At 72.4% G+C, this 228665-nt stretch carries 194 protein-coding genes, 11 tRNA genes, 1 other RNA gene, 3 pseudogenes and 1 riboswitch (2 of these 210 running past the window's edge); of the genes and pseudogenes, 88 read left to right on the forward strand and 121 right to left on the reverse strand.

The genetic code is table 11. The features are described from left to right. A protein-coding gene (locus tag ACFYNS_RS08075; RefSeq protein WP_224317165.1) for a helix-turn-helix domain-containing protein crosses the window boundary here: on the forward strand, window positions 1–964 show its 3' portion. Its footprint begins 284 nt before the window's first position; only the last 964 of its 1248 coding nucleotides appear in the window; its start codon lies beyond the left edge, outside the window; its stop codon occupies window positions 962–964. 51 nt (window positions 965–1015) lie between these two features. Here the strand turns inward: ACFYNS_RS08075 and cutA are convergent, their stop codons facing one another. After that, window positions 1016–1342 (reverse strand): divalent-cation tolerance protein CutA, encoded by a 327-nt coding sequence (cutA, locus tag ACFYNS_RS08080; RefSeq protein ID WP_004921029.1) that lies wholly within the window; start codon window positions 1340–1342, stop codon window positions 1016–1018. 152 nt (window positions 1343–1494) lie between these two features. Then, the gene (locus ACFYNS_RS08085; protein WP_388601551.1) at window positions 1495–1782 is read right to left on the reverse strand and encodes a hypothetical protein; all 288 of its coding nucleotides are present in this window, start codon (window positions 1780–1782) and stop codon (window positions 1495–1497) included. Window positions 1783–1873: 91 nt separating this feature from the next. Between ACFYNS_RS08085 and ACFYNS_RS08090 the strand changes: the two genes are divergently transcribed. Continuing rightward, on the forward strand, window positions 1874–2533 hold the full coding sequence (locus ACFYNS_RS08090; protein WP_214961136.1) for a helix-turn-helix domain-containing protein: 660 nt from the start codon (window positions 1874–1876) through the stop codon (window positions 2531–2533). Beyond that, window positions 2530–4146 (forward strand): tyrosine-type recombinase/integrase, encoded by a 1617-nt coding sequence (locus ACFYNS_RS08095; protein ID WP_388601553.1) that lies wholly within the window; start codon window positions 2530–2532, stop codon window positions 4144–4146. Before ACFYNS_RS08090 ends, ACFYNS_RS08095 begins: the two co-directional genes overlap by 4 nt. 64 nt (window positions 4147–4210) lie before the next feature. On the opposite strand, the gene ACFYNS_RS08100 is transcribed toward ACFYNS_RS08095, so the two are convergent. The 8 genes and pseudogenes from ACFYNS_RS08100 to topA form a co-directional block, all read right to left on the reverse strand. After that, complete coding sequence (locus ACFYNS_RS08100) at window positions 4211–5035, reverse strand: ImmA/IrrE family metallo-endopeptidase (RefSeq protein WP_388601843.1); 825 nt, start codon at window positions 5033–5035, stop codon at window positions 4211–4213. Between the two features lie 138 nt (window positions 5036–5173). Further along, window positions 5174–5437 (reverse strand): annotated as a pseudogene (locus ACFYNS_RS08105) (multiprotein-bridging factor 1 family protein); the annotation flags it as partial. Beyond that, a complete protein-coding gene (locus ACFYNS_RS08110; RefSeq protein WP_161270108.1) occupies window positions 5400–6077 on the reverse strand; it encodes a hypothetical protein in 678 nt (225 codons plus the stop codon). The pseudogene ACFYNS_RS08105 and the gene ACFYNS_RS08110, both read right to left, overlap by 38 nt. 500 nt (window positions 6078–6577) lie before the next feature. Beyond that, window positions 6578–6651, reverse strand: a tRNA-Thr gene (locus ACFYNS_RS08115). A gap of 83 nt (window positions 6652–6734) precedes the next feature. Next, window positions 6735–8300: an alpha/beta fold hydrolase gene (locus ACFYNS_RS08120; protein ID WP_388601845.1), complete on the reverse strand. Its 1566-nt coding sequence runs from the start codon at window positions 8298–8300 to the stop codon at window positions 6735–6737. Window positions 8301–8648: 348 nt separating this feature from the next. Then, complete coding sequence (locus tag ACFYNS_RS08125) at window positions 8649–9860, reverse strand: DNA polymerase III subunit delta' (protein ID WP_360293970.1); 1212 nt, start codon at window positions 9858–9860, stop codon at window positions 8649–8651. A gap of 328 nt (window positions 9861–10188) precedes the next feature. Next, window positions 10189–13608: a dTMP kinase gene (tmk, locus tag ACFYNS_RS08130; protein WP_388601557.1), complete on the reverse strand. Its 3420-nt coding sequence runs from the start codon at window positions 13606–13608 to the stop codon at window positions 10189–10191. 376 nt (window positions 13609–13984) lie between these two features. After that, the gene (topA, locus tag ACFYNS_RS08135) at window positions 13985–16930 is read right to left on the reverse strand and encodes a type I DNA topoisomerase (protein ID WP_360293964.1); all 2946 of its coding nucleotides are present in this window, start codon (window positions 16928–16930) and stop codon (window positions 13985–13987) included. Between the two features lie 209 nt (window positions 16931–17139). Between topA and ACFYNS_RS08140 the strand changes: the two genes are divergently transcribed. Together ACFYNS_RS08140 and ACFYNS_RS08145 are read left to right on the forward strand one after the other, a co-directional pair. Further along, window positions 17140–17529, forward strand: coding sequence for an NINE protein (locus ACFYNS_RS08140; RefSeq protein WP_360293961.1), 390 nt, complete (start codon window positions 17140–17142; stop codon window positions 17527–17529). Between the two features lie 55 nt (window positions 17530–17584). Further along, window positions 17585–18010, forward strand: a complete 426-nt coding sequence (locus ACFYNS_RS08145) for a DUF2752 domain-containing protein (protein ID WP_388601560.1) — start codon at window positions 17585–17587, stop codon at window positions 18008–18010. A 121-nt stretch (window positions 18011–18131) separates the two neighbouring features. Here the strand turns inward: ACFYNS_RS08145 and ACFYNS_RS08150 are convergent, their stop codons facing one another. From ACFYNS_RS08150 to bldG, 5 genes are all read right to left on the reverse strand, one after another. Then, window positions 18132–19760, reverse strand: a complete 1629-nt coding sequence (locus tag ACFYNS_RS08150; protein WP_360293957.1) for a methyltransferase — start codon at window positions 19758–19760, stop codon at window positions 18132–18134. A gap of 52 nt (window positions 19761–19812) precedes the next feature. Beyond that, on the reverse strand, window positions 19813–20385 hold the full coding sequence (locus ACFYNS_RS08155; RefSeq protein WP_360293954.1) for a small secreted protein: 573 nt from the start codon (window positions 20383–20385) through the stop codon (window positions 19813–19815). Between the two features lie 540 nt (window positions 20386–20925). After that, window positions 20926–23361: a sodium-translocating pyrophosphatase gene (locus tag ACFYNS_RS08160; protein ID WP_360291416.1), complete on the reverse strand. Its 2436-nt coding sequence runs from the start codon at window positions 23359–23361 to the stop codon at window positions 20926–20928. Window positions 23362–24206: 845 nt separating this feature from the next. Continuing rightward, on the reverse strand, window positions 24207–24782 hold the full coding sequence (locus tag ACFYNS_RS08165) for an ATP-binding protein (protein ID WP_360291419.1): 576 nt from the start codon (window positions 24780–24782) through the stop codon (window positions 24207–24209). Between the two features lie 137 nt (window positions 24783–24919). After that, on the reverse strand, window positions 24920–25261 hold the full coding sequence (gene bldG, locus ACFYNS_RS08170; RefSeq protein WP_016473000.1) for an anti-sigma factor antagonist BldG: 342 nt from the start codon (window positions 25259–25261) through the stop codon (window positions 24920–24922). Window positions 25262–25450: 189 nt separating this feature from the next. Here bldG and ACFYNS_RS08175 point away from each other — a divergent pair, with 189 nt between their 5' ends. Continuing rightward, entirely contained in the window at window positions 25451–27970 is a 2520-nt protein-coding gene (locus ACFYNS_RS08175; protein ID WP_360291422.1) for a DEAD/DEAH box helicase, read from the forward strand. Here the strand turns inward: ACFYNS_RS08175 and ACFYNS_RS08180 are convergent. The 7 genes from ACFYNS_RS08180 to ssd form a co-directional block, all read right to left on the reverse strand. Continuing rightward, window positions 27942–28694: an Rv3654c family TadE-like protein gene (locus tag ACFYNS_RS08180; protein ID WP_360291425.1), complete on the reverse strand. Its 753-nt coding sequence runs from the start codon at window positions 28692–28694 to the stop codon at window positions 27942–27944. The two genes, ACFYNS_RS08175 and ACFYNS_RS08180, sit on opposite strands and share 29 nt — an antisense overlap. Continuing rightward, entirely contained in the window at window positions 28660–28995 is a 336-nt protein-coding gene (locus tag ACFYNS_RS08185; RefSeq protein WP_360291427.1) for a TadE family type IV pilus minor pilin, read from the reverse strand. The genes ACFYNS_RS08180 and ACFYNS_RS08185 overlap by 35 nt, the downstream gene beginning before the upstream one ends. Window positions 28996–29116: 121 nt before the next feature. Continuing rightward, complete coding sequence (locus ACFYNS_RS08190) at window positions 29117–29326, reverse strand: DUF4244 domain-containing protein (RefSeq protein WP_360291429.1); 210 nt, start codon at window positions 29324–29326, stop codon at window positions 29117–29119. 93 nt (window positions 29327–29419) lie between these two features. Beyond that, the gene (locus ACFYNS_RS08195) at window positions 29420–29980 is read right to left on the reverse strand and encodes a type II secretion system F family protein (RefSeq protein ID WP_388601565.1); all 561 of its coding nucleotides are present in this window, start codon (window positions 29978–29980) and stop codon (window positions 29420–29422) included. Between the two features lie 278 nt (window positions 29981–30258). After that, window positions 30259–31257: a type II secretion system F family protein gene (locus ACFYNS_RS08200; protein WP_360291434.1), complete on the reverse strand. Its 999-nt coding sequence runs from the start codon at window positions 31255–31257 to the stop codon at window positions 30259–30261. Beyond that, on the reverse strand, window positions 31254–32585 hold the full coding sequence (locus tag ACFYNS_RS08205) for a TadA family conjugal transfer-associated ATPase (RefSeq protein WP_388601847.1): 1332 nt from the start codon (window positions 32583–32585) through the stop codon (window positions 31254–31256). The genes ACFYNS_RS08200 and ACFYNS_RS08205 overlap by 4 nt, the downstream gene beginning before the upstream one ends. Window positions 32586–32668: 83 nt before the next feature. Further along, the gene (gene ssd, locus ACFYNS_RS08210; RefSeq protein ID WP_388601568.1) at window positions 32669–33820 is read right to left on the reverse strand and encodes a septum site-determining protein Ssd; all 1152 of its coding nucleotides are present in this window, start codon (window positions 33818–33820) and stop codon (window positions 32669–32671) included. 454 nt (window positions 33821–34274) lie between these two features. Between ssd and ACFYNS_RS08215 the strand changes: the two genes are divergently transcribed. After that, on the forward strand, window positions 34275–35120 hold the full coding sequence (locus ACFYNS_RS08215) for an HAD family hydrolase (RefSeq protein ID WP_360291440.1): 846 nt from the start codon (window positions 34275–34277) through the stop codon (window positions 35118–35120). Window positions 35121–35652: 532 nt separating this feature from the next. Here ACFYNS_RS08215 and ACFYNS_RS08220 read toward each other — a convergent pair. Continuing rightward, entirely contained in the window at window positions 35653–36546 is an 894-nt protein-coding gene (locus ACFYNS_RS08220) for an oxidoreductase (RefSeq protein WP_388601571.1), read from the reverse strand. A gap of 106 nt (window positions 36547–36652) precedes the next feature. Here ACFYNS_RS08220 and ACFYNS_RS08225 point away from each other — a divergent pair, with 106 nt between their 5' ends. Then, on the forward strand, window positions 36653–37648 hold the full coding sequence (locus tag ACFYNS_RS08225; protein WP_388601574.1) for an ATP-binding protein: 996 nt from the start codon (window positions 36653–36655) through the stop codon (window positions 37646–37648). Window positions 37649–37729: 81 nt separating this feature from the next. On the opposite strand, the gene ACFYNS_RS08230 is transcribed toward ACFYNS_RS08225, so the two are convergent. Beyond that, window positions 37730–38971 (reverse strand): hypothetical protein, encoded by a 1242-nt coding sequence (locus ACFYNS_RS08230; protein ID WP_388601576.1) that lies wholly within the window; start codon window positions 38969–38971, stop codon window positions 37730–37732. A 261-nt stretch (window positions 38972–39232) separates the two neighbouring features. On the opposite strand from ACFYNS_RS08230, the gene ACFYNS_RS08235 reads away from it, so the two are divergent. The 6 genes from ACFYNS_RS08235 to ACFYNS_RS08260 all read left to right on the forward strand — a co-directional run bounded on the left by ACFYNS_RS08235 (window position 39233) and on the right by ACFYNS_RS08260 (window position 47806). Beyond that, window positions 39233–41803, forward strand: a complete 2571-nt coding sequence (locus tag ACFYNS_RS08235) for a SulP family inorganic anion transporter (RefSeq protein WP_388601579.1) — start codon at window positions 39233–39235, stop codon at window positions 41801–41803. Window positions 41804–42213: 410 nt separating this feature from the next. Then, on the forward strand, window positions 42214–44181 hold the full coding sequence (gene acs, locus ACFYNS_RS08240) for an acetate--CoA ligase (protein ID WP_388601581.1): 1968 nt from the start codon (window positions 42214–42216) through the stop codon (window positions 44179–44181). A 232-nt stretch (window positions 44182–44413) separates the two neighbouring features. Beyond that, on the forward strand, window positions 44414–45979 hold the full coding sequence (gene nhaA / locus ACFYNS_RS08245; RefSeq protein WP_360291455.1) for a Na+/H+ antiporter NhaA: 1566 nt from the start codon (window positions 44414–44416) through the stop codon (window positions 45977–45979). Window positions 45980–46078: 99 nt separating this feature from the next. Then, window positions 46079–46549 (forward strand): phage holin family protein, encoded by a 471-nt coding sequence (locus tag ACFYNS_RS08250; RefSeq protein WP_019355556.1) that lies wholly within the window; start codon window positions 46079–46081, stop codon window positions 46547–46549. Next, window positions 46546–47490: an alpha/beta hydrolase gene (locus ACFYNS_RS08255; protein WP_360291458.1), complete on the forward strand. Its 945-nt coding sequence runs from the start codon at window positions 46546–46548 to the stop codon at window positions 47488–47490. The genes ACFYNS_RS08250 and ACFYNS_RS08255 overlap by 4 nt, the downstream gene beginning before the upstream one ends. Before the next feature lie 130 nt (window positions 47491–47620). Then, entirely contained in the window at window positions 47621–47806 is a 186-nt protein-coding gene (locus ACFYNS_RS08260) for a hypothetical protein (RefSeq protein ID WP_360291461.1), read from the forward strand. Window positions 47807–48150: 344 nt separating this feature from the next. Here the strand turns inward: ACFYNS_RS08260 and ACFYNS_RS08265 are convergent, their stop codons facing one another. The 3 genes from ACFYNS_RS08265 to nth all read right to left on the reverse strand — a co-directional run bounded on the left by ACFYNS_RS08265 (window position 48151) and on the right by nth (window position 51488). Further along, window positions 48151–49350, reverse strand: a complete 1200-nt coding sequence (locus ACFYNS_RS08265; RefSeq protein ID WP_360291463.1) for a MarP family serine protease — start codon at window positions 49348–49350, stop codon at window positions 48151–48153. Between the two features lie 210 nt (window positions 49351–49560). Then, window positions 49561–50253: a CoA pyrophosphatase gene (locus tag ACFYNS_RS08270; protein ID WP_360291466.1), complete on the reverse strand. Its 693-nt coding sequence runs from the start codon at window positions 50251–50253 to the stop codon at window positions 49561–49563. Between the two features lie 41 nt (window positions 50254–50294). Then, a complete protein-coding gene (gene nth / locus ACFYNS_RS08275; protein ID WP_388601586.1) occupies window positions 50295–51488 on the reverse strand; it encodes an endonuclease III in 1194 nt (397 codons plus the stop codon). A gap of 265 nt (window positions 51489–51753) precedes the next feature. Here nth and ACFYNS_RS08280 point away from each other — a divergent pair, with 265 nt between their 5' ends. Then, window positions 51754–52428, forward strand: a complete 675-nt coding sequence (locus ACFYNS_RS08280; RefSeq protein WP_019355551.1) for a Crp/Fnr family transcriptional regulator — start codon at window positions 51754–51756, stop codon at window positions 52426–52428. A 406-nt stretch (window positions 52429–52834) separates the two neighbouring features. Here the strand turns inward: ACFYNS_RS08280 and ACFYNS_RS08285 are convergent, their stop codons facing one another. The 4 genes from ACFYNS_RS08285 to ACFYNS_RS08300 form a co-directional block, all read right to left on the reverse strand. Next, the gene (locus tag ACFYNS_RS08285; RefSeq protein ID WP_360291472.1) at window positions 52835–53665 is read right to left on the reverse strand and encodes an MBL fold metallo-hydrolase; all 831 of its coding nucleotides are present in this window, start codon (window positions 53663–53665) and stop codon (window positions 52835–52837) included. Continuing rightward, window positions 53662–54543, reverse strand: a complete 882-nt coding sequence (locus tag ACFYNS_RS08290; protein WP_360291474.1) for an NUDIX hydrolase — start codon at window positions 54541–54543, stop codon at window positions 53662–53664. The genes ACFYNS_RS08285 and ACFYNS_RS08290 overlap by 4 nt, the downstream gene beginning before the upstream one ends. Window positions 54544–55103: 560 nt before the next feature. Then, a complete protein-coding gene (locus tag ACFYNS_RS08295; protein WP_360291477.1) occupies window positions 55104–55568 on the reverse strand; it encodes a RidA family protein in 465 nt (154 codons plus the stop codon). After that, the gene (locus ACFYNS_RS08300; protein ID WP_019355547.1) at window positions 55565–55726 is read right to left on the reverse strand and encodes a DUF4177 domain-containing protein; all 162 of its coding nucleotides are present in this window, start codon (window positions 55724–55726) and stop codon (window positions 55565–55567) included. Before ACFYNS_RS08300 ends, ACFYNS_RS08295 begins: the two co-directional genes overlap by 4 nt. Window positions 55727–55899: 173 nt before the next feature. Here ACFYNS_RS08300 and ACFYNS_RS08305 point away from each other — a divergent pair, with 173 nt between their 5' ends. Beyond that, window positions 55900–56898 (forward strand): ArsA-related P-loop ATPase, encoded by a 999-nt coding sequence (locus ACFYNS_RS08305; protein ID WP_360291480.1) that lies wholly within the window; start codon window positions 55900–55902, stop codon window positions 56896–56898. Window positions 56899–56969: 71 nt separating this feature from the next. Next, window positions 56970–58544, forward strand: a complete 1575-nt coding sequence (locus tag ACFYNS_RS08310; RefSeq protein WP_388601590.1) for an ArsA family ATPase — start codon at window positions 56970–56972, stop codon at window positions 58542–58544. 219 nt (window positions 58545–58763) lie between these two features. Here ACFYNS_RS08310 and ACFYNS_RS08315 read toward each other — a convergent pair whose 3' ends face one another. Then, window positions 58764–59114 carry a WhiB family transcriptional regulator gene (locus tag ACFYNS_RS08315; RefSeq protein ID WP_360291485.1) on the reverse strand — a complete coding sequence of 117 codons (351 nt, stop codon included), beginning with the start codon at window positions 59112–59114 and terminating at the stop codon, window positions 58764–58766. A gap of 494 nt (window positions 59115–59608) precedes the next feature. On the opposite strand from ACFYNS_RS08315, the gene ACFYNS_RS08320 reads away from it, so the two are divergent. After that, the gene (locus ACFYNS_RS08320; RefSeq protein ID WP_388601593.1) at window positions 59609–61963 is read left to right on the forward strand and encodes a transglycosylase domain-containing protein; all 2355 of its coding nucleotides are present in this window, start codon (window positions 59609–59611) and stop codon (window positions 61961–61963) included. 573 nt (window positions 61964–62536) lie between these two features. Here the strand turns inward: ACFYNS_RS08320 and ACFYNS_RS08325 are convergent. Then, a complete protein-coding gene (locus tag ACFYNS_RS08325; RefSeq protein WP_360291490.1) occupies window positions 62537–63001 on the reverse strand; it encodes a GatB/YqeY domain-containing protein in 465 nt (154 codons plus the stop codon). A 228-nt stretch (window positions 63002–63229) separates the two neighbouring features. Between ACFYNS_RS08325 and ACFYNS_RS08330 the strand changes: the two genes are divergently transcribed. From ACFYNS_RS08330 to ACFYNS_RS08345, 4 genes are all read left to right on the forward strand, one after another. Continuing rightward, the gene (locus ACFYNS_RS08330) at window positions 63230–64174 is read left to right on the forward strand and encodes a metallophosphoesterase (RefSeq protein WP_360291493.1); all 945 of its coding nucleotides are present in this window, start codon (window positions 63230–63232) and stop codon (window positions 64172–64174) included. 105 nt (window positions 64175–64279) lie between these two features. After that, window positions 64280–64353, forward strand: a tRNA-Pro gene (locus tag ACFYNS_RS08335). Between the two features lie 458 nt (window positions 64354–64811). Beyond that, window positions 64812–66539 carry a methionine--tRNA ligase gene (gene metG, locus ACFYNS_RS08340; protein ID WP_388601596.1) on the forward strand — a complete coding sequence of 576 codons (1728 nt, stop codon included), beginning with the start codon at window positions 64812–64814 and terminating at the stop codon, window positions 66537–66539. Between the two features lie 64 nt (window positions 66540–66603). Continuing rightward, window positions 66604–67242, forward strand: a complete 639-nt coding sequence (locus tag ACFYNS_RS08345; protein ID WP_388601599.1) for a histone deacetylase — start codon at window positions 66604–66606, stop codon at window positions 67240–67242. 89 nt (window positions 67243–67331) lie between these two features. Here ACFYNS_RS08345 and cobN read toward each other — a convergent pair whose 3' ends face one another. Continuing rightward, window positions 67332–71213, reverse strand: a complete 3882-nt coding sequence (cobN, locus tag ACFYNS_RS08350) for a cobaltochelatase subunit CobN (protein WP_388601849.1) — start codon at window positions 71211–71213, stop codon at window positions 67332–67334. 124 nt (window positions 71214–71337) lie between these two features. After that, window positions 71338–71410, reverse strand: a riboswitch (cobalamin riboswitch). Window positions 71411–71674: 264 nt separating this feature from the next. Between cobN and cobG the strand changes: the two genes are divergently transcribed. Genes cobG through ACFYNS_RS08365 form a run of 3 tightly spaced genes read left to right on the forward strand, consistent with a single transcriptional unit; the run spans window position 71675 to window position 75590 of the window. Then, on the forward strand, window positions 71675–73240 hold the full coding sequence (cobG, locus tag ACFYNS_RS08355) for a precorrin-3B synthase (protein WP_388601601.1): 1566 nt from the start codon (window positions 71675–71677) through the stop codon (window positions 73238–73240). 17 nt (window positions 73241–73257) lie between these two features. Then, window positions 73258–73884, forward strand: coding sequence for a precorrin-8X methylmutase (locus ACFYNS_RS08360; protein ID WP_360292549.1), 627 nt, complete (start codon window positions 73258–73260; stop codon window positions 73882–73884). After that, window positions 73881–75590 carry a precorrin-2 C(20)-methyltransferase gene (locus ACFYNS_RS08365; RefSeq protein ID WP_388601603.1) on the forward strand — a complete coding sequence of 570 codons (1710 nt, stop codon included), beginning with the start codon at window positions 73881–73883 and terminating at the stop codon, window positions 75588–75590. The genes ACFYNS_RS08360 and ACFYNS_RS08365 overlap by 4 nt, the downstream gene beginning before the upstream one ends. A 59-nt stretch (window positions 75591–75649) precedes the next feature. Here the strand turns inward: ACFYNS_RS08365 and ACFYNS_RS08370 are convergent, their stop codons facing one another. From ACFYNS_RS08370 to ACFYNS_RS08380, 3 genes are all read right to left on the reverse strand, one after another. After that, window positions 75650–76141 carry a DMT family transporter gene (locus ACFYNS_RS08370; RefSeq protein WP_388601606.1) on the reverse strand — a complete coding sequence of 164 codons (492 nt, stop codon included), beginning with the start codon at window positions 76139–76141 and terminating at the stop codon, window positions 75650–75652. Window positions 76142–76259: 118 nt separating this feature from the next. Beyond that, window positions 76260–76580: a DMT family transporter gene (locus ACFYNS_RS08375; RefSeq protein ID WP_388601608.1), complete on the reverse strand. Its 321-nt coding sequence runs from the start codon at window positions 76578–76580 to the stop codon at window positions 76260–76262. Between the two features lie 164 nt (window positions 76581–76744). Next, the gene (locus ACFYNS_RS08380) at window positions 76745–77341 is read right to left on the reverse strand and encodes a DsbA family protein (RefSeq protein ID WP_360292503.1); all 597 of its coding nucleotides are present in this window, start codon (window positions 77339–77341) and stop codon (window positions 76745–76747) included. Window positions 77342–77454: 113 nt separating this feature from the next. Between ACFYNS_RS08380 and ACFYNS_RS08385 the strand changes: the two genes are divergently transcribed. Both ACFYNS_RS08385 and ACFYNS_RS08390 read left to right on the forward strand, forming a co-directional pair. Then, window positions 77455–77814: a MerR family transcriptional regulator gene (locus ACFYNS_RS08385; protein WP_360292501.1), complete on the forward strand. Its 360-nt coding sequence runs from the start codon at window positions 77455–77457 to the stop codon at window positions 77812–77814. Between the two features lie 100 nt (window positions 77815–77914). Further along, window positions 77915–78604 carry an aspartate/glutamate racemase family protein gene (locus tag ACFYNS_RS08390; RefSeq protein WP_360292499.1) on the forward strand — a complete coding sequence of 230 codons (690 nt, stop codon included), beginning with the start codon at window positions 77915–77917 and terminating at the stop codon, window positions 78602–78604. Between the two features lie 114 nt (window positions 78605–78718). Here ACFYNS_RS08390 and ACFYNS_RS08395 read toward each other — a convergent pair whose 3' ends face one another. After that, the gene (locus ACFYNS_RS08395; protein ID WP_360292497.1) at window positions 78719–79465 is read right to left on the reverse strand and encodes a cobalt-precorrin-6A reductase; all 747 of its coding nucleotides are present in this window, start codon (window positions 79463–79465) and stop codon (window positions 78719–78721) included. Window positions 79466–79482: 17 nt separating this feature from the next. On the opposite strand from ACFYNS_RS08395, the gene ACFYNS_RS08400 reads away from it, so the two are divergent. Further along, entirely contained in the window at window positions 79483–80700 is a 1218-nt protein-coding gene (locus ACFYNS_RS08400; protein ID WP_388601612.1) for a cobalt-precorrin-5B (C(1))-methyltransferase, read from the forward strand. Window positions 80701–80762: 62 nt separating this feature from the next. Here the strand turns inward: ACFYNS_RS08400 and cobM are convergent, their stop codons facing one another. Both cobM and cbiE read right to left on the reverse strand, forming a co-directional pair. Then, window positions 80763–81512, reverse strand: a complete 750-nt coding sequence (cobM, locus tag ACFYNS_RS08405) for a precorrin-4 C(11)-methyltransferase (protein WP_388601615.1) — start codon at window positions 81510–81512, stop codon at window positions 80763–80765. Next, window positions 81509–82897 (reverse strand): precorrin-6y C5,15-methyltransferase (decarboxylating) subunit CbiE, encoded by a 1389-nt coding sequence (gene cbiE, locus ACFYNS_RS08410; protein ID WP_388601617.1) that lies wholly within the window; start codon window positions 82895–82897, stop codon window positions 81509–81511. Before cbiE ends, cobM begins: the two co-directional genes overlap by 4 nt. A 264-nt stretch (window positions 82898–83161) precedes the next feature. Here cbiE and ACFYNS_RS08415 point away from each other — a divergent pair, with 264 nt between their 5' ends. Beyond that, the gene (locus tag ACFYNS_RS08415; protein WP_360292485.1) at window positions 83162–85003 is read left to right on the forward strand and encodes a prolyl oligopeptidase family serine peptidase; all 1842 of its coding nucleotides are present in this window, start codon (window positions 83162–83164) and stop codon (window positions 85001–85003) included. On the opposite strand, the gene ACFYNS_RS08420 is transcribed toward ACFYNS_RS08415, so the two are convergent. The 4 genes from ACFYNS_RS08420 to ACFYNS_RS08435 form a co-directional block, all read right to left on the reverse strand. Beyond that, the gene (locus tag ACFYNS_RS08420; RefSeq protein WP_360292482.1) at window positions 84909–85754 is read right to left on the reverse strand and encodes an SURF1 family protein; all 846 of its coding nucleotides are present in this window, start codon (window positions 85752–85754) and stop codon (window positions 84909–84911) included. The genes ACFYNS_RS08415 and ACFYNS_RS08420 overlap by 95 nt on opposite strands. Window positions 85755–85876: 122 nt before the next feature. Continuing rightward, window positions 85877–87250: a hypothetical protein gene (locus tag ACFYNS_RS08425; RefSeq protein ID WP_360292479.1), complete on the reverse strand. Its 1374-nt coding sequence runs from the start codon at window positions 87248–87250 to the stop codon at window positions 85877–85879. Next, a complete protein-coding gene (locus tag ACFYNS_RS08430; RefSeq protein ID WP_360292476.1) occupies window positions 87247–87822 on the reverse strand; it encodes a SigE family RNA polymerase sigma factor in 576 nt (191 codons plus the stop codon). Before ACFYNS_RS08430 ends, ACFYNS_RS08425 begins: the two co-directional genes overlap by 4 nt. A 347-nt stretch (window positions 87823–88169) precedes the next feature. Then, on the reverse strand, window positions 88170–89450 hold the full coding sequence (locus ACFYNS_RS08435; protein WP_019354760.1) for an aspartate kinase: 1281 nt from the start codon (window positions 89448–89450) through the stop codon (window positions 88170–88172). Between the two features lie 496 nt (window positions 89451–89946). On the opposite strand from ACFYNS_RS08435, the gene ACFYNS_RS08440 reads away from it, so the two are divergent. Beyond that, the gene (locus ACFYNS_RS08440; protein ID WP_388601621.1) at window positions 89947–90759 is read left to right on the forward strand and encodes a vWA domain-containing protein; all 813 of its coding nucleotides are present in this window, start codon (window positions 89947–89949) and stop codon (window positions 90757–90759) included. Between the two features lie 98 nt (window positions 90760–90857). Here ACFYNS_RS08440 and ACFYNS_RS08445 read toward each other — a convergent pair whose 3' ends face one another. From ACFYNS_RS08445 to ffs, 7 genes are all read right to left on the reverse strand, one after another. Next, the gene (locus tag ACFYNS_RS08445; RefSeq protein ID WP_360292470.1) at window positions 90858–91550 is read right to left on the reverse strand and encodes a hypothetical protein; all 693 of its coding nucleotides are present in this window, start codon (window positions 91548–91550) and stop codon (window positions 90858–90860) included. Then, entirely contained in the window at window positions 91547–91876 is a 330-nt protein-coding gene (locus tag ACFYNS_RS08450; RefSeq protein ID WP_360292468.1) for a hypothetical protein, read from the reverse strand. Before ACFYNS_RS08450 ends, ACFYNS_RS08445 begins: the two co-directional genes overlap by 4 nt. Window positions 91877–92250: 374 nt before the next feature. Further along, complete coding sequence (locus tag ACFYNS_RS08455; protein ID WP_360303712.1) at window positions 92251–92919, reverse strand: DUF5063 domain-containing protein; 669 nt, start codon at window positions 92917–92919, stop codon at window positions 92251–92253. Between the two features lie 59 nt (window positions 92920–92978). Next, on the reverse strand, window positions 92979–93578 hold the full coding sequence (recR, locus tag ACFYNS_RS08460; protein WP_074998857.1) for a recombination mediator RecR: 600 nt from the start codon (window positions 93576–93578) through the stop codon (window positions 92979–92981). 330 nt (window positions 93579–93908) lie between these two features. Then, window positions 93909–94244 carry a YbaB/EbfC family nucleoid-associated protein gene (locus ACFYNS_RS08465; RefSeq protein WP_074998858.1) on the reverse strand — a complete coding sequence of 112 codons (336 nt, stop codon included), beginning with the start codon at window positions 94242–94244 and terminating at the stop codon, window positions 93909–93911. Between the two features lie 155 nt (window positions 94245–94399). After that, window positions 94400–96949, reverse strand: a complete 2550-nt coding sequence (locus ACFYNS_RS08470; RefSeq protein WP_388601625.1) for a DNA polymerase III subunit gamma and tau — start codon at window positions 96947–96949, stop codon at window positions 94400–94402. Window positions 96950–97014: 65 nt separating this feature from the next. Beyond that, window positions 97015–97111, reverse strand: an RNA gene (gene ffs / locus ACFYNS_RS08475) — signal recognition particle sRNA small type. 118 nt (window positions 97112–97229) lie between these two features. Here ffs and ACFYNS_RS08480 point away from each other — a divergent pair. Next, window positions 97230–97314 (forward strand) — tRNA-Ser (locus ACFYNS_RS08480). Between the two features lie 64 nt (window positions 97315–97378). Here ACFYNS_RS08480 and ACFYNS_RS08485 read toward each other — a convergent pair. From ACFYNS_RS08485 to ACFYNS_RS08495, 3 genes and pseudogenes are all read right to left on the reverse strand, one after another. Continuing rightward, window positions 97379–97594, reverse strand: a pseudogene (locus ACFYNS_RS08485) (site-specific integrase); the annotation flags it as partial. 509 nt (window positions 97595–98103) lie between these two features. Then, the gene (locus ACFYNS_RS08490; protein WP_388601626.1) at window positions 98104–99363 is read right to left on the reverse strand and encodes a hypothetical protein; all 1260 of its coding nucleotides are present in this window, start codon (window positions 99361–99363) and stop codon (window positions 98104–98106) included. Between the two features lie 227 nt (window positions 99364–99590). Beyond that, window positions 99591–100637 carry a hypothetical protein gene (locus ACFYNS_RS08495; protein WP_388601628.1) on the reverse strand — a complete coding sequence of 349 codons (1047 nt, stop codon included), beginning with the start codon at window positions 100635–100637 and terminating at the stop codon, window positions 99591–99593. A 200-nt stretch (window positions 100638–100837) separates the two neighbouring features. Here ACFYNS_RS08495 and ACFYNS_RS08500 point away from each other — a divergent pair, with 200 nt between their 5' ends. Together ACFYNS_RS08500 and ACFYNS_RS08505 are read left to right on the forward strand one after the other, a co-directional pair. After that, window positions 100838–101296 (forward strand): DUF4913 domain-containing protein, encoded by a 459-nt coding sequence (locus ACFYNS_RS08500; RefSeq protein WP_388601631.1) that lies wholly within the window; start codon window positions 100838–100840, stop codon window positions 101294–101296. Window positions 101297–101379: 83 nt separating this feature from the next. After that, window positions 101380–101721 carry a hypothetical protein gene (locus ACFYNS_RS08505; protein ID WP_388601633.1) on the forward strand — a complete coding sequence of 114 codons (342 nt, stop codon included), beginning with the start codon at window positions 101380–101382 and terminating at the stop codon, window positions 101719–101721. A 1072-nt stretch (window positions 101722–102793) separates the two neighbouring features. On the opposite strand, the gene ACFYNS_RS08510 is transcribed toward ACFYNS_RS08505, so the two are convergent. From ACFYNS_RS08510 to ACFYNS_RS08540, 7 genes are all read right to left on the reverse strand, one after another. Next, on the reverse strand, window positions 102794–103504 hold the full coding sequence (locus ACFYNS_RS08510) for a contact-dependent growth inhibition system immunity protein (RefSeq protein WP_388601636.1): 711 nt from the start codon (window positions 103502–103504) through the stop codon (window positions 102794–102796). Window positions 103505–104158: 654 nt separating this feature from the next. Beyond that, window positions 104159–104458 carry an RNase A-like domain-containing protein gene (locus ACFYNS_RS08515; protein WP_360299330.1) on the reverse strand — a complete coding sequence of 100 codons (300 nt, stop codon included), beginning with the start codon at window positions 104456–104458 and terminating at the stop codon, window positions 104159–104161. A 52-nt stretch (window positions 104459–104510) separates the two neighbouring features. Then, window positions 104511–105080: a hypothetical protein gene (locus tag ACFYNS_RS08520; RefSeq protein WP_360299327.1), complete on the reverse strand. Its 570-nt coding sequence runs from the start codon at window positions 105078–105080 to the stop codon at window positions 104511–104513. A 14-nt stretch (window positions 105081–105094) separates the two neighbouring features. Then, on the reverse strand, window positions 105095–106732 hold the full coding sequence (locus ACFYNS_RS08525) for an RNase A-like domain-containing protein (protein ID WP_360299324.1): 1638 nt from the start codon (window positions 106730–106732) through the stop codon (window positions 105095–105097). Between the two features lie 101 nt (window positions 106733–106833). Further along, window positions 106834–107172 (reverse strand): WXG100 family type VII secretion target, encoded by a 339-nt coding sequence (locus ACFYNS_RS08530; RefSeq protein WP_388601639.1) that lies wholly within the window; start codon window positions 107170–107172, stop codon window positions 106834–106836. A 21-nt stretch (window positions 107173–107193) separates the two neighbouring features. Beyond that, on the reverse strand, window positions 107194–107577 hold the full coding sequence (locus ACFYNS_RS08535; protein ID WP_360299318.1) for a WXG100 family type VII secretion target: 384 nt from the start codon (window positions 107575–107577) through the stop codon (window positions 107194–107196). 709 nt (window positions 107578–108286) lie between these two features. Then, entirely contained in the window at window positions 108287–109075 is a 789-nt protein-coding gene (locus ACFYNS_RS08540) for a DUF6907 domain-containing protein (RefSeq protein ID WP_360299316.1), read from the reverse strand. A 581-nt stretch (window positions 109076–109656) separates the two neighbouring features. On the opposite strand from ACFYNS_RS08540, the gene ACFYNS_RS08545 reads away from it, so the two are divergent. From ACFYNS_RS08545 to ACFYNS_RS08560, 4 genes are all read left to right on the forward strand, one after another. Next, window positions 109657–110757, forward strand: a complete 1101-nt coding sequence (locus ACFYNS_RS08545; protein ID WP_388601642.1) for an acyltransferase family protein — start codon at window positions 109657–109659, stop codon at window positions 110755–110757. A 275-nt stretch (window positions 110758–111032) separates the two neighbouring features. Next, window positions 111033–112034: a sporulation protein gene (locus ACFYNS_RS08550; protein WP_360299311.1), complete on the forward strand. Its 1002-nt coding sequence runs from the start codon at window positions 111033–111035 to the stop codon at window positions 112032–112034. A gap of 196 nt (window positions 112035–112230) precedes the next feature. Then, the gene (locus ACFYNS_RS08555) at window positions 112231–112854 is read left to right on the forward strand and encodes a DUF2975 domain-containing protein (RefSeq protein WP_360299308.1); all 624 of its coding nucleotides are present in this window, start codon (window positions 112231–112233) and stop codon (window positions 112852–112854) included. Continuing rightward, entirely contained in the window at window positions 112854–113078 is a 225-nt protein-coding gene (locus ACFYNS_RS08560) for a helix-turn-helix domain-containing protein (RefSeq protein WP_388601646.1), read from the forward strand. The genes ACFYNS_RS08555 and ACFYNS_RS08560 overlap by 1 nt, the downstream gene beginning before the upstream one ends. Window positions 113079–113214: 136 nt before the next feature. Here the strand turns inward: ACFYNS_RS08560 and ACFYNS_RS08565 are convergent, their stop codons facing one another. Further along, on the reverse strand, window positions 113215–114525 hold the full coding sequence (locus ACFYNS_RS08565) for an NAD(P)-binding domain-containing protein (protein ID WP_388601649.1): 1311 nt from the start codon (window positions 114523–114525) through the stop codon (window positions 113215–113217). Window positions 114526–114763: 238 nt separating this feature from the next. Between ACFYNS_RS08565 and ACFYNS_RS08570 the strand changes: the two genes are divergently transcribed. Then, window positions 114764–115120, forward strand: coding sequence for a metalloregulator ArsR/SmtB family transcription factor (locus ACFYNS_RS08570; protein WP_360300457.1), 357 nt, complete (start codon window positions 114764–114766; stop codon window positions 115118–115120). A 59-nt stretch (window positions 115121–115179) separates the two neighbouring features. Next, window positions 115180–115434, forward strand: a pseudogene (locus ACFYNS_RS08575) (GNAT family N-acetyltransferase); the annotation flags it as partial. 91 nt (window positions 115435–115525) lie between these two features. On the opposite strand, the gene arsB reads toward ACFYNS_RS08575, so the two are convergent. Both arsB and ACFYNS_RS08585 read right to left on the reverse strand, forming a co-directional pair. Continuing rightward, entirely contained in the window at window positions 115526–116626 is a 1101-nt protein-coding gene (gene arsB / locus ACFYNS_RS08580; protein WP_360300454.1) for an ACR3 family arsenite efflux transporter, read from the reverse strand. Further along, a complete protein-coding gene (locus ACFYNS_RS08585; protein ID WP_360300451.1) occupies window positions 116623–116937 on the reverse strand; it encodes a metalloregulator ArsR/SmtB family transcription factor in 315 nt (104 codons plus the stop codon). The genes arsB and ACFYNS_RS08585 overlap by 4 nt, the downstream gene beginning before the upstream one ends. 302 nt (window positions 116938–117239) lie before the next feature. On the opposite strand from ACFYNS_RS08585, the gene ACFYNS_RS08590 reads away from it, so the two are divergent. Further along, window positions 117240–117671, forward strand: coding sequence for an arsenate reductase ArsC (locus tag ACFYNS_RS08590; RefSeq protein ID WP_360300448.1), 432 nt, complete (start codon window positions 117240–117242; stop codon window positions 117669–117671). Between the two features lie 420 nt (window positions 117672–118091). On the opposite strand, the gene ACFYNS_RS08595 is transcribed toward ACFYNS_RS08590, so the two are convergent. Continuing rightward, complete coding sequence (locus ACFYNS_RS08595) at window positions 118092–118661, reverse strand: DUF4232 domain-containing protein (RefSeq protein ID WP_360300445.1); 570 nt, start codon at window positions 118659–118661, stop codon at window positions 118092–118094. A 277-nt stretch (window positions 118662–118938) separates the two neighbouring features. On the opposite strand from ACFYNS_RS08595, the gene ACFYNS_RS08600 reads away from it, so the two are divergent. Further along, window positions 118939–120567, forward strand: coding sequence for a PH domain-containing protein (locus ACFYNS_RS08600; protein WP_388601655.1), 1629 nt, complete (start codon window positions 118939–118941; stop codon window positions 120565–120567). 61 nt (window positions 120568–120628) lie between these two features. On the opposite strand, the gene ACFYNS_RS08605 is transcribed toward ACFYNS_RS08600, so the two are convergent. Next, a complete protein-coding gene (locus ACFYNS_RS08605) occupies window positions 120629–122188 on the reverse strand; it encodes an NAD-binding protein (RefSeq protein ID WP_388601658.1) in 1560 nt (519 codons plus the stop codon). Between the two features lie 730 nt (window positions 122189–122918). Between ACFYNS_RS08605 and ACFYNS_RS08610 the strand changes: the two genes are divergently transcribed. The 6 genes from ACFYNS_RS08610 (at window position 122919) to ACFYNS_RS08635 (ending at window position 130597) form a co-directional block, all read left to right on the forward strand. Beyond that, window positions 122919–123848, forward strand: coding sequence for a D-alanyl-D-alanine carboxypeptidase family protein (locus ACFYNS_RS08610; protein WP_388601661.1), 930 nt, complete (start codon window positions 122919–122921; stop codon window positions 123846–123848). A 504-nt stretch (window positions 123849–124352) separates the two neighbouring features. Next, a complete protein-coding gene (locus tag ACFYNS_RS08615; RefSeq protein ID WP_360300433.1) occupies window positions 124353–125009 on the forward strand; it encodes a class I SAM-dependent methyltransferase in 657 nt (218 codons plus the stop codon). Window positions 125010–125264: 255 nt separating this feature from the next. Beyond that, window positions 125265–126314 carry a response regulator gene (locus ACFYNS_RS08620; protein WP_388601664.1) on the forward strand — a complete coding sequence of 350 codons (1050 nt, stop codon included), beginning with the start codon at window positions 125265–125267 and terminating at the stop codon, window positions 126312–126314. Continuing rightward, window positions 126311–127528, forward strand: a complete 1218-nt coding sequence (locus ACFYNS_RS08625) for a sensor histidine kinase (RefSeq protein WP_388601667.1) — start codon at window positions 126311–126313, stop codon at window positions 127526–127528. Before ACFYNS_RS08620 ends, ACFYNS_RS08625 begins: the two co-directional genes overlap by 4 nt. 271 nt (window positions 127529–127799) lie before the next feature. Then, the gene (locus ACFYNS_RS08630) at window positions 127800–128759 is read left to right on the forward strand and encodes a phosphatase PAP2 family protein (RefSeq protein WP_388601670.1); all 960 of its coding nucleotides are present in this window, start codon (window positions 127800–127802) and stop codon (window positions 128757–128759) included. Between the two features lie 83 nt (window positions 128760–128842). After that, entirely contained in the window at window positions 128843–130597 is a 1755-nt protein-coding gene (locus ACFYNS_RS08635) for a bifunctional phosphatase PAP2/diacylglycerol kinase family protein (RefSeq protein ID WP_388601673.1), read from the forward strand. Window positions 130598–131190: 593 nt separating this feature from the next. Here ACFYNS_RS08635 and ACFYNS_RS08640 read toward each other — a convergent pair. Beyond that, entirely contained in the window at window positions 131191–131964 is a 774-nt protein-coding gene (locus tag ACFYNS_RS08640) for a CAP domain-containing protein (protein ID WP_360290270.1), read from the reverse strand. 555 nt (window positions 131965–132519) lie between these two features. On the opposite strand from ACFYNS_RS08640, the gene ACFYNS_RS08645 reads away from it, so the two are divergent. From ACFYNS_RS08645 to ACFYNS_RS08660, 4 genes are all read left to right on the forward strand, one after another. Next, window positions 132520–132855, forward strand: coding sequence for a metalloregulator ArsR/SmtB family transcription factor (locus ACFYNS_RS08645; RefSeq protein WP_360290272.1), 336 nt, complete (start codon window positions 132520–132522; stop codon window positions 132853–132855). Beyond that, entirely contained in the window at window positions 132856–133599 is a 744-nt protein-coding gene (locus ACFYNS_RS08650) for a cation transporter (protein ID WP_360290274.1), read from the forward strand. Between the two features lie 129 nt (window positions 133600–133728). Then, window positions 133729–134064, forward strand: a complete 336-nt coding sequence (locus ACFYNS_RS08655; RefSeq protein WP_388601677.1) for a YnfA family protein — start codon at window positions 133729–133731, stop codon at window positions 134062–134064. 107 nt (window positions 134065–134171) lie between these two features. After that, window positions 134172–134447: a hypothetical protein gene (locus ACFYNS_RS08660; RefSeq protein WP_360290278.1), complete on the forward strand. Its 276-nt coding sequence runs from the start codon at window positions 134172–134174 to the stop codon at window positions 134445–134447. Window positions 134448–134503: 56 nt separating this feature from the next. On the opposite strand, the gene ACFYNS_RS08665 is transcribed toward ACFYNS_RS08660, so the two are convergent. Together ACFYNS_RS08665 and ACFYNS_RS08670 are read right to left on the reverse strand one after the other, a co-directional pair. Then, window positions 134504–135034 (reverse strand): flavoprotein, encoded by a 531-nt coding sequence (locus ACFYNS_RS08665; protein ID WP_366774137.1) that lies wholly within the window; start codon window positions 135032–135034, stop codon window positions 134504–134506. Beyond that, entirely contained in the window at window positions 135031–136218 is a 1188-nt protein-coding gene (locus tag ACFYNS_RS08670) for a helix-turn-helix domain-containing protein (protein WP_388601680.1), read from the reverse strand. The genes ACFYNS_RS08665 and ACFYNS_RS08670 overlap by 4 nt, the downstream gene beginning before the upstream one ends. Window positions 136219–136315: 97 nt before the next feature. On the opposite strand from ACFYNS_RS08670, the gene ACFYNS_RS08675 reads away from it, so the two are divergent. The 4 genes from ACFYNS_RS08675 to ACFYNS_RS08690 all read left to right on the forward strand — a co-directional run bounded on the left by ACFYNS_RS08675 (window position 136316) and on the right by ACFYNS_RS08690 (window position 138764). Beyond that, the gene (locus ACFYNS_RS08675; protein ID WP_360290284.1) at window positions 136316–136582 is read left to right on the forward strand and encodes a hypothetical protein; all 267 of its coding nucleotides are present in this window, start codon (window positions 136316–136318) and stop codon (window positions 136580–136582) included. Window positions 136583–137137: 555 nt separating this feature from the next. Further along, the gene (locus ACFYNS_RS08680; protein ID WP_360290286.1) at window positions 137138–137281 is read left to right on the forward strand and encodes a hypothetical protein; all 144 of its coding nucleotides are present in this window, start codon (window positions 137138–137140) and stop codon (window positions 137279–137281) included. A 213-nt stretch (window positions 137282–137494) separates the two neighbouring features. Continuing rightward, window positions 137495–138046, forward strand: coding sequence for a hypothetical protein (locus tag ACFYNS_RS08685; RefSeq protein WP_388601683.1), 552 nt, complete (start codon window positions 137495–137497; stop codon window positions 138044–138046). Window positions 138047–138113: 67 nt separating this feature from the next. Beyond that, window positions 138114–138764, forward strand: a complete 651-nt coding sequence (locus ACFYNS_RS08690) for a class I SAM-dependent methyltransferase (RefSeq protein WP_388601686.1) — start codon at window positions 138114–138116, stop codon at window positions 138762–138764. Window positions 138765–138974: 210 nt separating this feature from the next. Here ACFYNS_RS08690 and ACFYNS_RS08695 read toward each other — a convergent pair. The 4 genes from ACFYNS_RS08695 to ACFYNS_RS08710 all read right to left on the reverse strand — a co-directional run bounded on the left by ACFYNS_RS08695 (window position 138975) and on the right by ACFYNS_RS08710 (window position 142929). After that, window positions 138975–139047, reverse strand: a tRNA-Lys gene (locus tag ACFYNS_RS08695). Window positions 139048–139160: 113 nt separating this feature from the next. Next, window positions 139161–141203, reverse strand: a complete 2043-nt coding sequence (locus tag ACFYNS_RS08700) for a DEAD/DEAH box helicase (RefSeq protein WP_388601689.1) — start codon at window positions 141201–141203, stop codon at window positions 139161–139163. Between the two features lie 483 nt (window positions 141204–141686). Then, the gene (locus tag ACFYNS_RS08705) at window positions 141687–142325 is read right to left on the reverse strand and encodes a hypothetical protein (RefSeq protein WP_360290294.1); all 639 of its coding nucleotides are present in this window, start codon (window positions 142323–142325) and stop codon (window positions 141687–141689) included. 160 nt (window positions 142326–142485) lie between these two features. Beyond that, entirely contained in the window at window positions 142486–142929 is a 444-nt protein-coding gene (locus tag ACFYNS_RS08710) for a metallopeptidase family protein (protein ID WP_388601852.1), read from the reverse strand. A gap of 281 nt (window positions 142930–143210) precedes the next feature. On the opposite strand from ACFYNS_RS08710, the gene ACFYNS_RS08715 reads away from it, so the two are divergent. Together ACFYNS_RS08715 and ACFYNS_RS08720 are read left to right on the forward strand one after the other, a co-directional pair. Continuing rightward, window positions 143211–144794 carry a metallophosphoesterase gene (locus ACFYNS_RS08715; protein WP_388601691.1) on the forward strand — a complete coding sequence of 528 codons (1584 nt, stop codon included), beginning with the start codon at window positions 143211–143213 and terminating at the stop codon, window positions 144792–144794. A gap of 207 nt (window positions 144795–145001) precedes the next feature. After that, window positions 145002–145074, forward strand: a tRNA-Glu gene (locus tag ACFYNS_RS08720). Window positions 145075–145263: 189 nt separating this feature from the next. Here the strand turns inward: ACFYNS_RS08720 and ACFYNS_RS08725 are convergent. Beyond that, window positions 145264–145929, reverse strand: a complete 666-nt coding sequence (locus tag ACFYNS_RS08725) for a Uma2 family endonuclease (protein WP_360290298.1) — start codon at window positions 145927–145929, stop codon at window positions 145264–145266. Window positions 145930–146301: 372 nt separating this feature from the next. Between ACFYNS_RS08725 and ACFYNS_RS08730 the strand changes: the two genes are divergently transcribed. The 3 genes from ACFYNS_RS08730 to ACFYNS_RS08740 all read left to right on the forward strand — a co-directional run bounded on the left by ACFYNS_RS08730 (window position 146302) and on the right by ACFYNS_RS08740 (window position 147206). Further along, entirely contained in the window at window positions 146302–146916 is a 615-nt protein-coding gene (locus ACFYNS_RS08730) for a DUF2867 domain-containing protein (RefSeq protein ID WP_360290300.1), read from the forward strand. A gap of 134 nt (window positions 146917–147050) precedes the next feature. Next, window positions 147051–147125, forward strand: a tRNA-Asp gene (locus ACFYNS_RS08735). A gap of 4 nt (window positions 147126–147129) precedes the next feature. Further along, window positions 147130–147206: transfer RNA gene (locus ACFYNS_RS08740), tRNA-Phe, on the forward strand. 102 nt (window positions 147207–147308) lie between these two features. Here ACFYNS_RS08740 and ACFYNS_RS08745 read toward each other — a convergent pair. Beyond that, window positions 147309–147584 carry a tyrosine-type recombinase/integrase gene (locus ACFYNS_RS08745; RefSeq protein ID WP_360290302.1) on the reverse strand — a complete coding sequence of 92 codons (276 nt, stop codon included), beginning with the start codon at window positions 147582–147584 and terminating at the stop codon, window positions 147309–147311. Between the two features lie 255 nt (window positions 147585–147839). On the opposite strand from ACFYNS_RS08745, the gene ACFYNS_RS08750 reads away from it, so the two are divergent. The 3 genes from ACFYNS_RS08750 (at window position 147840) to ACFYNS_RS08760 (ending at window position 149517) form a co-directional block, all read left to right on the forward strand. Continuing rightward, window positions 147840–148433 carry a TetR/AcrR family transcriptional regulator gene (locus ACFYNS_RS08750; RefSeq protein ID WP_360290305.1) on the forward strand — a complete coding sequence of 198 codons (594 nt, stop codon included), beginning with the start codon at window positions 147840–147842 and terminating at the stop codon, window positions 148431–148433. A gap of 92 nt (window positions 148434–148525) precedes the next feature. Beyond that, complete coding sequence (locus tag ACFYNS_RS08755) at window positions 148526–149215, forward strand: type 1 glutamine amidotransferase domain-containing protein (protein WP_388601695.1); 690 nt, start codon at window positions 148526–148528, stop codon at window positions 149213–149215. Further along, a complete protein-coding gene (locus ACFYNS_RS08760) occupies window positions 149212–149517 on the forward strand; it encodes a DUF1330 domain-containing protein (RefSeq protein ID WP_388601697.1) in 306 nt (101 codons plus the stop codon). Before ACFYNS_RS08755 ends, ACFYNS_RS08760 begins: the two co-directional genes overlap by 4 nt. Before the next feature lie 501 nt (window positions 149518–150018). On the opposite strand, the gene ACFYNS_RS08765 is transcribed toward ACFYNS_RS08760, so the two are convergent. The 9 genes from ACFYNS_RS08765 to ACFYNS_RS08805 form a co-directional block, all read right to left on the reverse strand. Continuing rightward, complete coding sequence (locus tag ACFYNS_RS08765) at window positions 150019–151113, reverse strand: hypothetical protein (RefSeq protein WP_388601699.1); 1095 nt, start codon at window positions 151111–151113, stop codon at window positions 150019–150021. A 239-nt stretch (window positions 151114–151352) separates the two neighbouring features. After that, on the reverse strand, window positions 151353–152804 hold the full coding sequence (locus tag ACFYNS_RS08770; RefSeq protein ID WP_360290310.1) for an amidase: 1452 nt from the start codon (window positions 152802–152804) through the stop codon (window positions 151353–151355). Window positions 152805–153060: 256 nt separating this feature from the next. Next, the gene (locus ACFYNS_RS08775; protein ID WP_388601701.1) at window positions 153061–153831 is read right to left on the reverse strand and encodes an MBL fold metallo-hydrolase; all 771 of its coding nucleotides are present in this window, start codon (window positions 153829–153831) and stop codon (window positions 153061–153063) included. A 92-nt stretch (window positions 153832–153923) separates the two neighbouring features. Continuing rightward, a complete protein-coding gene (locus tag ACFYNS_RS08780) occupies window positions 153924–154940 on the reverse strand; it encodes an ABC transporter permease (RefSeq protein WP_360290349.1) in 1017 nt (338 codons plus the stop codon). Between the two features lie 260 nt (window positions 154941–155200). Further along, the gene (locus ACFYNS_RS08785) at window positions 155201–156196 is read right to left on the reverse strand and encodes a cytochrome c biogenesis CcdA family protein (protein ID WP_388601703.1); all 996 of its coding nucleotides are present in this window, start codon (window positions 156194–156196) and stop codon (window positions 155201–155203) included. Continuing rightward, window positions 156196–157233 carry a thioredoxin domain-containing protein gene (locus ACFYNS_RS08790; protein WP_388601705.1) on the reverse strand — a complete coding sequence of 346 codons (1038 nt, stop codon included), beginning with the start codon at window positions 157231–157233 and terminating at the stop codon, window positions 156196–156198. The genes ACFYNS_RS08785 and ACFYNS_RS08790 overlap by 1 nt, the downstream gene beginning before the upstream one ends. A gap of 108 nt (window positions 157234–157341) precedes the next feature. Beyond that, complete coding sequence (locus ACFYNS_RS08795) at window positions 157342–157866, reverse strand: hypothetical protein (protein ID WP_388601708.1); 525 nt, start codon at window positions 157864–157866, stop codon at window positions 157342–157344. A gap of 69 nt (window positions 157867–157935) precedes the next feature. After that, window positions 157936–160125, reverse strand: a complete 2190-nt coding sequence (locus tag ACFYNS_RS08800; protein ID WP_388601710.1) for a hypothetical protein — start codon at window positions 160123–160125, stop codon at window positions 157936–157938. Beyond that, window positions 160125–160829 carry a vancomycin high temperature exclusion protein gene (locus tag ACFYNS_RS08805; RefSeq protein ID WP_388601713.1) on the reverse strand — a complete coding sequence of 235 codons (705 nt, stop codon included), beginning with the start codon at window positions 160827–160829 and terminating at the stop codon, window positions 160125–160127. The genes ACFYNS_RS08800 and ACFYNS_RS08805 overlap by 1 nt, the downstream gene beginning before the upstream one ends. Before the next feature lie 204 nt (window positions 160830–161033). Here ACFYNS_RS08805 and hrpA point away from each other — a divergent pair, with 204 nt between their 5' ends. The 3 genes from hrpA to ACFYNS_RS08820 all read left to right on the forward strand — a co-directional run bounded on the left by hrpA (window position 161034) and on the right by ACFYNS_RS08820 (window position 165669). Beyond that, a complete protein-coding gene (gene hrpA / locus ACFYNS_RS08810; RefSeq protein ID WP_388601717.1) occupies window positions 161034–165137 on the forward strand; it encodes an ATP-dependent RNA helicase HrpA in 4104 nt (1367 codons plus the stop codon). A gap of 87 nt (window positions 165138–165224) precedes the next feature. Next, a tRNA-Asp gene (locus ACFYNS_RS08815) sits at window positions 165225–165299 on the forward strand. 199 nt (window positions 165300–165498) lie between these two features. Then, complete coding sequence (locus ACFYNS_RS08820; protein WP_388601719.1) at window positions 165499–165669, forward strand: DUF6274 family protein; 171 nt, start codon at window positions 165499–165501, stop codon at window positions 165667–165669. Window positions 165670–166134: 465 nt separating this feature from the next. On the opposite strand, the gene bldC is transcribed toward ACFYNS_RS08820, so the two are convergent. Both bldC and ACFYNS_RS08830 read right to left on the reverse strand, forming a co-directional pair. Then, the gene (gene bldC / locus ACFYNS_RS08825) at window positions 166135–166341 is read right to left on the reverse strand and encodes a developmental transcriptional regulator BldC (protein WP_019355084.1); all 207 of its coding nucleotides are present in this window, start codon (window positions 166339–166341) and stop codon (window positions 166135–166137) included. A 534-nt stretch (window positions 166342–166875) separates the two neighbouring features. Beyond that, window positions 166876–167751 (reverse strand): hypothetical protein, encoded by an 876-nt coding sequence (locus ACFYNS_RS08830; protein WP_360290325.1) that lies wholly within the window; start codon window positions 167749–167751, stop codon window positions 166876–166878. Between the two features lie 201 nt (window positions 167752–167952). Between ACFYNS_RS08830 and ACFYNS_RS08835 the strand changes: the two genes are divergently transcribed. Together ACFYNS_RS08835 and ACFYNS_RS08840 are read left to right on the forward strand one after the other, a co-directional pair. Continuing rightward, entirely contained in the window at window positions 167953–169077 is a 1125-nt protein-coding gene (locus ACFYNS_RS08835) for a Glu/Leu/Phe/Val dehydrogenase dimerization domain-containing protein (protein ID WP_360290327.1), read from the forward strand. A gap of 295 nt (window positions 169078–169372) precedes the next feature. Beyond that, window positions 169373–169633 (forward strand): DUF3073 domain-containing protein, encoded by a 261-nt coding sequence (locus ACFYNS_RS08840; protein WP_276478707.1) that lies wholly within the window; start codon window positions 169373–169375, stop codon window positions 169631–169633. Window positions 169634–169927: 294 nt separating this feature from the next. Here ACFYNS_RS08840 and purM read toward each other — a convergent pair whose 3' ends face one another. The 6 genes from purM to purS form a co-directional block, all read right to left on the reverse strand. After that, complete coding sequence (gene purM / locus ACFYNS_RS08845) at window positions 169928–170995, reverse strand: phosphoribosylformylglycinamidine cyclo-ligase (RefSeq protein WP_360290329.1); 1068 nt, start codon at window positions 170993–170995, stop codon at window positions 169928–169930. A 181-nt stretch (window positions 170996–171176) separates the two neighbouring features. Then, window positions 171177–172727, reverse strand: coding sequence for an amidophosphoribosyltransferase (gene purF, locus ACFYNS_RS08850; protein WP_360290331.1), 1551 nt, complete (start codon window positions 172725–172727; stop codon window positions 171177–171179). Between the two features lie 53 nt (window positions 172728–172780). Continuing rightward, entirely contained in the window at window positions 172781–173608 is an 828-nt protein-coding gene (locus tag ACFYNS_RS08855; protein WP_360290333.1) for a sterol carrier family protein, read from the reverse strand. A 237-nt stretch (window positions 173609–173845) separates the two neighbouring features. Further along, on the reverse strand, window positions 173846–176116 hold the full coding sequence (gene purL, locus ACFYNS_RS08860) for a phosphoribosylformylglycinamidine synthase subunit PurL (RefSeq protein ID WP_360290335.1): 2271 nt from the start codon (window positions 176114–176116) through the stop codon (window positions 173846–173848). After that, window positions 176113–176796 carry a phosphoribosylformylglycinamidine synthase subunit PurQ gene (gene purQ / locus ACFYNS_RS08865; RefSeq protein WP_388601724.1) on the reverse strand — a complete coding sequence of 228 codons (684 nt, stop codon included), beginning with the start codon at window positions 176794–176796 and terminating at the stop codon, window positions 176113–176115. Before purQ ends, purL begins: the two co-directional genes overlap by 4 nt. Next, complete coding sequence (purS, locus tag ACFYNS_RS08870) at window positions 176793–177122, reverse strand: phosphoribosylformylglycinamidine synthase subunit PurS (RefSeq protein ID WP_360290339.1); 330 nt, start codon at window positions 177120–177122, stop codon at window positions 176793–176795. The genes purQ and purS overlap by 4 nt, the downstream gene beginning before the upstream one ends. A gap of 348 nt (window positions 177123–177470) precedes the next feature. Between purS and ACFYNS_RS08875 the strand changes: the two genes are divergently transcribed. From ACFYNS_RS08875 to ACFYNS_RS08910, 8 genes are all read left to right on the forward strand, one after another. Beyond that, window positions 177471–177788, forward strand: coding sequence for an Lsr2 family protein (locus ACFYNS_RS08875; RefSeq protein ID WP_026004379.1), 318 nt, complete (start codon window positions 177471–177473; stop codon window positions 177786–177788). Between the two features lie 258 nt (window positions 177789–178046). Then, window positions 178047–178118 (forward strand) — tRNA-Gly (locus ACFYNS_RS08880). Between the two features lie 79 nt (window positions 178119–178197). Then, window positions 178198–178270: transfer RNA gene (locus ACFYNS_RS08885), tRNA-Gly, on the forward strand. Window positions 178271–178476: 206 nt separating this feature from the next. Continuing rightward, the gene (locus tag ACFYNS_RS08890; RefSeq protein ID WP_360290341.1) at window positions 178477–179559 is read left to right on the forward strand and encodes an ABC transporter ATP-binding protein; all 1083 of its coding nucleotides are present in this window, start codon (window positions 178477–178479) and stop codon (window positions 179557–179559) included. Further along, window positions 179556–180386 (forward strand): ABC transporter permease, encoded by an 831-nt coding sequence (locus ACFYNS_RS08895; protein ID WP_360290343.1) that lies wholly within the window; start codon window positions 179556–179558, stop codon window positions 180384–180386. Before ACFYNS_RS08890 ends, ACFYNS_RS08895 begins: the two co-directional genes overlap by 4 nt. A gap of 255 nt (window positions 180387–180641) precedes the next feature. Further along, window positions 180642–182084: a sensor histidine kinase gene (locus ACFYNS_RS08900; RefSeq protein WP_388601728.1), complete on the forward strand. Its 1443-nt coding sequence runs from the start codon at window positions 180642–180644 to the stop codon at window positions 182082–182084. After that, window positions 182077–182733 (forward strand): response regulator transcription factor, encoded by a 657-nt coding sequence (locus ACFYNS_RS08905; protein WP_360299541.1) that lies wholly within the window; start codon window positions 182077–182079, stop codon window positions 182731–182733. The genes ACFYNS_RS08900 and ACFYNS_RS08905 overlap by 8 nt, the downstream gene beginning before the upstream one ends. A gap of 87 nt (window positions 182734–182820) precedes the next feature. Continuing rightward, window positions 182821–182893: transfer RNA gene (locus ACFYNS_RS08910), tRNA-Gly, on the forward strand. Window positions 182894–183040: 147 nt separating this feature from the next. Here the strand turns inward: ACFYNS_RS08910 and ACFYNS_RS08915 are convergent. The 4 genes from ACFYNS_RS08915 to purD form a co-directional block, all read right to left on the reverse strand. Beyond that, window positions 183041–183961 carry a phosphoribosylaminoimidazolesuccinocarboxamide synthase gene (locus ACFYNS_RS08915; RefSeq protein WP_360299562.1) on the reverse strand — a complete coding sequence of 307 codons (921 nt, stop codon included), beginning with the start codon at window positions 183959–183961 and terminating at the stop codon, window positions 183041–183043. A gap of 210 nt (window positions 183962–184171) precedes the next feature. Next, window positions 184172–185827, reverse strand: coding sequence for a N,N-dimethylformamidase beta subunit family domain-containing protein (locus ACFYNS_RS08920; protein WP_388601731.1), 1656 nt, complete (start codon window positions 185825–185827; stop codon window positions 184172–184174). A gap of 107 nt (window positions 185828–185934) precedes the next feature. Next, the gene (locus ACFYNS_RS08925) at window positions 185935–187839 is read right to left on the reverse strand and encodes a hypothetical protein (RefSeq protein WP_388601734.1); all 1905 of its coding nucleotides are present in this window, start codon (window positions 187837–187839) and stop codon (window positions 185935–185937) included. Window positions 187840–188393: 554 nt separating this feature from the next. After that, the gene (gene purD, locus ACFYNS_RS08930) at window positions 188394–189671 is read right to left on the reverse strand and encodes a phosphoribosylamine--glycine ligase (protein ID WP_360299571.1); all 1278 of its coding nucleotides are present in this window, start codon (window positions 189669–189671) and stop codon (window positions 188394–188396) included. Between the two features lie 197 nt (window positions 189672–189868). Between purD and ACFYNS_RS08935 the strand changes: the two genes are divergently transcribed. Continuing rightward, window positions 189869–190561, forward strand: coding sequence for an SLATT domain-containing protein (locus tag ACFYNS_RS08935; protein WP_388601736.1), 693 nt, complete (start codon window positions 189869–189871; stop codon window positions 190559–190561). Window positions 190562–190657: 96 nt separating this feature from the next. Here the strand turns inward: ACFYNS_RS08935 and ACFYNS_RS08940 are convergent, their stop codons facing one another. From ACFYNS_RS08940 to ACFYNS_RS08955, 4 genes are all read right to left on the reverse strand, one after another. Continuing rightward, the gene (locus ACFYNS_RS08940; protein ID WP_360303884.1) at window positions 190658–191317 is read right to left on the reverse strand and encodes a hypothetical protein; all 660 of its coding nucleotides are present in this window, start codon (window positions 191315–191317) and stop codon (window positions 190658–190660) included. A 168-nt stretch (window positions 191318–191485) separates the two neighbouring features. Beyond that, entirely contained in the window at window positions 191486–192286 is an 801-nt protein-coding gene (locus tag ACFYNS_RS08945) for a GntR family transcriptional regulator (protein WP_388601739.1), read from the reverse strand. Beyond that, window positions 192283–193740, reverse strand: coding sequence for an aspartate aminotransferase family protein (locus ACFYNS_RS08950; protein ID WP_388601741.1), 1458 nt, complete (start codon window positions 193738–193740; stop codon window positions 192283–192285). The genes ACFYNS_RS08945 and ACFYNS_RS08950 overlap by 4 nt, the downstream gene beginning before the upstream one ends. Before the next feature lie 238 nt (window positions 193741–193978). Beyond that, a complete protein-coding gene (locus ACFYNS_RS08955) occupies window positions 193979–194620 on the reverse strand; it encodes a LysE family translocator (RefSeq protein ID WP_388601743.1) in 642 nt (213 codons plus the stop codon). Window positions 194621–194732: 112 nt separating this feature from the next. On the opposite strand from ACFYNS_RS08955, the gene ACFYNS_RS08960 reads away from it, so the two are divergent. From ACFYNS_RS08960 to ACFYNS_RS08970, 3 genes are all read left to right on the forward strand, one after another. Continuing rightward, a complete protein-coding gene (locus ACFYNS_RS08960; protein ID WP_019355060.1) occupies window positions 194733–195185 on the forward strand; it encodes an Lrp/AsnC family transcriptional regulator in 453 nt (150 codons plus the stop codon). 203 nt (window positions 195186–195388) lie between these two features. Then, window positions 195389–195973 carry a DJ-1/PfpI family protein gene (locus ACFYNS_RS08965; protein ID WP_360302376.1) on the forward strand — a complete coding sequence of 195 codons (585 nt, stop codon included), beginning with the start codon at window positions 195389–195391 and terminating at the stop codon, window positions 195971–195973. After that, complete coding sequence (locus ACFYNS_RS08970) at window positions 195970–196446, forward strand: MarR family transcriptional regulator (protein WP_360302373.1); 477 nt, start codon at window positions 195970–195972, stop codon at window positions 196444–196446. Before ACFYNS_RS08965 ends, ACFYNS_RS08970 begins: the two co-directional genes overlap by 4 nt. An 82-nt stretch (window positions 196447–196528) precedes the next feature. On the opposite strand, the gene ACFYNS_RS08975 is transcribed toward ACFYNS_RS08970, so the two are convergent. After that, the gene (locus tag ACFYNS_RS08975; RefSeq protein WP_360302370.1) at window positions 196529–198196 is read right to left on the reverse strand and encodes an ABC transporter permease; all 1668 of its coding nucleotides are present in this window, start codon (window positions 198194–198196) and stop codon (window positions 196529–196531) included. Continuing rightward, window positions 198193–199260 (reverse strand): ABC transporter ATP-binding protein, encoded by a 1068-nt coding sequence (locus ACFYNS_RS08980; RefSeq protein WP_388601747.1) that lies wholly within the window; start codon window positions 199258–199260, stop codon window positions 198193–198195. Before ACFYNS_RS08980 ends, ACFYNS_RS08975 begins: the two co-directional genes overlap by 4 nt. Window positions 199261–199362: 102 nt before the next feature. Between ACFYNS_RS08980 and ACFYNS_RS08985 the strand changes: the two genes are divergently transcribed. Continuing rightward, window positions 199363–199917 (forward strand): GbsR/MarR family transcriptional regulator, encoded by a 555-nt coding sequence (locus tag ACFYNS_RS08985; protein ID WP_388601750.1) that lies wholly within the window; start codon window positions 199363–199365, stop codon window positions 199915–199917. 152 nt (window positions 199918–200069) lie between these two features. Here ACFYNS_RS08985 and ACFYNS_RS08990 read toward each other — a convergent pair whose 3' ends face one another. Further along, a complete protein-coding gene (locus tag ACFYNS_RS08990; RefSeq protein WP_388601752.1) occupies window positions 200070–201098 on the reverse strand; it encodes a hypothetical protein in 1029 nt (342 codons plus the stop codon). A 323-nt stretch (window positions 201099–201421) separates the two neighbouring features. On the opposite strand from ACFYNS_RS08990, the gene ACFYNS_RS08995 reads away from it, so the two are divergent. The 3 genes from ACFYNS_RS08995 to ACFYNS_RS09005 all read left to right on the forward strand — a co-directional run bounded on the left by ACFYNS_RS08995 (window position 201422) and on the right by ACFYNS_RS09005 (window position 204916). Then, complete coding sequence (locus ACFYNS_RS08995) at window positions 201422–202705, forward strand: adenylosuccinate synthase (protein WP_360302410.1); 1284 nt, start codon at window positions 201422–201424, stop codon at window positions 202703–202705. 111 nt (window positions 202706–202816) lie between these two features. Further along, window positions 202817–204268: a hypothetical protein gene (locus tag ACFYNS_RS09000; RefSeq protein ID WP_388601755.1), complete on the forward strand. Its 1452-nt coding sequence runs from the start codon at window positions 202817–202819 to the stop codon at window positions 204266–204268. Window positions 204269–204331: 63 nt separating this feature from the next. After that, window positions 204332–204916 carry a Uma2 family endonuclease gene (locus ACFYNS_RS09005; RefSeq protein ID WP_360302404.1) on the forward strand — a complete coding sequence of 195 codons (585 nt, stop codon included), beginning with the start codon at window positions 204332–204334 and terminating at the stop codon, window positions 204914–204916. Here the strand turns inward: ACFYNS_RS09005 and ACFYNS_RS09010 are convergent. Continuing rightward, a complete protein-coding gene (locus ACFYNS_RS09010; RefSeq protein WP_360302400.1) occupies window positions 204904–205536 on the reverse strand; it encodes an HXXEE domain-containing protein in 633 nt (210 codons plus the stop codon). The genes ACFYNS_RS09005 and ACFYNS_RS09010 overlap by 13 nt on opposite strands. A 205-nt stretch (window positions 205537–205741) precedes the next feature. Here ACFYNS_RS09010 and ACFYNS_RS09015 point away from each other — a divergent pair, with 205 nt between their 5' ends. Continuing rightward, window positions 205742–205996 (forward strand): hypothetical protein, encoded by a 255-nt coding sequence (locus ACFYNS_RS09015; protein ID WP_360302398.1) that lies wholly within the window; start codon window positions 205742–205744, stop codon window positions 205994–205996. A gap of 108 nt (window positions 205997–206104) precedes the next feature. Here the strand turns inward: ACFYNS_RS09015 and ACFYNS_RS09020 are convergent, their stop codons facing one another. The 11 genes from ACFYNS_RS09020 to ACFYNS_RS09070 form a co-directional block, all read right to left on the reverse strand. After that, the gene (locus ACFYNS_RS09020; RefSeq protein WP_388601758.1) at window positions 206105–206818 is read right to left on the reverse strand and encodes an alpha/beta hydrolase family protein; all 714 of its coding nucleotides are present in this window, start codon (window positions 206816–206818) and stop codon (window positions 206105–206107) included. After that, window positions 206815–208137: a kynureninase gene (kynU, locus tag ACFYNS_RS09025; protein WP_388601759.1), complete on the reverse strand. Its 1323-nt coding sequence runs from the start codon at window positions 208135–208137 to the stop codon at window positions 206815–206817. Before kynU ends, ACFYNS_RS09020 begins: the two co-directional genes overlap by 4 nt. Next, window positions 208130–208951, reverse strand: coding sequence for a tryptophan 2,3-dioxygenase family protein (locus ACFYNS_RS09030; RefSeq protein WP_360302390.1), 822 nt, complete (start codon window positions 208949–208951; stop codon window positions 208130–208132). The genes kynU and ACFYNS_RS09030 overlap by 8 nt, the downstream gene beginning before the upstream one ends. A gap of 208 nt (window positions 208952–209159) precedes the next feature. After that, on the reverse strand, window positions 209160–209573 hold the full coding sequence (locus ACFYNS_RS09035) for a DUF3151 domain-containing protein (protein ID WP_276478740.1): 414 nt from the start codon (window positions 209571–209573) through the stop codon (window positions 209160–209162). Between the two features lie 319 nt (window positions 209574–209892). Then, on the reverse strand, window positions 209893–210924 hold the full coding sequence (gene fbaA / locus ACFYNS_RS09040) for a class II fructose-bisphosphate aldolase (protein ID WP_360290021.1): 1032 nt from the start codon (window positions 210922–210924) through the stop codon (window positions 209893–209895). 215 nt (window positions 210925–211139) lie between these two features. Continuing rightward, the gene (gene pyrE / locus ACFYNS_RS09045; RefSeq protein WP_276478742.1) at window positions 211140–211682 is read right to left on the reverse strand and encodes an orotate phosphoribosyltransferase; all 543 of its coding nucleotides are present in this window, start codon (window positions 211680–211682) and stop codon (window positions 211140–211142) included. Between the two features lie 47 nt (window positions 211683–211729). Further along, window positions 211730–212581, reverse strand: a complete 852-nt coding sequence (locus tag ACFYNS_RS09050; protein ID WP_360290019.1) for an aldose 1-epimerase — start codon at window positions 212579–212581, stop codon at window positions 211730–211732. A 49-nt stretch (window positions 212582–212630) separates the two neighbouring features. Then, window positions 212631–213650 carry a hypothetical protein gene (locus ACFYNS_RS09055; RefSeq protein ID WP_388601764.1) on the reverse strand — a complete coding sequence of 340 codons (1020 nt, stop codon included), beginning with the start codon at window positions 213648–213650 and terminating at the stop codon, window positions 212631–212633. A 143-nt stretch (window positions 213651–213793) separates the two neighbouring features. Beyond that, a complete protein-coding gene (locus ACFYNS_RS09060) occupies window positions 213794–215320 on the reverse strand; it encodes a spermidine synthase (RefSeq protein WP_360290015.1) in 1527 nt (508 codons plus the stop codon). A 217-nt stretch (window positions 215321–215537) separates the two neighbouring features. Further along, window positions 215538–216119: a DUF2617 family protein gene (locus ACFYNS_RS09065; RefSeq protein ID WP_360290013.1), complete on the reverse strand. Its 582-nt coding sequence runs from the start codon at window positions 216117–216119 to the stop codon at window positions 215538–215540. A gap of 350 nt (window positions 216120–216469) precedes the next feature. Beyond that, the gene (locus tag ACFYNS_RS09070) at window positions 216470–216775 is read right to left on the reverse strand and encodes a hypothetical protein (RefSeq protein WP_388601767.1); all 306 of its coding nucleotides are present in this window, start codon (window positions 216773–216775) and stop codon (window positions 216470–216472) included. Window positions 216776–216922: 147 nt separating this feature from the next. On the opposite strand from ACFYNS_RS09070, the gene ACFYNS_RS09075 reads away from it, so the two are divergent. Continuing rightward, complete coding sequence (locus tag ACFYNS_RS09075) at window positions 216923–218167, forward strand: pyridoxal phosphate-dependent aminotransferase (RefSeq protein WP_360290009.1); 1245 nt, start codon at window positions 216923–216925, stop codon at window positions 218165–218167. 287 nt (window positions 218168–218454) lie between these two features. Here ACFYNS_RS09075 and ACFYNS_RS09080 read toward each other — a convergent pair whose 3' ends face one another. Then, the gene (locus tag ACFYNS_RS09080; RefSeq protein ID WP_276478748.1) at window positions 218455–218985 is read right to left on the reverse strand and encodes a YbjN domain-containing protein; all 531 of its coding nucleotides are present in this window, start codon (window positions 218983–218985) and stop codon (window positions 218455–218457) included. Between the two features lie 288 nt (window positions 218986–219273). Next, window positions 219274–221913, reverse strand: coding sequence for an ATP-dependent chaperone ClpB (gene clpB / locus ACFYNS_RS09085; RefSeq protein ID WP_388601769.1), 2640 nt, complete (start codon window positions 221911–221913; stop codon window positions 219274–219276). Between the two features lie 211 nt (window positions 221914–222124). On the opposite strand from clpB, the gene ACFYNS_RS09090 reads away from it, so the two are divergent. Continuing rightward, the gene (locus tag ACFYNS_RS09090) at window positions 222125–223072 is read left to right on the forward strand and encodes a serine hydrolase (protein ID WP_360290004.1); all 948 of its coding nucleotides are present in this window, start codon (window positions 222125–222127) and stop codon (window positions 223070–223072) included. Window positions 223073–223174: 102 nt separating this feature from the next. On the opposite strand, the gene ACFYNS_RS09095 is transcribed toward ACFYNS_RS09090, so the two are convergent. Genes ACFYNS_RS09095 through dnaK form a run of 4 tightly spaced genes read right to left on the reverse strand, consistent with a single transcriptional unit; the run spans window position 223175 to window position 227485 of the window. Continuing rightward, window positions 223175–223645 (reverse strand): heat shock protein transcriptional repressor HspR, encoded by a 471-nt coding sequence (locus ACFYNS_RS09095; protein WP_360290002.1) that lies wholly within the window; start codon window positions 223643–223645, stop codon window positions 223175–223177. A 1-nt stretch (window position 223646) separates the two neighbouring features. After that, window positions 223647–224858, reverse strand: a complete 1212-nt coding sequence (dnaJ, locus tag ACFYNS_RS09100; protein WP_360290000.1) for a molecular chaperone DnaJ — start codon at window positions 224856–224858, stop codon at window positions 223647–223649. A 27-nt stretch (window positions 224859–224885) separates the two neighbouring features. Then, window positions 224886–225623 carry a nucleotide exchange factor GrpE gene (gene grpE, locus ACFYNS_RS09105; RefSeq protein WP_360289998.1) on the reverse strand — a complete coding sequence of 246 codons (738 nt, stop codon included), beginning with the start codon at window positions 225621–225623 and terminating at the stop codon, window positions 224886–224888. Continuing rightward, window positions 225620–227485 (reverse strand): molecular chaperone DnaK, encoded by a 1866-nt coding sequence (dnaK, locus tag ACFYNS_RS09110; protein ID WP_276478753.1) that lies wholly within the window; start codon window positions 227483–227485, stop codon window positions 225620–225622. The genes grpE and dnaK overlap by 4 nt, the downstream gene beginning before the upstream one ends. Window positions 227486–227884: 399 nt before the next feature. Here dnaK and ACFYNS_RS09115 point away from each other — a divergent pair, with 399 nt between their 5' ends. Further along, window positions 227885–228665, forward strand: the 5' end (the start) of a protein-coding gene (locus tag ACFYNS_RS09115) for a (Fe-S)-binding protein (RefSeq protein ID WP_360289995.1). It continues 1544 nt past the right edge of the window; the window shows 781 of its 2325 coding nt (coding positions 1–781); its start codon is at window positions 227885–227887; the stop codon falls past the right edge of the window.

The following is a 228665-nucleotide window of genomic DNA, read 5'->3' on the forward strand; positions in this document are numbered from 1 at the left end:
CGTGAAACGCCGAACGCTGCTGGGAGGCGCAGTCGTCGGTGCGGCTGCGGCTGCCGAGCCCTGGGGCCGGCTGGCCTACGCACTCAGCAAGGGTTCCAAGATCGACCCTGAGTCCGCGGCGGTGCTTATTGATCATGCCGCCACGTTGCACGTGGACGAGCTGAACGAGAGTGCGCTCAGCCTGCAGTCCCGCGTCGAGGCGCACTTGGACGCGATCACCGCAGCCCTTCCCCGCGCCGGAGCCCACGAGCGAGCCCTGACCATCGCGGCCGGGGAGACTGCCGCTCTTGCTGGGTGGGTCGCCTGGGACCTCGGCCAGCAGGACAAGGCCACTTCCTATTACGGAGTGACCTCGGAGTGCGCGAAAAGGGCCGGACACCCTCCGCTGCGCGCTCTCGCTCTGGGCTACGCGAGCTACGGTGCCCCCAGCCCGGCGAAGGCGCTGGAGATGCTTTCGCAGGCAGCTCAGGACGTACGCGGACGTGGCAACGCAACCGCCGCAGCGTGGGCTCTGGGCCGGTACGCGGAGGAAGCCGCCCAGTCAGGCGATGACGCTGGCGCCCTTCGTGCTCTCGATCAGGCCAAGTTCGCTTATGACTTCGCCGACCATACGAGCGAGCAGGCGTGGGTCCGCTTCGTGACGCCATACCGCATGGACTCGTTAACCCTCTCGGTCTATGGCGAACTCGCGCGTCAGGAGCTGACCGCCACGGCCGACTCCGCAGTCGAGCGCCTCGGCGGCGAACTACCCGAGTCCGGCGTGGTCGTCCTGGGTGACCTGGCGTCCGCCCTTCTGCGCGGCGGCGACATAGATCGCGGAGCCTACGTAGCGCACCAGTTCGCCGCAGCGGCGGAGTCGAAGCCCAACACCATGGGCCGGCAGCGGGCTCAGGCCATCGCTGCCGGGCTCCCCGACACTGAGCATGACCTGGCCAGCCACCTGCTGACGTTCGCGACGCTGTGAAGCGTCGAAGCGCACAGGCTCAGCGAGAGCAAGGCGCTGTAGTGGAAACCTCTACCCCGGGCGCGTCTCGTCGACGACCCAGGACAGGTACGCCTCCGACCCTCCGGTCACAGGCAGCGTGACCCACTGGGGGACGTCGTACGGGTGCCTCTCGTGCAGCCATGCCTCTAGCGCGGGGAGGCGATCCGACGACGTCATGTAGGAGATCCGCCACTCCTGAGCCGCCTCGACCTTCCCCTGCCACCAGTAGAAGGCGGTGATGGGCGCATCGATGTGGACGCCCGCCGCCAGTTTGCTCTCAACAGCGCCTCTGGCGAGGGTCTTCGCCTGCTCCTCGTCGTCACTCGTCGTCTGCGCGATCACGATCTCGGGGTCCATGCGGCTACCTCTCCAGCTCGGGTACCGCGACCCTACCCAGAGGGCTGACGCAGTCGACAAGCGCTGGTCGCCCGGATCCGGGCCGAACGTACCCGTCGGACTTCGGCCCACTGGACCGCGCAGCTCGCCTCCGAGGGGCGCGCGGAACTCCCCTACGCGGCGAGGTCGTGCCGCTCGCTGCCATCGGGCTCTCGACTGCCGCCGGGCTGCTGGCGCTCAAGGCCCAGCAACTTCAGCAGGTCGGCCGTGACCACTCGGTAGGCGTTCCCTAGGCGCAGCACCCTGACCGGGTACTCCCCCTGCTTGGCGAGCCCATACCCGGTGGACCGTCCGATCATCAGCGCCTTGTTCGAGGTGTCGAGATCGATCACCGCCGGAAGAGCGAGCAGCTCGTCGCTCGTCAGTCCCCGCCCCGATCCTGCCGTCTTAGGTGCTGCCATGACGCTCTCCTGACGTTTACACGTGCCGTAGTGACGCGAAAGATGTATCACGGAGTTGCGGCAGCGCCTTTTCGCTTCCTATGGTGTCACCATGACACCTGATCAATGGTCGACAGCGTTCACCGGTCGGATCGCTCAGCGCCTACGAGACTCGCGCCGGGCCGCCGGCCTCACGATGGCCGAGGTCGCGCAGGAGTGCGCGGCCCGCGGCATGCCGGAAATCACCGAGCACTCGATCAAGAACCTGGAGTCCGGACGCAAGACGAGCGTCAGCGTGGCGGACGTCGTCATGCTTGCCGACGTGCTGGACGTCCCGCCGGTCACCCTGCTGTTCCCGCTCGGTTCTTCGGCGGCGGTCGAGGTTCTGCCGGGCCGCGAGCTGTCCACCTGGGACGCGGTCGCGTGGTTCACCGGTGAGACACCTCTGGATGATGCGGCCCCCGAGGGCTCGCCCCGGGACGTGCTCGACAGCTTCCGACACCATGGCGACCTCGTTGCCGCGTCGATGTCCTCGTACGACTTGGCGCAGGAGCGGCGACGAGTAGCCAGCACCACTCTGGACCGCAGTCGCCGAACCACGCTTCTTGAGCGGGCCGAGGGATACGAGGCGCACGCCTTCGAGGACGCCCAAGAGCTGCGCGCGTACCGAGAGCGGATGCGTCAGCGCGGCCTCACCCCTCCGGCCCTTCCTGACCGACTCGCCTTTGTCGACGAGCCCGACATACACCCCGAGGCCGAGGAGCGTGAATGAAGAAGGGCACCATCACGCGACGGTGCCGGTGCACTGACCCCGAGACCGGCAAGGACCTCGGGGCGTCGTGCCCGAAGCTCCAGTCGCGACGGCACGGGACCTTCGGGGTGTTCCAGGAGCTGGACCCCGCCCAGGACGGCCGACGACGGCGGTTCCGTCGTGGTGGCTTCGAGACCTCCACCAAAGCCCAGGAGGAGCTGGGCAAGGTCCGCGCCCTCATGGCGATTCCCGAAGAGGACGACGCGTGGGGCAGGACGCAGATCAGCGACCTGCTGGAGGACTGCGTCAAGGAGAAGACCCCTCTGCCGGACTACGACGAGACCCGTCGCCGGTTCCAGACGGGTCAGTCGCTCAACTCGAAGACCACCGTCGGGGAGTGGCTCGACACCTGGCTAGCCGGGCGGAAACGTCTGCGCCGTGGCGGTGCGTCGCGCTACGAATGCGACATCCGCGTCCACCTCAAGCCGCACCTCGGGCACCTTCGCCTCGACAAGCTCCGAGTCCACCACATCGACAAGATGTTCGACGCCATCAACGAGCGGAACATCGAGATCCAGGAGCAGAACGCCCAGCGACGCGCGGTCGCCGACGAGCTGAAGGCCACCCCGAACAAGGGAGCCGAGAACCGGGCGCGCCGGAAGTGGTTCCGCGCACAGCTCGACGCGATGCCGCCGTTCCGTCGAGTCACCGGGCTGAACACCCAGCCCCACATCCGCGACACGCTCCGGGCCGCGCTCAACGTCGCCATCGCCCAGCAGGTCATGCCCGCCTTCAACCCGGCCGCTCACGTCGAGCTGCTGCCCGGTACCAAGCCGAAGGCCCTCGTCTGGACCGAGGAGCGCATCGCTCGCTGGCAGGAGACCGGCAAGCGGCCGTCGCCGGTCATGGTCTGGACCCCGGAGCAGACCGCCGTCTTCCTCGACTTCGTCGCGGGAGACCGGCTGTACTTGCTCTGGCGACTCATTGCGTTTCGAGGTACTCGGCGAGGAGAAGCGTGCGGTGTCCGCTGGGAGGACTACTCCGCGAAGCACTGCTCGCTGGCCATCGCCACGCAGCTCGTCCAAGACGGCTGGGAGGTCCACGAGGGTGCGCCCAAGACCGACAGCGGCCTCCGACTGATCGCCCTGGACGGCGAGACCAACGAGGGGCTCCTCACGCACAAGGCCCGCCAGCAGACCGAGCGCGAGGCATGGGGTGAGGGCTGGCAGAACACCGGGCGTATCTTCACCCAGGAGGATGGCTCCCTCCTCCACCCGGGCAAGGTCAGCGATCTGTTCGAGCGCCTCGTGGAGGCGGCCGGCCTTCCACCGATCCGCCTTCATGACCTCCGGCACGTCGCCGCGACGCTGATGCTCGCGGCGGGCGTCGACATCAAGGTCGTCTCGGAGACCCTCGGCCATTCGGACACGCGGATCACGCGGGACATCTACCAGTCGGTCCTCGACGACCTGGCGCGCGATGCCGCAGAGAAGGTCGTGCAGCTCGTACCGCATGCGCGCAAGGCGCTGGCGGCTGTTCCCGACGCCGTGCCGCAGGCGGACCTCGCGTCTCGCCTGCCGAGGATGGTGCCGCCGCGCAAGGACGACGCCTCACAGCAGAATCGTTCCGCCTAACTGGCACGTATAGCCGAGGACAGCTACTACCGGCATCGGGGCCCCTGAGCCCCGATGCCGGTGCTTATTCATCGGTTGAAGGCCGGCTGGCCTCAAACGGAGCTGCCCCGAGGTACAGACCCGGGCGAGGATCTTCTGCGAGCAGTTTGAGCACCAGGTCCGCAGGCCAGCGCAGCTCATCAGCGAGCCGCTGGACAGTGATGCCCTTGCGTTCAGCCATCTCGAAGGCTCGCTGCAAGAGAACTGGAACCTCTCCCGGAAAGCCCTGCACCGGCGTATGCGGCAGCAGGCCCTGCCCCCGCAGGGTTCTGAGGCGCTTCCATCCTCGACTGCTTACCGCTTCGGTATGGAGGCCGAGCTCTCGGCAGCGGACCAGGAGGGAATCCAACGACACACCCCAGGTCTGCTGCAGCCGCCCTAGGACCGTGAAGTCGACCCGCATCGGAAGCGAGCCCGTGAGCCGTGCCGCTGGCGTGAGGAACTCAGCCGCGAAGGCGTCCGCCTGACGCTCGTGCTGGACATCTCCGGGGTGCGCCTCACCGTGCAGCAAGAGGTGACCCAACTCGTGCGCGCAACTGAACCGATGGCGGTACACGTCGTCGCGCTCGTCGTTGAGTACTACGACAGGACGGGTAGGCAACCGAGACGTGGAGAAGCCATCCAGCTTCCTGCTGTCCGCATTGGGAAACGGAAGAACTGTCACCACGATGCCGCGCGACTCAAGCAGTCGAACCAGGTGAGAGATCGGGCCATCACCGAGTCCCCAGCGTGCACGCAGAGCGCGCGCAGCCTGTTGGGGATCGCTGGGTAGGTCAGGGATGGTTTCTCCGCCGTCCCAGCCCGGCAGGTCAACCGTCGGCAGCCGGATATAACTCTCCAGCTCGTACACCAGCTCCCACAACAGCTCCGTAAAGGACACGCTCCGCTCACGCTCGCGGGCAGGAGCCGAGCGCAGAGAGCGGAAGTGTACGGCTGCCGTATCCAGGCCGGCTCGGGGTCGGCCAGCGGTGAAGAAGGCGCTAGGCATGCCGAGGGCTTCTGCCAGTCGACGGACTTGCTCCGGCCGGGGCCGGATAGCTCCTGCTTCATATTGGCCGACCGCGGCGGGCGTTACGTTGATCTTTGTCGCCAACTCCTTCTTGGTCCAACCAGCCAGGCGCCTGGCCTGCGTGAGTCGAGCGCCATCGAACGCCGCTGCGACTGACGCAGAGAGGTCGAGTGGCAGAACGGGTGCCACTGAGAGTGAAGATCGCTTAGTGCTCATTGCTTTCGTTCGCGGTGTCGTCCGCATCTTCCAGGTTGATGGAGGGCTCCGCGCCGGTACCGAATCCGGGAGCAGAGGGGTCGATGGGCGACACGACGGAGATCCCGCCGGTACCGCCTTCAGCATCTGTGATGGCCAGAGGTTCGATCCACTCCCAGGACACCGAGCCCGACAAGTCCAATTTGGCTTCCCCGACGAAGCAGTTGAGCAGCCCACCCTCCCGGTTACTCGCGTAGGCGAGCAACAACATCTTGGGCTGCTCGGGCAGTTCCGCGAGTGTCTCCTCTAGGTCGTCGAAGGCCCACTCCTGACCGTCAATACCGTCGCTGATGCGCAGCGCGGTCTGCACCTGCGGCGCGAGCTGACCGTAAGCGGCGAACATCTCGGTGCGGATCTGCGAGGTCCGGATCTTCATCCCCCGCACATCCGTCGTCGAGTCACTGGCGTAGCAAACGGGGTAGAGGATGGCGTTTCCGACGCCGAGCATGAAGGTGCTTCGCACCCGCAGCGGCTTGGCCTCGGGAAGGGCCTCTAGCTGGTCCTGGTCCTTGAGCGCCCCGACGGTGAACCGCCAACGATTCGTCCCGAAGGTGTGGCCGTCGCTGTACTTGCTGAACTCGTACGCGTCGACCGCTTCTTGCGTCCCCGTCTTCAAGGACCAGATCACGTGCTTGCGAACTCGTGGGGCCGAGACCCCGACCAACTGATCAAACCGAGAGCCGTGCAACGTCAAGGAACCCACCCCTAGTAGGACAGTTCAACGCCCCAGCGGACTTTACCGCTCGACGGGATCATGCTGCATCACTTTAGTTTCTGCGTCAATCTCGACACGCTCGGGATTCACATGACAACCGAGACCGACAACTCGGGTCGAGGCGGCGATCCCCCACTTGCAGGGACGCCGCGCCAGGCGCTGTGGGAACCGGCCAACTTCCTCCACGTCGATCGCGACCATAGGACTGCGAATCCACCCCTCAGCGCCTACCCCTCAGAGAGGCCACCGGATCGACCGTCCGTCCACCGCTCTGCACGCCCGCTGCGCGTCTGTCCACCGGTTGTCCACCGGGGGCGATCATGAGGCCCCGCGCGGGCAGCATTGCCCGCAGAAATGGATCATGAAAACCACAAAGGCCCAGGTCAGAGGCTATCTGTCCTGGGCCTTTTCGGAGCCGCCTTCGGGATTCGAACCCGAGACCTACGCATTACGAGTGCGTCGCTCTGGCCGACTGAGCTAAGGCGGCAGTGTGCGTGCGGCCAGTTTGGGGGCCGCTGCGGCGATAAGTCTACAGGGTTTGCGGGGGTGGTCGGGACGGGGGTGGCGGGGTCAGCCGCAGGTGGTGCCGTCCTCGGGGGGCTTGCCCTGCAGCAGGTAGGCGTCGACGGCCTTGTCGATGCATGCGCTGCCGCGGAGGTAGGCGGTGTGGCCGTCGCCCTTGTAGGTGAGGAGGCGGGCCGAGGAGAGCTGGCCGGCCAGGCCCTGGGCCCAGCGGTAGGGGGTGGCCGGGTCGCGGGTGGTGCCGACGACCACGATCGGGTCGGCGCCCTTCGCGGCGATGCGGTGCGGGGCGCCCGTCGGCTCGACCGGCCATTCGGCGCAGTTCAGCGCCGCCCAGGCGAATCCGCGGCCGAAGACCGGGCTGGCCTTCTCGAAGGAGGGGACGGCCTTGCGGGCCGCGGCGGCACCGGAGAAGGCCGGGGGCAGGTCGAGGCAGTTCACGGCCGGGTTGGCGTACATGATGTTGCTGTACTCACCGCCCGGGCCGCGCTCGAAGTAGTCGTCGGAGAGCGCCAGCAGCGGTGCGCCGTCGCCCCTGCCCGCCGCCGTCAGGGCCTCGCGCAGCATCGGCCAGGAGCCCTCGTCGTACATGGCGCGGATCACGCCCGTGGTGGCCAGGGACTCGGTGAGGGTGCGCGCCGGGTCGTCGGTCTTGAGGGGTTCGCGGTCCACGCGGGCGAAGAGCGCGCTGAGCTTCTTGCCCGCCTGCGGGACGCCGTCGGTGCCCAGCGGGCAGTCGGACATCTTCACGCAGTCGCGCGCGAACGCCTTGAACGCCGTGTCGAAGCCCGCCGTCTGCTCGCGGTTGACGCGGCGTGCCGAGAGGGAGGGGTCCATCGCGCCGTCCAGCACGAGCCGCCTGGAGCGCTCCGGGAACAGGCCCGCGTAGGTGGCGCCGAGGTAGGTGCCGTAGGAGGCGCCGACGTAGTTGAGCTCCCGGTCGCCGAGCACGCCGCGCAGTACGTCCATGTCCCGGGCCGCCTCGACCGTCGAGACATGGCCGAGGAGCTTGCCGGTGCGCTTCTCGCACCCCTTGGCGAACTTCTCGTACGCGGCGGTGAGCGCGTCGGTCTCCGAGGCGTCGTCCGGCGTCTGGTCGACCCGGGTGTAGGCGTCCATCTGCTTGTCGGTGAGGCATTCGACGGGCTCGCTGCGGCCGACGCCCCGCGGGTCCATCCCGACCAGCGTGTAGTGCTCCCGCACCTGCTGCGGGTAGCCGAGGGCCACCGACTGCTGCACATACTCGATCGCCGAACCGCCCGGGCCGCCCGGGTTGACCTGCAGCGAACCGCCCTCCGGCGGCTTCTTGCCGCGCTGCGGCTCGGTGCGGGTCACCGCCAGGCCCGCGGTCGCCGCGTCGTCGCCGGGGTCGTCGCTCGGCTTGTCGTAGTCCAGCGGCACCCGCAGCGTGGCGCATTCGAACTGGGCCGGTCCGCAGTCGTGCCAGGACAGCTTCTGCTCGTAGTACGGGCGCAGCTCGTCGGGGATCTTCGCGGGCAGCGGTTCGAGCGGGGAGGCGTCGGCGCCCGCCTGGGTGCCCTTCGCCGAGGGGTCGGTGCCCGGCTCGGACGCGTCGTCGTCCGAGCAGCCGGAGAGCAGCAGCGCCGTGGCCATGAGGACCGCGGCGCTCCCGAGACGGCCGCGGGACCAGACCCCGGAACTGCCGCGGGACTCGCCCCCGTAGCGGATACGGGAGGCGGGTGGCTGACTCATGGGGCATCCCTCCGGCGGCGGCACGTGCTGGGAGCGTACCCAGCCGGGCACAGGACCGTCGCCCGCGGGGGCGCTGTGGCGCGTCAATCCGCCGGTCGGCGCCGCCCCCGGCCGCCCTCCTGTGCCGCCGTGCCGGTCGTGCCGATCGGCTCACGCCGCTCTCCCGGCAGCCCGTGGGCCGCGGTCGTCCGGTGACCGGGAAGCCCTGACAGGCCGCCAGCCGTCGCCAGGGGGCGCGCCGGCCCGGTGTCAGCCGGCCCGCAGCGCCATCGTCATCGCTTCCACCGCCAGCAGCGGGGCGACATTGCGGTCCAGCGTCCGGCGGCACTCCAGGATCGCCTCGATCCGGCGCAGTGTCTGCTCCGGGCGTGAGGTGGCGGCCAGTTGACCGATCGTCCCGGCCGCGTCGTCGTGCGACAGGGCGACGGACGAGCCCAACTGGCGGGCCAGCACGTCGCGGTAGAAGGCCGTCAGGTCGGAGAGCGCGAGGTCGAGCGAGTCGCGCTGGGTGCGGGTCGCGCGGCGCTTCTGCTTGTCCTCCAGCTCCTTCATCGCCCCCGCCGTGCCGCGCGGCAGCCGCTTGCCCTCCGCCGCGCCCAGGGCCGCCCGCAGTTCTTCGGTCTCCTTGGCGTCCAGCTCCTCGGCGACCTGCTTGGCGTCCTCCGTCGCGGCGTCGATCAGCTCCTGCGCAGCCCGCAGCGCGCTGCCCACGTCGTCGACCCGGGACGGCAGCTTGAGCACCGCCTGCCGTCTGGCGCGGGCCCGCTCGTCGGTGGCCAGCCGCAGCGCATGGCCGATGTGCCCCTGGGTGGCCCGTGCCGCGGACGCGGCCGTCTCCGGCGCGATCCCGTCCCGCCGCACCAGCAGGTCCGCCACCGCGTCGACCGGGGGCGTGCGCAGCGCCAGATGCCGGCAGCGGGACCGGATGGTGGGGAGGACGTCCTCGGTGGACGGCGCGCACAGCAGCCACACCGTGCGCGGCGCCGGTTCCTCGACGGCCTTCAGCAGCACGTTGCCGGCGCCCTCCGTCAGGCGGTCGGCGTCCTCCAGGACGATCACCTGCCAGCGGCCGCCGGACGGGGACATCTGCGCCCCGCGCACCAGCGCGCGCGTCTCCTTCACGCCGATGGTCAGCAGATCGGTGCGGACGATCTCGACATCCGCGTGGGTGCCGACCATCGTCGTATGGCAGCCCTCGCAGAAGCCGCATCCCGGGCTGCTGCCCAGCGCCCGGTCCGGGCTGACGCACTGGAGCGCCGCCGCGAACGCGCGGGCCGCCTGCTCGCGGCCCGCACCGGGCGGTCCCGTGAAGAGCCAGGCGTGGGTCATCGCGGAGCCGGACAGGTCCGCGGAGCCGTGCGCCGCGGCCTCCGCCGTCACATACGCGTCCGCGTCCCCCGCGGCAGCGGCGAGCTGCTTCGCTGCCCTGTCCTGGCCCACCAGGTCGTCCCACACCGCCATGGGGACCATTGTCGCGGATGCCGGTGACAGTCGGGTCCACCGGCTGCCGGAGCGGGGCCGGACGATCCGCCGAGGGCCGGGCCGGGGCGACGTCCGGGGTTCCGGCCGGGGTTCCGGCCGGGGTTCCGGCCGGGGTTCCGGCCGGGGTTCCGGCCGGGGTTCCGGCCGGGGTGCTGCGCGCACCCGGCCGAAGCCGTCGACGGCGCGGTCGGCCGAGCGACGGCCCCCGACACCCTCAGCGGCCGGCGGACGGGCCGGCGGGCCAGGGGCCCGCCGGCCGGTCGTCCGCCCTCAGCTGTCATGCCCTCAGCCGTCATGCCGTCCGCCGTCAGCGACGGCGGCGGTCCTCGTCGTCCTGCGGGTCGTGCGGGCCCAGCAGTTCGTCCGCCAGCGTGGGGACGTCGTCCATGGGGGTGTCCTCCGCCCAGGAGGGGCGGGGGCGCTCCCCCTCGTCGACCTGGGGCAGCTCCCGGGTACGGTCCTCGGCGTCGTCCGAACCGGAGGCGGAACCGGAACCGGAGGCGGAATCCGCGTCCGCGTACCGCTCCCGGGGGTCCACCTGCGGGAGGACGGCCGTCTCGCCCGCGTCCTGGGACTCGGGGACCCGGGGGAGCGCCGTCGTCGCGTCGCTGTCCGCCCCGCCGTTCTGCCCGCTGGACCCGTCGGAGACCTGGGGCAGCACGGTCGTCTCGTCGTCGGACGGGCCGCTGCCGGGGCGCGGCAACTGCGTGGTGTCCTCCGCGTCCGGACCGGCGGCCTCGTCCCGCGAGCCCACGTGCGGGATCTGCGCGGTGTCCGCCTCGGCGCCGTCCGGCGAGCGGTCCTCGGAATCCGGCGTACCGGAAGCGGAACCCCCGGATGCCGCACCGGCGCCGGAAGCGGAGTCGGCACCCGGCGCCTCGGCGGACTGCGCGGCGTGCGCATCGGCCTTCTCGCGCCGCGCCCGCTCCGCGGCCTCCGCCTCCGCGTCCGCCTCGGCCTTGGCCTTGGCCTCGGCGGCCGCGGCGGCCCGCGCCTGCTCGGCCTTCAGCAGCGCTTCCTCAGCCTTGCGCTGCCGCTCCAGGCGACGCTCCTCGGCCTCGGCCCGGAGCCGCTTCTCCTCCTCGGCACGCTTGCGCAGCCGCTCCTGCTCCTCCTCGTGGGCCCGCTGCTCGGCCTCGCGCCGCTCGCGTTCCTCCTCGGCGATCCGGCGGGCCTCCTCGGCCTGTTTCCTGGCCTCCTCCGCCCGGCGGGCCTCCTCGCGCTGGCGCGCCAGTTCCGCTTCGCGGCGCTTGCGCTCCTCCTCCTCGCGGCGGAGCTTCTCCAGCTGTTCCTGGCGCTCGCGCTCCTTGCGCTCCTCCTCCGCCTTGCGGCGGGCCTCCTCCTCGGCGCGCCGCCGCGCCTCCTCCTCGGCCCGCTTGCGTGCCTCCTCCTGGGCCTTCTTCTCGGCCTCGGAGAGCGGCAGCACCTGGTCGAGCCGGTGCCGGACAGCGGTGGTGACGTTCTCGGGCTCCTGCCCGGCGTCGACGACCAGGTAGCGGGCCGGGTCGGCGGCCGCGAGGGTGAGGAAACCGGACCGGACCCGCTGGTGGAACTCGACCGGCTCGGACTCCAGCCGGTCCGGCGCCTCCGTGAAGCGCTCCCGGGCGGTCTCGGGTGCGACGTCGAGCAGCACGGTCAGGTGCGGCACCAGTCCGTCGGTCGCCCAGCGGTTGATCCGGGCGATCTCCGCGGGGGACAGGTCGCGGCCCGCGCCCTGGTAGGCGACGGACGAGTCGACGTAGCGGTCCGAGATGACCACGGCGCCGCGCTCCAGCGCGGGACGGACGACCGTGTCCACGTGCTCGGCACGGTCGGCGGCGTACAGCAAGGCCTCGGCGCGGTGCGAGAGCCCGGCCGAGGAGACGTCCAGCAGGATCGAGCGCAGTCGCTTGCCGACCGGGGTGGAGCCGGGCTCCTTGGTGACGACGACCTCGTGGCCCTTGGCCCGGATCCAGTCGGCGAGCGCGTCCACCTGCGTGGTCTTGCCGGCGCCGTCGCCGCCCTCCAGGACCAGGAAGAATCCGCTTCCGGCCGGGGTCTGCCGGGGGCGGCCGCCGCCGAACGCCGCCACCAGATCGCGCCGCAGCGGCACGCCCTGCCGGTCGTCGGTGCGGCCCAGCAGGATCGCCCCGACGGGCAGCAGCAGCGCGCCGACCAGCATCAGCGTGAACGAGGCACCACCGTGGTCGAAGACGAACGACCCGTTCTCCACCCGGTGCGGACCGATGAGCGCGGCCAGGACGGGCGCCAGGATCGCGCCCACGGCCAGCGACAGCCGGACCACCGCCTGCAGGTGCTCGGTCGTCCGGGCGCGGCGGGCTTCCTCGGTCTCCTGGTCGAGCAGGGTGTGCAGGGTGTTGGCTGCGATGCCGCCGCCGAGTCCGGCCAGCAGCGCCAGCGCGATGACGGTCGCGGTGTCGGGCACCAGTCCGGCCGCCAGCAGCAGGATGCCGGTCAGCCCGGTGACGAGCGCGAGCAGCCGGCGCCGGGAGAGGGACGGCACCGTGTGCGGCGCCAGTCGGATCCCGGCGACGGTGCCGCCGGTCAGCATCAGCGCGAGCAGTCCGAAGGCGACGGGCCCGCCGCCCAGGTCGGCGGCTTGCAGCGGGGCGAGGGCGACTGCCGACGCGATGGCTCCGCCCACGGCGCCACCGGCGACGACGAGGAGCGGCACGGCTCCCGTGCGCCCCTTGTCGGAGCCGCCGTCCGCCGTCCGGGGCCGGCGCAGGCCCTCCAGCGGGGAACGGGGGCGCGGGGTCTGTCCGTCGGGCAGTTCGAGGAAGTACCCGACGGCGGCCGCCGCGGCGAACAGGCCGGCCGCCACGTACGAGGCCAACGCGGCCTGGTGCGAGCCGAACCAGTCGACCCCCGTGGCGAGCAGATTGCTGAACAGGGTGACGACGACGAGCCCCGCCGCCGCGACGGGCAGCGCCACGAAGGCGGAGCGCAGCCACAGGCGGCGCAGCGCCTCGCCGTGGTCCGGCAGCGGCCGCAGCGCTGTGCCCTCGGGCGGCGCGGCCGGCAGCAGCGCGGGGGCCGCGCTGTCCCTGGTCACGGTGGAGACCCGCTCGGCGACGCCCGTCACGAAGACGGTGATGAGCACGACGGCGAACGCGCTGCCGGGCGTCCAGTCGACCCACAGCGGGGCGATGATCAGCGCGGCGGCGCGCAGCGCGTCGGCGCCGAACAGTGTCCACCGCCGGTCCAGGATCTTCTTTCCGGCGCCGGACCCGCTGCCGCTTCCGCCGCCGGACTCGCCGTCGCGGGCCGGTCCGCCACTCTTCCCGGCGTCCGGCCCGGGGCTCGTTCCGCCGTCCGCCTCGGCGTGCGTTCCGGGGTGCGTCCCGGAGTCCGTTCCGGTCTGCGTTCCGGTTCCCGTCCCGCGGTTCTCCTTGACTCCGCTGACCAGCGCGGAGACCGGGCCCAGCAGGACGGCGCCGAACAGCAGCGTGGACAGCAGGCGCAGCCCGAAGACCGTGGCCACGACCAGTGCCATTCCGCGGTATCCGCCGCCGAAGACCGGGTCTCCCGCCACACCGCGCACGGCCGCCGCCTGCATCGCGAGCAGCAGCAGCACCAGGAGGCCCAGCATGTCGCCGATCCCACTGGTGAACTGCGCTGTCCACAGCCGCCGCAGCGGGGGGAAACGCAGCAGCGCGGTCACGGCACCCTCGCGGGATTCCGCTGCGAGGGCGTCGTCCGGGGCAGTTGGGGGCGAAGACTTCATCCCGCCAGCGTATAGGGAGGAGGCCGGCACCCGGATCCGTACCCGAACATCTGTGTGCTACAGCTCCGCAACCGCTGCGTCGTCACACCGCGTACGGCACTCTTCGGCCTCTCCGGCGTCCCGACGCTCCGACGGCCTGGCGCGCCCCGACGCCCCGGCAGCCTGACGCCCCGACGCCCCGACAGCCTGACGTCCCGACGCCCCGACGCCCGGCTTCGTGCGCCCCGCGGGCCCGGGACCCCGGGGTTCCGGAGTCCCGGGTCCGAGCGTTCCGGGGTCCGCGACGTGCCACAGCGCGGCGGCGTCGCGCGGGCCGCCTCCCAGGACGGCACCGGGAACAGTCGCCGGGAGAAGCGGAGAGCGGCGCCGGGCCGGTTCACTCCTCCGCGGACTTCTCCGAGGCCGTCTTCTTCACGGTGCTCTTGGCGGCCGTCTTCTTCGCGGACTTCGCAGGCGCCTTGGTGGCCGTCTTCGTGGCCGCCTTTGTGGCCTTCTTGGCGGTGGTCTTCTTCGCCGCCGTCTTCTTGGCCGCAGTCTTCTTGGCAGGTGCCTTCTTCGCCGCCGTCTTCTTCGCGGCTGCCTTCTTCGCGGGCGCCTTCTTCTTGGCGGGGGCCTTGGCCCGCTTCTCGGACAGCAGCTCGAAGCCCCGCTCAGCGGTGATCGTCTCGACGTCGTCGTCCCGCCGCAGGGTCGCGTTGGTCTCGCCGTCCGTCACGTACGGCCCGAACCGGCCGTCCTTGACCACCACGGGACGCTCCGTCTCCGGATCGGTCCCCAGCTCCTTGAGCGGCGGCTTCGCCGCGGCCCTGCCGCGCTGCTTGGGCTTGGAGTAGATCTCCAGCGCCTGCTCCAGCGTGATGCCGAAGATCTGCTCCTCGCTCTCCAGCGAGCGGGAGTCGGTGCCCTTCTTCAGATAGGGGCCGTAGCGCCCGTTCTGCGCGGTGATCTCGTTGCCGGACTCGGGGTCGACCCCGACGACCCGCGGCAGCGACAGCAGCTTGAGCGCGTCCTGCAGCGTGATGGTGTCCAGCGACATCGACCGGAACAGCGAAGCCGTCCGCGGCTTGACCGCGTTCTTGCCCGTCTTCGGCGTGCCCTCGGGCAGCACCTCGGTCACATACGGCCCGTACCGCCCGTCCCGTGCCACGATCGGGCGGTCGGTCTCCGGGTCGGTTCCGAGTTCGAAGTCGCCGCTGGGCTTGGCCAGCAGCTCCTTGGCGTAGTCGACGGTCAGCTCGTCCGGCGGAAGGTCGTCCGGGACGTCGGCACGCTGGCCCGGCTCGCCCTCCTGCTGGCTGGGCCCTTCCACATAAGGGCCGTACCGTCCGACGCGAAGCATGATGCCCTCACCGACGGGGAACGAGGACACGCCCTTGGCGTCGATCGCGCCGAGGTCGGAGACGAGCTCCTTGAGGCCGCCGAGATGGTCGCCGTCGCCGTTGCCCGCCGTGGCGGCCGCGCCGGTCTCCTCCTCGCCCTCGCCGAAGTAGAAGCGCCGCAGCCACGGCACGGCCTCCGCACTGCCCGCGGCGATGCGGTCGAGGTCGTCCTCCATCCTGGCGGTGAAGTCGTAGTCCACGAGCCGGCCGAAGTGCTTCTCCAGCAGCCCGACCACGGCGAAGCTCAGGAAGGACGGCACCAGCGCGGTGCCCTTCTTGAAGACGTAACGCCGGTCCAGGATGGTGCTGATGATCGAGGCATAGGTGGAGGGGCGCCCGATCTCGCGCTCCTCCAGCTCCTTGACCAGCGTCGCCTCGGTGTAGCGGGCCGGCGGCTTGGTCGCGTGGCCGTCGACGGACATCTCCTCGGCGCGCAGCGGGTCGCCCTCGGCGACCTGCGGCAGCCGCCGCTCCCGGTCGTCCAGCTCCGCGTTGGGGTCGTCGGCGCCTTCCACATACGCCTTGAGGAAGCCGTGGAAGGTGATGACCTTGCCGGTGGCGCTGAACTCTGCGTCCCGGCCGTCCGCCGACCGGCCGCCGACCTTCACCGTCACCGACTGCCCGACCGCGTCCTTCATCTGGGAGGCGACGGTCCGCTTCCAGATCAGCTCGTAGAGCTTGAACTGATCGCCGGTCAGGCCCGTTTCCGCAGGCGTGCGGAAACGGTCGCCCGAGGGGCGGATCGCCTCGTGGGCCTCCTGCGCGTTCTTGACCTTGCCCGCGTAGGTGCGCGGCTTGTCCGGCAGGTAGTCGGCCCCGTAGAGCTGGGTGACCTGGGAGCGGGCGGCCGAGACGGCCGTGTCGGAGAGCGTGGTGGAGTCCGTACGCATGTAGGTGATGAAGCCGTTCTCGTACAGCTTCTGCGCCACCTGCATGGTCGACTTGGCGCCGAACCCGAGCTTCCGGCTCGCCTCCTGCTGGAGGGTCGTCGTACGGAAGGGAGCGTAGGGCGAGCGGCGGTAGGGCTTGGACTCGACGGACCGGACGGCGAACTCGGTGTTCTCCAGGGCCGCCGCCAGCGAGCGGGCGCCCTCCTCGTCCAGATGGAGGACGGCGGACTGGTCCTTGAGCCGGCCGTCCGAACCGAAATCGCGGCCCTGAGCGACACGGCGCCCGTCGACCGTGGTCAGCCGCGCCCCGAAGGTCGCCGGGTCACCGGAGGCCCCCTTGCCGGAACCCGCACCCGAGCCCGCCGGCGCCGAGGCATCCCCCGCCTGCCCCGTCGCGAACGTGCCGGTCAGGTCCCAGTACTCGGCGGACCGGAACGCCATGCGCTCCCGCTCCCGCTCCACGACCAGCCGGGTGGCCACGGACTGCACCCGGCCCGCAGACAGCCGCGGCATGACCTTCTTCCACAACACGGGCGAGACCTCGTACCCGTACAGCCGGTCCAGGATGCGGCGGGTCTCCTGCGCGTCGACCAGCCGCTGGTTGAGGTCTCGGGGATTGCGGACGGCATTCTGGATGGCGTCCTTGGTGATCTCGTGGAAGACCATCCGCTTGACCGGGACCTTGGGCTTGAGCACCTGCTGCAGATGCCAGGCGATGGCCTCGCCCTCGCGGTCCTCGTCAGTGGCGAGCAGCAGTTCGTCGGACTCGGCCAGCAGCTCCTTGAGCTTTTTGACCTGGTCCTTCTTGTCGCTGTTGACGACGTACAGCGGCTCGAAATCATGATCGACGTTGACGCCGAGGCGGGCCCAGGGCTCGCCCTTGTACTTCGCGGGAACCTCGGCCGCGCCGCCCGGAAGGTCGCGGATGTGCCCGACGCTGGCCTCGACAACGTAGCCAGGGCCGAGATAGCCCTTGATCGTCTTGGCCTTGGCAGGCGACTCGACGATCACAAGTCGGCGCCCACCATTTGCTGTCTCGTGGGTCGGGGACAACTTCTGCTCTTCTCTCCGGTCGGTTTCGAGGAATCACTCTGCAGCGCTATCGCTGCGGAGTGTGACGGTACCTCCCGCCCCCATGTCAAACGGGAAAAGTCGGCAACGCCACTCGAACGGTAACCCGACAACCAGCCGTCCCGCCGCCCGACGGCTCTGGCAACATGTCCGGGGCACATCACCAGGTACCGCTCGACCTCGGAGGTCTTGTGTCCGACCCGAATCAGCCCGGCTACGGCTATCCCCAGCAGCCGGGACAGAACCCTTACAACCAGCCGCCCGGTCAGCCGGCGTACGGCTACCCGCAGCAGCAGCCGATGGGCGCCATGCCCGGCCAGTACACCGGGGACCCGAACGCTCCGTACGGTTACGACCCGTACGGACGTCCGCTCTCCGACAAGTCCAAGATCGTCGCCGGGGTGCTCCAGCTCTTCATCGGCGGCCTGGGCATCGGCCGGTTCTACACCGGCCACGTCGGCATGGGCATAGCCCAGCTCTTCACCTGCGGGGGCCTGGGCGTCTGGTCGCTGGTCGACGGCATCATCTTCCTGACCAGCGACAGCCGCACCGACAGCGACGGCCGCATCCTGCGTGGCTGAGGCTGCCGAGCGCCCCGGGGGAGGGCGACGCGACACGAGGGGAGGCACTGGCCACATGGCGATCACCAACGTCCCTGCTGCCGTGGGCCGACTCCGCGCCGCCCTCTCCCACCCGGCCGCCCCGCCGCTCGCCACGGCGGCGGCCGGCCTCGCAGGCGCCTGCTATCTGTGGGGCACCGACCCGCATACCTCGGGCAACCTGCTGCCCCGCTGCCCCTTCAACTGGGCCACCGGACTGCTCTGCCCCGGCTGCGGCGGCACGCGGATGGCCTACGACCTGATGCACGGCGACATCGCCGCAGCGCTGCACGACAACGCCGCACTGCTCACCGTCGGCCTGCCCGTAGCCCTCTACCTCTCCGGCCGCTGGCTGTCCGAGGGGCTGCGCGGCCGGCGCTGGGCCCCGCGCATGAGCACCCGCGGCAAAGTGGCCGTACTGAGCACCGCCGTCGCCTGGACCGTGGCCCGGAACCTGCTCTGACCCCGGCGGGCCGCTTCGGTGGACTTCGGTGGACCGGGATCGGCTCCGGCGAGCCTGGCTCCTGATTCCTGACTCCCGGCCATCCGGCTCCCGGCGGTCCGACCGCCGTCCCTCGGGAGTGTCAGTCCGCCACCGGGGTCAGGAACCCCTGTTCGACCAGGAGTCTGATCGACTCCGGTGTGCGCGCCCGCAACTCGGCCGGATCCTCGCCCAGGAGCTGGCCGATGGCGTCCAGGATGCGGCCCGCGGTCAGCGTCCCGTCGCACACCCCGGCGAACCCGGCGCCGACCGTGTCCACCGTCGTCGCCCGTCGCATTCCCCGGTTCTGCCGCAGCACCACGTACTCCGGATCCTCCGCGCCCGGCGCCCCGACCTGCTCCTGGACCACCTCGTCCGCGAGGAGGAAGCGGTGCTCCAGCAGCGCCGCATCACCGGTCCGGCGCAGGAAGTCCTGACGCTCGAAGTGCGTCCGGATCACCTCGCCCAGCGGCTGCTCGACCGGGTGCGGCCACTCCTCGGCACACACCGAGGGAGACTCGGCGTCCGTGCGCCGCAGCGTGACCCAGCCGAACCCGACCGCCTTGGTGCCACGTGCCGCGAACTCGTCCAGCCAGGCGTCGTAGCGCGCCGCGTACGCGGCCGCGCCGTCCAGGTGGTCCCCCGCGTCACGCAGCCACAGTTCCGCGTACTGGGTGACGTCCTGCACCTCCCGCTGCACGATCCAGGCGTCGCACCCCGGCGGCACCCAGGAACGGACCCGGTCCCGCCAGTCCGCACCCTCCTGGTGCTCCCAGTTGGCCAGCAACTGGCAGTAGCCGCCCGGGGCCAGATGGCGGGCGGCCTGCTGGACGAGGTGGCGGCACATGTCGTCGCCCGCCATGCCGCCGTCGCGGTAGGTCAGCCGTGCACCCGGGGAGATCACGAACGGCGGGTTGGAGACGATCAGATCGTACGACTCCTCGTCGGCCACCGGCTCGAACAGCGAGCCCTCGCGCAGCTCCGGCTCGGCGGCACCGGACAGGGCGAGAGTCAGCCGGGTGAAGCGCAGCGCCCGCGGATTGAGATCGGTGGCGGTGACCTGCGCGGCGAACCGGTCGGCGTGCAGCGCCTGGATCCCGGACCCGGTGCCGAGATCGAGCGCGCGGTCGACCGGGGAGGGCACCATGATCCCGGCCAGCGTGGTGGAGGCGCCGCCGACGCCGAGCACCACGTCCTCCCCGGGGCGCCCCGGGGAGGACCCGCTCTCGCCACCGGGCTCACGTGCGTCCTCCGGGTCACGCGAGTCGGACGACTCGCGTGGGCCGCCCCCGCCGCCCACGCCGCCCGCGCCCCCGACGGCACACCCGCTGTCGCTGACGACCCACCAGTCCTGGCCCTCCGGACCGCTGTAGGGGCGAACGTCGACGGTGGCGCGTACGGACTCCTCGGCCCCCTCCGCCTCCGGCACCCGCTCCAGCCAGCGGTCGGCCAGTACCTCGTCGACGTCGACGGGCAGCACGGCACGCGCACTCCGGTACGGCACGGCCTGCTGCAGCAGGAAGAGACGGGTCAGTGTCGCGAGCGGGCCCCCGTCCCGGGTGGCGCGCAGCGCCGGAACGGTCTCACCGCGGGCGAGGGCCGCGTAGGCGGGGGCGCCGAGGAGGTCCAGGAGGCCGTCGGCGGTGAATCCGGCGCCGATCAGTGCCTCCCGCACCCTGTGGGTGCTCTCGGTCGTGGGCTCGGGAAGTGCGTCAGTGCTCACCCGCGCCATTCTCCTTCGCTCGCGGGCCGCTCCGCCGCCGGGGGCGCGGGTCGCCGTGTCCTCAGGAACCGCCCTTGGTCACACCCGTCTTCTTGCAGCTCTCCTGCTTGCCCGTCGCCTTGCCGACATCGCCCTTCTGGAGTTCCTGGAGCGCCTTGTCGCCGCTCTGCCCCAGGGACTTGAGTTTGGCGGCCACGGAGTCGAGCCCCTCGTCGAACTTGTCGTCGGTGGGGAGCTTGTCGGTGGCGACCTTGAGGTCGTGGTACTGGTCCGCGATGTGGTCCAGTTCCTTGACCGCGTCCTTCTGCAGGGTCTCGCCGTCGTCCACGGGGGGCGGCCCCGCCTTCTTCACCGCCGAGGCCATGGCCTTGTACGCATCGGAGACCTTCTGGAACCCGGCGGAGTCGGCCTTCTTGACCTCTTCGGGGGACTTGGCCGCCTGGGACGCGTCGGCGATCGAGGCATTGGCCTGATCGATCTTGTTGAGCTGGGGCTGGAGGTCGTCGCAGACCTGCTTGGCCCAGTCGTCGGTCTTGCCACTGTCGTCACTGCAACCAGTCAGCGCGAGCACGAGCACCGCACCGCCGGACAGCGCCGCCGCGAGCTTCTTGTTCACCGGATCGGTCCCTTCCATGGCTGTTCGGCCCGGAACATACACGCCAGAGCGGGAGTGGCGGCGAGCCGGAAGAACCTTATGCCTACTATTGCAGCCATTTGCACCAACAGTTGGGCGCGACATCCCACACGCGCCCGCCCACCTGCCCCACCGAGCCCCCACCGAGCCCCCGGCGTGCCCTCGCCGTGCCCCGGGCGTGCCCCCGGCGTGCCCCCCGACGGACAAGACACGGGCGGGCATACGGCCGGGCATACGGGTCGGGAGACGCCCGGAGGCGGCGGACGGCGCGGGGGCGGACAGCCGCAGAGAGGCGCGGACAGCTGCGGACAGCCGCGGGGGCTGCGGCTCCGCGGAGGCTCCCGCGGAGCCGGTACGCGACGGCGGCGGAGCCGGAAGTGGCCGCGGGAGACGCGGCGAGCGGGCGGGACGCCAACGCGTCCCGCCCGCTCGCCGGTTGACGGTCACCGCTCGCGCGGCCGTCGTACGGCCCTGTGGCCCTACGGCGGTACCCCTGCGAAGCGGCCGCCGACCCGCCTGCTCCGGCCCGGTGCCCAGGGGCTACGAGGCAGCCACCGGGTCCACCGGATCCGCGGGATCGACCGGCGGGTCGGAGGGCTCGGCACGCCGCTCGGCGGTGTTCTCGTCCGTCACGGCGACACCGCGCCGCTTGGAGAGGTAGACGGCGCCGACGACGACCGCCACGGCGACCAACGAGACCACCACTCGCACGCCGACGCTCTTGTCCTCGCCGTAGCTGAACTGCACCACGGCCGGTGCGATCAGCAGCGCCACCAGGTTCATCACCTTCAGCAGCGGGTTGATCGCCGGGCCGGCGGTGTCCTTGAACGGGTCGCCGACCGTGTCACCGATGATGGTGGCCTCGTGGGCCTCGCTGCCCTTTCCGCCGTGGTGGCCGTCCTCCACCAGCTTCTTCGCGTTGTCCCAGGCACCGCCCGAGTTGGCGAGGAAGACCGCCATCAGGGTGCCGGCGCCGATCGCCCCGGCGAGGAACGCCGCCAGCGCCCCGACCCCGAAGGTGAAGCCGACCAGGATCGGCGCCATCACGGCCAGCAGCCCCGGAGTCGTGAGCTCCCGCAGCGCGTCCTTGGTGCAGATGTCCACCACCCGGCCGTACTCGGGCTGCTCGGTGTAGTCCATGATCCCCGGACGCTCCCGGAACTGCCGCCGTACCTCGAAGACGACCGAACCCGCCGAGCGGGACACGGCGTTGATGGCGAGCCCCGAGAACAGGAACACCACCGCGGCCCCGAACATCAGCCCGACCAGCGTGCTGGGCTGGGCGATGTCCACGAGTTCCAGCATCTTGCCCGCGCTCTGGTCCGCGTCGGTGAGCGCCTGGGCCAGTTCGGTGCGGTACGAACCGAAGAGCGCGGCGGCGGCGAGCACCGCCGTGGCGATGGCGATGCCCTTGGTGATCGCCTTGGTGGTGTTGCCCACCGCGTCCAGATCGGTGAGGACCTGGGCGCCCGCGCCCTCGACGTCGCCGGACATCTCCGCGATGCCCTGCGCGTTGTCCGAGACGGGCCCGAAGGTGTCCATGGCGACGATCACGCCGACGGTGGTCAGCAGCCCGGTCCCGGCCAGCGCGACGGCGAACAGCGCCAGCATCACCGTGCCGCCGCCCAGCAGGAACGCGCCGTAGACGCTCAGCCCGATCAGCAGCGCCGTGTAGACGGCCGACTCCAGGCCGATGGAGACGCCCGAGAGCACGACCGTCGCCGGCCCCGTGAGGGAGGTCCTGCCGATGTCCCGCACCGGCTTGCGAGTGGTCTCCGTGAAGTAGCCGGTCAGCTGCTGGATGACGGCGGCGAGCACGATGCCGATCGCGACCGCCACGACCGCCAGCATGCGCGGATCACCGCTGTGCCCCAGGATCTCCTGCGCGTCGTCTCCCGAGACGCCCTTGAGGTCCGCGTAGCTGGAGGGCAGGTAGATGAAGGCGGCGATCGCCACCAGCGCGAGCGAGATCACGGCCGAGATGAAGAAGCCCCGGTTGATCGCGGTCATCCCGCTGCGATCGGCGCGGCGCGGGGCCACGGCGAACACCCCGATCATGGCGGTGATCACCCCGATGGCGGGCACGAGCAGCGGGAAGACCAGCCCGTCGTTGCCGAAGACGGCCGTGCCGAGAATGAGCGCGGCCACCAGCGTCACGGCGTACGACTCGAACAGGTCGGCCGCCATACCGGCGCAGTCGCCGACGTTGTCGCCGACGTTGTCCGCGATGGTGGCCGCGTTGCGCGGGTCGTCCTCCGGAATGCCCTGCTCGACCTTGCCGACCAGGTCGGCGCCCACGTCGGCGGCCTTGGTGAAGATCCCGCCGCCGACTCGCATGAACATCGCGATCAGCGCGGCGCCGAGGCCGAAGCCCTCCAGCACCTTGGGCGCGTCGGCCGCGTAGACGAGCACCACGCAGGACGCACCGAAGAGGCCGAGCCCGACGGTGAACATTCCGACGACGCCGCCGGTGCGAAAAGCGATCTTCATCGCCCGGTGGGAAACGGCGGTGAGATCGCCGGACCCTTCCTCAGCGCCCGGCGCCGGGGTCGCCTCACGGGCCGCGGCGGCCACGCGCACATTGCTGCGCACCGCGAGCCACATGCCGATATAGCCGGTCGCCGCCGAGAATCCGGCACCGACCAGGAAGAACAACGACCGGCCGATCCGCTGCTGCATATCGTCGGCCGGCAACAACATGAGCAGGAAGAAGACCACCACCGCGAATACCCCGAGGGTACGCAGCTGCCGCGCCAGGTAGGCGTTCGCGCCCTCCTGCACGGCAGCGGCGATCTTCTTCATGCTGTCGGTGCCCTCGCCCGCGGCGAGCACTTGTCGTACCAGCACCATGGCGACGCCGAGCGCTGCGAGCGCGACAACCGCGATCACGATCGCGAGTCCCCGATTGCCACTGGTCAGCTCTGCGGCGTCCGCGAGGTACTGGGGTTGGTGGAGTGGGCTGAGATGCCCCGCCATTCGTCCTCCTTGACGTTTGGCACATGGGCGCGCGCAAGCACGCTCAGGCGTCCTGCTGCAAAGATGTGGACGGATTGTAGGGAGCGCCACTAGATCAAAACAGAGCGCAGCAGCGAGAATTCGCCGGGATCGGCGAAGATCAGCCGCGCAGGAAGCAGATAGTTCGCTCGCACGAGGGAATCCGCAAATTCAACTGACCCAAGGAAAACGATCTATCGGGTGAACGAAGAGGGTCGGTGCAGCCGGTTTAATGGCTGGTCAGAAATATCGAACCAGATCTTCTGAAGATCAGAAATGAAGATCACGAAAACTGGCACGGACGAGTGACCCGAAGATCGAAAATCTCCTCGGGACGTGACGGGCTATGACGGGTGAGGATGTGGAGGTCCGGAAATATTTCGGGGAAGGACGGGTCCAGGGGGTCGGAGACAGCTCCAATGCGGCGGTCGCCGTGCCGACGGCAGCCCGCGGACTCGGCCCCCGGCACGGCTTGCCGGGACCCGGACAGGCATGCGCGGGCGACGATCTGGGACGTCACGAGAGCCCGGCTCCGGGCATAACGGTCCAGACGTACGGCTCCTCCCCGGGAACAGTCCGCCGACCGCGGGACCAGGCCGTGCCGGACCGGAGGAGCCGGTCCGGGTTTCGCCTCAGGAAGGCAGAGCCGCTCCGGGCGGAGACACCGGTTCCGGGGCCAGGGAGGAGACCGCCCTCCGACCCCCGGCAAGCACAAGGCAACCCGGGGTGGGTCGCGAACCGGCCCGGGGTGGGGCGAGCCGACCCGGGGTGGGCGCGAGCCCGGTTCCCGGTCCGGGAACAGGTCCGGGACCGAAGACAGCCCCGGCTCAGGGGAGGACGGGCTCCGTCGTGGGCCAGCTCATACGGATCACGCCGCCGTTCTCGTCGGTCGTCACCTCGACGTCGTCCACCAGCCCGCTGATCACCGCGAGCCCCATCTCTCCGTCGCCCTCGTCCTCCTCGGGGACCGGTTCGGGGATCTCGTCACGGGCGCCGGGCATCAGTGCTCCCTCGGCCTCCACGAGACCACCCGCCGCGCCGCCCGTGGGGCCGCTGCCGTTTCCGGCGGCCTTGGCATCGGCCGCGGCACCGTTCTGCGGTGCTGCCGAGGCTCCGGCGCCGAGCGTGCCGCCGGGCAGCGAGAAGCGCCGGTGCGGCGCCTCGTCCCCGACTTCGATCGAGAACTTCTTCTCGTCCTCGATGAGCGACACCCGCACCGGGCTGCTGAGGCCGTGACTCATGTGCAGTCCGACGGCGCGGGTGCACGCCTCGCCGACGGCCAGCCGCACCTCGTCGAGCACGGCTTCGTCGACGCCGGCCCGGCGCGCCACGGCGGCAGCCACCAGCCGCGCCGTACGGACGTGCTCCGGCAGCGCACTGAAGAGCAGCTCAACGGTGGCCATGCCATCCCCCTCGGTCTTCCCTGAAAGTCTGCGATGTCCGTCCGAGGACTCGGAGAGCCGGGCCCCGGCGCCCATGCGCCAGTCAGCCGATGAGCCGCCGGTCCGCCCCACTGGGGACGGACCGGCGGTCCGGCGTGTCAGTCAGTGGCCGCTACGGCCTCGTCGACCGAGGAGTGGATCGGGAACACCTTCGTCAGACCGGTGATCCGGAAGATCTTGAGAATGCGCTCCTGGTTGCAGACCAGGCGCAGCGAGCCCTCGTGGGCACGCACCCGCTTGAGCCCACCCACGAGCACGCCGAGCCCGGTGGAGTCGAGGAAGTCGACGCCCTCCATGTCCACGACGAGGTGGTAACTGCCGTCGTTTACGAGCTCGACCAACTGCTCACGCAGCTTGGGCGCGGTGTATACATCAATCTCGCCACCGACCTCGACGATCGTGCGATCGCCGACGGTTCGGGTCGACAGGGACAGGTCCACGGATCCTCCAGCACCTTGCTATCGAGCGGTCAGCCCCCTCGGTTCTCCCTCCCCCTGCCCTGACGGAGGGAGGTACCCCCAAAGGCAGGGGACGGATCGGCAGCCGCAGAGGCATTCAATCACTTACCAGCAGGAGGGGACGACGCCTTGCGGTCATTGTCCGCCTCGCCAGTGACACACTCGGTACCGATGGCCAACGAACAGCACACCCGGTCCGCGAGCGTACGCCCGCGAGTCGAGCCGCAGCGCTCGGCCTCCCGCGGCGACCCTCGCGACGTGCTCGCTCGTCTCACCAAGGGGCCGGACCGCGCCGGACGTGTCACCCATACGGAGCACTTGCCCCCGCGAAACGGTCGCCATGCAGAATGGCCCGACCGGATCCGGCCGGAAGTGATCGATGCCGTGCAGCAGACAGGCATCGACCGTCCCTGGGAGCACCAGGCCCGCGCCGCCGCCCACGCCCTCGACGGCGACTCCGTGATCATCGCCACAGGCACCGCCTCCGGAAAATCCCTCTCCTACCTCGTCCCCGTGCTCAGCACGCTGCTGGACGGTTCCGAGGCCCCGAACGGCCGCGGCGCCACCGCGCTGTACCTCTCGCCCACCAAGGCACTCGCGGCGGACCAGCGGCGCGCCGTCACCGATCTGGCCTCCCCGCTGGGCACCGGAGTGCGGGCGGCCGTCTTCGACGGGGACACTCCGGTGGAGGAGCGCGAATGGGTGCGGCTGTACGCCAATTACGTGCTGACCAACCCGGACATGCTCCACCGCGGCCTACTGCCCGGGCACAGCCGGTGGTCCTCGTTCCTGCGGGCCCTGCGCTACGTGGTCGTCGACGAGTGCCACACCTACCGCGGCGTCTTCGGCTCCCACGTCGCCCAGGTGCTGCGGCGCCTGCGCCGGGTGTGCGCACGCTACGGCTCCGAACCGGTCTTCCTGCTGGCCTCCGCCACCGCGGCGGCGCCCGGCGAGGGAGCAGCCCGCCTCACCGGTATACGCCCGGTCGAGATCACCGAGGACACCTCCCCGCGGGGAGAGACCGTCTTCGCCCTGTGGGAGCCGCCGTTGACCGAACTGGAGGGCGAACGCGGCGCCCCGGTCCGCCGCACCGCCACCGCCGAGGCCGCCGAGCTGCTCACCGATCTGGCGGCCCAGGAGGTACGTACCGTCGCCTTCGTACGCTCCCGCCGCGGCGCCGAGCTGATCTCCCTCATCGCCCAGGACCGCCTCGCCGCTCTCCCCGCGCCCCGCCGCCCCGGCCCGGACGGACGCCCGCCGCCGGAAGCGGCCCGCGACACCGCAGCGGCGCCCGGCAGCCCGCGGATCGGAGAACCCCGCAGCGCCGAGGACCCGGTACCGGGCGCGGCACGGCCTGCCGGGCTGTCCGCGCGGATCGCGGCCTACCGGGGCGGCTATCTTCCCGAGGAGCGGCGCGCCCTGGAACGGGCGCTGCACACCGGCGAGCTGCTGGGGCTCGCCGCCACGAACGCGCTGGAACTCGGTATCGACATCTCCGGGCTGGATGCCGTCCTCATCACCGGCTATCCCGGCACCCGCGCATCACTCTGGCAGCAGGCCGGGCGGGCGGGCCGGGCCGGTCAGGGTGCGCTGGCCATCATGATCGCCCGGGACGAGCCGCTGGACACCTATCTCGTCCACCACCCCGAATCCGTCTTCCACACCCCGGTCGAGTCCACCGTCCTGGATCCGCACAACCCCTACGTCCTGGCGCCCCACCTGTGCGCAGCCGCAGCCGAGCTCCCGCTCACCGAATCCGACTTCGCCCTCTTCGGACCGGAGACGCCTGAACTGCTGGGCAAGCTCGAAGAGCGCAAGCTGCTCCGGCGACGCAGCTCCGGCTGGCACTGGACCCGCAAGGAGCGGGCCGCCGACCTGACCGACATCCGCGGCAGCGGTGGTAAGCCGGTGCAGGTGGTGGAGGACGGCACGGGGCGGCTGCTGGGCACCGTCGACGCCGGTGCCGCACACACCACCGTCCACGAGGGCGCGGTCCATCTGCACCAGGGCCGCACCTACGTGGTGCGCCGGCTCGACCTGGAGGACTCCGCCGCGCTCGTCGAGGAGTCGTCGCCGCCGTGGACCACGATGGCGCGTGACACCACCTCTCTCGCCGTGCTGAAGACCGAGGCCGAGCGTCCCTGGGGCGATGCCCGGCTGTGCTTCGGTTCCGTCGAGGTCACCAACCAGGTCGTCTCCTATCTGCGCCGCCGTCTGCTGACCGGCGAGGTCCTCGGCGAGACCAAGCTCGACCTGCCGCCCCGCACCCTGCGCACCCGAGCGGTCTGGTGGACCGTCACCGAGGACCAGCTCGACGCCGCCCGGATCGACCCGGAGATCCTGGCCGGATCGCTGCACGCCGCCGAGCACGCAGCCATCGGCATGCTGCCGCTGTTCGCCACCTGCGACCGCTGGGACATCGGCGGTGTCTCCATCGCCCTGCACCCGGACACTCTCCTTCCCACCGTCTTCGTCTACGACGGCCAGCCCGGCGGGGCCGGCTTCGCCGAGCGGGCGTTCCACACCGCGCGCGGCTGGCTGACCGCCACCCGCGACGCCATCGCCGCCTGCGAGTGCGAGGCGGGCTGCCCGTCGTGCATCCAGTCGCCCAAATGCGGAAACGCCAACGACCCGCTCCACAAGCGCGGCGCCGTCCGGCTCCTCACCGAACTCCTCCGCTCCGCCACCTGAACCGCCGCCGGGCCCGCTCCCCCGGCGCCTCCTTCCTCCGGTCCCCCGGCCTCCTCCTTCCTCCGGCACCGTGCCTCCGCCCGGGCTCGGTCCCTGACTCCCGTCCGGCGGACGCGCGCCCAGCCCGCGGACCTCCCCGGCCGCCCTCAGCGGGACCGGCACGGGAGGGAGCGGAGAACCCGGTGGCCGGAAGCGCTCTCGGACGGCGCGACCCACGCATGGAGGAAGGCCGCGTGACGGCAGCGCCGGTGAGCCGGCCGAGGGCATCTGGGGGCAGGCCGACGTCCGACGGCCGCCGGAGGCCGCTGGACGGGCCGGTGGCACCGCTGGACTCGTCCGCCCCGTCGGTGGGCACGTCCGCGGTCGGCAGGTCGGCCGGGCCCGCACGGGCTCGCGCACGCGCCGTGTAGGGCCCCCACCGCAGTCGTGTCTCCAGATCCGCGACCTCGCCCCGGACCGTGCAGCGGGCCACCCGCGTGTGCTGCGCCCGGGCCACCCGGCGCGCCGTCGCACAGGCGCGGGCCGGGCCGGCCAGCGCACGGTCGGCCGCCGCGAGCGCCGCCAGATCGGCGGCGGCGCCCGCCCGGTGCCGTACCCAGACCGCCTGACCGAACCCCAGCACTCCCGCGAACACCCCGCACAGCGCCACGACGCTCAGCGCCGCCCACACCGAGGCCGACCCCCCGTCCTCACGGAATCCCGCTGCCACCCGCCCTCCTCTCATCCAGCGCAACCGCCTCCGCGTGCAGCTCCACGGTGAGCGGCACCGGGCCGACCGTTCGCGCCCGCACCGCGACCCGCACCAGTTCGCCCTCCCGTACCGTCTTCACCCGAGCGCCGGGCGGGGCGGCCGCTCGCGCAGCCTGCCGAACGCCGTCCTCGGGTTCGCCGCGGGCAGCCGCCCGTGCTCCGGCGCGCGCCGCGTCCACGCACTGGATCCGGGCCACCGCGGCCATCAGCCCCCACAGCAGCCCGGCCACCAGGAGCACCAGCGCCGGGATCACCACAGCGGCCTCCGCCGTCACATATCCGGCGCACCGATCGGTCCTCCGCGGCCGCCCTCCGCTGCCTGCGCCGAGATCCCGGACCCACTGTCCACGGCCGGGCCGTCCACGGCCGAGCCGCCGGCCCCGGCCCGGCGCCCGGTCAGAACGGCGCACGGAGCGCCCGTTCGACGAGACCTTGCAACTGGGCGCTCACCGCACCGCTGGTGACGACCTTGTAGAGCACTGCGGCCAGTGCGACCGCTGCGAGCGTGCCCATGGCGTACTCGGCCGTACTCATCCCCCTGTCCCCGCCGGGGCGCCGCAGCTTCGCGCGCTCCCACAGCCGGCGCAGCCTCACGACTCCTGTCATCCGCTCGTCCTCCCGCACCCGATGTCCTCTCTCGTTCTGCACTGAGCGAGCCGCACGCAGCCCGCGACCGGCCCGTGTGCCGCCTGCCGCCGCTCACCACAGCGACCGGGCGAGCCCCAGCAACACGGGTACGACTCCGACCACCAGGAACGCGGGCAGGAAGCACAGCCCCAGGGGCCCGGTGACCAGTACCGCCGCCCGTCTCGCCCTGCTGCCCGCGACCCGGGCCCGGCTGCCTCGCAGCTCGGCAGCCAACCGGGCGACGGACTCGACCGCGGGCACTCCGGCCGACCCGGCACGCTCCATGCACCGGGCGAACTCCACGCCCCAGGGCCGCTCGGCGAACCGTCCCCACACCAGCGCGGGTTCGGCGCCCAGGCGCAGCTCCACAGCGGCTCGCACCAGCCGTGTCCCCAACGGGCCGCCGACCGAGCCGCCGACGGCCTCGGCGGCGCGGCCGGGACCGGCCCCGGCCGCCAGGCAGGCCGCGATCAGCTCGGCGACCAGGGGGAGCTGTTCCTCTTCGATCAGCTCCGTACTGCTCCGGGCATCCTGTGCGGCGGCACGCCGCCGCAGCAGGCGCCACGTTCCCCAGGCGGCCGCGCCACCCACCAGCCATCCCGCCGCTCCGCCGACCAGCAGAGCTCCCAGCACACCGGCGCCTGCCGAAGCGACGCCCTCGCGTACCTGCCTCGTGCGCAGTCTGTCGGTGAACCGCTTCCCGCTGCCCGTCCGCCCCGTCGGCCAGTGGCCGACCCTGTCCGGTCTCCCTTGCGCCGGGACTCCGCACATGAGGTGTGCGCGGCGCCGGACGGATCCCTCCGTCCTGAGTGCCCCCAGTGCCTGCGCCAGGCACCACGCTGCCGCCAGCGTCCCCGCGGCAGCCGGGGCCCATGTCCACACCCTGGGGACGACGTCGCCCCATCCGGCGTTCACGTCGACCAGCTCCTGCCGGGCTGTTCGTCCCGCTCCACCTCGAGTGCGGGAGCCGTGGCACCGGCGGGCCCCGCTGCACGCTCGGCGGCGCGCACGATGCGGGTGACCCACAGCAGCCCGGCCCACTCCAGCAGCGCTCCGACGACCAGGCAGCCGAAACCGGTCGGCGTGTGCAGGAGGATCCAGAGCGGATCGGCGTCCATGGCGGTGCCCAGGGCCAGCCCGAAGACCGGCAGCAGCGCCAGCACCAGGGCGGTGGAGCGGGGCCCGGCCAGTTGCGCCCGCAGTTCCGCACGTTGCTCGCCGCGGGCGCGCACCGCTCCGGCCACCCGCTCCAGCCCCTCGGCCAGCCCTGCTCCGCCCTCGACGGCCACCTGCCAGCAGGCAGCCGCCCCGGCCAGCCCCTCCGCTCCGGGCAGCAGCGCGGCCTCGCGCAACTCCGCCGGTACATCGCCACCGAACCGGGCCGCGGCGAGCACTGCTGCTCCCGCGTCCCCCAGGCTCCGCAGCGCCGCACGGTCGACGGCCAGCAGCGCGCCGTCCGGCTGCTTCCCGGCCCGCAGTTCGCCCGCCACCGCCGCACACAGCCGGGCCACAGCAGTCTCGCGCTCCTGGGCCAGCAGCCCCGCCGCACGCCGCCGCAGCCACCTCCGGGCCAGGGGAACGGCGGCGAGCCCCGCCACCACCGGGATCCAGGACCGGCCCAGCAGCGCCACCAGCACTCCTGCCAGCAGGCACCACCATTCGTGCCCGGCCCGCACCGCGAAGCGCGCCCGGGCCGCGGCGGCGGCTTCCCGCCAGCGGTCCGGCAGGGCGACGGCTGAGCGCCGCGCCGACGTCTCCGCTCCGCCTGCGAGCAGCAATCCGGCCCGCCGGGCGCCTTCGTGGCGCCCGGTCAGCAACCAGGCCGCCGCGCCCGCGCACATCGCCGCGGCGTACGCCGCGTGGGTCACCGGGGATTCGCTTCCCGCCGCCACGGCTGCGGTACAGCTCATCGGGGGCTCCTCTGCTCGGGCCATGGCCCGGTCGGTGGTACCGGAGCCGCAACGGCACCGGCTGAGGCCGGGAGCGGCGCTCGGGCACGTCCCGCTACGGGAGCGGCGCTTCCGGGGAGGGCCACGCTCTCGGCGGGCAGGCCGTCGCCGTCCGTTCCGTCGGCGTGCCGCCGCAGGAACAGCTCCTGCAGCCGTTGCCAGCCGCGCGCCCGGACGAACCCGGTTGCGGGGTCGCGGGGGCCGCCCGCTCCCGGACCGCTCCACACGGCGGCAGGCACCGTCGCCACCAGACCGGCCGCGTCCCGCTTCAGCACGTGGATCTGGGCGATCCGCCGCCTGCCGTCGCGCCCCCGGGCCACGTGGACGATCAGGTCCAGCGCCGCCGCCAACTGGCTGTGCAGCGCGGCCCTGTCCAGGCCCGCGGTGCCGGCCAGGGCTTCCAGCCGTGCCGGAACGTCGGCGGCGGCGTTGGCGTGCACGGTCCCGCACCCGCCCTCGTGACCGGTGTTCAGGGCGGCCAGCAGGTCGGTGACCTCGGGACCCCGGACCTCGCCCACGACCAGGCGGTCGGGCCGCATGCGCAGCGCCTGCCGCACCAGATCGCGCAGATCCACCCGGCCCACGCCTTCCTGGTTGGCCGGGCGTGCCTCCAGTCGCACGACGTGGGGATGGTCGGGGCGCAGTTCGGCCGAGTCCTCAGCGAGGACGATGCGTTCGTCGGGGCCGACCAGCCCCAGCAGTGTGGACAGCAGTGTCGTCTTGCCGCATCCGGTGCCGCCGCTGACCACGAAGGAGAGGCGGGCGTCCAGTACGGCGCGCAGCAGCCGTTCCCCGCCCGGCGGCACCGTCCCGGCGGTGACCAGCTCCGCCAGGCCGAAGGCGCGGGGGCGCATCACCCGCAGGGACAGGCAGGTGCAGCCCACGGCGACCGGGGGCAGTACCGCGTGCAGTCTGGTGCCGTCCGGGAGCCGGGCGTCGACCCAGGGCCGGGCGTCGTCGAGCCGGCGCCCCGCGGAGGTCGCCAGCCGCTGCGCGAGCCTGCGCACGGCGGCGGCGTCGGGGAAGCGCACCCGGGTCGGCTCCAGACCCCGGCCGCGATCCACCCAGACCTGGTCGGGCGCGGTGACCAGCACGTCGGTGGCCTCGGGGTCGGCCAGCAGCGGTTCGAGCGGGCCGACTCCGACGAGTTCGGAGCGGAGGGCCTCCACGACCCCCAGTACCGCGCTGTCGCCCATCAGCCGTCCCTGGGCCCGCAGTGCGGCGGCCACCGCGGCGGGTGTCGGCTCGGCGCCCGCTTCGGCGAGGCTGCGCCGCACCGAGTCCAGCAGCCGGGTGCCTGCGCTGGTCGCGCCCGTGCGGGGTGCGGCGCCCGGCGTCGGCGCGGCCTCTCGCGCGCCGTTGTCCCGCGCGGTCACGCGGCCACTCCTGCTCCGCTGAGCGCCTGCTCCCAGAACCGGCCGCAGAAGCGGGCCAGGGCACCGTCCTTCGCGGAGCCGGGCGGCCTGCCACGGTCGACGTCCGCGAGCAGTCCGCGCTCCCAGGGGAGTTCACCGGCCAGCGGCAGTCCGAGCAGCCGGGCGACTTCCGTGTCGTCGAGTCCGGCGTCGTGCCGGTTGCGGCGCTGTGGGCCGCCCGGGGGACGCACGACCGCCCGCAGGTCACGGACCACCAGTCGGGTGCGGGCGGCCACCCGGTGGGCCGCGGCGACCGCGCGCAGTTCCGCGGGGACGACCGCAAGTCCGAGGTCGAGCTGCACCAGCGCTTCCGCGACCGTCGCGTCCACCTGCCGGGGCAGGTCGACGACGACCACTCCGCCGCGCCGCCGCGCGGCGGAGAGCACCGCCTTCATGGCATCGGCGGGCACCAGCGCCCGCTCGCCCCGGTCCCAGCTGAGCACGCTCAGGTCGTGCGCCCGGGGCAGGGAGTCGGCGAGGGCGGCGCCACCGACCCGGCCGCGGGATTCCGCGAAATCGGGCCATCGCAGCCCTTGCGTCCGCTCCGCGCCGAGCAGGATGTCCAGGCCGCCGCCGAGCGGGTCGGCATCGACGAGCGTCGTCCGCTCTCCGGCGGCGGCCGCGGTGACCGCCAGGGCGCACGCCAGGGTGGAGGCCCCGGCTCCGCCCCTGCCGCCGATGACTCCCACGGTCAGCGCCGTACTGCCGACCCCTTCCAGGGCGTCGGCGATGCGGCCGGTCAGCCAGCTCTCCGCGTCGGGCAGCAGGGCCACGCTCTCCGCGCCGACACGTACTCCGCGCTCCCAGACGCCCGGATCGTCCCAGTCCCGCCCGATCAGCAGTACTCCGGGCCGCCGCGGGACCGGTCCGTCCGCGCCGGGCGTGTCGTCGTCGGCACGGCCGAAGCCGGAGGCGCCGACGCAGTCGTCGCCGACCAGCACCAGGGGCGCCCGCTCCCAGGAGGCGGCACCGCTCCAGGAGGCCCACCCCGCGCCGCTCGTCGGGCCGCCATGAGCGACCTGGGGCTCCGTCCCGGCGGCTGCGCACAGTCGCAGTAGGTCATCGAGGAGTTCCTCGTCCTCGGTGACAATCAGAATGTTTTCGGCCACGCTCCGGGCCCTCCCCGTCAGTTGGGCACTCGCGTCCGCAAACGCCTGCGGACACCGACGGGATTCACGGTGCAGCGAACCGGAAAAACTTGTGGATCATGGTCGAAAACTGTGGACAACCCAGAGACTGTGAATAACTCACTCACCCAAACCAGTGACCATCACAGAGCAGTCTTTCGATTACACTGCGTCACCCCGAGGGGGAATCTGGAAGTCCGTTACCGGGAGATCGAAAAAGCCCCGACCCCTGTGGGCCGAGGCCGAGAAATGCCCCCGGACATGCGACGACCCCCGCCGGGGGGGGAGAGCGGGGGTCGTCCCCACGGCCGACTCGGGGGGGGAGGAGTCGGGCCGGGTTAGCACGGTCGCGAACGATCCGTGACTTCCATGGTGTACCCGAGAGCCTTCTCAGGCAAACCCACGCGCCCCAGCTTACGCCGAATGGTGGGCGCCTATGCTCGGTGCCGTGAAAAATCTCGCGATGCCCCGGACAGCCGCCTTCTTCGATCTGGACAAGACGGTCATTGCGAAGTCGAGCACGCTCACCTTCGGCAAGTCCTTCTACCAGGGTGGCCTGATCAATCGCCGCGCAGTGCTCCGGACTGCCTACGCGCAGTTCGTATATCTCCTCGGAGGCGCCGATCACGACCAGATGGAACGGATGCGGGAGTACCTCTCCGGACTCGCCCGCGGTTGGGACGTCGAGCAGGTCAGAGAGATCGTCGCGGAGACGATCCACGGCCTGATCGACCCGATCATCTACGACGAGGCCGCCTCCCTCATCGAGAAGCACCATCTGGCGGGCCGCGACGTGGTCATCGTCTCGTCCTCCGGCGCCGAGGTGGTCGAGCCGATCGGCCGGATGATCGGCGCCGACCGGGTGGTCGCCACGCGCATGGTCGTCGCGGAGGGCCGCTTCACCGGAGAGATCGAGTACTACGCCTACGGCCCGACCAAGGCGGAAGCGATCCGGGAACTGGCGGAGTCCGAGGGGTACGACCTGGCGCGGTGCTACGCCTACAGCGACTCGGTCACGGACCTGCCGATGCTGGAGGCGGTCGGCAGTCCGCACGCCGTCAATCCGGACCGGGCTCTGCGCAAGGAGGCACTCGCGCGCGACTGGCCCGTGCTGGCGTTCTCCCGGCCCGTACGGCTCAGGCAGCGCATCCCCGCACTGTCCATGCCTTCGCGGCCCGCGCTCGCGCTGACAGCTGTGGCGGTGGGCGCCGCCGCGGCGACAGCGGGCTTCGTGTGGCTCAACAACCGGAACCGGCCGACTCCGCTGTTCCGCCGCTCCTGACCCCCTGACCCACCACGACACCCACCGCCACACACAGGCACGCCCCCTCTTCCTGTCAGAACGCCACAGAACGGGCAGAGTAAAGATCTGACGGCGGGGCTTCCACTCACTCCCGGCGGGGAGTACAAAGGAATCGACGGCCCGCGAGACCGACGGCATCCGAGAGGATCCCGTTTCACGCACACGGCCCCACGGACCGGAAGCATGAATACCGGGCACCCACGCGACGCAGAGCCCGCGATCGGGCAGGTCCCCTCAGGGACGGGCAAAGACTCCGCCCTGACGTTCGGACATCATCACGCACGCACTGGTAACCCGGTGGACATGCCAGCGACGGCCCTGCCTCCGACGGCGGGGCCGCTCGCATTCCCGGCCCAATCGGCCGCGACGTCCGACCGGTCCTCGCCCGGCGTCCGACCTGTCCACCGCTTCACGCCCCGGCGCCGACTCATCCCCGCGGCGATGTTCGACCGTCCGCCACCTCACGGCTTCCGGGGCCGTCCCGAGGGCCGGACCCCTGCCCGGCAGTCGCTCAGGCCGCTCCCCGCTGCATTGCCTCGCACACCGCGGTGCTCTCCCGGACACCGAGTTCGACCGCGCGTCCGCAGTGCGCGATCCACTGGGTCACCCCTTCGGGTGTTCCTGAGGCGTAGCCGCGCAGGGCCGTCAGATACGCCTCCCCGCCCAGCTCCGCATGGCCCACCTCGGCCGGGCAGACGGCCTTGGGGTCGAGGCCGCTGCCCACCAGCACGACGCGCTCCGCGGCACGTGCGACCTGCCCGTTGTACGAACCGAACGGGCGCAGCACCTGGAGTTCGCCGTGCACGACAGAGGAGGTCACCAGCGCGGGGGCCGCGGTGCCGCCGGTGATGAGCTGCGCCAGCCCGTCCAGCCGAGCCGCGACCTCGTCGGCCCCGGGCAGCTCCAGGCCGAGCTCCGGGCCGTCGACCGGCTCTCCGGGACGGCGCGGCCGGCCCACTGTGCCCTCGGGCGCCACACCGCCGGCGGCGACCAGGTGCAGCCGGGCGAGGACGCGCAGCGGGGACTGCGGCCAGATGTCGAGCAGCTGCCCGGCCTCGGCCGTCACCCGCAGGCCCGCACCGACCGTGCGGGCGTCGGGTTCCACGCCGAAGTCGCTGCGTCGGCGCACCTCTTCGAGCGCCCAGTCGACGCCTTCCGAAGCGGCGGTGGCACGGGCTCCGCGCAGGGCGGCCTCAGCGCTGACCTCGCTGCTGCGGCGGCGCATGACACGGTGCCCGTAGACCCGGTCGACGGATCCGCGCACGGACTCGACGGCCTCCGGTACGCCCGGCAGCGCAGCGAGGGAGGCCAGCGGATCGGCCGCGGCGGACCCATGGGCCGAGGAGTTCGAGGAGTCCGAGGAGTTCGAGGTGCCGCCGTCGTCGGGGCGAGCGGTGCTACTCATGCGTACGACCCTACGCACCCGACCGGGCGGCCCAACCCCACGATCGAGTGGTCTTCTTCACTCGCGTCCGCCGGTGCGGTGCTCCGGACCGCTTACGCTGTTGAACATGAAGATCGCTTTCGTAGGGAAGGGCGGCAGCGGGAAGACCACGCTGTCCTCGCTGTTCGTGCGCCATCTCGCCGCCCGGGGCACTCCCGTCGTCGCCGTCGACGCCGACATCAACCAGCACCTGGGCGCCGCACTGGGACTGGACGACTCCGAGGCCGCGGCGCTGCCCGCGCTGGGCGCCCACCTGCCGCTCATCAAGGAGTACCTGCGGGGCAGCAACCCGCGGATCGCCTCCGCCGAGAAGATGATCAAGACGACGCCGCCCGGCGAGGGCTCCCGGCTGCTCCGGCTGCAGGAGGACAACCCGGTCTACGACGCCTGCGCACGCGCTGTCGCACTGGACGGCGGGGATGTCCGGCTGCTGGCCACCGGCCCGTTCACCGAGTCCGACCTGGGCGTGGCCTGCTACCACTCCAAGACGGGAGCGGTGGAGCTGCTGCTGAACCATCTGGCGGACGACCGCGGGGAGTACCTCGTCGTGGACATGACGGCGGGCAGCGACTCCTTCGCCTCCGGCATGTTCACCCGCTTCGACATGACGTTCCTGGTGGCCGAGCCCACCCGCAAGGGCGTCTCGGTCTACCGGCAGTACAAGGAGTACGCACGGGACTTCGGGGTCGCCCTGCGCGTGGTGGGCAACAAGGTGCAGAGCGCGGACGATGTCGACTTCCTGCGCCAGGAGGTGGGCGAGGACCTGCTGGTGACCTTCGGCCACTCGGACTGGGTGCGGGCCATGGAGAAGGGCCGCCCGCGCCCCTTCGCCGAGCTGGAGGACGACAACGCCCGCTCCCTCGCCGCGCTGTACGAGACGGCCGACGCCGCGTACGAACTGCGGGATTGGAAGCGGTACATGCGGCAGATGGTGCACTTCCATCTGCGCAACGCGGAGAGCTGGGGCAACGAGAAGACCGGCGCGGATCTCGCGGCCCAGGTGGACCCGTCGTTCACACTGGCTGAGGGCCCACGGAAGGCGGCGACGCCGCAGCCGGCCTGACCGCTCCGCACGCGTCCGGCCGCACGCGGTTGCGCCGTGAGCTCCCGTTCCGGGCGACCGGGCCCGGAACGGGAGCCGCGCTCAGCTCGCCTCGGCCGCGGTGGTGTCCTCGGCGAGGAACCTGCGCCAGCCACCCGCGGGCTTCTCGCCGACCTGCAAGGTGCGCAGCTTGGCGAGTGTGTCCGGGTCCTGCGCGTCGAGCCAGTCGGCGAGTTGACGGAACGAGACGCAGCGGACGCCGTCCTTGCGGCAGACCGTCTTCATGACGTCCTCGACGGCGTCCATGTAGATGCCGCCGTTCCAGTCCTCGAAATGGTTGCCGATGATCATCGGTGCGCGGTTGCCCGCATAGGCGCGTCGGAATCCCTGCAGCAGGCCGTCGCGCATCTGGCGCTTCCAGTGCGGCCGCTTCTCCACTGCGCCGTCGACGCTGCCGGACTGGTTGGCGAGGAAGTTGTAGTCCATCGAGAGCGTCTCGAACGCCCGGCCGGGTACGGGGACCTGTTGCAGCGGCAGGTCCCAGAGCCCGTGCCGCTTGTCCGGCCACACCTGGGTGCCGTTGCCGCTGGAGTCGTAGCGGAAGCCCATCTGCGCGGCCGCCCTCAGCAGATTGTCCTGCCCCTCCAGACAGGGCGTGCGTCCGCCGACGAGTTCCCGCTTGTAGTCGAACGGGAGTGCCCGGGCCTTCTTCCACCCGGTGGTCGTCTTCCAGTTCTGGACGAACCAGCGGGCCTGCTCGATCTCGCTCTTCCACTGCTCGACCGACCACGCGCCCACGCCCTGGGGGCCGCAGAAGTGGCCGTTGAAGTGGGTGCCGATCTCGCTGCCGTCCAGCCAGGCCTTGCGGACCTGCCGGAGCGTGGCGCGCACGTGCTTGTCGTTGAGGTAGCCGATGTCGGAGGCACCGGGTGCGTGACCCGGCGGGGAGTAACGTTTCGCCTCTTCTTCCGGCAGCGTGTAGATGCCGCTGAGGAAGTAGGTCTGCGCCGCCCCGTACTTCCTGCCGAGCTTGCGGAAGTGGGAGAAGAGCCCCTTGTCGTCCTCTCCGGCTCCGTCCCAGGAGAAGACGACGAACTGCGGCGGCTTCTTCCCGGGCTTCAGCTTGTGCGGCGTGGGCTGGAACGGCTGGCGGCCCGTCAGCGAGGTCGAACCGTCCCCCAGGAGCTGGGGCTTGATCTGGGGTCGGGCCCCGGGCGCCCCGCCGGGCGACTCCTCGACCCGCTGCGCGCTCCCGCCCCCGGAGCAGCCCGCCGCAGTCAGGGACAGTGCCAGCACTGCCGGGACCACGGTGGTGAGAGCGGGTCTTCTTCGCGTGGCTGCCATCGGCTCACCTCGTCCTGTCGCCTTGTCTCGTCGGTCACCGGGCGGGACCGGCGTTGCCACGCTCATAAAAGTGACATGAGACGTTAATCAGACAAATAGGACAAGCGGCTTTTTCAGCACTGTTCACTCGATGGGTGGAACCCCGACCACCAGGCCCCACTCCGTACTTCGCCAAGCCTTTACTTGGCATTACTGTTCTTTTACTCCCGACGGGGAGTGACGAGAGCGTCGCGCACAGTGCCGACCTCGGGAGGAGTCGCGATGTCCCACCGCCCCCCGGTGCTCAGCGGTCCCAGGGCCGCCCCGGACCACCCGGACCCGCGTCAGCGCTGGTCGGCTGACCTCTCCGCGTCCGTCACGGTCTTCCTGATCGCGCTCCCGCTCTCTCTCGGTATCGCCCTGGCCGCCGGAGCACCGCTCCAGTCCGGGCTGGTGGCCGCGGCGGTGGGCGGAGTGGTCTGCGGACGGCTCGGAGGCGCCCCGCTGCAGATCACAGGACCCGCAGCCGGACTGACGGTGATCACCGCAGAGCTGATCCAGCGGTACGGCTGGCAGACCACCTGCGCGATCACCGTCCTGGCGGGGGCCGCCCAGGTCGGCCTCGGCTTCCTGCGTGTGGCCCGCTCCGCGCTGGCGGTGAGCCCCGCGGTCGTGCACGGCATGCTGGCCGGAATCGGGTGCACCATCGCGCTGGCCCAGCTCCACGTGATGCTCGGTGGCGATCCCGACAGCTCTCCGCTCACCAACGCGCTGGAACTGCCCGGCCGGATCACCGCGGTGCAGCCCGCCGCACTCTCCGTCAGCAGCCTGACCGTGGTCGTGCTGCTCGCCTGGCCCCGGCTGAAGCAGTACGGGGGCTCGTTCGGCGCGGCCGCGGCGCGCGTACCCGCCGCGCTGGTCGCAGTCTGCCTGGCCACCCTTGCCGCAGTGCTGGCGGGTGCCGGGCTGCCCCGCGTCGACCTGCCCTCCTGGCGTTCGCACGCGCTTCCCGAACTGCCGGAGGGCCCCGTGCTCGGACTGGGCACGGCGGTCCTCACGCTCACTCTGGTGGCCAGCGTGCAGGCGCTGCTGGCGGCGGTCGCGGCCGACAAGCTCACGGCCGCGCGCGGGGCCGGGAGCCGGGTGCCGCGCAGCGACCTGGACCGGGAGCTACGCGCGCACGGGGTGGCGAACGCGGTGTCGGGCGCGCTGGGCGGACTGCCGGTCACCGGAGTCGCGGTGCGCAGCACGGCGAACATCGCCGCCGGCGCCGTCAGCCGGAACTCGGCCCTGCTGCAGGGCGTGTGGGTGCTGCTGGCGGCCGGGCTGCTGGTCGGTGTGCTGGAGCTGATTCCGCTGGCGGCGCTGGGGGCGCTGGTGATGGTCGTGGGCGTACGGATGATCAACATCGGCCACATCAGAAAGGTGGCACGGCATCGCGAGGCGGTGGTCTTCGGTGCCACCTCGGTCTCGGTGGTGTTGCTGGGCGTGCTGGAGGGGGTCGGTGTGGGCATCGCGGTAGCGGTGGTTCTGGCACTGCACCGGCTGGCCTGGGCCCGGATCGACGTGGCGCACGACGCGTTCCGCGGACCCGGACCCGGACCCGCGGGACGGTCCCGGGACGACTACCGGGTCGTGGTGCGGGGGCAGTTGACGTTTCTCGCGGTGCCACGGCTGAGCCGGGCGCTGGCCCAGGTGCCCGAGGGGGCGAAGGCATTCGTGGAACTGGAGGGATCGTTCATGGACCATGCGGCGTACGAGGCGCTGGAGGACTGGCGGGCCACGCATACGGCGGCAGGGGGCGAGGTCGAGGTCAGCGGGCGCGGCGGGCAGGGCATCGGGGAACCCGCGAGCGCGCATGTGTGCACGCCGTGGACGCCGTGGCGCAACCACCAGTGCACCCGTCCGGCCCCCGCCGGGCCGGAAGACTCCTCCGGCGACCCCGGCCGCGGCGCCCCCTCTCCCGCCCCGGCTCCCCGCGGCCGCGCGGGGTCCGACGGCCGCGGCGGCACGGCACGCGACGCACAGGGCGCTCCGGAGACGGCGGCGGGCGGGGCGGGCGGAGCCGCGGGCTCGTCCGACCCGAGCGGCGCCCGGAGCGTGCCGGGGGCGGCGGACCCCGCCCGGGTGGGGCAGCGGGAGGGCGACGCGCCCCTCTCCCACCGCGGACAGCTGCTGGGCGGGGTGCGGAACTTCCAGCGCAGCACGGCGCCACGGGTGCGGGACGAGTTGGCGAGACTGGCACGCGAGGGACAGCGGCCCTCGCAGCTCTTCCTCACCTGTGCCGACTCGCGCGTCGTCACCAGCATGATCACCTCAAGCGGTCCGGGTGATCTGTTCACCGTCCGGAATGTGGGGAACCTGGTTCCGCCGCCCGGCGAGGAGCGCGGCGACCAGTCGGTGGCGGCGGCGATCGAGTACGCCGTGGACGTGCTGCAGGTCGCCTCGGTGACGGTGTGCGGGCACTCCGGCTGCGGTGCCATGCAGGCGCTGCACACGACCCCGGCGGACGCCCCGGAGGCCGCCGGGACGCCGCTCGGCCGCTGGCTGCAGCACGGGCGCCCGTCCCTGGAGCGGTTCCACACGGCGGCCAGGGTCGCCCCGCGCCTCGCGGACCGGGCGACGGCCGACCCTCTCGAGGCGCTCTGCCTGACCAACGTCGTCCAGCAGCTGGAGCATCTGGCGGCGCACGCGTGCGTGGCCCGGCGGCTCGGCGAGGGCACCCTCGAACTGCACGGCATGTACTTCCACGTCGGCGAAGCACAGACGTATGTGCTGGACGCGCCGGTAGGGGGCACCCTCGCGCCCGAGCCGGTGTTCGCCGCCGTCCGGCCCGACCCCGTCGCCCTGTGAGCCCTCGATGACATCCGTCGCCGCACCCGGGGGCGCCCGCCGTGCCGCGGGCTTCCGGGGAAGGGGTCGCGGGCTTCCGGCCAGGGGCTGCGGCGTCCGGCGCCGGGCGGCTCCGCGGGCCGCCGGAGCCGCCTGAGGACTGCCGGTTCCCTGCGGGTGAGCAGCTGACGGGACAGCACGCAACAGGGGGCGTCGCCGGGCGATTTGGATGCGCGGAGGCGCCCCGCGGCGTGCGGGAACGCGGCACACTCCGGTGTGGTGCGGGACGACACGCAACGACTCCCGGAATGCCGCTGTACCCAGCAGGGTCCGAGGTGCCAGGATCACCCGGGGGTTGACCGGGCTCCCGCGATCACTAAGCATGCCAGTTATCAGGTATTGGTCTACACCACTTGCCGACGGGAGCCGACATGAACGAGAGTCCTTCCCTCTCCAACCTGCTCAAGGAGGAGCGCCGGTTCGCCCCGCCCGCCGAGCTGGCCGCGAACGCCAACGTGACCGCTGCGGCGTACGAGCAGGCCGAGGCCGACCGGCTGGGCTTCTGGGCCGCACAGGCACGGCGACTGACCTGGGGTACCGAGCCGACCGAGACGCTGGACTGGTCGAATCCGCCCTTCGCCAAGTGGTTCAAGGACGGCAAGCTCAACGTCGCCTACAACTGCGTGGACCGCCACGTGGAGGCCGGCCACGGCGACCGGGTCGCCATCAACTTCGAGGGCGAGCCGGGCGACACCCGCACCCTCACCTACGCCGACCTCCAGCGGGAGGTCTCGCAGGCCGCCAACGCGCTGACCGAACTCGGTGTGCAGGCGGGCGACCGGGTCGCCGTGTACATGCCGATGATCCCGGAGGCGGTCGTCGCGATGCTGGCGTGCGCCCGCATCGGAGCACCGCACTCGGTCGTCTTCGGCGGCTTCTCCGCGGACGCGCTGGCCACCCGGATCGAGGACGCGGACGCCCGTGTCGTCATCACCGCCGACGGCGGCTACCGCAAGGGCGCGGCGTCCGCGCTCAAGCCCGCGGTCGACGAGGCGCTCACCCGGCCGGGCACGGAGAAGGTCCGCAACGTCCTGGTGGTCAAGCGGACCGGCCAGGAGGACATCGCGTGGCACGAGGAGCGCGACCTGTGGTGGCACGAGGTGGTCGGCCGTCAGTCCGAGCAGCACACGCCGCAGGACTTCGACGCCGAGCACCCGCTGTTCATCCTGTACACCTCGGGCACCACGGGTAAGCCGAAGGGCATCCTGCACACCACCGGCGGCTACCTCACCCAGGTCGCCTACACCCACCACGCGGTCTTCGACCTCAAGCCGGAGACCGACGTGTTCTGGTGCACGGCCGACGTCGGCTGGGTGACAGGCCACTCGTACATCGTCTACGGCCCGCTCGCCAACGGCGCGACGGAGGTGCTGTACGAGGGCACTCCCGACTCGCCGCACAAGGGCCGCTGGTGGGAGATTGTGCAGAAGTACGGGGTCACCGTGCTCTACACCGCTCCGACGGCGATCCGCGCGAGCATGAAGTGGGGCGACGACATCCCCGCGAAGTTCGACCTCTCGTCGCTGCGCATCCTGGGTTCGGTGGGCGAGCCCATCAATCCCGAGGCGTGGGTGTGGTATCGGCACCACATCGGCGGAGACCGCACACCGGTGGTGGACACCTGGTGGCAGACGGAGACCGGCGGCATGATGATCAGCCCGCTGCCGGGCGTCACCGAGGCCAAGCCGGGTTCGGCGCAGGTACCGCTGCCCGGCATCTCGGCGACCGTCGTGGACGACGAGGCCAACGAGGTGGCCGACGGCGCCGGCGGCTACCTCGTGCTGACCGAGCCCTGGCCGTCGATGCTGCGCACCATCTGGGGCGACGACCAGCGCTTCCTCGACACCTACTGGTCGCGCTTCGAGAACAAGTACTTCGCGGGCGACGGCGCCAAGAAGGACGACGACGGCGATGTGTGGCTGCTGGGCCGGGTGGACGATGTGATGCTCGTCTCCGGGCACAACATCTCCACCACGGAGGTCGAGTCCGCCCTGGTCTCCCACCCCAAGGTGGCCGAAGCCGCGGTCGTGGGCGCGACCGACCCGCAGACGACGCAGGCCATCTGCGCGTTCGTCATCCTGCGCGGCGGCGCGGCCGAGGACGGGGAACTGGTCGAGGAGCTGCGCGCGCACGTCGCCAAGCAGCTCGGCCCGATCGCCAAGCCGAAGCGCATCCTGCCGGTCGCGGAGCTGCCCAAGACCCGCTCCGGAAAGATCATGCGCCGACTGCTGCGCGACGTGGCGGAGAACCGGACGCTGGGTGACACCCAGACCCTCACCGACTCGTCTGTGATGGAGCTCATCCAGTCCAAGCTGCCGAGCGCCGCCAGCGAGGACTGACGCCGCGGCACGGGCCGCGCAGCACCCGCACGGGGGCCGTGCGGGCCCCGGCACGGGGCCGTGCGGGCCCCGGCACGGTGAGGGGCATCCGGACAACCGACCGGGTGCCCCTCACCCGTTTGGTTAGGCTGGCTGTGTCGCCTCCGCGAGGCGACAGGTCCGTGGGCGAGCCGGGAAGTCTGGTCGGCACACACCACAGGTGTGTCCCCGCCACCTTCCGGAGGCCCGCGCCATGACTCCGCCGCACCGCCCCGACCAGGGCACCGACCCCCAGCAGCCGGGACAGTCCCCCCGACAGGACGCGCAGGTCACCGCGCGGTCCGAGCGCTCGGCCGGGCCCGCCGACCCGTCCCGAGCGTCCACCGACCCGTCCCGAGCGTCCACCGACCGACCCGAAGCGTCCGGAGGGCGGGACGCCGGCCACCGTTCGGTCTTCCTCGGCAGGCTCCCGCTTCGCGAACGTACGTTCCTGGCGGACGCGCTCCGCACCGAGACGGTCGGCGGCACCCTGCTGCTGGCCGCCGCGGTCGTCGCCCTGCTGCTGGCCAACACCGGAGCCGTCGGCTTCTACCAGGACGTCAAGGACTTCCATTTCGGCCCCGAAGCGCTCCATCTGAACCTCTCGGTCGCCGACTGGGCGAAGGACGGCCTGCTCACCCTGTTCTTCTTCGTCGCCGGGATCGAGCTCAAGCGGGAGCTGGTCGCGGGCGAACTGCGCGATCCCCGGGCCGCCGCCCTGCCGATCGTCTCGGCCGTGTGCGGGATGGCCGTCCCCGCGCTGGTCTATCTGGCCTTCGCCGCCGGGGGTGGGGACCTGCGCGGCTGGGCGATCCCGATGGCGACCGACATCGCCTTCGCGCTGGGGGTGCTGGCCGTGCTCGGCACCGGGCTGCCCTCCGCGCTGCGTGCCTTCCTGCTGACCCTGGCCGTCGTCGACGACCTGGGCGCCATCGTCATCATCGCGATCTTCTACTCGGCGGGCATCAGCTTCGGGGCACTGGCGGGCGCAGTCGCCGGACTGGCCGTCTTCTGGTTCCTGCACCACCGGGGGGTGCGCGGCTGGTACGTGTACGTCCCGCTCGCCCTCGTCGTCTGGGGGCTGATGCACGCCAGCGGGGTGCACGCCACGGTCGCCGGCGTCGCGATGGGCCTGATGCTGCGCTGCACCCTGCGCCCCGGCGAGGAGACCTCACCGGCCGCCCACATCGAACACCAGGTCAGGCCGCTGTCGTCCGGACTGGCCGTGCCCGTCTTCGCCCTCTTCGCGGCCGGTGTGACGGTCTCGGGCGGCGCGCTGGGCGACGTGTTCAGCAAGCCGGAGACGCTGGGCGTGGTGTTCGGTCTGCTGGCGGGCAAGACGCTGGGCGTGTTCGGCGGCGCGTGGGCCGCGGTGCGCTTCACCAAGGCCGAACTCAACCGCGAGCTGGGCTGGGCCGACGTACTGGCCATCGCCGCGCTGTCCGGTATCGGCTTCACCGTCTCGCTGCTGATCAGCGAACTGGCCTTCACCGACGATCCCGTGCTCGCCGACGAGGCCAAGGCCGCCGTGCTGATCGGTTCCCTGCTGGCCGCGGTGTTCGCCGGAGTCATGCTCAAAATCCGGGCCCGCAGGCACCGTTCGCTGGTGGAGGCCGAGAACCGCGACGAGGACGGCGACGGTGTCCCCGACGTGTACGAGGAGCACAACCCCGCGTTCCATCTGCGGATGGCGGCGCTCTACGAGGCGAAGGCGGCGGAGCACCGCAGGCTCGCCGAGGTGGCCACACGCCACGACGTGACGGACGATGGTCCGGCATGATCGGAGCCTGACCGGCTACCGCGAGGGAACCCCGCACGCAAGCCAGGGAACTCCGGGCCCGCACCGCGGCGGGCCCTCACTACCGCAAGGGAGACAGCGATGAGCGCAGCCGACGACGGCCGCAGCCTCGGCCAGTTGGTCGCAGCGGCGACCGCGGAGATGTCCGCACTGGTGCACGACGAGATCGCGCTGGCCAAGGCCGAGCTGCGACAGGACGTCAAGCGCGGCGTGCTGGGCAGCGGCGCCGCTCTGATCGCAGGGGTCTTCCTGCTCTTCGCGCTCCCCGTGCTGAGCTTCGCCGCCGCCTACGGCATCCACAACCTGGGGCTCGGCCTCGCCTGGTCGTTCCTGATCGTGGGCGGCGCCTTCATCGCCCTCGCGCTGCTCCTGCTGCTGCTGGCGCTGGCCAAGTTCAAGAAGGTCTCCAAGAGCAAGAGCCCGCAGAAGTCGGTGGCCTCGGCGAAGCAGACCGCCGCGGTCCTCTCGCACGCCAAGCCGCACCCGCGCGCGGCCGGGGACGGCGGCGAGGAGCACCCGCAGCTCCAGGGTGTGACACGCTCGTCCGTATGACGCTCGCAGACAGCCCGGCGGCGGTGATCCGTCCCGAGGGCCCCTGGACTCACCGGGACGTGGCAGCCAACGGAGCGCTGTTCCACATCGCCGAGATGGGTGAGGGCCCGCTGGTACTGCTGGTGCACGGTTTCCCGCAGTACTGGTGGGCGTGGCGGCACCAGCTCCCCGCGCTGGCCGACGCGGGCTATCGGGCCGTGGCGATGGACCTGCGCGGAGTGGGTGGCAGCGACCGTACGCCGCGCGGCTACGACCCGGCCAACCTCGCGCTCGATGTGACCGGTGTGATCCGCTCACTGGGCGAGCCCGACGCGGCGCTGGTCGGACACGACCTGGGCGGCTACCTGGCGTGGACGGCGGCGGTGATGCGGCCCAAGCTGATCCGTCGCCTCGTCGTCGCCTCGATGCCGCACCCGCGCCGCTGGCGGGCCGCCATGCTGCGGGACGTCCGGCAGACGGCGGCCAGCTCCTACATCTGGGGGTTCCAGCGCCCGTGGCTGCCCGAACGCCAGCTCGTGGCGGACGACGGCGCCCTGGTGGAGCGGCTGGTCCGGGACTGGGCCGGCCCGCAACCGCCCGGCCCGACCGGGGACGCGGGCGTCCTGGCGGTGGAGAACTACCGGCGGGCGATGTGCGTACCCTCCACGGCGCACTGCTCGGTGGAGCCGTACCGGTGGCTGGTGCGGTCGCTGGGGCGCCCGGACGGGATGCAGTTCTACCGCCGGATGAAGCGTCCGGTGCGGGTGCCGACACTGCATCTGCACGGTTCACTCGATCCGGTGATGCGGACCCGGAGCGCGGCGGGGTCGGGCGAGTACGTCGAGGCCCCGTACCGCTGGCGCCTGTTCGACGGGCTGGGGCACTATCCGCACGAGGAGGACCCGGCGAGCTTCACCGGTGAACTGGTGCACTGGCTGAGCGATCCGGAACCGGATCGCTGAGCCGGCGGTCCGGAACCGGGCGGTGCCGCCGTCCCCGGTGCCGAGCGGCCGCACACATGTGCCCGGCGCATAGGCCGATTGCCGGATCCCGGGGCGATTACTGACCTTGGGGCGGGGGCAGGGACCCGGTATGGGGTTGACGCACGACTTCCGTGACGTGGCACGTAACCGCAGCCATCTGAGGTACCCGCGCGGCCGGGCTTTCCCACGCGCCGCGACCCGGCTGCATCCCACCGACGCAGAGCTGGGCATTCCCCGCATTCTGCGTCGCCGCGCACGCTGGGTCAGCGCGAGACTGCGGCATCACCGCTCCTGATCGACCCGTCGCCGTTGCCGCCGCCGCGCGAGCGGCAGAGCCGTCCGCCGCCCTCCCGGCGCCCCGGCGTGGTGCGGCAGGACGGTCCGGACGTCCGGACGGTCTGTGGACGAGGGACGCCACCGGTGGACGGTGCCGGGGCGGCGGAGGGCCGGCCCGCCGGCAGGCGGGCCGATGCCTCCCGCGCACCGGGTTTCCGAGCCGACCGCGCCGGGGGTACGCGCCGTTCCGAGCCGACCGCACCGGAGCCCGCCGAGAGCCCGGACCTGGCAGGGCCGGACGGGCGGGCCAGGACGGGCCTGGCCAGGACGGGCGGCCAGGACGGGACGGGACGGGACGGGCCGTCAGATCGCGCAGCCCTGGGTGTCGGCCTGCCGCTGGTCCGTGCGCCCGCGGGTGATGTCCTCGCGGATCTCGTCGACACTGAGGGCATAGCCGGTGCGGTCGTCCTTCAGGGACTTGGCGAAGATCACGCCGTAGACACGGCCGTCCGGGGTGAGCAGCGGGCCGCCGGAGTTGCCCGGACGGATGGCGGTGTAGAGCGAGTAGATGTCCCGGCTGACGGTGCCCCGGTGGTAGATGTCGGGGCCTTCCGCCTGCAGCCGACCGCGCACCCGGGCGGAGCGGACGTCGTAGCCGCCGTTCTCCGGGAAGCCGGCCACGATCGCGTCGTCGCCGCTGCGCGGATCCCGCTTCGCGAAGCGCAGTGCGGGCGCGGTCAGCTCGGGGACGTCCAGCACCGCGATGTCGCGCTTCCAGTCGTAGCGCACGACACGGGCGCTGTAGCGCCGCCCCTCGCCGCCGATCTGCACGGTCGGCTGCTGTACGCCGCCCACGACGTGCGCGTTCGTCATCACCCTGCCCTTCGAGAAGACGAACCCGGTGCCCTCCACCTCCTTCCGGCAGCTCTGCGCCGTGCCGACGACCTTGACGATGCTGCGCTTGGCCCGTTCCGCGACGGGGCTGCCCGCCAGTTCGGGACTCGGCGGTGGGACGTCCTGGATCGGCTCCCTGGCGAAGGGCGAGAAGACCTGCGGGTAGCCGTTCTTGGCCAGAACGGAGGAGAAATCGTCGAACCAGGCGTTGGCCTGCTGCGGCATCACATGCGAGACGCCGAGCAGCACCCTGGAGTTGCGCACCTCCTTGCCGAGCGTCGGCAGGGACGTACCGGCCAGCGCGGAGCCGATCAGCCAGGCGACGATCAGCATCGCGACGACGTTCACGAACGCGCCGCCCGTCGCGTCCAGGGCCCGGGCCGGGGTCCAGGTGATGTACTGCCGCAGCCTGTTGCCCAGGTGGGTGGTGAGGGCCTGGCCGACGGAGGCACAGATGATCACGATGATCACCGCGGCTATCGCCCACCCCGTCCCCGGCCGGTCGCCCGAGGTGAACCGGTCCCAGAGCGGGGGCAGGACGAGCAGCGCGATCAGGCCGCCCCCGAGGAACCCCAGGACGGACAGGATGCCGACGACGAAGCCCTGGCGGTAGCCGACGAGCGCGAACCACACCGCAGCCACGATCAGCAGTACGTCCAGCACGTTCACCGAATCAGCCTCGCCTCGGGTCCATCCCGGCAGTCCATTCCCCCCGCTCCGGCAGCACTCGACACGCGGGCCGGACCGGTCCGAGCGCCGCCCCTGCGCCAGGGCCGGGGCCGGGCGGTCGCCGTGCGGAGGCGGTACCCGGAGAGCGGAAGAGACACCGTCTCATGCGGACGCGGGCGCGAGGGGCACGCGGGTCGCCGATCGCGGGCGTCACGCCTTCCAGTCGAGCGGGACCCGGCGGTCGCGGTCCCAGGGACGCTCCCACCCGGCGTAGTGCAGGATGCGGTCGATGAGACCGGCCGTGAACCCCCACACCAGCGCGGAGCCCACCAGGAAGGCGGGTCCTACGTGTCCGGCCGGGTGTACGGCCATGGCGCGGTTGCCGGGGTCGGTGAGGTCCGAGACCGGGACGGTGAAGACCCGGGCCGTCTCCCCCGGGTCCACCGGCGCCACCGGCGTGCGGCGGCGCCACCAGCCGAGCACCGGTGTGACGACGAACCCGCTCACGGGGATGTAGAGGCTGGGCAGCATCCCGAACACCTGCACGCCCGAGGGATCGAGCCCCGTCTCCTCCTCGGCCTCGCGGAGCGCCGCGCGCAGCCTGCCGTCCCCTTCCGGGTCGCCGTCCTCCGGGTCCAGCGCCCCGCCCGGGAAGGAGGGCTGCCCGGCGTGCGAACGCAGGCTGGAGGCGCGCTCGATCAGCAGCAGTTCGGGGCCGCGCGGACCGTCACCGAACAGCACGAGCACGGCGGACGGCCGGCCACCGCCGTCGCGCGGCGGCAGGAAGCGGCTGAGCTGGCTCGCCTCGACCCCCGCCGCCGCGTCGCTCACCGGAACGAGCCACTCCGGCAGACCCTCGCCGCTGACCTCGACCGGCGCCGCGGGTGCGGAACCGCCCGCCACCGGGCACTCCGCCGCATGGTCCGAGTGCTGACAGGAACCCGTCACCGGGCCGCCCCGGTGGCGGAATCCGCGTCGGGTGCGGAAGCCGGGGCAGTGGCCGAACCGGTGGCCGGCGCACGGGAGGGCAGCGGTGGCGCGGGACGCCCCGGGTAGTCCGCCGGCGGCTTGAGCCGCTGCCCCGGCTGACCGCCCATCTCGTACTTGAGCAGCTTCTTCGCCTTCTCCGGATCCGTCTCGCCCTCCCCGTAGGAAGGGCACAGCTCGGCAATGGGACAGGCGCCGCAGGCGGGCTTGCGGGAGTGGCACACGCGGCGGCCGTGGAAGATCGTGCGGTGCGAGAACATCGTCCACTCGCTCTCCGGCAGCAGGTCGTCGATCTCCTGCTCGACCTTGACCGCGTCCGTCTGCTCGGTGAGCTTCCAGCGGCGCACCAGCCGGCCGAAGTGGGTGTCGACTGTCAGCCCTGGGACGCCGAAGGCGTTGCCGAGCACGACGAACGCCGTCTTGCGGCCGACGCCGGGCAGCTTCACCAGCTCCTCCACCGAGCCGGGGACCTCGCCGCCGTGATCGTCCCGCAGCGCCGCGGAGAGACCGAGCAGGGACTTGGCCTTGGAGCGGAAGAAGCCGGTGGGTCGGATCAGCTCCTCCAGCGCCTCCGGATCGGCCGCCGCCATGTCCTCCGGAGTGGGGTACGCGGCGAAGAGGGCGGGAGTCGTCTGGTTGACGCGCAGATCCGTGGTCTGCGCCGAGAGGACCGTGGCCACCAGAAGCTCGAACGGGTTCTCGAAATCCAGCTCGGGGTGCGCGTAGTAGTAGACCTCGGCCAGTGCGCTGTTGATCCGCGCGGCCCGCTTCGCCCGGGCCGCCTGCGACTCCGGCTTGCTCCCGGCCGCCTTCGCGGCGGCGGCCTTCGCGGGAGGCGCCTTCTTGGCTGCGGTCGCCTTCTTGGCAGCGGTCGCCTTCTTGGCAGCGGCCGTCTTCTTGGCGGAAGTGGTCTTCTTGGCGGAAGTGGCCTGCCCGCTGCCTGCGGCGGTCTTCTTCGCGGGGGAGGTCTTCTTCGCCGGGGCCTCGCCGGCCGGGGCCTTCTTCGCGGCGGTCGTCCTCTTCGCGGCGGTCGTCCTCTTCGCCGGGGCCTTCCGGGCGGCCTCGGCAGCCTCTGCGGTCCCGGCTCCCCCGGCGGCCTTCCCGGCAGCAGCCTTCCGTGCCGGTGCCGCGGCCGCCTCCTGTTCGCTCACAGCGGAATCCTCCGTCGCCGTCACCCGCCCAGCCCCCTCTCTGTCCGTGCGCTTCCCGGGGTATTGGACACTCGGCCAGCGTAAAGGGGCTCACCGACATTCGTGGCACAGGCGGCGGATCCGGGACCCTAGCGCGCCCCGCCTTGGGGGCGACAGCATGCGTGCGTCAAACTTATGGCTGATTGCTGTGACTGATCGCATGGTTTCACCGTCCGGCATCATGGGTTCCACGGATCCCATGGGCAGGTCGACAAGGAGAGAACTCGTGGACGACGTTCTGCGGCGCGCCCCGCTCTTCGCGGCGCTCGATGAGGAGCAGGCCGCCGAGCTGCGCGCCTCCATGACGGAGACGACGCTCGCTCGCGGCGAGGCCCTCTTCCACGAGGGTGACCCGGGTGACCGCCTCTACGTGGTGACCGAAGGCAAGGTGAAGCTGCACCGCACCTCCCCTGACGGCCGGGAGAACATGCTGGCGGTGCTGGGCCCCGGGGAGCTGATCGGGGAGCTCTCCCTGTTCGACCCGGGCCCGCGGACGGCGACCGCCTCGGCGCTGACCGAGGTCAGGTTGCTGGGCCTGGGCCACGGCGACCTCCAGCCCTGGCTGAACGCCCGGCCCGAGGTGGCCTCGGCGCTGCTGCGCGCCATCGCCCGGCGGCTGCGGCGCACCAACGACTCCATGTCCGACCTGGTCTTCTCCGACGTGCCGGGCCGCGTGGCCAAGCAGCTCCTGGACCTGTCCCGCCGCTTCGGCGTGCAGTCCGAGGAGGGCATCCATGTCGTCCACGACCTGACCCAGGAGGAGCTGGCCCAGTTGGTGGGCGCCTCCCGGGAGACCGTCAACAAGGCGCTGGCCGACTTCGCCGGGCGCGGCTGGCTGCGCCTGGAGGCCCGTGCGGTGATTCTGCTGGACATCGAGCGGCTGGCGAAGCGCTCGCGCTGACCACCGGAACGCTGGACCACCGGAACGCTGGACCACCGGAACGCTGGACCACCGGAACGCTGGACCAGTGGACGGGCGGACCGGCGGCTCCGCCCGTCCGGGGCCGGCTGCCGAACCGCTCGCGGATCCGTACGGCGTACGCCGCCGGCACACCACGTCGCACCGGCACCCCTGCGCCAGCAGGTCGCACCGGCACCCCTGCGCCGGGCCGCGACGCCGCCCAGGTGGCACGTAAGGGGCGCTCTCCTATGGAGGGTGCCCCTTACGTCGTGCGGACGTCTCCCACAACGTGCGGACGCGGCTCACGCCGCACGAAGCGCCTCGCATGCCGCACGAGGCACCTCGCATGCGGCACGCAGCGCCTCACGGTCCCGTATCCGAATCCGGTCAGCGGCGTCCCGGGACTTCACGCCAGCCCGTGCTCGAACAGGTAGTCGAGCTGGGCTCGCACCGACAGCTCCGCAGCAGGCCACAGCGATCTGTCCACGTCCGCGTAGACGTGGGCCACCACCTCGGCAGCCGTCCGGTGTCCCTGCTCGACGGCTGTCTCCACCTGTGCGAGCCGTTTGGCCCGGTGCGCCAGATAGAAGTCGATCGCGCCCTGCGCGTCGTCGAGCACCGGCCCGTGCCCCGGCAGGACGCGGCTGACGCCGTCGTCCACCGTCAGGGAGCGCAGCGCGCGCAGCGAGTCGAGGTAGTCGCCGAGCCTGCCGTCCGGATGTGCGACGACCGTGGTGCCCCGCCCGAGCACCGTGTCGCCGGTGAGCACCGCCGCGTCGGCCGGGAGGTGGAAGGAGAGCGAGTCCGCGGTATGCCCCGGTGTGGGCACCACACGCAGTTCCAGTCCGCCCGTGGCCACGACGTCCCCCGCGCCGAGCCCCTCGTCGCCCAGACGCAGCGCGGGGTCGAGCGCACGGACCGGTGAGCCGGTCAGCTCGGCGAACCGTGCCGCTCCCTCGGCGTGGTCCGGGTGACCGTGGGTGAGCAGGGTCAGCGCGACCCGTTTGCCCAGCCGCTCGGCCGCCTCCACGACCCGGCGCAGATGCGCGTCCTCCAGCGGGCCTGGGTCGATGACGACGGCGAGCGGGGAGTCGGGCTCGGCGACGATCCAGGTGTTGGTGCCGTCCAGCGTCATGGGCGACGGGTTGGGGGCCAGGACGCAGTGGGCACGGCTGCTGACCTGACCGCCCGGGGCACCGCCGCGCGGCTGGCCGGGGAGTGCTGCTGCGTCGGTCATGAGGGATCGATCCTCTTGGTGAACTCGTCGTATCCGGGCCAGCTCAGCACGATCTGGCCGCCCTCCAGGCCGGCGCGGGCGAGCACGGGCGCCAGGTCGCGCCCTCCGGCCGCGGCCAGGGCCTCGGCCGCCGTCGGGTGCGGGGCCAGTTGGCGCAGGGTGGCGATGGTGGGCGGCATCATCAGCAGTTCCCCCCGGTCGTAGCCCGCGGCGGCGTCCTGGGGACGGACCCAGACCGTCCGGTCGGCCTCGGTCGAGGCGTTGCGGGTGCGCTGGCCCTCGGGGAGCGCGGCGACGAAGAAGTAGGTGTCGTAGCGCCGGGCCTCGAACTCCGGTGTGATCCAGCGGGCCCAGGCACCCAGCAGGTCGTCCCGCAGAACGAGCCCTCTGCGGTCCAGGAAGTCGGCGAAGGACAGCTCGTGGGCGACGAGCGCCGCACGGTCCGCCTCCCAGTCCTCCCCGGTGGTGTCGGCGACGACGCTGTGCGGGTCGGGCCCGGCCAGCAGGACACCCGCCTCCTCGAAGGTCTCCCGGACAGCCGCACACACGATCGCCCGCGCCGTGGCCTCGTCCGTCCCCAGCCGCTCGGCCCACGGGGCCGACGGCCCCGCCGCATCCGCGCCGCGCGCGTCCCGCGGGTCGACGGAACCCCCCGGATACGCGTACGCGCCGCCCGCGAACGCCATCGAGGCGCGGCGTCGCAGCATGTGGACGGCGGGCCCGTCCGGAGTGTCCCGCAGCAGCATCACGGTCGCGGCTCTGCGCGGGGTCACCGGGGTCAGCTCGCCCGCGGCCAGGGCGCGGATGCGCTCCGGCCACTCGGGCGGATACCACTGGCCGTTCCGGGCGGGCGGAGTGGACGACGACGAGGAGGACATGGCCGGATGCTACGGCCCGCCGCCCCGATGTTCGAGAGGCAGCGGGTTCACCTGCGACTGCGCACCCGGGCACGACTGCGCACCCAGGCACGGACGATGTCGACGAGTGCCGACCGGTGCCGGCGAGTGCCGGCCTGCCGACCGGTGCCCACTGCTCGCGGCCGCCGACGGGCCGCTCGCGGCTGCGGTCCGGCCTGCCGACCGCAATTCGGACGGCCTCGACGGCCGGACGGCCGATGCCCTCGTCCGCCGGACACGAGCACCGGCCACAGCACGTCGGCCGCCCGCACACCGGCACACCGGCCCACCGGCCCACCGGCCCACCGGCCCACCGGCCCACCGGCCCACCGGCCGAGCATCAGCGGCCCGCTCCCAGGGCGAGCCCGAACAGCCCGCCTCGGAGGCCCGAGTCGGCCGACCGGCTCCGAAGCCCGATTCGTTCAACGGCCCGGCTCGTCGGCCCCGCCCGTCGGCTCCCTTGCGGCAGCCCGGCACACCGGCTCGGCCCGGCGCGCTGACGCGGTCCGGCGCGCCGACGCGGTCCGGGCCGTGAGGTCGGTTCAGTCCGCCAGCTCGACCTGCATCTCGACCTCGACCGGCGCGTCCAGCGGCAGGACGGCCACTCCGACGGCGCTGCGCGCGTGGACGCCCTTGTCGCCCAGCACCTCGCCCAGCAGCTCGCTGGCGCCGTTGATGACGCCGGGCTGCCCGGTGAAGTCCGGTGCCGAGGCGACGAACCCGGTGACCTTGACGACGCGGGCGATCCGGTCGAGGTCCCCGGCCACGGACTTGACGGCGGCCAGCGCGTTCAGCGCCGCCGTGCGCGCCAGGTCCTTCGCCTCCTCGGCGGTGACCTCGGCGCCGACCTTCCCGGTCATCGGCAGGGTGCCCGACACCAGCGGGACCTGTCCGGCGGTGTGGATGTACCGGCCGCTCTGCACCGCCGGGACGTAGGCACCGGCGGGGGTGGCGGTCTCGGGCAGCGTCAGCCCGAGCTGCGCGAGCCTGTCCTCGGCCGCGCTCACGCCTGCTTCTCCCGCTTCAGGTAGGCCACGAGCTGCTCGGGGTTGTTCGGCCCGGGCACGACCTGGACCAGTTCCCAGCCGTCTTCGCCCCAGGTGTCGAGGATCTGCTTGGTCGCGTGCACGAGGAGCGGCACGGTCGAGTATTCCCACTTCGTCATGGGGAGACCCTAACGAACGCCGCCGCCGGGGAAACCGCCGCGAGGACTCAGCTCCGGGACGCGCTGCCGCGCGGTCCCCGGGCCGGGCCCTGACCGTGCACCGGCGCCCGGTTCCCGGGGTCGCCGGCGACCGGTCTCGCCGGAGCCGCAGGCAACGAATTAGGCTCCCAGCCGTGAGCAGGCTCCACGTAGTGACCGGCAAGGGCGGGACCGGCAAGACGACGGTCGCCGCCGCGCTCGCGCTGGCGCTGGCGCAGGACGGGCGGCGCACGCTGCTCGTCGAGGTGGAAGGACGCCAGGGCATCGCGCAGCTCTTCGAGACGGAACCGTTGCCGTACGAGGAGCGCAAGATCGCCGTCTCGCACGGCAGCGGCGAGGTGTACGCGCTGGCGATCGACGCCGAGCGGGCGCTGCTCGACTACCTCCAGATGTTCTACAAGCTCGGCAGCGCCGGCCGCGCACTCAAGCGGCTGGGCGCCATCGACTTCGCGACCACCATCGCCCCCGGGCTGCGCGATGTGCTGCTGACCGGGAAGGCGTGCGAGGCGGTACGCCGCACGGACAAGCAGCAGCGGCCCGTCTACGACGCCGTGGTGATGGACGCGCCGCCCACCGGCCGCATCGCGCGCTTCCTCGGCGTCAACGAGGAGGTGGCCGGACTCGCCAAGGTCGGTCCCGTGCACAACCAGGCGCAGGGCGTCATGCGGCTGCTGAAGTCGCCGGACACGGCTGTACACCTGGTCACGCTGCTGGAGGAGATGCCCGTCCAGGAAACGGTCGACGGCATCGCCGAACTCCGGGCCGCGGGGCTGCCTGCCGCCTCCGTGCTGGTCAACATGGTGCGTCCCCGGCTGCCGGGCGAGGAGCAGGTGGGGACGGCGCAGGGGCGCACGGACGAGCTGGCGCGCGCCTTCGCCCGCGCGGGGCTCGGGGAGGAGCACCGCACAGCGGCCGCCGAGCAGCTCGTGGCGCCCCTGCTGGAGCAGGGCAGGGAGCACGCCGAACGCGTCGAGCTGGAACGCGGGCTGCGCGCCGAGCTGTCCGCACAGGGGCTGCCGGTGCGGGAGCTCGGCCTGCTCAGCCAGGGCGTCGAACTGGCGGGCCTGTACGGCCTCGCCCGCTCCCTGCACAGCCAGTGGCGGACCACCGGGACGGACGGCACGCACCCGTGAGCCCCGGGCACCCCGAGCCGCCACAGCCCCCCGTGCCACCACCCGCGACCTCCGGGGAAGGAGAGGCATCCATGGCCATGCCGCTGGACGCCGACGCGCTGGACCTCGATCCGCTGCTGGACGACCCGACGACCAGGATCGTCGTCTGTTGCGGCTCCGGAGGAGTCGGCAAGACCACCACGGCCGCCGCCCTGGGCGTGCGCGCCGCCGAACGGGGCCGCCGGACCGTCGTCCTGACCATCGACCCCGCCCGGCGGCTCGCCCAGTCCATGGGCCTGTCCGAGCTGGACAACACCCCGCGCGAGGTGCCCGGCATCGACCGGACGGCGGGCGGCGAACTGCACGCCATGATGCTCGACATGAAGCGCACGTTCGACGAGATCGTCGAGACGCACGCCGACCCCGACCGCGCCAAGGCCATCCTGGAGAATCCCTTCTACCAGTCGCTCTCCACCGGCTTCGCCGGGACGCAGGAGTACATGGCGATGGAGAAGCTCGGCCAGCTCCGCTCGGGCGACGAGTGGGACCTGATCATCGTGGACACCCCGCCGTCCCGGTCGGCTCTGGACTTCCTGGACGCGCCCAAGCGCCTCGGATCCTTCCTGGACGGGAAGTTCATCAAGCTGATGATGGCGCCCGCTCGGGTAGGCGGCCGGGCCGGGATGAAGGTCGTGAACCTCGGCATGGCCGGGCTCTCGCTCTTCACCGGAGCCCTGAACAAGCTCCTGGGTGCCGGCCTGCTGCGGGACGTGCAGACCTTCGTGGCCGCCATGGACACCATGTTCGGCGGCTTCCGTACCCGCGCCGACGCCACCTACCGGCTGCTCCAGGCCCCCGGAACCGCCTTTCTCGTCGTGGCGGCACCGGAGCGGGATGCACTGCGCGAGGCGTCGTACTTCGTGGAGCGGCTGTCCGCGGACCGGATGCCGCTGGCCGGGCTGGTGCTCAACCGGGTGCACGACAGCCGCGCGTCCTGGCTGAGCGCCGAGCGGGCCCTCGCGGCTGCCGAAAATCTCGAGGACGGCGGCATTGTGGATCGCGAGCGGGGGAAGGGTCTGCATCGCGGCGCTCGATCGGCCGATCCGGCGGATCCCGAGGACGGCTCCCCCGCCTCCCCGAACCCAGGAACAGCCGGATCCGTCACCGCGCTCGAGACGAAGGACCAGAACAGGGCGGCGCGGACCGGAGCACAGCAGACCAGGACGCGGCCCGGATGCGCGGAGCGAGCGGTCCCCGACGCGCGGTCGGCCGCCGATCAGCCGTCGGGCGACGACGCACACCTGCACGAGGACGCAGGCCACGAGGAAACGAGGTACGAGGAAACGGGCTACGAGGACAGGGGTCACGAGGTCATGCGTCGTGACGGCGACCCGGGCGAGGACAGCGCCATGGACGACGAACTCGCCGTGCTGGCTGCGGGGCTGCTGCGGCTGCACGCCGACCGTATGCGGCTGCTGGAGCGCGAGCAGCGCACCCGCGACCGCTTCACCGCGGTGCATCCGGACGTGCCAGTGGCCGAGGTGACCGCCCTGCCCGGAGACGTGCACGACCTGGACGGCCTGCGCACCATCGGCCTCCGTCTCGCCCACCAGCGCGAACGCACGGACGCGGCCGGGGCCGAAGCGGACAGGGCCGGAGCGGACTGACGCGACCGGACCGGCGGAAGGTACCGGCCGACGGACACGAGCCGACCGAGACGGGCGGACCCGCGGCAGCAGGACCCGGACCCGCGGCAGCCGGACCCGCGGCAGCCGGACTCGGGTCAGACGAGCCGACCGAGGCCGACGGACCGGAGCCGGACCGTCCGGAGCCGAGCCGGGCGGAGCCGAGCCGGGCGCTCGGCGCAGGACCGTTCCTCCTGGTGGTCAGCCCACCGCTGCGTACCGTTCGTGCTCCTCCGCCCCGAGCTCCACGTCGACCGGCAGCATCACGCCGGTGCTGCGCTCGTACTCGGAGCGCGCCGTCTCCAGCAGGCGCCGCCAGGAGGTGACCGTGGGGCGTCGGCGCAGCAGAGCCCTGCGCTCGCGCTCGGTCATCCCTCCCCAGACGCCGAACTCCACGCGGTTGTCCAAAGCGTCGGCAAGACATTCCGTTCGAACCGGACATCCCGTGCACACGGCCTTCGCGCGGTTCTGCGCGGCGCCCTGCACGAACAGTTCATCCGGATCCGTAGAGCGACAGGCAGCCTGCGCGCTCCAGTCTGTTACCCAGCTCATTGCCGGTGCCGTCCTCTCCCGAATCGAGGCTCCCCCACGGCGGCGAACGGCATATTCACCGTTGCCAGTTGAGGACGTTACGGAAGAGCACACAGCACGCAACACCCCCTTCGGGCCCAATCTTGGATGGCCCGAACGGACTATGCGTGCGCAGGACATCACCCAACGGAGTGACCTGGGAGCACTCCGGCGGACACACGAGCGAAGAGCAGGTCCGGGCGCCGCCGACGCGCCGCGTTGCGCGACACGGAAGGCAAGGGCTGCGGGGGCACAGAAGGCAGGAAAAGGGAGGCGGGGCGAGGGAGGAGCGGAACGAGAGACGGGATGGGATGGGACGGGACGGGAGAGGAGCGAGGGAAAGCAGAGGGACGTGAGGTGACGCGAGGTGTCAGAGTGACAACCACCTCAGCGTAGGTGCCCCGCACGGCCCTGTCCGGCGTTTGCCACGCTTCCCCACCGGTGCCGCGCCGCCGACGCGTCGTACGCTTCTACCCATGGCTAAGAAGCGCGCGGGCAGCGGAGTCAGCAAGCCCCAGCAGATCGCCAGGTTCGTCGGGGTGAGTGTGCTGGCGGGGATGGTGATGGCCGGGCTCGCGCTGCCCGCCGTCGGAACACTCGGACTGGCCACGAAGGGCACCGTGGAGGGCTTCGACGAGCTTCCGGTGAACCTCAAGCGCCCGCCGCTCAGCCAGCGCACCACGATCCTCGACAACGAGGGCGGCGAGATCGCCAAGGTCTACTCCCGCGACCGCACGGTCGTCGACCTGAAGGACATCTCGCCGTACATGCGCAAAGCGATCGTCGACATCGAGGACGCGCGCTTCTATCAGCACGGCGCGGTCGACCTCAAGGGCGTCCTGCGGGCGCTGAACCGCAACGCGCAGTCCGGACAGGTCTCCCAGGGCGCCTCCACGCTCACCCAGCAGTACGTCAAGAACGTCTTCGTCGAGGAGGCCGGGAACGACGCGCAGAAGGTCGCCCAGGCCACCAAGCAGACGATCGGCCGCAAGATCAAGGAGCTGAAGTACGCGATCCAGGTCGAGGAGGAGCTGGGCAAGAAGAAGATCCTGGAGAACTACCTCAACATCACCTTCTTCGGCCAGCAGGCGTACGGCGTCGAGGCGGCGGCGCAACGATACTTCTCGCTGTCCGCCAAGGAGCTGAACCTCGAGCAGTCGGCGCTGCTGGCGGGCATCGTCCAGTCCCCGTCCCGGTACGACCCGATCGTCAACGAGGACGAGGCGCTCAAGCGGCGCAACTCCGTGCTCAACCGGATGGCCGTGCACCACGACATCACCCGTGAGCAGGCCGAGGCCGCCAAGGAGAAGCCCCTCGGGCTGGACGTCAGCAGCCCCAAGAACGGGTGCATCACCGCCACCATGGGCGCGGGCTTCTTCTGTGACTACGTACGCCAGGTCTTCCTGACCGACGAATCGTTCGGCAAGACCCGCAAGGAGCGCGCCAAGCGCTGGAACCGCGGCGGCCTCACGATCAGGACCACGCTCGACCCGAAGGCCCAGAAGTCGGTCCAGAAGTCGATCAAGTCCCATGTGAACCAGTCGGACAAGGTCGCGACCGCGGCGACGATAGTGCAGCCCGGCACCGGCAAGATCCTCGGCATGGGCCAGTCCCGCCCCTACGGCTTCAAGCCCAAGGAGAACGAGACCCAGATAAACCTCTCGGTCGACAGCTCCATGGGCGGCGGCGCCGGATACCAACCGGGATCCACCTTCAAGCCCGTGATCGCCGCCGCCGCGCTGGACGGGGGCATCAGCCCCTACAAGTCCTACCCGTCGCCCTACCGCATGCAGTACCCCTCGCCGGTCGACACCTGCAGCGGCAAGTGGCGCGGCAAGGCACCGGTCGAGAACGAGAACAGCACCGAGGTCGGCCCTTACCGGATGAAGGAGGCGACCGCGAAGTCGGTCAACACCTACTTCGTCTCCCTGATAGAGGAGACCGGGATCTGCCCGGTGACGAAGATGGCGAAGAAGATGGGCATCGAACGGGCCGACGGCAAGAAGATCGACCAGGTGCCGTCGATCTCGCTCGGCACCCAGGAGATGTCGCCGCTGACCATGGCCGAGGGCTACGCCACCTTCGCCAACCGCGGCGTGCACTGCACCCCGGTCGCCATCGAGTCGATCACCGACGCGCAGGGCGAGAAGCTGGACGTGCCCAAGACCTCGTGCAAGCGTGCGATGAAGACGAAGACCGCCGACACCGTCAACTCGCTGCTGCGCGGCGTGGTCGAGGACGGCACCGGCAAGAAGGCCGGACTGAGCGGCCGCGACAGCGCCGGCAAGACCGGTACCACCGACCAGCGGTACGCCGCCTGGTTCGTCGGCTACACCCCGAACATGTCCGGCGCCGTCTGGGTCGGCGACCCGGCCCACCGCACGCGGATGGTCGACATCACCATCGGCGGTGTCCCGCACGCCAAGGTCTTCGGCGGCGAGGTCCCCGGACCCATCTGGCGGGACGCGATGGCCGGCGCACTGGCCGGCGAGTCCGCACCCGACTTCCACCACGTACCGATCCGGGACGGCGGCAAGAAGCACCGCTCCCCCAAGCCGCCCTCCCCGCCGCAGCGGGACGACAACGGCCATGACAACAAGCCCCGGAACCCGTGGCCGGACATCACCGTCCCGCCCAACCTGATCGGTGGCGGTGACGGCGGCGGCAACGGAGGCAACGGCGGCGGCATCGGCGGGCCCGGCGGCGACACGGGCGACGCCGGAGGCGGCGGACTCCCGGGCGGCAACGGCAACGGAGGCGGCGGCGCCGACGGCGGTGGGGCCGCCGACGGAGGCGGCGGCTGGGACGCGGGAGCAGGCGGCTTCCCGTAGCCGCGGGGTTCGGGTACGGGACGCGAGTCCGCGGTGCGCCGGTAATGGGTGGCCGGTCCGCGGGGCACGGGTGGCGAGTCCGCGGGGCACGGGTGGCGAGTCCGCGGGGCACGGGCCGCTAGTCCGCGAGGTGCGGGTGGCGGGTCCGATGCGGTCGGCACCCACTCCGGGCCCGGTCGGCGGCTTCCGCGGACACTCCGCACCCGGGGCCGCGCCACAGCAAGGACGCACCGGACCCGCCGACAGGCCACGAGTAAGGGGCACCCCTCCATGGAGGGTGCCCCTTACGTCGTCGGCATGGTGATGGCCGTGCCGGCTACCCCGAGCTGCCCGTCGTCCGGCCAGTCACACATCCCCGTCGCCCGGAGAGCGCCCGTACCCCGCAGACCGCGGGACCGGAAAGCCCGTACCCCGGGCCTCGCAAGAGGCTGCCGCGGGCCCGCGGCGCAGGGGCCCGCTGCCCGGCGCTCAGGCGCCGCCGACGGGCAGACGCCGCGACGGGCCGGCACCGCGAAGGGCGCGGCCCGGGCACGCCGACAGGCGACCCGGCCCGCGGCCACACCCCGGACCGAGCTAGCCCGCGAGCCGCTTCTTGACCGCGGCCGCGACCCGGCCACCCTCGGCACGGCCCGCGACCTTCGGGTTCACGACCTTCATGACGGCGCCCATCGCCCTGGGCCCCTCGGCACCGGCGGCCCGGGCCTCCTCGACGGCCTCGGCGACCAGCCCGTCCAGCTCCTCGTCCGAGAGCTGCTCGGGAAGGTAGTCCGCGAGCACCTCGCCCTCGGCCCGCTCCCGCTCCGCCTGCTCGGTACGGCCCCCGTCCGCGAACGCCTCGGCCGCCTCCCGCCGCTTCTTCGCCTCGCGGGTGATCACCTTCTGCACCTCGTCGTCGGAGAGCTCGCGCGCACTCGTACCGGCGACCTCCTCCTTCGTGATCGCGGCAAGGGTCATCCGGAGAGTGGCGGAACGGAGCTCGTCGCGCTCCTTGATCGCTGCGGTCAGGTCGTCCTGCAGCCGGGACTTGAGCGTGGTCATGGGGCCAGTGTGCCAGCACACGGCCACCGAGCGCCGGGGATATCCGGGCGGCCGCACCCCTCACGGGCCCCAGCCGGACCCGCGGCGGGGCCGACGGCGAGGAACCCGGCGAAGACCCCGCAAGACCCGAGGGCAAAGCCGCGGCCGTTCCGCCAGGGAGGGGCACCCCGCCGGGAGCGGCACCTCGCAGCACCGCGACCCCGCCTTCCGGTCTGCGACCATGGGGCCATGCGCGCGCGATACCGGATCCCCCTCAAGACAGCCCTCGGCATCACGGCACTCGGCGCGGCGTGCGTCGGGTACGCGGCCGGTGTGGAAGTCCGCTCGTTCCGCCTGCGACGGGTCTCGGTGCCCGTCCTGCCCCCCGGTATGCATCCGCTGCGCGTCCTGCAGGTCTCCGACATCCACATGGTCGGCGGCCAGCGGAAGAAGCAGCGGTGGCTGCAGGAGCTGGCCGGTCTGCGGCCCGACTTCGTGATCAACACCGGGGACAACCTCTCCGACCCCGAAGCCGTACCCGAAGTCCTCGACGCCCTCGGCCCGTTGATGGAGTACCCGGGCGCCTACGTCTTCGGCTCGAACGACTACTACGGCCCCAGGCTGCGCAACCCCGCCAAGTACCTCATGGAGAAGGCCTCCGGCAAGCACGGGCTGAACGGGAATCCGCCCGCCGTCGGCGTCGTCCACAACCCGTGGGAGGAGCTGCGCGACGCCTTCGACTCGGTCGGCTGGGTCGGCCTCTCCAACACCAGGGGCCGCATCAAGCTGGACGGCGGCCAGGAGATCGCCCTGACCGGACTGGACGACCCGCACATCAAGCGGGACCGCTACGGCGAGGTCGCCGGAGGCCCCGACCCGGACGCGGACCTCTCCCTCGCCGTCGTCCACGCTCCGTACCTGCGCGTCCTCGACGCCTTCACCGCCGAGCGCTACCCGCTGATCCTGGCCGGCCACACCCACGGCGGCCAGCTCTGCGTGCCCTTCTACGGGGCGCTCGTCACCAACTGCGACATCGACACCGACCGGGTCAAGGGCCTCTCCACCCACCGCGCGGCCGGACACGAGTCGTACCTGCACGTCAGCGCAGGCTGCGGAGCGAGCCGCTACACCCCGGTCCGCTTCGCCTGCCCCCCGGAAGCGACCCTCCTCACCCTCACCCCCCGCGAGAACTGACCCCCCGCGCCCCTCCGCGGGCCGCCTCCCGGCACGACACCGACCTCCCCGCGAAACCCGATTTCGCCTCAGCGCTCCCCTGGGCTAAAGTAGTCGTCGTTGCTTCGGGGTGTAGCGCAGCTTGGCAGCGCGCTTCGTTCGGGACGAAGAGGTCGTGGGTTCAAATCCCGCCACCCCGACACAGGTCAGAGGCCCATTCGCTTGATCGCGAATGGGCCTTCTGCGTGCCCGGGTGCCAAGTGGGGGCCAGCCACCTTCAGCCGGCCGGGCCCGGCTGCGCCCGGCGCCTCCGGCAACACCGGCCTTCGGGTCGGAGAACGCCTCCTCAACTCCCTCTCCGCGGTCACCCCGCAGCGTCCGCACACGCGGAGAGAGCCGTGGGGGCACGCGGCCGCCACTCTCGGCCAACGGTCTCCCGGGCCCGGGCCGGGAGAATCCTGATTCCGAGGGCCCGGGAGCTGTCGTTAGGATGGTTGCGGCCCGTAGTGGGGTGCCGTCACCGAGAGTGGACGGCTCATGGACGTGGCGTACATGGTGTACGTGCCGGTGCCGTGGGTGGTGGTGGCCCGCGCGGCCCGTCTGTCTGCACCCGTAGTGGCACCCGTGGGGGCCGCAAGATCAATTGGAGCATCCCGGGATGGCTCGACACCTCATCACCAGCGCGCTGCCGTACATCAACGGGATCAAGCACCTGGGGAACATGGTCGGGTCGATGCTCCCGGCCGATGTGTACGCGCGCTATCTGCGGCAGCGCGGTCACGAGGTGCTGTACATCTGCGCGACGGACGAGCACGGCACGCCGGCCGAGCTCGCGGCGGCGGAGGCGGGGCTGCCGGTGGCCGACTTCTGCGCCCAGCAGCACGAGGTCCAGCGGGGCATCTACGAGGGCTTCGACCTGGCCTTCGACTACTTCGGCCGCAGCTCCTCGCCGCAGAACGTCGAGATCACCCAGCGCTTCGCGCGGCAGCTGCACCAAAACGGGTTCATCGAGGAGCGCGCCATCCGGCAGATGTACTCGGCGGCGGACAGCCGCTTCCTGCCGGACCGGTACATCATCGGCACCTGTCCGCACTGCGGCTACGACAAGGCCCGCGGCGACCAGTGCGAGAACTGCACCCGCGTGCTCGACCCGACCGACCTGATCGAACCGCGTTCGGCGATCAGCGGCAGCACCGAGCTGGAGGTGCGGGAGACCAAGCACCTCTTCCTGCTCCAGTCGAAGCTGGAGGGCAAGGTCAAGAAGTTCGTCGATGCTCACACCGACGAGTGGCCGGTGCTCTCCTCCTCGATCGCCCACAAGTGGCTCACCGAGGGGCTCCAGGACCGTTCCATCACCCGCGATCTGGACTGGGGCGTGCCGGTGCCCGCGGACACCTGGCCGGAGCTGGCGGCCGAGGGCAAGGTCTTCTACGTCTGGTTCGACGCGCCCATCGAGTACATCGGTGCCACCAAGGAGTGGGCGGACGCGCAGCCGGACAGCCGGGACTGGAAGTCCTGGTGGTACGAGGCGGACGAGTCCGTGCGCTACACCGAGTTCATGGCCAAGGACAACGTCCCCTTCCACACGGTGATGTTCCCGGCGACGCAGTTGGGCACCCGCGAGCCGTGGAAGAAGGTCGACTTCGTCAAGTCCTTCAACTGGCTCAACTACTACGGGGGCAAGTTCTCCACCTCGCAGAACCGCGGCATCTTCACCGACGCGGCGCTGGAGCTGCTGCCCGCCGACTACTGGCGGTATTTCCTGCTGGCGGCCGCCCCGGAGTCGGACGACGCCTCCTTCTCGTGGGAGTTCTTCTCCTCCGTGGTCAACAAGGATCTCGCGGACACGCTCGGGAACTTCGTCAACCGCGTGCTGTCCTTCTCCCGCAAGCGCTTCGGCGACGCCGTCCCGGCGGGCGCGGAAGCGGGCGAGGCGGAGGAGAAGCTCGGCCGGGAGATCGCGGGGCTCCTGGCGGAGTACGAGGAGCACATGGACGCGCTCCGGTTCCGCAAGGCGGCGGCCGCGCTGCGGGCGCTGTGGAGCGCCGGGAACGCCTACCTGGAGGAGAAGGCCCCCTGGCTGGAGATCAAGACCGACCAGGACGCGGCTGCGCTGACCCTGCGGACGGCCATGAACCTGATCCACCTCTACTCCGTCGTCTCCGAGCCGTTCATCCCCAGCTCCGCCAAGGCCATGCGGAGCGCCTTCGCGCTGCCGGACGACACTGCGGCGTGGGTGGGCGCGGACGAGGCCAGGTCCCTGTCCTCGGTGCCCGCCGGTACGGGCTTCACGGTGCCGCCGGTGCTCTTCCAGAAGATCACCGAGGACGACCTGGAGGGCTACCGCGAGCGCTTCGGCGGTGAGCCGGAAGCGGACGCCCAGTAGCGGCGCTGCCGGGACGTCCGGTGTCGGCTGGGACGGCGTGAGTCCCGTGCGGCAGGTGGAACGGATGGCCGCGGATCGTACGGGGACGCCGCGGGAACTCTGGTACGCCGCCTACGGTTCCAATGTCCATCCGGAGCGGTTGCGCGCCTACCTCGCCGGAGGACGGCCGCCGGGTGCGAGCCGGTGGTATCCGGGGTGCCGGGACCGGACGATGCCCGCGGAGTCGGTGCCGGTGGAGTTGCCCGGGGTGCTGTACTTCGCGACCGCGTCGCCGGTGTGGGGCGGCGGGCGGGCCTTCTACGATCCGGACGCCGAAGGGCGCACGCTCGCGGTGGCGCACCTGGTGACGGCGGGGCAGTTCTCGGACATCGCGGCGCAGGAGATGTACCGGGAGCCGGGGACGGATCTCGATCTGTCCCCGGTCCTGGCGCGGGGACGCGACCGGATCGGCGCCGGGCGGTACGAGACTCTGGTGTACGTCGGGGAGTTGGCGGGCCGCCCGGTGCTGACCTGCACCGCGCCGTGGCACGTGGGAGAGGTGCGGCACCTGCCTCCGGCGGCCGCGTATCTGCGCTTCCTGGCCACCGGACTGCTCTCGGCGGGCGGCGGGTGGAGCGCGGCGGTGGTCGCGGAGTACCTCGCCGGGGCACCGGGGGCCGAGCGGCAGTGGTCGGCCGCGGATGTCCTGCGGCTCATGGAGTAGTTCGCCGCTGATGCCGCGACGGCCTCTGCCGGCAGGGCCCGATGGGTCCGGCAGACCTGCTGGGATCTGCCGGACCGGCCGCAGGGCCGCTATTCGTCCTGTTCCAGTTCGCCTTCCGTCTCCAGGTAGATCTGGCGGAGGGCGTCGAGCGCTGTGGGGTCGGGCTTGGACCACATGCCGCGGGACTCGGCCTCCAGGAGGCGTTCGGCGATGCCGTGCAGGGCCCAGGGGTTGGACTCCTGGAGGAAGGCGCGGTTGGTCTCGTCCAGGACGTAGGTCTCGGTGAGTTTGTCGTACATCCAGTCGGCCACCACACCGGTGGTGGCGTCGTAGCCGAAGAGGTAGTCGACGGTGGCGGCCAGTTCGAAGGCGCCCTTGTAGCCGTGGCGGCGCATCGCCTCGATCCACTTGGGGTTGACCACCCGGGCGCGGAAGACGCGGGAGGTCTCCTCGACGAGGGTGCGGGTGCGCACCGTCTCGGGGCGGGTGGAGTCGCCGATGTATGCCTCGGGGGCCGAGCCGCGCAGCGCACGCACGGTGGCGACCATGCCGCCGTGGTACTGGAAGTAGTCGTCGGAGTCCGCGATGTCGTGTTCGCGGGTGTCAGTGTTCTTGGCGGCGACGGCGATCCGCTTGTAGGCGGTCTCCATCTCGTCGCGGGCCGGGCGGCCGGCCAGGTCCCGGCCGTAGGCGTAGCCGCCCCAGACGGTGTAGACCTCGGCGAGGTCGGCGTCGGTGCGCCAGTCGCGGGAGTCGATCAGCTGGAGGAGGCCCGCGCCGTAGGTGCCGGGGCGGGAGCCGAAGATGCGGGTGGTGGCGCGCCGTTCGTCGCCGTGTTCGCGCAGGTCCTGCTGGGTGTGGGCGCGTACGTGGTTGACGTCGTCCGGCTCCTCCAGGGAGGCGGCCAGCCGGACCGCGTCGTCCAGCAGGGCGACGGCGTGCGGGAACGCGTCGCGGAAGAAGCCGGATATCCGCAGGGTGACGTCGATCCGGGGGCGGCCCAGCTCGTCGGCGGGGATCGGCTCCAGGCCGGTGACGCGGCGGGAGGCGTCGTCCCACACCGGGCGGACGCCCAGCAGGGCGAGGGCCTCGGCGATGTCGTCGCCCGCCGTGCGCATGGCGCTGGTGCCCCACAGGGAGAGGCCGACGGAGGTGGGCCAACTGCCGTTGTCGGCGCGGTAGCGCTCCAGGAGGGAGTCGGCGAGGGACTGGCCCGTCTCCCACGCGAGGCGGGAGGGGACGGCCTTGGGGTCGACGGAGTAGAAGTTGCGGCCCGTCGGGAGGACGTTGACCAGCCCGCGGAGCGGCGAGCCGGACGGTCCGGCCGGGACGAAGCCGCCGGTGAGCGCGTGGACGGCGTGGTCGAGTTCGGCGGTGGTGGCCGCCAGCCGGGGGACGACCTCGCGGGCCGCGAAGTCGAGGATGTCGGCGACCTGCTGCGGATGCCCGGCGGCCGCGCGGGGCACGGCCGCGGGGTCCCAGTCCGCCGCCTCCATCGCCTCGACCAGGGCGCGGGCCTGCTCCTCGGCCTCGTCGGAGGTGGTGCGGGTGGCCGCGGACTCGTCCAGGCCGAGGGCTTCGCGGAGGCCGGGCAGGCTGGTGGTGCCGCCCCAGATCTGCCGGGCGCGGAGGATGGCGAGGACCAGGTTGACGCGGTCGGGGCCGCTCGGCGCGGCACCCAGAACGTGCAGGCCGTCGCGGATCTGCGCGTCCTTGACCTCGCACAGCCAGCCGTCGACGTGCAGGAGGAAGTCGTCGAAGCCGTCGTCGTCGGGCCGCTCCTCCAGGCCGAGGTCGTGGTCGAGCCGGGCCGCCTGGATGAGGGTCCAGATCTGGGCCCGGATCGCCGGAAGCTTGGCCGGGTCCATGGAGCTGATCTGCGCGTACTCGTCCAGGAGCTGTTCGAGCCGGGCGATGTCGCCGTAGGAGTCGGCGCGGGCCATCGGCGGCACCAGGTGGTCGACGAGCGTGGCGTGCACCCGCCGTTTGGCCTGGGTGCCCTCGCCCGGGTCGTTGACCAGGAACGGGTAGACGAGGGGCAGGTCGCCGAGCGCGGCGTCGGGTGCGCACGCAGCGGACAGGCCCGCGTTCTTGCCGGGCAGCCACTCCAGGTTGCCGTGCTTGCCCAGGTGGATCATCGCGTCGGCGCCGAATCCGCCGTCGGCCTGCGGCGCGGCGATCCAGCGGTAGGCCGCCAGGTAGTGGTGCGAGGGCGGCAGGTCCGGGTCGTGGTAGATGGCGATGGGGTTCTCGCCGAAGCCGCGGGGCGGCTGGATGAGGATCAGCAGGTTGCCGTGGCGCAGGGCGGCCAGGACGATGTCGCCGTCCGGGTTGTGGGTGCGGTCGACGAACATCTCGCCCGGCGGCGGGCCCCAGTGTTCCTCTACGGCCTCGCGCAGCTCCTGCGGGAGCGTGGCGTACCAGCGGCGGTAGTCGGCTGCCGGGATGCGGACCGGGTTGCGGGCCAGCTGCTCCTCGGTGAGCCAGTCCTGGTCGTGGCCGCCGGCTTCGATGAGCGCGCGGATGAGCGCGTCGCCGACGTGTTCCTCCGGTTCGGTGGCACCGTCCGCGTCGACTGCGTCGGCTTCGGCTGCCGGGGCGGCGTGGGCCGGGTCGGCCGCGGGTGCGTGCGCCGGTGCGGTGCCGGTCGCCGGGGTTCCGGTTCGGGGCAGGCCGGGGATGTCCTCGTCGCCGAAGTCGTAGCCCTCCGCGCGGAGCCGCTGGAGCAGTGCGACGGCGCTGGCCGGGGTGTCGAGGCCGACCGCGTTGCCGATCCGGGAGTGCTTGGTCGGATAGGCGGACAGGACGAGCGCCAGCCGCTTCTCTGCTGCCGGGATGTGCCGCAGCCGGGCGTGGCGTACGGCGATGCCCGCGACCCGCGCGGCGCGCTCCGGGTCGGCCACGTAGGACGGCAGACCGTCGGCGTCGATCTCCTTGAAGGAGAACGGCACCGTGATGAGCCGGCCGTCGAACTCGGGCACGGCTATCTGGCTCGCGGCGTCGAGCGGGGAGACGCCCTCGTCGTTCTGCTCCCAGTCGGTGCGGGGCGCGGTCAGGCACAGCGCCTGGATGATCGGTACGTCCAGGCTGGTGAGGGCGCCCGCGTCCCATGCCTCGTCGTCGCCGCCCGCACCGGCCTCGGCGGGTTTGGTGCCGCCCGCCGCGAGCACCGTCGTCACGATGGCGTCGGCGGCGCGGAGTTCCTCGACGAGCTCGGGTTCGGGGGCGCGGAGCGAGGCCACGTAGAGGGGGAGCGCCCTGCCGCCCGCCGCTTCGACGGCGTCGCAGAGCGCCGCGGCGAAGGCCGTGTTGCCGCTCATGTGGTGGGCGCGGTAGTAGAGGACGGCGATGGTGGGGGCCGTCCTCGACGATGCCGGGGCGCCGGGCGAGGCGTCGCGGCCTGGGCCCGGCTCACCGGCGGGGCGTTCGCGGGTGGACGGTTCGCGGTCCAGGTGGCCCCATGCGGGGGCGGGTGCCGGGGGCTCGAAGCCGTGGCCGGTGAGCAGCACGGTGTCGGAGAGGAAGCGGGCCAGCTGCACGAGGTTGGCGGGACCGCCGTGCGCGAGGTAGGCGTGTGCTTCGGCCGCCACTCCGATGGGGACCGTGGAGGCCGCCATGAGCTGGGCGTCCGGGGCCTGTTCGCCGGTCAGGACGACGAGCGGGACGCCGGAGTCGCGCAGCAGGTCGATGCCCTGCTGCCAGGCCCTCACGCCGCCGAGCAGCCGGACGACGACGAGGTCGACACCGTCCAGCAGCGCTTCGAGTTCGGTACCGAGGGTGTCCTCGGGTATGCGGCTCGGGTTGGCGTAGCGGTAGGTGAGCGGGGCGGCGGCAGGGCCGTCGACTCCGTCGCCCGGGGCCGGCGCGGAGGCCTCGGCGGAGGCGGTGACCTCGGCGGGGGCGGAGGCCTCGGCGGAGGCGGCACGGGCGCTGAGGAGGTCCGTGTCGGAGGTCGACAGGAGCAGGATCATCCGGGGGGCGTCGTCGGGCGTGGCGACGGTCGCGTCGGCATCGGCGTTGTCGCGTGACGAAAGCGGCATGCTGCTGTCGGCCCTTCCTCGGGGTGTCCGCGCCCCGGGCGGTCTCGGACGGCGGGAGTTCCTGGCTCACCCGGTCGTGGCCGGGTTCACAGTGGCGGGACCGCGCCGGATTCGCACCGGGCTTCCTCCCCTGTCGCCGTCGCTGGCGATGTGGGCGGACCGGATGGTCCGCCCACAGCATCGTACGGGGACCCGGCGCGCGGCGGGAGGGCACCCGTCGGGGGCGGCTCGCGCGGTGGCCACCGGGCGGTGGCCACCCGCCCGTCCGCCGGCCGTCCGCCTCCCGCCCGCCTCCCGCCCACGGCTCGTCGGCCGCGCGTCGGCCGATGCCTGTGACGGCGGGAGCCGGCGGGGCGGTCCGGTGCTCCGGGGAGGGGTCGACGGGGGTCGGTATGCTCGCCGACATGGTCATGCCCTCCAGTCGTCCGTCCGCGCACGGCACCACGCCAGTTGCTGATGCAACTAGTTGCGCGGCCCCGCGCGAGCGAGCCGACGCCTGCCCGGGAGCGCTGCGGCTGCACCGGGCGGACGACGGCGGGCTGGCACGCGTACGGGTACCCGGCGGCGTGCTCGACGTCGCACAAGCGGCGGCCCTGCACACGGCGGCGACCCGGCTCGGCTCCGGCGAACTGCATCTGACCTCCCGCGGAAACGTCCAACTCCGGGGCCTCCGGGCGGATGCGGGCCCCGAGCTGGCCGAGTTGCTGAGCGGAGCGGGGCTGCTGCCCTCGCTCGCGCACGAGCGCGTCCGCAACATCGTGGCCTCGCCGCTGTCCGGCCTGGACGGTTCCGGGCACCGGGACGTCACCGGACAGCTCGCCGAGCTGGACCGACTACTGTGCGAAAGCGAAGCGCTGCGCGAACTGTCGGGGCGCTTCCTGTTCGCCGTGGACGACGGTCGCGGCGACGTCGCCGCGCTCGGAGCGGATGTGACCCTGCTCGCCGAGCCGGACGGCACGACACTTCTGTACCTCGGCGCCGACCGGGACGCCGGGGTGCTCCGCGTCGCGGACGAACACGCCGCAGCCGCGGCCGTGGTGGCCGCGGAGACCTTCCTGGAAGCCGTACGCGAGTCGGGGCTCCGCGCCTGGCGGGTCGCCGACCTCGCGGTGACCGGCGCCGAGTTGGCCCGCAGGACCGCACTCCGGCTGAGAGCTGGAGCGCGGGAGGCGCCGCTCGCGCCTCTCCCGGCGGCCCCGGCGCTCGGCCCCCGCTCTGAACAGACCCGCGCGGAGAAGACCGCGGAGGCTCCCGTACCCGGCCCGGTCCCCGGCCCTTCCGGGGCGGTGGCGCTCTCCGTGCTCGCCCCGCTCGGCCGGTTGACCGGCCGGCAGTGGGAGCTGCTGACCCGTACCGCCGAACGCGAGGGCGACGGCGCGCTGCGGATGACCCCGTGGCGGGGCGTCGTCGTCCCCGGCCTCACGCCCTCGCATGCGCCCGGCGCCCTCGCGGCGCTCGACGGCGCAGGGCTGGTGACCGATCCCGCCTCGCCCTGGCGGGGAGCGGGCGCCTGCGCGGGGCGCCCGGGCTGCGCCAAGTCCCTGACGGACGTACACGCCGACGCCGCCGCTGCCCTGGCCCGCCCTGGTCCTGTTTCCGGTCCCGGCGCCGGCAGCGACTCGTTCGCACTGCCCGTGTACTGGTCCGGGTGCGAGCGCCGGTGCGGGCATCCGCGCGGCGACCGGGTGGAGGTCGTCGCCGGGGCCGACGGCTACCGGGTGGCGGTGGTGCGCGGCACCGGCGAAGCACTCGCCGTCCCGGTCCCCACCGGCTCCGACCCGGGCGCGGCCGCCGCGTCGGCCCGCGTACCGGAGGACAGCGGACCGCACCGGGACGACGGAACCGGGCACGGTGGCGGCGCGCTTGCGGGCGCCGCGGTACGGGAGAGCAACCGACCGTCCGAGCGCAGCGGGGCCCGTGCGCCCGCGCGCGAGGACTCAGCGACGGCAGGCCCATGACGACGAGCGGGAACACAGTGTTCGAGTACGAGAAGGACGGCGCTGCCATCTACCGGCAGTCCTTTGCCACCATCCGCGCCGAGGCGGACCTGGCGGGGCTGCCCGCCGATGTCAGCCAGGTCGCGGTACGGATGATCCACGCGTGCGGCATGGTCGACCTCGTCCGGGACCTCGCCCACACCCCGCGGGTCGTCGCGGAGGCCCGCGCGGCCCTCCGCGCGGGCGCGCCCGTGCTCTGCGACGTCGCCATGATCGCCAGCGGTGTCACCCGCAGGCGGCTCCCGGCCGACAACGAGGTGGTGTGCACTCTCGCCGACCCGGAGGTGCCCCGGCTCGCGGCCGAACTGGGGACGACGCGCACCGCTGCCGCCCTCGAACTGTGGCGCGACCGGCTGGAGGGCTCGGTGGTGGCTATCGGCAACGCGCCCACGGCGCTGTTCCGGCTGCTGGAGATGATCGAGGAGGGGGCGCCGCGGCCGGCTGCCGTGATCGGGGTGCCGGTCGGGTTCGTCGGGGCCGTGGAGTCCAAGCAGGCGCTGGCCGAGCACTCCGCCGGGCTGGAGCACTTGATCGTCCACGGCCGCAGGGGTGGCAGCGCCATGGCCGTCTCCGCGCTCAACGCCATTGCGAGCGAGGAGGAATGAGGCACGTGACCGGCAGCGCGGAGGAGGAGCAGGTGAACACCGTGTCCGACGATGCGGCAGCGCACGACGCGGCGGCGAACGGCGGGAGCGGCACACCCGCGAGCGGCGCGGCGGCGCACGGCAACCCGGCAACCGGCAACCCGGCGACCGGCGGCCCCGCGGCGGCCGAAGCCCGGGCCCCCGGAGCGACCGGAGCCGAGGACACCGGCGGCGCCGGGCGGCTGATCGGCGTGGGGCTGGGGCCCGGTGACCCGTCGCTGATGACGGTGCGGGCGGTGGAGGCCATCGCGGAGGCGGACGTCGTCGCGTACCACAGTGCCCGGCACGGCCGGTCGATCGCACGCTCCATCGCGGAGCGCCATCTGCGGGCCGACCACATGGAGGAGGCGCTGGTCTACCCCGTCACCACGGAGTCCACCGACCACCCCGGTGGCTACCGGGGCGCGCTGGAGGACTTCTACGCCGAGGCGTCGGCGCGGCTGGCCGCGCATCTGGACGCGGGGCGGACGGTGGCCGTGCTCGCCGAGGGCGACCCGTTCTTCTACGGCTCGTACATGCACATGCACAAGCGGCTGGCGCACCGGTATCCGACCGAGGTCGTCCCCGGTGTCACCTCCGTGAGCGCGGCGGCCGCCCGGCTCGGCACTCCGCTGTCGGAGGCCGAGGAGGCGCTGACGGTGCTGCCCGGCACACTCCCCGAGGAGGAGTTGACCGCCCGGCTCGCCTCCAGCGACGCGGTGGCCGTGATGAAGCTGGGGCGTACGTTCCCCAAGGTGCGCCGGGCGCTGGAGCGGTCGGGGCGGCTGGCCGAGGCCCGCTACGTGGAACGCGCCACGATGCAGGGTGAGCGCACCGGGCGGGTCGCGGACGTGGACCCGGAGTCCGTGCCGTACTTCTCCGTCGCCGTGCTGCCGAGCAAGGTCGGCGCGGCGGCCCGCGAGTGCCGCGAGGACTCCCCCGGCGAGGTCGTCGTCGTGGGCACCGGCCCCGCCGGGCCGCTGTGGCTCACCCCCGAGACGCGCGGCGCGCTGGCCGCCGCCGACGACGTGGTCGGCTACACGACCTATCTGGACCGGGTGCCGCGACGGGACGGCCAGCGGCGGCACGGCTCGGACAACCGGGTGGAGGCCGAGCGCGCGGAGTTCGCCCTGGAACTGGCCCGGCGCGGGCGGCGGGTGGCCGTCGTCTCCGGCGGGGACCCCGGCGTGTTCGCCATGGCGACGGCCGTACTGGAGGCGGCCGAGCAGGACGCGTACGCGGACGTCCCGGTTCGGGTGCTGCCCGGGGTGACGGCCGCCAATGCGGCAGCCGCCCGCGTGGGGGCGCCGCTGGGCCACGACTACGCCGTGCTCTCCCTCTCCGACCGCCTCAAGCCCTGGGAGGTCATCGCCGGCCGGCTGCGCGCCGCGGCGGCGGCCGACCTGGTGCTCGCCCTCTACAACCCCGGTTCCCGCAGCCGCACCTGGCAGGTCGGCAAGGCCCGCGAGGTCCTGCTGGAGCACCGCGCCCCCGACACCCCGGTCGTGCTGGCCCGCGACATCGGCGGGGACGGCGAGCGCATCCGCACCGTCCCACTGGCCGAACTGGACCCGGACCAAGTGGACATGCGCACCCTGCTGATCGTCGGCTCCTCGCAGACCCGGACCTTCGGCGGAGCGGACAGCCCGACGCGAGTGTGGACCCCGCGCCGGTATCCGGAGGACTGAACAGGCCGCAGCCCGCTGCGGAGACAGCGGGCTGCGGCTCCCGGCCGGTGGGCCGCTGCTCACCGGTCCGGCCGGGCGGGCAGCTCGTCGGCCGGGGGGCGCTGGGGCCGGTCGGAGAGCTTGAGCCAGACCACCCCGGCGATGATGACGGTCAGCCACAGGGCCTTGACCGGGGTGAGGGTCTCGTCGAAGAAGACGGGGCCGAGCAGCGCGGCTCCGACGGCGCCGATACCGGCCCAGACCGCGTAGCCGAGGCCGACGTCGAGGGTGCGCAGGGCGAGGCTCAGAGAGAAGAGCGTCAGCAGGAAGAAGACGACCGCGACGAGCGACCACGACAGCACGGTGAAGCCGTGGCTCCCTCCCACGGAGAGCGCGTAGCCGACCTCGAACGCTCCGGCCAGGAGGAGCACGAGCCAGGCTCGCGCCCGGCCGCTGCGGGCGGCGGTGTCGCCGCCGCTGGTGTCGCCATGGCGGAGGGTGCCGTTGTTGTCGAGGGTCTCGTCGTTGCCGAAGGTGTCGTTGTTGCCGACGGCGGCGGTGCGGTGGGACATGTGCGGGCCCTTCTCATGAATGCGGGAACGGGTGAACGAAGCAGCGGGGGAAGCGGCGGAACAGGGACGGCGGACCGCCGGCGGGCTGGCCGGCCGGCTAGGCGGCCGGGGCGGACGGTCAGGCCGCTCCGCTGAGCTGGAGGCCGACGACGCCGACGATGACCGCGGCGATGCCCAGGAGCTTGCGCCAGTCGAGGCGTTGGCCGAAGAGGAGGGCGCCGAGGACGACGATCCCGACCCCCGCGGCGGAGGTCCAGATCGCGTAGCCGACGCCGACGTCGAAGGTCAGCAGGGCCAGGCTGAGGAGATAGGTGGCGATGCCGCCGCTGGCGAGGGTGACCGCGGTCCAGGCGGGCCGGGTGAAGCCCTGGGCCTTGCCGGCGGAGAGGGCGACGGCGATCTCGAAGACGACTGCGGCGCCGAGGTAGAGCCAGTGCATGAGATGTCCTTGGGTCGAAAGGGCGCGGAAGAGCGCGAACGTGAAAGGGCCTGAACGGATTCGAGAGGCGCGGGAGGCCGCGCGGGGTCAGAAGCGGGCGGTGGAGCCGGAGTGCGGTTCGCGGTGGCGGGCCGGCAGACCCCGGAGCCGGGCCGGGGCCGCGGTCATACGGCGACCGCTTCCCGCAGCGCGCGGCGGACCACTCCCTCGGCGGCGACGCCTTCGATGCGCCGGTCGCCGATGACGAGCGTGGGGACGACGGTGATCTCCATCCGGGCCGACTCCGACAGTGCCCGCCGGTGCCGCTCGGCGTACTCCGGGTCGTCGAGGGCCGCGTCGTAGCCGGCCGGGTCGAGTCCCGCCTCCGCGGCGAGCCGGACCAGGACCGCGCGGTCCCCGATGTCCAGGTCCTCGCGGAAGAAGGCCGCCAGCACGCGCCGGTGGTAGACCCCGGCCCGGCCGTGCTCCGCGGCGTACTGGGCGCCGCGGAAGGCCGACTCGGTGTAGGGCTGCGGCGAGACGGTCGGCAGCCGCATCGGCACCTGGTGGCGGCGTGCCATCGGATACACGGCACGCTGCCAGATGTCGGGCAGATACGGGTCCTCCGGGCGGAGGGTGGCGGCCGGACGGGGGCGCAGTTCGTGGGGATGGTGGACGACCTCGACGTCGGGCCGGTCGCGGACCGCCCGCTCGATCACCTCGTCGGCGATCAGGCAGAACGGGCAGACGTAGTCCGACCACAGATGGATCCGCGCGGTCATGACGACCTCCGATTCCCCTGGGCACCCCCGGTGGGTGCGGCTCCCAGAGCGTGGAACCTCACACTGGTGTCAACTGCAACACTGGAGTCCCACGGACGGCCTCGGGAGGTCTCATGCGTATCGGTGAGCTGGCGGACGCCAGCGGCGTCAGCGCCCGGTCGCTGCGGTACTACGAGGAGCACGGACTCATCCGCTCCCAGCGCACGCCCGGCGGCTGGCGGGACTTCGACGCGTCCATGGTCGAGCGGGTGGTGATGATCCAGCATCTGTTCGCCGCCGGACTGAGCAGCGCCACCGTCAACGAACTGCTGCCCTGTCTGGAGGCCCCGCTCGAGGAGCGCAACGGCGTCATGGAGCAGTTGCTCGCGCAGGAGGTCGAGCGGCTCCAGGCCAAACGGCGCGACCTCGACCGCGAACTCGACACGCTCCAGGCGCTTCGCAGCGAGACGACCGTGCCCGACGACGCCCAGTGACCCTGGGGACCCCAGTGCCCCGGGGGACCCTGGGGACCCCAGTGACCCCTGTGACCCTGGGGAACGGTGCGGAACGGGACGAGGAAGGGCAGAGGCAGCGGTGCGAACCATCGGGCTGATCGGCGGAATGAGCTGGGAGTCCTCGGCGGAGTACTACCGGATGCTCAACGAACTGGCCAGGGACCGGAACGGCGGGCTGCACTCGGCGCGGCTGGTGCTGTACTCCGTCGACTTCGCCGAGATCGAGGTGTTGCAGGCGCAGGGGCGCTGGGACGAGGCGGGCGGCATCCTCGCGGCCGCCGCCCGGGCCCTGGAGGCGGCGGGCGCCGATCTGCTGGTGCTGTGCACGAACACCATGCACCGGGTCGCCGAGCACATCGAGGAGGCCGTGGAGGTGCCGCTGCTGCACCTGGCCGATGCGACGGCGGGTGCGGTGCGAGCGGCGGGGCTGCGGCGCGTCGGCCTGCTGGGGACCGCGTTCACCATGGAGCAGGACTTCTACCGGGGACGGCTGGCGGCCGGTGGCCTGTCGGTGCTGGTCCCCGGCCCCGCCGACCGGGAGCTGGTGCACCGCGTGATCTACGAGGAACTGTGCCGGGGAACCGTGCTGGACGCGTCCCGTGCCGCGTACCGGCGCGTCATCGGCGAGCTGGTGGCGGACGGGGCGGAGGGCATCGTACTGGGGTGCACGGAGATCGAGTTGCTCATCGGGCCGCAGGACAGCCCGGTGCCCGTCTTCCCCACCGCCCGGCTGCACGCGGAGGCCGCCTTCGAAGCGGCGAACCAGTGATCCAGGCGGCTCGGCGCCGGCCGGCTCGGCGACCGCCCTTCGAGCAGTCGGCCCGAAGGACGGCGCAGGCGGCCGGGGAAGGGGAAGGGGAAGGGGAAGGGGAAGGGGTGCCGGTCACAGTCCGCGGAGTGCCCCGGCCGCCTCCTCGGGACTCGTCACCACCCGGACCCCCGCCGGGACCGGGGGGCGGCGGACGACCACGACGGGCAGCCCCGCCTCCCGCGCCGCCACGAGCTTGGGCGCGGTGGCCGCACCGCCGCTGTCCTTGGTCACCAGCACCTCGATGCGGTGGCTGCGCAGCAGCTCGCGCTCGTCGTCCAGCGCGAACGGGCCCCGGCTGAGCAGCAGCTCCATCCGGGCGGGAAGGGGCGTGCCCGGTTCCGGAGGGTCGACCGAGCGCGAGAGGAACCACAGCCCGGTGCTCGCGGGCCCGGCGAACGCGCCCAGCCCCAGGCGTCCGGTGGTCAGGAAGATCCGCTGTCCCAGCCGCGGCAGCAGCCGGGCTGCCTCCGGCAGGGAGTCCGCCAGGTGCCAGCTGTCCCCCGCACCGGGCACCCAGCCGGGGCGGCGGAGGGCGAGCAGGGGAACATGGGCTCCGGCGGCGGCTTCGGCGGCATGGAAACTGATCTTCTCGGCGAAGGGATGGGTGGCATCGATGAGAACGTCCACATGGTGTGTACGCAGCCATCCTGTGAGCCCCGGCACGCCTCCGAAGCCGCCGACCCGCACCTCCCCCGGCGGCAGCCGGGGGCCCGCGACGCGTCCGGCCAGCGAACTGGTGACCCGGAGGCCGGGGGTGCCCGCCAGCAGTTCCGCCAGGCGGCGGCCTTCCGTCGTCCCGCCGAGAATCAGTGCGTGCACGGGATCCGGTTCCTCTCATGTCTGAGGCGAGCGAGGCCACGGGGAGCGAGGCCGCGGCGAGCGGGGCCGCGGTGGACGAGGCCAAGGGCGGGCGCGATGCCCAACTCAAGCACACCGGGCTGCGGCCGGGCTGGACGACGGGTGCCTGTGCGACGGCGGCCACGACCGCCGCGTACACCGCGCTGCTGACCGGCGACTTCCCCGACCCGGTGACGATCACCCTGCCCAAGGGCCAGACCCCCGCCTTCGCCCTCGCGTACGAGGACCTGCAGCCGGGCACCGCGGCAACGGCCGCGGTGGTGAAGGACGCGGGAGACGACCCCGACGTCACCCATGGCGCCCTGGTGCGGGCCACCGTGCGCCCGCTGGCGCCGGGTGCGGGCGTCGTGTTCCGGGCCGGGCCCGGTGTGGGCACCGTCACCCGCCCCGGCCTGCCGCTCGACGTGGGCGAACCGGCCATCAATCCGGTGCCGCGGCAGATGATGCGCGAGCACGTCGCCCGTGTGGCGGACGAGCACGCCGACGCAGGTGTCGGCGCCGGCGTCGGCGCAGGCGCAGGCGCAGGCGCCGGTGCCGACGTGGAGATCACCCTGTCCGTCGACGACGGCGCGGAGATCGCCCGCTCCACCTGGAACCCGCGGCTGGGGATCGTCGGCGGGCTGTCGATCCTGGGGACGACCGGCGTCGTCGTCCCCTACTCGTGCTCCGCGTGGATCGACTCGATCCGGCGCGGGGTGGACGTGGCCCGTGCCGCGGGGCGGACGCATGTGGCCGGTTGCACGGGGTCGACCTCGGAGCGGACCGTCGTCGCCGAGTACGGGCTCCCGGAGGACGCGCTGCTGGACATGGGGGATTTCGCGGGCGCCGTACTCAAGTACGTACGCCGCCACCCCGTGGACCGGCTCACCGTCTGCGGCGGCTTCGCCAAGCTGTCCAAGCTGGCGGCCGGGCACCTGGACCTGCACTCCAAGCGCTCCCAGGTCGACAAGGGCTTCCTGGCCGGCCTGGCCGGGACCGGCGGCGCCGACGAGGAGCTGGCGGACCGGATCCGGGCGGCCAACACCGGTCTCGCCGCGCTCCAGATGTGCGCCGCGGCGCATGTCCCGCTCGGCGATCTCGTCGCCGAGGCAGCGCGCGACGAGGCGCTCGCCGTCCTGCGCGGGGCACCCGTGCGGGTGGACGTCATCTGCATCGACCGCGCGGGGACGGTCGTCGGGCGCAGCGCCGTGCGCTAGCCGCCCCGGCACGCACTCCCGCAGCAGGTGTGGCGGTCGCCTCAGCAGATGTGGCGGTCGCCTCAGCAGATGTGGCGGTCGCGTTCCGCGGAGTAGAGGTGGCTGTCGCGGAAGTGCTCGGCGGCGAGGGTGCGGCCGACCAGGATGACGGCCGTCCGGCTGAGCCCGGCCGCCTTCACCTGCTCCGCGATCTCCTCCAGGGTGCCCCGCAGCACGACCTCGTCCGGGCGGCTGGCGAACGCGACGACCGCTGCGGGGCAGTCGCCTCCGTAGTGCGGGAGGAGTTCGGCGACCACCTCGTCCACGTACCGCACCGCGAGGTGCAGTACGAGCAGTGCGCCGCTGCGGCCCAGCGTGGCCAGGTCCTCGCCGTCCGGCATGGGGGTGGCCTGCCGGGCGACCCGGGTCAGCACGACGGTCTGGCCGACGGTCGGCACCGTCAGCTCCCGCTTCAGCGCGGCGGCCGCCGCCGCGAACGCGGGGACGCCGGGCACGACCTCGTAGGGCACCTCCGCGGCCGTCAGCCGCCGCATCTGTTCGGCGACGGCGCTGAAGACGGACGGGTCGCCCGAGTGCAGCCGCGCCACATCGTGCCCCTCCCGGTGTGCGCGGACCAGCTCTTCGGTGATGGCGTCCAGGTCGAGTTGCGCGGTGTCGACCAGCCGCGCGTCGGGCGGGCACTCGGCGAGCAGTTCCCGGGGCACCAGGCTGCCCGCGTACAGGCAGACCCGGCAGGCGGCCAGCGTCCGGGCGCCGCGCACCGTGATCAGGTCGGCGGCGCCTGGTCCGGCGCCGATGAAGTACACCGTCATCTCTCGTCTCCCCATGCGTCTTCGGGCCCCCGTGCGTCCTCGGGTCCCCGTGCGTCCTCAGGTCCCCGTGCGTCCTCGGGCCCCCACGCGTCTTCGGGCGGCTCGCCCGTCCCGTCCGCAGCGCCCTTGCACACCGCCCACTGGGTCACCGGCATCGCCTGCCGCCAGCCGGTGAAACCACCCACCGGCACCCCGTGCGCGACCGAGAGCCGCACCAGTTCACCCCCGTACCTGCGGTACCAGCGCACCAGCAGCGCCTCCGACTCCAGCGTGACGGTGTTGGCGACCAGCCGCCCGCCCACCGGCAGCGCCGCCCAGCAGGCGGCCAGCAGGCCGGGCGCCGTCAGCCCGCCGCCGACGAACACCGCGTCCGGTGTGGGCAGTCCCGACAGCGCCTCCGGCGCCGTGCCGGTGACCACCCGCAGCCCCGGCACCCCGAGCCGGTCGGCGTTGCGCGTGATCCGCGCGGCACGCTCGCCGCTGCGCTCCACGGTCACCGCCCGGCAGGCCGGATGGGCCCGCAGCCACTCCACCGCGATCGACCCGGCACCGCCGCCCACGTCCCACAGCAGTTCACCGGGTGCGGGCGCCAGCGCGGCCAGCGTCGCGGCCCGCACATGGCGCTTGGTGAGCTGCCCGTCGTGCTCGTACGCGGCGTCCGGCAGCCCGGGTACGGCACCCGGCCGCACCAGGCCGGAGTCCGGGTCGGCCGCACAGACCACGGCGACGATGTTCAGCGGGTCGCCCGGCGGATGCCCCCAGTCCTGTGCCGTCCCCTCGCAGGAGCGCTCGCGCGGGCCGCCGAGCTGCTCCAGCACCCGCATCCGGCTCGGCCCGAAGCCGTGCTCGCGCAGCAGTTCCGCGACCCGGGCCGGGGTGTCGGCCCCGGCGCTGAGCACCAGCAGCCGCCGCCCGTCGTGCAGCGCGGCGGCGATCCGGGCGAGCGGCCGGCCGACCACGCTGACGACCTCGCACTCCTCCTGCGCCCAGCCGAGCCGCGCACACGCGTGGCTCACGGACGAGGGATGCGGCAGCACCCGGAGGGACAGCTCCGGCAGCAGCTCGGCCAGGGTGCGGCCGATGCCGTAGAAGTACGGGTCGCCACTGGCCAGCACCGCGATCCGGCGCCCCGCGTGCGCTGCGAACAGCCCCGGCACGGCGGGCCGCAGCGGGGACGGCCACGCCACCCGCTCCGCGGCGCACGCCCCGGCGGGCAGCAGATCGAGTTGCCGCGCGCCCCCGAAGATCACCTCGGCGGCGCGCAGGGCCTCCCGGGCGGGCTCGGCCAGCCCCGGCCAGCCGTCGGCTCCGACACCGACGACCGTCACCTCGGGCGGTACAGCGGCGGACGGGGACTTCGCGGACACGTCGGAGATCGCAGCCACCTTCACCTCGGAGATCGCATCTCACCTTTGGAGATCGCACAGCTCTCGAACAGGGACGGCTCGAACTGTACTGTTCGGGACCCCGCACTCCCACTGCCGGTCCCCGCACCGCCGGTCCGCCCGTCCGCGGGTCCGCCCGTCCGCCCGCCCGTGGGTCCGCCGGTCCGCCCGTCCGCGGGTCCGCCCGTCCGTCCGTCCGCCCGACCGCGGGCCCCGGTACACCGGCCCGCCCCGGTTCCACCGCCCCGGGCCACAATGGGGCGCATGGATCAGAACGCACTGCCCGACCACGCCATGCCCGACTGGGAGAAGCGGTTCAGGGCGCCGCGCGTCTCACTGCCCGAGTGGGCCGAGGACGCACCCGCCCGGTCGCTGTTCGTATCGAACGCGACGGGCACGTTCGAGCTGTACGCCTGGGACCGGACGACCGGCGAACAGCGGCAGGTGACCGACCGGCCCAACGGGACCACGGACGGCACCCTTTCGCCCGACGGCGAGTGGATCTGGTGGTTCTCGGACACCGACGGCGACGAGTTCGGTGTCTGGATGCGGCAGCCCTTCGGCGGCGGCCCCGACGCCCGCGCCGTCGAGGGGCTGGACCCCTCCTACCCGGCAGGCCTGGCGCTCGGCCGGGACGGCACCGTGGTGCTCGGCCGCTCCACGGACGAGGACGGCTCCACCGTCCATGTGCTGCGCCCCGGCTCGCCCGCGCCGGTCGAGATCTACCGGCACAGCGAGTCGGCGGGCGTGGGGGATCTCTCGCACGACAGCAGCCTGCTGGTGATCGAGCACACCGAGCACGGTGACGCCATGCACGCGGCACTCCGTGTCGTACGCCCCGACGGCTCGACCGTCGCGGAACTGGACGACAGCGAGGGCGGTACCGAGGAACTGGGCCTGACCGTGCTCGGCTTCGCGCCGGTCGACGGCGACCCCCGGCTCCTGGTCGGCCACCAGCGGCACGGCCGGTGGGAGCCGATGCTCTGGGACCCGGTGGCGGGCACGACCACGGAGCTGGAGCTGGACCTGCCCGGCGATGTCGCCGCCGAGTGGTATCCGGACGCCTCGGCGCTGCTGATCGCCCACAGCCATCGGGCCCGCGACGAGCTCTTCCGCTACGACCTGGCGAGCGGTACGCGCACCCGGATCGAGACGCCCGCCGGATCCGTCATGGGTGTGACGGCGCGGCCGGACGGCGCCGTGGAGTACCTGTGGTCGTCCGCCGCCGAGCCGCCCCAGGTGCGCTCCGCGAGCGGCGCCACCGTGCTCGACCCGCCCGGGATGACGGCTCCGGGCTCGGTGCCCGTCGAGGACGCCTGGGTCGAGGGGCCCGGCGGAACCGTGCACGCACTGGTGCAGAAGCCGGCCGGGAAGGGCCCCTTCCCCACCGTCTTCGAGGTGCACGGCGGCCCCACCCACCACGACAGCGACGCCTTCGCCGGGCAGCCCGCCGCCTGGGTCGACCACGGCTTCGCCGTCGTGCGGGTCAACTACCGCGGCTCCACCGGATACGGCCGCGCCTGGACGGACGCCCTCAAGCACCGGGTCGGCCTGATCGAGCTGGAGGACATCGACGCCGTCCGCGCCTGGGCCGTCGGCTCCGGGCTCGCCGATCCGGACCGGCTGGTGCTGGCGGGCGGCTCCTGGGGCGGCTACCTCACCCTTCTCGGGCTCGGCGTCCAGCCGGAGGTGTGGGCGCTGGGACTGGCCGCGGTGCCGGTCGCGGACTATGTCACCGCCTACCACGACGAGATGGAGGCGCTGAAGTCCCTGGACCGCACCCTGCTCGGCGGCACGCCGGAGGAGGTGCCCGAGCGGTTCGAGGCGTCCTCGCCGCTGACGTACGTCGACAAGGTGCGCGCGCCCGTCTACGTCTCGGCCGGGGTCAACGACCCCCGCTGCCCGATCCGGCAGGTCGAGAACTACGTCACCAGGCTGGAGGAGCGCGGCCACCCGCACGAGGTGTACCGCTACGACGCGGGACACGGTTCCCTCGTGGTGGAGGAGCGGATCAAGCAGATCCGGCTGGAGATCGACTTCGCGTTGCGGCATCTTCCGCGGACGGACGCGGAAGGTCGGCATCCGCTTCCGGACCGTCCGGCGTGAGCCCCAGCGCGGCGTCCGCTGCCGTCTCCGCCTCCCGGCGGAAGAAGCGGAACCACATGAACACCACGAACCCGGCGAAGACGAACCACTGCGCCGTGTAGCCCAGGTTCTGGAACGCCTTCATGTCGAGGCCGGTGTTGTCGGGCGCGACCGGCGGCACCGGCCTCAGCGGCCGCTGGGTGTGCTGCTCGGTGATCCAGGCATCCCGCACCCCGTACGGGACGACGTTGACGAGCGGCGCGGCGCTCACGAACCCCAGCTGCCCCTCCGGCAGCGCGCCCGGAGCACCGGCGTCGTGCTGCGACTCCGGCGCCTGCAGCACTCCCGTGACGGTGACCTCCCCCTCGGGCGCCGCGGGCACCCGGGCCGGATCGGCCTTGCCCGGCAGCCAGCCACGCACCACCGGCAAAGCCTTGCCGCCGCCGTCGGGGCGCAGCAGGGACAACACGTAGAAACCCCGCTTCTCCTCGACCGTCCGGTCGGGGACCAGCAGCGGGTGCGCCGCGTCGAACCGGCCCGTCACCGTAGCCGTGCGGCCCACCGTCTCCTGGGTCACCGGAAGCAGCTCCCGCAACGGCCGCGCCTCGGCACGCGCCTCCGCGCTCGACTGTTCCCGCTGCTCCTGATGCCGGTCGACGCGGTCGTCGAAGCGGCTGAGCTGCCAACTGCCCATCAGGACGCAGACCGGAATCGCCACCAGGGCGAAGAGGTTGATCGCCCACCATCGCGGCGTCAGCAGGAACCGGTACACACTCCCACAGTACGGCCACACGCCGGCGCCGCTGCCAGGAGGGCCCGCTCGCACCACCCCCGGCGCATGCCCGCTCGCACCACTGCCTCGCGGGCCCGGCCCGCGAGGGCTTCGCAGCCGGGTCAGGTCTGCGGGATCACGCCCGTGCGGTAAACCGTTCCGCTGCCGCACGCTCCGGACACCTTCGTCCCCGCGGCGGGGGCGCCGCCCTCCGGGGTGTGGGAGACCACCACCGCGGCGTCGCCGCCGCCCGAGTCACCGCCACCGGCGTCGCCCTCGCCGGGCGTTCCGGTGCTGCCGCCGGAGCTGTCCCCGCCGCCGTCCGCGGAGCCGTCGCCGCTCCCGGTACCGGGGCCGGCCGTCTCGCCGTCGTTGCGGCCGCCCTGCGGGGTGGGCGAACTGCACCCGCCGCTGGGCACCCAGGCGAACTTCACCACGTACGCCTGGCCGGGGCGCAGCACGACCTCGTCCCGCGCGGCGGCCGGATCGCCGAGGCCGGGCGCCGGGTCACCCGCGGTGTGGTCGACGACCAGGACCTGCCCGCCGCCGGCCCTGCCCTGCACGGAGGCGCCGACCAGCCCTTCGCCCTGGACCGTGCAGGGGTCGCCGGAGACGTTGGCGACCCGGAAGCTGCCGTAGACAGTGCCCTTGCTGTCGGGCGCCCCGGACTCCGCGGAGCCCCCGCCGAGCTGGTTGCTGCCGCAGGTGGGTGCGCTGGCGCTGAGGCTCTCGTTGGGGTCGGCGCTGTCGCCGGGGCCGCCGGTGGGTGCCGGGTGGGCACCTCCGTCGCCCTTGTGCTTCTTGTCCTTGTCGTTGTCCTTGCCGCCGTCCCGGCCCTCCTCGCCCTTGCCGCCGTTCCCGCCGGCGCCGGCGTCGGGGCCGCGGGTCTGGCCGTGGACGCTGCCCGCGGTCACCGGGTGGTCGTCCCCGCCGACGCCGGGTACGCCGCCGTAGACGAGCGCGGGCACGCCGACGAGGGCCACGAGGGCCGCCGCCACGCCGCCGACCATCGCCTGGCGGCGGTGCGCACGCCGTGCGGGCACCGCCCGCTGGAGGTGGTCGAGGGTGCGGTCGAAGCTCTCGGCGGGCGGTTCGATGCCGCGGACGCTGTGCTGCAGGAGGTCCCGGAGGGTCTCCTCCTCGGAGCTGAGTGCGGACTCGTCGAACAGGTCGAGCGACATCTCCTCGGGAGCACCGGACCCCTGCGCACCGGCTTCACCCGACGGGCCCGCGTCCCCGGCGCCCTGAGCCGCCGCGGGACGCTGATCCGCGGGCCCTTCCGGGCCGTCCGGACGGGTGCCCGGTTCGGCGGCGCCGGACGGCATCGCACGCTCGCGCGGCCCGCCGGATTCGCGGGCGCCCCGCGCCTCGGGGGAGCCCGGCGTTTCAGGGGAGCCCTGTGCCTCGGGGGAGCCCGGTGCCTCGGGGGAGCCCCCCGGCACCTCGTGCGACCCGCGCGGCTCCTCGCCGTCGGGGAGACCCAGTCCGTCACTCATGACGCCGCCTCCATGGCGGTACGCAGCGCGGCGATCCCGCGCGACCCGTAAGCCTTCACGGAGCCCAGGGAGAGACCGAGCGCCTCGGCCACCTGAGCCTCGGTCATATCGGCGAAATACCGCAGCACCAGCACTTCCCGCTGGCGCCGCTGCAGACCGCGCATCGCCTTGATCAACTGATCCCGTTCGAGCTGCTCGTACGCCCCCTCCTCGGCGCTCGCCATGTCGGGCATCGGCTTGGAGAGCAGCTTGAGCCCGAGGATGCGGCGGCGCAGCGCGGAGCGGGAGAGGTTCACGACCGTCTGCCTGAGGTAGGCGAGGGTCTTCTCGGGGTCGCGCACGCGCTTGCGCGCCGAGTGGACGCGGATGAACGCCTCCTGGACGACGTCCTCGCACGAGGCGGTGTCGTCGAGCAGGAGCGCCGCGAGCCCGAGCAGGGACTTGTAGTGGGCGCGGTAGGTCTCGGTCAGGTGATCGACTGTGGTGCCATGTGCCATCGCCTCGTCAGCGTCCCCATGCTGTGTGAGCGGACGCGAGGGGCGCGCGGCGGGCCACGGCGCGATCACAGACATGCCTCCCGCCACTGGTAGCCCTCCAGCACCAGCGCTGGGGCGACCAGGGGCCGTTGCGATTCCGAGTACCTCTGCCACGCCTGTTTGACACGTTTCCCCCCGTCAGGGTTGTACGCGACAGGCACTGTGCGCGAAAACACACCACATGCCGTCATACACACATCTCTCAGTCTCCGTGAACGCCCCGTGTCTCCCAGGCCCTCGACCGCGCTCCCCGTGCGCGTCAGGCTCCAGGGACACAAAGACGCTCCCCGCCTGCCTGCCGGTTGCAGGGGCGGGGAGCGCCATTGTCCGTCAGCGCGCACCACCGTGGCCAGTGGGCCCGACCGACCGACGGAAAGCGCCGGTCAGCGGCCGGTGCCGCCGTAGACCACGGCCTCGTCGGTGTCGCTGTCCAGCCCGAAGGCGGAGTGGACGGCGCGGACCGCGTCCTGCACGGCCTCCTCGCGGGTGACGACCGAGATACGGATCTCCGAGGTGGAGATCAGCTCGATGTTGACCTCGGCGTCGGACAGCGCCTCGAAGAAGGTCGCCGTCACGCCCGGGTTGGTCTTCATGCCCGCACCGACGAGGGAGATCTTCGCGATCTGGTCGTCGTAGCGCAGCGAGTCGAAGCCGACCGTGCCCTGCACCTTCTCCAGCGCGGCGATGGCCTTCTTGCCCTCGGACTTGGGCAGCGTGAAGGAGATGTCGGTGAGCCCGGTGGAGGCGGCGGAGACGTTCTGGACCACCATGTCCAGGTTGATCTCGGCGGCCGCGACCGCGCGGAAGAGCGCGGCGGCCTCGCCCGGCTTGTCCGGCACCCCGACGACCGTGACCTTGGCCTCGGACGTGTCGTGCGCCACTCCCGAGATGATCGCCTGCTCCATCGACTCTTCCCCTTGCCCGTCCGGCTGCTCGTTCGTGACCCACGTACCCCTCAGGCCGGAGAAGGACGACCGCACGTGGATCGGGATGTTGTAGCGGCGCGCGTACTCGACGCAGCGGTGCAGCAGCACCTTGGAGCCGGACGAGGCCAGCTCCAGCATGTCCTCGAAGGAGATCCGGTCGATCTTCCGCGCCTTCTTCACCACGCGCGGGTCGGCGGTGAAGACACCGTCGACGTCGGTGTAGATCTCGCAGACCTCGGCGTTGAGCGCCGCGGCCAGCGCGACCGCGGTGGTGTCCGAACCACCCCGGCCCAGGGTGGTGATGTCCTTGCTGTCCTGCGAGACGCCCTGGAATCCGGCGACGATCGCGATGTTGCCCTCGTCGACCGAATCCTTGATCCGGCCGGGGGTGACGTCGATGATCCGCGCCTTGTTGTGCGCGGAGTCGGTGATCAGACCCGCCTGGCTGCCGGTGAACGACTGCGCCTCATGACCGAGGGATTTGATCGCCATCGCCAGCAGGGCCATGGAGATCCGCTCTCCTGCGGTCAGCAGCATGTCGAACTCGCGGCCGGAGGCGACCGGAGACACCTCTGAGGCAAGATCGATCAGCTCGTCCGTCGTGTCACCCATCGCCGAGACCACGACGACAACCTGGTTGCCGTTCTTCTTGGCTTCGACGATCCGCTTGGCAACGCGCTTGATGCCTTCGGCATCGGCAACGGAGGAGCCGCCGTACTTCTGCACGACAAGGCCCACGTGTGCTCGCTCCTCGAATCATTTCCCGGGACCCCGGCGCTCCGTGCGACGCTGCCCGGAAGGATGGGATCCACTGGTCGGCTCAGTGTATCGACCGGACGGAACCCGGTCCCGTCCGCGGAGGCCCCTGCCCACCAGGGCCGAAATGACACGGAAACGTGAGTCTGTTCACGATCCCCCGCGGCACACCCCGGACGAAGGACCCCACTCCGGCATATCGTGCCGTATCAGCTTCTTTCCGGCTTTCCCTTTATTCGGTTCTCCCGCTTTTCCGCTTTGCCGCGCTCGGCCGCCGCGTACTCCGTACTGTGCCGGACAGCGGCCTGGCGGAGTGCCGACGGAGGGCCGAGGGACGGTGGGGCACGACCGTGAGCTGGCGGAACGGGACCGGTCCGGCTCCCGACCACCCGGGGCTCGGGGCACGGCCCCCGCCGCCCGGCCGGACCCGCTGCGGTACGAGGAGCGGGGACGAGGGACGAGAAGCGAGGAGGCCCACATGGCCATCGACTACGTGAAGCGGACACCGGGGCAGTCGGGACAGTCGAGCCGGCCGGGACAGCACGCGGCGGGCGCGAGCCCCGCCGGGAGAGGGCCGGCGGTCGACCTGCGGAAGGTCACTGCGCGGGCTCCCGGACTGGTGAACCTGTACAAAACCGCCCGCCGCTCCCTGGAGAGCGCCGGACTGGAGGGCCAGCGGGCCGCGGTCTACCTGGTGCTCGACCGTTCGGGCAGCATGCGGCCCTACTACAAGGACGGCACGGTCCAGCACCTCGCCGAGCAGACGCTGGGGCTGTCCGCGAACCTCGACGACGACGGCGTCGTGCCGGTCGTCTTCTTCTCCACCGAGGTGGACGGCACGGCCGAGGTCGGTCTGGACGCCTACGAGGACCGCATCGGCGCCCTGCACGACGGCCTCGGCCACATGGGCCGGACCAACTACCACGTGGCCATGCAGGCGGTCATCGACCACTACACCGCCTCGGGCGCCACCGACCCCGGCCTGGTGATCTTCCAGACGGACGGCGGTCCGACCTCCCGCGCCGCCGCCGAGCACGTGTTGTGCACGGCGGCACGGCTGCCGCTGTTCTGGCAGTTCGTCGGCTTCGGCGATCCGGACAGCACGCAGTTCGACTTCCTGCGCAAGCTCGACGAGCTCCCGGTCCCGGCCAAGCGCATGGTGGACAACGCCGGGTTCTTCCCGGCAGGCCGCACGCCCCTCACCCTCTCGGACGACGCCCTCTACCAGAGCCTGCTGAGCGAGTTCCCGTCCTGGCTCACCGCGGCGCGGCAGGCCGGAATCCTGGGGTGAGGGAAGGGGACGGCGCCGGGAACCGGTTCAGGGCGGGTGAGGGCGGCGGCTGCGGGACCGTCCGAACCATCGCCTCCCGAACCGTTGTCTCCCGCGGCTCAGTGGACGTAGTCCTGCAGCTTCTCCATGGCGAGGCCGGGCCGGGCCGGCCGTGGCCGGATGGGTGGTCGGCCCGCGGCCAGGCCGCCGCGTACCAGGGCCGCCCAGCGGCGGACGTCCTCGCCGGGCAGGCCGTCGCGCGGTGGGGCGGGTTCGGCTCGGCAGGTGCGGCAGAGACCGCCGCGCAGGGATTCGGGGCTTCCGGGCCGGCCGCAGTCGGTGCACTCCGGGCGGAGCCGTACGGGCGCCCGGCGTTCAGGCGCCGCCGGTACGGGCGGGAGTTTGGCCGTGAGACGGCTCCGCACCAGCCCCGCAGGGCTGTGGACGACGGGCGGCAGCCCCGCTGTCATCGCGGACGCGAACCGTTCCGCGTCGGTGTCGCGGGCCAGCCACTCGGCTGCCGATGCCGCCAGTTCCGCGCACTCCGCCGACGACAGGACGAGCCGGGGATCGCGCCGGCCGAGCGCCGCGAGCGCCCGGTACGCCTCCGTGCGGCGGGGCGGTTCCGGGGCCGGGCTCACGTCCGGAACGGGAACGGGGACGGGGTCCGGGACGGGACCGGGGATGCGGACGGGGTCCGTGGCGGGGCCGGGAACGGGGCGCTGGTCCGCAGCCGGGGAGACCCGGCCGTCGAGGAACGCCGTCCACCAGTCCTCGTCCCGCGCCGCACGCGAGAAGTACGTCCGCGTCACATGCTGCGGGCACCCCCCTCCCCCACCAGTCCGCCGACCCGGCGCAGATGCCCCGCGCGGGACAGCTCGCGGAGCGCGGAACGGCACGCCTGCTGGCCGTAGCGGGGCTGGGACTTGGCGAGGGTCTTCACGTCGATGGCGGCACCCTCGGGCAGCCGGTCGATGAAGGACGCGAGGCAGGCGGCACGCTCCGGCAGATGTGCGAAGTCCGCCCGGGACGACGGGCCTTCCGGCCGTGCGGAATCGGGGGTCCGCTTCCCGAATCCCGGCTTGGCCATGGGATGTGCGGACGCGGAGAGGGGGGCGTTAAGGTCGGCGTAAGCCATCAGATCAATGTCCTGGTCTGGTGGTGAGACCCCGGCCGGTGTTGGTCGCACCGCGCCGGGGTTGTTGTTGTCGGTGTGAACGCTAACCACACTCTGTCACCCTCTGCAACGGCGCACGGCACGCTCCGTCGCGCCCCCTGCCGTGCCCGGCTTCAGGGGCGGGTGGGCGGGGAGAGACCCACCGCCCATTCCTCAGAAAGAGGGCTCGGAGCCCGGCGTCCGCCACCCGGCGCTCGGGACCCGGGGCCCGACGCCCGGGCGGGGTCGCGGCGCGCGGCAGCCGACAGCCGACAGCCGCCATGACGTACCCCGCCCCGGGACTGCCGGACGGCGTACCGCCCGAGGACCGGCGACCGGCCGCGGCCCGCGGGCGGCTACGCCTCGCTCTGCCGCATCCCCAGCGGGCCGCCGATCTCGGCGGCCATCACGGCACCGGCCTCGGCCTCCAGCGAGCCGTCCTCGTCCACGGCGTTGCTGTCGGTGTCCAGCCCGTCGAGCTCGTCGAGCGGCTTGTCCAGCCGGACGTGCACCACCAGCGACTGCAGGGCACGCAGCGACGCCGAAGCGGTCGGCCCCCAGTTCGAAAGATAGGAGAACTGCCACCACCACAACGCTTCGCTCACCCGGCCCGCACGGTAGTGGGCCATGCCGTGCCGCAGATCGGTGAGGACGTCCGAGAGATCGTCGGAGATCCGGCACGCGACCGGCGCGGAACGCGGCACATACGGGTCGAAGACCTCGGAGTAGACGTCGACCGGATCCAGCAGCGCGGCGAGGCGCTCGCGCAACTCGTCCACGTCCGGCTCCGGGCCCACGTCCGGCTCGTACCGCTCGTCCGGGAGGAAGTCCTCGTGCGCGCCCAGCCGCCCGCCCGCGAGGAGCAGCTGCGAGACCTCCAGCAGGAGATAGGGGACCGCGCTGTCCGGGTCGTCACCCTTGGCGACCTCGGTGACGGCGACCACGAAGCTCTCGATCTGGTCGCTGATCTGCACGGCGAAGTCGTCGGGACTGTTCTTGATGGAGTTCAGCGTCGCATCAGACATCGGGCAACCTCTCCCCTGTGGGCTCGTCGTGGCCCTGGCTCGCACAACCTCGCACGGGCTCACACATCCAGGAGCCGCCTTCCTTCGAAGGCCCGCCCCAGCGTGACCTCGTCCGCGTACTCCAGGTCTCCCCCGACGGGGAGCCCGCTCGCCAGCCGCGTCACCTTCAACCCCATGGCGGAGACCATCCGCGCGAGATACGTGGCCGTCGCCTCGCCCTCCAGATTGGGATCCGTGGCGAGGATCAGCTCGGTGACCGTCCCGTCGGCGAGGCGGGAGAGCAGTTCCCTGATCCGCAGATCGTCGGGGCCGACCCCCTCGATGGGGCTGATCGCGCCGCCCAGCACGTGGTAGCGCCCCCGGAACTCGCGGGTGCGCTCGATCGCCACGACGTCCTTGGGCTCCTCGACCACGCAGATGACCGACGCGTCACGGCGCGGATCGGCACAGACCCGGCACTGCTCCTCCTGCGCGACATTGCCGCACACCGCGCAGAACCTGACCTTCTCCTTGACCTCGGTCAGCGCACCGGCGAGCCGGCGTACGTCGGCGGGCTCGGCCTGCAGGATGTGGAAAGCGATCCGCTGCGCGCTCTTGGGACCGACGCCGGGCAGTCTGCCCAGCTCGTCGATCAGGTCCTGGACCACGCCTTCGTACACGGATGGCTCCCGCCTGCTCTCTGTTCGTCCTCTGAGTACGTTAGTGGTCCGTACGGGCCACCACTAGCCGCTGTCCGGGAGCAGACCCCCGGCTGAACGGCCGTTCGACCTCCGGCTCCGCCCTGGTGTCCGGGCCCGGTACCGCGTGCCCGCCTGCCGGGCTCGACACCGCGAGCCACAGGGCCGAGGACTCACCCGGATCCGGCAGCGTGCGGCCGGGCCGACCGAACCGGCCGGCCGACTCCCGCCGGCCCGCCGTCCGTCCGGCCGGTGGGAATCCGCCGTACCGGGGGAACCGGCCGAACCGGCGTACCGGCCGGACCGGTCGCTTCAGAACGGCAGGCCGGGCATTCCGCCCATGCCCTGCGCGAGCGGGCCGAGCTTCTGCTGCTGGAGTTCGGCAGCGGCACCGTTAGCGTCACGGACCGCGGCGAGCACCATGTCCGCGAGGGTCTCGGTGTCCTCCGGGTCCACCGCCTTCGGATCGATGACCAGCCCCTGGAGCTCGCCGGAACCGTTGACGGTCGCCTTCACCAGGCCGCCGCCCGCCGAGCCCTCGACGGAGGTTTCGGCCAGCTCCTGCTGCGCCGCGGCCAGATCCTGCTGCATCTTCTGCGCCTGCTGCAGCAACTGCTGCATGTCAGGCTGCCCACCACCGGGAATCACGATTGCTCCTGGCTCACTAGACGCCTCTTCAACGCCCCGAGCCTACGTGCTCAGCCTTGGACCGGCGACGGCGACGGCAGGGACGAAGGCACCCGTCCCCGGACGACGACGGCCGCACGGCCCGGACACCGCACCGCCCGGGCGCCACCCGGTCGTCAGTCGTGCCGGAGCTCCTCCAGCACCGTCGCTCCGAGCTCCCGGACGATGAGGTCGTGCCCGGAGAGCGCGGATTCGTCCAGGTCGGGATCGTCCTCGGCGGGCATGTCCTCCTCCGGCACATAGCCGGACAGCGCGGAGGCCGCACGCGGTGCCTCCGGAGCCGGTGCGGACGCCTGGGAGGGCACCGCTCCGGATTCGGCCGCCGAGACCGCCGAGGAGTGCCCCGGCCCGCCGGGCGCGCTCGGCGCGGACGCGGCAGGCCCCGAAGCGGCGGCGCCGGCCGCGGAGGGCACAGAGGGCGCCGCCGACCACTGCTGGGGCGGCGCCGGGGCGGGAGCGGGTGCCGCCATCGCGCTCCGCGTACCGGCGGTGCCGCCTCCCGTCGTCCCGGACCCCGCGCCGTGCCCGGAGCCCGGCCCGCTAGGGCCCCCGGCACCACCGCCGCCGCCCGACGGATCGACGATGGCCTCGACCTGCCACTGCACGCCCAGCGCGTCGCCGAGCGCCTGCCGCAGCACCTCGTCACTGCCGCCGTTGGCGAAGCTGTCGCGGGCGCCCGCGTTCGGGAAGCCGACCTGGAGGGTCTTGCCGTCGAAGCCGACGACCTGCGCGTTCTGACTGAGCAGGATCCAGGTGAAGCGCCGCCGGTTCTTGACGGCCTCCAGGATCTGCGGCCACATCTGCCGGATCTGTGCGGGGTCGCCGCCGCCCTGCACGGGTCCGCCCCCGGGCGCGGACCCCGCGGGTCCGGTCGGCGCGGACGCGGGCGGACCGGTCCGGTCGGTGGCTGCGGGCGCGGGCACCGGAGCTGCCGGAGCGGAGTCGGTCGGCGCGGACGCCGCCGAGCCGCCGCTCGGGGGGCCCGCCGTACCGGGCCAGGCCCCGGGGCGCCGCGCGGGCTCCCCCGTACCGCCACCGCCGGGCGCTCCGCCACCGCCGCCGGGGCCGGTTCCGCCGGGCCAGGCACCGGGCCGCCGCGCGGGCTCCGCGGGCGGCTGCTCCGCGGGGGCGGCTCCGTCCGCAGCGCCGGAGGGACCGGCGGCAGCCGCGGCGGGCGGCCCCGCGGGAACGGCGCCGGGAGGACCCTCGACCGCTCCGGCGCCGGCCGCGGGAGCGGGATCGCCAGGGCCACCGGCCCCGGAAGCTCCGTACCCCGGCGCTCCACCGGAAGCAGCCCCGGGGCCCCCGGCACCAGCGCCCGGACCACCGCCGGTGCCGGCACCGGGAGCACCCACACCGGGGGCACCGGGAGCACCGGGACCACCGGCCCCGGCACCGGCACCGGGGGCACCGGCACCAGGACCACCACCAGCACCAGGCGCACCCGCACCGGCACCGGGGGAACCGGCACCCGCACCGGCACCAGGAGCGCTCAGCGCAGCCGCCGCGGCGCCGCGCTCCAGCCGGTCCAGCCGGGCCTGCACCGAACGCTCGTCCCCGTACGTGGCGGGCAGCAGCACACGCGCGCAGATCAGTTCGAGCTGCAGCCGGGGGGAGGTCGCCCCCCGCATCTCCGTCAGTCCCGTGTTGACGATGTCCGCTGCGCGACTCAGTTCGGCCGCGCCGAAGACGGACGCCTGGGCCTGCATCCGCTCGACCACGTCCCCGGGCGCGTCGATCAGCGTCTTCTCGACGGCGTCCGGCACCGCGGCCAGGATCACCAGATCCCGCAGCCGCTCCAGCAGGTCGGTGACGAACCGGCGCGGGTCGTGCCCGCCCTCGATGACGCGGTCGACGATCTCGAACGCCCGCGCCCCGTCACCGGCGGCGAACGCGTCCACGACATCGTCCAGCAGCGCGCTGTCGGTGTAGCCGAGCAGCGAGGTCGCCATGGCATATGTCACACCGTCCTCACCCGCACCGGCGAGGAGTTGGTCCATCACCGACATCGAGTCCCGCACCGAGCCGGCGCCCGCCCGTACGGCCAGCGGCAGCACCGCGTCCTCGACGGAGATCTGCTCGCGACCGCACACCTCGTCCAGGTAGTCACGGAGCGTGCCCGGCGGGACGAGGCGGAACGGATAGTGGTGCGTACGCGAGCGGATCGTCCCGATGACCTTCTCGGGCTCCGTCGTCGCGAAGATGAACTTCAGATGCTCGGGCGGCTCCTCGACGACCTTCAGCAGCGCGTTGAACCCCGCGGGGGTCACCATGTGCGCCTCGTCGACGATGTAGATCTTGTACCGGCTGGAGGCGGGCCCGAAGAACGCCTTCTCCCGCAGCTCGCGAGCATCGTCCACGCCGCCGTGCGAAGCGGCGTCGATCTCGATGACGTCGATCGACCCGGGCCCGTTCCGCGCCAGGTCACGGCACGACTGGCACTCCCCGCAGGGGGAGGGCGTGGGGCCCTGCTCGCAGTTCAGGCACCGGGCCAGAATGCGCGCACTGGTCGTCTTGCCGCAGCCGCGCGGGCCGCTGAAGAGGTACGCGTGGTTGACCCGGTTGTTGCGCAGCGCCTGCTGCAGCGGGTCGGTCACATGCTGTTGCCCGATGACCTCGGCGAAGGTCTCGGGGCGATAGCGGCGGTACAGGGCGAGGGACGACACACCCCCGACGATATAGGCCGACACCGACAAGTGGCCCACGCCGCGGCAACCCCGCAGCCCGCACACGCAAACGCCCCCCACGCACCCGCCAGAGCCAACCTACCCTTGCTGCCTTCCGGCCCTGGGGGAGTTCAGTCAGATAGCGCCACGTGAGGGGCTGCCGCCACACTACCCGATCCCCCACCTCCCGTTCGACCTCGCGCCCCGCCACCCCACCCCCGGATCCGTGATCGGAATCCGGGTTCGCGAGCACCCCCCATGGTCTTGTACAGTCTGCGGCGGAGGATTCGCCTAGTGGCCTAGGGCGCACGCTTGGAAAGCGTGTTGGGGGCAACCCCTCACGAGTTCGAATCTCGTATCCTCCGCCCAGCCTCACCGGGCTGAACGTAGGGCCCCACCGCCTCGGCGGTGGGGCCCTACGTAGTTCTCTCAGCCCTCGTTGTCCAGGTTCTTGTCCACACAGGGTGTCTCCGGGGGACCCCGGATGGCATCGGCGCTCTTCCGGGCCACATCCTTGAGCATGGCGTCCGGCACGTGCAGGTACCGCGCTCGCATACGCGCGGAGGTTCCCGACTCCCAGCCCATGATCTGATCGATGACGCGATCCGGGACCCCAAGCAGCATGAGCACGGTCGCGGCGGTGTTCCCCCGACGTGGCCCCCAGCCCGCTCGTACGGGGGCGGTGGGGGGCTGGACGGCCGGGTCCGTCACTCCCGGTCCTGGTCCGCCTCCTCGTCCCCGGGAGCGTGCCGGCCGCCGCGTTCCTCCACTGGTCCGACACGAAGTCGGCCGGCGGCGGTGAGGGCGAGCGAGAGGCCCCAAGCTCCACGTCGATGTCGGTCCGCCCGCGCGGCTCCGGTGGAGTTGTCATGGTGACCTGCCCCGTCTTGCTGCGACCTCCCGGTTGAGAGTCTCACCAGCACCACGGGGCAGGTCACCGACCGCTTCACAACGGGAACGGTTGTCTCCGCCGGACGGACGCGTCCGACTCGGGCCGACGGACCGGACACGGAACGCCGTCCGGGCCGCCGGCCGCCTCCTTCGAAGGAGGCGGCCGGCGGCCCGGGGCAGCTGATCTCAGCGGCACTCATCCGGCGAGCGCCGCGTACCGGCAGGCGGCGCGGAGGCAACGGGCCACCTCCGCGGGGCGCTCGCTACCTGCCGCCACCGCCCTGGCCGCCGCCACGCCTGCGCGTGGTGTTCTCCTGGTTGAGCTGCGTCATACCGCTCGTGTTGGAGCGGCGCAGGGCCGGGGCCCGGTTGTCGCTGGTCCGCGGCGGCCCCTCGCCGACGGGTTGCCGCGAGCGGACGGGCATGCTCACGGTCGGGTTCGCGACCGGCTCGGGGCGGGCCAGCCGCGCCTCGGGAGCCCGGCTGGAACGCCGCTCACGCCGCTCGCCCTCCGGCGCACGACTGGACTCGCGCCGGGAACGCCGCTCCTCCGGCGCACGACTGGACTCGCGCCGGGAACGCCGCTCCTCCGGCGCACGACTGGACTCGCGCCGGGAGCGACGTTCCTCGGACGAACTGCTGGAACCACTCATCGACCGGGGAGCCGCAGACTGCGGAAGAGTACCGTTCCAACTCGGCGGCGGACGGCGGTCGCGCTCCGCACGGGGAGGCCGCACCGCGCGGGGCCGCTCCTGCGGAGCCGCACTCGAATCCCGCCTGCGCCGCTCACTCTCGGGAGCCCGGCTTGACTCCCGCCGGGAACGCCGCTCGCTCTCGGGAGCCCGGCTTCCCTCCCGCCGGGAACGCCGCTCGCCCTCCTCCGGCGCACGGCTGGAAGTCCGCCTGCGCAACTCGCTGCCCTCAGAGCCCCGGCCCCGCTCGGATCCGCTGGCGCGTTCCCGCACAGGCAGCTCGTAAGAAGCATTGAACGGATCACCGAAGCTCGGGCGTTCGATCTGCGGCGCCGGCTCCGCCGCGCGCTCCGCCGCACGCTGCGCGCGCTCGACCTCCGCCGCACGGGCCTGATTGGCGGTGTAACGATTCCTCAGGTAGTCGCCGGCCATTCCCGCGCCTTGCAGCGCGGCACCGGCCGTCCTGGTCGCGGGGTCGGCGCCGAAGCCGTACATTCCAGCACCGGCGGCCCTAGCGGCACCGAGTGCGGCGGCGAAGATGTCCGGCGGATCGTTGGGGTGAGGCCGCAGCGCCCTGCGACCCTCCAGGAAGACCGTCCGCGCTCCGGAAGCGCCGGTGAAAGCGACGCCCCAGTTGTAGGTGGAAGTCCAGCCCTGGTCCGCATCGTTTCGGGCGGTGCCGGTGGCCTGCAGGGCCAGCCCGGCGGATTCCAGGGAGTCGACGGCCGTGTCCACGACGGCGGGCGTCCTGTCGACCATCCACTGCCCTGTCCGTCCCGCACGGTCGAGTGCGGAGGTCACAAGCTCGGATCCGCGGATCTGGTGCGCCACGTTGTACACGGTGTTGTACCAGGTTTGCGACTGGTATTCCTCAGGTGGGGGTGAGGGCGATCGGGATTCACCACGTTCGGGGTCGGGCTCCCGACGGCGTCGGCCGCGTCGGTCCGGAGGGGTTGTCATGGTGTGCTCTCCGTCCTCTGTATGAGGTTCACCTCCTTACTACGGGGGTTGGACCCCGGTGGTTCACGGTGCTGCCCGGTGCCGGAGCCGGCGCGCTGTCACTTCATCCCTCTGGACCGGGTCTGCTTCTGCGAGGCCGCCGCCTCCCCGTGCTGCTTCGGGGGCCGGCCGCGTGGGGGGTTGCCGTTGGGCGTCGGTCCTGCCGCGCGGGACTCCCGTGCGGCGGCCGAGACGGCGTTCTGGTCGAAACCCGGCGTGCCGGATCGGCCGGCCACGAGCGCGTCCGTGCTCGCCGACGAGGTGCGGCGCGCGTTCGGCTCGCTCTCCAAGCCGTGCTTCGACGTCGCCTCGTCGGTACGGACGGCCAGGGCGGGTCGCCGGAAGCGCTCCGACGACGTTTCGGCGCCCCGGGCCTCCTGGCCCTGGACGGGCGCGGGGCCAGGGGCCCGAGCAGGTGCGGCGTCACGGGCCTGTACGGGTGCGGCATCCCGGAACAGGGTGGGGTCGGTCTCCCGTCCCAGGCCCGACTGCGCGCCCTGCGCCGGGGCGGCCCGCCGCGCCGCCTCCTCGACCGCCTTCAGGTGCCGGGCCTGAGCCTCGCCCGCGATCGCCCCCATCACGGGCAGCTCCCCGCGATCGTAAGCCGCGGCGTACTGCGGGTTCTGGGTGATCATCTGAAGGGCGGCCACCTCGACCAGCTGCTTCTCGAACGCGCCGAGTTGCTGGTACCGCTCGAATGCGGACCGCTGGTCGGGCTGGTGCGCAGCCTGTTGCGCGTACCGCTGCTGGGCCGCCTGCTGTTCGTAGCGCGGGTCGTACTGCTGCCCGAGGTGCCGGCCCGGCTGCTGCTCACGCCCCTGCTCGGGCGGCCCGGGATGGTGCTCCTCGCCGTCGGCGCCGCGCAGCATGACCCGCAGCTCGCGCACGGCGCGGACCATCCGGCTCGCGGCGCCGCTGCGCCGGCGTTCGGCACTGGCCCGCGGCGGGGCGGGGCGGCCCTGCCGCCTGGCCGCCGCCCCGTCCCGTGCGGCCCTAGCGCGCGCCCCGTCGCGGTCGGCGCTGATCTGCTGAGCCGCGAGCTGGTCGGCCACGGCGAGCTCATGGGCCAGCTCGTAGGGGTCGAGCTGGTCGGTGGGTTCGGACATGGTCGCGTCCTTCGGTCGGGTGCGGCGTGGACAGCGGACGGCGGAAGCCGCGGCGGCTGGGCGGTGACCGGCGGAGGGCCCGAACAGGGCTGCGTGGCGGCCCTGTGTCCCGGTGTCCCTGCCCGGGGCGGGGCGGGGCGGAGCGGGGCGATAGTGAACCGAGCCCACCGCGCGCACGTGGTGGTGGCGTGGAGACTTCCATGACGACAGCGGCAGGAGAACGGACGATGATCGAGCCCGAGCCCGAAGAGAACTCCGGTACGGAAGAGGGCGCACCGTCCGCCCCCCAGCCCGAGTTCATCCTCTATCTGGGCGGGCACGACTACGAGGACGCGCTTCTCCAGCTGGTGGAGTGGACGCACAACGTGCTGCTTCCCGTCTACGGCAGGGAGACCACCTCCACAGCACTGTGGTGCTCCCGCTGGTGGGAGCACCCGGAGGCGGTCGCACAGCTCCACGGCCTGTGGCTGGCCTGGGCGGAACTTTCCAACCCGGCACGGGACATGACGGGCCCGGCCGCGTGGCACCGCGACTTCCTGGGCCCCGTGATGGCCACCCTGCGCGACCCCATGGGGCCCTTCGCCGGATGCAAGCCGGGCAACCACCGGCCGAAGGAAGCCCCGAAGGTGGAGTCGCCCTTCGTGGCCGCCGGCGCCTGAGTGGCCGTCCGGTTCGCCAGGGCGGGCGCAGGCCGCTCCGCGCGGCCGGCGCCGGTGGTGACGCGGGTGCGTGCCTTCCGGAAATGCCACTGGTGGTCGTTCTCGTCGTCACGGCCGATGATCGTCAGCACGGCGTGCGGGTCCTTGCCGTCGGCCTGCGCGTCGAGGCGGAGGTTTCCGCCCAGGAGCCGGCTGGAGCCGTCGGGGCCGACCTCGATGCGTGCGGTACTGCCCGAGGCGGGGTTGCTGATGTTGGCCGCTACCGCGCTGCCGCTGAGGTGCGCGTATCCCTGGAGCGTGTCGAGGATCGCGGTGTCGAGCGGCTGATCCCCCGGTGGCGGAACGGGCTCGCCGTCGAGGGTGGCGGAGCCTCCGCCGGTGATGACCACCTCGTAGGGGGGAGGACCGTCGGGCGATTCACCTGACGACCGTGCTTCTCCGACCTCGCTCATGTGCACCACTTCCTGACGTTCCACTGGTCACAAGAGGCCGGGCCCGGCCTCCCGCGATGCGGACGGGTCCGACGACCTGGGGCCGACGGGGGGGTATAGCGGTCCATCCCTGCTACGGAGCGGGCCGCGGGGCGGTTCATCCCACCTGGCGCCGCTCACCCGGATCCGTAGGGCGGAGCGGGCGTCAGGGTCCTCGTTCCAGCCCTTGTTGGTGTTGTGGACGGCCAACTCGCCGGCGACCGGCTCCGCATGGACGGGGTTGCCGGGCCTGCTGCCGACCTTGATGAGGAAGTTGCCCATGCCGGGCGGGTCGGCCCGACGGCTGCGGGTGCTGTCCCACGCCTCACCGTGGTTGCATTTCCGGTTGCATTCACGGACGTCCGGCACCGTTCGCGGCCCTCACCCGCCACGGCTGCACCGCAGGTCAGAACGCCCCCGCACACCCCCCCCCAGACGAACAGTTGGAAGGCGTGTTGGGGGCAACCCCTCACGAGTTCGAATCCCGTATCCTCCGCCCAGCCTGACCGGGAACTACGTAGGGCCCCACCGCTGGGTGGGGCCCTACGTAGTTCCCGGCCTCAGTCGCAGACTTTGCCCCGAACGCCATTCCCAGCCTCGGACAGCCGTGATGCCGCAGAACGTGGAGACACCCAGCGGGACAGCCGCCGTGGCGCACCAGGCCGGGGAGTGGTACCGCATGACTCGACAGGTGGCCGGTGGGAGATGCGTTTCGGCCAGATCTGTGGTCCTTGCCGTGAAGTCGCTGGCTGTGCAGACGGGCTCTCGTCCGAAGTCGGCAGTTGAGCCAGAGCGAATCGGGCACTGGTGCCGTGGTCGGCGGCCGGGTTTGAGCCCACGTTCCCCGGCCCGAGAAGAGCGGCGACCGGATCTCCGATTCCGCCCCGGCGCCACACCTCTTGCTGGGGCCAGGAGCCTGTTCAGGCAGCGATACTCGTCTCGAGAAGGGCCTCTTGGCGTGCAGCCGGGGGCCGTCCGTGTGCGGGTCCGGACCGTGACATCCCTACGCGGGCACCTGCTGTAGGTGCTACGGCTGTTCGCGTCCGCCCTGGCTGGCTGACGAACGTCCCTCTGGGGAGGAAGAGTCGGCTACGCGTTCAGCGACCAGTGCGAGCCAGGCCGCTGCCGTGTAGGGAGCGGGTGGATCGACCTCCATTCCCAGCTCGGTGATCGCATGCGCGTAGTCCTCTTCCGCCAGGCTGAGCGCGAGGACTTCGTACAGCTCACCACAGAGCCGGGCAACGAGGTCCGGGCTCGTCGAGCCCAGATAGTCATCCAGGGCCGCCATGTGGTCGACGAATTCGTCAGGCATGTCCTGCGAGAACCAACCGCCGAGCAACTGCCCCAACTCGGGGAAACGAGCGTGCCACTCCCAGTGCGTCTGCGGAGAGCAGGGACGCGGAGCAGTGTCGGACCCCGCGCCGCGCCGAATCGCGTCCGCGAGACCGACAAGCCAGTCCTGGATTTCGGCTTCCGGCAATCCGACGTCAGGAATCCGGTAATACTCTCCGAGTCTCAGCCGAAGTCGGCCAGGTGGATGACGGGCATATTCGCGAAGTTGTTGCTCGGCCACGGCCAGCAGCCACGGCTGCCTGTACCAGGTATGCCTGATGTAGGCCTGGACGGCGTCCGGCGTCTCCTCTCCATTACTGGCGTCGACGGCCCGCCCCAGGTGGGCGTTCACGACGCGCTGCATCTCCCCGTAGCGACGGTCGAACTCGCAGGGGTCCATTGCCATATCGGGTCCCTAAGAGGTCATTGCGTAAGGATATTCCGGGATCGTCGCAGCCCCTACCTTGATCGGCAGATGGCCACCCTTTCATCTGATCCTCGGGCTCCTCGCGAAGGCGAACGAACTGAGTTTGCTCACGCTCGACTGTGGTGTCCAGCTCGGTCGGGGCCGCCAAGGCGTCGGGGATGTCGAAAGCTACGATCCCGAGCGCGCATTCCAGATGTCCGTGGTCCTCAGCATCCCAAAGGATTCCCCGCATCATGAAGCGGCCCGACGCGCGCCATCGTGCCCGCGTCAAGCTTGAGGCCCGTGGGACTCGAAGAGCTCTCAGACGACCACCATAGCGGTCTCGTGGCGTGCGATGGCCGCGCATCCTTATATTGCGCAGGGGGCTGTGTGCCCCCCAACGCACCGATGCGCGAGTCCGCCGATGAGGGGGAGTGGTGGTGCCCGTACCCCCCGATCGTCCGGGCTGACGGGCTCGCATACCAAGAGGGCGCCCTCGCACCGCGCGCATTTCAGGATGAGTTGGGGAGCTTCGCGCCGTTTCACGCCGGCAACCGGCGACACTTTCGCCGATTGCTGGCCCCCTTCGTCCAGGCGCCGTCAACAGGCCGGACACGAAGCACAACCGAACTCCCGAGTAAGCATTCCCGGATTCTAGAGGTGGATCGGAAAGGAGGAGTGCACGACGAAACCGTGCCGACTTTCTCGCTCCCGGCGCAACACGATCCGTGCGGATCGGACTTCGATAGAGTTCCTCCCGGCCAACATCATCCCCTGCAAAAGAACTCTACCGACGGGCTCCGTGCGGGATGGCCACGCGGCCTCAATGGTGAGCCGTGGACGAATGTCCTGGCTGAGCCACCGGCGGATGGCCTGTTCATTGAGCGTCACGGCCTCCTGCGTCGCCCACTGTGCTGTCTCACGGTCAGGGTAAGTGGACGCGCGCGTGCGCATACCTCTCCTTTCAAAGAATCTGGAACGCACTGGAACGCGAAGACGCGGTCACTCAATCATCCGCACCGAACCAGAATACGCCGACCTCACTCTCCGAGACCGCCACAACGCCGAAATCTCGAGTGAGATCCGTAAGACCGTACCACTCGTTGACGTAGAAGTCGTCTGGTGTGCATTCTCCTTCATAATCCTCCACGCACGTCCAATAGGTGGCGTCGTCACCGAACCGTGCCAGCAGAGTTCCGGTCATTCCGAAGAGTGCATATCTATGGGCACTGCCTCCGGGAAGATCACCGACATTTCTGAACTGCGCTGCCATCGACAGGAGGAGCAGGCGTCCCGTCGCCCGGTCGGTGGGCTCCAGACAGCCGCGCAGCACGTGGTCCTCGTAGGAGTGGAAGGGGGAACGGTCGCCCGGCCCCCGAGGGGTGCTCTCCCCGCCGATCCGGTCCACCGTGGGCCAGCCCCGCGGATCGCCCACCGAGCGGTTGAGAAGCGCATTGACATCGTGCGCCCAGTCCTCATTCGTGCGCGGTCCGGCCGCCACAAGGACACGACTGCGGTCGTACAGGGAAGCAAGGGCGTCGGCCCAGTCGTCCCGGCTCGGCGTCAACGCGGTCACCGCCTTCATTCTCCTCACTTGGTCGGATACGAGGTCAGCACGACGAAAGGCGGATCTATACCCTTCTTGTACTTCAACACCACTTTCACTTCTTTGCAATCACTCGCCCGGGCCCTGTCCCCGTGTCTGTTGTACTCGTCACGTGAGATGGTCCTTCCCGTGGGTTCGTTGAAGCCGAGTGAGATGTCTCTCGTCGAAGCTTCCGGATTCTTGGGTGATCCGGCGCGCTCACGCGCTTCGACCTTTTCCACCCATTTCTCGACCTTCTCCGCGTTGTCGACGTCGTCGAGTACCGCCTGCGTGTAGCGTTGCGCCGCTGTCGGCGTGCGGAAAGTGGAAGCGGAGTCCGCTCCCGAGTCGTCCCGAAGTCGCTGGACCAGTTGATCTTCTGTCTTCCCGACATGCTTGTCCAGAGCGTGTGCACCGTGGATGCCTTCCTGAGCGGCGAGATCTATCGGGAAGAAGTGGTTGTCATAGTCTTCGCCAGAGACAGCGTACGTGTGCTTCGTCTTGAACTCGTTGAGTGAACGTGCCGCGAACGCTTGGGCGCGCGCCTCCTCGGCGTGGAAGTCCGGGGCGCTGCGATGTGCCTCGTCGAGGGCGTCCATGAGGCCCTCGAGTTTGCTCACCTCCGCGTTGACGCTGCGCTCATAACGGCGCTTGGCTTCTTCGAGTGCACCCGTGTCGATGTTCAGCACGATTCCGGAAGAGAGATCCGCCGCCCCTTTGAAAAGGGTCTTCCCGATCTTTTTGAAATCGTCGAACCCAATACCGTCGGTAACATCGGGGAGGGCGTCCAGCACTGCCTGGTAGTAGATGCGACGCATGTCGTCACGGACCGTCTTGGCAGCCTCCGCGTAATCCCCTAATGCCGCACTGATATCGGACGCCGTGTCGTTGAGGACCGCGAAGACCGGCTGATGGGCGCCGCCCTTGGGCGAGGGGGTGTCGTGGCCCCAATCGTAAGCGTGCCGGCTCTGACCCCACGCCGAACTTCCCCACAGGCTGCTGCAGAACGTGCGCATGGCCGCGTACCACTCGCTGTTGGACTGGTCGGTTATGGAGCCCACCGAGCCCATGACCGTGCTCCCCACCGTTCCGACCGTCGCCTGTGGCATGAGCCATGCCGTGGAGATGTCATTGAGCGCCTGATAGTCAGGCAACGGCATGACATCGGCAGCATCGCCGAAATTCACCGCACGCTCGAGCACTTTCCGGAAGACTGCCCACAACCCGGTGTCGATGCCGTCAAGGATGCTGTCGATGAGGCTGTCTCCCCCGCTGGTGTTCCAGCCGAGCGGTTTGACGCTGCGGTACTTCGGCACATTTCTCTTGACCCGGGGCTCGGGCTGGGTGGCCGAGCCGCGTTTGCCTCGCGGATTCGAAGCCGCGTTGGCCTGGCCGTAGTTGTTCGCTGTGACGGTGAATCCAATGGCAGCCCCGCCGACGCTCACGACGCTTTTTCCGCACACGTCGAGGAATCGTGTGGCGACACGGGTGTAGGTGGTCGCGAAGGACGAGGGAGCGCTTCCCGCACCGCCTGCCTCGCCGTGCTCGTCCAGCTCGTCAAGGAACGCGTTGATCCCGCTGTGGAGGGTGTCCTGCTGCGCCGCAACCGAGTGAGAGACCCGATAGAGGTCCGAGCGCTTCACATCGAAGCCTCCGCTCTGCGGGGAGCTCTTCGGACCACTCCCGGACGAAGATCGGGTCCCGCCTCCGCCCGTCGAGCCCTGGGAAGCGAGGACCAGCCCTGTCACCTCCCGCTCCAGCCACGCACCACGGCGCGGTGGGCTGCACCGTAGTTGATCTGCCCGTCGACGACGACACTGTGCAGCCAGCGCTCGGCGCCCTCCAAGTCCTGCATGGAGCGGTCCCACTCGTCCAGAGTGTCGATGCACATCTCACGCGCCTCCCCGTGCCAGGAGAGGAGGACACGCTCAGAGCGGCGGTAGAGAGTCTCCAGCTTCTCCGTCAGGTCCTTGAGTATGTCCTCCATCTCGCCTGACAGACGCTGGAGAGTGGCAAAGTCAACCGTGATGTGGTCGTCGTCATCCGTCATGAAGCCCCCTCGTGTCACCGCAGCTCGCAGCATCGATTGCCGTGGGAGTACGAATTACAGCTCCGACAGCCTGCTCTTCGGCGCGCCCCCCTCCGGGTTGGCGTCCGCCATGTCCAGGAGCCGCTCGCTGCCCTCGATGCTCGCTTGAAGACTGCGGAATTTCTGCAGCGTCTCGAGCTCCTGGGCGGTGAAGCCGTCACGGCTCATCTTCACCGCCTCTTCGATGAGGATGAGCGATTCACGAACGGTCCGCGCATCGTCGGTGACACCGCGCTGCAGGTCCTTGAACGCCAAGGCCGTGGTGCCGCGCCAGTTGTTGCCCACGAGATCGAGGAGGCCGTCCATCCTCTCGATCTTCCGCTTGAGGTACCGCTCCATCGCATCCAGGTCGGAGATGAGCTGAGCCAACTCGTCGTCCGTGACGGCAAGGTCGGTCACCCGTGTCGCCCCCCTTACGGTTTTCCACTTCGCCCCTTAAGAGCGTAAGGGAAGGGGCGCAGAGCGAGGTTCAGCGTCAGCCATGACCACCGCCGGGCCGCCCGGTGAGAGCGTGAGGTCCCAGTACCGGGCGTACGCCCGCCCCACCGAAGCAGTTCGTCGTGGTTGCACGTTCGACGATGCGGTCACCCTCCCAGGCAGACGACCCGGCGCGGACGGCGCGTACGCAATGCGCGATCACCCCACTGCCCGGCCCGCTATCAGCCGCTCGATCCCGGCGCGCGCCGCGCCTCACCGACCCGGTCCAGAGCCGAGATCACCCCGTCGAGCAGCACGAGCGGCGCGTCCTGCAGCGAGCGTCCCACTACGTACCCCGATGTTGGAAGGCCCACATAGCCGGCACCCGTCCCGAGTGGGACACCGTCGACATCCATACTCCCGAAAACTGGCGTGTCGATGTGAAATCGGCGGCCTGTCTGCGGTCGTGGGCACAGTCCCAACTGTCCACGATCTCGTTCTCTGTAGCGCCGGCCTCCGGCTGGGACTCGCAGACGGGCACCGCGTCAACCGAATGTTGCGCCGCTCGCACCTACTTTTGCTACATGCGTCGAAGGGATACATGGCGACGCTCCAACGGCTGGGCGGACGAAGTAGACGCAACTATGGGGAGGCGCAGGACGCGACGCTCGCTGGAGATCTCCGGGCCGACTCACGCATTGGCCTCCCAGTCGGCCCGGGCTTGAACGAGTTGCGCCCGCACCTGGTCGAGTCTTTCTGCCTGCAGTCGGAGCTTATCGGAGATTTCGGTCAGATCGGCCGGGGTCAAGTTCTCCATCCAACGCCCGTCTACGACCTGGAGATCAACGTGCGGTACGCGTGCTCTCGGTTCCTTGTCGAAGGGACGAACCTGGAGGTGTCCGCGAAACAGTTCCTCGGGCTCTGCCGGATCGTCGAACCCGGGCCCAGCCACATTCATCTCCACGCCTTCGACGCTGAGCCAGTGGTCGATGTCAACCAGGAGGCCAAGGCGGTCAGGGCGCAGCTTCTTCTCCGCATATGCGTCTGTGCTGCTCCTCTCGGCCCACGGGGGGAGGTAGCCGGAGATGCTGCCGCCCTCGTCGAAGGCGATGGTCCAGGTACGACGCTTCTGTTCGGATTCGGGGTTGGCTACCAGCCGACCGCCTCCCGCATCGAGTTCATCGGCTGTCAGCAGGACCTGGCGGGCAAAGGCAGCGATACGAGCTGCGTGGATTCGCAGCCCGGCAGCGTCGAGGTCGTCGCTGTCACCGAAGTGCGTAACGCTGGCGACCAGCTCCCCATCGCCCTCAATATCGTGGACCCAGGCAGCCAGATGTTGAGGCCAGACCGTGTCGCCCGACGGGACCTCGGCGACGAGACCCAAATGTGAGTGGTGATCGCCCGTGTCCTGGCACCATCGGTAGACGGGGCAGGAAGCCTGCGAAGACATGGTCACAGGATCAGCAGCAGTGATCGTCATGCCAGAGGTGTTTGCCATCCCGGCCGGTCGGCATGCCTCATGAGCTGCAATCCACGCTCTCGAGGGAATCAGCGGAAGAAGGTGGCCTCAGTTTCGGTCTCATTCGAACCCGTCCGCCCCAGTTCAAGCGGCGTCTGCCTTACCGATCGGCCACAGGTCACAACACGTCCGGCAACACGCGGACCAGCGCGGCGGAGACGATCCAGGACAAGGGCCCCGACCACCGAGCGGTCGGGGCCCTTGTCCTGGATCGGGGCTCTCGTCGTTCGGCGGTCTCGGTGTTCGTCTCCGTTGCGCCCACAAGATCCATCTCGGCGGAGCACGCGGACGGCACCCGATGCGCCGCGACGAGGAAGAGGGGGCAGAGGGGGAAGCACGGCGGGTGGACCGACCCCCGGGGGAGTCCCACGGCTCCAGCCGGGTGGCGGCACGGGGACACGGACATATCCGCCGAACGAACCCATGTGCCCTACCGGCCATGTGCTTACACAGACTTGACCGCTATCGTGCTCATAATGTTGCAGGCTGGTTATACGCGAGCACCGCTGCCCTCCGCCCGCCCGGCACCCCCCGCATCGCCGGTGGAGAGACCGTCAGCGCTACCTGCATCCACGACAGCCGGACGCCCGTCCGGCCGCCGCGATCCGTTTCTCGACAACGCGAAGTACCTCACCATCGTGTTGGTCGGGGCCGGGCATCTGTGGGCGCCCATGCAGGGCGACAGCCGCGCCGCCGGCGCCCTGTACGTCACGCTCTACGCCTTCCACATGCCGGCCTTCATCATCATCTCCGGCTATCTCTCCCGGAGTTACGAGGGCACCCCACGCCAGATCGCGCGACTGGTGACGGGCGTCCTGGTGCCGTATCTGGCGTTCCAGACGGTCTACACGTTGTTCATGCGGTGGCTCGACGACCCGGAGCGGGAGTTCCACTACGAGGAGCCGGGGTTCGCGCTCTGGTTCCTGGTCGCCCTGTTCGTGTGGCGACTGACCACGCCGGTGTGGAGAAACTTGCGCTGGCCGGTGCCCGTGGCGCTGGCGATCGCCGTCGGTGCGAGTGTCACGCCGAGCGTCGGCAACGACCTGGACCTGATGCGCGTCGCGCAGTTCCTGCCCTTCTTCGTACTGGGGCTGCAACTGCGGCCGGAGCACTTCGCACTCGTGCAGCAGCGTGCGGCCCGGTGGCTCGCGGTGCCGGTGGTGGCCTGTGCATTGCTGCTGGCTTACTGGGCGGTGCCGCGGATGTCCTCGGGCTGGTTCCTGCGGGAGAAGTCGGCGGAGGAGATGGGGGTCCCCGCCTGGGTCGGCGCGACCATGGTCCTGGCCGTCTTCGGCTGCGGCCTGGCGCTGACGGCGTGCTTCCTGGCCTGGGTTCCCCGTCGGCACCTGTGGTTCACCACTCTGGGCGCAGGCACGCTGTACGCCTACCTGCTTCACGTGTATCCGATCCAGCTCTCCCGCGAACTGGACTGGTACAGCCTGGACTGGGTGGATCACCCGGCGAGCCGTGCCGCCCTGACGGTGCTCGTCGCAGCGATGATGACGCTGCTGTGCACGTCTCCGGTGCGCAAGCTGTTCCGTCCGCTGATGGAACCGGACATGCCCTGGTTCTTCCGGGGTGGTCGGCGGACGGGGGGCGGGACGCACGGCGAGCGGCAGCGGCGGGGCCGCCCGGCAGGCTGATCGGTTCGACCTGCCGTCAACGGCAGGTCGACGACAGGCGCGGCCGGTGACGCAGTCGTCCCGCGGCCCACGCCCGTTCCTCTCCTCAGGTCGAGGCCGCCGGGTCTCTGCAACGGCGCGACGGGCGGCGGGAACACCGGCATCGGTGGCGACTTGAAAACTACAGTGGTGTAGAAGCCTGACGTAGCGTGGGACCTGCGGCGGACACGCCCCGTGGCCGGGGCGGGACTGCCCGCACTCAAGCGTCGGCAGACAAGTGAAGGAGAACGCCCGCGATGGTGTTCAAACGGCTTCTCGGGGCTCTCGGGGTGGGCGGCCCCTCGGTGGACACGGTTTTGGACGACGGACCGGCGCGGCCGGGTGGTCCGCTCACCGGCCAGGTGCATCTCGAAGGTGGCTCCGCCGATTGCGAGATCGAGCAGATCACTCTCGAACTCGTCGCCCGCGTCGAGGCGGAACACGGTGACGAGGAGCACGAGGGCGTGATCGCTTTCGACCGTCTCACGGTGGGCGGCGGGTTCCGGCTCGCCGAGGGCGAGCGCCGCAGCGTACCGTTCACCGTCACCCTTCCGTGGGAGACGCCGATCACCGAGCTGCACGGCCAGCCCCTCGGCCTGGCCCTCGGAATCCGAACGGAGCTCGCCGTCGCGGGAGCCAGGGACAAGGGCGACCTCGACCCCCTGCGGGTGGCGCCGCTGCCCGCGCAGGAAGGGGTGCTGGAGGCCCTGGGACAGCTCGGTTTCGGCTTCAAGTCCGCGGACCTGGAACTGGGCCACATCCACGGCACGGGACAGACGCTGCCGTTCTACCAGGAGATCGAACTCTCCCCCGCCCCGCAGTACGCCCACGCCGTCAACGAGGTGGAGGTGACCTTCCTCGCCGCCCCGGGCGGTATGGAGGTCGTCCTGGAGGCCGACAAGCGCGGCGGGCTCTTCTCCGAGGGACACGACGCCGTCAACCGTTTCGCGGTCAGCCACGAAGGCGTCGAGCACGTCGACTGGAACGCCGAAGTCGACTCCTGGGTGCAGCAGATGGTCGAGCACCATGGCGGCGGCCACGCAGCAGGCCACTTTGGGCATGTGCCGCACCAAGGCCATGGACTCCACCACCACGACGCCTCGCACGACGGTCATCACCGCTCCGGGCCCGGCACCGGTGCCGTCGTCGCCGGTGCGGCGGCGGGCGTCGCCGTCGGCGTGGCCGGGGGTTTCGTGGCCGCCGAGGTCATCGACGAGGTCTTCGACGACGACGAGGACGAGGGGGACGAGGAGGACTGAGCGCCGGGCGGTCGAACACTGCGGCCGGAGGACGAAGGGCGGGAACTCGACGGGCCGCCGCGAGTACGCCTTCCCTCCAGCCGGCGGCAGGTTGTTGACGGTGAGCAGGCTCCCCCGGGTACCTCCACCTGACGACTGGTATATCGTTTGTCGATACCATCGACAAACGATATGTCACTGCGGGCAGGGGGAGATCATGGGCACCAAGTCCTGGTGGAGCCGGACCGACAGCCGGTTTCTGGAAGCAGCTCTGGGCCTGGCTGTTGTCCTGGTCGGCGTCTTCGGGGTGCTGCTTCCGGCGCTCGGGATCGTCGGGCTGAGGGATGGTCCGATGGACACCGTCGAGGTCGAGCCCGAGACGGCGGCCCGCATACCGGAGAAGGTGTCCGCCGCGGTGACGGGCCACGGCATGACCCTCACCGGCACCCGGCAGGCGGAGCTCGTCTTCGCCGACCCCGACCTGGGTCAGCGGCTGCTGCTCGCCCTTCCGGGGGTCGTGGGCAGCCTGTTCCTGCTCCTCGTCCTGGTGCTCCTCTTCAAGGTGGCCCGAACCCTCAGCGGCGGCGACATCTTCGTACCGGCGAACGCCCGGCGGCTGAGCGCCCTCGGGCTGACGGTGCTGGTGCAGGCCGTTCTCACCCCGGTGCTGCCGGCGCTCACCACGGAAATGCTGGTGCGTGGCTCCCCCATGGCCGAGCAGATACCGTTCTCGGTCACCTTCACCGGGGAACAGGTGCTGCTGGCCTTCCTCATCCTGGCGCTGGGAGAAGTCTTCCGGCGCGGTACGAAGCTGCGCGCCGACACCGAGGGACTGATCTGATGCCACCGGAAGAGGAGCACCGCGTCCGGATCCATCTGGACCGGCTGCTGGCCGAGCGGGGCATGACCCTGTCCGAACTGGCGGCCAGGGTCGGGGTGACCGTGGTCAATCTCTCCGTTCTCAAGAACGACCGGGCGAAGGCGATCCGTTTCTCCACCCTCACCGCGATCTGCCGCGAACTGGACTGCCAGCCCGGCGATCTGCTCAGCGTCCGCCAGGACTGACACCCTCGTGTCGCCCCCTCTCTTGCGCCGGCCGGGCACCGGCAGTACGCCCCCGGTGCCCGCGGAAGCGTGCCGGTACCCGCGGAAGCGTGCCGGTGCCCGCGGAAGCGTGCCGGTACCCGCGGAAGCGTGCCGGTCACGAACCGCAGCAGCCACCCTCGGGCGGCTGTTCGGCTGCCGGAGTGGCGGGGAGACCGGTGCCGCTGCACACGCCGGTCTCGGGCAGGGTGAGTTCGACGCGGTCCGCGGATGCGAGGTCTCCGGCGAGGGCTGCGGCCACGGAGCGGACCTGCTCGTAGCCGGTCAGCGCGAGGAACGTGGGGGCGCGGCCGTAGGACTTCATGCCGACGAGGTAGACGCCCCGGTCGGGGTGGGACAGTTCGCGGTGGCCGTGCGGGTAGACGGTGCCGCAGGAGTGGACGTTCGGGTCGATCAGCGGGGCGAGTTCGGCCGGTGCCTGGAGGCGCTCGTCCAGGTGGAGGCGGATCTCGGAAAGGAAGGAGAGGTCCGGGCGGAGGCCGGTGAGGACGATCACCTCGTCCACGGGCTCGAGACGCCGCCCGTCCTCGGAGACCAGCACCAGACGGCCGTCGGCTGCCCGCTCGATCGTGTCGGTGCGGAAGCCGGTGACCGCTTCTGCGTGTCCGCCGTCGACGGCGGCCTTGGCCGCGAGGCCGAGGGCGCCGCGGGCGGGGAGTTGGTCGGCCTCGCCACCGCCGAAGGTGGAGCCGGAGATGCCCCGGCGCAGGAGCCACACCGCCTTCGTGCCGGCGCCGTCGTCCGTCCCGGCGAGGTCGGCCAGGTGGGCGAGGGCGGTGAAGGCGGAGGCGCCCGAGCCGAGGACGGCGGTGCGCTTGCCCGCGTATCGGGCCCGTACCGCCGGATCTCCGAGGTCGGGGACGCGGTAGGTGATGCGGTCGGCCGCGGCCTGCTCGCCGAGGGCGGGCAGTCCGCTGCCGCCCGCGGGGCCGGGGATGGCCCAGGTGCCGGAGGCGTCGACGACCGCGCGGGCGGTGACGCGTTCCTCGCGTCCGTCCGCGTAGCGGACGTGGACGACGTAGGGCTGGGCCTCGCGGTCGGTGTCCACGACGCGGTCGCGCCCGGCCCGGGCGACGCCGGTGACGGTGGCGCCGAAGCGGACCCGGTCCCCGAGCGCCTCGGCGAGCGGCTGGAGGTACTGCTCCGCCCAGTCACCGCCCGAGGGGTAGGCGGCCGCGTCGGGCTCGGCCCAGCCGGTGGGGGCGAGCAGTTTCTCCGCCGCGGGGTCGGTCACCTCGCCCCAGGGGGAGAACAGCCTCACGTGGGACCACTCGCGAACGGCCGTCCCGGCGGACGGACCGGCCTCCAGGACGAGGGGCTCGAGGTCCTGCTCGACGAGGTGCGCGGCGGCGGCCAGGCCGACCGGGCCGGCTCCGATCACCACGACGGGAATCTGCTGGGTGCTCATGACGCGGGACTCCTCCGAGGCGGGGGCGAGGGCGGGGGACGCGGCGCAGGCAGGGGCTCCGCTGCCGGTCATGACGGTGTGGGGGCAGCGGCCCCACCGGCCCCGCTGATTCGATGTCTGTCTATGTTCTGCCCTCGCCAGCGTGACACCTGCTTCGACCCTCGTCAACATAGATATCCGTCGAACCAGTATTCGCGCTTCCTCGGGCCACTGCTTCGATCCGTGTCAAAATAGGGTTATGTCGAAGTCCAGTACCCCACCGGCCGAGGTGGTGCCGTGCTGCCCGCCGCTGACCGAGCGCCCCATGACGGCCGAGGAGGCCGAGACCGCCGCGCGGATGTTCAAGGCGCTCGGCGACCCGGTGCGGCTGCGGCTGTTCTCGACGGTCGCCTCCCATCCGGGCGGCGAAGCGTGCGTGTGCGACATCTCCGACGTCGGAGTCTCCCAGCCGACCGTCTCCCACCATCTGAAGAAGCTGAAGGAGGCCGGACTGCTGCTCTCCGAGCGGCGCGGCACCTGGGTCTACTACCGGGTGACCCCGTCCGTGCTCGCCGCGATGGGACAGATCCTGACGACCGGGCCGGCGGCCGGCTGATGCCGGACCGCCCGGCCGGCCCCATCCGGCGCACGCGTCCTCCCGCTCGCCCGCCGGCACACTCCGTCTACGTCCACCCCGCCGCCCGGGGCCGGGGCGTCGCCGCAGCGCTGCTCGAAGCGCTGATCGACTCCACCGAAGCCGCCGGGACCTGGACCGTCCAGTCGGGGATCCTCCCGGAGAACACCGCCGGCCCCGCCGTCCAGGCCCGCGCCGGGTTCCGAGGCATCGGCACCCGCGAGCGGATCGGCCGCCACCACGGCCGCCGGCGCGACGTCGTCCTGGTCGAGCGCCGCAGCCCCGCGATCATCTGAGCCCGCCGCGGCCGAGCCGGAACCGCACGGAGCCCGGAACCGTGCCTGCGGTACGCGGAACCCCGCGGAACCGGGCCGGCGGCTCGCCGCGTCACCGCGTGGCGAACTTCCCGCGCCAGGCCAGGGACACGTAGACCAGCGCCACCAGCACCGGGACCTCGATGAGCGGGCCGACGACACCGGAGAGGGCCTGGCCCGAGGTGACGCCGAAGGTGGCGATGGCGACCGCGATGGCCAGCTCGAAGTTGTTGCCCGCGGCGGTGAAGGCCAGGGTGGCCGTGCGGTCGTAGGGCAGGCCGATCGCCCTGCCGAGCGCGAAGGCGCCGAACCACACCAGCGCGAAGTACACGAGCAGCGGCAGCGCGATCCGGGCCACGTCCAGGGGCTGGGAAGTGATCGTCCTCCCCTGCAGCGCGAAGAGCAGCACGATCGTGAAGAGCAGCCCGTAGAGCGCCCACGGCCCGATTCGCGGCAGGACGTTCTGCTCGTACGGTCCGCGGCCCAGCCTCTTCTCGCCGAGGTGGCGGGTGAGGAATCCGGCCAGCAGCGGGATGCCGAGGAAGACGACGGCGTTCAGCGCGACGTGCCAGACGGGGACGTCCAGCCCCTGCCCGTCGCCGAGGTCCAGCCACCGGGGCAGCAGGTCGAGGTAGAACCAGCCGAGCAGGCCGAACGCGAGGACCTGGAAGACGGAGTTGAGGGCGACGAGCACGGCGGCGGCCTCGCGGTCGCCGCAGGCCAGGTCGTTCCAGATGATCACCATGGCGATGCAGCGGGCCAGGCCGACGACGATCAACCCGGTGCGGTACTCGGGCAGATCGGGCAGGAAGAGCCACGCGAGGGCGAACATCACGGCCGGACCGAGGAGCCAGTTGAGTGCCAGCGACGAGACCATCAGCTTCCGGTCGCCGGTGACCGCGTCGAGCCTGTCGTAGCGGACCTTGGCCAGCACCGGATACATCATGATCAGCAGACCGACGGCGATCGGCAGCGAGATGCCGCCGACCTCGGCCCTGGACAGCGCGTCGTCGAGCCCGGGGACCGCCCGACCCAGGCCCAGGCCGACGGCCATGGCGGTCAGGATCCATACGGCCAGGAAGCGGTCGAGGGTGGAGAGTCCGCGGACCACGCCTCCGCCTGCGGTGCGGGTGTCATCCACAGCCGGCCCGGTGGTCTCTTCAGTGGCGCTCATGGGCAGGCCCTCTTGATGTCGGCCGCGGCGGTGGCGCGGGCGGTCTCGGCCAGCTCGGCGAACTGCCCGGCGAGAGCGGTGAGGACATCGGGCCGCAGCCGGTAGTAGGTGAACCGGCCGCACGGCTCGGTGTCCACCACTCCGGCGTCGCGCAGCACCCGCAGGTGGTTGGAGAGATTCGTCTGGCGCGCGCCGGTCTCCTCGACCAGGTGCGTGGTGCACAGGGTCTCCCGGGCGAGCAGTTGCACGAGCGTCATCCGGAGCGGGTCGGCCAGGACGCGGATCAGATCAGTCTCGACTGACGTCAGCATGCGCTGATACTGTCACATCACTCGAAGCTGATGCCAGACCGATCCGTGGCCGCCGCCGCTCTCCGGGGGCGGTCCGGTCCCCGCCCGAGGCCCGCCACCCGTGCGGGCGCCTTCCGCAGACCGTTCCGGGCCGCTCGCCCGCACCTCCCGACACCCACCGGTCCCAGCGCCCGGACCGCACCGCGAAGCGGGCGCGCACCGCGAAGCCGCCGCACCGCGAAGCGGGCGCGCACCGCGAAGCCGCCGCACCGCGAAGCCGCCGCGCCACGAAGCCGGCGGCCCGATCCGCGAAGGATGAACCGATGCCCTCCACCCCCGCCGCGTCCGTGCTGTTCGTCTGCGTCCACAACGCCGGGCGCTCGCAGATGGCCGCCGGGTTCCTCAGCCACCTCGCGGGCGACCGCGTCGAGGTCCGCTCCGCGGGCTCGCTCCCCGGCGACCGGGTCAACCCGGCGGCGGTCGAAGCCATGCGCGAGGCCGGCATCGACATCTCCGGCCGGCAGCCGAAGGCGCTCACGCCCGAGGCAGTCCAGGCGTCCGACTACGTCATCACCATGGGCTGCGGCGACGCCTGCCCGGTCTTCCCCGGCCGGACCTACCTCGACTGGGCGCTGGAGGACCCCGCGGGGAAGGGTGTGGAGTCCGTACGCCCCATCCGCGAGGCGATCAGGGCCCGCGTCGAGGCACTCGTCGCCGAGATCGACGCGGCAGGCCCGCCTTCGGCCACGGACTGAGCCGGACCCGCGCCTTCGGCCGTCTCCGGCCGCGGGCGGCTGCTGCCGGGTGCGGAACCCGTGCCGTCGGACGCTGCCGGCGACCCGCCAGACGAGGGGCTGGAGCCGGACACCACGCCCCTGGCCGTGCTCGACGCGCTGACCGCGGTCGGCACGGAGGCAGCGGCACGGAGACAGCTGCCGCGGTCGCCCCCCGACCGTGACCACCCGTCTGCGTCTCGGCCACCGCACCCGTCGGAGGCCGCATGTCCGCCGACTCCGCGCCGCCTCCCGGGACGCCGCGGTCCCGGGTCCGGGCGCGGACCCCTCCCCTCCTCGGGTCCGCCCCCCCCCGACGGCCCACCCCGGAGCCGGAGCGCCCCCCGGGTCCCGGGGGCCGGAACCGCGGATGCTGCCCTCCGACCGGTGTCCGGTGCGCGGTCAGGCTGCGAAGGGGACGGCGTCGGCGGGGTCGGCGTGCCAGTTGGTGGTGATGGGCCGGTCGACCCGGACGGTCTCGGGGAGCTGGAAGCTGACGGGGTGGGACTCGTCACCGGCGACGGCGAGGATGAGCCGGCCGAGCTCCTTGCCGTCGTCGTTGCTGGTCGTCTTGGGGCTGATACCGGCGTAGGCGACGGTGGAGCCGGAGAGCTCGACGGTGTCGGTGACCGCCTGCTCGGCGGGTGCCGCCTGGGTGTCGGCGGCGGAGCCGAAGGAGGCGGAGGGGATGGTGCCCTCCAGGTAGCAGGTGATGCCGGGCTTGGCCTTGGCGGTGACGAGGTAGTAGCCCCCGGCCTGGGTCTCCGTGCTGACCGTGAAGTTCAGGTCGTCGGTACCGCACGCCTGCCCCCCTCGGCCCTGCTGACCGTCCTGCTGGGCGGCCTCGGCGCGTGCGCCGCTGTCCGGGGCGGCGGCAGCGGAAGCCGTCGCCGCGCCGGTGGCTGCGAGGACCGCCGCACCGGCGGCAGCCAGGGCGAGACGGGAGGAACGGAAGGAAAGGCGTGAACGCATCGGAAACTCCCTCTGCTGCTGATCACGTTGGCGGATACGCCGAGTTGGATGCCGCCTCTGCGAGGAAAGTTCACGCCTCCCGGAGTTTTCCGACGGGCCGGCCCCCTCGACGAGCCGACGGACGGCAGGGGAGGCACGCAGGCCGCCGGCTTCCGGCCGCTCGCCACACCCGGCCCCCTCGCCCGCGCTCCCTTCCAGGCACCGGCAGCTTGGCCCGGCGGGAGGCTGCCGCAGGGGGCAGCTGCGCGCCCGGCCGGGCCGCGGAAGAATCGCAGTCATGACCGAAACGTGGGAAGTGCCGTGCTCCGCGCCGTGGCGGCGCGCCCTGTGGCTCTCCGCCGGGCTCGGCACCGCCGTGACCGGTCTGGAGGCGGCCCGCGCGATCCACCTGGGGACGCCTCCGAACCCCTGGGCGGGGATCGGTCCGCTGGTCGCGCTACTCGGCTTCGCGATGCTCCACGCGGTCAGCCACCGGGTGACCGCGGACGCGGACGGTGTGCACCTCCGCTCGCTGCTGCGCCGTCGGCACATACCGTGGAGCGACATCTCCGGCCTGCGAGTTCGTCGGATGCACACGAACAATTGGCGCGTCCCGGAGACCCACCGCATCGTGGTGGTGCTGCGCGGCCGGCGCAAGCGCCTCCTGCCGCTGCCCAAATGTCGCTCAGCGGCCGAGCTCCCCGACTTCGAGGCCAAACTGGCGGCGCTGCGCGCACTGCACCGCCGCTACGCGCCCGCCTCGGCCCCGCGCACCGACCGCGTTCCCGTCGTCTCGGCCCGGACCGCCGGACGCAGCTGGGCCGGGTCGCTGGCCCTGTGCGCACTGCTGCTGGCGGGCACAGGCACCGCGCTCGCCTTCGTACCGACGGCCGAGGCACAGAAGAGCGCCTGGGAGGCTGCCGTCCCCTGTACCGCGGCCACGCCCACCGCGGAGCGCGGCGAGTGCCTGACCACGCTGCGGGCCGAGATCGAGCGGACGGACGCCAACCGTCCCAAGCAGCGGAGCTGGCTGTACTTCACCGAGGGCCGTCCGCTGGAGCGGCTCGGCGTCTCACGCGAGGCCGCGCTCGACTTCGAGGCCGGTGACCGGGTCGAACTGACCGTCTGGCGGCGCGGGGTGCGGGAGGTCTCGGGGGCGGGCCACGTGTGGCGCGAGCACTTCCCCGGCGCGGGGGACGTGGTCATGGTGGCGGCCGGGTGCCTGCTCCTGGCGGGCCTGCCCGGGGCGCGGATCCTGATGGGGCTGCGCGGGCGCCGACTGCCGGAGGACGAGGTCATCCCCTCGGCGCTGCCGTTCGCGGGCGCGCTGGCCGGCACCGCCGGGTGGCTGCTGCCGCTCTGCTACCTCCACCCGCTGGACTTCCTGGCCTCGCCCGGGGTGACGGCCTGGACGGGGGGCGGCTCTGCGCTCAGCGCGGGCCTGTTCGCCTGGGCCTGGCACGCCACCCGCATCCGCAGGTCCGAGGCGGCAGCGGGTACGGGCACCGGAACGGGCGCGGAGTCCGGGGCGGCTGCCGCGGCGACCGGAACCTCCAAGACCTCCGCGGCCCGCGGGACAGCGGCGCGCGGTGACGTCTTTCTGACCGCACGCTTCCTGGAGCACACCGACTACAACCCGAACGGCTTCGGCAGCCACATCGTTCTCGGCGACGGCCCGCCCGCGGTGGCTCCCCACGGGGGCCCGGGCCGGTTCGCGGTGAAGCCGCTGCCGGTGGAGCGGCTGACGGTGCGGACCGTGCGCCCTCTGCGGGGCGGCGACGGCGAAGCCGTCCCCAGGAAGTGGCACATCGCCGAACTCGACGACGCGGGCACGCCGGTGCGCCTCGCGGCCGCCCCTGCCGACCTGGCCCGCATCGTCGCGGAGCTGCGCCGCCACGCGGGCACTCCGGCGGAGCCCGGGGTGTGACCACCTGCGGGGCGACGCTCTGCGCCCCGGTGGAGTCCGCAGGTGACAGGCTGCGACCGCGTCACCCGCCGAGGTCCGCGGTCGGCGACCCGCCCCGGTCGCTGCGCCCCTTCCCGCTCCGGGCACCGCTCCGGGCGCCGTCCCGCTGGTCGACGTCCCTACGGCTGGTCCGGTCGCTCCCGCCCGGGCCGCCGTTCCGATGACCGCTCCCGTCGCCGTCCTGGTGGTGCGCGCACCGGCCCGTGTGCGGCCACGGGCTGAACGATCCGCTCGGTCCCTCCACGAGCAGTCGGCAGTCCTGTGCGAGCACTCCGTGCGGCCGCAGTCCGGTCAGGCTCGCGGTGGTGTAGGCGGCGCTCAGGCTGGCGAGGTCGCGCACGATACCGATGCTGAACAGGGAGCGGGTCTCCGCGATGGCCTCGTGGTCACCTGCCCGGACGACGACCCGCAGCTCGGGGTCGACCGCCCGCGCGGCCACCGCCACGGCGATGTTGTCCAGGTCGTCGGAGGCGACGGCGGCCATCGCCTGGGCCGTGTGCAGGCGCAGCTTGCGCAGCACGAACCGGTCCCGCGCGTCGGCGACGACGACGGGGATCCCGAGTGCCTTCGCCAACCGGAGGTTCGGGGCGGCCGGGTCGCGCTCCACCGCGATCACGCCGAAGCCGAGCGCCTGCACCCGGGTGCACAGCCGGAGTCCGACCTGCCCCAGCCCGACGACCACGACGTGGCCGGCTCGCGGCAGTGCCCGGGAGCCGACCATGCCGATCGCGCGCGGGGCCAGCAGCCGGTCCACCATCCCGGCGGTGAAGACGGCGGTGAGAACGATGGTGACCAGCATGGCGACGCTGGTGAACACCAGGTAGGCGGTCGAACCGTGCGCGGTCGCGGGGCCGACCGTGGCCAGTGTGCGCGCGGCTTCGAGAAGGGCTTCCACGGGCGGCCGGTGGTGCAGGGTCACGGCCCAGGCCCAGTCCGCCAGCAGCACCCCGAAGAGTCCGGCCAGTCCGGCCAGCATGATCCGCGAACTGCCGTCGTGCGGACGCAACTGGCCGCGGATCTTGCCCAGTCGGGCCCGGTACCGCAGGGAGCGCGGCGGCCGGTACGCCTCCAGCCGGACGGCGCCCTGTTCCCAACGCGCGCCGACGGGGCCGTCCGGGGTCTGCCGGAGCGCCAGCAGGTCGGGCTGGACGCAGGCGGCGAGCAGGACCGGCGCGGCGACGTCGGCGGACGAGGTGACCCGGCAGTTGGGGACCATGCGCGCCAGTTGCTCGGCGACGGTCCGGTCGAAGACCGTCACCACGAGCGGGACGCGGGGGCGGACGTGCTCCACCGCGAGCGCGTAGCGCAGGGACTCGACATCGTCGTCGAACAGCACCGCGACACCTGCCACCTCGCCGTCCAGCGCCGGGCGCAGCTCTTCGTCCGAGGGCTGCCGCAGGTGGCGTACGAGGTGCCCGGCGGACCGCAGGGAACCGCAGACTCTGCGTGCGGCATCGCTGCCGATCACGACGTAGTACGCCCGCGGTACGTCTCCGTCCGGGCCTTCCGTTCCGGTCGTCGCCTCCGGTGCTGCCGAGGCGGCAGTGTCGCGGGGCTGTTCAGAGGGGGAAGGCGCAGTCATCGGAACGGTACGGGTCGCAGTCGAGGCAGCGAGGGGAACGGCAGCCGGCGCATCGGGTGAACTGGCTGCCGCAGTGGCATCGGGGCTCAAGGGGATCACCACCGGATTCGGGTTCGGAGTCCGGTCGGCGGCGGACCGGGACGGCGCCCGGCCGGGGGCGTCCGCTTGCCACACACATGGCTCTGCTCCAGGGGATCGGGGGCGTGGCCGCACGGCGGCGCAGCGCTTCGGCATGGTCCGGGCGTCCGGTCGCAGGGGGCACGGCGGCGCCATCGGGGGTGGGGGCGGCGTCGGGCTTCACCGCGCCTCGATCGAGGGCGGGCGGGGCCGGCGGGATGGGCCGAGCCGGCCGGGTGGGCCGGGTGGGCCGGTTCCTTCCGCTACGCGGGAGAAGCGCGGAAGGGGCGCGTCGGACGACGAGGAGCGCGCGACGCCGGGGTCGGCCGACATGGGCGCTCGCATTCCGAAGGTAGGGCGGGCCCCGTCGGCGCACCATGGACAGATGTCACACCCCTGACGCTCCTGGTACGACAGATGCTCAAGAGGTGCGGCGCCTCCGGACCGGACCGGCTCGCCCTCCCGACCTCCGGCCGTGAACTTTCGTGCCGGTCCCGCCATCGAACACCGGTGTCCGACTCGATCGCCGGGGCGCACAGCACCGCACCGCAGCAGCACACGGCACGCGGCAGCACCGCAGCCCCCACCGACCCGCAGATGCCGGAGCGCTTCCATGACCGCCAGAACCACGAACGTACGCAAGATCATTGCCGCCGTCGCCGCGGGCGGTTCGCTGCTCGCCCTCTCCCCGCTGGTCGCCCGGGCCGTCACCTCCGACGATCCCGCACCGGCCGTCACCGCGAAGGGCGCCGCGCTGGTGGACGGCAGGAGCGGGACCGCGCTCTTCGACAAGGCCGCGGACACCGCGCGTCCGATGGCCAGCACCGCGAAGATCATGGTCGCCTCCGTGGTCCTGGACACCGACGGCGTCGACCTCGACCGCAGGGTGACCGTGCGGAAGCAGTACCGCGACTACGTCGCACAGCACCACGCCAGCACAGCGGATCTCCAGACCGGCGACAAAGTCACCGTCCGCCAACTCCTCTACGCCTCCCTGCTGCCTTCCGGCGCCGACGCCGCCTACGCCCTCGCCGACACCTACGGGACAGGCGACACCCGCGCGGAGCGGGTCGGCTCGTTCCTGCGGAAGATGAACGCGAAGGCCCGCGAACTGCACCTCCGCAAAACGGCGTTCGACACCTTCGACGGCACGCGCGGCGACACCAGCACACCGACCGAGCTGGCAAGACTGACCCGGCACGCCATGCGCCACAGCACGTTCCGCAAGGTGGTCAGGACCAAGCGGTACAAGGGCGAGGCACCCGCCGCCAACGGCCGCACCCGCACCTACACCTGGACGAACACCAATCAGCTCCTCGGCGCGTACGACGGTGCCATCGGCATCAAGACCGGCACCACCGAACGGGCCGGCAAGTGCCTGGTCTTCGCAGCCGACCGCGACGGCAAGACCCTCGTCGGCACCGTGCTGGACAGCGACGACCGCTACACCGACGCGGCGAAACTGCTGGACCACGGGTTCGGATCCGACAGCGCGAAGGACATGAAGATCCGCGAGCTCCCGTCCGGCGCCCAGCACGACTGACCGCGGCGCAGGCCCGGCAGCCGCGCCGCACGGCGGGGCGCCGAGGGGACCCGGCGCGCCGACGGTCCTGGCGCGTCGGGTCCTGGCGCGTCGAGTCCTGGCGCGCCGACGGTCCTGGCGCGCCCACGGTCCTGGCGCGCCGAAGAGCGCCGACGGGGGGGGCGGACGGGGTCGGGCGGGGGGCGGACGTACGGTGCCGACGGGACCCGGCGTCACTCTTTCGGTGCCCGGCTGCGCCGCGGGCCCTTGCCCGTGTACCGCCGCGGTGCTCCACTACGTAGCCACGTGCCATGCAGCGCGCAGGCTGTCGCAGCCCCGGAGTATCTCCTCCGCCGCGTCCGCAGCCCGAGACGGAGCCGACCGCCCGGCCAGGGCCCGGCCCTCGCGGGGGCCCACCGCGGCGGGCGGCCCTCCACGGCGGGCGGCCCTCCACGGAGAGGTAGACACTCCGCGGACAGCCGTCGGTGCGGCGGCGGCAGCGCACCCGAGCCACAGGAGCCCCCCGTGCATCCGGACACCACACCGCCCAGCAGGCAGGACCTCCAGCATCCGCGCTTCGCGCGCCAGTACCTCAGGATCGCCGTCGCGGCGGACCGCCGGGGCGGCGCCGCACACCGGCGGCTCCTGCTGGAGGGGCTCAGCGGCCGGGTCCTGGAGGTCGGTGCGGGTCAGGGGCGGAACTTCCCGCACTATCCGGAAGCCGTCACCGAACTCGTCGCCCTCGAACCCGAGGACTCCCTGCGGGCCGCCGCCGGGCGGTCGGCGGATTCCGCCCTTGTGCCCGTGACGGTCGTCGCGGGGCAGGCCGGCGGGCTCCCGCTCGGCACCGGGACGGTCGACGCCGTCGTCTTCTCTCTCGTGCTGTGCAGCATCGCCGATCCGGGTGCCGCGCTGGCGGAGGCCGCCCGTGTGCTGCGTCCCGGCGGGCAACTGCGCTTCTACGAGCACGTACGGTCGCGAAACCGGCTCGGCGCGCTGCTCCAGCACAGCGTCGCGCCGCTGTGGCGCCGGGTCGGGGGCGGCTGCCACCCCGCCCGGGACACCGAGGCGCTCGTCCGGTCCGCCGGGTTCACCGTGCAGCGGCTCGACCGGTTCGGCTTCTCCCCCACCCCGGTCACCCCGCCCCTCCCCCACGTCATCGGTACCGCGACCGCGTCATGAGCACCGGCGCCCGGCACCGAACCGGAGCACAGACACCGGGCGGGAGCACAGGCACCGGACCGGAGCGGCGGGCCGAGCAGCGGAGCACGGTCCCCGGCGGGGCGCGGTGCGGGCACCCCGCCGGTCGGCGGGGTGGCTGACGCGCGATCTCCTCTCCAGGTCGCACCGGCTGACCGTGCCCCTGCCGTAGCCTCTCCGGAGGGCGGGGAGGAGCGGACCGGGAGGGAGCAGGCACAGGACGCAAGGAGCGCGACGGTGATCCGGGTCATGGTCGTGGACGACGAGGAACTGGTGCGTTCCGGGCTGCGACTGGTCCTGGGGACGGCCCCCGACATCGAGGTTGTCGCCGTCTGCGGCGGTGGCGCAGCGGTGGCCACCGTGCTGGCGCACCGTCCGGACGTCCTGCTGCTGGACATCCGGATGCCGGACGTGGACGGGCTGACCGTGTTGCGCCGGCTCCACGCCGACCCGGACGCGGAGGCGCCGCGGACGGCGATGCTGACGACGTTCGACGCGGAGGAGTATCTGGGCGCCGCACTGCACGCGGGTGCCGCGGGCTTCCTCCTCAAGGACACCGCGCCCGAGCAGTTGGTGCACGCCGTACGGGTGCTGGCGGACGGCGGCCGGGTGCTCGCACCGGGCGTGACGTCGACCGTGATCGGCGGCTACCTGGGCGGTAGACACGGCACGGACGCCGAGCACCGTGCGGCCCGCCTCACCTGCCGCGAGCGGCAGGTGCTGGCACTGGTCGGCGAGGGGCTGTCCAACAGCGGCGTCGCACAGCGGCTGAACCTGGCACACGGCACGGTCAAGGACCACGTCAGCGCACTGCTGGCGAAACTGGGCGGCCTCAACCGCGTCCAGGCCGCGGTATTGGCCGACCGGGCCGGACTCGTGGGATGCCTGTCAGCCGAACGGCCGGAGCGGACGGAGCGGCCGGAGCGACCAGGGCAGCCAGAAGCGGCGGACCGGTCCGAGGAGCACGAACGGCACGGGCAACCGGGACAACCGGGACAGCACGAGGCGTCGGTACAGCACCGGGCCCCGGAACGGCACGGGACACCGGAACGGCGTGATCAGGCGGCCCGCCTCGCCGCCGACTCCCCTCTCGACGTTCCCTGCACTCCCGGTACTCCCAGCGCTCCCGACACCCTCGGCACCACGAACCGGCTCGGCGCCCCCGAAGCCCCCGAAGCCCCCGAAGCCCCCGAAGCCCCCGAAGCAAGCGGCACCTCCGGCCCCCTCGCAACCGGCGAAACCCGCGACACTTCCGGCACCTCCGGCACCTCCGGCACCGTGCCGTGAGTCCCCCCACCAGGCTCGCCCCCGGGTTCACCGCCACCCATCGACAGGTGGCCGGGGGTGCCGTCGCACACCGCCACATGCTGGGCCTTCTCCTTCCGGTGGCACTCGGCCTGCTCGACGCGTTCCTGGTCAACGGCGTGCACCCCGGCTCGGAGCTGGGCGTGTCGGTGGCGGCCGCGCTCGCGCTGCTCCTGCGGCGCCGACTGCCGGTGACCGTCCTGGCGGTGACGCTGCTGGGGATGTACATCGGCTACATCTGGTTCGCTCCGATGATCGCCCTCTATACGGTCGCCTCCCGGCGCTCCAGCAAGGCACTCGCGGTGGCGGGAGCCGCGGCGCTGGCGCTGGCGCACTACATCCCCTACCCGCTCGGCGGCTTCGTCCCCGCGGCGGACCGCCAGGGCCTGCTCGACATGCTGGACTCGTGCGTCCAGGGCGCGGCGCCGGCCGTGTTCGGGCGCTGGACGCGTACGCGCCGGCAACTGGACGAGCGCGTCCAGGAGCTCACCGCGAGCCGGCACCGGGAGGCGGAGCTGCTGGCCGAACGGGCGGTGGCCACCGAACGGGAGCAACTCGCCCGCGAGATGCACGACGTGGTCGCCCACCAGGTGAGCCTGATCAGCGTGCAGGCCGGGGCCCTCCAGATGACGTGTTGTCAGGACAGTTCCCGGGCCCTGGCGCGGACCGTACGCGAACTCGCCGTTCGCACCCTGACGGAGTTGCGGCACATGGTCGGCACCCTGCGCGCGGGCCGCAGCGCCGGAAGCGGGCACGCCGCGCCGCCGCGGCTGGCCGACCTGCCCGCACTGACGGAGGAGAGCGGACTGGGGGTGACGCTGGACCTGCCCCACGGCCAGTACGACGGCAGCCGGGACGGCGGCTCCGCACCGCGAGCGGTCTTCCCGGAGGCGGTGGAACGCGCCGCCTACCGCACGGTCCAGGAGGCGCTGACCAACGTCCGCAAGCACGCGCCCGGCGCCCACGTACGGGTCACGGTGCGGGTGCGCGACTCCGGGACGGCGGACGCACGGCTGACCGTGGCGGTACGCAACAGCCCGCCGACCGCCCTGCCCCACCCCCAGTCGTACCCCGAGGGCGGCCACGGGCTGCTGGGCCTGCGCGAACGCGCCCTGCTGCTGGGCGGCGCCTGCCACGCGGGACCGACGGCGGACGGCGGCTTCCTGCTGACGGCGGCGTTCGCCCTCGACGTCTGAGCCGACCAGGCGACCAGGCCAGGCCACCAGGCCAGGCCAGGCCACCAGCCGAACGAGCCGACTGCCGTCTGGGCCGTCTGGGTCGTCTGGGTCGTCTGGGTCGTCTGGGTCGTCTGGGTCGTCTGGGTCGTCTGGGTCGTCTGGGGCCCATCGGGGGCCGGTACCCGGCCGGTACGCCACCCGGCCAGCGGCTCCCCGCTCGCACCCGCGATCGGCGGCGGCTCTACTGAGGGTGACGAGATCGCGCGCCAGCCGCAGGAGGAGCCCACCGATGAGCGGGCAGTTTTCCCTGGAGTCGACGGGAGCACCGGAGCCGTCCCGGCACGTGGACCCGACCCGAGCCCCGGAGCCGACCGGAGTCCTGGGCCCGGCCCCGGCCCCGGCCCCGGCCCCGGCCCCGGCCCCGGCCCCGGAAGTACTCGAAGTCCTGGAGCCGCCCGACGTCGACTCCCCCGGCGGTCCGCAAGCACACGAACCCCTCGCCCCCGGACGCATCCTCAAACGGCTGGCGCCCGTCCAGGCGCCGGTTCCCGCGGGGAGCGCGACGCTGCGCGGCGGGAGCCGCGAGCGTTCCCGGCGGCAGGCGGTGCGCTTCCTGCCGTGGAGCGCGGCGCTGCTGGCCAGCCTGCTGCTGTTCGCCGCCACCTCGTTCCTGGTGCTCCGCGCCGACGCGGGCTTCCTCGACCGGCCGGTGCTGAGCGCGCTGGTGCAGCACCGGTACGCCGCGGCCTTGCACGGACCGATGACGTACCTGACCCACGCCGCGGAGGGTCCGCTGGTCATCGCCGCGGTGCTGCTGGCGCTGTGGCTGTCCTGGCGGGACGCGTCCTGGCGGCCGCTGGTCCTGGTCGGTGGCTCAGCCGCGCTGGCCGTCGCGGCGGCGACCGCCGCCAAACAGGCCGCGTACCGCGCCCGGCCGCCCGCGCGGCTGTGGGAGATCCAGGAGAGCGGCTTCGGCTTCCCGTCCCGGCACACGGTGATCGCCACAGCCGTGCTGCTCGCCCTGGCCTGGGTGCTCGCCGAGCGGCTCGCCGCCCGCGCGGCCCGGGTCGCCCTGTGGACCGGCGCGGCCGTGCTGAGTCTGCTGGCCGGCATCTGCCGGGTCGGTCTCGGGGTGCACTGGCCCACCGACGTACTGGCCGGACTTGCCCTGGGTGCGGCGGTCCCGCTGCTGGTCGTCGGGGCGTACGCACTGTGTGAGACGCGCCGCTTCCCTCCCCCCTCACGCTGAGATCCGGTGTGTCCCGTGCGGCACTGGGCAGAAGAAGTTCCGCCCGTGACGTATGACGGACATGACGGAAGCGAGGGGCGCAGATGGAGACGCACCGCCACCGGGGCCCGCGTTCGGGCCCGGGCCGGAGCCTGGCCGGCGGTCTGGGCCGGAGCCTGGCCGACAGCCTGGGCCGGGGCCATGGCCGGGCAGTCAGCGCGGGCATGGGTGCAAGCAGGGGCGCAGGCGTGGGTGCGGCGGGCGCGGGCGGAAGCGCCGAGGGGGTACGTGCCTCCCTCAGCAGAACCTTCAGCGCCTGGGACCGCTCCCTCTTCCGCAGCGTCGCCCAGCGCCACTGGCCACGCGGCGAACGCGTACTGCCGCGGCTGAGCCGCACCGCCGACCACAGCAAGCTGTGGCTGGGCACCGCGGCGGCCATCGCGCTCTCCGGGGTGGGCGGACCCGGCGCCCGGCGGGGTGCGCTGCGCGGACTGGCCTCGGTCGCAGTGACCTCCGCAGTGGTCAACACCGTCGGCAAGGGCGCCTTCGGCCGCTCCCGTCCGCTGCTGGACGAGGTACCGGTGATACGGCGGCTCAAGCGACTGCCGACCAGCACCTCCTTCCCCTCCGGCCACGCGGCCTCGGCGGCCGCGTTCGCCACCGCGGTGACGCTGGAGTCGCCCGGCTGGGGCGCGGCGGTCCTGCCGGTCGCCGCGTCGGTCGCGTTCTCCCGCGTCTACACCGGCGTCCACTACCCCAGCGACGTGCTGGCCGGCGCGGCCATCGGCACCGCGGCCGCCTTCGGGGTACGTGCCGTACTGGACCTGCGGCGCCAGGTACCGCCCGCGCAGCCCCTGGTGGAGGCTCCGTCGCTGCCCGCGGGACGCGGTCTGTCGGTCGTGGTCAACCCCGGTTCGGGATCGGCGGCGTCCGCACGCGAGATCGGCGAGGCCCTGCCGGAGGCCCGCGTGGTGCACTGGGATCCGGACGCCGGAGAACTGCCGGACCTGCTCGCCGAGGAGGCGCGACGCGCGGCCGAGGAAGGCGGCGCGCTGGGCGTGTTCGGCGGCGACGGCACGGTCAGCGCCGCGGCCCGCGCCGCGCTGGCGCACCAGGTGCCGCTCGCGGTACTGCCCGGCGGCACCCTCAACCACCTCGCCCTCGACCTGGGCATCGGCAGCTGCGCCGATCTGGCCGACGCGGTCGGCTCCGGCCACGCCATCGCCGTCGACCTGGCCCGGTTCGCCCCGCCGCACCGGTTCGCGCAGACCGCGGTGCGGCACGACGCCGGAGCGCGGGGCGCGGAGAGCACCGGGACGCCCGAACCCGGCTACTTCGTGAACACCTTCAGCCTCGGCGCGTACGGCGACCTGGTCGAGGTGCGGGACCGCTGGCGGCACCGGGTCGGACCGTGGGCGGCCGGGCTGGCCGCGGCGGTGCACGTGCTGCGCCACTCGCGCCCGTTCGAGGTGCGGGTGAACGGGCGTCCGCGGTCGCTGTGGCTGCTGTTCGTCGGCAACTGCTCGTACCACACGGTCGGCGGCGGCCCCGGCGGCGCGCGGCGCTTCAACCTCGCCGACGGCATGCTGGACATCCACCTCGTCCGGGCCGGCCGCTGGGCCCGCACCCGGCTGGTGGCCTCGGCGCTCGCCGGAGTTCTGCACCGTTCGCCGGTCCACGCCGCCGCGCGCGGACGCCGACTGCACCTGGCCGGGATACCGGACGGCACCCTGTGCTCGTACGACGGCGAGACGGCGCCCGCGGCCCCGAGCCTGCTCATCGACAAGCCCGCCACCTCGCTGACCGTCTACCGCCCCCTCCCGGCGTGGCTGAGCGGCTCGTCCCTGCCGGACGGCTGACAGCGCCGCCCGGAACGCGCGTGGTGCGCCGATCGGAGACCGGCGCACCTCGGACCGGGCCGAACCGGGCTGAGCCGGGCCGGGTCGGGTCGGCATCGGCTCGGCTCGGCGGGCCACCGCTTCCCCGTGAAACGCGATCGGACCCCAGGCGGGAGAGGCCCGGCCTGGGGTCCAGCGGGAGGCCGTGGGGGACGCGAACCCACAGCCGGTGGCTCAGAAGCAGCGGCGATCTGGTGCCGGGGCCTGCCGGACACCCGCGCTGTCGACGATGACCGTGGCCGCCGCGGGCAGCACGGTTTCCGGGGCCCGCGGCGGCCGCGGTGGGGGTGAGCGCCGTACCGATCCCGGGTCCGCCCGGGCGCCACGATGTGCAGCACCTGGTGTGTCGCTTCGTTCAGGGTGTCGCAACGGTCGCTGCCGGCGGGGAGTTCGGGCCCGTTGGGTGGGACCGGCCGGTGACTATGACTGCGACCGTGCTCTCGAAAGTGCCGCGTCCCTCGCTGCCCGGTCGGCGCCGCGGTTCGTCCGGCCGCCCGGCGAGGCACGAGTGCGGATCTGCCGCTGACGGCTGACGTCGGCTCCCGCGCGAGGGGTCAGCGGGCGGTGCCGAAGTCCTGGGTCCAGTAGTGACCGGGCTGGGCGTGACCGACGCCGATCTCCTCGAAGTCACAGTTCAGGATGTTGGCCCGGTGGCCGGAGCTGTTCATCCAGCCCTCCATGACGCTCTCGGGCGAGGAGTAGCCGTAGGCCACGTTCTCCCCGTAGGTGCTCCAGGAGTATCCGGCGCGCTCGATGCGGTCGCCGGGGGACGAGCCGTCGGACCCGGTGTGGGACATGTTCTTGTGCGCCGCCATGTCCTCGCTGTGGGCCTGGGCGGCCTTGGTCAGCTTGGCGTTCACCGTCAACGACTTGCAGCCGGCCTTGGCACGCTCCTTGTTCACCAGCGCGAGGATCTGGTCCTCCAGACCGGAGGATCCGGAGTCCCCGGGCGACGTGGTCGACGCGGGAGCGGTGGAGGAGGGAGCCGTGGGCTTGGTGGGGGCCTTCTTCGTGGGTTTGGCCGATGCGCTGCGGGTGGGAGCGGCCGTGGCGTGGTGGGACGGCTTGGAGCGGTCGCCGCGGTGCTCGGAACGGTCGCTGCGGTGTGTGAAGGTGCCGCCGCGGTGCTTCGCGTCGTCGCCGTCCCGGTCCGCGGCGGCATGACCGCGCTGCCGCGCGGTCGACTCGCCGGCGGCCTGGGAGCCCTTGTCGCCCTGCCCGTCCAGGCAGGCCATGGCGACCGAGGGCACGCCCAGGGCCGCGACGGCCACAGCCCCGATGACTATCTTCCGATGGTGCATTCGTTTGCTGTTGCGGTGCTTGCTCATGCCTGACCTCATTCGTGATCGCACGGCACGCCCTCCCCCTTGGTCCGGCGAAGCGCACGCCATGGCGTGCACGAGCCACCGGGGGCGTCTTGCAGGGCGACATTCTTAGACCCGCCGAAGTCGGGGAGCAACACGCGTCGGGCCCCCGCGAGGTGCGTGGCGGCGGCACCCGGCTTGCGGTGCGCGGCAATGCGTGCTGGTGCGGCTTCACACGTCCTCGACAGAGCTGTCACGCCGTCAGAACACCTGGTTACGGGCACCAGGACACCCCGGCCCGCGAAACCATCCGGACCAGAGCACACATGTCCAGCAGAGCGCCGGAAACACTCCTATGTCGGCCAGGAGGTATCGCCCCGCACATACCTTTTGATCCACGCGATACTGTGATGGACATCACGCCATGAAGAGGTGTGAGACGGCTCGGCGCTCCGCCAACAGCGCCCCGCCCGCGCCGCGTTCGCCAGGGCCCAGCACTGCACCGGAGCAGGAGGCTTCCGCGGCGAGCGCCTTGGTTCACGATTCCTTGAATTCAGCGATTCGTATACTGTCCGGAAGGTGCTGACACTCGCTGCCGACATCGACGTGCTGGCGCGGTTCGGCCGCGCCCTGGCCGACCCCATCCGCTGCCGCATCCTGCTCGCCCTGCGAGAAGCCCCGGCCTACCCCTCCGAACTCGCCGACACCCTCGGGATCTCCCGTACCCGGCTGTCGAACCACCTGGCCTGCCTGCGGGACTGCGGCCTGGTCGACACCGTCGCGGACGGCCGCCGCACGCGCTACGAACTGGCCGACGAACGCCTCGGACACGCCCTGGACGATCTGCGCACCGCCGTGATCGCCGTCCACACCGACCGCACCTGCCCGGACACCGCCGAGAAGGGCTGCTGCTGAATGGCCGCGACGTCCCTCGGTCCCGGCCCGGCCCGCCGCGAAGTCCTCACCCGCCGCATACGCCTCCTGGTCGCCGCGACCCTCGCCTACAACGCCGTCGAGGCCGCCGTGGCGCTCACCGCCGGGAGCATGGCCTCCTCCACGGCGCTGATCGGCTTCGGGCTCGACTCCGTCATCGAGGTCTCCTCCGCGGCGGCCGTCGCCTGGCAGTTCTCCGCCCGCGACCACGCGGCCCGGGAGGCTCGCGAACGGCGCGCCCTGCGCGTCATCGCCCTCTCCTTCTTCGCCCTGGCGCTCTACGTCACCGTCGACTCGCTACGCGCCCTGACCGGCAGCGGCGAAGCCGGCCACTCGATCCCGGGCATCGTCCTCGCCGCCCTGTCCCTGGCGGTCATGCCGTTCCTGTCCGCAGCGCAACGCAGAACCGGGCGCGAACTCGGCTCGGCCACCGCGGTCGCCGACTCCAAACAGACCCTGCTGTGCACCTACCTCTCCGCCGTCGTCCTGCTGGGCCTGCTCACCAACTGGCTGCTCGGCTGGACCTGGGCCGACCCGGTCGCCGCACTGACCGTCGCCGCCCTCGCCGTCAAGGAGGGCCGCGACGCCTGGCAGGGCAAGGGCTGCTGCGCACCCACCGCCCCGGCCGCGGCACCCGGCGCTGCCGGAAGGCACCCGGCACCCGGCGCCGGGAAGCGCCAGGCACTCGAAACCTGCGGCTGCGGGCCGGGATGCGCCTGCTGCTGAGCCGTGCTCCTGTCCTTCCCGGTCCCCACCCGGCCCGGCCACGAGACTGCGGGCCGAACCCGCCCCACCGCCTCCCGTGTCCGGCACGGAACTCGGAAACGTCCCCGCCCGACCAGTAAGGTCCCTCCCGTGCTCGTCGCCCGCTCCCTCGCCCTGTTCGCCGTCGCCGCCCTCTTCGAGATCGGAGGGGCCTGGCTGGTGTGGCAGGGCCTGCGGGAGCACAGGGGCTGGCTCTGGGTCGGCGCGGGCGTCGTCGCCCTCGGCCTGTACGGCGTCGTCGCCACCTTCCAGAGCGACGCCAACTTCGGCCGCGTCCTCGCCGCATACGGCGGCATCTTCGTCGCCGGATCGCTCGCCTGGGGCATGGCCGCCGACGGCTACCGCCCCGACCGCTTCGACATCATCGGCGCCCTGATCTGCCTCGCCGGCATGGCCGTCATCATGTACGCCCCCCGCGGCCGCTGACGCCTCGACAGGGCGCGAACGTCGTCCGCCGGCACCGCGTCACCTTCAACGAGTCCGGGCCAGTCAGCTCCTGGACTTCGTGGTTCCTGGGCGAGCTGGCCGAGCGGGTGCCGAGCCTCGTGCAGGCCGAGCGCATCATCGGCGGCACGCCGAAGGCGATCGAGGAGCAGGCCGGCTGGGCGTGGGAGGACGGCCAGGACCTCGTCGGTGCCCGCGTGGCGACGGACGAGGAGGCCGAGTTTCTCGGCATCCGCTCGCGGCCGGCCGCCCTGTTCGTCGGCTACAGCTCGCTGTTCGACGCCGAGGGCCGCATCGAGTACGGCGAGTACCGCTCCGACGGGAACCGGCTCACCCGCTACACCTGCGCCCGCCCCCACGACTGACGCGGGGTGGCCCTCGCCTGGCATTGGTCAGGCGAGGGACGGGCCCCGCGGCTGGGTCAAAGCCCACCATTGAGCGCGCCGAGTAGCCGCGCCCATGGGAACTCCTCCCCATTACCCTGCTTCGGCTGATGCGGCTCGCCGGGAGCAAAGACCACCCGAACGCCTTGCTCCCGCAGCGTCGCCACAGCGCGGCCCACAGCAGGCTGGCCGCCCAGCGCTGTCGACCAGAAGGGCGCCGCCATGACCGGCACTCCCATATGCACGGCCTCTGCGGGGATCCCCAGGGCCAGAGTGTCAGTGATGCCGTCCGCCCACTTGCAGGCGCTCGTCGTGGTCAACGGCGCCACAAGCATCGCGTCCGCCTTCGGTAGCCCGCCTGATTCGCCGGGGAGCGTGTAGCGGTGCCGTACCGGGTGCCCAGTGAGCGCCTCCAACTCCGCCATGCGAGGCTCCCACCACCTCGCGGCCGTCGGCGAGAGAATGAGGCAGGTGTCCCATCCGGCGCCCTGCGCAGCGCGAACGCCGTCGTCGATGTGCTGGGCAGGGCCTGCCGCACAGGAAATCAGGTACAGAACGGGCCGTGTCATTCCGGGAGTCCACAACGTTGTGCCAGGCCGCGCAACTCAGGGCCTGGCGACGGAACCAGTTCCAGAAGCTGACCAACCAACTGGACAACGGACGGACGCGCAACCTCCTGCGGAGCCAGCCGCTCTGCCTCCAGCAGGTCCCGGAGAGCGTCTTCCCGCCGTCGAGTCAAGGCTGAAGCGCGTGCAGTCGTGACCAGGTGACGAGCCTGCCGCTCCCGTCCCAGACTGGATACCGCAGCGCGGTCAATCCCCTGAGCTGCTTCAGCTGCCGACCATGCGTCGTCCAGCCGCAGCAGCACATCCACCTGGTGCAGGGCCACGTTGGTCGGGCCGAAGCTGGTGAAGTCGGCCGCCGCTTCGCCCTGTTGCTGGGCTACCTCGTTGGCCTCATCAAGCCGGTCCGTCGCGGCGGAGACGGCCTGGGGCGTGCGGCCACCGCCCGTAGCACCCACTGCGGCGACGAGGTACAGCATCCCCAGTGTGGACAGCCCGGCTGCCCCCGCACGTTCAAGATCAGGGCGCAGCGCTTCCGCCGTTGTGGTCGCGTAGTCAGATGCGGCAGCGTGCCGACGCTGATGAAGGAGGCCGCGGGCAACGCGGCGTGCAGCAGCGCCGATTGCCACGGCGTCGCCGGAAGACTCGGCAGCGATCAGGGCACGCTCCGCAGCGAGCACGGCGGGAGTCCGGGCGAGATCCCCGTACTTGAACAGCAGGCTCGCGGTCAGTTGGTAGGCGCGGGATAGCAGTACCGCGGCTTCCCCGCTTGTGACTGCGGTTCGGTGGGCGTCGGCGAGCACGGAGGGAAGATCCCGGGCGGCGGCGGTGTAGTGGCACGACTCCCACGCCTGGCAGCAGAACATGACGCGTCGTTTGAGGTCTTCTGTGGCCACGACGTTCCCCGCGCGGGTCGGGGTGTGCAGGGAGTCCACGAGCGCGGCCACGTCAGCAGGGAGGTTCTGGACAGGGGGCTCAGGTGCGGGGTCGGTCACCAGTCGTTCCAGGGGGATGCGTAGGGCCTCGGCCGCCCGTTCCAGAACGGACAGGCGGGGGTCGGTTTGTCGGTGTCCACCTTCGAGATCCTGGACCCAGCGGCGGGACTGTCCCATCAGACGTCCGAAGTCTGACTGCGTGAATCCGCGTCGATCGCGCCAGTAGGCGATGCGTCGGCCGATGCCAGTCTCCATGGAGAACTCCCCGCCAGGGCACGCACTTTGCGTGCTCAATTCCGTCGTACCCCGCCCTACGTTGCACGTACACACGGAACGTAGCGGAGGAGTCACGGTGAGATCCACTGGGGCGTCAGTGCCGAGTCGGCCGGAGCCTAAGCGCGGCGACTACGTGGTGGACGAGGCCACGCGGCAGAGAATGCCGCCGGAGCCGGCGTGGGTGGGCCGGGTGCAGACCGTCCTGGACGCCGGGCACGTCCGGCTCGTCACCCCGCACGGCGCGGAGTGGACGGCCCGGGTCGAGAACCTGACCGAGGCCGAGGCATCCCAACGGGCCGCCTACGACGCCGCGGTCCCCTATCGCGTGGGGGCTCGGCGGTGAGCCGGCTGCGCCTGCGCGTCTCCCGCGACGGCGGCCGCACCTGGAGCAGGCAGCGCACACTCCGCGGCGCCGGACGCTGCCCGGTCACCTCGACGTGGCCGCCCTGCGCATGCCCGCGCTGCCGGACAGGGGGCGCCCGCGATGCCCGCTGAACCCACAGCGCCCACCGCTCGGCGCGGCAGTTGGTACGGCGCCTGCCCGCGGTGCAGGAAGCCGCTCAGCCCCACGTCCGGCACCGACGACCAAGGCCGCGTCGTCAGCATCCGCTGCCGCGAGTGCGACTCCCAGAAGGACAAGCCCCGTGCCTGACAACCCCGACAGTCCCGTCCAGTCCCTGCGCCGGCACGGACGGCCGGCCGTGAGCCGCTGCGTGCGGTGTCACCGCTCCGGAACGGTGGTCGTGTTCGAGACCTCCGGCGGCAGCGGCGGCAGCCTCGAAGGGATCCCCGGCTCCGGGGCACTGACGGGCCGCCTCTATGCCTGCGAGCCGCACGCCGACGAGATCGCCCGCGAGGACGCAGCGCGACGAACACGCCGCCCATACGGGAGGACACGATGACCAGCAAACGGCGAGCGTTACGGCGCAGTGTGATCCGCCGCACCGGAGTCGCCCTGCCAGACCAGGCCGGCAACCGGGCGCAGCGCCGGGCAGCCGAGCGCGAGCAGCGCAAGCGCCAGCAGGAGGGCGACGAGACGTGACGCTACTGCGACGGGTTGCCCGGTACGCCGGGCCGCTGTACGCGGCCACCGTGGTCGCCTCGTGCGTCGCCGCCGTGGCGCCGGCACTCGCCGGGACGCCGCCCCGATGAGCCCCCCGCCCCGGTGAGCCGCCGCGCAACGGCTGCCATCCAACACGCGCCGGTCACCAGGGGCGAGGCCAACCCAACCCATCGACACAGACAGGAGAGGCACATGTCAGTACAGCACGACACCGCAGTCTCGGAGACCAGCGCCTTCACCGCCCTCCTCCACCCACCCGCCCAACGCTCCCGCGACCCGCGCACCCTCCTCAACGCGGTACGACCCCACATCAACGACCTCACCTACAACGTGCTGGAATCCCCCGGCTCAGCGGACATCGACCTCTATGAGCGGGAGGTGCGGCTGCTGCTGCGTGACACGGTCGCCGTCCGCAGTCTCGCTGAGCGCATCCTCGACAACGCGATCATGTACGTCATGACGTCGCTGGAGCGGCCGGACCTCCACCTGGGCGTCGGCAAGACCGTGGACATCGGCGTACACCAACTCATCCTCGACACCCCCGTCTACTTCGCCCTGTGCCGGCTGTACAACGAGGGCCGCTACAAGCACCATGCCCCGCTGATCCAGCGCCGCGGCGACGGCACCGTGCTGCGCACCGCCGACGCCATCCGCGCGAGCGGCTTCACTCCGGACGAAGAGCTGTGGGCCGTCGACGGGGCGAACTGCTCGCCCTGCGACGACAAGGCGCCCGACAGCCACTGACGCCCGATACAGTGCCCGCCCCGGTGGGCGCCCACCGGGGCGGGCATGCCGCCGAAAGGACACTCACGTGCCGGTACCGCACGACATCGCCGCCGAGACCGAACTGTGGAACAGCTACGCCGAGTCCGCCTTCGACCCGGAGGCCGAGCCCGCCTTCCGCTGGACCCAGTACAAGGACCACGGCCCCGGCCCCGAACTCCTCGGCACCCCCTCGACCGCACTGGAGATCGGATGCGGCACCGGCCGCGCAGCGGCCTACCTCGCCCTGCACGGGGTGCAGACGACCGGCCTGGATCTCTCGCCGGTCATGGTCAAGAAGCTCGCCGAACGATGGAGCAGCACCGGAGCAACCTTCGTGCAGGGCGAAGTCCTGGAACGCCTCGCCGCCACCGAGGACACCTACGACGCGATCTACTCCATCTTCGGCTGCGCCTGGTTCGCCGACCCGGGCCGCCTCTTTCCCCTCGTCCGGGCCAGGCTCAACCCGGGCGGCGTGTTCGCCTTCTCCCAGCCGCCGGCCATCCCCGGCGCCTACGGACCCCAGGGCATGTACAAGGGCGGCTTCGCGGGACCGGCCATGTTCACCTACCGCTACAGCTTCCGGCCCCCAGTGTGGGAGCGCCTGCTGATCCGCGCAGGCTTCGCCACCGCCGAGGCCACCGTGCTGGAGCCTCGCGAAGCGGGACACATCGGGACCCTGCTCGTCACCGCACGCTGATCGCGCCGCCATCTGCGCGTCTACCCACCACGAGCGGATGGGGACCCGGCGCCGTCGCAACCTCCAGCCAGGGATCCGGCGGCGCTTTTCGCGCACGCTCACCCATGCGCACGCTGGCGCCTCGGTTGAGCAATGGTTGAGCTGATGATCTCCAGCCCCGAAAACGACTCAAGCCCCAGGCCAGAGATTCTCTGACCTGGGGCTCATCGGTAGGCCGTGTGGGACTCGAACCCACAACCAATGGATTAAAAGTCCACTGCTCTGCCAATTGAGCTAACGGCCCGCACCGAGCAGCATAGCCCGGAGGCCCGGCGGGCTTCGAAGGCATTCCGGGTTGAACGCCTTCGAAGCCGTGCTCGGGCACGCGTTCGGGAGGGCCGGGGCCCTCACCGAGTGTCAGCCGTTGCGCTTCCAGCGGGGCTTGTCCGCGCGGCGGTCCGGGGTGCGGGCGCCGTTGCGGCTGGGGGCGTGGGAGCCACCGGAGCGGCCGTGCGGACGGCGGTCGTCGCGGTGGTGCGGACGGTCGCCGCCGCGGAAGCCCTCCCGGCGGAAACCGCGGTCCCCGCCTTCGCGGCGGTCGTCACGGCGGACGTCGTCGCGGCGGAAGCCGCCACCACCGGAGCCACCGCGGCCACCGTCACCGCGGCCGCCGTCCCGGCGGTCCCGGTCCCGGTCCCGGCCGTAGGGGCGCTCGTCCCGGTCGCGGTCCCGGCGGAAGCCGCCCCGGTCACCGCCGCGGTCGTTCGCACGGCGGTCGCCGCGGTCCCGGTCGCGCCGGTCGTACGAGGAGCGGCCGCCGCGGTCGCGGTCCTGGCGCTCGCGGTCGGCCCGCTCGCGGCGCTCGGCCTCCGCCTTCGCCTCGCGGCGTGCCTCGGCACGGGCCTCCTCGGCGGCCTGGGCCGCCTCCGCCTCGGCGGCGGCCGCCACGGCGGCGTCCGGGTCCTCGCCGCGCTCCCGCGCCGCACGGGCGGTCAGCAGGGTGGCCTCCTCGCGGAGTTCCGCGGCGCGCTGCTGGAGCTTCTCGAGCTGGCGGTTGAGCTTCTTGGCCTCGCGCTCGGCCTGGCGGGCCGAGTTGGCGGCGGACTCGGCCTGCACCTCGGTCAGCGACCGGGCGCCGGTGATGCGGGCCACATCGTCGTCGAAGACGTCGCCCCGGCCGATGATGTGCCGCGAGGCGTCCACGCCCGCGTCCTCCATCAGCCGGAAGATCTGCCGCCGCTGGTGCGGCAGGGCCAGCGAGACGACCGTCCCGGACTCGCCCGCGCGCGCCGTACGGCCCGAGCGGTGCAGGTAGTCCTTGTGGTCGCCGGCCGGGTCGACGTTGAGCACCAGGTCGATGCCGTCGACGTGGATGCCGCGGGCCGCGACGTCCGTGGCGACCAGGACGTTGACCCTGCCGTCCTTGAAGTCCGCCAGCGTGCGGGTGCGCGCGCCCTGCGTCATGCCGCCGTGCAGCGCGTCGGCGGGCACCCCGGCTTCGCGGAGCTGCTCGGCGACGCGGTCCGCACCGAGCTGGGTGCGGACGAAGATGATGGTGCGGCCCTTGCGGGCGGCGATGGCGGTGGTGACCGGCGCCTTGTCGCGCGGCTTCACGACCATCACGTGGTGGGTCATGGTCGTCACCGCGCCCTGCGCCGCGTCCACCTCGTGCAGGACGGGGTCGACGAGGTAGCGGCGGACCAGGGAGTCGATCTCCTTCTCCATGGTGGCGGAGAAGAGCATCCGCTGGCCGCCCTCGGGCACCAGGTCCAGGATCTCGGTGACCTCGGGCAGGAAGCCCAGGTCGGACATCTGATCGGCCTCGTCGAGGATGGCCGTCTCGACGTCGTCCAGCGAGCAGGAGCCGCGGTTGATCAGGTCGCGCAGTCGGCCCGGGGTGGCGACGAGGATGTCGACACCGCGTTCGAGCGCGGAGATCTGATTGGCCATCGAGGTGCCGCCGCAGACGACCTTCAGCTTGAGGCCGAGGGTGTCCCCGTACGGCTGCAGCGCGTCGGAGACCTGCATCGCCAACTCGCGGGTGGGCGTGAGGATGACGCCGCGCGGGCGCTTGCGCTGGGTGCGGCCCCCGTGCAGCCGGGCGAGCAGCGGCAGGCCGAAGGAGAGCGTCTTGCCGGAGCCGGTGCGGCCGCGGCCGAGCACGTCCTCGCCGGCCAGCGCGTCCGGGATGGTGGCGGCCTGGATGGGGAACGGCGCGGTCACACCGTTCTGGGCGAGCTTGCGGACGACGGCCTCGGGGAGCCCCAGGTCGCCGAACGTGATCTGCGGCTCGGCGGCCTGGTCGGCCTCGGCAGCCGGTTCCGTCGATTCCGTCGATGCGTCGACCGATTCGGGGGTCTCGGGAGCCGCTGCGGCGACCGCCTCAGCGGTCGTCTCGGTCGTCTCGGTCGGCTCGGGGAAGTCCTCGGGCCGTACGGCGGCAGGGGTGGTGACAGACATGCGAGTTGCGACAACCTTCCGGAGTCATTCGGCACGCGCCCATAACTCCGTGAAATTCGCAAAGAACCGCCTCGATGCGGTCAGCCACGGCCGGAGAGAACGCGCCACACGGCGCGCTGTGCTGACGGCGCCGGGCAAATGGGATCAAACGATCTACCAGCATACGCGGCCCTGGGAGCAACACGCAAACGGGCTCCTGGCCACGATCCCCCCGGTCACCGCGCTCCCGCCTCCCCCGCGGCTCCGCTCCGGCTGGGGGCCGGGCTTCCGGACCGGCTGGGGGCCGGCTGGAGGCGGAGCTTCCGGGCGGCCGCAGACCGCTGCCGGACGCGTGTGGCCCGCTTCCGGGTGCTTGCGGGGTGCGCCTGGGGCGGGGACGAGCCGCGAGCACGCCGCACCCACTCGCCGCTGAGGCCGCCGTCCGGCCGTGCGGGGTGCGGCCCCGCCCGGCCGGGCGCACTCGGGCAGGCGCGCCATGCCCGCTCAGGCCGGACTGGGCTGGACCCGGCGGGCGAAGGCGTCGGAGCCTCCGCCGGGCGAGGCCGTGGTCCGGGTCGGCGAGGGCTCCGGATCCGGCTTGGTCGGCGTCGGGCTGGGCGAGTCGGTCGGCGTACCGGAACCGCCGTCGTGGCCGCCTCCCGCGCCGCCCGAACCGTCGTGGCCCCCGGTCGGACCCGGCCCGGGGCGGGTCCCGCCGCTGCCCGACGACGAACCGGACGAACCGGAACCCTTGGAGGACCCGGTGTCCTCTCCCGAGCCGCCTCCGTCCGAGCCGTCCCGGTCCTCGGAGCGCTCTTCGTCGTCCTGCTCGCCGCGCTTCGCGTGCTTGCCCTTCTTGTCCCGCTCGTGCTCCCGGGCCTTGCGCCCGTCGGCGCCGCCGTGCGCCCCGCCGCGGGGGTGGCCCTTCCGGTAGGCGGTACCGTCCAGCCCGCCCTCCGGCTCGGTCGCCCCGCTGTCGTCGTCGGCCCTGCTGCCCACCGGCACGGTGCCCTCGCCCGCGTCGTCGGCGCCCTGCACCGTCATACAGCCGGTGAGGGTGGAAACCGCCGCGAGTATCAGGACACCCGCGGTCGTCCGTGCGACGACGGTGGGGCTGGGCACGGCGGTACGAACTCGGCGCACGGCGGGACCTCCTGCGCGGGACTACAGGCGAGTGCCGTGCCCAACTCCCCATCACCCCAACAGGTCACGCCACGCGACGCCCACGGCGCTCGGCACGGCGCACGCGCGACCGCCGAGCGCTGCACCGGGCGCGCCCTCTCGCCCCCGGCCTCGCGTCACGTCAGCCGTAGCCGAGTGCATGCAGACGCTCGTCGTCGATGCCGAAGTGGTGCGCGATCTCGTGGACGACGGTGATCTCGACCTCCTCCACGACCCCCTCCCGGCCGTTCCGGCCCTCCCGGCCCTCCCGGCTGTTCTCCGCTTCGTGGCCACCTCCGGCGTCCCCGGCGCCGACGGCACCCCGGTCGCCGCCGGTGGCGGTTTCCCGCTCGACCATGCGCAGGGTCGGCCCGCGGTAGACCGTGATGCGGTCGGGCAGAACGCCCGCGTACCACTCGCCGCGTTCGGTCAGCGGCGTCCCCTCGTAGAGCCCGAGCAGCTCCGGCTCGCCCGCCGGAGGCTCGTCCTCCACGAACACCGCGACGTTGTCCATGAGCCTGGTCAGCTCGGGCGGTATCCGGTCGAGGGCTTCCGCCACCAGCTCCTCGAACTCCTCACGTGTCATCTCCAGCACGTGACCATTGTCGACCCGCGACCCCGCCCGGGCAGCAGCACGCGCACCAGGTTCCGGCGGAACCGGTCCCGCAACCGGGGAGCCGCGCGGCTGTGCGGCCGGACTCCCAGCGAGCGATCGGACTCCCAGCGAGCGGCCGGGCTCCGGACCAGCGGCCGGGCTCCGGAGCGGTCGGACGGTCGGGGGCGAGACCGACTGCAGGCGGCCCCAGGCCGTCGAACGCCCGACGCGCTTGCGGCATAGGATGCCCCACAAGGGGCATACGCGCCCACATGACCAGCGTTGTCACCAAACCGTCGCGGATCGCGAGGGACTGGTTCAGACAGGTCGCCGACCGGCTCGCCCACCGGTTCGCCGCCACCACCCGGCGCCCCTACCGGCGTGCCGCGGGACTGGTGCTCGTGACGCTGCTGGGGGCCTGGCTGGGGCTGCTCGCCGTGGGCAGTGTGCGGGAACCGGTGGGCCCCGTCGACACGACGATGACGCTGCGCCCCTCCGTCAGCGGCGGCACCAAGATCAACGTCGCGCCGCTGGGAGCGCTGGCGCTGGACAGCCACACGGCGCCGCTGCGGCTGGACGTCGACGTCGACGAGCTCGACCAGGAGCGCGCCTCGGCCCTGGTGGACCACCCGGAGCGGATCGAGGGCCTGCAGGACGAGATCTCGGACGACGTCCGCTCGGGCGCGCTCGACCTCGGCGTACGCTCGGCGGTCGCGGTGCTGACCGGCTCCTGCGCGCTGGCCCTCGCCGTCTACCGCAGGCCCCGTCGGGCCCTCGCGGCAGGCGGGCTCTCCCTCGCGCTGTTGGTGGCCTGCGGCGCGACCGCGGCGCTCACCTGGAACCCGAAATCGGTGCTGGAACCGAAGTTCTCCGGGCTGCTGGCGAGCGCCCCCTCGGTGGTGGGCAACGCCCGCAGCATCGCCACCGAGTTCGACGTCTACCAGCAGGAGCTGGCGCGGCTGGTCACCAACGTCACCAAGCTCTACGACGCGGCCTCCACCCTCCCCGCCTACCAGCCGGACCCGTCGACCACTCGGGTGCTGCACGTCTCGGACATCCATCTCAACCCCGCCGCCTGGCACATCGTCCGGTCGCTGGTCGAGCAGTACAGGATCGACGTGATCATCGACACCGGCGACACCATGGACCACGGCACGGCCCCCGAGAACGGCTTCCTGGAGCCCATACCGGACCTCGGCGCCCCCTACGTGTGGGTCCGCGGCAACCCCGACTCGAAGACCACCCAGAAGGCCATGGAGGAACTGGCCGGCACGTCCCCCTCGAAGGTGCACGTGCTGGACGGGGGCGAACCGGTCGACGTCGCCGGGCTGCGGATTGCGGGCTGGGGCGACCCGCAGTTCACCCCGGACCGCTCGGTCGCCGCCGAGGGCGACCCGGCGGAGCGGACGGAGGGGCGCAGGCTCGCCGCCGCGCTGCGCTCCCAGCGGGCCGCCGGCTCCCCGGTGGACATAGCCGTGGGCCACAACCCGGTACTGGCCGAGCAGACCGACGGCCTCGTCCCGCTCGCCCTCGCCGGGCACACCCACAACCGCAGCACGCGGGTGCTGCCGCACGACACCCGGCTGATGATCGAGGGCTCCACGGGAGGCAGCGGACTGCGCGCGGTCGAGGGCGAGACACCGGACAAGGTGCAGGCGTCGGTGCTCTACCTGGACCGGGACAGCAAGCGGCTCCAGGCATGGGACGAGATCGACCTGGGCGGCCTGGGACTGTCCAAGGCGGAGGTGTCCCGCCACCTTCCGGAGGAGATCGAACCGGGCTCGTCGCAGTCCCCGTCGCCCTCGTCGCCCTCGTCGCCGAGTCCGACCGGCACGAGCCCGGCGACGGGCCGCTGACCGAGCAGGAGGGACAGGGCGGGAGGAACGCGGGCAGGACCAGGACGGGTGGAACGGGCGGCCAGACCGCTGACCGGGCAGCCAGGTACGGCGAACCGCCCCGCACGCCCCCGCCCTGACCCGACAATGTTTTGGCGAACGGTTCGTCCATCCCATATGCTGCCCGAGCCTGCTGAAGCGCTGTTCAGGCGCGCGGTCGGCGGTTTCGCCCTCATCGTCTAGTGGCCCAGGACGCCGCCCTTTCAAGGCGGTAGCACGGGTTCGAATCCCGTTGGGGGCACCTCTCTCAGCCCCTCTGAACTGCGAAAACGCGGCCGGAGGGGCTTTTTTTCGTGCCGCTGTGCCGACTCGGCTGTGCCGCCACGGGGCATCCGCGGCCCGGTTTCCGGCGACGGGGAACTCCCCCGGCTCCGCATGCGACCCCGGCGAACGGTTCCAGGGCAGCCCCACGACACCGCCTGGCTCGGCACTACTGGAACGCCAGGTCTTCCCAGGGGACACTCAGGGCGAAGGGCTCGGGGAACTCGATACCGAGGCCGTCCGGCTCCCACTCGCCGACGGCTACGTACACCGAGGGGCGCAGCGGCTTGACGGCGAGCCCGGACCGGTCGATGGCGACCAGCTCGTACGCCCGAACAGAGGTGACGTCCCAGGTCGCGCTCGAGTCGAGCTCGATCTCCCAGTACCAGGGGATGGCCGCCTCCGCGTAGCGGTCCATCTTCCACTGCCGGCGCCTGGGGGTGTCCGAGCCGGAGAGCACCTCGCCCACAAGGACGGTGTCCGTGGCGAAGGTGTCGGCTCCACGGGGCAGGCAGCGGCGGACCATGAAGTCAGGGGTGAGGAAGCTGGACTTGTCGGGCGTGAAGAAGACATTGGTCTCCACCTCGACCTGCCAGCAGCGCTCGTCCCTGCCGCTGCTCTCTCCCCGCATGGCGCGGCGGGCCGCGTCCTCGAGCGCGTTACGCATGCGCACGGCGAAACGCTGATGCTCCAGCGGGCCGCGCCTGTTCCACACGACCCTGCCCTGCCAGAGCTCGATTCCCTCGGCGACGTCGTCCGGAAGCTGCTGAAGTTCTTCCCAGCTCAGCATCTCGGGGAGGTGGAATTCAGGCCCCTCGGCTGCGCCCGCTGACATGCCGCCTCCACTGTTCGCGCTGCTGCCCCGAAGTCAACGTAGCGGACCCGGTACGCGCCGGAAAGCTACTCCGTGCAGCTCGGGCGGCCTGCCGGGCGTTCCCCGCACCCCAGGTGCTTGACGCGACTGGAGTTACACGGACTTCGGGGTCGCCTGCCCATAGGTGCCACATCAGCCCTGCTGCTTGCGGAAACGCAGGCAGCAGGGGACTTCTGCGCGCCATGCGTCCCCGACTCCCCGGTCGCCGGAGCGGGCCTCCCCGACGTCCGGGAAGAGCACCCCTGACCCTCTATACGGTGCCGTACAACAGGGTCTAACCTGGGACTTGTACGGGGCCGTACAGGACGGGGCCCGTACGGAGAGGGGCCGACCATGAGACTTCCCCGCACCGCGCACACCTCCCGCCCCTGGCGGATCCACCAGCTCGCACCCGACTTCCGCGTCGAGGACGTATGGCGGATGCCGACCCCGGGCGGCCCTGACGACCTCGGACACCTCGTCGACCAGATGGCGAACGGCACCGACGCGCACCGCACCAGCACGCCCTCGCGCCTGCTCTTCGCGATCCGCTGGCGGCTCGGCAAGCTCCTCGGCTGGGACAGGCCCGACTCCGGCGTGGGCACACGCGTGCCCACCCTGCGGGACAGGCTCCCCGCCGACCTGCGGAAAGAGCCTCCGGGACCCGACCTCACGGGCGTACCCGTGCCGTTCACGTCCGTCTACCGCACCCACGACGAGTGGGCTGCCGAGATGGCCAACCGCACCGTGCACGCCGTGATGCACATCGGCTGGGTCGCGGACGCGAAGGCCCCCGGCGGGTACCGCGGCCAGATGGCGGTCCTCGTGAAACCGAACGGAATCGCCGGCTCGCTGTACATGGCAACGATCAAGCCGTTCCGGTATCTGGGCGTGTACCAACAGTTGCTGCTGGCCATCGGCCGCGAATGGCGGGCGCGCACCCCCGGGCGGAGCACGGCACACCGCTGACGGTTCGGGGCAGCCTCCGGGGTCTGTTACTCTTTTCCGGCGACGTCACCCCAGCTGGGGAGCGTTCCAAGCCCCGGAAACGCGGTTGGGAGCACACGTCACACTGTGCGAGACTGTAGCTCGCACAAACGCTTGGTCCTGTGGAGCAGTTTGGAGTGCTCGCCACCCTGTCAAGGTGGAGGCCGCGGGTTCAAATCCCGTCAGGACCGCTGCGGCTGGGTAGCTCAGTTGGTACGAGCGTCCGCCTGAAAAGCGGAAGGTCGCCGGTTCGACCCCGGCCCCAGCCACCACCGCCCTGAACTGGGCATACGGCCCCGTCGAGATCTTCGACGGGGCCGTTTTGGTGAGCGTGACATCACTACCTGACATCAGTGGTCACGAAAGCTGACTGCTCAGCTCGTCCAGCGCACGGCGCTTCTCTTCCAGCGAGGCGTGTACATAGACCTCTTGATCACCCCGATGTCGCTGTGACCGACGATCTGCCGGGCGATGTGTGGCGGCACCCCGAGGTCCAGCAGGAGCGAGACGGCCGAGTGCCGGAGATCGTGAAACCGGATCTCCAGCCCGAGCCGCTTGCGGAGCGGGTGCCAGCTCCGCCGAAGGCGGTCCTGCTCGTACGGCGTGCCGGTTCGAGAGGGGAACACCAGCCCGTTCTCCTTCCACTCCATCCCAGCTGCGGCCTCTCCTGCGCCTGCCGCTCCTCAGACATCGCTTCTCATGGCGTGATCATTCTTTGAACCGTGCATGACGGGTCTGGTCGAGCGGCTGATGCCGGACGGGTCGTGGGTGCTGTTCCGTCAGACCGGAAGGCCGTCACCTGACCTCTTGCCGAGTGACGCCCTCGTCTCCCTGTGCGGTGCATGCCGCCTTCTGCGGCAACCCCTCCTAGGCGACTGGTCTACTCCCGATGTTACGGTTCATGCATGCCGGTCACCACACGCAGACCAGACACCCGTCGGATCATCCTCGACACCGCCCAGCGGATCATGGCTCACAAGGGCTACTCCGCGGTCGGTATCAATGAGGTGCTCGCGGAGGCCGGCGTGCCGAAGGGGTCCTTCTATCACTACTTCGCCTCGAAGGACGCCTTCGGTGAAGCGATCCTGAAGAGCTACTTCGCGGACTATCTCGCGGACATGGACGGCATTCTCACCCGGTCCGGCCAGTCGGCAGCCGAGCGACTGATGGCCTATTGGCAGCAGTGGCGGGAGACGCAGAGCGTCGAGGAGTGCCAGGGCAAGTGCCTGGCCGTGAAACTCGGCGCCGAGGTCGCCGACCTGTCGGAGTCGATGCGGCTGGCCCTGGAAGGCGGCACGAGCGCCATCGTGGACCGCATCGAGCGCACCATCGCCGGCGGTCTGGAGGAGGGATCCCTCTCGGTCGACGGTGATCCCCGCGACGTGGCGCAGGCCCTGTACGACATGTGGCTCGGCGCGAGCGTCATGTGCAAGATCCATCGCAGTCTGGCGCCGCTCGACACCGTGCAAGCGGTGACCCGCAGGCTGCTGCACCTGTAGAGGACCCGCGTCCCATGACGCCCGATCATGGGGCCCTCTTCCCTCTTCAACCGAATAGTAGACTGGTCTACTGACCCACCAAGGAGCGTGTCATGAAGATTCTGATTGTTCTCACCTCGCACGACGAGCTGGGCGACACCGGCCGCAAGACCGGGTTCTGGCTGGAGGAACTGGCGGCGCCGTACTACCGCTTGACGGAGGCCGGCGCAGAGATCGTGCTCGCCTCGCCCAAGGGCGGGCAGCCGCCGCTGGACCCCAAGAGCAACGAGGTCGACTTCCAGACCGACGAAACCCGGCGCTTCGAGGCCGACCCGGAGGCAACCAGGGCACTGGCGAACACCGTGCGCCTGGACTCGGTCTCCGCCGACGACTTCGACGCGGTCTTCTACCCCGGCGGCCACGGCCCGCTCTGGGACCTGGCCGAGGACACCGTCTCCGCCCGGCTGATCGAGACGACCCTGCGCTCCGGCAAGCCGGTCGGACTGGTGTGCCACGCCCCCGGCGTGCTGCGGCACACCGTCGACGAGGACGGCACCCCGCTGGTGCGAGGCAAGAACGTCACCGGCTTCGCCAACACCGAGGAGGAGGCCGTCCAGCTCACCGACGTCGTCCCGTTCCTGGTCGAGGACGAGCTCACCGAGCTCGGAGGCGTCTACTCCAAGACCGACGACTGGCAGCCCTACGTCCTGCAGGACGGTCTGCTGATCACCGGGCAGAACCCGGCCTCCTCGGCTCCCGCAGCCGACGCCCTGATCGAACTGGTCACCAAGGGCGGCGTGTGAGCGCCTACGTCGTCATGCTCCGCGAGCGCGTGACCGACCCGGCCGAGCTGGCCGTTTATGCCAGCTCGGCCGGGGCGGCCCGGGCAGGCCACGAGGTGACACCGGTCGTCGGATACGGAGCGATCGAAACCCTGGAGGGCACGCCGTTCGAGGGTGTGCTGATCCATCGCTTCCCGAGCGTCGAGGACGCGCGGGCTTGGTATGAGAGCCCCGCCTACCAGGCAGCGCTGCCCCACCGCCAAGCCGGTGCGGACTACCGCGTGTTCATCGTCGAAGGAGTCGACGACACCCAGGGCCGCTGAGACCGCTTGGCCGACGCGGGCTCCCCGGCCCTCCTCCACAGGCAGGCCGGGGAGGGATCCTGGAGGTGTGCCAGACCGGCGCCGCCGGAGCGGTCGGCCGCCGGCTCGCCCAGCAGTCCGCTGCCTGCGGCGAGAGGGTGACTGGCCTGCAGCGCAGTCCGGCCGGACCGGCACCGTCCGGTCGGCCTCGAGCGGGGCGAACCTGGCGCAGCCCGCGCTCCCACTCGCCGAGAGCCATGAGTTGCGCCCGAGGAGTTGCAGAATTCGATCAACGCTGCGGCCAAGGTGCTGTGAGTCGAATCCGGCCCGGCCGCGAACCGGTCGCCCTCGACGGCCGGGGCCGTGCTGGAACACCGGGGCATGCTCAGGATGAATATCGGCAGCAAGCAGCAGCCGCCCGCACCCAAGCTGCACGGAGGAATCGGGGACTTGAAGACGGCCGATCCTCAATTCGCTGATGCTGCCGACTCCATGCGGCATCAGCAGCCCGACGAGGTGGGGTCAAGTCCCGGGCTTTTCCTCCTCCTCGGGTGTGCGGTGGGTCTTGGAGTTGCCGCCCGTGCTCAGGACCGACTGCGCCTGGTTGTCGACGAGGTGCGTGAACAACTGCTGCGCATATCCGAAGACGATGGCCCAGGCGATGATCTGACCCGGCGAGTCCAGGTCGGTCAGCCCGGGAATGAATGCACCTCGCATCAACAGAATCCCCAGAACTGCCGTCAGCGCTCCGGTGGGCAGCTTGAGAAGTGCGAGGGTGAGTGGGACTCCGAACGGCGTCGTGGTGCCTCTCATGCGTCGCAGAGTCACGGTTGCTGCGATACAGGCCGCCACGAGACCCACCAGCTCGACGACGAGATAGTCCGCTGGGCGGGTCGTTTCCGTCACGATCTTCCTGGTCTCCTCGACACGGGCGGGATCCTTCGGGAGGCGTGCCATGTCGAGTGGGCACACTGCCAGGCGGCCCACGCCGGATTGTTCCGGCGTGAAGCACAGTGGCAGCGCGCCACGGCTGATTCCCCCCAAGACGGCCACGGCGATCGCGATGGCGGTCAACCCGAGCATGACCCACCAGACGATGTAGACGAAACTGCGAATCCGCATCTTTTCGCGGATGTTGACCTGTCGGGCCGCGCCCATGGCATCGAGAAGAGCTTCACGCGCTTCCTCGTCCAGACTGACTCCCTCCGACACCCTTTGAGTAATCTTTTCCACTCTGGTGCGCCGCGGATCGTCGGGCTGGAGATTCTCGCGCACGAAGGCGAGTGCGCCTGGAAGCATCGGCACTACATCATGAAGTTCCGACAGTCGCAGCAGGATGTTGTGTGCAGCGTCGAGGTGGATCTGCCCCACGATGACGTGGGATGCATTCTTGTATCTGCCCGAATGGTGCTCTGAAATTTTCTCCTCGGCCAGCTGCAATTCCTCCCGGGCATCTGCGAGGAGTTTCCCCTTCTTGCTTTCCGGGTCTGCCGCCTCCGCGTCGGCTGCCTCTCTGTCATCCAGAATCGCGCGCAACTCACTGACGCGCGCCCGAATGCTCTCCCGAAGCTCCCATGAACCCGCTTCGGCCCTGCGGCAACTCAACCAGTCCTTCATGGCGTGATTGTGTCGCCCGGGTTCTCTCACCCGCGCGCCGACACGCCTTGCGGCCAGGTGGCCGACGGCATCTTCCTTTTCTTGCTTCTGGATGACGGGTGCGCACCGTCTTCTGGCCTGTATGGGTCCGCAATGCCCTCGTAGAATTCGGAGCACGGTCGTTGTGGGTAAGAAGGCGCTCGGCGCGACGGTGCTTGGCGGTGGGGCGACCAGGGCGGGGTCCGCCCGGCCCGTACCCCCTACTTCGGTGCCTGGAAGCCGCCGATCTTCTGCTCGAGCAGTTCGGCCAACCGAAGTGGGGTGCGGTCCTCGAACATCGGACCGATGAGTTGCACTCCCACCGGAAGTCCCTCGGGGGACCGGCCCGCTGGTACGGCGGTGGCGGGCAGGCCGGGCATGGTCGGAAGACCGGCCCAGACCAGCTGATCGAAGTACGGGTACTCGGCACCGTCGATATCGATCCGGCGTTCCCGCGGGTCGGGGTGGTGGTCGTGCGGGAACGCGGGAGTCGGCGTGATGGGGCACACCACGGCGTCGAACTCGGCGAAGAACCGGCGCCAGCTGTGGCGGTGCAGCTCGCGACGGTTGTTCACCTCGCGCCAGTCGCGGTGGCTGAGCACCATGCCGCGCACCAGCGCCGCGTCGAGGCTCTGGTCGTCCGCGCTCAGTGCGGCGGCGCGGGTCCGCAGCCGCTCGTACTCTTCGACGGGGAAGTGCGCGGCGGAGCCCGAGAACAGCAACTGCCGGTAGATCATCGCGGCTTCGGTCAGATCGGGGAGCAGCGGGCTGTGCCGTTCGACGCGGGCGCCGCCGTCGGCGAGCGCGTCGGCCACCCGGTTCACGCCCGCGCGCACAGCGGATCCGGTCGGAATGAGCGGATGCTCGTCGAGGACCAGGATCCGGGCTTCGCGGAGTCGTTCGTGGCGCGCGGGCGGCAGCGTCAGGTGGTACGCCGTACCGAGCGTCAGCGGGTCGGGTCCGGCCATGACGTCGAGCAGGAGCGTGAGGTCGCGAGCGGTGCGCGCCATCGGACCGACGACGGCGAGATCGTGCTCGACCGGCAGGGCCGGCCCGGGCGGCGGGACCATGCCGCGGGTCGCCGCCAGCCCGAGTGTCGGCTTGTGTGCGTAGACGCCGCAGAAATGCGCGGGGGTGCGCAGCGAACCGGCGAGGTCGGAGCCGATGGACAGTGCGCCGAATCCGGACGCCAGGGCAGCCGCCGAGCCGCCCGAGGATCCGCCCGACGTACGACGGGGATCCCACGGGTTGTTGGTGGTCCCGTAGATCTCGTTGAAGCTCTGTATGTCCTGCAGCCCCAGGGGCACGTTGGTCTTGCCGAGCACCACCGCACCCGCGGCCTTGAGCCGCGACACCTGCACCGCGTCCTCGGACGGCACGTGGTCCCGATGTTGCGGCATCCCCCAGGTCGTGGGCAGCCCGGCGATGTCGTAGGACTCCTTGACCGTCACCGGAATGCCCAGCAGCGGCCGGTCCGCACCGCGGGCGCGGGCCTGGTCGGCATCGCGCGCTGCGGCCCGTGCACGGTCGAAGTCCGGCACACAGATGGCGTTGATCGCGGCGTCGTCCCGATCGATACGTGCGATGGCCTCGTCGGTCAGCTCCGCCGAGGTCACTTCACCGGCACGCAGGGCAGTCGCGAGTTGTTCGGCTGTCCGAAAATTCCACTCCATGAGCGGGACCGTATGGGTCTGTGGAGGAGGGCACGAAATGCCGCTCGGCACAACGGGGACGGACGAGTTCCTCGTGCTGTGCGGCGGGCCCGGCGCGGGAATCGGCGGGAGGTCGCCGATTCGTCCCCGTCCTCCCCGGCCGCCCCGCGCTGGCCAGGGAGTCAACTGAACAGGGAATCAGGGGCACACGGCCCCAGCCGACAGTCCGCGGCGGGGCCGTTCGCGTGTCGGCCCGTCCGGTGATCCGAGTACCGGGCTAGCCGACCGGGAAAGTGGCGCCGGGTGCGGCATGGTCGACCGGGCCGGCGAACCGGTCCGAGGCGCGGGTCACCGCCTCCTGCGGAGTGAGGGACCGGCCGACATGGGTGACGATCAGCCGCGCTGCCCGGGCCGCGGTGGCCGCGTCACCGGCGTCTTCGGGCGTGTGGTGCACCTGCGGGCCCTCGGTCGGCGCCTGGGCGCTGTCGGCCTCACACAGCAGCACGTCGCATCCTGCGGCCAGTTCCGCGAGGTTCGCGCAGGGCGCGGTGTCCCCGGAGTAGGCCGGCGTCCGGCCCTCGGCCTCGATGCGCACGGCGAAGGCCGGGATCCCGTGCTCCACAGTACGGCTGGTCATGGTGAGGGCACCGACCCGCGCCCGGTGCCCGTCTTCCAACTCGTGGACGGCGAAGGCGGACTCGACCGGGCTGCGGTTCGCGCCGTTGGTGAGGAAGTGGGCCAGCCGGTCGGCGATCCCGGGCGGCCCGTACAGGGGGATGGGCGCGGCAAGCCGGACATCCGCGAACAGCGCCGCGTAGTAGGCAGTGAGCAGGTCCGCGCTGTGATCCGCGTGCAGGTGCGAGATCCAGATCGCGTCCACCTCGTCGAGCCGGACGTGACGCTGCAACTGTGCCAGCGTCCCACTGCCCGCATCCATCCAGACGCGCGTGCCGCGGCCGGACACCAGGTAGCCGGAGCACGCATTGTCGACGCTCGCGTAGGGCGTGGCGGATCCCAGGACGGTGAGGCGGAGGACATCGTTCGTCACCGCAGGAGTCTAAAGAACACCTGATCCATGAGCATCGGCATTTCGGCCGGTGCCGGGGGCCGGCGGATCCGGGATCAGGGATCAGGGCGGGGTCAGGACGGGGCCGCCGCGTGGGCCGGGGCGCGGTCCCGGCCGCCCGGGTGGCGGTGGCGCCACAGCCAGAAGACGGTGCAGGAGACCAGCGCCCAGGCGGCGAGGACCAGGTAGGGCTGGACGAGTTGGTGGTCGGCGAAGTAGACGGCGGTGTGCTGGGCGTTCACCGAGGCGCCGGGCGGCAGCCAGCGACCGATCTCGCCGAGTGCCGAGGGCAGCAGCGGCCAGGAGACCGCACCGCCCGACGAGGGGTTGCCCAGCAACACCATCACGCCCCAGGTCGGCAGCATCGCCCAGCGGCCGATCAACGTGTTGAACATGGTGAAGACCATCCCGCTGGTGAACATCGTCAGCGCCAGGATCAGCCAGGAGTGGACGAACGGGAGGTCCAGCGCGCCGAGTCCCCAGTCGACCACGGCGGCGATGACGAATCCGCCCAGGAGGGCGTAGGCGGCGGTGCAGGCGATCCGCTCGGGCGGGTTGAGGGCGCGGGCGTGGACGCTGAGCTGGATGGCCCCGACGAAGCCGATGATGACGGCGGCGAGCGAGATGTAGAAGATCGCCAGGCCACGCGGGTCCCCCGCGTCCAGCGGTTTGAGGTCGCGCACCTGCACGGGGACGCCGAGCGCTCTGCCGACCTTCGGTCCCGCGGTGCCCAGCAGTTCGGCCACCGAGGCGCCGGACGCGCTCGACACGTCCAGTTCGACCCCCTTCGGCCGCTCCACCCGCATGATCGCGAAGACCTGCTGGGCCTCGACGGCGTGCTCCGCCGCCGCCTGTGTGCCGTAGTGGCGCAGCTCCAACGAGGAACCCAGCGCCTTCTCCATGCCCTGCACGAACGCGGCACGGTCCCGGTGGCCCTCCGGCTCGCCCACGACCGCGACGGGCACATCGTGCGGGGTGGGGTTGGCCATCGCGTACGTGTACGACCCGGCGAAGAGACCGGCGGCCGCGGCGAGGATCAGCACCAACACGGTGGCGGGCAGGAAGGGCGAGTCCTTGAAGTCCTGCCACATCCGGGCCGCCGTGCGCCGCGTGCCACCGTGCCGGCCCGGCCGGCCGCCGCCCTGCTCGCTGCGGGGGTGGCGGGTCCGGTCGGGGCTGGGGTCCGGTCGGGGCTCGGACCGCTCGGGTTCCTCGCTCATGGCTGCACACTATGCGGGCATAGGGGGCATTCCGCTTTTTCCGCCTCGCGGCACCCATGGCCGTGCCCCTGACCGCACGGCTCCGCCCGGTTCCTCTCGCACCGGGCGGAGCCGGTACCCGCCGGTTCCCGCTATGCGCCCGCGGGTGGCCGGGTGTCCGCGCGTGCCGCCGCCGCGTCCGGGTCGGACCGCGCCTCCGGTCCGGGCCGCCCGTCCGGGGCGGGCCGGGTGGCCGGGTCCGGCGGCCCGGCGTCGGCTCCGGCTTGCGGGTCCTGCTGCGCACCGGCGCGGAGGCGGGCGCGGCGGCGTGCGTGTGCCGTACGTACGCCGCGCGCGGCGCCCGTCGCGCCCAGCACCAGCAGCAGCGCCCCCAGCAGCACGCTGTCGGGCACCGCGTCACCCACCCGGCGGGCCCAGTTCTCCGCGGCGAAGGCACCGTCCACGTCCGAGAGTCCGGGCAGGCCCGACGCACCGTCGAAGGCGAGGAAGAGGACTCCGATGAGGACGAAGAAGAATCCGGAGAGAAGCGAGGTGGTGTGCAGCCGGAAACGCCCGCCGACCACCAGTTCCCTTCCGCGCAGCCACCGTCGCCGCCCCAGGTCGAACCGTTCCCACAGCAGCGCGAGCACGAACAGCGGTACGGCCATCCCCAGGGCGTACACGGCCAGTAGCATCCCGCCGTAGACGGGGTTGCCGTGCACGGCCGCCACCGTCAGAACGCTGCCGAGGATGGGGCCGGCGCAGAACCCGGCCAGGCCGTACACAGCTCCCAGCGCGTACACCGAGAGCGCCGTCGTGGGCCGGATGCGGCCCGACGCCTCCCGCAGTCGGCGCGGGGCGAAGCCGAGACCGACCACCTGGGCGACTCCGAGAACGATGATCAGCCAGCCGCCCACCGAGACGAGCAGGTCCCGGTGGCCGTAGAAGAGCCGGCCGGCGAACGCACCGGCCGCGCCCAGCGGGACCAGCGTCGTGGCCAGTCCCAGGTAGAAGATGCCGGTACGGGCCGTCAGCCGGCCGGCCGAGTCGATCGAGTAGGCGAAGAACGCGGGCAGCAGCAGCGCGCTGCACGGGCTGAGCAGGGCGAGGAGGCCGCCGAGGAAGGCGGCCAGGTATCCGACGTCCATCAGTCCTGGTCCCCGCCCGAGCCCGGCTTCCCGCCGGACTGCCCGCCGGACCACTCGCCCGGCTTCCCGGACTTCCCGGACTTCTCTGCTGCCGCCGCCGCGCGTTCGATCGCGTCGGTGAACACCTCGTCCGGCTGTGCCCCCGCGATCGGCTGGCCGTTGACGAGGAAGGCGGGGGTGGCTGCGGCACCCAGTCCGTACGCCTCGGTGCGGTCCTTCTCCAGCAGCTTCCTGGCGGCCTCGCTCGCCCGGTCGCGGTCGAAGCGGTCGAGGTCCCGCACGCCGGCCTGCTCGGCGAGTTCGCGCAGGTGCCCGTCCTCGAAGGCGTTCTTCTCGTTGCCCTTGTCGGCGTAGACGGCGTCGTAGAACTGCCAGAACCGGCCCTGCTCGCCCGCCGCGTACCCGGCGAGTGCGGCGCGCTCGGAGCCCTCGCCGAAGACGGGGAAGTTGCGCCATTCGATGCGCAGCAGCCCCTTGTCGACGTACTTCTCGACCAGCTTCGGCTCGGTGTCCCGCGCGAACTTGCCGCAGAACGAGCAGCCGAAGTCGGCGTACTCGATCAGTACGACGGGGGCGTCCGCGGCACCCCGTGCGAACGGGTCGTCCGCGTTGCGGCGGGCGAGCTTCAACAGCGCCGGGTCGCCGGCCGCGGTGTTGTCGGAGCGTTCCTCGGCGGTGGCGTTGCCGGAGTCGCCTCCCGCACGCGGAGCGGTGGTGTCCCCGCCGACGGCGTACTGCGACAGCCAGCCCGCCAGGAGCGCCGCGACGGCGACGAGCGCACCGATGACGACCCCCTTGCGGGAGCGGACCGGCGCCGGGGCCTTCGCGGTCGGCTTGGACTCGGACTTCGGCTTCGGCTTCGGCTTGGACTCCGGCTTCGGCTTCGGCTTCGGCTTCGACTCGGACTCCGGGTCCGGTTTCGGCTTGGAGTCCTGGTCCGGGTCCGACGTCGGCTCCGGAGCGCGGTCCGGGGAAGCGGCGGATCCCGTCGGGGGCTCGGACGGCTCGGTGTGGCTGCTGGGGTCGGTCGGGGGCATGCGCACGTCTCCTGTCGCGGTTGCGGAATGCGGCGGTCCGGAACCGGCACGGAAACAGGCGCGTCCGCACCCTGCGGACGCGCGGGGACACCGCGCCGGCGGGCGCGGCTACACGCGCAGGACGGAGAGTTCGACGGGAGTGGGGGGCGGTATCGGCGCGGGACCGCGCACCGGCGGTCTGGCGTGCGCCGCCCCGATCGCGCTGTGCGACTGCGGGGTGAGGCAGGCCGGGAGCGCGAGGGACAGGAGTTGCCGACTGCCGACAGGCGCCGCCGGAAGCGCGCCGCCCGCGCCCTTCGAACGGTGGCAGTGGTGAGGATCCGCGTCGGCGGAAGCGGAGGCGGGGACCGCGCGGTCGCCGGCGTCGGCGGACGGCGCGGTGGCGTACCGCACCGCCTCGGCCGCGTACGGCACTTCCGGTCCGGCGGCGTACGGCGCGGCCACCGTGGTCCGCACCACCAGGGACGCCTCCCCGGTACCGGTACCGGATCCGGCTCCGGCTCCGGCGGGCTGCGCACTGCGCGCGCCCGCGAGCTGCATGGTCCCGCACAGCGCCAGCAGCAGCGTCACGAGGACTGCGGCGGCCCGCCGCGTGCCTCGCACCGTCTGTGCGCCACCGTGCCCACCGTGCATGCGGCCAGCCTAACGGGACCCGGTCGCCCTGCCGGTCACCCCGGAGGGCGGTACGTACGGGCCCCGCGCTCAAGCCTCTGCCGCTGTCCCCGGACCCCGGGCCTCCGGGTGACTCCGCCCCGGGACGCGGGCCGACAGTTGCCGGGCGGCGCGGTGCTCCGGGGACGTCTCCGGTACGGCGGCGAGCAGCTCCGCGGCCTCCTCGTGCGCCTCGGGCGTCGCGACCTCGTCGACCAGCAGCTCCGCCAGTTCCGTCGCCGGGTCGAAGAGCGAGGTGAGCATGAAGCCGCTGTAGCCCGACCGCACGAGGTGGTGCACCTCCCGGGCGGTGCGCAGCCACTCCACCGCCTCGGCGGTACGCCCCTGGCCGCGCAGGGCCCGTGCCAGCCAGTAGGCGGCCTCGTGCAGTGCCTCCTGCTCCTCGCGGCCCGTCCAGGCGAGCCGCAGCAGGGCCTCGGCTTCCTCGTACCGCCGCCACCGGACGAGCTGCTTGCCGGCGCGCCAGCCGTACCAGACCTTCCCGCCCTTGGCGGCGCGCGTCCACCAGCGGACGGCCTCCTCCATGTCGCCGTAGCCGTCCCCGACCCGGTTGCCGACCCAGCCCGCGGCCTCGGGCCTCCCGAACCTGGCCGCCCTGCGCAGCCACGGTTCGGCCGCGACCGGGTCGTCCAACCGGACGTACAGCGCGCCCAGTCCCTCGACGGCGTCCAGGTCGCCCGCCCTGGCCGCGGGGAGGTAGAGCGGGACGACGGCCTTCTCGTGTGCCCCGCACTCCTCGTGCAGCATGCGACCGAGCGCGTACGAGGCGACGGCGGCCGGGCAGGCCGGGGAGTCCTCCCCACCGTTCCGCCCCGCGTCCAGTGCCCGCGCCGCACCCCCCACTCCCCCGTCGACCGCGGAAGCGGACGCTTCAGCTGCCGCCGCGGCGCGCCGGTAGTGCCGTACGGCTTCGGGGTAGCGGTGCAGTTTCTCCGCCAGGCGGCCGAGTTCGAGCGCGGCGGCCGGGTCGCCGGACCCGGCCGCCGCGTGCAGCGCGGGCAGTCGGGTCTCCTCCTCGGCGGAGAGCGCGGGCGGACCGGTGCGCTCGTCGGCTTCCAGCTCGGTGAGGGAGTCGGCAGCGGCCTCGTAGGGATCGTCGTCGCCGTCGGTGCCCGCTTCGGCCGCCTCCAGCCAGCGGCGGGCCTCGGCCGTGCGCCACTGCTCGCGGCACAGGTCGCCCAGCCGTCGCTGCTGGATGCGGTCGCCGGCCTCGGCGCCGGGCCGCAGCGACGCCTCGTACCGCGCCAGTTCGCCGTACTGGAAGTGCACGGCGCTGAGGGAGCGGGAGAGCAGCCGGGAGTCCGGGTGGCGGCGCAGTCCGTCGGCCAGCACCCGGCAGGCGTCCTCGTACCGGTCGAGGTTGTAGTGGAGGAGCGCGTGCCACTGATCGGTGCGCGGGTTGCCGAGCGCGCGCGCCTCCACGTACGCCTTCTCCGCTTCGGGCAGGAAGGACGGGTAGGAGGTGAACCACTCCGGTTCGGTGTGCAGCTCGCTGAAGGGCGCGCACTCCTCGGCGTCGTCGAGGAACTCCGCCACCCGCGCGGGCAGGTCGGCGGGGCGCTCCTCGGCCGGCAGCCCGCACAGCGCGGTGAGTTCCAGGATCCGGGCGCGGTGGAGGTCGATCCGCTCGCCCAGCTCGGCCATCCGCTGCTCGACCCGGCCGGCGACGTGGTCGTACGGAGCCGCCTGCGCCAGTTCCGCCTCGGCCTCAGCGCTGCGGCCCTGGCTCAGCAGGAGCAGGGCGCCGTTGGTGCGGCACTCGACGCTGCCGAGGGCCGCACCGCGCGCGTACCACTCCGCGGCGCCCTCCTGGTCGTCGAGCCGCTCCCACAGCAGTTCGGCGAGGCCGAAGGCGCAGGCGCCGTCCCGCTCGGCGGCGGTGCGGTACCAGTATGCGGCGACCGCGTACTGGCCCCGGTCCTTCGCGGTGACCGCACGCAGCCGTGCGGCCCGCGGATCGCCGCCCCTGGCCGCCTCCTCCAGCCAGCGGACCGCGTCGTCCACCCGCCCCCTGCCGACGAGGAACTCCGCGTACGCGTGCCGGTCCGCCGCCTCGCCGTGCTCGGCAGCCGTCCGGTAGGCCCGCTCCTCGGCCTCGCGGCTGTCCGCGGCGGCAGCGCCCGGGGCGCCGGTGGTCGCGCCGGTGGTCGCGCCGGTGGTCGCGGTCTCTGTGGTCCGCGCGCCGGCGGTGCTCGCGCCGTCGGTCCCCGTTGATGTCATCAGTGCGTGCCGCCTTCTTGCCGCTCGGTGGGGAGGTGGTGCTCTCCGGATCCCGCAAGGGCGCGCCGGACGCCCGGTTCGCGGGGGCCGGGGAAGCGCGGGTCGGGGGTGAACGCCGCGTCGTAGGCCGCCTTCACCGCGCCCGGCAGCTCGCGCAGCCCGCCCGCGTACCAGGTCGCGTCCCGGGGTTCGGGCACCGCGACGCCGTACGCGTCGATCCCGGCGGCCCGGCACAGCGCTGCGGCCCGGCGTACGTGGTAGTCCTGGCTGACCAGCAGCGCCCGCCGGACGCCGAAGACCCGGGCGGCGCGGGCGCAGGAGTCCCAGGTGTCGAAGCCCGCGTGGTCGGTGACGACGCGGCCGGGCGGGACTCCGCGGTCGAGCAGGTAGCGCCGCATGGCGCCGGGTTCGTCGTGGTCGCGGCGGCCGTGGTCGCCGGAGACCAGCAGGACCCGGACCGTACCCGCGCGGTAGAGCCGCACGGCGGCGTCCAGCCGGTGCGCCAGATACGGGGACGGCCGGCCGTCCCGCAGACCCGCGCCGAACACCAGCGCCACCGGGGCCCTGGGCGCTTCCGCCAGGTCCGCGCCGACCCGGCCGTCCGTCGTCAGCCGCAGCCAGGTCGCCGGCAGCAGTGCCAGCACACAGCCGAGCACCGCACCCCGCACCCGTCGCCTGCGGCGGCGCGTACGCTCTCCGCCCACCTCGGTCCCCCGCACCTCGGTCCCCCGTCCGTCCCGTCCGCCGCACCCCGCGGCGGGTCGGTGCCCCGCCGCGTGAGCTGCGCCGGCATGCCCCGTCCGGGCGGGACGGGGCCGGTGTCCTTCGGGTAAACCGACGCGGAAGCCGCGCCCCCGGTTGCAAACCGTTCGCCACCCGCTCCCCGGGGGTGCGATCCTTGACGTGGTATGTCGACTTCCACCCAGACCCCCGCCCCCTCCCCCCAGGAGCTGTCGAAGCGCCTCCCGCACCTGATGCTCGGCGACCAGCACCGGCTGGGCCGTCGACTCGCGGGCGCCCGGAAGATCCGCAAAGGGGAGGCCCGCGCGGCCGTGCTCGCGGAGATCTCCGCGGCGATGGACGCCTCCGAGCTGCGCGTGGCGGCCCGCCGCGCGGCGGTGCCGCCGATCACCTATCCCGAGCAGCTCCCCGTCAGCCAGAAGAGGGACGAGATCCTCGCCGCGGTCCGCGACCACCAGGTGGTGATCATCGCGGGCGAGACGGGCTCGGGCAAGACGACGCAGATCCCCAAGATCTGCATGGAGCTGGGCCGCGGGCTGCGCGGGGTGATCGGCCACACCCAGCCGCGCCGGATCGCGGCGCGCACGGTCGCCGAGCGGGTGGCCGAGGAGCTGGGCTCGCAGCTCGGCGAGGCGGTCGGCTGGAAGGTGCGCTTCACCGACCAGGTGCAGGACCACACGCTGGTCAAGCTGATGACGGACGGCATCCTGCTGGCGGAGATCCAGCAGGACCGCGAGCTGCGCCAGTACGACACGCTCATCATCGACGAGGCGCACGAACGCTCCCTGAACATCGACTTCCTGCTGGGGTACCTGGCGCAGCTGCTGCCCAAGCGGCCGGACCTGAAGGTGATCATCACCTCGGCCACCATCGATCCGGAGCGGTTCTCGCGGCACTTCGGGGACGCGCCGATCGTGGAGGTCAGTGGCCGGACATATCCGGTGGAGGTGCGCTACCGGCCCCTGGAGGAGGGTGCGGGGAGCGGCGACGAGGGAGAGGACGGCGAGGCCGCCGGGAGCGGCGGCGGCGACCGGGACCAGGTCACGGCCATCTGCGACGCGGTGGACGAGCTCCAGGCCGAGGGGCCCGGCGACGTCCTGGTCTTCCTCTCCGGGGAGCGGGAGATCCGGGACACGGCGGACGCGCTGGAGAAGAAGTTCGCCCGCGGCCAGGGCCCGCGCCCCGGCGGCGGCACCGAGGTGCTGCCGCTGTACGCGCGGCTCTCCAACGCCGAGCAGCACCGGGTCTTCCAGCAGCACTCGGGGCGCCGGATCGTGCTGGCGACGAACGTGGCGGAGACGTCGCTGACGGTCCCCGGCATCAAGTACGTGATCGATCCGGGCACCGCCCGCATCTCGCGCTACAGCCACCGCACCAAGGTGCAGCGGCTGCCGATCGAGCGGGTCAGCCAGGCGAGCGCCGACCAGCGCAAGGGCCGCTCCGGCCGGACGTCGGACGGCATCTGCATCCGGCTCTACGCGGAGGAGGACTTCCTCGCGCGGCCCGAGTTCACCGACCCGGAGATCCTGCGGACGAACCTGGCGTCGGTGATTCTGCAGATGACGGCCGCGGGGCTGGGGGACATCGAGAAGTTCCCGTTCATCGATCCGCCGGACCACCGCAGCATCAAGGCGGGCGTGCAGCTCCTGGAGGAGCTGGGCGCGCTGGAGGCGAAGACGCGGAAACTGACGCCGCTGGGCCGCAAGCTGTCCCAGCTGCCCGTCGACCCGCGGCTGGCCCGGATGGTGCTGGAGGCCGACCGGAACGGCTGCCTGCACGAGGTGATGGTGATCGCGGCGGCGCTCTCCATCCAGGATCCGCGGGAGCGGCCCTCGGACAAGCAGCAGCAGGCCGACCAGCAGCACGCCCGATTCAAGGACGAGACCAGCGACTTCCTGGCGTTCCTCAACCTGTGGCGCTATGTGCGCGAGCAGCAGCGCGAGCTGTCGTCCTCCGCTTTCCGCCGGATGTGCAAGGCGGAGTTCCTCAACTATCTGCGGATACGCGAGTGGCAGGACATCCACAGCCAGCTCCGCCAGGTCGCCAGGACGATGAAGGTCCGCTCCGCCGGGGGCCGCGGGCCGGAGCCGGATGCGGGGCAGGAGGCGGCGCCCGACGCCGTCCACCGGTCGCTGCTGGCGGGTCTGCTCTCGCACATCGGGTTGAAGGGCGGCGGGCTGGAGGGCGGGAAGGATTCCGGCAAGAACGAGTATCTGGGGGCGCGCGGCGCCAAGTTCGCGGTGTTTCCCGGGTCCGCGCTGTTCAAGAAGCCGCCGCGCTGGGTGATGTCGGCTGAGCTGGTGGAGACCTCGCGGCTGTGGGCGCGGGTCAACGCGCGGATCGAGCCCGAGTGGATCGAGCCGCTGGCGCAGCATCTGGTCAAACGCACCTACAGCGAGCCGCACTGGGAGCAGAAGCAGGCGTCGGTGGTGGCGTACGAGCGGGTGACGCTCTACGGCGTGCCGATCGTGGCCCAGCGGAAGGTCGACTACGGCCGGATCGACGCGGAGACCTCGCGCGACCTGTTCCTGCGCAACGCGCTGGTGGAGGGCGACTGGCGGACCCATCACCAGTTCTTCCACGACAACCGCAAGCTGCTGGACGAGGTCGAGGACCTGGAGCACCGCGCCCGGCGCCGCGACATCCTGGTGGACGACGAGACGCTGTACGACTTCTACGACCAGCGGGTGCCGGACGATGTCGTCTCCGGGGCGCACTTCGACTCCTGGTGGAAGAAGAAACGCCGCGAAGAGCCCGATCTGCTGAACTTCGAGAAGTCGATGCTCATCAGCGACCGGGCCGAGGAGGTCTCCGCCGCCGACTACCCGGACGTGTGGCGGCAGGGCGGCCTCGCGCTGCCGGTGACGTACCAGTTCGAGCCGGGCACGGACGCGGACGGGGTGACCGTGCACGTACCGCTCCAGGTGCTGAACCAGGTCACCGCCGAGGGCTTCGACTGGCAGATCCCCGGGCTGCGCCAAGACCTGGTCACCGAGCTGATCCGCTCGCTGCCCAAGGCGATCCGGCGGCATTACGTCCCCGCTCCCGACCACGCCAGGGAGTTCCTGCGCCGCACCGCGCCGCAGCCCGAGCCGCTGGTGTGGACGCTGGCGCGGGAGCTGCAGCGGATGGTCGGGGTCCCGCTGGCGGCCCAGGACTTCGATCCGGCCAAGGTGCCCGACCATCTGAAGGTCACCTTCCGGGTCACCGACGAGCGGCGCCGCACGCTCGCGGAGGGCAAGGACGTCGAGGCGCTGCAGATCCGGCTCAAGTCGCAGACGCAGACGGCGATCTCCCGGGCGTTCGACTCGTCCGCGCGGGCTGCGCGCAAGAAGGGCCGCAAGGCCGCCGAGGACGGCGCTGCGCCCCGGGAAGGGGCACCGGCGGAGGCACCGGCGCTCCAGCGCACGGGCCTGACGGAGTGGACGCTGGGTGCGCTCCCCCGCACCTTCGAGACCCGGCGTGCCGGCCAGCCGGTGAAGGCGTACCCGGCACTGGTGGACGAGGGTTCCTCGGTTGCCGTGCGGCTGTATGACACCGAGGCGGAGCAGCACGCCGCGATGTGGCGCGGCACCCGGCGCCTGATCCTGCTGAACCTGCCCTCCGATCCGACGAAGTTCGCGCAGTCGAAGCTGGGCAATCAGCAGAAGCTGGCCCTGTCCCGGTCGCCGCACGGGAGCGTGCAGGCGCTGTTCGAGGACTGTGTGGCGGCCACGGTGGACCGGCTGGTGGCGGCGCACGGCGGACCGGCCTGGGACGAGGAGTCCTTCCGCAAGCTGTTCGACGCCGTCCGTACGGACGTGGTGGACGCGACGCTGCGCACGGTGCAGCAGGTGCAGGAGGTGCTGGCGGCCTGGCACTCGTGCGAGGGCCGGCTGCGCGGGACGACGAGCCCGGTGCTGGCCGACTCCGTCGCGGACGTCCGGCAGCAGCTCGCGGAGCTGATCAAGCCGGGGTTCGTGGCCGAGCACGGTGCGGCCCGGCTGCCGCATCTGATGCGCTACCTCGTCGCCGCCGACCGGCGCCTCCAGCAACTCCCGCACCACGTCGAGCGGGACCGGACGCGGATGGCCAAGGTGCACGAGATGCGGGACGAGTACCTCTGGCTGCTCGAGCAGTTCCCCCCGGGGCGTGCGGTACCGCAGGCGGCGCGGGAGATCCGGTGGATGATCGAGGAGCTGCGGGTCAGCTACTTCGCCCATGCCCTGGGCACGGCGTACCCGGTCTCCGACAAGCGGATCGTGAAGGCGGTGGACGCCGCGGCCCCGTGACGGACCCGTCCACCCTGAGTGGTTACCGTGCAACTCAGGGTGAGTTCGCTCCCGCCCCCTGACCTGCTGTAGAGTTCCATCTCGCGAGGTCCTGTGGAGCAGTTTGGAGTGCTCGCCACCCTGTCAAGGTGGAGGCCGCGGGTTCAAATCCCGTCAGGACCGCATCGATTCGAGAGCCCGGTAGTCGACGACTGCCGGGCTCTCTCGCGTTCGCCGGCTCCGTCCCGAGCCCCTCCCCGCCCGGAAGCCCTGCCGCCCCGGAGTCCTGCCCCTCCCCGAGGCCCCGGCCGCCCTGAAACCTCCGCCGATGTTTGACGGGCGGGGGGCCGGGGGGTAGTCCTGGCACGGGAGGAGGTGACCCGTGATCGAGGAATCCGCGCACGGAGCGCGGCAGGAGGCGCGGGCACTCCTGCGGGCCCATCTCGCGGCCGCGGGACGGCGGCGCCATGCGACGCGGCACTGCTCGCTCTGCCACCGGCTGCTGCAGCTGGCGATGGCGGATCCCGGGAAGGCCGACCGGAAACGCAAGTGACGGATGGGGCACCGCCGTTGGTGCATTACCGCACCGTGAGTGATCACCACAACACCTTCCCGGCGTGACGGGTGTCACCCGGATTGGCCGTACTGTTCGGGAACTTGAGCACCCCTCAGGCCGCCTCAATTTAATATGTGCAATTGCACCAGGCGCCGAACGGACCGCACAGCCGCGCGCACAACCACTCAGGGGCACCCGTCGAAGCGCAGGAAGGCGCAGCCCGCCGGCCTCCCCGGAACACCCGCCGGAGCACTCCCCGAACGGCCCCCGGCGCGACGGCTCGGGGCGCCGGTTCGCGGACACAAAAAGATCGCGCTGGACCCGGCGGAGTCCAGCGCGATCAAACGGAGAGCCGCTGTTGGGGCAGCGGTTCGGCCGCGTGGTGCGCAGTGGGCGGATCGTGGGGTGGGGCCCCGGAAAACGCCCCTGTGTGGTGCTGTTGCGCCTGCTCAGGAACCCTGATCAGGCTTCGCTGCGCTGCTGCGGGATACCCGCGAGCAGGGCGCGAACCTCCGCTTCGCGGTAGCGGCGGTGCCCTCCGAGCGTGCGGATGGACGTGAGCTTGCCCGCCTTTGCCCAGCGCGTGACCGTCTTGGGGTCCACGCGGAACATCGTGGCAACCTCAGCCGGGGTCAGCAGCGGCTCGGTATCAGGGGTGCGAGCGGTCATGAGCGGCCTCCTCGGGAGAACCGAACCATCACGGTTCTTTCCTCTAAATTCTGCACCTTGACCCGCGTTGCCCGATATGGCGGACGCGAGCCGAGTCGGTTATAGGACGAACGGCTTGTCCTCGGCACTACAACTACACCATCTGTCCAGCCACGTCGGCCAAACCGATGGAATTGCCCTCTCAGGTGTTCAACCTCGGCGGAAGCCGATGGACCGTCCCATAGCGGACAGTCACCCCCCTGTGACGATCAGTCACAACAGGGAGCAAGGGGCATCAGACCCACCAAGGAGCGCAATACCGATCTATCCGCCCTTAGTTGGACGGAAGGAGCCCCGTGCGGACTCCTTGTCCTATTTTGACACGAGGGGTAGCTCTGAGAGCAAGACCCGTTTAAGTGCAATCCGTCACGCTTGAGGCAATCACCCGGTTCGGGACGTAGGTCCCACTCCTCCCGCGGAACCCGTTCCGGACAGCCGCCGCTCCCCCGGTCCCGGGCCCGCAGGCGACCCCGGGCGCCCGGCAGGGGGCGCGCCTCAGCTCGCGTACTGGAGTCGGCGAACCGCCCTCCAGCGCGCTGTCAGCCGCTCGTAAGCCGCACCGGCACGCTCACCGTCGCCGGCGCGGAGGGCCGCGAGGCCCTCCGCGACATCGGCGGCGGAGCGGTCGCCCGCCAACTGCTCCTCGGGGATGGCGTGGGCCAGCCCGCCGTAGTCCAGCTCGACCAGGGAGCGCGGGTGGAACTCCTCCAGCCAGCGGCCCACGTCGATCAGTCCCTCGACGAGCGGTCCCTCCTCCAGTTCCTCGCGGAGCACCTTCAGACCGCGGGCGAGGCGGCGCCTCGCCTGGACCATGGGCGTGCGATAACGGAAAACGAACTGCTGTCCGCTCTCCTGACCGGATTCCGGCTTCGCAAACTCCCTTTCTTCGTCCTCGAAGAGAACGAACCAGCGCACCGGCACATGCCACAGCGCGGTACGGATCCAGGGCCGCGCGTCGGGGTTGCGCTCCCGCCACTGCTCGTAGTCGGCCACGGCCTGCCGCCGCACCACCGGCGGCAACGCGGCGTCCAGCACCGACTGCGGCAGGTCGATCTCGCGGTCCTCGGCGGCCTGGGTGAGAGCCGCCAGGGCCTGCCAGCTCCGCAGCCGGGTGCGCCAGGGGCAGACGCACGTGACACCGTCCACCTCCGTCACGAACGCCTCGGCGCTCTCGCCGACCGGCACCGCCACGGGCGGCACCGGGATCAAATCCGCCAGGGCGCGGCGGATTTCGTCCTGCGCCGTCGGGAGGCGCCGCTGTTTCGCATACGCGATCCAGTGCGAGCGCTCCGGCTCGGGGAAGGCCGCCAGCGGTTCGTAGACCCGCAGGTACGCCGCGTACGGGACGACGACGGACGCATTCTCAGCCACGCATTGCCTCCAAGCTCCACGCCTCCACATGCCGGTCTCATGAGCGAGCCTGGGAGACAGTTGACTACCCCGATCGTGGGACCGCAACGTGCCCGTGACGCGCAGGTCGTACGCTGCATCCCGACCGGCCCTCCCCGGGCTACGACTGCCACAAGCGGCGCGTCCGCCGAGGGCTACGACGCGATTCCAGGAGTCACTACCGTGATCGAGGTATCACCTTCTGCAAGCGTTCCCGCCGGAGCCCCCACCGGGGATCCGGTCATCAGCACGCTCTTCCGCTCCGAACAGGGCGGACACGAGCAGGTCGTGCTCTGCCAGGACCGGCCCAGCGGCCTGAAGGCCGTCATCGCGCTGCACTCCACCGCACTCGGCCCGGCGCTGGGCGGCACCCGCTTCCACGCCTACCCGGGCTCGGCCGACCCCGAGCAGGCCGCGGTGCTCGACGCGCTGAACCTCGCGCGCGGGATGTCCTACAAGAACGCGCTGGCCGGTCTCGACCACGGCGGCGGCAAGGCTGTGATCATCGGCGATCCCGAGCAGATCAAGACCGAAGCCCTGCTGCGTGCGTACGGCCGCTTCGTCGCCTCCCTCGGCGGACGCTATGTCACCGCCTGCGACGTCGGCACCTATGTGCAGGACATGGACGTCGTGGCCCGGGAGTGCCGCTGGACGACCGGCCGCTCGCCGGAGAACGGCGGCGCGGGCGACTCCTCCGTGCTCACCGCCTTCGGCGTCTTCCAGGGCATGCGGGCCTGCGCGCAGCAGCTGTGGGGCGCGCCCACGCTGCGCGGCCGGCTGGTCGGTGTCGCCGGGGTCGGCAAGGTCGGCAAGCACCTGGTGGGGCACCTGCTGGAGGACGGGGCCCGGGTGGTGGTCACGGACGTCCGAGAGGAGTCGGTACGCACCGTGCTGGCCGCACACCCGGGTGCCCCGGTGTCGGCCGCAGCGGACACCGACGCGCTGATCCGCACCGAGGGGCTGGATCTGTACGCGCCGTGCGCCCTGGGCGGCGCGCTGAACGAGGAGACGGTGCCGGTACTCACCGCTGCGGCCGTCTGCGGCGCCGCCAACAACCAGCTCGCGCACCCCGGGGTGGAGAAGGACCTGGCCGAGCGCGGCATCCTCTACGCGCCCGACTACGTGGTCAACTCGGGCGGCGTGATCCAGGTCGCGGACGAGCTCCACGGCTTTGACTTCGCACGTGCGAAGGCAAAGGCGGAGAAGATCCGCGCGACGACGACGGCCATTTTCGAACGCGCGGAAGCGGACGGCGTTCCCCCGGTCGTCGCCGCGGACCGGCTCGCCGAGCAGCGCATGGGCCGCTGAAACCCCCGGGAACCGGGCCGGTGGACAGCGGAGGGAACCACCGTGACAGTGGTCTCACCACCCCGCGGCGGGTCCCTCCGCTACAGGAAGGTAAAATCACCACTGACCAGCACGAGAAGGGTCGACGGGCGCGTCGGACGGCGGCCGCGTCATGCGGGCGACGTACCGTACGGCGGCGGAAGCAGGTACCGTTGAAGCCCTGAGTACCGGTCTCTCGCTCGAGAGGCCGCTATGAACCATGAACGCGTGTCAAGACTCTGGGGCCGTCGAGCCCCGTCGTTGAGGGGGTCGAGCCATGGGGCGCGGCCGGGCCAAGGCCAAGCAGACGAAGGTCGCCCGCCAGCTGAAGTACAACACTGGCGGGACAGACCTATCGCGCCTGGCCGAGGAGCTGGGCGCATCGACATCGAACGAGTCGCCGAACGGCGAACGCTTCGAGGACGATGAGCAGGACGACCCGTACGCACAGTACGTGGATCTGTACGACGAAGAGGAGGACGACGACGCGGGTGCGCCCGGGTCGTCGGACCCCCGGTCGAAGCGCCGCGGCGCCTGACGTTCGCCCGTACTGACCCGGTCCGGCAACCGCCGGACCGGGTTCTGGCGTGCGCTGCGACTCCGCGGCACGACCCAGCCGTACCCCCACGGGGGGTACGGCGGTGCTGCCGCGGCCGCCGTCCGGCGGCGGACTCCCGGCAGCGGACACGTCCCCGGCAGCAGCGCGGCGACGCGCTCCGCCGACTTCCCGCGCCGCACGGAGCCGACGTGCGCCGCGGATCCGACAGACCGCCCGGACGGTCGTGCGGCGCCGGCCGTCACCGCCGGCCGCACAGTGCCTGCCAGGTAGCGCTCAGCGTGCATAGTCACCCGTGAGGGTGACCGCTTCCGTGCGGTCCCCGCGCTCGGTGATCTCTCCCGCCACCCAGGCGTCCACGCCCCGGTCGGCCAGCGTCGCCAGGGTGATGTCCACGGAAGCGCGGGGCACGACGGCGATCATGCCGACGCCCATGTTCAGGGTCTTCTCCAGCTCGGCCCGTGCCACCCCGCCGGCGCCGGCGACCACGTCGAACACCGCGCCGGGGGTCCAGGTCGAGCGGTCCACGGAGGCGTGCAGCCCCTCGGGAACGACCCGCGCCAGGTTGCTGGCCAGTCCGCCCCCGGTGACGTGCGAGAAGGCGTGCACCTCGGTGGTCCGGGTCAGCTCCAGGCAGTCCAGCGAATAGATCTTCGTCGGCTCCAGCAGCTCCTCGCCCAGGGTCCGGCCGAACTCGGGCACCTGCCGGTCCAGCTCCCATCCGGCGCGGTCGAAGACCACGTGCCGCACCAGCGAGTACCCGTTCGAGTGAAGCCCGGAGGAGGCCATGGCGACCACCACGTCCCCCGTACGGATGCGATCCGGCCCCAGCAGCGCGTCGGCCTCCACCACGCCGGTGCCCGCACCCGCCACGTCGTACTCGTCCGGCCCCAGCAGCCCCGGGTGCTCCGCCGTCTCGCCGCCCACCAGCGAGCAGCCCGCCAGCACACAGCCCTCGGCGATCCCCTTGACGAGGTGCGCCACCCGCTCGGGAACGACCTTGCCCACGCAGATGTAGTCCGTCATGAACAGCGGCTCGGCACCGCAGACGACCAGGTCGTCCACGACCATCGCCACCAGGTCGTGGCCGATCGTGTCGTGCACGTCCATGCGCTGCGCGATGGCGACCTTGGTGCCGACACCGTCGGTGGCCGACGCGAGCAGCGGGCGCGTGTAGCCCTTGAGCCGGGAGGCGTCGAAGAGGCCCGCGAAGCCGCCGAGCGCGCCGATCGACTCGGGGCGCCGGGTCTTGGCGACCCACTCCTTCATGAGCGTCACGGCACGGTCGCCGGCCTCGATGTCGACGCCGGCGGCGGCATAGCTGACGCCTTCGCTGTGTGTCATCGGTACGTCTCTCGTGTGTGGGTGCGGAGGGAGGAGCGGGACCGGCGCCGCGGACAGACCGCCGCGCCGCGGATCCGGTGCCCCGCCGCGTCCGCACCCCGCGGCGCTGCGGGCAGCGGACGGCGGGACGCGGCCGGGCGGGGCGGGGTACGCACGGTGCGGGCGGGGACGGCGCGCAGGGCTAGGGGCGCTTCAGCGCGTCCGCGGCACCCACACCCGAGGCGAGGGTGTTGACGCCGTCGACGTCGGAGCCCGCCTCGGTTTCGAGCAGGTGCTTGCCCAGCAGTTCGGGGTCGGGCAGCTCCATCGGGTACTCCCCGTCGAAGCAGGCCCGGCAGAGCTGGTCCTTGGGGATCGTCGTCGCCTCGATCATCCCGTCGGTGGAGATGTAGGAGAGCGAGTCCGCCCCCAGCGACTTGCCGATCTCGTCGGTCGACAGCCCGTTGGCGATCAGTTCGGCGCGGGTGGCGAAGTCGATGCCGAAGAAGCACGGCCACTTGATCGGCGGCGAGGAGATCCGCACGTGCACCTCGGTCGCGCCGGCCTCGCGCAGCATCCGCACCAGGGCGCGCTGCGTGTTGCCGCGGACGATCGAGTCGTCCACGACGACCAGCCGCTTGCCCCGGATGACCTCCCGGAGCGGGTTGAGCTTGAGGCGGATGCCGAGCTGCCGGATCGTCTGCGAGGGCTGGATGAAGGTACGGCCCACGTAGCTGTTCTTGACCAGGCCGGAGCCGTAGGGGAGACCGCTGGCCTCCGCGTAGCCGATCGCGGCGGGGGTGCCGGACTCCGGGGTCGCTATCACCAGGTCGGCGTCAGCCGGGGCCTCGGCGGCGAGCTTGCGGCCCATCTCCACCCGGGAGAGGTACACGTTCCGGCCCGCGATGTCGGTGTCCGGGCGCGCCAGATAGACGTACTCGAAGACACAGCCCTTCGGCTTTGCTTCGGCGAACCGCTGGCTGCGCAGTCCGTCCTCGTCGATGGCGACCAGTTCGCCCGGCTCGATCTCCCGGATGAAGCTGGCGCCGACGATGTCCAGCGCCGAGGTCTCGCTGGCCACCACCCAGCCGCGCTCCAGGCGGCCGAGCACCAGCGGCCGGATGCCCTGCGGGTCCCGGGCCGCGTAGAGCGTGTCCTCGTCCATGAAGACCATCGAGAACGCGCCCCTGACCTGCGGCAGCACCTGCGGCGCCGCCTCCTCGACGGTGAGCGGCTTGCCGTCCGCGTCGGTCTGGCCCGCCAGCAGCGCGGTGACCAGGTCGGTGTCGTTGGTGGCCGCCACCTGGGTGGCCCGGCCGCCGGGCACGTCGGCCTGCTCTGCGACCAGTTCCGCCAGCCGCGCCGTGTTGACCAGGTTGCCGTTGTGGCCCAGGGCTATCGAGCCGTGGGCGGTGGCGCGGAACGTGGGCTGGGCGTTCTCCCAGACCGAGGCGCCTGTCGTCGAGTAGCGCGCGTGACCCACGGCGATGTGGCCGCGCAGGGATCCGAGGGAGGTTTCGTCGAAGACCTGTGAGACCAGGCCCATGTCCTTGAAGACCAGGATCTGGGATCCGTTGCTCACTGCGATGCCCGCGGACTCCTGACCGCGGTGTTGCAGGGCGTACAGGCCGAAATACGTGAGCTTCGCGACCTCTTCCCCCGGCGCCCAGACCCCGAAGACGCCGCATGCGTCCTGAGGGCCCTTCTCACCGGGGAGGAGGTCGTGGCTGAGCTTTCCGTCACCACGTGGCACGCTTCGAGTCTACGGCCAGCCGCCCGCTGTGCCGAACCCGGGACCTGTGACCTTCAGCCCAGTACCGGCAGCACCGGCGACAGATCGGCGCGCGCGCCGCTCGCGGTCAGCTGCGGGCCGGCCAGCGCCTCGGCCCAGGCGACCCGGCCGGTGGCCAGCCGGAGCCAGGTCAGCGGATCGGTCTCGACGACGTTCGGCGGGGTGCCGCGGGTGTGCCGGGGGCCCTCGACGGCCTGGACGACGGCGAACGGCGGGATCCGCACCTCCACCGAGGCGCCCGGCGCCTTGGCCGCCAGCGCGTCCGCGAGCAGCCGGACCGCGGCCGCCGTCGCCTGCCGGTCCAGCACGATCCGCAACCCGGTGGCCCGGGCCAGGTCGTCGCTGTGCACCACCAGCTCCACCAGCCGGGTCACGGTGTAGTCGAGCATCCGCATCGTGCCGAAGGCGTGCGGGACCAGCAGGTCCTCGCGCACGCAGGACTCCAGGACCGGCTCCAGATCGGCGACGGCCCGGTCGACGCGCTCCGGGCCGTCGGGCGAGGCCGCCGCCTCCGCACGGGTCTCCTCGTCCAGCACCTCGGCGCGGGTCGCCGCCGCGAGGGCCCACCGGGACAGGGTGACCTGCGGGGCCTGGCCGGAGACCTCCGTCCCCGGCCTGCCCAGCAGGCGGGGCACCGAGTCGATCTGCCGGGCGATGTGGACGAGCAGGTGGTGCACGTCCCAGCCGGGCAACCCGGAGGGGAGGGCGTGCTGCTCCGGTACGAGGCGGTGCGCGGCGTCGGCCACGGACTCGACCTGGTTGATGAGCGCCGTGCGGACGCGGGTCGGGTCGTAGGTGCGCCGGTCTCTTCCGTTCGGGGTGGTGCGTCGGGCGGGCGGCATACGCGTGAGATTAGCGGGCCGCGGGTTCCCGCGCCCTCCCGCCCTGCGGAGGGGCGGGAGGGCGCGGGCCGGGTCTGGGACCGGGTCCGGGACCGGGACCGGGACGGGTCGGAGCGGGTCCGGGGCCGGTCGGCGCGGACGCTGGGCCGGTAGGTCCGGGTCCGGGTCCCGTCGGCCCGGGGCCCGTCGGTCCGGGGCCCGTCGGTCCGGGGCCCGTCGGCCCGGGGCCTGGGCCGGTCAGCCGAAGAGCTCCGGGATCGTGGCCTCGTGGTGGCGCCGCAGCTCCGCCAGCGGGAGCGAGAACTGGCCCTGGACCTCCAGCGCCTCCCCGTCCACCACGCCGATGCGCGCCGCGGGCAGCCCGCGCGCCGCGCACATGTCGGTGAACCGGACCTCCTCGCTGCGCGGCACGGCCACCAGCGCCCGGCCCTGCGACTCCGAGAAGAGGAAGACGAAGGGGTCGAGCCCGTCCGGGACGACGATCCGCGCACCCCTGCCGCCCTTGAGGCAGGACTCGGCCAGGGCCTGGACGACGCCGCCGTCCGAGACGTCGTGCGCCGCGTCGACCATGCCGTCGCGGGACGCGGAGATCAGGATCTCCGCCAGCAGCCGCTCCCGCTCCAGGTCGGCCCGCGGCGGGCGGCCGCCCAGATGGCCGTGCGCGACCTGGGACCAGGCCGAACCGCCGAACTCCTCGTGCGTGTCGCCGAGCAGGTAGACGAGGTGGCCCTCGTCGCGGAACGCCATCGGGGTGCGCCGGGCGACGTCGTCGATGACGCCCAGCACGCCGACCACCGGGGTCGGGTGGATGGCGGCCTCGCCGGTCTGGTTGTACAGCGAGACATTGCCGCCGGTGACCGGAGTGCCCAGCTCCCGGCAGGCGTCCGCGAGCCCGCGGCACGCCTCGGCGAACTGCCACATCGCGGCCGGGTCCTCGGGGGAGCCGAAGTTGAGGCAGTCGGTGACCGCCAGCGGGCGCGCGCCGGTGGCGGCGACGTTGCGGTACGACTCGGCGAGCGCCAGCCGCGCGCCCTCGTAAGGGTCGAGCTTGGCGTAGCGGCCGTTGCCGTCGGTGGCGACGGCGACGCCCAGGCCCGTCTCCGCGTCGATCCGGATCATGCCGCTGTCCTCGGGCTGAGCCAGCACGGTGTCGCCGAGGACGTAGCGGTCGTACTGGTCGGTGATCCAGGACTTCGCGGCCTGGTTCGGGGAACCGACCAGGGCGAGCGCGGCAGCCCGCAGCTCCTCGCCGTTCGCCGGACGGGGCAGCTCGGCCGGGTCGTCGGCCTGCAGCGCGTCCTGCCAGTCGGGGCGCGCGTAGGGGCGTTCGTAGACGGGGCCCTCGTGCGCGACCGTGCGCGGGTCGACGTCCACGATCTTCTCGCCGTGCCAGAAGATCTCCAGCCGGTCGCCGTCGGTCACCTCGCCCACGACGGTCGCGGTGACCTCCCACTTCTCGCAGATCTCCAGGAAGCGGTCGACCTTGTCGGGCTCGACGACCGCGCACATCCTCTCCTGGGACTCCGACATCAGGATCTCCTCGGGGGAGAGCGAGGAGTCGCGCAGCGGCACGGTGTCGAGTTCGACCTGCATACCGCCGGAGCCGTTGGAGGCCAGCTCGCTGGTGGCGCAGGAGAGGCCCGCGGCGCCCAGGTCCTGGATGCCGACGACCAGGTCGGCGTGGAACGCCTCCAGGGTGCACTCGATGAGCAGCTTCTCCTGGAAGGGGTCGCCGACCTGCACGGCGGGGCGCTTGCTGGGCTTCTCCGCGTCGAAGGTCTCGGAGGCGAGGATGGAGGCGCCGCCGATGCCGTCGCCGCCGGTCCGCGCGCCGTAGAGGACGACCTTGTTGCCGGTGCCCGCGGCCTTGGCCAGGTGGATGTCCTCGTGCTTCATCACCCCCACGCACAAGGCGTTGACCAGCGGGTTCCCCTGGTAGCAGGGGTCGAAGACGACCTCGCCGCCGATGTTGGGCAGGCCCAGGCAGTTGCCGTAGCCGCCGATCCCGGCGACGACCCCCGGCAGCACCCGCTTGGTGTCGGGGTGCTCGGCCGCACCGAACCGCAGCGGGTCCATCACCGCCACCGGGCGGGCGCCCATGGCGATGATGTCGCGGACGATGCCGCCGATGCCGGTGGCCGCGCCCTGGTACGGCTCGACGTACGAGGGGTGGTTGTGCGACTCGACCTTGAAGGTGACCGCGTAGCCCTGGCCGACGTCCACCACACCGGCCTGCTCGCCGATGCCGACGAGCATCGCCTCGGCGCCCGGGCCCTCGGTCGGGGCCTTCTCGCCGAACTGCCGCAGATGCACCTTGCTGCTCTTGTAGGAGCAGTGCTCGGACCACATCACGGAGTACATGGCCAGCTCGGCACCGGTGGGACGGCGGCCGAGGATCTCCCGGACGCGGTCGTACTCGTCCTGCTTGAGGCCGAGTTCCGCCCACGGGAGCGCGGTGTCGGGGGTGTGTTCGGCGTGCTTGACGGTGTCGAGGGGGTGGGAGCTCATGAGGCGACCAGCTTCTTCAAGGCCGAGGTGAAGAATCCGAGCCCGTCGGTCGTCGGCCCGGTGAGGGCCTCGACCGCGTGCTCGGGATGCGGCATGAGGCCGACCACGTTCCCGGCCCCGTTGGTGATTCCGGCGATGTCCCGGCGCGAACCGTTGGGGTTGCCGCCGAGGTAGCGGACGACGACCCGGCCCTCACCCTCCAGCTCGTCCAGGGTGCGCTCGTCGGCGACGTAGCCGCCCTCGCCGTTCTTCAGCGGAACGACGATCTCCTGGCCGCCGGTGTAGTCCGCGGTCCACACGGTCTCCGCGTTCTCGACCCGGAGCCGCTGGTCCCGACAGACGAAGTGCAGATGATCATTGCGCGTCAACGCGCCCGGGAGGAGATGGGTTTCGCACAGGACCTGGAAACCGTTGCAGATGCCGAGTACCGGCATTCCGGCCTTCGCCTGTTCGACAACCGCCTCCATGATGGGGGAGAAGCGGGCAATTGCGCCGCACCGCAGATAGTCGCCGTAGGAGAATCCGCCCGGCAGCACGACCGCGTCCACCTGCTGCCGGCGCAGGTCCCCGTCGCGATGCCAGAGGGCGACGGGTTCCGCACCGGCGATATGCACGGCGCGGCGCGCGTCGCTGTCGTCGAGGGAGCCCGGGAAAGTGACGACGCCGATACGGGTGGTCACGCCACTGCTCCTTCGGAGGTCGCGTTCCCGGTGTTCCCGCCGTGCGGGTCGCCGTCACCGGCCGGGCGCTCGCTGCCGTCCGCGTCCTGGACGCGGACGGTGAAGTCCTCGATCACGGTGTTGGCGAGAAACGTCTCGGCGAGTTCGTGTATGCGGGCGAGGGCGGCCGCGTCGACGGGGCCCTCCACTTCGAGTTCGAAGCGCTTGCCCTGGCGGACATCGGAGATGCCCTCGAAACCCAGCCGGGGCAGTGCACGCTGCACCGCCTGTCCCTGGGGGTCGAGGATCTCCGGCTTCAGCATGACGTCGACGACGACGCGAGCCACAGGTACTCCTAGTGCTTAGCGGGGCGCTGCGCTGGCCAGCGTACCCGGCGCCAGGATCTACGCGCGTTGATATCCTGGCCGGCCGCACCGGGACTTCACGAAGCACTGGGAAAAACGGCGGGAAAAAAGTAGGGTCCCGATTGCGGCCGGAAGCGGAACTAATTCCGTGGGCCGCAATCTTTGTGCGCCCTTTGCACTCCGGTGCCGAAGCGTCGCACACAGTTGAATATGAACCCGTCTCCTACTCGGGTTCGCCCTGCGTACCCGCCGATCGGCGGGGGGCTTGCCGAGGAAGCCGCAATGCCGGGTGACCCCCTTTCGTGATCCTGCAGGAAGGACCGATATCCCGTGGCACAGCGCGTAGTGGTCATGCTCTCCGACGACATCGACGGCGGAGAAGCCGCGGAGACGGTCTCCTTCGGCCTCGACGGCAAGACGTACGAGATCGACCTGAACGCCGAGAACGCGAAGCAGCTGCGCACCGAGCTGGCCCCCTTCGTGGAGGCCGGCCGCAAGCGGGCGCGGTCCGGCAAGACCTACCGCCGCACGTCGATCGACCCCGACCCGCGCGCCGTGCGGGCCTGGGCGGAGTCCAACGGGTTCGACGTCCCCGCGCGGGGGCGCATCCCGAAGAAGGTCTACGAGGCGTTCCGCGCCGCGAGCTGAACCGCCGCCCCCGCCCCGTCGACCCGCCCCGGCCGCTCCGCTCGTACCGGCCCTCCCGGCCCGGCGGCACCCGCGGCGCACCCTCCCCGCGGCGTCGGCCGCCCGAGGAGCGGCGCGGCGGTCCGGAGTGTCCGCCATGGGCGTGACGGGCCGGAACGGGCCGGTTCGGGGCTCGACTTGCCAGGGACCCCGGGTGATCGGCTAGAGTCAAGGCACGCCGCGAGGGAAGCCCCCCGAGGGAAGACCTCAAGCAAGCGTGCGGGTGTAGCTCAGTAGTAGAGCGCCCTCTTTCCAAGAGGGAGGCGCAGTGTGCGATTCCTGTCACCCGCTCTCCAGTACGGACCTCCGGTCGGAAACGATCAGGTAGAGTATTGGTCGCACCACTCGGTGAAAGCCGGGTGGGGGCAATGCGGACGTAGCTCAGTTGGTAGAGCGCAACCTTGCCAAGGTTGAGGTCGCGAGTTCGAGCCTCGTCGTCCGCTCACTTCAGTGAGGAACGGCCCCGGTCCCCGGACCTGGGCCGTTCTTCGTGTTTCCCGGTGCGCGCGATTCCTCGCCTCCCAGCCTCCTCGCCTCCCCCTGTCCCGGCCCGCGGCACCGACCTCCGCCGGCCTCCGATGACATTCGTCATCCACACCCATGACCGCGTGCACTGCCCGCGCGCCTCGACCGGCGGAAACCTGGGGGCATGGACGCGATCGAGGTCGAAGGACTCAAGCGCCGCTACGCGGGCCGGGCCGGCTCCGGGCGCCGCAAGGAGCAGACCGAGCAAGGATTCGAAGCGGTACGGGACGTGTCGTTCTCGGTGCGGGAGGGGGAGATCTTCGCGCTGCTGGGCACCAACGGAGCCGGCAAGACCTCCACGGTGGAGGTGCTGGAGGGACTGGCCCGCCCCAGCGCCGGCACCGTGAGGGTGCTGGGATTCGACCCGTACGGCGAACGCGCCTTCGTCCGCCCCCGTACCGGGGTGATGCTCCAGGAAGGCGGCTTCCCCTCCGAACTCACCGTCGCGGAGACCGCGACGATGTGGGCCGGCGTCACCAGCGAGGCCCGGCCGCCACAGGAGGCCCTGGAGATCGTCGGGCTCGGCGGCCGGTCCGGCGTACGGGTCAAGCAGCTCTCCGGCGGCGAACGGCGGCGGCTGGATCTGGCACTGGCGCTGACCGGGCGGCCCGAGGTGCTCTTCCTGGACGAGCCGACCACCGGCATGGACCCCGAAGGACGCCGGGACACCGCCGAGTTGGTGCGCAACCTGCGGGCCGAGGGCACCACCGTGCTGCTGACCACCCACTATCTGGAGGAGGCCGAGCAGCTCGCGGACCGGCTGGCGATCATGCAGGCCGGGCGGATCGTGGCCGCGGGGACCCCCGAACAGGTGGTGGCCGAGCGCCCCTCGCGGATCACCTTCCGCCTCCCCCGCGGCGTCCTCCCCGAGCGGCTGCCGTTGAACGTGCCGGCCGCCGTGGACGGCCGGACGGTGGCGGTGCGGACGCACGAGCTGCAGTGGGCGCTCACCGAGCTGCTGATCTGGGCCCGCGAGTCCGGCATCACGCTGGAGGGGCTGCAGGCCCGGTCGGCCTCGCTGGAGGAGGCGTTCCTGGAGATCGCCGAGGCGGGCAACCGGCCGGACTCCGGCCCGGATCGGACGGGTCCCGGAACAGGCACCGGAACGGGCACCGGGACCGGAGCGGACAAGGGAACGGGCACGACGACCGGCGCCGGTACCGGTACCGGGGCCGGGGCCGGAGAGAGGACGGGGGTTCGGGCATGAGCGGGACGACGACCACGGCACCGGCCGGGAAGCCGGTGCGGAACGCCCCTGCAGGGGCGTGGCGCAGGCTGTCGGCGCGCCGGGTGCGGGCGCTGGCCCGCGCGGAGCTGACGTTGCTGGTGCGCAACCGGTCCGCGCTGTTCATCGCGCTGCTGCTGCCGACCGTGATGGCCTTCTCCCTGAAGTCCACCGCCGACCAGGCCGATCTGTCCGGCACCGGACTCTCGGTGGGCACCACCGTGCTGCCGGGCGCGGTGGGCATGGTGCTGCTGTTCGCCGTCTACAGCAATCTCGTGGGCGTCTACGTGGGCCGCCGCGAGGAGCTGGTGCTCAAGCGGCTGCGCACCGGGGAGGCGGACGATCTGGAGATCCTGGGCGCTGCGGCGCTGCCGTCCGTCACCATCGGGATCGTCCAGTCGGTGCTGCTGCTGGCGGGCGGGGCCGTGCTGCTGGACGTGGGAGCACCGGCCCGGCCGGATCTGCTGGTGGCCGGGCTGCTGCTCGGCATGCTGCTGATGGCGACGCTGGCCGCCGCCTCCTCGGCCTTCACCCGCACCACCGAGCTGGCGCAGCTCACCCCGATGCCGCTGATGCTGGCGACGTTCGCGGGGTCGGGGGTCTTCATCCCGCTGGAGATCTACCCCGACCGGATCGCCGAGTTCTGCCGCTGGCTGCCGATGACGCCGGTCATGGACCTGCTGCGGAGCGGCTGGACGGAGCAGCTCAGCGGCCCGGAGACGCTGCGGGCGCTCGCGGTCGCGGTGGCCTGGACGGCGCTGGGCGGCTACGCGGTGCGCAAGCGGTTCCGGTGGGAGCCCCGCCGCTGACCGGCCGCCCCGGGCGGCGGCCCCCGAGACCGACCGGGGGGCCGCCGGGAGGCCGGGGGCCACCGTCCGGGACCGGGCGCCACCGTCCGGGGCCGGGACCGAAGCGGGCCCGAGGCGGCCCGACAGCGGGCCACCGCCCGGCGTTCGGGCGGCAGCTCCTCGCGGCCGACCTCCCCGGCCGGGCACCGAGCCGCTTACGGTGGCCGGAGCGCACCGGAACGGGAGGTGCGCTCCGGAACGGGAGGCGGGCCACCGATGATCCACTGGGGCCGGGAGAAACGGCGGAAGTGGCAGCGGCGCAGCAAGCTGCAGCAGGTCGAGGTCTCGACATACTGGTTGCTGCTGCTCTCCCCCTGGATCTTCTACGTGAGCGGCATGCCGCAGTTCGCGGTGCAGGTGGCGGGACCGCCGGCGGCGACGGTCATGGGGGGAGCCGTCGTCGTGCTGGGGCTCCTCCAGTGCCTGCTCGGGGTGCGGGGCCTGCGGCGCGGTATCGACACCTATCTGGGCACCGGGCAGGAGCCGCCCCGCCGGTTGCTGGTCGCCGGACTCGTGACGTTCCTGCTCACCACCGCGCTGGTCACCGCCTTGATCGCGCGAGGCTGGGTGGCGAACGACAATCCCGCCCCCACGATGGCGCTGTTCGCCGGGCTCCCGAGTCTGACGGGCGTCTACGGGCTCACCGTGCCGCGCCACCGCTCGGCGGCCGTGACCGCCGGGGGCTGCGTGCTGATCACCGCCGCGTTCGCCGCGGCCGGGGCGACCTGGCCGGCGCTGCTCGGCACGCTGTTCGTCCTGGCGATCGGCGGGCTGGTCGGGATCTTCTCGCCGCGCTGCTCGGCCTGGTACCTGGCGGTGATGCGGGAGCTCGACGAGGCGCGGGAGGCGCAGTCGCGGCTCGCGGTCGCGGAGGAGCGGTTGCGCTTCAGCCGCGACCTGCACGACGTGATGGGCCGCGATCTGTCGGTCATCGCGCTCAAGAGCGAGCTGGCCACCCAGCTCGCCCGCCGGGGCGCCGCGTCGGCCGCCGAGCAGATGCGGGAGGTGCAGGAGCTCGCGCGCAAGTCGCAGACGGAGGTGCGGGCCGTCGTCCGCGGCTACCGCGAGACGGGGCTGGAGACCGAACTGGCCGGGGCGCGCGCGGTGCTGCGGGCCGCGGGGGTGGACTGCCGCATCGAGTCCGCGGAGCCGGGCCTGGCGTCCGGCGCGCGGGCCGCGCTGGGCTGGGTGGTCCGCGAAGGGGCCACCAACGTGCTGCGGCACGCGGAGGCGAGCTGCTGCGTGATCCGGCTGACCTGCGACGCGGCGGGCGCCACCGCGCTGGTGATGGAGAACGACGGACTGCGGCCGGACCAGGGCCGGGGCGGCAGCGGGCTCACCGGCCTCCGGGAGCGGCTGGCCGCCGTGGACGGCACACTGACCGCCGAGTGCGACGAGACGGCGCGGGTCTTCCGGCTGCGGGCCGAGATCCCGGCGTCCGGCTCCCGGCGCCCGCAACCACCGCCGGAAGCCCCGGACGGCCCTGGCAGCCCCGGCGGACCCGCTTCCTCCGGTGCCGGACCGGCGCCGGAGGAAGCGGGACCAGGGGCCGCGGGGACGGGACCGGAGGCCGCGGGGCCGGAGGCGGAGGCGGCCCGGCTCGCCGACGCCGGGGTCGGCGAGGGCACCGGTGCGGCGAGAGGGGAGCGCCATGGGTGAGGAAACCGCGGAATCCGGCGAGGTGGCGGCGTCCGGCGGGGACGCCGTCCGGGTGCTGCTGGCCGACGACGAGCATCTGATCCGCGGCGCGCTCGCCGCCCTGCTGGCGCTGGAGGACGATCTGGTCATCGTCGCCGAGGCGGCCTCCGGACCCGAGGCGCTGGCCATGGCCCGGGCGCACCGCCCGGACGTGGCCGTGCTCGATCTGCAGATGCCGGGCGCCGACGGGCTGCGGGTCGCGGCCACGCTGCGGGAGTCGGTGCCGGACTGCCGGACGATGATCGTCACCAGCCACAGCCGTCCGGGGCATCTCAAGCGGGCGCTGGCGGCGGGTGTCCGCGGCTTCGTCCCCAAGACGGCCTCCGCCCAACAGCTCGCGGAGATCATCCGCAGCGTGCACGGCGGCAGCCGGTACGTGGACCCCGAGCTGGCCGCCGACGCCATCAGCGCGGGGGACTCGCCGCTGTCGGCCCGGGAGGCCGAGCTGCTGGAACTGGCCGCGGACGGGGCGCCGATCGCCCGGATCGCCGAGCAGGCGTCGCTGACCCAGGGAACCGTCCGCAACTACCTGTCGGCCGCCGCCGCGAAGCTGGGCGCCGAGAACCGGCACGCGGCGGCCCGGACGGCCCGCGCACGAGGCTGGATCTGAGCCCCGCGGGACACGGTCCGGCCCCGCACCCGGTCCGGCTATACTGGGCCCCGCACCACGGCGGCTCCACGGGCCGGCGCGGAGTGTGCGGACGTAGCTCAGTTGGTAGAGCGCAACCTTGCCAAGGTTGAGGTCGCGAGTTCGAGCCTCGTCGTCCGCTCGGCAGACAGCGGTACGGCCCCGGTCCTCCGACCGGGGCCGTACGCGTGTCCGGGCCCGGTGCCGACCCCCGTCGGCGGCCGCCTTCCGGGAGCCCCGCCGCTCCGGGGTGGCGGCCCCGGAGCGGCGGGGGCGAGGGGGTCGGGGGTCAGCTCCAGGGGACGCCCGTGAGGCGTTCGTACGCCTCGATGTAACGGGTGCGGGTGGCCTCCACGACGGCCTCGGGCAGCGCGGGCGGCGGCTGCTCGGAGGTGCGGTCCCAGCCGGACTCCGCGGAGGCCAGCCAGTCGCGGACGTACTGCTTGTCGAACGAGGGCTGGGAGCGTCCTGGCTGCCACTGGTCGGCGGGCCAGAAGCGGGACGAGTCGGGGGTGAGGACCTCGTCGGCGAGGGTGAGCACCGGTTCGCCGTCCTCGGTGCGGTTGTCGTCCCAGCCGAACTCGAACTTGGTGTCGGCCAGGATGATGCCCCGCTCACGGGCGATGTCGCGGGCGCGGTCGTACGCGGCGAGGGTGGACTGCCGCAGCGCGGCGGCGGTCTCGGGGCCGAGCCGGCGGGCCACCTCCTCGTAGTCGACGTTCTCGTCGTGCTCGCCGACGGCTGCCTTGGTGGCCGGGGTGAAGAGCGAACCGGGCAGCTCGGAGCCGTTCTCCAGACCCTCCGGCAGGGCGAGCCCGCAGACGGTGCGGGACTCCTCGTACTCGGCCAGCCCGGACCCGGCCAGGTAGCCGCGGGCCACGCACTCGACGGGCAGCATCCGCAGGGAGCGGCAGATCATGGTGCGGCCGGCCCAGTCGGCGGGGGCGCCCGCGGGCACGTCGGTGCTGATCACATGGTTGGGCAGCAGGTCCTCCAACTGCTCGAACCACCACAGGGACAACCGGGTGAGGACGCGGCCCTTGTCCGGGATGAGGGTCGGCAGCACCCAGTCGAAGGCGGACAGCCGGTCGGTGGCGACCATCACCAGGTCGCCGTCCTCGTTCCGGTAGAGGTCGCGCACCTTGCCCGTGTGCAGGTGCACCAGGCCCGGGACCTGGGCGGGCTCGGGCTTTTCGACGAATCCCGTCACGTTCTCTCCTCAGCGGGGGCCGGCTTCCTGCGGCGCTTCCTACAGGTGCCCCGATTCTTCCTTGTCACCCGCGCCGGGTGCCGGGCGGTACGCCCCGCGGGGTCGCGGCGGCCCGGCGGTTCACCCGCACACCCCGCGGCCGCACACGGCGCACGGGCCCGGGCACCGGGACACGGCCCGGCGGCGAGCCGTGCGGGCGCCCGCGGGGTGTCACTCCCTGTTGCAGATGCGGTCCAGGAGGTTGCTGGTGGCGCGCTGGACCCTGGTGTCGATGTAGCCGGGGCGGTCCAGGGCCGGGGACCAGGCGAAGGAGCCGGAGGAGAAGACCAGCGCTCCGGAGGGTGCGCGGTAGAGCGAGGTCTCCTGATGGCGGAGTGCGCCGGCGCGGTCGCGGTAAGGAGAGTGCGCCAGCAGGATCCGGGAGGTGTGCTGGGGCAGCGCGGTGCGCGGGTAGTAGCGGTCGGCCTCGCCGGCGACGAGGCCGGGCAGTTCGTCGCCCTCGTACGCCTCGGTGGCCGCCCACAGCCAGTGGTCGGCGTTGCGGACGATCAGCGGGTAGGGCTCGGCGACCTGTCCGGCGTACTGGATGCCCAGCAGCGCCTGCTCGGGCTCGCCCTGCTCGCGCCAGAGTGCGGGGCGCCCGGGCCCGCGCCGTTTTCGGCAGGTCAGCAGCCGGTCGGCGGCGCCGGAGGGCAGCGCTTCGAGTTCGACCTGCCAGTACATGGTGTTGGCGGAGAGGAAGACCAGCGACGTGCCGCTGTCCCGGGCGCGCTCGGCCGCCCGGCGCATCGGGACGGACCAGTACTCGTCGTGGCCGGGGAAGACCAGGGCCCGGTAGCGGGTGGGGTCGATGTGCCCGGCGTGCAGGTCGCGGGTGTCGGCGTAGGCCAGGTCGTAGCCGTACCGCTCGGCCCAGCGGATGAAGTCGTAGGCGTGCCCGACGTGCAGGGGGAGACCGGAGCCGGCGTAGGGGCGGTCGAACGAGACGGTCATCGCCGCCTCGCTCTCGCCGATCAGCCGCCCCTCCTCGTCCCAGGCGTGGTAGAGGCTGGCGCCGGTGCGGCCGTCCTCGGGGAAGAGGTTGTACGCCTGCCATGTGACGTCCGGGAGGATCAGGAGCAGATCGGCCGGGTCGCGGTCGCGGACGGTGAACGGGATGTGCGAGCGGTGCCCGTCGGCCGTGGTCAGGACGGCGACGTAGGCGCCGGTGGACCAGTAGTCGGGGATCTGGAGGCGCCAGGAGAGCCACCAGTGGTGGCAGGAGACGGTGCGTTCGGCGGTGAGCGGCGCGGGCTGCATGATGCCGGACAGCCGCGGACTGGTGGTGACCTTGGTGGCGCCCGCGCCGCCGTAGTGTCCGATCCGGTAGACGTCGACGCTGAAGGGCTGCGGCGGATTGACGGTGATCCGGAAGTCGAGGGACTCGCCGGGCGGGGTGCCGCCGGCCGCCGAGGCGAAGCCCTTGATCTGGCAGCGCACGTCGTCCGCCGCGGGCGGGCCGCTGCTGGAGAGGCCGCGGGTCCGGGGGCGGGGCACGGTCTGGCTGCCGCCCGCCAGCTCCCGCACCAACTCGGGAGTGCGGGAGGTCTGGCCGGGGGCCGGGTCGACGCAGTCCACGTACCAGGGGACGAGCCGACCGTTCTCGAAGTAGTTCTCACTCACCCGCAGCCACGGCAGGGGGCCTTGGCCGAAGGGATCGGTCACGGCGTGCGCCAGCGCCCCCGACTCCCAGCGCCGGGTCGGTTCGGTCTGCTCGGTCTGCTCGGTCGGTTCGGTCGGTCCGGCGACCTCGTGCACGAGTGACGCGGGCTGCTGCTCGGTCCGCTCGGCTTCCCGTACGGGCTGTCCGGTCCGCTCGGTTCCCATCGCTGCTCCCTCCCCGTACCCGCTGCGCCCGGTTGTGACGGCAGACAGCACATCACATTACGCAAGGGTGTGGTCACCCTTCGTCGCTAAATGGCTGGAGATGATCTTCAGACCAGCCGCACGGGCTTCTCCGGCCGCACCCCGGCCGCCGCCAACCAGTCCCGCAGCCCCACCGCCTCACCGTCCTCGACGAGGGCGAGCACCAGCGAGGGCAGCTCGCCCGCGCGCTCGCCGTCGATGTAGAGCGCCGGTCCGTCCAGCCAGTCCAGCCCCGGTACCGCACCCGCCGTGTCGACGGCGGCGCAGCAGACGGCGGCGGTGACGTGGTCGGCCAGCAGCTCCTTGCCGCTCCGCGGCGGCTGCAGCGGCAGGCCCATCGGCGCCAAGGGCGCGAGGTGTGCACCGCCGGTACCCGGCTGGGGCTCCGCGCCGGGGCTCGCACCGAGACCACCGGGGGCGCTCGCCGCCTCCTCGCGCGCCACTTCCGCGCTGATACGCGCTGCCAACGCGTCGGTTCCGCCCGCCGCGGCGAACCGGTCGAGCACCCGCGCCAGGGTGGGTCCCGCCCACTCCGAGCCCGCCTCCCCGGCGGGCGCCCCGCTCGGCGAGCCGCTCCCACCGGGGGGCGGCGCGAAGGCGGACTCCGGCAGCCGACGGCCGACCGGCACCGCGGAGGCCGGAGCCGCCGAGGCCGGAGCCGCGGCGCTCGCGGCCGACCGGGACGCGCCCACCGGCTCCGGGGGGCCGAGCGCGTCCAGCGCGGCGAAGAGGCGGGCGGCCTCCGCGCGCCAGATGCGGTCGACGACCTCCTCCGGGTAGGCCGCCCAGTCCACCGGCGTCCACTCCGGGACCGCCCCGTGCGCCGTGGGCACCGGAGGGCGCGGCCCCAGGAAGAGCCGCGCGGCGAGCAGCGAGACGGCGCCGTCCGTGCTGCCCGGCTCCTTCAGCAGGTCGCAGGCGGGACGTTCACCGAGTCGCGAGGTGAAACCCGACGCGAGCCGGTCGCGCCGGGACAGCTCGGTGAGCGCCGAGACCACGCCGGCGTCGAGCCGGGTGGGCCACAGGCCGAGCCGCCAGGCGGGCAGCGCCACCCGGGTCAGCAGCCGGTCCCAGCCGGCGTAGGCGAGGCCGACCTGCTCCTGCGCCGCGACCCGCAGCCCCTGGTCGACGGCCTGGGCGCGGTCGGCGGCGGCAGCGGCGACACCCTGCTCCATCGCGGCGGCGTGCGGACCGGCGGCGCGGAGCATCAGCCGGGCGATCGGCCCCACCGCCCGGTGCACCGCGCGGCGCAGCGGCGCCGCGCAGCCGCGTACCGCCCGCGCGAGCGCCCCGGGAACCCGGGCCGCGGGTGCGCCGGGCCCGTCCGCCGCCGGGTCACCGCTGCACGGGCCCGCGGGGCGTTCGGCGTTGGCCACCGCCGCGTCCAGCCCTCGTACGACCCGGCGGGCCGCCGCTATGTCGGGGTGCGCGGAGGGTCCGGTGCCGGCGACCACCGGGGCCAGCAGCGCGCGCAGTTCGGCGACCCGCATCCACCACAGGAAGGGGGAGCCGATGACCAGCACGGGGGCCGCGCCGCGTGCGCCGCCCGCGCGTGCGTGGGTGCGGTCCTCCAGCCAGCTGTCGCAGTCCGGGGTGAGCGCGATGGCGGAGGGCGCGGGGACCTCCAGCCGGTCCGCGAGGTCACGGACCAGCGCGTGCAGGTCGGGGGCCGCGTGCTCCTCGACCGGCACCGTCGGGGACACGGCCGGCCGGCCGCGGGAGATGGCGAGCCCGGCGACCGCGGCGCAGCCGAGAACGGCGACGGCGAACCCGCTCACGGACCAGCGCGCCGTCTCCCAACTGGGGCCGAACTGCCCCGTCGTGCGCCCCGTCCAGAGGATCACCGCGGCGGCGGCCGGGAGCAGCGCCAGGGCGAGCACCGTGCTGCGCACCCGCAGCACGGCGAGGGCGTGGGCGCGTGCGGAACGCGCCCCTGCTCGGCTGCCGGGACCAAGACCACTTGAACCGCGCACGTCTCACCCCCGCACCTTCGGGTCCGCAACCGGGCTCTCCGGCTCCCACCCACTGTGTCACCGCGCTCCGACACCGCAATACGCGCTGCGCCAGTCGACGGACGGTCGCCGGGCGGTCGGCCGGGCGCCCCGCAGCCGGCCGGACCCCACCGCACACCGCCCGCGCAGCCCTGGTGGCGGCTGCACGGCAGTTGTGCGGCACCCTAGTCGGGGCCTCGGCGGGCGTCAGCCGGAAGCGGACGCCCTCACTCGATGGAATGGCTTTGGGGAGAGCTCTTGCCCGGCGGGGGCGGGAGGTATATGAGCCGCAGGTATGCCGATATGCAGAGCCGCGCCCCGGCGCACGCGGCGCGCCCGACGTCCGCTCCGGTCCGGGCGAGTCGGGGCCGTCCGGGTCCGAGGCGTCCGGCAGGTCCAGCGCTTCCGGAGCGTACGGAGCGTCCAGCGTGTACGGGGCGTACGGGGGCGTCCGAGTCCGGGGCGTCCAGGCAAGTCCGGCGCGTCCCCGGTGAGTCCGGGCCGGTCTCCGGGGCCTTCGGGGGCTTCCGGGCCGCTCAGTCGGCCGCGGCCGCCTCGGCGGCGGCCCGCTCCGCGATGTCCGTGCGGTGGTGCGAGCCCTCCAGCCGGACGCGCCCGACGGCCGTGTACGCCCGCTCGCGCGCCTCGGCCAGATCGGCCCCGGTCGCGGTGACCGACAGGACCCGGCCGCCCGCGCTGCGCACCGTGCCGTCCGCGTCGGCCCTGGTGCCCGCGTGCAGCACGTAGGCGTCCGGACCGTCCTCCCGGACGATCTCGGCCAGCCCCTCGACCGCATCGCCCTTGCGGGGCTCGGCCGGATACCCGTGTGCCGCGACCACGACGGTGACCGCCGCGCCGTCGCTCCAGCGCAGTGCGGGGAAGTCGGCGAGCTCGCCGGTCGCCGCCGCGTACAGCAGGCCGCCCAGCGGCGTGCGGAGCCGGGCGAGGACGGCCTGCGTCTCCGGGTCGCCGAACCGGGCGTTGAACTCGATGACGCGCACTCCGCGCGAGGTGAGCGCCAGGCCCGCGTAGAGCAGCCCGGAGAAGGGCGTGCCCCGGCGGCGCAGTTCGTTGACCGTCGGCTCCAGAACCGTGGCCACGACCTCGTCCACCAGCTTCGGGTCCGCCCACGGCAGCGGCGAGTAGGCACCCATCCCGCCGGTGTTGGGGCCCTCGTCGGCGTCGTAGGCGCGCTTGAAGTCCTGCGCGGGCTGCAGCGGCACCACGGTCTCGCCGTCGGTCACCGCGAAGAGGGAGACCTCCGGACCGTCCAGGAACTCCTCGACGACGACGGCGCCGCCGCAGGCGCGCGCGTGGGCGCGCGCCTCCTCGATGTCGTCGGTCACCACGACGCCCTTGCCCGCGGCGAGGCCGTCGTCCTTGACCACGTAGGGCGGGCCGAACGCGTCCAGCGCCGCGTCGGCCTCCTCCGGCCCGGTGCACACGTAGCTGCGCGCCGTGGGGACCCCGGCCTCGGCCATGACCTCCTTGGCGAACGCCTTGGAGCCCTCCAGCACGGCGGCCTCGGCGGACGGGCCGAAGACGGGGATGCCCCGTGCGCGGACCGCGTCGGCGACTCCCGCGACCAGCGGCGCCTCGGGGCCGACGACGACCAGGTCGGCGCGGACCTCGTCGGAGGCGGCGAGCGCGGCGACAGCGGCGCCGTCCAGCATGTCCACCGCGTGCGGCGTGGCCACCTCGGCCGTCCCGGCGTTGCCGGGCGCGCAGTGCACCGCGACGACCTCGGGGTCGAGGGAGAGCGAGCGACAGATTGCGTGTTCGCGGGCACCGCCGCCAATGACCAGAATCCTCACGCCGCCAACCCTAGCGGCCCGCGCAGCCACCTCCGCGCGGCCCTTACGAGTGACAAGGTGCCGCTCCTATACCCGACGGACCGCCACTTCTGGGGGGAATTCCACGCGGATCGTCGGTGAGGTCCCACTTTCGGCGGTATGAATTGGGCGGTCGGACCGAACGCCGGGCTGCCGGACGCGTCGTCGAAGGAGCATGGGTGAAGCGGGTCAAGCAGCCCGATCTGCTGGGGAGGGGGTTCCCGTCCGGGGACTGGAACGAGCCCGCCGAGCGCCTGGAAGAGCTGTACCAGTGGGTCGAGCAGGAGGCGATGCGCCTCGTCGAGTGGTATCTGGCGGACCGCGTGCGCAAACGCCGCTGGGCCCGGTGGCTGCGCGGCGGCGTCGTGGCCGGGGCCTGCGTGGGGGCGCTGCTGCCGCTCGCCGAGCTGGCCGGGTTCGCCCCGGTGCAGGAGAGGTCCGGCCACCTCGGCTATCTGGCCCTGCTCGGCGCGGCGGCCTGCGCCCTCGCCGACCGGTGGCTCGGCCTGACCTCCGGCTGGATGCGGGATGTCGCCGCGGCGCTGGCTCTGCACCGGCGGCTGGAGGCGCTGCGGTACGAGTGGGCCGCCGAGAACGTCCGCGAGGTGCTCGGCCCGGCCGAGGGCACGGCCGGTGAGGCGGCGGAGCGCGGCCTGGCCGTGCTCCGCCGGTTCTCGGACGACGTGAACGAGACGGTGCGGGCGGAGACGGTCGACTGGATGGTCGCCTTCCGCACCTCGGGGTCCCCGCTCCTGCTGGCCCCGCAGAGCACGGTGCCCGGCGCGCGGGGCGGGCCGGCGCGCCGCATGCCGCCGCCCAACGGGACCGCGGGCTGGGCCACCATGCCCCGCCAGCGGCCCCCGGGCGGCTGACCGGCGCTCCCGGCGGCTGACCACGACCGGGCCGACCGCCGACCGGACCGACCGGGCCGACCGGCGGATGACCGGACGGCGGGCCGGCGGCGCCCGTCAGCCGAAGACGATCATCGACCCCTGGGCCAGGCTGCGGGTCACGGCCGCGTGCAGGCTCAGCCACACGTGCCGCTCCCTGCCGAACGGGGTGCCGTCCTCGTAGCCGATCGCGGCGGAGGCCGCGGGCTCGTCCAGATCGGTGGGGCGCAGCGGCGCGGCGGGCGCGGGCGGCGGATTGCCCGGGTCGATCCCCAGGTGCGGCCCCAGCTCCTGGAGCTCGCGCAGCAGGCCGTGGCTGGAGCCCAGCGGACCGTTCCCCTCCAGCAACTCGTCGTCGTAGAGCGGCGCCTGGAAGTCCACCGGGATGTAGACGCCCGCGTGGTCGTAGTGCCACACCAGGTGGGACTGCTGCGCCGTCTGCTCGAACATCTCCAGGAGCTGCTCGTAGTCGCTGCCCAACTCCCCCACCGGCGCCACCTCCAGACCGGAGGCCAGCAGCAGGTGGGCGCGGCGCAGGTAGTGCAGCGCCTCGTAGTCGAAGCCCGCGACCGGGGCCACGTCGCCGGAGAGGCCCGGCATGTAGCCGAAGACGGGAACCGTGGGCAGACCGGCCTCGGTGAGCACCCTGTCGTAGGTGGCGATCTCTTCGGAGAAGGGGTTGTCGGGGCTGTGGCACAGCACGTCGACGAGGGGTACGAGCCAGAGGTCACAGGCCAAGGGGCGCTCCAATACCGTCAGGGACCTGCCTGCACCCAGCGTAGTGCGGTCTCCTGCCGCCCGTCCCCCGTCCGGCGCATGCGGGCCGGGACGGGTGCGCCCCGGCGGCGCCCCCTCCGGCACCCCGACGGCACCCCGGCGGCACCCCCGGTGGCACCCCGGCGAGCTTCACTCCCCTTCGGTGTCCTCCTCGGGCCGCGGTACCGCCCCGTCCGCGCCCACCTGCGCCAGCGCGTGCCGGTTGTAGGCGGCGACGACCTCGCGGGCCGCCCGCGCGTCCCCCGACTCGACGGCGTCCAGCAGCGTGTTGTGCCCCGACCACAGGCGGCCGCGCAGCGAGGCGTGGCGGCGCAGGACCGGGACGGCGTAGACCCAGCACTGGATGCGGAGCCGGTCGAGGAAGTCGCAGACGTAGGGGTTGCCCAGCAGCCCGCTCAACTCCCGCCAGTACCGCAGGTCGTAGGCGATCAGTACGTCCAGGTCCCCGGCACGGGCCGCGCGTTCGGCCGCGTCGGCGCGGCGGCGCACGGACCGCACCACCTCGGGCCCCAGGCCGCCGAAGGCGCGGCGGGCGACCGCCCCGCCGGCGGAGGCGGCCCCGCCGCCGACTGGGCCGCCCGGACCGCCGGCGTGCCCGGACGCCGGGCCACGCGAAGCACCGTCCGGCGGGTCGGCGGCCCCCTCGACGCCCCGGAAGACCCCGTCGACGACCAGCTCCCGCGCCTCGCACATGGCGCGGTAGTCGGCAAGCGTGAACTCGTGCACGCGGAAGCCCCGGTGCTGCTCCACGTCCAGCAGCCCCTGCGCCGCGAGATCGACCAGCGCCTCCCGCACCGGCGTCGCGGAGACGCCGTACTGCTCGGCGATCTCCTTGACGGTGAAGTCCCGGCCGGTGGCGAGCCGGCCGGCCAGGATCTCGTCGCGCAGCGCGGTGGCGATCTGCGAGCGCAGGGTGCTGCGTTTGATCACTCCCCCGTGCTCCCCGCGCCCGCCGCAGCGCCGCCGGTGCCTGCCGTGGTGTGCGCGTCGGCCGCGGTCAGGGCCTCGTCCAGCACGCTCAGCCCCTCCTTGAGGTCGGCCTCGGTGATGTTGCACGGCGGGACGACATGGGTGCGGTTCATGTTCACGAACGGCCACAGGCCGCCGCGCTTGGCCGCGGCGGCGAAGTCCGCCATCGGCGCGTTGTCCGCGCCGGAGGCGTTGTACGGCACCAGGGGCTCCCGGGTCTCCTGGTCGCGCACCAGGTCGAGGGCCCAGAAGACACCGGTGCCGCGCACCTCGCCGACCGAGGGATGGCGGGCCGCCAGCTCGCGCAGGGCCGGGCCGATGACGGTCTCGCCGAGTCGCGCGGCGTGCTCGACGATGCCCTCCTCCGCCATGGTGCGGAGCGTCGCGACGGCCGCACCGCAGGCCAGCGGGTGGCCGGAGTAGGTGAGGCCGCCCGGGTAGGGGCGCTGGTCGAACGTCTCGGCGATCTTCCCGGAGATCGCCACTCCGCCGAGCGGCACATAACCGGAGTTGACGCCCTTGGCGAAGGTCAGCAGGTCGGGTACGACGCCGTAGAGGTCGGCCGCGAACCAGGTGCCGGTGCGGCCGAAGCCCGCCATCACCTCGTCCAGCACGAGGACGACGCCGTACTTGTCGCAGATCTCCCGGACCCCCGCCAGGTAGCCGGGCGGCGGCATCATGATCCCGGCGGTGCCGGGGATGGTCTCCAGGATGACGGCGGCGACGGTCTGCGGGCCCTCGTAGGCGAGGGTCTGCTCCAGGTGTGCCAGCGCGCGCTCGCACTCCTGCTCCTCGGTCTCGGCGTAGAACGGGGTGCGGTAGAGGTGGGGCGCGTGGAAGTGCACGACGCCCGCCGTGCCGCTGTCGGACGCCCAGCGGCGCGGGTCGCCGGTGAGGTTGATCGCCTGCTGGGTACCGCCGTGGTACGAGCGGTAGGCGGAGAGCACCTTGGGGCGGCCGGTGTGCAGCCGGGCCATCCGGATCGCGTGTTCGACGGCGTCGGCGCCGCCGTTGGTGAAGAAGATCTTGTCGAGGTCGCCGGGGGTCCGCTCGGCGATCAGCCGGGCCGCCTCGGAGCGCGCCTCGATCGCGAAGGCGGGCGCGAAGGTGCACATCTTCGCCGCCTGCTCCTGGACCGCGGCCACGACCTTGGGGTGCGCGTAGCCGATGTTGGTGAAGACGAGGCCGCTGGTGAAGTCGAGGTACCGCTTCCCCTCGTAGTCCCAGAAGTGGGAGCCCTCGGCGCCCGCGACTGCCGGGGGGTCTATCTGCCCCTGGGCCGACCAGGAATGGAACACATGGGCCCGGTCGGCCTCCCGGACCGGCCGGCCGGCGGCCGGGTCCGGGACGGTCGAGGTGGAAGTCGAGGTGGAAGGGGTGGCGGGGGTGTCCGATGAGGGGTGGTGCATCGTCACGATCGGTACCTCGGTTCGCTCGCGTGGTGCCCGTCCGGCCCAGGACGGACGGCTTCCGGGCGGGGAGGCCCCCGGAAGGGTGAGAGCCAGCGTAATGTCGCCCTCCCCGACCGGACGCAGGGAGGGCGGAAGTCGTCCGCACGCGGGGCGGGCCGAAGCAGGGCACCGGGGCCGCTGGGTGGGAAGGCTGCTCCCCTCGGTGGGAAAGCCGCTCCCCTCAGCGGGAAAGCCGCTCCCCTCAGCGGGGAAGCTGCTCCACCAGCAGCAGGGCACCCAGCAGGATCATCGCGACGCCGGAGAGCCTGGTGACGAGGCGGGCCGCGGTCGGCCGGGCCCGCAGCACGGTGCGCGCCAGCGAACCCAGGCCGAGGTAGACGGCTCCGGCCGTGCACATGTGCAGCAGTCCCAGGAGCCCGATCTGGAAGGCCAGCGGCCACTGCCCGTGCTGGTCGGCGAACTGGGGCAGCAGCGCGACGTAGAGCAGCAGCGCCTTGGGGTTCAGTCCGCTGACGCCGGCGCCCTTGAGCACCCGGGAGCGGGCGCCCCCGGCCGCGGCGGTGGCGGCGCCGGTGCCGTCGTCGGTCTGCGGCAGCCCGGCCTCCTTCGCCCCGGCGAACGTCGTCGCGCCGAGCCAGACCAGATACCCGGCGCCGAGCGCGGTGAGCGAGGTCAGCACCCCGGGCGTGCGGGCGACCAGCGCGGCCACCCCCGCCACGACCACGGCCGTCAGCCCCACATACCCCAGCATCAGCCCGCCGACGGCGGGCACCACCGACCGGTCCCGCAGCCCGGAGGTGATGGTGAACGCCCAGTCCGCGCCCGGGACGAGGACGAGGAGAAAGGAGAGGGCGAAAAACGCGGCTATGGAGCTGGCAGCCATGGGGCGGTCCCTTCCGCTCTGACGGAGTGCGGGAGGAACAATAGGAAGTTCAGCGCCGAAAGTGCTCCCCAGAATCATCGACCGTGGCGCTCCTGGTGGAATAATCTTCCCCATGGACGACATGGACCGGCAGATTCTTGCGGAGCTCCAGAACGACGGCCGGCTGACGGTCACCGAGCTGGCCGCGCGGGTGGGGCTCAGCCTCTCCCCGTGCCACCGGCGACTGCGGGAGCTGGAGCGCAGCGGCGCCATCCGCGGCTACCGCGCCGTGGTCGACACCGACGCGGTGGGGCTGACCTTCGACGCGCTCGTCTTCGTCACCATGCGCCAGGAGGACCGCACCACCATCTCCGCCTTCGAGCAGGCCCTGACCGAGCTGCCGCAGGTCGTCCAGGCCCAGCGGCTCTTCGGCGACCCGGACTACCTGCTCCGCGTCATCACCGCCGACCTGCCCGCCTTCCAGCGGCTCTACGACGAGAACCTCGCCACCCTGCCCGGCGTCCAGCGGCTGAGCTCCACGCTGGTGATGAAGCACGTGGTGCACGAGCGGCCGCTGCCCGCCTGAGCCGCACCTCCCGCGCCGCCGCATGGGTCGCCGGGGCGCGCGCCGCTCCGCGTGCCCGGAAGCACGCGGGGAACCCGGTGGACCTCGGGACATCCGGGAGAGCCCGGGGCGCCCGCCCGGAGGCGGGTAGCCGCGAGGGATTGACAGGATTCTGACAACTTGACAGGATACTGTCATCACATCGAGCGCCCGCGGAGGCCGCCATGACCGTTCATCTCGCCGTGTACGACACCCTCGCCGACTGGGAGTACGGGCACACCGTCGCCCACATCCCCGGCGGCGTACGCACTGTCGGTCTGACCGGCGCCACCGTCACCACCAAGGGCGGACTGCGCATCGAGCCGGACCTGACGCTGGACGGCCTGCGCCCCCTCGACAGCAGCATGCTGATCCTGCCCGGCGCCGACACCTGGACGAGCGGCGCACTCACCGCGTTCGCCTACACCGCGCGGGAGTTCCTGCACGAGGGCGTGCCCGTGGCGGCCATCTGCGGAGCCGTGTACGGGCTCGCGGACGAGGGGCTGCTCGACGACCGCGCGCACACCGCCGCGGCCCCCGAGTTCCTGCGCGCCGCCAACGGCTACCGGGGCGCGGCGCACTACCGCGACGCCGACGCCGTCACCGACCGCGACCTGATCACGGCCGGGCCGACCGAACCCGTCGCCTTCGCCCGCGAGATCCTGAACCGCCTGGGCGTCTTCGAGCCGCCCGTGCTGGACGCCTTCCAGCGGCTGTACCAGCACTCCGACCCGGAGGCGTACGCGGTGTTCGCGGCGGCGCAGGCATGAGCGGTGCGGCGGGCGCGGACGACCACCCACGGGACACCGAACTGCTGAGCGAGACCGCGCTGGCCGTCTTCCGGCTCAACGGCCAGTTCCTCGCCGCCTCCGAAGTGCTCGCCCGCCCGGCCGGACTGACCGCCGCGTGGTGGCAGGTGCTCGGCGCCGTGCTCCGCGAGCCGCTGCCCGTCTCCGGGATAGCCCGCGCCATGGGCATCACCCGGCAGAGCGTCCAGCGGATCGCCGACCTCCTGGTCGAACGGGGCCTCGCGGCATACGAACCCAATCCGGCCCACCAGCGCGCCAAACTGCTCGCCCCCACGCCCGAGGGCCGCACCGCCGTGGCGGGTATCGACCCCGGGCACGCCGAGCTGGCCCGGCGGCTGAGCGAGGAGCTGGGCGGCGACCAGGAGTTCATCCGGGTCGCCGAGGCACTGCGCCGGCTCTCGGGCGCGATGGCGGCGCTCCACCCGGAGACCTGACCGGCCCGCCGCGACCCGGCCCCGGCGTCTCGCACGGCCGCCGCGTCGCACCGCGGCGGCCGTGCCGCCCGGCCGCCGCGTCCTACTTCGGGTCCAGGTCCCGGCGCCGGAACCCCGCCAGCCCGGCGGCGATCAGGGCGGCGGCCACCATCGTCAGGAGGACCATCGGGGTCCAGCGCATCTCCGCGGCGGGGAGCTGCGGGACGTGGCTGAAGGGAGAGAGGGCGCCGAAGGCGTCGGGCAGCCCGGAGAGCTTGCCGAGATAGCCGACGGCGAACCCGTAGGCGGGGACGACCCAGGCCAACCGGGTCGCGCGGGGCGCCCAGCCGTACACCAGGGCGGCGGCCCCGCCGGTCACCCACAGCGCCGGGGAGTAGGCCAGCCCCGCGCCCAGCAGCCGTACGCCCAGGTCTCCGTCATGCGTGGCGGCGGCACCGGTCAGGGCCAGGGAGAGGGAGCCCAGCAGCAGCACGAGCGTGCCCCCGCCCAGTGCGGCCACCAGGTGCGAGGCCAGCCAGCGGGACCGGGACAGGCCGGTGGCCAGCAGGGGTTCGGCGCGTCCGGAAGTCTCCTCGGCGCGCGGCCGCAGCGCGACCAGCACCACGAAGAGGGAGGCGACGACGGCGACGATCAGCAGGATCGTGGAGGCGAACGACTCGACCAGCGTCCCGCCCGCCTCGGCGAGCGCCTCGCGGACCTCGGCCAGGTCCTTGAGCATGTCCTCGACCCCGCCGAGGAGCGAGCCGTACATCGCACCGAGCAGCAGCAGCGCCGCGGCGAACCCGGCGCACAGTCCGCGGTGCAGCCGGACGGCGAAGCCGAGCGGGTGGGTGAGGGCCGCGGAGCCCTGGGACCGGCCCGCCCGGGGCGGCAGCAGTCCGGCGCCCACGTCGCGCCGGGTGCTGAGCAGATACCCGGCGGCGGCGGTACCGGCGGCCAGCGCGAGCCCGGGCAGCAGCGACCACCAGCGGTTGTCGACGAAGGGGTAGCTGCGCTGGATCCAGCCGATGGGTGAGCACCAGGAGAGCGCGTCGGGCCCGACGTCGCCCGCGGCCCGCAGCGCGTAGGCGGCGCCCAGCACGGCCAGCGCCGCCCCGGCGGCGGTTCTGCCGTGCGAGGAGAGCTGCACGCTCACGGCGGCGACGCCCGCGAAGACCAGGCCGATGACGGTGAGCGCGGCGCCGTAGAGCAGGGCGCCGCCCGCGGTGGCACCGCCGAGCCCGGCGGCGGGCAGCAGGACCGCGAGCAGCAGCCCGAGCACCGTGTCGGCCGCCGCCGCGGTGGCGAGGGCCGCGGTGAGGGTGGCGTGCCGGCCGACGACGCCGGAGCGGAGGAGTTCGGCGATGCCGGTCTCCTCGTCGGCGCGGGTGTGCCGGACGACGGTCAGCACGTTCATCAGCCCGACCAGGACGGCGCCGTAGCCGAGCACCAGCATGCTGAGCACGGCGGCGGGGGTGGGGTCGGCGAGGTAGTGCTCGGGGCCGGTCATGGCGAGCATGGCGGGACCGCCGAGGGTCGTGGCCGTGTCGGCGGCCTCGGTGGGATCGTCGGGCGCCAGGTCCGTGGCCTGCTGGAGGCTGGAGAAGGTGACCAGGAGCACTGCCGCCAGCCACACGGGCAGCCGCACCCGGTCGCGGCGCAGAGCGAAGCGGAGGAGTACGCCGGTTCCGGTGAGCGCGCCGCCGCCGGGCCGGTCCTGCCCGGCTCCGGTCCCGGTGCGGACCGGTGCGGCTTCGGTCGCGGTGCTCATCGCGGGCCGCCTTCCGGCGCGACGGGGTCGGTGCCGGAGCCGGTTTCGGAGCCGGAGCCGGTTTCGGTGCCGGTTGCGGTGCCGGTGCGGGAGTCCGCCGCGGCCGGGTGCGGCACCGGGTGGCCGCGGCCGGTCAGGTCGTCGCCGTAGTGCCGCAGCATCAGCTCCTCCAGGGTGGGCGGGTGGCTGACGAGGCTGCGGAGGCCGAGCCCGCCGAGGTGGCGTACGACGGCGTCGAGGTGTCCGCCGTCGACGGCGAAGTGCGCCCGGCCGCCGTCCGTCCGCAGGTTGTGGACGCCGGGCAGCTCACGGAGTCCGTCGAGCGGGCCGTCGGCCTCCGCCTCGATGGTGGTGCGGGTGAGGTGGCGCATCTCGTCGAGCGACCCGGACTGCACGGTCCTGCCGAGCCGGACGATGCTGACCCGGTCGCAGAGCTTCTCGACCTGGGACAGGATGTGGCTGGAGAGCAGGACGGTGCGGCCCTCGGCCTTCGCCTCGAGGATGACGTCCTGGAAGACGACCTCCATCAGCGGGTCGAGCCCCGAGGTCGGCTCGTCCAGCAGCAGCAGTTCCGCGTCCGAGGCGAGCGCGGCGACGAGCGCGACCTTCTGCCGGTTGCCCTTGGAGTAGCTGCGGCCCTTCTTCGTCGGGTCCAGGTCGAACCGCTCGACCAGTGCGGCCCGCTTCGCCGGGTCGATGCCGCCGCGCAGCCGCGCGAGCAGGTCGACGGCTTCACCGCCGGTGAGGTTGGGCCACAGCTCGACGTCGCCGGGGACGTAGGCGAGCCGCCGGTGCAGGGCCACCGCGTCGTGCCAGGGGTCGGCGCCGAGCAGCCGCGCGGTGCCGCTGTCGGGGCGCAGGAGGCCCAGCAGGATGCGCAGGGTGGTGGACTTGCCCGCCCCGTTCGGGCCGAGGAAGCCGTGCACCTCGCCGGTGGCGACCTCCAGGTCCAGCCCGTCCAGGGCGCGGGCGGTCCCGAAGTTCTTGACGAGGGCGGACACGGAGATGGCCGTGTCGGGGGGCGCCGCGGAGGGGCGGGCGGTCGCGGTCGTGGACGCGTTCATGATTTGGAAGCTACGCTCATTTCACAAATTTGTGAAGTTAAGGAAGCGTTAGGATCTTCCACAGGGCCCCTGGGCGGGAAGAACGGGAAGAGACGGACAGACGTGTCAGACGACTCCGCGGCGGACGACCGGACCACAGAGGACCGCCGGAGGACTGCGGACCGGCAAGAGGCGGCGGACCACCCGGAGGTGGCGGACTACCGCACGAGGGTGTCCCCCTTCGTCGAACGGTTCGCCGCCGACCTCACCGAAGCGGGCATGCAGCGCATGGCGTCCCGCGTCTTCGCCTGCCTGCTCGCCTCCGAGGAGGGCGCCCTCACCTCCGCCGAACTCGGCGACCGGCTCCAGGCCAGCCCCGCCGCCATCTCCGGCGCCGTGCGCTACCTCTCCCAGGTCGCACTGGTCTCCCGGCAGCGCGACCCCGGCTCCCGCCGCGAGCGCTACATGCTGCACCAGGACGTCTGGTACACCAGCCTGCTCAGCCGCGACCACGTCCTCGGCCGGTGGCTGGGCACCCTGAACACCGGCGCGGACGACCTCGGCGCCGACACGCCCGGCGGACGCCGGGTGCGGGAGAGCGCGGAGTTCCTGGAGTTCATGCGCACCGGCCTGGAGGACATGCTCAACCGCTGGCACGCCCGCCGACAGTCCGACTGACCGGCACCCGGGCGACCGGCACCCGGGCGACCGGCACCCGGGCGACCGGGCCCGGCGACCGGCACCCGTGAGCGGAGCCCGGGCGACCCGCGCCCGGGCGACCGGGACTGGGCGACCGGGCTGGGCGACCGGGCCACCGGGACCGGAACGGCTCACCCCGCCGGAAGCACCAGGTGCCAGGCGCGGGGCAGCACCGTCCAGGTACGCGACGCGGCGGGCGCCGCCGGAGCCCCGGGGTCGGCGTCCGCGTCGGCGCGGTAGCGGAACCCCGGGAACCCCTCCGGCGCGGAGACCGTGACGGTGTGCGCCCGCACCCGCAGCGGCGTGCCCGCCAGCGGCTGGACGGACACCTCGGCGAGCCCGCCGGTACCGGTCGTACGCACCGTCACGTCCGCCAGCGGCCGGTCCGGACCGGCCACCACCGCGCCGTCCGCCTCCACCCGCAGCCGCTGGCCGCCGCGCACCGGCGGCCTGCGGGATGCGGGCGGGGACGGCGGCACCGGCCGCCCCGGGGCCGTCGGCGGCAGCCCGCCGTGCTCCCCGGATTCCCTCCCGCGCCCGTGGGCGAGCATCGTGCGCGCCAGGGCCTGGTACATCCGCCGCCACTGCCCGGGCAGCCCGGCACCCTCCGCGTCCCGCTCGGCACGCTCCTCCCGGCGCGGCGCGCGCACGGCCGGGGAGGCTTCGGTGCGCACCCCGCCCAGCACCACACCGTCCTCGTCGTCGACCAGCAGATCCATGGGGTGCGGGTTGCCGCGCAGCACCGCACGGGCGGCCGAGACCGCGTCCAGCGGCAGTCCGAGGCTGCGCGCCAGGGCGACCGAGGGGCCGTCACCCACGGGCACCACCGACAGCGCCGTGGCCCCCAGCGCGCGCTCCCCGTGCAGATACCGAACCGCGTGCAGCAGAGCCCGATCGTCACCGACCAGGACGGGGCGCCTGCTGCCGCGCCGGGCCAGCAGCCGCGGCGTCTGCGCGGGGTCGTCGGGCAGGCACAGCTTGAGACCCGGCGTCGCCGCACGCAGCACATCGCGTGCGATGCGGACGGACTCGGCGTCCGTGAGCCGGGCGACCGGGTCGACGACCAGCAGCAGCGGAACCTCCTCCCAGCTCTTCGAGCAGGTGCCACCGGCGGCCCGGGCCTCGCCCGCTGGGGGCCTCGCGGAATCTGGAGCCGACACCACGGTCCTTCCTCATGAATCCGGAGGGATCCGGATGATTGCGACGGGTGGTACGGGTTCGGGTGGTACGGGTGATCCCGATCGGTGGTTCCGACGGGTACTCACGGTGCTGCGGCGGTACTGGTTCGTACGCCCGTCCGGGCCGTAGCACTCCCCTGTTCGTCACCCGGGAGAATTGTTCGGTAATCTCTCGGTGCAAGAGCCCCTGCCGCTGTTGCGCCAGGGGCTTCCTCTATCTGGGGTACCGGACTGCGGCTCTTGCGAGGGTGCCGATCGGCGCCACCGCACGTGGGACATGCCCCGCCCGGAAGGGGTGTACGCCTGTGCCCGCACTTGTGCTGCTCGGTGCTCAGTGGGGTGACGAAGGCAAGGGAAAGGCCACCGACCTGCTCGGCGGCTCCGTGGATTATGTGGTGCGCTACCAGGGCGGCAACAACGCCGGCCACACGGTCGTCGTCGGCGACCAGAAGTACGCGCTGCACCTCCTGCCTTCCGGGATCCTCTCGCCGGGGTGCACCCCGGTCATCGGCAACGGCGTCGTCGTCGACCCCTCGGTCCTGCTCTCCGAGCTGAGCGGGCTCCAGGAGCGCGGCGTCGACACCTCCAAGCTGCTGGTGAGCGGTAACGCGCACCTGATCACGCCATATCACGCGACGCTCGACAAGACGACGGAACGGTTCCTGGGCAAGCGCCGGATCGGCACCACCGGCCGCGGCATCGGCCCGAGCTACGCCGACAAGATCAACCGGGTCGGCATCCGGGTCCAGGACCTGTTCGACGAGTCGATCCTGCTGCAGAAGGTCGAGGCCGCACTCGACTTCAAGAACCAGGTGCTCGCCAAGCTCTACAACCGCCGCGCGATCTCCCCGCAGCAGGCCACCGAGGACCTGCTGGGCTACGCGGAACAGCTCAAGGGCTTCGTCGCCGACACCACGCTGATCCTCAACGACGCCATCGACGAGGGCAAGGTCGTCCTGTTCGAGGGCGGCCAGGGCACGCTGCTGGACGTGGACCACGGCACCTACCCGTTCGTCACCTCCTCCAACCCGACCGCGGGCGGCGCCTGCACCGGCGCCGGCGTCGGCCCGACGAAGATCAACCGGGTCATCGGCATCCTGAAGGCGTACACCACGCGGGTGGGTGCGGGACCGTTCCCGACGGAGCTGTTCGACGACGACGGCGAGGCGCTGCGCCGCATCGGCGGCGAGTTCGGCGTCACCACGGGCCGCAACCGGCGCTGCGGCTGGTTCGACGCGGTCATCGCCCGCTACGCGACCCGCGTCAACGGGCTGACCGACTTCTTCCTCACCAAGCTGGACGTGCTCACCGGCTGGGAGCAGATCCCGGTGTGCGTCGCCTACGAGATCGACGGCGAACGCACCACAGAGCTGCCCTACAACCAGAGCGACTTCCACCACGCCCAGCCGGTCTACGAGTACCTGCCGGGCTGGAGCGAGGACATCACCAAGGCGAAGACCTTCGGCGACCTCCCCAAGAACGCCCAGGCGTACGTGAAGGCGCTGGAGGAGATGTCCGGAGCCCCCATCTCCGCCATCGGCGTCGGCCCGGGCCGCGACGAGACGATCGAGATCAACTCCTTCCTCTGAGCACCCCCGGCCCGTCGGCTCCGGGCTCCCCCGGCCCGCCGGGATGCCGGCGCTCCGCCGCCGCACGGCCCGAACCGTGCGGCGGCGGGCCGGGCCACTACGCTGCCCCGCGTGCAGCTCGCCGTGGACGGCACCGTCGTGGTGTCGGTCCTCCTCTCCCTCGCCCTCGCCACCCGGCTCCCGCTCGCCGCGGCCACCCGGTGGCTTCCCGGCCCGCGCGCCGAGCCGCCGGCCGGCCCGTCCGCCGGGCCGCCGCACGGTGTCCGTGCCCGGTGGGGGCGGCGGTCCTTCGTGCCCGGCGCGGGCCGGTCCCGCCGGGTGCCGGGACCGCTCGGTCTGCTCGGGCTGCTGGTCGGCGCGGTACTGGTGAACCAGATCGCCGTCGTGGTGTACATCCGGCGGGTGCACGGCGGCGACCCCGGCTTCGTGGCGCGGTATCTGCCGCCCGGCTGGTTCGAACTGCCCGCAGCGGACTGGCCGCCGACCCGGCTCGCGGCGCACTGGCCCTGGCCCGAGACACTGGCCGGCTCCGTGCTGCGGGTCCAGGCCGCTCTCGAACTCCCGCTCGTACTGCTCGCCTTCGCGGTGGTGCTGCGCTGGCTGGACGACCGGCTGTACCGCCAGGTACTGGCCTCCCCGCTGCTGGTGGTGGCCGCGCTCGCGTACACGGCGGTCTTCTGCGCCGTCGAATGGGACCTGCGCAACCCGTGGACGACGGACGATCTGCTGATCAGGTGCGCGTCCGCACTGGTGACGCCGCCGCTGCTGGCGGCGGCGGCCCGACACGGAGCACCCGGCCGCACGCCGGAACCGGACCCGGTGCCGGTGCCGGGCACAGCACCGGTATCCGCGCCGGCACCTGACCCGGCATCCGACGCGGCACCGGCATCCGCCCCGGTATCCGCCCCGGACGCGGCGGCCGGCTCGCTCCGGCCCGGCGGGCTCCCCCGGCCCCGACCCCGGCCGCTGTCCGCCGGGCGGCTGCTGCTCTTCCTCGGGTCCCTCGCCTCCTTCGGCGGACTCGTCCTGCTCGCCTACGACACGCTGCTCCTCTACAACCTGGGGCGGCTGGAGGCACGGCTGCCCTTCGTCGCCGGATGCGCCCTCGTCCTCGTCGGATGCCGGGCGGCCGACCGGCGGCTGCGCACCGGCGCGGACGCGGGTCCCGCCGTCGCCTTCCTCGGCCACGCCCTGCGCCGCTTCCTGCTGCTGTTCTTCGCCCCGGCCCTGGCCGTGCGGTACGGCGTCGTCTTCGGCACCCCGGCGCTGGCGGCCGGTGCCGGACTGCTGCTCGGCGCGGTGGCCGCGGCTCTCGCGCTGCGGGACACGCTCGGCGCCGAGTCCGCCGGGACGGCCACTCCCGGGCGGCTGCTGCTGCGGCTGGCCGCCGCCGCGGTCGCGGGCACCGCCGCCGGTTGGGGTGCGGCACGGGTGATGAGCGGCGGCTACTACGAGACGGCGCTGCTCGCCGCCGCCGCGGCGTTCCTGGCGGTGGCGGTCGGCGTGTGCGTCCTCGGCGACGCCTGGGACGCGCGCCGTTCGCCCGTGCGAGTGAAAGTGTGAAGAGCGTCCCCGGTGCCGGGTCCGGCCGGGCGACGCTGGCTTTCGCCTGGAAGGAGGTGCAACATGACGGTTATGGCCGAGCGCACGTCTCACATGACGGCGGAGGAGTTCGAACGGCTCGCCTCCACCGCCCCCGAGACCGTCACGTTGGAGTTCATCGACGGACGCATCGGAGAGAAAGCCGTGCCGGACGGAGACCACGAGACCATCGTCATGTGGCTGTTGAGGCAGTGCATGCAGTCCCGTTCCGATCTCGACCTCCACACCTCCCAGGGACTGAAGGCCGGCGCCTACCGGAGGGGGAGGGTTCGCCCGGACGGCTCACTCGCGCCCGTCGCCCACTTCGCAGGGCAAGGCGAGTGGGCCGACCCCGCGGGCGTGCTGATGACCGTGGAGGTCACCTCCTACGACTCCGACACCGACCGGCGCGACCGGCAGGAGAAGCCGGCCGCGTACGCCGCAGCCGGCATCCCGGTCTATCTCCTCGTCGACCGCGACCGGTACGAAGTCGTCGTCCACACCAACCCGGACCAGGAAGCGGGCCGCTACCGCGACCTGCACACCGCCTCCTTCGGTGAAGAGGTGGTGCTCCCCGAGCCGGTCGGGTTCGCGCTGGAGACGGAGACGCTGAAGAACTACGCCCGCTGACCCCGCCGGCCACGCCGGGGCCGCAGCAGCCGGTCCGCCGCACTGTGCGAGAGCGCGGTCGCGGCGGCGGCGGTGGCGAGGCCGACGGCGATGTCGCGCGGGGTCGCCGGACGGAGGACGCCCGCGTCCCGCAGCCGCCTGCGGGCCCAGGCCGTGAACGGAATGACCAGCAGCGGCGAGGTGACCGATCCGGGGGTGTAGCCGCGGACGGCGGCGGCCTGCGCCAGATGGGCGAAGCCGTGCAGCCCGAAGCCGGTGAGTGCCCCCTGGTAGAAGCCGCTGCGCCCGCCCGTGCGGTGCCCGTCCGCCGCGGCTGCCGCCACGATGACGCCCATGACGCTGACCGCGGTGGCGAACCGGCGGCCGTCCAGCGACTCCAGCCGCTCCCACACCGCCTCGGGCACGCCGGGTATCCGCTCCCGCAGTTCGGGCACCCGGGTCCGGGTCCAGCGAGGCATCATGGCCACCTCCTCCGCGTCGTGCAGTGCCCATGCGGCGAAGAGCCCCAGGGTGACGCCGACGCCGATCGCCCCTGCCGGGTCCGTGTCGTGCGCTGCCGCAGCGGCCCGCGCCGCGTTCTTCCGCTCCGTGTGCACGTTCGTGTGCATGCCTGTGTGCATGACGGAAGTGTGGCGGGGTGGCCGGACGGTCCCTCGCGCACCCCCGGTCGGCTCAGGTGCCGGACGGCCGGCAGACGCCCGTGCGGGGTATATGAGCGGCACGTACGGACTAATGATGATCGTTCCGGTGCGTGGTGTGGAACAGGTCTCGACGCACAGCCAGAACCGCGCGAGACCGCGCGCACCAGACCCGCAAGGAGCATCCATGCGCATCCGCACCGCGACCGCAGCCGCCGTCCTGGCGACCGCCGCCGTCCTCGGCTCGGCGGGCACCGCCTTCGCCGGCAACTCCTGGACCTCGTACACGCAGGACTTCAGCGACCACATCCTGAACGCGCGAGTGAGCAGCAGCGACAACGACACCACGACCGTCAAGTCGTTCCAGAGCAACCACATCCACGACAACGTGGTGACGCACATCAACAGCGGCCTCGCCATCGGCGAACTCGAACTCGACTGAGTCCACCGCTCATGAGGGCGCCCCGCGCGCCCGCGCCCGCTCCGGCCCCGCGGCACCGCGGGGCCGGACGTGTGTGCGCCGCGGACGCGGACGGATGTGCGCCCTCGTCTAGCGCAGCGACCTGACGAGCACGTCGAAGGCCGGGGTGCGCGGGGTGATGGGCGCGTAGTGGCCCACGCCGGGCAGCAGATGCAGCCGGGCGCCCCAGTTGTTGGCGTAGCGGCGGGACAGCTCGATGGGCACCTCCTGATCGGCGGTGCCGTGCAGGATCTCCACCGGCGTGCGGGGCAGCAGCCGCATCGGGTCCGCCTCCCCCAGCGCCGAGGCGACCCGCTCCTCGCCTCCGAGGAAGTCGGAGACGACTCCGCCGTTCAGCCGCGTCGCATGGGCCCGCTCCAGGTCGGCGACCGGCGCCGCCACCACCACCCGCCCGGCGGCCCGCTCCCGCGCGGCCGCGGCCCACAGCGCGAGGTGCCCGCCCGCCGAGTGGCCGAACAGCACACTGGGCGGAGCACCCAGCAGGTCGAGCGCGGCGCCGACGTCCTCGGCGGTCGCGGGCCAGCCGCCGCCTCCGCCCACCCTGCGGTACTCGACCAGCGCCACCGGTATGCCCTGGCCCGCCAGCGCCGCGGCGAACGGCGACAGATGGCTGCGGTCCCACTGCTCGCGCCAGAAGCCGCCGTGCAGCAGCACCACCCGGCCACCGGGCGCGCCCTCCCCGTACAGATCGACGACCTGCGAGGGGTGCGGCCCGTACCGCTCCTGGCGTTCCGGGGGCGCCGCCGGGAGGGCCAGCAGCGCCTTCTCCTCGTCCTGGCTCATCGTGCTCCCCCGATCACTTCGCCCAGGACGCGGGCAGCGCGCTCGGCGTCCCGGAACGAAGTGTAGAGCGGGGTGAACCCGAAGCGCAGGACACCGGGGCGGCGGAAATCCCCGACGACGCCGCGCGCGATCAGCTCCTCCATCACCGGTTCCGCCTGCTCCGGCGGGTCGCACAGCAGCGCGATCTGGCTGCCGCGCCGGGCGTGTTCGGCCGGTGTCAGGGACCGGACACCGATCGCGCCGCCGGCCGCGTGGGCGGCGACGCAGCGCAGGAAGAAGTCCGTGAGCGCCAGCGACTTCGCCCGCACGTCCTGGATCCGCACCTCGTCCCAGACGCCGAGCGCGCTCTCCAGCGCGGCCATCGAGAGGATGTCGGGGGTGCCCACCCGGCCGCGTACCGCACCGCTCGCGGGCGTGTAGTCCGGCGCCATGGCGAACGGGTCGGCGTGCGAGTTCCAGCCGGGCAGCGGGGAGTCGAACCGCTCCTGCAGGGCGCCGCGCACATAGAGGAAGGCGGGCGAACCGGGCCCGCCGTTGAGGAACTTGTAGGTGCACCCCACCGCGAAGTCCACACCGTGCGCGTCCAGGTCCACGGGCAGCGCACCGGCGCTGTGGCACAGGTCCCAGACCGTCAGGGCCCCCGCCGCATGCGCGGCGGACGTGAGCGCGGGCAGCGCGCGGAGCTCTCCGGTGCGGTAGTCGACGTGGTTGAGCAGCACGGCGGCGGTACGCGGGCCCAGCGCCGCGTGCACCTCCTCGGGCGGTACGGCGCGCACCGTACAGCCGGTGAGCCGGGCCGCGGACTCGGCGATGTAGCCGTCGGTGGGGAAGGTCGCCGCGTCCACCAGCAGCTCACCGCGGTCCGGGGCCTGCTCCTGTGCGATCCGCACCGCGCCGACCAGCGCCTTGAGGAGGTTCACGCTCGTGGAGTCGGAGACGACGACCTGCCCCGGCCCGGCGCCGACGAGCGGCGCCACCAGCTCGCCGACCCGCTCCGGCATCGTCCACCATCCGGACTCCGCCCACGAGCGGATCCGCAGTCGGCCCCACTCGCGGGAGACGACGTCAGCGAGCCGCGCCTCGACGGCCTTGGGCAGCGCGCCCAGGGAGTTTCCGTCGAGGTAGACGGTGGCGGGGTCGAGCACGAACCGCTCCCGCAGCGCGGCGAGCGGGTCTGCGGCGTCCAGGGCCAGGGCTTCCGCGGCGAGCGCCTCGGCGGCCGGGCCCTCGGCGGCCGGGTCCTCGGCTGCCGGGCCCTCAGCTGCCGAGCCCTCGGCGGCGGGGGCGTCCGCGGCTTCGGCGGATCCGCGGTCAGACATGGCTGCGCGCCGTCCACAGCTCGGGGAACACCTGCTTGGCCGCCCGCTTCTCCAGCCAGGCGACCCCGGACGAGCCGCCGGTGCCGACCTTGGCCCCCATCGCCCTGCGGGTGGCCACGAGGTGATCATTGCGCCAGCGCCACACCAGCTCCGCGACCTCGGTCAGCGCCTCGCCCAGCCGGTGCGCCGCGGAGCCCGGGTCACCCGCGTAGACGCGCACCCAGACCGCCTCGACCCCCGGGTCGGGCTCGTAGCGGGCGGCGACGTCCCGGCGCAGCACCGGCTCGGGGACCTCCGCGCCGTGTCGCGCCAGGAACCGCAGCGCCTCGTCGTAGAGGCTCGGCTCCTGGAGCGCCTTCTCCAGCTCGGCGTGCACCCGCGGCGCCCCCCGGTGCGGCACCAGCATGGAGGCCGACTTCTCGCCCAGCAGGAACTCCATCCGCCGGTACATCGCGGACTGGAAACCGGACCCGTCCCCCAGCGCCGCCCGGTAGGCGTTGAACTGGGCGGGGGTGAGATGCGCCAGCGGCTCCCAGGAGGCGTTGAGCGACCGCAGCTCGTGGGTGGAGCGCTTCAGGGCGGCCAGCGCGCCCTCCGTGTCGTCCCGGCGCAGCGCCGCGGCGGCCGTCTGCCACTCGTGCACGATGACGGTGAACCACAGCTCCATCACCTGGGTGGTGACGAGGAACGCCAGCTCCCCCGGATCGTCGGAGAGCGGCTCCTGGAGGTGGGTGAGGACGTCCGCGCGGACGTAGTCCTCATACGGCGTGGTGCCCGCGAAATCCAGTACCGGGGCATCGGGGTCGTGTGACATCGCTGTCTCCACTCACTGTGCGTCCGGGTAGCGGTCCGCCCCTTCCGGATAGACATCGGAGCCCCGGTCCCCTCGGACCCCTGCGGGCCCACTGGGCATCATGCGCGCTACGCGGCGGCGGCGGCAAGGTCACCGCTGTACGCAGGCACCCTCACCGCCGCCGTGCTCCCGCCGGCCACCGGCCGCGGGCTCAGCCCGGTCAGCCCGGTCAGCCCAGGGTCGAGGCAGCGGTGGGCGAGCTCTCCTTCAGGAAGGAGGAGCAGCGCTCGTACTCATCCTGCTCCCCGATCGCCTCGGCCGCACGCGCGAGGGCGTGCAGCGCGCGCAGGAAGCCGCGGTTCGGCTCGTGCTCGAACGGCACGGGCCCGTGCCCCTTCCAGCCGTTCCGGCGGAGCGCGTCCAGCCCGCGGTGGTAACCGGTGCGCGCGTAGGCGTACGACTCCACGACGCGGCCCGCCTCGAACGCGTCGTCGGCGAGCTGCGCCCACGCCAGCGACGAGGTGGGGTACTGCGCGGCGACCTCGGAGGGCGCCGTCCCGGCGGCGAGCAGCTCGCGCGGCCCGGGGTCGTCGGGGAGGTGGGTCGGGGGCGGACCCCCGAGCAGGTTCTCGTGAATGGCCATGGCCCCAGTGTGCCTGTACCCGTCCACGCAGCGGACACCGCGCCGCCCACCCGTAGCCCGGACGCGGGTGGGGCGGCGGTCGGACACGGTCGGGGCGCGGGGGGACGCGCCCCGACCGCGCCCCACGCGGGGGTGCGGACGCGCCCCGACCGCACCCCCGCGTGCCCGGGACGGCCGCAGGCGCCGCGGAACGCGGGAAGGCCCCCGGCGTACCGGGGGCCTTCCAGGAGGTCGCGTGCCGTCGCGGGGCGTACCGCCGCGGGGCGTACCGCCGCGGGGCGTACCGCGCACGCGGCTGCTGTCGCGGGCGGGCGCGGTGCTACTTCAGGCGGGTGCCGGTGGAGCGGAGGTTGCCGCAGGCGGTCAGAACGCGCTCGGCCATCCCCTTCTCGGCGGCCTTGCCCCAGCTCCGCGGGTCGTAGACCTTCTTGTTGCCGACCTCGCCGTCGATCTTCAGCACACCGTCGTAGTTGCTGAACATGTGCGCGGCGACCGGCCGGGTGAAGGCGTACTGGGTGTCGGTGTCGAGGTTCATCTTCACCACGCCGTTCTGCAGCGCGGTGGCGATCTCCTCCTCGGTGGAGCCGGAGCCGCCGTGGAAGACGAAGTCGAACGGCTGGCTGCCCGCGGGCTTGTCGAACTTCTCGGAGACGCCCTGCTGGAGGTCCTTGAGCAGCTCGGGGCGGAGCACCACGTTGCCCGGCTTGTAGACGCCGTGCACGTTGCCGAAGGAGGCGGCGAGCAGGTAGCGGCCCTTGTCGCCGAGGCCGAGCGCCTCGGCGGTGCGGACGGCGTCCTCGACCGTGGTGTACAGCTCGTCGTTGATCTCGTGGGTGACGCCGTCCTCCTCGCCACCGGTCGGGGTGATCTCGACCTCAAGGATGATCTTGGCGGCGGCCGCCTCGGCGAGCAGCTCCTGGCCGATCGCCAGGTTGTCCTTGAGGGTCTCGGCGGATCCGTCCCACATGTGGGACTGGAAGAGGGGGTTCTCGCCCCGCTGCACCCGCTCGCGGGAGACCGCCAGCAGCGGGCGGACGTAGCCGTCGAGCTTGTCCTTGGGGCAGTGGTCGGTGTGCAGGGCGATGTTCACCGGGTACTTCTTCGCGACGATGTGCGCGAACTCGGCGAGCGCCACCGAGCCGCTGACCATGTCCTTGCTGTACTGCCCGCCCAGGAACTCGGCCCCGCCCGTGGAGATCTGAACGATGCCGTCGCTCTCCGCCTCGGCGAAGCCGCGGAGCGCGGCATGCAGCGTCTGCGACGAGGTGACGTTGATGGCGGGGTAGGCGAACGTGCCCTCCTTCGCCCTGTCGAGCATCTCGTTGTAGATCTCGGGGGTTGCGATGGGCATGAGACCGCTCCTTGGGGGTGCGTGGTGATCCGGCTTCGGCTCAACGGAACGACGTCATCGTCGTGCCCATCTTCCCAGACGGGGCCGGATGCTCCGGACGGGTGAGTTCACAAATGCACTTAATGCGCAGCACGGTGCACTAGCCGCGTTCCGCGCGAACACATTCCACTCGAATGCGTTTCACGTGAAACAGCAGCCGTGGACGGACTGGACGCTCAGGCCAGTTCGAGGTCGGACAAATCGAACGCATGGACATACGGCACTCCGGCCCGCTCCATCGCCCCGGCCGCGCCACGCTCCACGATCGTCGCCACCGCGACCACCTCGGCACCCGCCTGCCGGGCCGCCTCGACGGCGGTCAGCGGCGAGTTCCCCGTCGTCGAGGTGTCCTCCACGATCAGCACCCGGCGCCCCGCCACATCCGGGCCCTCGATCCGGCGCTGCAGCCCGTGCGCCTTGCCCGCCTTGCGGACGACGAACGCGTCGAGGTGCCGGCCGCGGGCGGCGGCCGCGTGCAGCATCGCCGTCGCGACCGGGTCGGCCCCCAGCGTGAGGCCGCCCACCGCGTCGAAGTCCAGGTGCTCCGTGACATCCAGCATCACCTGGCCCGCGAGGGGCGCCGACTCCCCGTCCAGGGTGACCCGGCGGAGGTCGACGTAGAAGTCGGCCTCCGCACCCGAGGAGAGGGTGACGCGGCCGTGCACCACGGCCTTGTCCTTGATCTGCCGCAGCAGCGCGGCGCGCACGTCGTCGTTCATGAGGCCTCAGCCTATGCGCCCCCGGCCCGCGCCCCGGCAACCACCACCTACAGCCGCTGCCAGCTCCACGTGGTCGTCAGCTCCAGCGGGTCCAGCGGGGTCACCTGACGCGGGTGGGAGTTGAGCCCGTTGGGCGGGCCGCTCTGCGGCTCCACGCAGACGGCCTCCGCGGGCTCGTCGTAGACCACCACGTACTCGGCGCGCGAGGTGATCCGCAGGGACAGCTCGGAGGGCCAGGTGAGGGTGGCGTCGACACCGCCCGGCATCCCGAAGCAGTCGTCCCACGGCCCCGGCTGCGGCGCGATCCGCTTACCGGTCGGGATGTGGTCCTCGCCCCGCTCCTCCTGCCACTCGGGCGAGAAGTCGAGCCGGACGTCCTCCCCGCCCTGGCCGAGATTGCGCAAGAACCAGGGATGCCATCCGGCCTGGGCCGGGAAGGAGACGTCGAAGGTCTCGACGGCGAGCTTGAGGGTGAGCGAACCGCCGTCCTCGGCGAGCTCGACGACCTGGGTCACCCGGCCCTCCCAGGGCCACGGGTCGGTCAGGTCGTAGGTGAAGGACGCCTTGGTGTCGGTGCCGCCCGGCGTCTGACGCCAGACCGCGTCGCGGACGGTGCCGTGGAGGGCGTGCGGGCCTGCCCCGGCCGCCGGCCGGGAGCTGCCCCCGTTCAGCGGGAGTTGGAACATCTCGCCGCCGTTGCGGAACCGTCCCTGCGCGGTACGTCCGCACCAGGGCGCCATCACGAAGGAGCCGTACTGCGGCCCCTGGCGCAGGAGTTCGGTGCCGCCCACCCGGAGGGAGGCGAGCCGGCACCCGCGCCCGGGTTCGACCGACACCTCGGTCCCCTGGGCGCTGAGCACAACGGACGTGGCTTCTGCGGAGGTGGGCAGATCAGTCATACAGCGACCATAACGGCGGTGTCAGCAACCCCGCCGCAAAGACCCGCTGTCAGCGCCGTCGCCGCAGCACCCGGCCGAGCACGACAGCACCCGCGACCACCGCGGCGGCGGCCGGTGCGGCCCAGCGCAGGGTGGCGGTCGCCGACCCCTGCTCCGGTGCCGGGACCGGGGCGTATCGGCCGCGCGGCGGGGCGTGGTCCACCTCCTCCGCGCTGCGCCCGATCATCGTGCGCCGGGCGTGCGCGGCCTCTGCGTTGAGCCCCTCAGGACCGCCGTCGAGCCCCTCAGGACCGCCGTCGAGCCCCTCAGGACCGCCCGGCTCCTCCTCACCGGCCGTCCCGCCCGCCCCCTCGGCGGCATCGAGCTCCGACTCCTCGTCGCGGCCCAGCGACGAGGGCGGCACCTCGGTCTCGAACAGCGGGGTGCGCTCCGGCTCCGGCTCCGGCTCCGGGATGCCCGGGATCGCCCGCTCGTTGTCGCCGGGTGCACCGATGCCGCCCGCGACCGGGCCCTCGGCGTCCGCCGGTCCGCCGTCGCCGGACGCACCACCGGGCGCCTCCGCCTCCGGGCTGCCGGCGGGCGGTTCGGCGCGGATACTGTCGCCGAGGGCCGCCGCGAACCTGTCCAGCAGCCGCACCCCGGCCGACGTGGCCGTCTTCTGCTCGAACGCGGCGAGTCTGCCGGTTCCGGTCACCGTGCCGACGCAGACCAGCGCGGTGCCCTCACCGTCGTCGGCCGACCGCGGTTCGACGGAGAGCGCGAGTTCGACAGTGCCCTCACCCCGGGCCTCGCCGCCGCTGCCCTCGACCTCCAGCCGCTCCAGCGCGTCGGGAGCCGCCGCGGGGCCGGTGCCACCGTGCGGAGTGAGGGTGAGAGCGCCGCGGTAGGTGATGGTCGAGCCACCGATCCGGACCTTCAACCGGCCGGCCACCCGCTCGGCCCCCCGCCCGTCGGCCTGCTCCTGCTGCTCCTGCTGGAAGCCGGGCACGCAGCGGGCGACACGGGCGCTGTCGGTGAGGGCGGCCCGCACCGAGCCGACGGAAAGCGGTACGTACACCTCGTGCTCCATGGGCCGGAGCCTATTACTCCACGGTGCGGCGCACATATGACCGGGCCGCATCTTTCCCGCACCCGTGTTGGGCGGGCCCGCCCTGCCGCCGCGCGGCTCCGGCCGCCGGGCACGGTCGGTGCCGGCCGGCGCGGTCAGCCCCGTCAGCCCGGATAGCGCGGGTGCATCAGCGTGGAGGGGCGGGCCTGCGGATCGCCCTCCGGCAGCGAGGCGGTCCGGCCCCCGGGCAGTTCGCAGTCCTGCGGTGCGGGCCGGGCGTGCCGGGCCAGCAGGAACCCGCCGTCGGCGGCCGCGTCCGGGTAGGGGCAGGGGCTCAGCTCGGCGGCCCGCAGGGTGGCGTGCACGGTCCAGAAGGCGCGGGCCCGCTCGGCGGGCGCGCCCGCCCGCACGGCGAGGCGCCCCTCCTCGGCGAGCGCGCGTTCGGCGAGGCCGTAGAACTCCTGCGAGTACAGCTCGGGACCGGCAACCCGCGGGGCGGCCAGCGCGGAGAGCACCACGTCGAACGGGGCGGCCCCGGAGCGCACCCGGTCCCGCAGCCAGTCGAAGGCGTCGGCCCGCACGAACCGGACGCGCCGGTCCTCCAGGGCTCCGCCGTTGAGGGCGCGCAGCCCCGGATCCCGCCGCGCGAGCCGTACGACACCGGGGTCGCTCCCCACCACCGTGACCTCGCGCACCTCCGGATAGCGCAGCACCTCGCGCAGCGCGACCCCATCACCGCCGCCGACGACCAGCACCCGGGCGCGCGGGCCGCCGGACAGCGCGGGCCGGACCAGGGCCCGGTACTCGGCGCGGGCGCTGCGGCCCCGCAGCACCAGCGCACCGTCCCGGAACAGCCGCAGCTCGCCCGCCGCGGGCCACTCGCCGCGGGTCGCACCGCCGGTCAGGACGAGCTCCTGCCGGTCGGTGCGCACGGCCACCCGGACGTCTTCGCCGAACACCGCCTGCCGCGCGGCGTGTTCGAACGGTCCGGTGAACGCCGTGCCCGCGAGCAGCAGGAGGAGTACGCAGCCGTTGGCCGCCAGCAGTCGACGGCGCACCGGGCCCGTCAGATCGTGACGGAAGAGCCACTGCACGACCAGACCTCCGGCCACCGCGTTCACCACCCCGGTGAGCAGCGCGCCGGTCAACTCCCCGGCCAGCGGCAGCAGCAGGAACGGAAAGGTCAGCCCGCCGACCAACGCCCCCACGTAGTCGGCGGCGAACAGGTCGGCGAGAGCACCGCCGGGGTCCTGCGCGCGGATCCGCTGGATCAGGGTCATCAGCAGCGGCATCTCCGCGCCGATCAGCACTCCGATGGTGAAGGAGATGACGACCAGCGCCGCCCGGGCTCCGCCCAGCCAGGCGAAGGAGGCGTACATCCCCATCGCCGAGCCGCCGCCGACCAGCGCGAGCAGCGCCTCGACACAGCCGAAGCCCGCGGCGGCGTGGCAGCGCAACCGCTTGGCCAGCAGCGAGCCGACGCCCATCGCGAAGACCATGACGGACAGGACGACGGACGCCTGGGTGACCGAGTCCCCGACCAGCGAGGAGGCCACGGCGACCAGTTCGAGTTCATAGACGAGACCGCAGGCCGCACACACGAACACCGAGGCGAGGACCAGGCCGCGCCCGAACCCCGCGGGGACGGGCAGCCGCGGGCTCTCCACGGAGGGCGGTGGACGGTCGATCATGAGTGCACGCTACGTCACATCATAGACACCTTAGGTCACTCACATGAGTGCTTCCGGTGTGACCGGTCTCCCCACCGGGCAGGGCCCGGAGAAGTGTGCGGCGCACCGCGCGCCGGGCCGTCCCGGGCCGCGCCGTGCGTGCCGTCCCGGGCCCGCGCCGGGCCGTGCGTGCCAGACCGTGCGCCGTGCCGTGCGCCGTGCGCCGTGCCGGGTCACCTCAGGCCATGGCCGGGCCGCGGCGGAACGGGATCACGGAAGCCCCCTCCGGCCCCGGGGCTCCGCCCGCCCCTCTCCGCGCCCGGGTGGCCACCCGGGTCCGGGTCGAGACCAACGACCCCTCCTGCGGATAGGAATGCCAGGTGCGCCATCGGATCTGCCCCTCGTGCCGCTGGACGAGGAGCGCGGTGAAAGCGCTCGGCGATCCGGGGAACGTCCCCGCGAAACCGTTGGGATGGTCCGCGACCAGCGCGAGCAACTCCTGCGCGCGCCCGGAGAACGAGCTGGGCGACAGCCGCTCGACGCGGGCCGCGAACTCGTACTCCCACCCCGTGAAGCGTTTGGAGACGCCCAGCGGGAGCGGGGTACTGCTGCCCGGCAGGCAGGCGACGGTCTCGCAGCATCCGCCGTACTCGTCGCCGAGCAGGACCTGGTGCGAGGCGCCCAGCAGCCGCAACTGCACGTGGGTGCCGTCCAGTTCGACATCCATGCAGGCGAGTGCGGGCAGCGGCGCACGACCCAGGTCCCAGGCGAGGTCATGCGCACGGGTGTCGGTGTAGGCGGTGTTCAAAGTGGTGAGCATGGGTCGGCTCCGCAAGCACGCAGGGAGGGTGGGCCCCCCACCCCTCGATCCCCCGCGCCGCCGGGCCGGGACCAGGAGGCGCGGGGACGACAGTTCACGATTCACCGAATCATGGAAACGCCGTACCCACAGTGCTTTTACCCAGGTTCTACGGATTTCCATCCCATAGGTATGGATGAGGTCATGTGTTCCCTTCCGGCTCAGCCGCCGCCGACCACCCGCGGAGCTCCGGAACGGGCACGGGAGGCGGAGCAGGGGCGCGAACGCAGGCGCGGGGCGCGGTTACCGGTCGCGGGGGCGGAGCGCGGACTCCGGCGCGAGCCACGTCGCGCGCCGGTCGCGCGAGCGCTTCAGTCGCCGTCGCCGTACGACGCGCCGCCGTACGACGTGTCGCCGTCCGAAGCGTCCCCGCCGTACGACGCGCCGTCGTCGTCCGAAGCGTCCCCGCCCCGCGATGCGCCGCCGTACGAGGGGCCGCCGCCGGGCGGGATGTCGCCGTCGTACGAGGTGCGGTCGCCGCGGCCGCCCCCGGGCCGCCGTGAGCCGCCGCTGCGGGGCGGGCGGCGCCGCGGGCGGCCGGAGACGGCCGGCTTGGCGAGCACCGCGACGAGGGCGAAGGCGGTGACGATGCCGACGAACACCAGAACTTGGGACATGGGCGCTTCCCCCTCGAGTTCCGTGAACGGCAACTCCCTTCTCGTACAACTGTGCTGCCGTCCGCAGGCGTAGTCGGCTCCTGCCCGCCGCCGCGGCTGGGCAATGCCGGGTTGAGGAAGACCAGAGCTTGCCGGAGGATGGCTGCCATGACTGCTGGCCACGCCGCCGCCCCGGGAGCGCCGGGGGCCGCGGGCACCGCCCGGACCGAGTCCGGCGAAGGGCGCCCGCTGCTCAACCGCCGCCTCGCCGGATTCGGCACCACGATCTTCGCCGAGATGTCCGCGCTCGCCGTCCGGACCGGCGCGATCAACCTGGGCCAGGGCTTTCCCGACACGGACGGCCCCGAGGAGGTCCGGGAGGCAGCGGTCCGTGCGCTGCGGGACGGCAGGGGCAACCAGTACCCGCCCGGTCCCGGCATCCCCGAACTGCGCACGGCCGTGGCCGAACACCAGCAGCGCTTCTACGGCCTGCGCTACGACCCCGACACCGAGGTGCTGGTCACCGCCGGCGCCACCGAGGCCATCGCCGCCTCGCTGCTGGCGCTCGTCGAACCCGGGGACGAGGTCATCGCCCTGGAGCCGTACTACGACTCCTACGCGGCCTCCATCGCGATGGCGGGCGGCACCCGGGTGCCCGTCACCCTGCGCCCCCGGGACGGCACCTACCACCTCGACCTGGACGAGCTGCGGGACGCCGTCACCGACCGCACCCGGCTCCTCCTCCTCAACACCCCGCACAACCCCACCGGCACCGTGCTGCGCCGCGACGAACTGGCCGCCGTCGCCGAACTGTGCGTGGAGCGCGACCTGCTCGCCGTCACCGACGAGGTCTACGAGCACCTCGTGTTCGAGGGCGCACACCATCCGCTGGCGAGCTTCCCCGGGATGCGGGAGCGCACGGTCACCATCTCCTCCAGCGGGAAGACGTTCTCCTTCACGGGCTGGAAGGTCGGCTGGGTCACCGGCACCCCCGCGCTGGTGACCGCCGTACGCGCGGCCAAGCAGTATCTGACCTTCGTGTCGGCGGGGCCCTTCCAGTACGCCGTCGCGGAGGCGCTGGCGCTGCCCGACAGCTACTACACCGACCTGCGCGAGGGCCTGCGCCGCCGCCGGGACCTGCTGGCCCGCGGGCTCGAGGAGGCCGGCTTCGGGGTGCACCGCCCGCAGGGCACCTACTTCATCACCACCGACATCCGCCCGCTCGGCGCCACCGACGGGGTCGCCTTCTGCCTCGCCCTCCCCGAGCGCGTCGGCGTCGTCGCCGTCCCCACCCAGGTCTTCTACGACCACGCGGCAGAGGGCGCCCCCTACGTCCGCTTCGCGTTCTGCAAACGGGAGGACGTGCTGGACGAGGCGGCGCGGCGGCTGCGGGGTGTGGCGGGCACCGGCTGACCCGCCACATCCGGTGCGCGAGCCCCCGTGCTCGCGCCCCCGTACGCGGGACCCGCTCTCCCCCGTGCTTCCCCCGTTCCGCGGGTCCCGCGCGCTTGTCCAGGAGCCTCCCGGCTCGGGATGCCGCGCGGTACCTGACGGGTGTCAGGGCCCGACCGGCACCGCGGGCCGGGCAGGGGAACGGCACCGGCACGGTGCGGGCAGGGCTCCGGGACGCGGACAGACGAAGGGCAGGGCGCATCCTGAGGATGCGCCCTGCCCTTCGGGAACTCGGGGTGCCGACGCCGCTACGCGTCGCCGCCTTCGCCCTCGGAGGAGTCGATGTCCTTCTCCAGGCCGAACTGCTCCACCAGCCACTTGTCGAACTCGATGCTGGCGCGTACCCAGCTGACCGTGGACGAGACGAAGTGCTCCAGCGAGACGCCCGTACCCACCAGCATCTGCGCCTCACCGATCAGCCGGACGCTGCCGTCGTCGTGGGTGTGGCTGTAGACCTTGGGCCACAGGGTGCGGCGGTTCCAGTCGTCGATGGCCTCCAGCAGCTTGGGCTTGTCCTCGATGGTGTGCGGCCGGTCGTAGAACGTACGGACCGAGAAGACCTGCTGCTCCGCCTCACCCCGGAACATGAAGTAGGTGCGGAACTCCTCCCACGGCGCCGCGAGGTCTCCCTCGTCGTCGACGACGTACTTCAGCTCCATCTGGTCCAGGAGCTGCTTGACGAGGTCCTGGTCGGGGATGATCGGTCCGGTGGGACCGGACTCCTCCGGCTCCTCGGGCTGGCCCCCGAAGTTCGGGATCGAGGACGGGTCGATGCTCACGTGGGTGTTCCCTTCATACGGCTTCGGTCATCCTCCCGCACGGGCCCCCCGCGGTGACAACCCTGGGGGTTCGGCCCGGCCGGAGGCAGCGGAGGGGCGGCGCCCGCTGCGTGCGGCACCCCGCCACCCTTTCACCGTTTCACCGGTTCCGGCACCGACGCCCCGGAATGCCCCGGACAGCCGGGCGGCCCCGGTGCCCGCGCGCCGGGCCCGGGGGTGCGGGCAGCAGGCCCGGGGGTGCGGGAGGCGGCCTGCGGAGGGGCCGGCGGCCGGCCCCTCCGACGGGTCTCAGGCGTCCGCGGCCGCTCCGGGGGCCGAGCCCACCACCAGGCCCTCCCAGCCCTCGACGTGGTCCACCCGCACGGTGTCGCCGTCGCGGACCTCGCCCGCGAGGATCTCCCGGGCGAGCTGGTCGCCGATGGCGGTCTGGACGAGGCGGCGCAGCGGCCGGGCGCCGTAGGCCGGGTCGTTGCCCTCGACGGCGAGCCAGTCCAGCGCGGCGGGGGTGACATCCAGCGTCAGCCGCCGCTCGGCGAGGCGGGCCTGCAGTGCGTCGACCTGGAGCCGGGCGATCCGCCGCAGCTCGTCCCCGGCCAGCGCGGAGAAGACCACCAGGTCGTCCAGCCGGTTGAGGAACTCGGGCCGGAAGGCGGACCGGACGGCGGCGAGCACCTGTTCCCGCTTCTCCTCCTCCTTCTCCAGGGGGTCCATCAGGAACTGGCTGCCCAGGTTGGAGGTGAGGATGAGGATGGTGTTGCGGAAATCGACGGTGCGGCCCTGGCCGTCGGTGAGCCGGCCGTCGTCGAGGACCTGGAGCAGCACGTCGAAGACCTCGTGGTGCGCCTTCTCCACCTCGTCCAGCAGGACGACGCTGTAGGGGCGACGCCGCACGGCCTCGGTGAGCTGGCCGCCCTCCTCGTAGCCGACGTACCCGGGCGGCGCGCCGACCAGCCGGGCGACGCTGTGCTTCTCCCCGTACTCGCTCATGTCGATGCGGACCATGGCCCGCTCGTCGTCGAAGAGGAAATCCGCGAGGGCCTTGGCCAGCTCCGTCTTCCCGACGCCGGTGGGGCCGAGGAACATGAACGAGCCCGTGGGGCGATCGGGGTCGGCGATACCGGCCCGGCTGCGGCGCACCGCGTCGGAGACCGCGCGCACCGCCTCCTGCTGCCCGATCAGCCGCTTGCCGAGCTCCTCCTCCATCCGCAGGAGCTTCTGCGTCTCGCCCTCCAGCAGCCGGCCGGCCGGAATGCCCGTCCAGGAGGCGACGACGTCGGCGATGTCGTCCGAGCCGACCTCCTCCTTGACCATCCTGCTGTCCTTGTCGGCCTGGCCCGCCGCGATCTCCTTCTTGGCCTCTTCCTCCTCCTCGGTGGCGGCCGCCAGCTCGCGCTCGAGCGCCGGGATCTCGCCGTAGAGAAGCTTGGAGGCGGTGTCGAAGTCGCCGTCGCGCTGGGCGCGCTCGGCCTGGCCGCGCAGCTCGTCCAGCGTCTCCTTCAGCTCACCGACCCGGTTGAGGCCCTGCTTCTCCTTCTCCCAGCGGGCGGTGAGCCCGCGCAGCTCCTCCTCCTTGTCGGCCAGCTCGCGGCGCAGCCGCTCCAGCCGCTCGACGGAGGCGGGGTCGGTCTCCTTGTCCAGGGCCAGCTCCTCCATCTTGAGCCGGTCGACGGACCGCTGGAGCTCGTCGATCTCCACGGGTGAGGAGTCGATCTCCATGCGGAGCCGGGAGGCCGCCTCGTCCACCAGGTCGATGGCCTTGTCGGGGAGGAAGCGGGAGGTGATGTAGCGGTCCGAGAGGGCGGCGGCGGCCACCAGCGCGCTGTCGGAGATCTGCACCTTGTGGTGCGCCTCGTACCGCCCCTTGAGCCCGCGCAGGATCGCGATGGAGTCCTCGACGCTCGGCTCGGCGACCAGCACCTGCTGGAAGCGGCGCTCCAGCGCCGGGTCCTTCTCGATCCGCTCGCGGTACTCGTCCAGCGTGGTGGCGCCGACCATCCGCAGCTCGCCGCGGGCCAGCATCGGCTTGAGCATGTTGCCCGCGTCCATCGCCGAGTCGCCGCCGGCGCCCGCTCCGACGACGGTGTGCAGCTCGTCGATGAAGGTGATGATCTGGCCGTCGCTCTCCTTGATCTCGGAGAGCACGGTCTTGAGCCGCTCCTCGAACTCGCCGCGGTACTTGGCGCCCGCCACCATGGCGCCCAGGTCGAGGGCGACCAGCCGCTTGTTCCGCAGCGACTCCGGTACGTCGCCCTTGACCACCCGCTGGGCCAGTCCCTCGACGACGGCGGTCTTGCCGACGCCGGGCTCGCCGATGAGGACGGGGTTGTTCTTGGTGCGCCGGGAGAGCACCTGCACCACCCGGCGGATCTCCTGGTCCCGGCCGATGACGGGGTCGAGCTTGCCGTCCCGGGCCGCGGCGGTCAGGTCGGTGCCGAACTTCTCCAGGGCCTTGTAGGTGCCCTCGGGGTCCGGGTTGGTGACCCGCCGGCTGCCGCGCTGCGCGTTGAAGGCGTCCAGCAGCTTCCGGTCGTCGGCACCCTGCTGCTCGAGCAGCTCACCGGTGGCGCCACCCTTGGCCGCCAGCGCGATCAGCAGGTGCTCGGTGGAGACGAAGCTGTCGCCGAGGTCCTTGGCGCGCTGGGCCGCGTCGGCGATGACGGCGAGCAGGTCGCGGTCGGCCTGCGGCCGGCTCACCGTCTGCCCCTGCACGGTGGGCAGGGCCGCGAGCAGCCGCTCGGCGCCCGAGCGCAGCGCCGCCTGGTCGGCCTCGACGCCGGCGATCAGATCCTGGATGTTCTCGTTGTCCTCGCCCGTGAGCAGGGCGAGCAGCAGATGGGCCGGGGTGATGTCGGGGTGCCCGTCGCTCACCGCCCGGTCGTTGGCCGCGCCGATGGCGTCCCGGCTCTTGTTGGTCAGCTCCGCGTCCACGGTCCTGCGTCCTCCTCCAGTGCTGGCTGCGGGTGCCGTGCCCTGGCGCCCCCTGCGCCCCGATCACCGGCACTTGCTACCCATAGCATGCAACAAGTTGAGTCTATTCCACTCAACCTGAAAACGTCTACGATCCTTCTTGGTTCCCGGCCGCTCCGGCCCGGAAAATCGCCCAACGAGCCGCTCGGCAGCGGCATTTGGAGCTGACAGAGTGAAGATCGGCATTGCTGGCACCCACCGTGTCGCCACGGTGATGGTCACTTCCTCGGCCGTCCTGACGGCAGCCGCACTGGCCGCCCCGGCCGCCGCGGCAGCCCCCGCGGCCACCGCGCCGACCGCCGCCCGCACGGCCGCGGCCCCCGCGGTCACGGCCGCCAAGAAGCCGTCCGTCACCGCCAGGGGCGGCTACGTGATGAACAGCGGCACCGGCAGGAGCCTCTACACCAAGGCCGCCGACACCCGGCGGTCCACCGGCTCGACCACCAAGATCATGACGGCCCGGGTGGTACTCGCCCGCAAAAACCTCGACCTCTCCCGGAAGGTCACCATCCGGAAGGCGTACAGCGACTACATCGTCCGCAACACCGCCTCCTCGGCCCGGCTGATCGTCGGCGACAAGGTCACCGTCCGCCAGCTCCTCTACGGAATGATGCTGCCCTCCGGATGCGACGCCGCCTACGCGCTCGCCGACACCTTCGGCAAGGGCAGCACCCGCTCCGCGCGGGTGAAGTCCTTCATCGGCTCGATGAACTCCACCGCCCGCGGCCTCGGCCTGAAGGACACGCACTTCGACTCGTTCGACGGCATCGGCAAGGGCCGCAACTACTCCACCCCGCGCGACCTGACCAAGCTCGCCCGCGACGCGATGCGCTACTCGACCTTCCGCTCGGTCGTGAAGACCCGCTCCACCAAACAGAAGACGGTCACCAGGAGCGGCGGCTACCGGTACATGAACTGGCGCAACACCAACCCGCTGCTGGGCGGCTACTCCGGAGCGCTCGGCGTCAAGACCGGCTCGGGCCCCGAGGCGAAGTACTGCCTGGTCTTCGCCGCCAAGCGGGGCGGCAAAACCGTGATCGGCACCGTGCTGGCCTCTTCCTCGTCCGCCAACCGCACGAAGGACGCCAAGAAGCTGCTCTCCTACGGCTTCGCGAAGTAACAGCGGCAGGCCGGACCGCCCCGCCCCGGACCCGCCCGCGGGGCCGGGGCCGACGGCCGTGGCCGCCCCGGGACGGTGGCCGCCGGGGACCGGCCCCCCGGGTCACTCCCGGGGCCGGGGCCGCCAGACCACCAGCGCGCTGGACTGGCGCACATCCTCGTAGGGCACCAGATCGCGCCGGTAGGAGGCGTGCACCTGGGCCTCCCGCTGCTGCATCGCCGCCGCGGCGCCCTCCACCGCGGCCGACAGCTCGGCCACCCGCTGCCGGAGCGCCGTGACCTGGTTCTCCAGCTCGATGATCCGCTTGATACCGGCGAGGTTGATGCCCTCGTCCTGGCTGAGCCGCTGCACCTCGCGCAGCTGCTCGATGTCACGGGCCGAGTAGCGGCGGCCCCGCCCAGGCGTACGGTCGGGCGAGACCAGCCCCAACCGGTCGTACTGCCGCAGGGTCTGCGGGTGCAGCCCCGAGAGCTGCGCTGCGACCGAGATGACGTAGACGGGAGACTCGTCCGTCAGCTCGTACGCCGCGGAGCGCCCGGCCGCGAAGCGTCTGCGTCCGTCCCGGCCGTCCACCTCAGTCTCCCTTCGCTGCCTTGAACAACGCGGCCCGTGGATCCTCACCCGCCGTCGCGTCCCGGTAGGACTCCAGGGAGTCCCTCGCCTCGTCGTCCAGCGCCACCGGCACCGCGACCTCCACCGTCACCAGCAGATCGCCGCGGGTCCCGTCCTTGCGGACCGCGCCCTTGCCCCGGGCCCGCATCGTCCGCCCGGACGGCGTACCCGGCGGGACCTTGAGGGTGACCGGCGGACCGCCCAGCGTCGGGACCTTCACCTCACCACCGAGCGCGGCCTCCGGGAAGGTGACCGGAACGGTGACCGTCAGATTGTCGCCCCTGCGGCCGAACACCGGGTGCTTGTCCACGTTGACGACGACATACAGGTCACCGTTGGGGCCGCCCCGCTCGCCGGGAGCGCCCTTGCCGCGCAGCCGGATGCGCTGCCCGTCGGTGACGCCCGCCGGGATGCGGACCTGCATCGTGCGCGAGCTGGTCGCCCGGCCGGACCCCTTGCAGGTGTCGCAGGGGTCCTGCGCGATCAGGCCGCGGCCCTTGCAGTCCACGCACGGGTCGGTCAGCGAGAAGCCGCCGCCCGTGCCCCGGGAGACCTGCCCGGTGCCCACGCAGGTGGGGCACACCCGCGGGGTGCCGTTCTTGTCCCCCGTCCCCGCGCAGTCCTTGCACGCGGCGCTGGAGGACATCCGCAGCGGGACCGTGGCCCCGTCCACCGCCTCGGTGAAGCTGAGCGTCACCTCGGACTCGATGTCCTGCCCGCGCCGGGGCTGGGTCCGGGTACCGGCGCCGCCGCGGTTGAACAGCCCGCCGAAGACGTCGCCGAGCCCGCCGCCGAAGCCCCCGGCACCGCCGGGACCGCCGGGGGAGCCGGCCCCGCCGCCGCCCTGGCCGCCGAACAGGTCGCCCAGGTCGAAGTTGAACGTTCCGGCGCCGCCCGGCCCGCCCGCGCCGCCGCCGGGCCGGAAGCCGCCGCCGTTGCCGAAGAGACTGCGCGCCTCGTCGTACTCCTTGCGCCGCTTGGCGTCACCGAGCACGTCGTACGCCTCGGAGGCGTCCTTGAAGCGCTCCTCGGCCTTGGGGTCGCCGGCGTTGGCGTCCGGGTGGTTCTCCCGGGCCAGCTTGCGGTACGCCTTCTTGATCTCGGCTTCGGTGGCGTCCTTGGGGACGCCGAGGACCTTGTAGTAGTCCTTCTCGATGAAGTCCTTGGTACTCATCCTCGACGTCCCTCCTCCCGCACGCGGTCAGCCCTCGTCCGGGCCACCGTTCTCCTCTTCAGCCGCCGGCGCCTCGGCACCGGCCTCGCCCTTGCCGCCCGCGGCACCGGGCTGCGGCTCGGCCACGCCGACCCGCGCGGGACGGATGGTCCGCTCGCCGATTCGGTACCCGGGTTGCAGGATCTGCACGCACGTCGTCTCCGTGACCTCCGGAGAGTAGGAGTGCATCAGAGCCTCGTGCACCGTCGGGTCGAAGGGCTCGCCCTCCTTGCCGAACTGCATCAGCCCCATCTTGGCCGCGACGGTCTCCAGCGACTCGGCGACCGACTTGAAGCCGCCCACCAGCTCGCCGTGGTCCCGCGCCCGGCCGATGTCGTCCAGCACCGGCAGCAGCTCGGTCAGCAGGTTCGCGACGGCGATCTCCTTGACCGCCTCCCGGTCCCGCTCGACCCTGCGGCGGTAGTTCTGGAACTCCGCCTGCAGCCGCTGAAGGTCCTGGGTGCGCTCGTGGAGGGCCTTCCGGGCGGCCTCCAGCTCGGAGACCGGGCCGCCCTCGGCGGACTCGCCCTGCTCCTGGTCGCCGCCCTCCGCTTCCCAGACGTCCTGTGCGCTCACATCGCCCTCACTCTGCTGGGCGTCCCCGGCCGACGGCGCCCCGGGCGCCGCCTCCTGGTCGGAGGCGGCTGCCCGGTCCGCGTCACTCGGCTCACCGGCGTCGGCGGGGACGTCGGACTCCTTGCCGAAGCCCGCGGTCTCCTCCGTCACGCCGCACCGTCCTTGGGCTTCTGGTCCTCGTCGACGATCTCGGCGTCCACGACGTCGTCCTCACCGGCGCCACCCTCGGCCTTGCCGGCACCGGCCGCGCCGCCCTCGGCGCCGCCTTCCTGGGCCTGCTGGGCGTCGGCGTAGAGGGCCTGACCCAGCTTCTGGCTGGTGGCCGCGACCTTCTCGGACGCCTCACGGATGGCCGCGGTGTCCTCGCCCTTGAGCTTCTCCTTCAGGTCCTCCAGCGAGGTCTCGACCTCGGACTTGGTCTCGGCCGGGACCTTCTCCTCGTTGTCCTTGAGGAACTTCTCCGTCGTGTAGACGAGCTGCTCGGCCTGGTTGCGCGTCTCGGCGGCCTCGCGGCGCTTGTGGTCCTCGTCGGCGTACTGCTCGGCCTCCCGCATCATCCGCTCGATGTCTTCCTTGGGAAGGCTGGAGCCGCCGGTGACCTGCATCTTCTGTTCCTTGCCGGTGCCCAGGTCCTTGGCGGAGACGTGCATGATCCCGTTGGCGTCGATGTCGAAGGTGACCTCGATCTGCGGGACGTTGCGCGGCGCCGGGGGCAGGCCGGTCAGCTCGAACATGCCGAGCTTCTTGTTGTAGGCGGCGATCTCCCGCTCGCCCTGGAAGACCTGGATCTGCACCGAGGGCTGGTTGTCCTCCGCGGTGGTGAAGGTCTCCGAGCGCTTGGTCGGGATGGTGGTGTTGCGCTCGATCAGCTTGGTCATGATGCCGCCCTTGGTCTCGATACCGAGGGACAGCGGGGTGACGTCCAGCAGCAGGACGTCCTTGACCTCGCCCTTGAGCACACCGGCCTGGAGGCTGGCGCCGATGGCCACGACCTCGTCCGGGTTCACGCCCTTGTTCGCGTCCTTGCCGCCGGTCAGCTCCTTGACGAGCTCCGCGACGGCGGGCATCCGGGTGGAGCCGCCGACGAGCACCACGTGGTCGATCTCGCTGAGCTGGATGCCCGCGTCCTTGATCACGTTGTGGAACGGCGTCTTGCAGCGCTCCAGCAGGTCCTGCGTGAGCTGCTGGAACTGCGCCCGGGTCAGCTTCTCGTCCAGGTGCAGCGGGCCCTCGGCCGAAGCGGTGATGTAGGGCAGGTTGATCGTGGTCTCGGTGGACGAGGACAGCTCGATCTTCGCCTTCTCCGCGGCCTCCCGGAGGCGCTGGAGGGCCATCTTGTCCTTGCCCAGGTCCACGCCGTGGCCGGACTGGAACTGCTTGACCAGGTAGTCGACGACCCGCTGGTCCCAGTCGTCACCACCGAGGTGGTTGTCGCCGTTGGTCGCCTTGACCTCGACGACACCGTCGCCGATCTCCAGCAGCGAGACGTCGAAGGTGCCGCCGCCGAGGTCGAAGACCAGGATCGTCTGGTCCTCCTTCTCCAGCCCGTAGGCGAGGGCCGCGGCGGTCGGCTCGTTGACGATCCGGAGCACGTTCATGCCCGCGATCTCGCCGGCCTCCTTGGTGGCCTGCCGCTCGGCGTCGTTGAAGTACGCCGGGACGGTGATGACCGCGTCGGCGACCTTCTCGCCCAGGTACGACTCGGCGTCCCGCTTCAGCTTCTGCAGCACGAAGGCGCTGATCTGCTGCGGGTTGAACTCCTTGTCGTCGATACCGATCTTCCAGTCGGTACCCATGTGCCGCTTGACCGACCGGATCGTCCGGTCGACGTTGGTGACCGCCTGCCGCTTGGCCACCTCGCCGACGAGCACTTCGCCGTTCTTCGCGAAGGCCACGACGGACGGCGTGGTCCTGGCGCCCTCGGCGTTGGTGATGACGGTGGGCTCACCGCCCTCGAGAACACTGACGACGGAGTTCGTCGTACCCAGGTCGATGCCGACCGCACGAGCCATTTCGGGTTCCTCCAGCTTGGTCTTGAGTGAAGCTGACTCAAGAGTGCACGACCGGGGAGAATGCGTCAAGAAGCTTGAGTCGAGCCGACTCAAGCTCCATGACTACGGTGCGCGCATACCTGCTTGCGAGGAGACCCGGAGCCCCGCCCAGGAGGGGCGCGGCAGCGGTACGCGACCCCCGGGGCCGACGGCTCCCGGACCGCTCCCGGACGACTCCCGGACCGCTCCCGGAAGACTCCACCCCGGACCGGGGACCCCCGCGGGGCCGGGCCCGCCCGCGCGGGGCGACGCAAATCACCGGGGTGCGCGGTGCAGGGAGCGGCGACAAGTGGGTAGTCTCGTACGGACTGGATAAGTTACTGCTTAGTAAACGCCGCCTCCGTGCTCCGAGGAGCCGCTATGCAACTCGCCGCGATCGTCGTCACGCTGCTGCTCACCGCGGTCGGCGTTGCGCTGTTCGCCCGCGCCATCGCGCAGATCTACCGCTTCGTCAGGCTCGGCCAGCCACTGCCCGCGGGTACCCGCAAGGACAGCCCCAAGCAGCGAACGGCCACGCTGGTCCGGGAGTTCCTCGGACACACGAAGATGAACAGGTGGGGCGTGGTGGGCGTCGCCCACTGGTTCGTGGCGATCGGCTTCCTCACCCTGCCGCCGACCATCGTCAACGCCTACGGCCAGCTCTTCCAGGCCGACTGGACGCTGCCGGTCATCGGCGGCTGGCTGCCGTACGAGATGTACATCGAGTTCATCGGCTTCGCGACCACCGTCGGGATCGCCGTCCTGATGGTGATCCGGCTGCTGAGCCTGCCCTCCCGCGCGGGCCGCAAGTCGCGCTTCGCGGGCTCGAAGATGGGCCAGGCGTACTTCGTCGAGTACGTCATCTTCGTCATCGGCCTGGCCATCATGATGCTGCGCGGCCTCGAGGGCGCCCTGCACCACGTGGACGGCTACGAGCCGGCCTACTTCCTCTCCTACCCGCTGGTCGCGGCCTACGACGGGCTCGACACCGGCACGCTGCAGAACCTCGTCTACCTCTGGGCGCTGATCAAGCTGGGCACGACCATGATCTGGATGATCACGGTCGGTCTGAACACCAACATGGGTGTGGCCTGGCACCGGTTCCTGGCGTTCTTCAACATCTGGTTCAAGCGGGAGGCCACCGGCGGCGCGTCGCTCGGCG

The organism is Streptomyces sp. NPDC006925 (genome assembly GCF_042869575.1).
Lineage (GTDB): Bacteria > Actinomycetota > Actinomycetes > Streptomycetales > Streptomycetaceae > Streptomyces.

Bases quoted from the DNA above. Each gene is read 5' to 3' on its own strand.
- cutA (WP_004921029.1), bottom strand. From the start codon at position 1,342: ATGGACCCCGAGATCGTGATCGCGCAGACGACGAGTGACGACGAGGAG.
- ACFYNS_RS08085 (WP_388601551.1), bottom strand. From the start codon at position 1,782: ATGGCAGCACCTAAGACGGCAGGATCGGGGCGGGGACTGACGAGCGAC.
- ACFYNS_RS08090 (WP_214961136.1), top strand. From the start codon at position 1,874: ATGACACCTGATCAATGGTCGACAGCGTTCACCGGTCGGATCGCTCAG.
- ACFYNS_RS08095 (WP_388601553.1), top strand. From the start codon at position 2,530: ATGAAGAAGGGCACCATCACGCGACGGTGCCGGTGCACTGACCCCGAG.
- ACFYNS_RS08120 (WP_388601845.1), bottom strand. From the start codon at position 8,300: ATGGCCACGGCGCTGCTGCTCTCCGGCTGCTCGGACGACGACGCGTCC.
- ACFYNS_RS08125 (WP_360293970.1), bottom strand. From the start codon at position 9,860: ATGGCGGTGTGGGACGACCTGGTGGGCCAGGACAGGGCAGCGAAGCAG.
- tmk (WP_388601557.1), bottom strand. From the start codon at position 13,608: ATGAAGTCTTCGCCCCCAACTGCCCCGGACGACGCCCTCGCAGCGGAA.
- ACFYNS_RS08145 (WP_388601560.1), top strand. From the start codon at position 17,585: ATGGCGATCACCAACGTCCCTGCTGCCGTGGGCCGACTCCGCGCCGCC.
- ACFYNS_RS08150 (WP_360293957.1), bottom strand. From the start codon at position 19,760: ATGGCGCGGGTGAGCACTGACGCACTTCCCGAGCCCACGACCGAGAGC.
- ACFYNS_RS08155 (WP_360293954.1), bottom strand. From the start codon at position 20,385: ATGGAAGGGACCGATCCGGTGAACAAGAAGCTCGCGGCGGCGCTGTCC.
- ACFYNS_RS08160 (WP_360291416.1), bottom strand. From the start codon at position 23,361: ATGGCGGGGCATCTCAGCCCACTCCACCAACCCCAGTACCTCGCGGAC.
- ACFYNS_RS08165 (WP_360291419.1), bottom strand. From the start codon at position 24,782: ATGGCCACCGTTGAGCTGCTCTTCAGTGCGCTGCCGGAGCACGTCCGT.
- ACFYNS_RS08175 (WP_360291422.1), top strand. From the start codon at position 25,451: ATGGCCAACGAACAGCACACCCGGTCCGCGAGCGTACGCCCGCGAGTC.
- ACFYNS_RS08180 (WP_360291425.1), bottom strand. From the start codon at position 28,694: ATGAGAGGAGGGCGGGTGGCAGCGGGATTCCGTGAGGACGGGGGGTCG.
- ACFYNS_RS08190 (WP_360291429.1), bottom strand. From the start codon at position 29,326: ATGACAGGAGTCGTGAGGCTGCGCCGGCTGTGGGAGCGCGCGAAGCTG.
- ACFYNS_RS08200 (WP_360291434.1), bottom strand. From the start codon at position 31,257: ATGAGCTGTACCGCAGCCGTGGCGGCGGGAAGCGAATCCCCGGTGACC.
- ACFYNS_RS08215 (WP_360291440.1), top strand. From the start codon at position 34,275: ATGCTCGGTGCCGTGAAAAATCTCGCGATGCCCCGGACAGCCGCCTTC.
- ACFYNS_RS08220 (WP_388601571.1), bottom strand. From the start codon at position 36,546: ATGAGTAGCACCGCTCGCCCCGACGACGGCGGCACCTCGAACTCCTCG.
- ACFYNS_RS08225 (WP_388601574.1), top strand. From the start codon at position 36,653: ATGAAGATCGCTTTCGTAGGGAAGGGCGGCAGCGGGAAGACCACGCTG.
- ACFYNS_RS08230 (WP_388601576.1), bottom strand. From the start codon at position 38,971: ATGGCAGCCACGCGAAGAAGACCCGCTCTCACCACCGTGGTCCCGGCA.
- ACFYNS_RS08235 (WP_388601579.1), top strand. From the start codon at position 39,233: ATGTCCCACCGCCCCCCGGTGCTCAGCGGTCCCAGGGCCGCCCCGGAC.
- acs (WP_388601581.1), top strand. From the start codon at position 42,214: ATGAACGAGAGTCCTTCCCTCTCCAACCTGCTCAAGGAGGAGCGCCGG.
- nhaA (WP_360291455.1), top strand. From the start codon at position 44,414: ATGACTCCGCCGCACCGCCCCGACCAGGGCACCGACCCCCAGCAGCCG.
- ACFYNS_RS08250 (WP_019355556.1), top strand. From the start codon at position 46,079: ATGAGCGCAGCCGACGACGGCCGCAGCCTCGGCCAGTTGGTCGCAGCG.
- ACFYNS_RS08255 (WP_360291458.1), top strand. From the start codon at position 46,546: ATGACGCTCGCAGACAGCCCGGCGGCGGTGATCCGTCCCGAGGGCCCC.
- ACFYNS_RS08260 (WP_360291461.1), top strand. From the start codon at position 47,621: ATGGGGTTGACGCACGACTTCCGTGACGTGGCACGTAACCGCAGCCAT.
- ACFYNS_RS08285 (WP_360291472.1), bottom strand. From the start codon at position 53,665: ATGACCGACGCAGCAGCACTCCCCGGCCAGCCGCGCGGCGGTGCCCCG.
- ACFYNS_RS08290 (WP_360291474.1), bottom strand. From the start codon at position 54,543: ATGTCCTCCTCGTCGTCGTCCACTCCGCCCGCCCGGAACGGCCAGTGG.
- ACFYNS_RS08300 (WP_019355547.1), bottom strand. From the start codon at position 55,726: ATGACGAAGTGGGAATACTCGACCGTGCCGCTCCTCGTGCACGCGACC.
- ACFYNS_RS08310 (WP_388601590.1), top strand. From the start codon at position 56,970: ATGGCCATGCCGCTGGACGCCGACGCGCTGGACCTCGATCCGCTGCTG.
- ACFYNS_RS08315 (WP_360291485.1), bottom strand. From the start codon at position 59,114: ATGAGCTGGGTAACAGACTGGAGCGCGCAGGCTGCCTGTCGCTCTACG.
- ACFYNS_RS08320 (WP_388601593.1), top strand. From the start codon at position 59,609: ATGGCTAAGAAGCGCGCGGGCAGCGGAGTCAGCAAGCCCCAGCAGATC.
- ACFYNS_RS08325 (WP_360291490.1), bottom strand. From the start codon at position 63,001: ATGACCACGCTCAAGTCCCGGCTGCAGGACGACCTGACCGCAGCGATC.
- ACFYNS_RS08330 (WP_360291493.1), top strand. From the start codon at position 63,230: ATGCGCGCGCGATACCGGATCCCCCTCAAGACAGCCCTCGGCATCACG.
- metG (WP_388601596.1), top strand. From the start codon at position 64,812: ATGGCTCGACACCTCATCACCAGCGCGCTGCCGTACATCAACGGGATC.
- ACFYNS_RS08345 (WP_388601599.1), top strand. From the start codon at position 66,604: ATGGCCGCGGATCGTACGGGGACGCCGCGGGAACTCTGGTACGCCGCC.
- cobN (WP_388601849.1), bottom strand. From the start codon at position 71,213: ATGATCCTGCTCCTGTCGACCTCCGACACGGACCTCCTCAGCGCCCGT.
- cobG (WP_388601601.1), top strand. From the start codon at position 71,675: ATGCTCGCCGACATGGTCATGCCCTCCAGTCGTCCGTCCGCGCACGGC.
- ACFYNS_RS08365 (WP_388601603.1), top strand. From the start codon at position 73,881: ATGAGGCACGTGACCGGCAGCGCGGAGGAGGAGCAGGTGAACACCGTG.
- ACFYNS_RS08370 (WP_388601606.1), bottom strand. From the start codon at position 76,141: ATGTCCCACCGCACCGCCGCCGTCGGCAACAACGACACCTTCGGCAAC.
- ACFYNS_RS08375 (WP_388601608.1), bottom strand. From the start codon at position 76,580: ATGCACTGGCTCTACCTCGGCGCCGCAGTCGTCTTCGAGATCGCCGTC.
- ACFYNS_RS08380 (WP_360292503.1), bottom strand. From the start codon at position 77,341: ATGACCGCGCGGATCCATCTGTGGTCGGACTACGTCTGCCCGTTCTGC.
- ACFYNS_RS08385 (WP_360292501.1), top strand. From the start codon at position 77,455: ATGCGTATCGGTGAGCTGGCGGACGCCAGCGGCGTCAGCGCCCGGTCG.
- ACFYNS_RS08400 (WP_388601612.1), top strand. From the start codon at position 79,483: ATGTCTGAGGCGAGCGAGGCCACGGGGAGCGAGGCCGCGGCGAGCGGG.
- cobM (WP_388601615.1), bottom strand. From the start codon at position 81,512: ATGACGGTGTACTTCATCGGCGCCGGACCAGGCGCCGCCGACCTGATC.
- ACFYNS_RS08415 (WP_360292485.1), top strand. From the start codon at position 83,162: ATGGATCAGAACGCACTGCCCGACCACGCCATGCCCGACTGGGAGAAG.
- ACFYNS_RS08425 (WP_360292479.1), bottom strand. From the start codon at position 87,250: ATGAGTGACGGACTGGGTCTCCCCGACGGCGAGGAGCCGCGCGGGTCG.
- ACFYNS_RS08430 (WP_360292476.1), bottom strand. From the start codon at position 87,822: ATGTCTGTGATCGCGCCGTGGCCCGCCGCGCGCCCCTCGCGTCCGCTC.
- ACFYNS_RS08440 (WP_388601621.1), top strand. From the start codon at position 89,947: ATGGCCATCGACTACGTGAAGCGGACACCGGGGCAGTCGGGACAGTCG.
- ACFYNS_RS08450 (WP_360292468.1), bottom strand. From the start codon at position 91,876: ATGGCTTACGCCGACCTTAACGCCCCCCTCTCCGCGTCCGCACATCCC.
- ACFYNS_RS08455 (WP_360303712.1), bottom strand. From the start codon at position 92,919: ATGTCTGATGCGACGCTGAACTCCATCAAGAACAGTCCCGACGACTTC.
- ACFYNS_RS08495 (WP_388601628.1), bottom strand. From the start codon at position 100,637: ATGTCCGAACCCACCGACCAGCTCGACCCCTACGAGCTGGCCCATGAG.
- ACFYNS_RS08500 (WP_388601631.1), top strand. From the start codon at position 100,838: ATGACGACAGCGGCAGGAGAACGGACGATGATCGAGCCCGAGCCCGAA.
- ACFYNS_RS08505 (WP_388601633.1), top strand. From the start codon at position 101,380: ATGCCACTGGTGGTCGTTCTCGTCGTCACGGCCGATGATCGTCAGCAC.
- ACFYNS_RS08510 (WP_388601636.1), bottom strand. From the start codon at position 103,504: ATGGCAATGGACCCCTGCGAGTTCGACCGTCGCTACGGGGAGATGCAG.
- ACFYNS_RS08515 (WP_360299330.1), bottom strand. From the start codon at position 104,458: ATGCGCACGCGCGCGTCCACTTACCCTGACCGTGAGACAGCACAGTGG.
- ACFYNS_RS08530 (WP_388601639.1), bottom strand. From the start codon at position 107,172: ATGCTGCGAGCTGCGGTGACACGAGGGGGCTTCATGACGGATGACGAC.
- ACFYNS_RS08540 (WP_360299316.1), bottom strand. From the start codon at position 109,075: ATGACGATCACTGCTGCTGATCCTGTGACCATGTCTTCGCAGGCTTCC.
- ACFYNS_RS08550 (WP_360299311.1), top strand. From the start codon at position 111,033: ATGGTGTTCAAACGGCTTCTCGGGGCTCTCGGGGTGGGCGGCCCCTCG.
- ACFYNS_RS08555 (WP_360299308.1), top strand. From the start codon at position 112,231: ATGGGCACCAAGTCCTGGTGGAGCCGGACCGACAGCCGGTTTCTGGAA.
- ACFYNS_RS08560 (WP_388601646.1), top strand. From the start codon at position 112,854: ATGCCACCGGAAGAGGAGCACCGCGTCCGGATCCATCTGGACCGGCTG.
- ACFYNS_RS08565 (WP_388601649.1), bottom strand. From the start codon at position 114,525: ATGAGCACCCAGCAGATTCCCGTCGTGGTGATCGGAGCCGGCCCGGTC.
- ACFYNS_RS08570 (WP_360300457.1), top strand. From the start codon at position 114,764: ATGTCGAAGTCCAGTACCCCACCGGCCGAGGTGGTGCCGTGCTGCCCG.
- arsB (WP_360300454.1), bottom strand. From the start codon at position 116,626: ATGAGCGCCACTGAAGAGACCACCGGGCCGGCTGTGGATGACACCCGC.
- ACFYNS_RS08585 (WP_360300451.1), bottom strand. From the start codon at position 116,937: ATGCTGACGTCAGTCGAGACTGATCTGATCCGCGTCCTGGCCGACCCG.
- ACFYNS_RS08590 (WP_360300448.1), top strand. From the start codon at position 117,240: ATGCCCTCCACCCCCGCCGCGTCCGTGCTGTTCGTCTGCGTCCACAAC.
- ACFYNS_RS08595 (WP_360300445.1), bottom strand. From the start codon at position 118,661: ATGCGTTCACGCCTTTCCTTCCGTTCCTCCCGTCTCGCCCTGGCTGCC.
- ACFYNS_RS08600 (WP_388601655.1), top strand. From the start codon at position 118,939: ATGACCGAAACGTGGGAAGTGCCGTGCTCCGCGCCGTGGCGGCGCGCC.
- ACFYNS_RS08605 (WP_388601658.1), bottom strand. From the start codon at position 122,188: ATGACTGCGCCTTCCCCCTCTGAACAGCCCCGCGACACTGCCGCCTCG.
- ACFYNS_RS08610 (WP_388601661.1), top strand. From the start codon at position 122,919: ATGACCGCCAGAACCACGAACGTACGCAAGATCATTGCCGCCGTCGCC.
- ACFYNS_RS08630 (WP_388601670.1), top strand. From the start codon at position 127,800: ATGAGCGGGCAGTTTTCCCTGGAGTCGACGGGAGCACCGGAGCCGTCC.
- ACFYNS_RS08635 (WP_388601673.1), top strand. From the start codon at position 128,843: ATGGAGACGCACCGCCACCGGGGCCCGCGTTCGGGCCCGGGCCGGAGC.
- ACFYNS_RS08640 (WP_360290270.1), bottom strand. From the start codon at position 131,964: ATGAGCAAGCACCGCAACAGCAAACGAATGCACCATCGGAAGATAGTC.
- ACFYNS_RS08650 (WP_360290274.1), top strand. From the start codon at position 132,856: ATGGCCGCGACGTCCCTCGGTCCCGGCCCGGCCCGCCGCGAAGTCCTC.
- ACFYNS_RS08665 (WP_366774137.1), bottom strand. From the start codon at position 135,034: ATGACACGGCCCGTTCTGTACCTGATTTCCTGTGCGGCAGGCCCTGCC.
- ACFYNS_RS08670 (WP_388601680.1), bottom strand. From the start codon at position 136,218: ATGGAGACTGGCATCGGCCGACGCATCGCCTACTGGCGCGATCGACGC.
- ACFYNS_RS08680 (WP_360290286.1), top strand. From the start codon at position 137,138: ATGACCAGCAAACGGCGAGCGTTACGGCGCAGTGTGATCCGCCGCACC.
- ACFYNS_RS08685 (WP_388601683.1), top strand. From the start codon at position 137,495: ATGTCAGTACAGCACGACACCGCAGTCTCGGAGACCAGCGCCTTCACC.
- ACFYNS_RS08700 (WP_388601689.1), bottom strand. From the start codon at position 141,203: ATGTCTGTCACCACCCCTGCCGCCGTACGGCCCGAGGACTTCCCCGAG.
- ACFYNS_RS08710 (WP_388601852.1), bottom strand. From the start codon at position 142,929: ATGACACGTGAGGAGTTCGAGGAGCTGGTGGCGGAAGCCCTCGACCGG.
- ACFYNS_RS08715 (WP_388601691.1), top strand. From the start codon at position 143,211: ATGACCAGCGTTGTCACCAAACCGTCGCGGATCGCGAGGGACTGGTTC.
- ACFYNS_RS08725 (WP_360290298.1), bottom strand. From the start codon at position 145,929: ATGTCAGCGGGCGCAGCCGAGGGGCCTGAATTCCACCTCCCCGAGATG.
- ACFYNS_RS08730 (WP_360290300.1), top strand. From the start codon at position 146,302: ATGAGACTTCCCCGCACCGCGCACACCTCCCGCCCCTGGCGGATCCAC.
- ACFYNS_RS08745 (WP_360290302.1), bottom strand. From the start codon at position 147,584: ATGGAGTGGAAGGAGAACGGGCTGGTGTTCCCCTCTCGAACCGGCACG.
- ACFYNS_RS08750 (WP_360290305.1), top strand. From the start codon at position 147,840: ATGCCGGTCACCACACGCAGACCAGACACCCGTCGGATCATCCTCGAC.
- ACFYNS_RS08755 (WP_388601695.1), top strand. From the start codon at position 148,526: ATGAAGATTCTGATTGTTCTCACCTCGCACGACGAGCTGGGCGACACC.
- ACFYNS_RS08765 (WP_388601699.1), bottom strand. From the start codon at position 151,113: ATGAAGGACTGGTTGAGTTGCCGCAGGGCCGAAGCGGGTTCATGGGAG.
- ACFYNS_RS08770 (WP_360290310.1), bottom strand. From the start codon at position 152,804: ATGGAGTGGAATTTTCGGACAGCCGAACAACTCGCGACTGCCCTGCGT.
- ACFYNS_RS08780 (WP_360290349.1), bottom strand. From the start codon at position 154,940: ATGTGGCAGGACTTCAAGGACTCGCCCTTCCTGCCCGCCACCGTGTTG.
- ACFYNS_RS08785 (WP_388601703.1), bottom strand. From the start codon at position 156,196: ATGGACGTCGGATACCTGGCCGCCTTCCTCGGCGGCCTCCTCGCCCTG.
- ACFYNS_RS08790 (WP_388601705.1), bottom strand. From the start codon at position 157,233: ATGCCCCCGACCGACCCCAGCAGCCACACCGAGCCGTCCGAGCCCCCG.
- ACFYNS_RS08795 (WP_388601708.1), bottom strand. From the start codon at position 157,866: ATGCACGGTGGGCACGGTGGCGCACAGACGGTGCGAGGCACGCGGCGG.
- ACFYNS_RS08800 (WP_388601710.1), bottom strand. From the start codon at position 160,125: ATGACATCAACGGGGACCGACGGCGCGAGCACCGCCGGCGCGCGGACC.
- hrpA (WP_388601717.1), top strand. From the start codon at position 161,034: ATGTCGACTTCCACCCAGACCCCCGCCCCCTCCCCCCAGGAGCTGTCG.
- bldC (WP_019355084.1), bottom strand. From the start codon at position 166,341: ATGACCGCTCGCACCCCTGATACCGAGCCGCTGCTGACCCCGGCTGAG.
- ACFYNS_RS08840 (WP_276478707.1), top strand. From the start codon at position 169,373: ATGGGGCGCGGCCGGGCCAAGGCCAAGCAGACGAAGGTCGCCCGCCAG.
- purM (WP_360290329.1), bottom strand. From the start codon at position 170,995: ATGACACACAGCGAAGGCGTCAGCTATGCCGCCGCCGGCGTCGACATC.
- ACFYNS_RS08855 (WP_360290333.1), bottom strand. From the start codon at position 173,608: ATGCCGCCCGCCCGACGCACCACCCCGAACGGAAGAGACCGGCGCACC.
- purL (WP_360290335.1), bottom strand. From the start codon at position 176,116: ATGAGCTCCCACCCCCTCGACACCGTCAAGCACGCCGAACACACCCCC.
- ACFYNS_RS08890 (WP_360290341.1), top strand. From the start codon at position 178,477: ATGGACGCGATCGAGGTCGAAGGACTCAAGCGCCGCTACGCGGGCCGG.
- ACFYNS_RS08895 (WP_360290343.1), top strand. From the start codon at position 179,556: ATGAGCGGGACGACGACCACGGCACCGGCCGGGAAGCCGGTGCGGAAC.
- ACFYNS_RS08900 (WP_388601728.1), top strand. From the start codon at position 180,642: ATGATCCACTGGGGCCGGGAGAAACGGCGGAAGTGGCAGCGGCGCAGC.
- ACFYNS_RS08905 (WP_360299541.1), top strand. From the start codon at position 182,077: ATGGGTGAGGAAACCGCGGAATCCGGCGAGGTGGCGGCGTCCGGCGGG.
- ACFYNS_RS08920 (WP_388601731.1), bottom strand. From the start codon at position 185,827: ATGGGAACCGAGCGGACCGGACAGCCCGTACGGGAAGCCGAGCGGACC.
- ACFYNS_RS08955 (WP_388601743.1), bottom strand. From the start codon at position 194,620: ATGGCTGCCAGCTCCATAGCCGCGTTTTTCGCCCTCTCCTTTCTCCTC.
- ACFYNS_RS08960 (WP_019355060.1), top strand. From the start codon at position 194,733: ATGGACGACATGGACCGGCAGATTCTTGCGGAGCTCCAGAACGACGGC.
- ACFYNS_RS08965 (WP_360302376.1), top strand. From the start codon at position 195,389: ATGACCGTTCATCTCGCCGTGTACGACACCCTCGCCGACTGGGAGTAC.
- ACFYNS_RS08970 (WP_360302373.1), top strand. From the start codon at position 195,970: ATGAGCGGTGCGGCGGGCGCGGACGACCACCCACGGGACACCGAACTG.
- ACFYNS_RS08975 (WP_360302370.1), bottom strand. From the start codon at position 198,196: ATGAGCACCGCGACCGAAGCCGCACCGGTCCGCACCGGGACCGGAGCC.
- ACFYNS_RS08980 (WP_388601747.1), bottom strand. From the start codon at position 199,260: ATGAACGCGTCCACGACCGCGACCGCCCGCCCCTCCGCGGCGCCCCCC.
- ACFYNS_RS09005 (WP_360302404.1), top strand. From the start codon at position 204,332: ATGACGGTTATGGCCGAGCGCACGTCTCACATGACGGCGGAGGAGTTC.
- ACFYNS_RS09010 (WP_360302400.1), bottom strand. From the start codon at position 205,536: ATGCACACAGGCATGCACACGAACGTGCACACGGAGCGGAAGAACGCG.
- ACFYNS_RS09015 (WP_360302398.1), top strand. From the start codon at position 205,742: ATGCGCATCCGCACCGCGACCGCAGCCGCCGTCCTGGCGACCGCCGCC.
- ACFYNS_RS09020 (WP_388601758.1), bottom strand. From the start codon at position 206,818: ATGAGCCAGGACGAGGAGAAGGCGCTGCTGGCCCTCCCGGCGGCGCCC.
- kynU (WP_388601759.1), bottom strand. From the start codon at position 208,137: ATGTCTGACCGCGGATCCGCCGAAGCCGCGGACGCCCCCGCCGCCGAG.
- ACFYNS_RS09030 (WP_360302390.1), bottom strand. From the start codon at position 208,951: ATGTCACACGACCCCGATGCCCCGGTACTGGATTTCGCGGGCACCACG.
- ACFYNS_RS09035 (WP_276478740.1), bottom strand. From the start codon at position 209,573: ATGGCCATTCACGAGAACCTGCTCGGGGGTCCGCCCCCGACCCACCTC.
- fbaA (WP_360290021.1), bottom strand. From the start codon at position 210,924: ATGCCCATCGCAACCCCCGAGATCTACAACGAGATGCTCGACAGGGCG.
- pyrE (WP_276478742.1), bottom strand. From the start codon at position 211,682: ATGAACGACGACGTGCGCGCCGCGCTGCTGCGGCAGATCAAGGACAAG.
- ACFYNS_RS09050 (WP_360290019.1), bottom strand. From the start codon at position 212,581: ATGACTGATCTGCCCACCTCCGCAGAAGCCACGTCCGTTGTGCTCAGC.
- ACFYNS_RS09055 (WP_388601764.1), bottom strand. From the start codon at position 213,650: ATGGAGCACGAGGTGTACGTACCGCTTTCCGTCGGCTCGGTGCGGGCC.
- ACFYNS_RS09060 (WP_360290015.1), bottom strand. From the start codon at position 215,320: ATGATCGACCGTCCACCGCCCTCCGTGGAGAGCCCGCGGCTGCCCGTC.
- ACFYNS_RS09065 (WP_360290013.1), bottom strand. From the start codon at position 216,119: ATGCTCACCACTTTGAACACCGCCTACACCGACACCCGTGCGCATGAC.
- ACFYNS_RS09070 (WP_388601767.1), bottom strand. From the start codon at position 216,775: ATGTCCCAAGTTCTGGTGTTCGTCGGCATCGTCACCGCCTTCGCCCTC.
- ACFYNS_RS09075 (WP_360290009.1), top strand. From the start codon at position 216,923: ATGACTGCTGGCCACGCCGCCGCCCCGGGAGCGCCGGGGGCCGCGGGC.
- dnaJ (WP_360290000.1), bottom strand. From the start codon at position 224,858: ATGAGTACCAAGGACTTCATCGAGAAGGACTACTACAAGGTCCTCGGC.
- dnaK (WP_276478753.1), bottom strand. From the start codon at position 227,485: ATGGCTCGTGCGGTCGGCATCGACCTGGGTACGACGAACTCCGTCGTC.